Annotated in this window: 220 protein-coding genes, 2 pseudogenes and 1 riboswitch (1 of these 223 running past the window's edge); of the genes and pseudogenes, 107 read left to right on the top strand and 115 right to left on the bottom strand. The window is 64.0% G+C overall.

Annotated elements, in window-relative coordinates:
- The 15 genes from ACH2CY_RS02905 to ACH2CY_RS02835 all read left to right on the top strand — a co-directional run.
- A protein-coding gene (locus ACH2CY_RS02905; protein ID WP_395015737.1) for an ABC transporter substrate-binding protein crosses the window boundary here: on the top strand, positions 1 to 1061 show its 3' portion. 1 nt of this gene lie to the left of the window's left edge; the window shows 1061 of its 1062 coding nt (coding positions 2–1062); only part of the start codon is in view: it crosses the left edge, with 2 bases visible at positions 1 to 2; the stop codon is at positions 1059 to 1061.
- 60 nt (positions 1062 to 1121) lie between these two features.
- The gene (locus tag ACH2CY_RS02900; RefSeq protein WP_395015736.1) at positions 1122 to 2378 is read left to right on the top strand and encodes an ABC transporter permease; all 1257 of its coding nucleotides are present in this window, start codon (positions 1122 to 1124) and stop codon (positions 2376 to 2378) included.
- Positions 2378 to 3214, top strand: a complete 837-nt coding sequence (locus ACH2CY_RS02895; RefSeq protein WP_395015734.1) for an ABC transporter permease — start codon at positions 2378 to 2380, stop codon at positions 3212 to 3214. The genes ACH2CY_RS02900 and ACH2CY_RS02895 overlap by 1 nt, the downstream gene beginning before the upstream one ends.
- A 46-nt stretch (positions 3215 to 3260) precedes the next feature.
- Positions 3261 to 4391: a glycosyltransferase family 4 protein gene (locus ACH2CY_RS02890; protein WP_395015731.1), complete on the top strand. Its 1131-nt coding sequence runs from the start codon at positions 3261 to 3263 to the stop codon at positions 4389 to 4391.
- The gene (locus ACH2CY_RS02885) at positions 4388 to 4996 is read left to right on the top strand and encodes a histidine phosphatase family protein (RefSeq protein ID WP_395015730.1); all 609 of its coding nucleotides are present in this window, start codon (positions 4388 to 4390) and stop codon (positions 4994 to 4996) included. The genes ACH2CY_RS02890 and ACH2CY_RS02885 overlap by 4 nt, the downstream gene beginning before the upstream one ends.
- A complete protein-coding gene (locus tag ACH2CY_RS02880; protein WP_395015728.1) occupies positions 4993 to 6153 on the top strand; it encodes a glycosyltransferase family protein in 1161 nt (386 codons plus the stop codon). Before ACH2CY_RS02885 ends, ACH2CY_RS02880 begins: the two co-directional genes overlap by 4 nt.
- Complete coding sequence (locus tag ACH2CY_RS02875; protein WP_395015725.1) at positions 6150 to 6950, top strand: polysaccharide deacetylase family protein; 801 nt, start codon at positions 6150 to 6152, stop codon at positions 6948 to 6950. Before ACH2CY_RS02880 ends, ACH2CY_RS02875 begins: the two co-directional genes overlap by 4 nt.
- A gap of 1 nt (position 6951) precedes the next feature.
- Entirely contained in the window at positions 6952 to 7437 is a 486-nt protein-coding gene (locus tag ACH2CY_RS02870; RefSeq protein ID WP_395015723.1) for a hypothetical protein, read from the top strand.
- On the top strand, positions 7434 to 9329 hold the full coding sequence (locus tag ACH2CY_RS02865) for a dipeptide ABC transporter ATP-binding protein (protein WP_395015720.1): 1896 nt from the start codon (positions 7434 to 7436) through the stop codon (positions 9327 to 9329). Before ACH2CY_RS02870 ends, ACH2CY_RS02865 begins: the two co-directional genes overlap by 4 nt.
- Positions 9326 to 11236 (top strand): ABC transporter substrate-binding protein, encoded by a 1911-nt coding sequence (locus ACH2CY_RS02860; RefSeq protein WP_395015719.1) that lies wholly within the window; start codon positions 9326 to 9328, stop codon positions 11234 to 11236. Before ACH2CY_RS02865 ends, ACH2CY_RS02860 begins: the two co-directional genes overlap by 4 nt.
- A gap of 59 nt (positions 11237 to 11295) precedes the next feature.
- Positions 11296 to 12327 carry an ABC transporter permease gene (locus tag ACH2CY_RS02855; RefSeq protein WP_395015718.1) on the top strand — a complete coding sequence of 344 codons (1032 nt, stop codon included), beginning with the start codon at positions 11296 to 11298 and terminating at the stop codon, positions 12325 to 12327.
- Positions 12324 to 13496, top strand: coding sequence for an ABC transporter permease (locus ACH2CY_RS02850; RefSeq protein WP_395015715.1), 1173 nt, complete (start codon positions 12324 to 12326; stop codon positions 13494 to 13496). Before ACH2CY_RS02855 ends, ACH2CY_RS02850 begins: the two co-directional genes overlap by 4 nt.
- A gap of 27 nt (positions 13497 to 13523) precedes the next feature.
- Positions 13524 to 14150 (top strand): LysE family translocator, encoded by a 627-nt coding sequence (locus ACH2CY_RS02845; RefSeq protein WP_395015713.1) that lies wholly within the window; start codon positions 13524 to 13526, stop codon positions 14148 to 14150.
- 137 nt (positions 14151 to 14287) lie between these two features.
- A complete protein-coding gene (locus tag ACH2CY_RS02840; RefSeq protein ID WP_395015710.1) occupies positions 14288 to 14662 on the top strand; it encodes a hypothetical protein in 375 nt (124 codons plus the stop codon).
- Between the two features lie 112 nt (positions 14663 to 14774).
- Positions 14775 to 15725: a hypothetical protein gene (locus tag ACH2CY_RS02835; RefSeq protein ID WP_395015708.1), complete on the top strand. Its 951-nt coding sequence runs from the start codon at positions 14775 to 14777 to the stop codon at positions 15723 to 15725.
- 14 nt (positions 15726 to 15739) lie between these two features.
- On the opposite strand, the gene ACH2CY_RS02830 is transcribed toward ACH2CY_RS02835, so the two are convergent.
- The 14 genes from ACH2CY_RS02830 to hisB form a co-directional block, all read right to left on the bottom strand.
- Entirely contained in the window at positions 15740 to 16138 is a 399-nt protein-coding gene (locus tag ACH2CY_RS02830; protein WP_395015705.1) for a sugar 3,4-ketoisomerase, read from the bottom strand.
- Positions 16139 to 16152: 14 nt separating this feature from the next.
- Positions 16153 to 17085: a GNAT family N-acetyltransferase gene (locus tag ACH2CY_RS02825; RefSeq protein ID WP_395015704.1), complete on the bottom strand. Its 933-nt coding sequence runs from the start codon at positions 17083 to 17085 to the stop codon at positions 16153 to 16155.
- 5 nt (positions 17086 to 17090) lie between these two features.
- Positions 17091 to 17837: a hypothetical protein gene (locus tag ACH2CY_RS02820; protein WP_395015702.1), complete on the bottom strand. Its 747-nt coding sequence runs from the start codon at positions 17835 to 17837 to the stop codon at positions 17091 to 17093.
- A gap of 2 nt (positions 17838 to 17839) precedes the next feature.
- A complete protein-coding gene (locus ACH2CY_RS02815; protein WP_395015700.1) occupies positions 17840 to 18970 on the bottom strand; it encodes a DegT/DnrJ/EryC1/StrS family aminotransferase in 1131 nt (376 codons plus the stop codon).
- Entirely contained in the window at positions 18967 to 19839 is an 873-nt protein-coding gene (gene rfbA, locus ACH2CY_RS02810; protein ID WP_395015698.1) for a glucose-1-phosphate thymidylyltransferase RfbA, read from the bottom strand. The genes ACH2CY_RS02815 and rfbA overlap by 4 nt, the downstream gene beginning before the upstream one ends.
- Positions 19836 to 20912 carry a dTDP-glucose 4,6-dehydratase gene (gene rfbB / locus ACH2CY_RS02805; protein WP_395015695.1) on the bottom strand — a complete coding sequence of 359 codons (1077 nt, stop codon included), beginning with the start codon at positions 20910 to 20912 and terminating at the stop codon, positions 19836 to 19838. The genes rfbA and rfbB overlap by 4 nt, the downstream gene beginning before the upstream one ends.
- A gap of 10 nt (positions 20913 to 20922) precedes the next feature.
- Positions 20923 to 21867 carry a glycosyltransferase family 2 protein gene (locus ACH2CY_RS02800; protein WP_395015693.1) on the bottom strand — a complete coding sequence of 315 codons (945 nt, stop codon included), beginning with the start codon at positions 21865 to 21867 and terminating at the stop codon, positions 20923 to 20925.
- Positions 21868 to 22068: 201 nt separating this feature from the next.
- Positions 22069 to 22674, bottom strand: coding sequence for a glutathione S-transferase family protein (locus ACH2CY_RS02795; protein ID WP_395015691.1), 606 nt, complete (start codon positions 22672 to 22674; stop codon positions 22069 to 22071).
- A 112-nt stretch (positions 22675 to 22786) separates the two neighbouring features.
- On the bottom strand, positions 22787 to 23149 hold the full coding sequence (locus tag ACH2CY_RS02790) for a histidine triad nucleotide-binding protein (RefSeq protein ID WP_395015689.1): 363 nt from the start codon (positions 23147 to 23149) through the stop codon (positions 22787 to 22789).
- Positions 23150 to 23192: 43 nt separating this feature from the next.
- Positions 23193 to 23519, bottom strand: a complete 327-nt coding sequence (locus ACH2CY_RS02785; RefSeq protein ID WP_395015686.1) for a phosphoribosyl-ATP diphosphatase — start codon at positions 23517 to 23519, stop codon at positions 23193 to 23195.
- 9 nt (positions 23520 to 23528) lie between these two features.
- On the bottom strand, positions 23529 to 24293 hold the full coding sequence (gene hisF / locus ACH2CY_RS02780; RefSeq protein ID WP_395015684.1) for an imidazole glycerol phosphate synthase subunit HisF: 765 nt from the start codon (positions 24291 to 24293) through the stop codon (positions 23529 to 23531).
- Positions 24293 to 25039, bottom strand: a complete 747-nt coding sequence (gene hisA / locus ACH2CY_RS02775) for a 1-(5-phosphoribosyl)-5-[(5-phosphoribosylamino)methylideneamino]imidazole-4-carboxamide isomerase (RefSeq protein WP_395015681.1) — start codon at positions 25037 to 25039, stop codon at positions 24293 to 24295. The genes hisF and hisA overlap by 1 nt, the downstream gene beginning before the upstream one ends.
- Positions 25039 to 25671, bottom strand: coding sequence for an imidazole glycerol phosphate synthase subunit HisH (gene hisH, locus ACH2CY_RS02770; RefSeq protein WP_395015677.1), 633 nt, complete (start codon positions 25669 to 25671; stop codon positions 25039 to 25041). Before hisH ends, hisA begins: the two co-directional genes overlap by 1 nt.
- Positions 25672 to 25687: 16 nt before the next feature.
- The gene (gene hisB, locus ACH2CY_RS02765) at positions 25688 to 26305 is read right to left on the bottom strand and encodes an imidazoleglycerol-phosphate dehydratase HisB (RefSeq protein WP_395015675.1); all 618 of its coding nucleotides are present in this window, start codon (positions 26303 to 26305) and stop codon (positions 25688 to 25690) included.
- 128 nt (positions 26306 to 26433) lie between these two features.
- Between hisB and hslV the strand changes: the two genes are divergently transcribed.
- Positions 26434 to 27018 carry an ATP-dependent protease subunit HslV gene (hslV, locus tag ACH2CY_RS02760; protein WP_395015673.1) on the top strand — a complete coding sequence of 195 codons (585 nt, stop codon included), beginning with the start codon at positions 26434 to 26436 and terminating at the stop codon, positions 27016 to 27018.
- 4 nt (positions 27019 to 27022) lie between these two features.
- Entirely contained in the window at positions 27023 to 28387 is a 1365-nt protein-coding gene (gene hslU / locus ACH2CY_RS02755; RefSeq protein WP_395015670.1) for an ATP-dependent protease ATPase subunit HslU, read from the top strand.
- Positions 28388 to 28469: 82 nt separating this feature from the next.
- On the opposite strand, the gene ACH2CY_RS02750 is transcribed toward hslU, so the two are convergent.
- The 10 genes from ACH2CY_RS02750 to ACH2CY_RS02705 form a co-directional block, all read right to left on the bottom strand.
- Positions 28470 to 29270 (bottom strand): undecaprenyl-diphosphate phosphatase, encoded by an 801-nt coding sequence (locus ACH2CY_RS02750; protein WP_395015667.1) that lies wholly within the window; start codon positions 29268 to 29270, stop codon positions 28470 to 28472.
- 103 nt (positions 29271 to 29373) lie between these two features.
- Positions 29374 to 29724: a helix-turn-helix domain-containing protein gene (locus ACH2CY_RS02745; protein WP_395015665.1), complete on the bottom strand. Its 351-nt coding sequence runs from the start codon at positions 29722 to 29724 to the stop codon at positions 29374 to 29376.
- Positions 29721 to 30362, bottom strand: a complete 642-nt coding sequence (locus ACH2CY_RS02740) for a hypothetical protein (protein WP_395015663.1) — start codon at positions 30360 to 30362, stop codon at positions 29721 to 29723. Before ACH2CY_RS02740 ends, ACH2CY_RS02745 begins: the two co-directional genes overlap by 4 nt.
- 9 nt (positions 30363 to 30371) lie before the next feature.
- Positions 30372 to 30671, bottom strand: coding sequence for a hypothetical protein (locus ACH2CY_RS02735; RefSeq protein ID WP_395015661.1), 300 nt, complete (start codon positions 30669 to 30671; stop codon positions 30372 to 30374).
- The gene (locus tag ACH2CY_RS02730; protein ID WP_395015658.1) at positions 30668 to 31222 is read right to left on the bottom strand and encodes a Smr/MutS family protein; all 555 of its coding nucleotides are present in this window, start codon (positions 31220 to 31222) and stop codon (positions 30668 to 30670) included. The genes ACH2CY_RS02735 and ACH2CY_RS02730 overlap by 4 nt, the downstream gene beginning before the upstream one ends.
- Positions 31223 to 31228: 6 nt before the next feature.
- On the bottom strand, positions 31229 to 31915 hold the full coding sequence (locus ACH2CY_RS02725) for a lactate utilization protein C (protein ID WP_395015656.1): 687 nt from the start codon (positions 31913 to 31915) through the stop codon (positions 31229 to 31231).
- Entirely contained in the window at positions 31912 to 33333 is a 1422-nt protein-coding gene (locus tag ACH2CY_RS02720) for a LutB/LldF family L-lactate oxidation iron-sulfur protein (protein ID WP_395015653.1), read from the bottom strand. Before ACH2CY_RS02720 ends, ACH2CY_RS02725 begins: the two co-directional genes overlap by 4 nt.
- A 4-nt stretch (positions 33334 to 33337) precedes the next feature.
- Positions 33338 to 34105 (bottom strand): (Fe-S)-binding protein, encoded by a 768-nt coding sequence (locus ACH2CY_RS02715; RefSeq protein ID WP_395015651.1) that lies wholly within the window; start codon positions 34103 to 34105, stop codon positions 33338 to 33340.
- A gap of 2 nt (positions 34106 to 34107) precedes the next feature.
- On the bottom strand, positions 34108 to 35421 hold the full coding sequence (locus ACH2CY_RS02710; protein ID WP_395015649.1) for a murein transglycosylase A: 1314 nt from the start codon (positions 35419 to 35421) through the stop codon (positions 34108 to 34110).
- A 23-nt stretch (positions 35422 to 35444) separates the two neighbouring features.
- Positions 35445 to 36179 carry a Tim44/TimA family putative adaptor protein gene (locus tag ACH2CY_RS02705; protein ID WP_395015646.1) on the bottom strand — a complete coding sequence of 245 codons (735 nt, stop codon included), beginning with the start codon at positions 36177 to 36179 and terminating at the stop codon, positions 35445 to 35447.
- A 124-nt stretch (positions 36180 to 36303) separates the two neighbouring features.
- On the opposite strand from ACH2CY_RS02705, the gene ACH2CY_RS02700 reads away from it, so the two are divergent.
- From ACH2CY_RS02700 to ACH2CY_RS02690, 3 genes are read left to right on the top strand one after another with little or no spacing between them, the layout of a single operon-like run.
- Entirely contained in the window at positions 36304 to 36825 is a 522-nt protein-coding gene (locus ACH2CY_RS02700; RefSeq protein ID WP_395015643.1) for an FxsA family protein, read from the top strand.
- Positions 36822 to 37355: a histidine phosphatase family protein gene (locus tag ACH2CY_RS02695; protein ID WP_395015640.1), complete on the top strand. Its 534-nt coding sequence runs from the start codon at positions 36822 to 36824 to the stop codon at positions 37353 to 37355. Before ACH2CY_RS02700 ends, ACH2CY_RS02695 begins: the two co-directional genes overlap by 4 nt.
- On the top strand, positions 37352 to 37873 hold the full coding sequence (locus ACH2CY_RS02690) for a GNAT family N-acetyltransferase (RefSeq protein WP_395015638.1): 522 nt from the start codon (positions 37352 to 37354) through the stop codon (positions 37871 to 37873). The genes ACH2CY_RS02695 and ACH2CY_RS02690 overlap by 4 nt, the downstream gene beginning before the upstream one ends.
- Here ACH2CY_RS02690 and ACH2CY_RS02685 read toward each other — a convergent pair.
- Positions 37870 to 38562, bottom strand: coding sequence for an SDR family NAD(P)-dependent oxidoreductase (locus ACH2CY_RS02685; protein WP_395015636.1), 693 nt, complete (start codon positions 38560 to 38562; stop codon positions 37870 to 37872). The genes ACH2CY_RS02690 and ACH2CY_RS02685 overlap by 4 nt on opposite strands.
- A gap of 176 nt (positions 38563 to 38738) precedes the next feature.
- Between ACH2CY_RS02685 and secB the strand changes: the two genes are divergently transcribed.
- Positions 38739 to 39248 carry a protein-export chaperone SecB gene (secB, locus tag ACH2CY_RS02680; RefSeq protein WP_395015634.1) on the top strand — a complete coding sequence of 170 codons (510 nt, stop codon included), beginning with the start codon at positions 38739 to 38741 and terminating at the stop codon, positions 39246 to 39248.
- Here secB and dnaQ read toward each other — a convergent pair.
- The 6 genes from dnaQ to ACH2CY_RS02650 all read right to left on the bottom strand — a co-directional run bounded on the left by dnaQ (position 39245) and on the right by ACH2CY_RS02650 (position 43895).
- Positions 39245 to 39949 (bottom strand): DNA polymerase III subunit epsilon, encoded by a 705-nt coding sequence (gene dnaQ / locus ACH2CY_RS02675; RefSeq protein ID WP_395015631.1) that lies wholly within the window; start codon positions 39947 to 39949, stop codon positions 39245 to 39247. The genes secB and dnaQ overlap by 4 nt on opposite strands.
- Positions 39942 to 40850 (bottom strand): glutamate racemase, encoded by a 909-nt coding sequence (locus ACH2CY_RS02670; RefSeq protein ID WP_395015629.1) that lies wholly within the window; start codon positions 40848 to 40850, stop codon positions 39942 to 39944. Before ACH2CY_RS02670 ends, dnaQ begins: the two co-directional genes overlap by 8 nt.
- A 112-nt stretch (positions 40851 to 40962) precedes the next feature.
- Positions 40963 to 41550, bottom strand: a complete 588-nt coding sequence (coaE, locus tag ACH2CY_RS02665) for a dephospho-CoA kinase (protein ID WP_395015627.1) — start codon at positions 41548 to 41550, stop codon at positions 40963 to 40965.
- The gene (locus tag ACH2CY_RS02660; protein ID WP_395015625.1) at positions 41547 to 42443 is read right to left on the bottom strand and encodes a shikimate dehydrogenase; all 897 of its coding nucleotides are present in this window, start codon (positions 42441 to 42443) and stop codon (positions 41547 to 41549) included. Before ACH2CY_RS02660 ends, coaE begins: the two co-directional genes overlap by 4 nt.
- A 7-nt stretch (positions 42444 to 42450) precedes the next feature.
- A complete protein-coding gene (locus ACH2CY_RS02655; RefSeq protein WP_395015623.1) occupies positions 42451 to 43053 on the bottom strand; it encodes a Maf family protein in 603 nt (200 codons plus the stop codon).
- Positions 43053 to 43895 (bottom strand): pyruvate, water dikinase regulatory protein, encoded by an 843-nt coding sequence (locus tag ACH2CY_RS02650; protein ID WP_395015621.1) that lies wholly within the window; start codon positions 43893 to 43895, stop codon positions 43053 to 43055. Before ACH2CY_RS02650 ends, ACH2CY_RS02655 begins: the two co-directional genes overlap by 1 nt.
- A gap of 429 nt (positions 43896 to 44324) precedes the next feature.
- Here ACH2CY_RS02650 and hemE point away from each other — a divergent pair, with 429 nt between their 5' ends.
- From hemE to ACH2CY_RS02610, 8 genes are all read left to right on the top strand, one after another.
- Positions 44325 to 45371 (top strand): uroporphyrinogen decarboxylase, encoded by a 1047-nt coding sequence (gene hemE / locus ACH2CY_RS02645; protein ID WP_395015618.1) that lies wholly within the window; start codon positions 44325 to 44327, stop codon positions 45369 to 45371.
- Entirely contained in the window at positions 45368 to 46420 is a 1053-nt protein-coding gene (gene hemH, locus ACH2CY_RS02640; RefSeq protein WP_395015616.1) for a ferrochelatase, read from the top strand. The genes hemE and hemH overlap by 4 nt, the downstream gene beginning before the upstream one ends.
- Positions 46421 to 46424: 4 nt before the next feature.
- Positions 46425 to 46865: a protoporphyrinogen oxidase HemJ gene (hemJ, locus tag ACH2CY_RS02635; RefSeq protein WP_395015614.1), complete on the top strand. Its 441-nt coding sequence runs from the start codon at positions 46425 to 46427 to the stop codon at positions 46863 to 46865.
- A gap of 398 nt (positions 46866 to 47263) precedes the next feature.
- Complete coding sequence (rho, locus tag ACH2CY_RS02630; RefSeq protein ID WP_395015612.1) at positions 47264 to 48637, top strand: transcription termination factor Rho; 1374 nt, start codon at positions 47264 to 47266, stop codon at positions 48635 to 48637.
- A 203-nt stretch (positions 48638 to 48840) separates the two neighbouring features.
- Positions 48841 to 49386 (top strand): molybdopterin-dependent oxidoreductase, encoded by a 546-nt coding sequence (locus ACH2CY_RS02625; protein WP_395015609.1) that lies wholly within the window; start codon positions 48841 to 48843, stop codon positions 49384 to 49386.
- Positions 49386 to 50747, top strand: coding sequence for an ATP-binding protein (locus ACH2CY_RS02620; protein ID WP_395015607.1), 1362 nt, complete (start codon positions 49386 to 49388; stop codon positions 50745 to 50747). Before ACH2CY_RS02625 ends, ACH2CY_RS02620 begins: the two co-directional genes overlap by 1 nt.
- Positions 50748 to 50825: 78 nt before the next feature.
- Positions 50826 to 51164, top strand: a complete 339-nt coding sequence (locus tag ACH2CY_RS02615; RefSeq protein WP_395015604.1) for a hypothetical protein — start codon at positions 50826 to 50828, stop codon at positions 51162 to 51164.
- 177 nt (positions 51165 to 51341) lie between these two features.
- Complete coding sequence (locus ACH2CY_RS02610; RefSeq protein ID WP_395015602.1) at positions 51342 to 51965, top strand: hypothetical protein; 624 nt, start codon at positions 51342 to 51344, stop codon at positions 51963 to 51965.
- A gap of 57 nt (positions 51966 to 52022) precedes the next feature.
- On the opposite strand, the gene ACH2CY_RS02605 is transcribed toward ACH2CY_RS02610, so the two are convergent.
- Positions 52023 to 53129: a PotD/PotF family extracellular solute-binding protein gene (locus ACH2CY_RS02605; RefSeq protein WP_395015599.1), complete on the bottom strand. Its 1107-nt coding sequence runs from the start codon at positions 53127 to 53129 to the stop codon at positions 52023 to 52025.
- 269 nt (positions 53130 to 53398) lie between these two features.
- Here ACH2CY_RS02605 and ACH2CY_RS02600 point away from each other — a divergent pair, with 269 nt between their 5' ends.
- The 5 genes from ACH2CY_RS02600 to ACH2CY_RS02580 all read left to right on the top strand — a co-directional run bounded on the left by ACH2CY_RS02600 (position 53399) and on the right by ACH2CY_RS02580 (position 58328).
- On the top strand, positions 53399 to 54313 hold the full coding sequence (locus ACH2CY_RS02600) for an ABC transporter permease (protein WP_395015597.1): 915 nt from the start codon (positions 53399 to 53401) through the stop codon (positions 54311 to 54313).
- 21 nt (positions 54314 to 54334) lie between these two features.
- The gene (locus tag ACH2CY_RS02595) at positions 54335 to 55138 is read left to right on the top strand and encodes an ABC transporter permease (protein WP_395015595.1); all 804 of its coding nucleotides are present in this window, start codon (positions 54335 to 54337) and stop codon (positions 55136 to 55138) included.
- Positions 55139 to 55141: 3 nt separating this feature from the next.
- Complete coding sequence (locus tag ACH2CY_RS02590; RefSeq protein WP_395015592.1) at positions 55142 to 56248, top strand: ABC transporter ATP-binding protein; 1107 nt, start codon at positions 55142 to 55144, stop codon at positions 56246 to 56248.
- Positions 56249 to 56382: 134 nt separating this feature from the next.
- Positions 56383 to 56907 carry a molybdopterin-dependent oxidoreductase gene (locus ACH2CY_RS02585; protein ID WP_395015589.1) on the top strand — a complete coding sequence of 175 codons (525 nt, stop codon included), beginning with the start codon at positions 56383 to 56385 and terminating at the stop codon, positions 56905 to 56907.
- Between the two features lie 2 nt (positions 56908 to 56909).
- A complete protein-coding gene (locus tag ACH2CY_RS02580; protein WP_395015586.1) occupies positions 56910 to 58328 on the top strand; it encodes a sensor histidine kinase in 1419 nt (472 codons plus the stop codon).
- Between the two features lie 3 nt (positions 58329 to 58331).
- On the opposite strand, the gene ACH2CY_RS02575 is transcribed toward ACH2CY_RS02580, so the two are convergent.
- The 7 genes from ACH2CY_RS02575 to pal (ACH2CY_RS02545) all read right to left on the bottom strand — a co-directional run bounded on the left by ACH2CY_RS02575 (position 58332) and on the right by pal (ACH2CY_RS02545) (position 63910).
- Positions 58332 to 59309 (bottom strand): quinone oxidoreductase family protein, encoded by a 978-nt coding sequence (locus ACH2CY_RS02575; protein ID WP_395015584.1) that lies wholly within the window; start codon positions 59307 to 59309, stop codon positions 58332 to 58334.
- Positions 59310 to 59388: 79 nt separating this feature from the next.
- Entirely contained in the window at positions 59389 to 60681 is a 1293-nt protein-coding gene (locus ACH2CY_RS02570; protein WP_395015582.1) for a DUF1513 domain-containing protein, read from the bottom strand.
- A 10-nt stretch (positions 60682 to 60691) separates the two neighbouring features.
- Positions 60692 to 61318, bottom strand: coding sequence for a hypothetical protein (locus ACH2CY_RS02565; protein ID WP_395015580.1), 627 nt, complete (start codon positions 61316 to 61318; stop codon positions 60692 to 60694).
- 8 nt (positions 61319 to 61326) lie between these two features.
- Complete coding sequence (locus ACH2CY_RS02560) at positions 61327 to 61701, bottom strand: hypothetical protein (RefSeq protein WP_395015578.1); 375 nt, start codon at positions 61699 to 61701, stop codon at positions 61327 to 61329.
- Positions 61702 to 61859: 158 nt separating this feature from the next.
- A complete protein-coding gene (gene ribB, locus ACH2CY_RS02555; RefSeq protein ID WP_395015576.1) occupies positions 61860 to 62510 on the bottom strand; it encodes a 3,4-dihydroxy-2-butanone-4-phosphate synthase in 651 nt (216 codons plus the stop codon).
- 96 nt (positions 62511 to 62606) lie between these two features.
- Positions 62607 to 62772: riboswitch (FMN riboswitch) on the bottom strand.
- A 77-nt stretch (positions 62773 to 62849) separates the two neighbouring features.
- Entirely contained in the window at positions 62850 to 63347 is a 498-nt protein-coding gene (gene pal / locus ACH2CY_RS02550) for a peptidoglycan-associated lipoprotein Pal (protein ID WP_395015574.1), read from the bottom strand.
- Positions 63348 to 63370: 23 nt separating this feature from the next.
- Positions 63371 to 63910 carry a peptidoglycan-associated lipoprotein Pal gene (gene pal / locus ACH2CY_RS02545; RefSeq protein ID WP_395015571.1) on the bottom strand — a complete coding sequence of 180 codons (540 nt, stop codon included), beginning with the start codon at positions 63908 to 63910 and terminating at the stop codon, positions 63371 to 63373.
- 359 nt (positions 63911 to 64269) lie between these two features.
- On the opposite strand from pal (ACH2CY_RS02545), the gene ACH2CY_RS02540 reads away from it, so the two are divergent.
- Complete coding sequence (locus ACH2CY_RS02540) at positions 64270 to 70311, top strand: beta strand repeat-containing protein (RefSeq protein WP_395015569.1); 6042 nt, start codon at positions 64270 to 64272, stop codon at positions 70309 to 70311.
- A 3-nt stretch (positions 70312 to 70314) separates the two neighbouring features.
- Here ACH2CY_RS02540 and ACH2CY_RS02535 read toward each other — a convergent pair whose 3' ends face one another.
- The 3 genes from ACH2CY_RS02535 to ACH2CY_RS02525 form a co-directional block, all read right to left on the bottom strand.
- Positions 70315 to 72384 carry a thioredoxin domain-containing protein gene (locus tag ACH2CY_RS02535; protein ID WP_395015568.1) on the bottom strand — a complete coding sequence of 690 codons (2070 nt, stop codon included), beginning with the start codon at positions 72382 to 72384 and terminating at the stop codon, positions 70315 to 70317.
- Between the two features lie 64 nt (positions 72385 to 72448).
- Entirely contained in the window at positions 72449 to 72841 is a 393-nt protein-coding gene (locus ACH2CY_RS02530) for a type II toxin-antitoxin system VapC family toxin (protein WP_395015566.1), read from the bottom strand.
- Positions 72841 to 73098 (bottom strand): type II toxin-antitoxin system VapB family antitoxin, encoded by a 258-nt coding sequence (locus tag ACH2CY_RS02525; RefSeq protein ID WP_395015564.1) that lies wholly within the window; start codon positions 73096 to 73098, stop codon positions 72841 to 72843. Before ACH2CY_RS02525 ends, ACH2CY_RS02530 begins: the two co-directional genes overlap by 1 nt.
- A gap of 118 nt (positions 73099 to 73216) precedes the next feature.
- Here ACH2CY_RS02525 and ACH2CY_RS02520 point away from each other — a divergent pair, with 118 nt between their 5' ends.
- The gene (locus ACH2CY_RS02520) at positions 73217 to 74797 is read left to right on the top strand and encodes a trimethylamine methyltransferase family protein (protein WP_395015562.1); all 1581 of its coding nucleotides are present in this window, start codon (positions 73217 to 73219) and stop codon (positions 74795 to 74797) included.
- Positions 74798 to 74940: 143 nt separating this feature from the next.
- Positions 74941 to 75597, top strand: a complete 657-nt coding sequence (locus ACH2CY_RS02515) for a VPLPA-CTERM sorting domain-containing protein (RefSeq protein ID WP_395015560.1) — start codon at positions 74941 to 74943, stop codon at positions 75595 to 75597.
- A 50-nt stretch (positions 75598 to 75647) separates the two neighbouring features.
- Here ACH2CY_RS02515 and ACH2CY_RS02510 read toward each other — a convergent pair whose 3' ends face one another.
- Complete coding sequence (locus ACH2CY_RS02510) at positions 75648 to 75908, bottom strand: TfoX/Sxy family DNA transformation protein (protein ID WP_395015559.1); 261 nt, start codon at positions 75906 to 75908, stop codon at positions 75648 to 75650.
- 253 nt (positions 75909 to 76161) lie between these two features.
- Here ACH2CY_RS02510 and ACH2CY_RS02505 point away from each other — a divergent pair, with 253 nt between their 5' ends.
- The 9 genes from ACH2CY_RS02505 to ACH2CY_RS02465 all read left to right on the top strand — a co-directional run bounded on the left by ACH2CY_RS02505 (position 76162) and on the right by ACH2CY_RS02465 (position 83878).
- Positions 76162 to 76779 (top strand): LysE family translocator, encoded by a 618-nt coding sequence (locus ACH2CY_RS02505; RefSeq protein ID WP_395015556.1) that lies wholly within the window; start codon positions 76162 to 76164, stop codon positions 76777 to 76779.
- Positions 76780 to 76869: 90 nt separating this feature from the next.
- Entirely contained in the window at positions 76870 to 77118 is a 249-nt protein-coding gene (locus ACH2CY_RS02500) for a DUF6489 family protein (protein WP_395015555.1), read from the top strand.
- Between the two features lie 19 nt (positions 77119 to 77137).
- Positions 77138 to 77503 (top strand): (2Fe-2S) ferredoxin domain-containing protein, encoded by a 366-nt coding sequence (locus tag ACH2CY_RS02495; protein WP_395015552.1) that lies wholly within the window; start codon positions 77138 to 77140, stop codon positions 77501 to 77503.
- 10 nt (positions 77504 to 77513) lie between these two features.
- Positions 77514 to 78836 (top strand): tRNA uridine-5-carboxymethylaminomethyl(34) synthesis GTPase MnmE, encoded by a 1323-nt coding sequence (mnmE, locus tag ACH2CY_RS02490; protein ID WP_395015550.1) that lies wholly within the window; start codon positions 77514 to 77516, stop codon positions 78834 to 78836.
- 29 nt (positions 78837 to 78865) lie between these two features.
- A complete protein-coding gene (gene mnmG / locus ACH2CY_RS02485; RefSeq protein WP_395015548.1) occupies positions 78866 to 80722 on the top strand; it encodes a tRNA uridine-5-carboxymethylaminomethyl(34) synthesis enzyme MnmG in 1857 nt (618 codons plus the stop codon).
- A 12-nt stretch (positions 80723 to 80734) separates the two neighbouring features.
- Positions 80735 to 81382, top strand: a complete 648-nt coding sequence (gene rsmG / locus ACH2CY_RS02480; protein WP_395015889.1) for a 16S rRNA (guanine(527)-N(7))-methyltransferase RsmG — start codon at positions 80735 to 80737, stop codon at positions 81380 to 81382.
- Positions 81379 to 82236, top strand: coding sequence for a ParA family protein (locus tag ACH2CY_RS02475; RefSeq protein WP_395015546.1), 858 nt, complete (start codon positions 81379 to 81381; stop codon positions 82234 to 82236). The genes rsmG and ACH2CY_RS02475 overlap by 4 nt, the downstream gene beginning before the upstream one ends.
- 4 nt (positions 82237 to 82240) lie before the next feature.
- Positions 82241 to 83098, top strand: a complete 858-nt coding sequence (locus tag ACH2CY_RS02470; protein ID WP_395015545.1) for a ParB/RepB/Spo0J family partition protein — start codon at positions 82241 to 82243, stop codon at positions 83096 to 83098.
- Between the two features lie 183 nt (positions 83099 to 83281).
- Positions 83282 to 83878, top strand: a complete 597-nt coding sequence (locus ACH2CY_RS02465; RefSeq protein ID WP_395015544.1) for a PAS domain-containing protein — start codon at positions 83282 to 83284, stop codon at positions 83876 to 83878.
- On the opposite strand, the gene ACH2CY_RS02460 is transcribed toward ACH2CY_RS02465, so the two are convergent.
- On the bottom strand, positions 83780 to 84418 hold the full coding sequence (locus ACH2CY_RS02460; protein ID WP_395015542.1) for a VPLPA-CTERM sorting domain-containing protein: 639 nt from the start codon (positions 84416 to 84418) through the stop codon (positions 83780 to 83782). The two genes, ACH2CY_RS02465 and ACH2CY_RS02460, sit on opposite strands and share 99 nt — an antisense overlap.
- Positions 84419 to 84718: 300 nt before the next feature.
- Here ACH2CY_RS02460 and ACH2CY_RS02455 point away from each other — a divergent pair, with 300 nt between their 5' ends.
- The 8 genes from ACH2CY_RS02455 (at position 84719) to ACH2CY_RS02420 (ending at position 97050) form a co-directional block, all read left to right on the top strand.
- The gene (locus tag ACH2CY_RS02455; RefSeq protein ID WP_395015540.1) at positions 84719 to 88054 is read left to right on the top strand and encodes an EAL domain-containing protein; all 3336 of its coding nucleotides are present in this window, start codon (positions 84719 to 84721) and stop codon (positions 88052 to 88054) included.
- An 84-nt stretch (positions 88055 to 88138) separates the two neighbouring features.
- The gene (locus ACH2CY_RS02450) at positions 88139 to 89479 is read left to right on the top strand and encodes a diguanylate cyclase domain-containing protein (RefSeq protein ID WP_395015537.1); all 1341 of its coding nucleotides are present in this window, start codon (positions 88139 to 88141) and stop codon (positions 89477 to 89479) included.
- Positions 89480 to 89592: 113 nt separating this feature from the next.
- Entirely contained in the window at positions 89593 to 91452 is a 1860-nt protein-coding gene (locus ACH2CY_RS02445; RefSeq protein WP_395015535.1) for a VanW family protein, read from the top strand.
- A gap of 105 nt (positions 91453 to 91557) precedes the next feature.
- On the top strand, positions 91558 to 92922 hold the full coding sequence (locus ACH2CY_RS02440; RefSeq protein WP_395015532.1) for an extracellular solute-binding protein: 1365 nt from the start codon (positions 91558 to 91560) through the stop codon (positions 92920 to 92922).
- Positions 92923 to 93080: 158 nt separating this feature from the next.
- Positions 93081 to 93965, top strand: a complete 885-nt coding sequence (locus ACH2CY_RS02435) for an ABC transporter permease subunit (RefSeq protein WP_395015530.1) — start codon at positions 93081 to 93083, stop codon at positions 93963 to 93965.
- A gap of 9 nt (positions 93966 to 93974) precedes the next feature.
- Positions 93975 to 94889, top strand: coding sequence for an ABC transporter permease subunit (locus ACH2CY_RS02430; RefSeq protein WP_395015528.1), 915 nt, complete (start codon positions 93975 to 93977; stop codon positions 94887 to 94889).
- A gap of 13 nt (positions 94890 to 94902) precedes the next feature.
- Complete coding sequence (locus ACH2CY_RS02425) at positions 94903 to 95976, top strand: ABC transporter ATP-binding protein (protein WP_395015525.1); 1074 nt, start codon at positions 94903 to 94905, stop codon at positions 95974 to 95976.
- 21 nt (positions 95977 to 95997) lie between these two features.
- Positions 95998 to 97050: an endonuclease/exonuclease/phosphatase family protein gene (locus ACH2CY_RS02420; RefSeq protein WP_395015522.1), complete on the top strand. Its 1053-nt coding sequence runs from the start codon at positions 95998 to 96000 to the stop codon at positions 97048 to 97050.
- Here ACH2CY_RS02420 and ACH2CY_RS02415 read toward each other — a convergent pair.
- The 4 genes from ACH2CY_RS02415 to ACH2CY_RS02400 form a co-directional block, all read right to left on the bottom strand.
- Complete coding sequence (locus ACH2CY_RS02415; RefSeq protein ID WP_395015520.1) at positions 97047 to 98000, bottom strand: tetratricopeptide repeat protein; 954 nt, start codon at positions 97998 to 98000, stop codon at positions 97047 to 97049. The two genes, ACH2CY_RS02420 and ACH2CY_RS02415, sit on opposite strands and share 4 nt — an antisense overlap.
- 69 nt (positions 98001 to 98069) lie before the next feature.
- A complete protein-coding gene (gene holA / locus ACH2CY_RS02410; protein WP_395015519.1) occupies positions 98070 to 99095 on the bottom strand; it encodes a DNA polymerase III subunit delta in 1026 nt (341 codons plus the stop codon).
- A 52-nt stretch (positions 99096 to 99147) separates the two neighbouring features.
- Entirely contained in the window at positions 99148 to 101733 is a 2586-nt protein-coding gene (gene leuS / locus ACH2CY_RS02405) for a leucine--tRNA ligase (protein WP_395015516.1), read from the bottom strand.
- 72 nt (positions 101734 to 101805) lie between these two features.
- Positions 101806 to 102366 (bottom strand): DUF3576 domain-containing protein, encoded by a 561-nt coding sequence (locus tag ACH2CY_RS02400; protein ID WP_395015514.1) that lies wholly within the window; start codon positions 102364 to 102366, stop codon positions 101806 to 101808.
- Positions 102367 to 102622: 256 nt separating this feature from the next.
- Between ACH2CY_RS02400 and ACH2CY_RS02395 the strand changes: the two genes are divergently transcribed.
- The 3 genes from ACH2CY_RS02395 (at position 102623) to ACH2CY_RS02385 (ending at position 105990) form a co-directional block, all read left to right on the top strand.
- Positions 102623 to 103453, top strand: a complete 831-nt coding sequence (locus ACH2CY_RS02395) for a sulfotransferase domain-containing protein (protein WP_395015513.1) — start codon at positions 102623 to 102625, stop codon at positions 103451 to 103453.
- Positions 103454 to 103959: 506 nt separating this feature from the next.
- A complete protein-coding gene (locus ACH2CY_RS02390) occupies positions 103960 to 105084 on the top strand; it encodes a porin (RefSeq protein ID WP_395015512.1) in 1125 nt (374 codons plus the stop codon).
- A gap of 222 nt (positions 105085 to 105306) precedes the next feature.
- Positions 105307 to 105990 carry a YggS family pyridoxal phosphate-dependent enzyme gene (locus ACH2CY_RS02385; RefSeq protein ID WP_395015511.1) on the top strand — a complete coding sequence of 228 codons (684 nt, stop codon included), beginning with the start codon at positions 105307 to 105309 and terminating at the stop codon, positions 105988 to 105990.
- On the opposite strand, the gene ACH2CY_RS02380 is transcribed toward ACH2CY_RS02385, so the two are convergent.
- Positions 105987 to 106955, bottom strand: a complete 969-nt coding sequence (locus tag ACH2CY_RS02380; RefSeq protein ID WP_395015509.1) for a LysR family transcriptional regulator — start codon at positions 106953 to 106955, stop codon at positions 105987 to 105989. The two genes, ACH2CY_RS02385 and ACH2CY_RS02380, sit on opposite strands and share 4 nt — an antisense overlap.
- Before the next feature lie 121 nt (positions 106956 to 107076).
- Here ACH2CY_RS02380 and ACH2CY_RS02375 point away from each other — a divergent pair, with 121 nt between their 5' ends.
- Entirely contained in the window at positions 107077 to 107199 is a 123-nt protein-coding gene (locus ACH2CY_RS02375; protein ID WP_395015507.1) for a hypothetical protein, read from the top strand.
- A 440-nt stretch (positions 107200 to 107639) separates the two neighbouring features.
- Positions 107640 to 108770 (top strand): porin, encoded by a 1131-nt coding sequence (locus ACH2CY_RS02370; RefSeq protein ID WP_395015504.1) that lies wholly within the window; start codon positions 107640 to 107642, stop codon positions 108768 to 108770.
- A gap of 186 nt (positions 108771 to 108956) precedes the next feature.
- Here the strand turns inward: ACH2CY_RS02370 and ACH2CY_RS02365 are convergent, their stop codons facing one another.
- From ACH2CY_RS02365 to ribA, 4 genes are all read right to left on the bottom strand, one after another.
- Positions 108957 to 109445, bottom strand: coding sequence for a class I SAM-dependent methyltransferase (locus ACH2CY_RS02365; RefSeq protein WP_395015502.1), 489 nt, complete (start codon positions 109443 to 109445; stop codon positions 108957 to 108959).
- Positions 109446 to 109458: 13 nt separating this feature from the next.
- On the bottom strand, positions 109459 to 109986 hold the full coding sequence (locus tag ACH2CY_RS02360; protein ID WP_395015499.1) for a L,D-transpeptidase: 528 nt from the start codon (positions 109984 to 109986) through the stop codon (positions 109459 to 109461).
- A 75-nt stretch (positions 109987 to 110061) separates the two neighbouring features.
- Positions 110062 to 111321 (bottom strand): hypothetical protein, encoded by a 1260-nt coding sequence (locus ACH2CY_RS02355; RefSeq protein ID WP_395015496.1) that lies wholly within the window; start codon positions 111319 to 111321, stop codon positions 110062 to 110064.
- Between the two features lie 108 nt (positions 111322 to 111429).
- Entirely contained in the window at positions 111430 to 112578 is a 1149-nt protein-coding gene (ribA, locus tag ACH2CY_RS02350; protein ID WP_395015494.1) for a GTP cyclohydrolase II, read from the bottom strand.
- A gap of 182 nt (positions 112579 to 112760) precedes the next feature.
- Between ribA and ACH2CY_RS02345 the strand changes: the two genes are divergently transcribed.
- The gene (locus ACH2CY_RS02345; protein WP_395015491.1) at positions 112761 to 113456 is read left to right on the top strand and encodes a response regulator transcription factor; all 696 of its coding nucleotides are present in this window, start codon (positions 112761 to 112763) and stop codon (positions 113454 to 113456) included.
- 85 nt (positions 113457 to 113541) lie between these two features.
- Here the strand turns inward: ACH2CY_RS02345 and ACH2CY_RS02340 are convergent, their stop codons facing one another.
- The 4 genes from ACH2CY_RS02340 to ACH2CY_RS02325 all read right to left on the bottom strand — a co-directional run bounded on the left by ACH2CY_RS02340 (position 113542) and on the right by ACH2CY_RS02325 (position 116109).
- Positions 113542 to 113778, bottom strand: coding sequence for a hypothetical protein (locus ACH2CY_RS02340; protein ID WP_395015490.1), 237 nt, complete (start codon positions 113776 to 113778; stop codon positions 113542 to 113544).
- Positions 113779 to 113881: 103 nt separating this feature from the next.
- On the bottom strand, positions 113882 to 114496 hold the full coding sequence (locus tag ACH2CY_RS02335) for a GNAT family N-acetyltransferase (protein WP_395015489.1): 615 nt from the start codon (positions 114494 to 114496) through the stop codon (positions 113882 to 113884).
- A 22-nt stretch (positions 114497 to 114518) separates the two neighbouring features.
- Positions 114519 to 114737: a hypothetical protein gene (locus ACH2CY_RS02330; RefSeq protein WP_395015487.1), complete on the bottom strand. Its 219-nt coding sequence runs from the start codon at positions 114735 to 114737 to the stop codon at positions 114519 to 114521.
- A gap of 160 nt (positions 114738 to 114897) precedes the next feature.
- Positions 114898 to 116109 (bottom strand): MFS transporter, encoded by a 1212-nt coding sequence (locus tag ACH2CY_RS02325; RefSeq protein ID WP_395015484.1) that lies wholly within the window; start codon positions 116107 to 116109, stop codon positions 114898 to 114900.
- Positions 116110 to 116280: 171 nt separating this feature from the next.
- On the opposite strand from ACH2CY_RS02325, the gene ACH2CY_RS02320 reads away from it, so the two are divergent.
- From ACH2CY_RS02320 to ACH2CY_RS02310, 3 genes are all read left to right on the top strand, one after another.
- On the top strand, positions 116281 to 117114 hold the full coding sequence (locus tag ACH2CY_RS02320; protein ID WP_395015481.1) for an MBL fold metallo-hydrolase: 834 nt from the start codon (positions 116281 to 116283) through the stop codon (positions 117112 to 117114).
- Positions 117115 to 117333: 219 nt separating this feature from the next.
- On the top strand, positions 117334 to 117888 hold the full coding sequence (locus ACH2CY_RS02315; RefSeq protein WP_395015479.1) for a hypothetical protein: 555 nt from the start codon (positions 117334 to 117336) through the stop codon (positions 117886 to 117888).
- A gap of 48 nt (positions 117889 to 117936) precedes the next feature.
- Positions 117937 to 118431: a PleD family two-component system response regulator gene (locus ACH2CY_RS02310; RefSeq protein WP_395015476.1), complete on the top strand. Its 495-nt coding sequence runs from the start codon at positions 117937 to 117939 to the stop codon at positions 118429 to 118431.
- Between the two features lie 29 nt (positions 118432 to 118460).
- Here the strand turns inward: ACH2CY_RS02310 and ACH2CY_RS02305 are convergent, their stop codons facing one another.
- The 4 genes from ACH2CY_RS02305 to ACH2CY_RS02290 all read right to left on the bottom strand — a co-directional run bounded on the left by ACH2CY_RS02305 (position 118461) and on the right by ACH2CY_RS02290 (position 124086).
- Complete coding sequence (locus ACH2CY_RS02305) at positions 118461 to 120143, bottom strand: methyl-accepting chemotaxis protein (RefSeq protein ID WP_395015473.1); 1683 nt, start codon at positions 120141 to 120143, stop codon at positions 118461 to 118463.
- Positions 120144 to 120366: 223 nt separating this feature from the next.
- The gene (locus ACH2CY_RS02300; protein WP_395015470.1) at positions 120367 to 122580 is read right to left on the bottom strand and encodes a PAS domain-containing sensor histidine kinase; all 2214 of its coding nucleotides are present in this window, start codon (positions 122578 to 122580) and stop codon (positions 120367 to 120369) included.
- Positions 122581 to 122702: 122 nt separating this feature from the next.
- Positions 122703 to 123392 carry a sigma-70 family RNA polymerase sigma factor gene (locus ACH2CY_RS02295; protein ID WP_395015468.1) on the bottom strand — a complete coding sequence of 230 codons (690 nt, stop codon included), beginning with the start codon at positions 123390 to 123392 and terminating at the stop codon, positions 122703 to 122705.
- A gap of 163 nt (positions 123393 to 123555) precedes the next feature.
- On the bottom strand, positions 123556 to 124086 hold the full coding sequence (locus tag ACH2CY_RS02290) for a hypothetical protein (RefSeq protein ID WP_395015466.1): 531 nt from the start codon (positions 124084 to 124086) through the stop codon (positions 123556 to 123558).
- 182 nt (positions 124087 to 124268) lie between these two features.
- Here ACH2CY_RS02290 and ACH2CY_RS02285 point away from each other — a divergent pair, with 182 nt between their 5' ends.
- Positions 124269 to 124448 carry a DUF1328 domain-containing protein gene (locus tag ACH2CY_RS02285; protein WP_395015464.1) on the top strand — a complete coding sequence of 60 codons (180 nt, stop codon included), beginning with the start codon at positions 124269 to 124271 and terminating at the stop codon, positions 124446 to 124448.
- 75 nt (positions 124449 to 124523) lie between these two features.
- On the opposite strand, the gene ACH2CY_RS02280 is transcribed toward ACH2CY_RS02285, so the two are convergent.
- Positions 124524 to 124742, bottom strand: coding sequence for a CsbD family protein (locus tag ACH2CY_RS02280; protein WP_395015461.1), 219 nt, complete (start codon positions 124740 to 124742; stop codon positions 124524 to 124526).
- Positions 124743 to 125034: 292 nt separating this feature from the next.
- Here ACH2CY_RS02280 and ACH2CY_RS02275 point away from each other — a divergent pair, with 292 nt between their 5' ends.
- Positions 125035 to 125679, top strand: a complete 645-nt coding sequence (locus ACH2CY_RS02275) for a superoxide dismutase (protein WP_395015459.1) — start codon at positions 125035 to 125037, stop codon at positions 125677 to 125679.
- A gap of 68 nt (positions 125680 to 125747) precedes the next feature.
- On the opposite strand, the gene ACH2CY_RS02270 is transcribed toward ACH2CY_RS02275, so the two are convergent.
- The 8 genes from ACH2CY_RS02270 to ACH2CY_RS02235 all read right to left on the bottom strand — a co-directional run bounded on the left by ACH2CY_RS02270 (position 125748) and on the right by ACH2CY_RS02235 (position 132326).
- On the bottom strand, positions 125748 to 126227 hold the full coding sequence (locus ACH2CY_RS02270) for a hypothetical protein (RefSeq protein WP_395015457.1): 480 nt from the start codon (positions 126225 to 126227) through the stop codon (positions 125748 to 125750).
- A gap of 13 nt (positions 126228 to 126240) precedes the next feature.
- On the bottom strand, positions 126241 to 126468 hold the full coding sequence (locus ACH2CY_RS02265) for a hypothetical protein (RefSeq protein WP_395015455.1): 228 nt from the start codon (positions 126466 to 126468) through the stop codon (positions 126241 to 126243).
- Positions 126469 to 126603: 135 nt separating this feature from the next.
- A complete protein-coding gene (locus ACH2CY_RS02260) occupies positions 126604 to 126903 on the bottom strand; it encodes a hypothetical protein (protein ID WP_395015453.1) in 300 nt (99 codons plus the stop codon).
- 128 nt (positions 126904 to 127031) lie between these two features.
- A complete protein-coding gene (locus ACH2CY_RS02255; protein WP_395015450.1) occupies positions 127032 to 127958 on the bottom strand; it encodes a DMT family transporter in 927 nt (308 codons plus the stop codon).
- Between the two features lies 1 nt (position 127959).
- Positions 127960 to 128730, bottom strand: coding sequence for an SDR family NAD(P)-dependent oxidoreductase (locus tag ACH2CY_RS02250; protein ID WP_395015447.1), 771 nt, complete (start codon positions 128728 to 128730; stop codon positions 127960 to 127962).
- On the bottom strand, positions 128731 to 129495 hold the full coding sequence (locus ACH2CY_RS02245) for a class II aldolase/adducin family protein (RefSeq protein WP_395015445.1): 765 nt from the start codon (positions 129493 to 129495) through the stop codon (positions 128731 to 128733).
- 13 nt (positions 129496 to 129508) lie between these two features.
- Positions 129509 to 131167: a choline dehydrogenase gene (locus ACH2CY_RS02240; RefSeq protein ID WP_395015443.1), complete on the bottom strand. Its 1659-nt coding sequence runs from the start codon at positions 131165 to 131167 to the stop codon at positions 129509 to 129511.
- A 4-nt stretch (positions 131168 to 131171) separates the two neighbouring features.
- Positions 131172 to 132326: an aromatic ring-hydroxylating dioxygenase subunit alpha gene (locus ACH2CY_RS02235; RefSeq protein WP_395015441.1), complete on the bottom strand. Its 1155-nt coding sequence runs from the start codon at positions 132324 to 132326 to the stop codon at positions 131172 to 131174.
- Positions 132327 to 132439: 113 nt separating this feature from the next.
- On the opposite strand from ACH2CY_RS02235, the gene ACH2CY_RS02230 reads away from it, so the two are divergent.
- Complete coding sequence (locus ACH2CY_RS02230) at positions 132440 to 133423, top strand: GlxA family transcriptional regulator (RefSeq protein WP_395015438.1); 984 nt, start codon at positions 132440 to 132442, stop codon at positions 133421 to 133423.
- A 69-nt stretch (positions 133424 to 133492) separates the two neighbouring features.
- Positions 133493 to 137815, top strand: coding sequence for a response regulator (locus ACH2CY_RS02225; RefSeq protein WP_395015436.1), 4323 nt, complete (start codon positions 133493 to 133495; stop codon positions 137813 to 137815).
- Positions 137816 to 137821: 6 nt separating this feature from the next.
- Here ACH2CY_RS02225 and ACH2CY_RS02220 read toward each other — a convergent pair.
- Positions 137822 to 138427 (bottom strand): annotated as a pseudogene (locus tag ACH2CY_RS02220) (ATP-binding protein); the annotation flags it as partial.
- Between the two features lie 383 nt (positions 138428 to 138810).
- On the opposite strand from ACH2CY_RS02220, the gene ACH2CY_RS02215 reads away from it, so the two are divergent.
- Positions 138811 to 139377, top strand: a complete 567-nt coding sequence (locus tag ACH2CY_RS02215) for a Panacea domain-containing protein (RefSeq protein WP_395015435.1) — start codon at positions 138811 to 138813, stop codon at positions 139375 to 139377.
- 396 nt (positions 139378 to 139773) lie between these two features.
- Here the strand turns inward: ACH2CY_RS02215 and ACH2CY_RS02210 are convergent, their stop codons facing one another.
- Positions 139774 to 140205, bottom strand: coding sequence for a hypothetical protein (locus tag ACH2CY_RS02210; RefSeq protein WP_395015432.1), 432 nt, complete (start codon positions 140203 to 140205; stop codon positions 139774 to 139776).
- Positions 140206 to 141177, bottom strand: a complete 972-nt coding sequence (locus tag ACH2CY_RS02205; protein WP_395015887.1) for an IS1595 family transposase — start codon at positions 141175 to 141177, stop codon at positions 140206 to 140208.
- Between the two features lie 107 nt (positions 141178 to 141284).
- Between ACH2CY_RS02205 and ACH2CY_RS02200 the strand changes: the two genes are divergently transcribed.
- Positions 141285 to 141515, top strand: coding sequence for a multiprotein-bridging factor 1 family protein (locus ACH2CY_RS02200; protein WP_395015886.1), 231 nt, complete (start codon positions 141285 to 141287; stop codon positions 141513 to 141515).
- Positions 141516 to 141832: 317 nt separating this feature from the next.
- Here ACH2CY_RS02200 and ACH2CY_RS02195 read toward each other — a convergent pair whose 3' ends face one another.
- Both ACH2CY_RS02195 and ACH2CY_RS02190 read right to left on the bottom strand, forming a co-directional pair.
- Positions 141833 to 142324 (bottom strand): hypothetical protein, encoded by a 492-nt coding sequence (locus ACH2CY_RS02195; RefSeq protein WP_395015429.1) that lies wholly within the window; start codon positions 142322 to 142324, stop codon positions 141833 to 141835.
- 246 nt (positions 142325 to 142570) lie between these two features.
- A pseudogene (locus tag ACH2CY_RS02190) lies at positions 142571 to 143053 on the bottom strand (ATP-binding protein); the annotation flags it as partial.
- A gap of 138 nt (positions 143054 to 143191) precedes the next feature.
- Here ACH2CY_RS02190 and ACH2CY_RS02185 point away from each other — a divergent pair.
- The 6 genes from ACH2CY_RS02185 (at position 143192) to ACH2CY_RS02160 (ending at position 151810) form a co-directional block, all read left to right on the top strand.
- The gene (locus ACH2CY_RS02185; RefSeq protein ID WP_395015427.1) at positions 143192 to 144148 is read left to right on the top strand and encodes a TniQ family protein; all 957 of its coding nucleotides are present in this window, start codon (positions 143192 to 143194) and stop codon (positions 144146 to 144148) included.
- Between the two features lie 250 nt (positions 144149 to 144398).
- Positions 144399 to 144680: a winged helix-turn-helix domain-containing protein gene (locus ACH2CY_RS02180; RefSeq protein ID WP_395015885.1), complete on the top strand. Its 282-nt coding sequence runs from the start codon at positions 144399 to 144401 to the stop codon at positions 144678 to 144680.
- A gap of 988 nt (positions 144681 to 145668) precedes the next feature.
- The gene (locus tag ACH2CY_RS02175) at positions 145669 to 146484 is read left to right on the top strand and encodes a TnsA endonuclease N-terminal domain-containing protein (RefSeq protein WP_395015424.1); all 816 of its coding nucleotides are present in this window, start codon (positions 145669 to 145671) and stop codon (positions 146482 to 146484) included.
- Entirely contained in the window at positions 146477 to 148615 is a 2139-nt protein-coding gene (locus tag ACH2CY_RS02170; protein WP_395015423.1) for a hypothetical protein, read from the top strand. The genes ACH2CY_RS02175 and ACH2CY_RS02170 overlap by 8 nt, the downstream gene beginning before the upstream one ends.
- Positions 148605 to 150107 (top strand): AAA family ATPase, encoded by a 1503-nt coding sequence (locus ACH2CY_RS02165; protein ID WP_395015420.1) that lies wholly within the window; start codon positions 148605 to 148607, stop codon positions 150105 to 150107. The genes ACH2CY_RS02170 and ACH2CY_RS02165 overlap by 11 nt, the downstream gene beginning before the upstream one ends.
- Complete coding sequence (locus ACH2CY_RS02160; RefSeq protein WP_395015418.1) at positions 150104 to 151810, top strand: TnsD family Tn7-like transposition protein; 1707 nt, start codon at positions 150104 to 150106, stop codon at positions 151808 to 151810. Before ACH2CY_RS02165 ends, ACH2CY_RS02160 begins: the two co-directional genes overlap by 4 nt.
- A gap of 97 nt (positions 151811 to 151907) precedes the next feature.
- Here the strand turns inward: ACH2CY_RS02160 and ACH2CY_RS02155 are convergent, their stop codons facing one another.
- The gene (locus ACH2CY_RS02155; RefSeq protein WP_395015416.1) at positions 151908 to 153947 is read right to left on the bottom strand and encodes an ATP-dependent helicase; all 2040 of its coding nucleotides are present in this window, start codon (positions 153945 to 153947) and stop codon (positions 151908 to 151910) included.
- 440 nt (positions 153948 to 154387) lie between these two features.
- Here ACH2CY_RS02155 and ACH2CY_RS02150 point away from each other — a divergent pair, with 440 nt between their 5' ends.
- From ACH2CY_RS02150 to ACH2CY_RS02140, 3 genes are all read left to right on the top strand, one after another.
- Complete coding sequence (locus ACH2CY_RS02150) at positions 154388 to 154609, top strand: antitoxin Xre/MbcA/ParS toxin-binding domain-containing protein (protein WP_395015413.1); 222 nt, start codon at positions 154388 to 154390, stop codon at positions 154607 to 154609.
- A gap of 17 nt (positions 154610 to 154626) precedes the next feature.
- Positions 154627 to 154989: a hypothetical protein gene (locus ACH2CY_RS02145; protein WP_395015411.1), complete on the top strand. Its 363-nt coding sequence runs from the start codon at positions 154627 to 154629 to the stop codon at positions 154987 to 154989.
- Between the two features lie 318 nt (positions 154990 to 155307).
- Positions 155308 to 155820, top strand: coding sequence for a mobile mystery protein A (locus ACH2CY_RS02140; protein ID WP_395015409.1), 513 nt, complete (start codon positions 155308 to 155310; stop codon positions 155818 to 155820).
- Positions 155821 to 155871: 51 nt separating this feature from the next.
- Here ACH2CY_RS02140 and ACH2CY_RS02135 read toward each other — a convergent pair whose 3' ends face one another.
- On the bottom strand, positions 155872 to 156045 hold the full coding sequence (locus ACH2CY_RS02135; protein ID WP_395015407.1) for a hypothetical protein: 174 nt from the start codon (positions 156043 to 156045) through the stop codon (positions 155872 to 155874).
- A 569-nt stretch (positions 156046 to 156614) separates the two neighbouring features.
- Here ACH2CY_RS02135 and ACH2CY_RS02130 point away from each other — a divergent pair.
- On the top strand, positions 156615 to 156848 hold the full coding sequence (locus ACH2CY_RS02130; RefSeq protein WP_395015406.1) for a hypothetical protein: 234 nt from the start codon (positions 156615 to 156617) through the stop codon (positions 156846 to 156848).
- Positions 156849 to 157148: 300 nt separating this feature from the next.
- Entirely contained in the window at positions 157149 to 158123 is a 975-nt protein-coding gene (locus tag ACH2CY_RS02125; RefSeq protein ID WP_395015404.1) for a GIY-YIG nuclease family protein, read from the top strand.
- A gap of 148 nt (positions 158124 to 158271) precedes the next feature.
- Here ACH2CY_RS02125 and ACH2CY_RS02120 read toward each other — a convergent pair whose 3' ends face one another.
- Positions 158272 to 159420 carry an aminotransferase class V-fold PLP-dependent enzyme gene (locus tag ACH2CY_RS02120; RefSeq protein ID WP_395015402.1) on the bottom strand — a complete coding sequence of 383 codons (1149 nt, stop codon included), beginning with the start codon at positions 159418 to 159420 and terminating at the stop codon, positions 158272 to 158274.
- An 8-nt stretch (positions 159421 to 159428) separates the two neighbouring features.
- Positions 159429 to 160400 (bottom strand): ornithine cyclodeaminase family protein, encoded by a 972-nt coding sequence (locus ACH2CY_RS02115; protein ID WP_395015884.1) that lies wholly within the window; start codon positions 160398 to 160400, stop codon positions 159429 to 159431.
- A gap of 239 nt (positions 160401 to 160639) precedes the next feature.
- On the opposite strand from ACH2CY_RS02115, the gene ACH2CY_RS02110 reads away from it, so the two are divergent.
- Positions 160640 to 161059, top strand: a complete 420-nt coding sequence (locus ACH2CY_RS02110) for a RidA family protein (protein WP_395015399.1) — start codon at positions 160640 to 160642, stop codon at positions 161057 to 161059.
- On the opposite strand, the gene ACH2CY_RS02105 is transcribed toward ACH2CY_RS02110, so the two are convergent.
- The 10 genes from ACH2CY_RS02105 to ACH2CY_RS02060 are packed head-to-tail and all read right to left on the bottom strand — an operon-like array spanning position 161032 to position 170848.
- Positions 161032 to 162000, bottom strand: coding sequence for an oligopeptide/dipeptide ABC transporter ATP-binding protein (locus tag ACH2CY_RS02105; protein WP_395015398.1), 969 nt, complete (start codon positions 161998 to 162000; stop codon positions 161032 to 161034). The genes ACH2CY_RS02110 and ACH2CY_RS02105 overlap by 28 nt on opposite strands.
- Positions 161997 to 163040 (bottom strand): ABC transporter ATP-binding protein, encoded by a 1044-nt coding sequence (locus ACH2CY_RS02100; RefSeq protein WP_395015395.1) that lies wholly within the window; start codon positions 163038 to 163040, stop codon positions 161997 to 161999. The genes ACH2CY_RS02105 and ACH2CY_RS02100 overlap by 4 nt, the downstream gene beginning before the upstream one ends.
- Positions 163037 to 163936 (bottom strand): ABC transporter permease, encoded by a 900-nt coding sequence (locus ACH2CY_RS02095; RefSeq protein ID WP_395015392.1) that lies wholly within the window; start codon positions 163934 to 163936, stop codon positions 163037 to 163039. The genes ACH2CY_RS02100 and ACH2CY_RS02095 overlap by 4 nt, the downstream gene beginning before the upstream one ends.
- Entirely contained in the window at positions 163936 to 164877 is a 942-nt protein-coding gene (locus ACH2CY_RS02090; protein WP_395015390.1) for an ABC transporter permease, read from the bottom strand. The genes ACH2CY_RS02095 and ACH2CY_RS02090 overlap by 1 nt, the downstream gene beginning before the upstream one ends.
- Positions 164874 to 166454: an ABC transporter substrate-binding protein gene (locus ACH2CY_RS02085; protein ID WP_395015389.1), complete on the bottom strand. Its 1581-nt coding sequence runs from the start codon at positions 166452 to 166454 to the stop codon at positions 164874 to 164876. The genes ACH2CY_RS02090 and ACH2CY_RS02085 overlap by 4 nt, the downstream gene beginning before the upstream one ends.
- Before the next feature lie 54 nt (positions 166455 to 166508).
- Positions 166509 to 166703, bottom strand: a complete 195-nt coding sequence (locus tag ACH2CY_RS02080; protein WP_395015387.1) for a hypothetical protein — start codon at positions 166701 to 166703, stop codon at positions 166509 to 166511.
- 9 nt (positions 166704 to 166712) lie between these two features.
- Positions 166713 to 168005, bottom strand: a complete 1293-nt coding sequence (locus ACH2CY_RS02075) for an amidase (RefSeq protein ID WP_395015386.1) — start codon at positions 168003 to 168005, stop codon at positions 166713 to 166715.
- Positions 167998 to 169128, bottom strand: coding sequence for an NAD(P)/FAD-dependent oxidoreductase (locus ACH2CY_RS02070; RefSeq protein WP_395015384.1), 1131 nt, complete (start codon positions 169126 to 169128; stop codon positions 167998 to 168000). Before ACH2CY_RS02070 ends, ACH2CY_RS02075 begins: the two co-directional genes overlap by 8 nt.
- Positions 169125 to 170519 (bottom strand): NAD(P)/FAD-dependent oxidoreductase, encoded by a 1395-nt coding sequence (locus tag ACH2CY_RS02065; protein WP_395015382.1) that lies wholly within the window; start codon positions 170517 to 170519, stop codon positions 169125 to 169127. Before ACH2CY_RS02065 ends, ACH2CY_RS02070 begins: the two co-directional genes overlap by 4 nt.
- Positions 170516 to 170848 carry a (2Fe-2S)-binding protein gene (locus ACH2CY_RS02060; RefSeq protein WP_395015380.1) on the bottom strand — a complete coding sequence of 111 codons (333 nt, stop codon included), beginning with the start codon at positions 170846 to 170848 and terminating at the stop codon, positions 170516 to 170518. The genes ACH2CY_RS02065 and ACH2CY_RS02060 overlap by 4 nt, the downstream gene beginning before the upstream one ends.
- Positions 170849 to 170956: 108 nt before the next feature.
- Here ACH2CY_RS02060 and ACH2CY_RS02055 point away from each other — a divergent pair, with 108 nt between their 5' ends.
- Complete coding sequence (locus ACH2CY_RS02055) at positions 170957 to 171877, top strand: LysR substrate-binding domain-containing protein (RefSeq protein ID WP_395015378.1); 921 nt, start codon at positions 170957 to 170959, stop codon at positions 171875 to 171877.
- Between the two features lie 126 nt (positions 171878 to 172003).
- Here the strand turns inward: ACH2CY_RS02055 and ACH2CY_RS02050 are convergent, their stop codons facing one another.
- The 3 genes from ACH2CY_RS02050 to ACH2CY_RS02040 are packed head-to-tail and all read right to left on the bottom strand — an operon-like array spanning position 172004 to position 173753.
- Positions 172004 to 172651 (bottom strand): transglutaminase-like cysteine peptidase, encoded by a 648-nt coding sequence (locus ACH2CY_RS02050; protein WP_395015376.1) that lies wholly within the window; start codon positions 172649 to 172651, stop codon positions 172004 to 172006.
- Between the two features lie 53 nt (positions 172652 to 172704).
- Complete coding sequence (locus tag ACH2CY_RS02045; RefSeq protein ID WP_395015375.1) at positions 172705 to 173358, bottom strand: DsbA family protein; 654 nt, start codon at positions 173356 to 173358, stop codon at positions 172705 to 172707.
- A complete protein-coding gene (locus ACH2CY_RS02040) occupies positions 173355 to 173753 on the bottom strand; it encodes a disulfide bond formation protein B (protein ID WP_395015374.1) in 399 nt (132 codons plus the stop codon). Before ACH2CY_RS02040 ends, ACH2CY_RS02045 begins: the two co-directional genes overlap by 4 nt.
- Before the next feature lie 219 nt (positions 173754 to 173972).
- Here ACH2CY_RS02040 and ACH2CY_RS02035 point away from each other — a divergent pair, with 219 nt between their 5' ends.
- Both ACH2CY_RS02035 and lspA read left to right on the top strand, forming a co-directional pair.
- Positions 173973 to 175649, top strand: a complete 1677-nt coding sequence (locus ACH2CY_RS02035) for a methyl-accepting chemotaxis protein (protein ID WP_395015373.1) — start codon at positions 173973 to 173975, stop codon at positions 175647 to 175649.
- Between the two features lie 134 nt (positions 175650 to 175783).
- Entirely contained in the window at positions 175784 to 176296 is a 513-nt protein-coding gene (gene lspA / locus ACH2CY_RS02030; RefSeq protein WP_395015372.1) for a signal peptidase II, read from the top strand.
- A gap of 87 nt (positions 176297 to 176383) precedes the next feature.
- Here lspA and ACH2CY_RS02025 read toward each other — a convergent pair whose 3' ends face one another.
- From ACH2CY_RS02025 to ACH2CY_RS02010, 4 genes are all read right to left on the bottom strand, one after another.
- The gene (locus ACH2CY_RS02025; protein WP_395015370.1) at positions 176384 to 177175 is read right to left on the bottom strand and encodes a VWA domain-containing protein; all 792 of its coding nucleotides are present in this window, start codon (positions 177173 to 177175) and stop codon (positions 176384 to 176386) included.
- Positions 177172 to 178131 (bottom strand): hypothetical protein, encoded by a 960-nt coding sequence (locus ACH2CY_RS02020; RefSeq protein ID WP_395015369.1) that lies wholly within the window; start codon positions 178129 to 178131, stop codon positions 177172 to 177174. Before ACH2CY_RS02020 ends, ACH2CY_RS02025 begins: the two co-directional genes overlap by 4 nt.
- Before the next feature lie 10 nt (positions 178132 to 178141).
- On the bottom strand, positions 178142 to 178786 hold the full coding sequence (locus ACH2CY_RS02015; RefSeq protein WP_395015368.1) for a TerD family protein: 645 nt from the start codon (positions 178784 to 178786) through the stop codon (positions 178142 to 178144).
- Between the two features lie 186 nt (positions 178787 to 178972).
- Positions 178973 to 179431, bottom strand: a complete 459-nt coding sequence (locus tag ACH2CY_RS02010) for a helix-turn-helix domain-containing protein (RefSeq protein ID WP_395015365.1) — start codon at positions 179429 to 179431, stop codon at positions 178973 to 178975.
- 211 nt (positions 179432 to 179642) lie between these two features.
- Between ACH2CY_RS02010 and ACH2CY_RS02005 the strand changes: the two genes are divergently transcribed.
- From ACH2CY_RS02005 to ACH2CY_RS01985, 5 genes are all read left to right on the top strand, one after another.
- The gene (locus ACH2CY_RS02005) at positions 179643 to 182069 is read left to right on the top strand and encodes a heavy metal translocating P-type ATPase (RefSeq protein ID WP_395015363.1); all 2427 of its coding nucleotides are present in this window, start codon (positions 179643 to 179645) and stop codon (positions 182067 to 182069) included.
- 53 nt (positions 182070 to 182122) lie between these two features.
- Entirely contained in the window at positions 182123 to 182383 is a 261-nt protein-coding gene (locus ACH2CY_RS02000) for a zf-TFIIB domain-containing protein (RefSeq protein ID WP_395015882.1), read from the top strand.
- 98 nt (positions 182384 to 182481) lie between these two features.
- On the top strand, positions 182482 to 183036 hold the full coding sequence (locus ACH2CY_RS01995; RefSeq protein ID WP_395015361.1) for a tetratricopeptide repeat protein: 555 nt from the start codon (positions 182482 to 182484) through the stop codon (positions 183034 to 183036).
- A gap of 37 nt (positions 183037 to 183073) precedes the next feature.
- On the top strand, positions 183074 to 183751 hold the full coding sequence (locus ACH2CY_RS01990) for a ZIP family metal transporter (protein WP_395015360.1): 678 nt from the start codon (positions 183074 to 183076) through the stop codon (positions 183749 to 183751).
- A 164-nt stretch (positions 183752 to 183915) separates the two neighbouring features.
- A complete protein-coding gene (locus ACH2CY_RS01985; protein WP_395015357.1) occupies positions 183916 to 184950 on the top strand; it encodes an IS110 family transposase in 1035 nt (344 codons plus the stop codon).
- A gap of 342 nt (positions 184951 to 185292) precedes the next feature.
- Here ACH2CY_RS01985 and ACH2CY_RS01980 read toward each other — a convergent pair whose 3' ends face one another.
- Both ACH2CY_RS01980 and ACH2CY_RS01975 read right to left on the bottom strand, forming a co-directional pair.
- Complete coding sequence (locus tag ACH2CY_RS01980; RefSeq protein ID WP_395015356.1) at positions 185293 to 186783, bottom strand: gamma-glutamylcyclotransferase family protein; 1491 nt, start codon at positions 186781 to 186783, stop codon at positions 185293 to 185295.
- Between the two features lie 327 nt (positions 186784 to 187110).
- Positions 187111 to 187686 (bottom strand): hypothetical protein, encoded by a 576-nt coding sequence (locus tag ACH2CY_RS01975; RefSeq protein ID WP_395015353.1) that lies wholly within the window; start codon positions 187684 to 187686, stop codon positions 187111 to 187113.
- 425 nt (positions 187687 to 188111) lie between these two features.
- On the opposite strand from ACH2CY_RS01975, the gene ACH2CY_RS01970 reads away from it, so the two are divergent.
- A complete protein-coding gene (locus ACH2CY_RS01970) occupies positions 188112 to 189644 on the top strand; it encodes a DUF6035 family protein (protein ID WP_395015352.1) in 1533 nt (510 codons plus the stop codon).
- A gap of 334 nt (positions 189645 to 189978) precedes the next feature.
- Here ACH2CY_RS01970 and ACH2CY_RS01965 read toward each other — a convergent pair whose 3' ends face one another.
- On the bottom strand, positions 189979 to 190560 hold the full coding sequence (locus ACH2CY_RS01965; RefSeq protein WP_395015350.1) for a hypothetical protein: 582 nt from the start codon (positions 190558 to 190560) through the stop codon (positions 189979 to 189981).
- Positions 190561 to 191319: 759 nt separating this feature from the next.
- On the opposite strand from ACH2CY_RS01965, the gene ACH2CY_RS01960 reads away from it, so the two are divergent.
- The 6 genes from ACH2CY_RS01960 to ACH2CY_RS01935 all read left to right on the top strand — a co-directional run bounded on the left by ACH2CY_RS01960 (position 191320) and on the right by ACH2CY_RS01935 (position 199436).
- Positions 191320 to 193650, top strand: a complete 2331-nt coding sequence (locus ACH2CY_RS01960) for a peptidoglycan-binding protein (protein ID WP_395015347.1) — start codon at positions 191320 to 191322, stop codon at positions 193648 to 193650.
- Between the two features lie 30 nt (positions 193651 to 193680).
- A complete protein-coding gene (locus ACH2CY_RS01955) occupies positions 193681 to 194025 on the top strand; it encodes a hypothetical protein (protein WP_395015344.1) in 345 nt (114 codons plus the stop codon).
- A complete protein-coding gene (locus tag ACH2CY_RS01950; protein ID WP_395015342.1) occupies positions 194009 to 196531 on the top strand; it encodes an Hsp70 family protein in 2523 nt (840 codons plus the stop codon). The genes ACH2CY_RS01955 and ACH2CY_RS01950 overlap by 17 nt, the downstream gene beginning before the upstream one ends.
- Positions 196532 to 197863: an ATP-binding protein gene (locus tag ACH2CY_RS01945; protein ID WP_395015340.1), complete on the top strand. Its 1332-nt coding sequence runs from the start codon at positions 196532 to 196534 to the stop codon at positions 197861 to 197863. It begins immediately after the preceding gene.
- 1 nt (position 197864) lies between these two features.
- Entirely contained in the window at positions 197865 to 198365 is a 501-nt protein-coding gene (locus ACH2CY_RS01940; RefSeq protein ID WP_395015338.1) for a thermonuclease family protein, read from the top strand.
- Between the two features lie 228 nt (positions 198366 to 198593).
- Entirely contained in the window at positions 198594 to 199436 is an 843-nt protein-coding gene (locus tag ACH2CY_RS01935; RefSeq protein WP_395015335.1) for a hypothetical protein, read from the top strand.
- A 236-nt stretch (positions 199437 to 199672) separates the two neighbouring features.
- On the opposite strand, the gene ACH2CY_RS01930 is transcribed toward ACH2CY_RS01935, so the two are convergent.
- Genes ACH2CY_RS01930 through ACH2CY_RS01915 form a run of 4 tightly spaced genes read right to left on the bottom strand, consistent with a single transcriptional unit; the run spans position 199673 to position 201601 of the window.
- The gene (locus ACH2CY_RS01930; protein WP_395015333.1) at positions 199673 to 200464 is read right to left on the bottom strand and encodes a zeta toxin family protein; all 792 of its coding nucleotides are present in this window, start codon (positions 200462 to 200464) and stop codon (positions 199673 to 199675) included.
- Positions 200403 to 200756 carry a hypothetical protein gene (locus tag ACH2CY_RS01925; protein ID WP_395015331.1) on the bottom strand — a complete coding sequence of 118 codons (354 nt, stop codon included), beginning with the start codon at positions 200754 to 200756 and terminating at the stop codon, positions 200403 to 200405. The genes ACH2CY_RS01930 and ACH2CY_RS01925 overlap by 62 nt, the downstream gene beginning before the upstream one ends.
- Complete coding sequence (locus ACH2CY_RS01920; protein ID WP_395015329.1) at positions 200749 to 201297, bottom strand: ImmA/IrrE family metallo-endopeptidase; 549 nt, start codon at positions 201295 to 201297, stop codon at positions 200749 to 200751. The genes ACH2CY_RS01925 and ACH2CY_RS01920 overlap by 8 nt, the downstream gene beginning before the upstream one ends.
- Positions 201298 to 201301: 4 nt before the next feature.
- On the bottom strand, positions 201302 to 201601 hold the full coding sequence (locus ACH2CY_RS01915; protein ID WP_395015326.1) for a helix-turn-helix domain-containing protein: 300 nt from the start codon (positions 201599 to 201601) through the stop codon (positions 201302 to 201304).
- Between the two features lie 166 nt (positions 201602 to 201767).
- Between ACH2CY_RS01915 and ACH2CY_RS01910 the strand changes: the two genes are divergently transcribed.
- The 4 genes from ACH2CY_RS01910 to ACH2CY_RS01895 all read left to right on the top strand — a co-directional run bounded on the left by ACH2CY_RS01910 (position 201768) and on the right by ACH2CY_RS01895 (position 204514).
- On the top strand, positions 201768 to 202256 hold the full coding sequence (locus ACH2CY_RS01910; protein ID WP_395015323.1) for a hypothetical protein: 489 nt from the start codon (positions 201768 to 201770) through the stop codon (positions 202254 to 202256).
- Positions 202257 to 202261: 5 nt separating this feature from the next.
- Entirely contained in the window at positions 202262 to 202765 is a 504-nt protein-coding gene (locus tag ACH2CY_RS01905) for a hypothetical protein (RefSeq protein WP_395015320.1), read from the top strand.
- A gap of 151 nt (positions 202766 to 202916) precedes the next feature.
- The gene (locus ACH2CY_RS01900) at positions 202917 to 203186 is read left to right on the top strand and encodes a hypothetical protein (RefSeq protein WP_395015318.1); all 270 of its coding nucleotides are present in this window, start codon (positions 202917 to 202919) and stop codon (positions 203184 to 203186) included.
- Entirely contained in the window at positions 203186 to 204514 is a 1329-nt protein-coding gene (locus ACH2CY_RS01895; protein WP_395015315.1) for a hypothetical protein, read from the top strand. Before ACH2CY_RS01900 ends, ACH2CY_RS01895 begins: the two co-directional genes overlap by 1 nt.
- Here ACH2CY_RS01895 and ACH2CY_RS01890 read toward each other — a convergent pair.
- Together ACH2CY_RS01890 and ACH2CY_RS01885 are read right to left on the bottom strand one after the other, a co-directional pair.
- The gene (locus tag ACH2CY_RS01890) at positions 204469 to 206100 is read right to left on the bottom strand and encodes a hypothetical protein (RefSeq protein ID WP_395015313.1); all 1632 of its coding nucleotides are present in this window, start codon (positions 206098 to 206100) and stop codon (positions 204469 to 204471) included. The two genes, ACH2CY_RS01895 and ACH2CY_RS01890, sit on opposite strands and share 46 nt — an antisense overlap.
- Before the next feature lie 18 nt (positions 206101 to 206118).
- Positions 206119 to 206337 (bottom strand): hypothetical protein, encoded by a 219-nt coding sequence (locus ACH2CY_RS01885; protein WP_395015312.1) that lies wholly within the window; start codon positions 206335 to 206337, stop codon positions 206119 to 206121.
- A gap of 244 nt (positions 206338 to 206581) precedes the next feature.
- On the opposite strand from ACH2CY_RS01885, the gene ACH2CY_RS01880 reads away from it, so the two are divergent.
- On the top strand, positions 206582 to 206713 hold the full coding sequence (locus ACH2CY_RS01880; RefSeq protein WP_395015310.1) for a hypothetical protein: 132 nt from the start codon (positions 206582 to 206584) through the stop codon (positions 206711 to 206713).
- Positions 206714 to 207301 (top strand): hypothetical protein, encoded by a 588-nt coding sequence (locus ACH2CY_RS01875; RefSeq protein ID WP_395015308.1) that lies wholly within the window; start codon positions 206714 to 206716, stop codon positions 207299 to 207301.
- Positions 207302 to 207736: 435 nt separating this feature from the next.
- On the opposite strand, the gene ACH2CY_RS01870 is transcribed toward ACH2CY_RS01875, so the two are convergent.
- Entirely contained in the window at positions 207737 to 208186 is a 450-nt protein-coding gene (locus tag ACH2CY_RS01870; RefSeq protein WP_395015306.1) for a magnesium chelatase domain-containing protein, read from the bottom strand.
- A 204-nt stretch (positions 208187 to 208390) separates the two neighbouring features.
- On the opposite strand from ACH2CY_RS01870, the gene ACH2CY_RS01865 reads away from it, so the two are divergent.
- Positions 208391 to 208861, top strand: a complete 471-nt coding sequence (locus tag ACH2CY_RS01865) for a hypothetical protein (protein WP_395015303.1) — start codon at positions 208391 to 208393, stop codon at positions 208859 to 208861.
- A 10-nt stretch (positions 208862 to 208871) separates the two neighbouring features.
- Here ACH2CY_RS01865 and ACH2CY_RS01860 read toward each other — a convergent pair whose 3' ends face one another.
- On the bottom strand, positions 208872 to 209912 hold the full coding sequence (locus ACH2CY_RS01860) for a GlxA family transcriptional regulator (protein ID WP_395015301.1): 1041 nt from the start codon (positions 209910 to 209912) through the stop codon (positions 208872 to 208874).
- A 212-nt stretch (positions 209913 to 210124) separates the two neighbouring features.
- Here ACH2CY_RS01860 and ACH2CY_RS01855 point away from each other — a divergent pair, with 212 nt between their 5' ends.
- Both ACH2CY_RS01855 and ACH2CY_RS01850 read left to right on the top strand, forming a co-directional pair.
- Entirely contained in the window at positions 210125 to 210400 is a 276-nt protein-coding gene (locus tag ACH2CY_RS01855; RefSeq protein ID WP_395015298.1) for a DUF4242 domain-containing protein, read from the top strand.
- Entirely contained in the window at positions 210400 to 210642 is a 243-nt protein-coding gene (locus ACH2CY_RS01850; RefSeq protein WP_395015297.1) for a DUF1127 domain-containing protein, read from the top strand. Before ACH2CY_RS01855 ends, ACH2CY_RS01850 begins: the two co-directional genes overlap by 1 nt.
- A 4-nt stretch (positions 210643 to 210646) precedes the next feature.
- On the opposite strand, the gene ACH2CY_RS01845 is transcribed toward ACH2CY_RS01850, so the two are convergent.
- Both ACH2CY_RS01845 and ACH2CY_RS01840 read right to left on the bottom strand, forming a co-directional pair.
- Complete coding sequence (locus ACH2CY_RS01845) at positions 210647 to 211051, bottom strand: ester cyclase (protein ID WP_395015294.1); 405 nt, start codon at positions 211049 to 211051, stop codon at positions 210647 to 210649.
- 538 nt (positions 211052 to 211589) lie between these two features.
- Positions 211590 to 212732: a phosphatase PAP2 family protein gene (locus ACH2CY_RS01840; RefSeq protein WP_395015292.1), complete on the bottom strand. Its 1143-nt coding sequence runs from the start codon at positions 212730 to 212732 to the stop codon at positions 211590 to 211592.
- A 363-nt stretch (positions 212733 to 213095) separates the two neighbouring features.
- Here ACH2CY_RS01840 and ACH2CY_RS01835 point away from each other — a divergent pair, with 363 nt between their 5' ends.
- Complete coding sequence (locus ACH2CY_RS01835; protein ID WP_395015289.1) at positions 213096 to 215273, top strand: tetratricopeptide repeat protein; 2178 nt, start codon at positions 213096 to 213098, stop codon at positions 215271 to 215273.
- Between the two features lie 52 nt (positions 215274 to 215325).
- Here the strand turns inward: ACH2CY_RS01835 and ACH2CY_RS01830 are convergent, their stop codons facing one another.
- The 6 genes from ACH2CY_RS01830 to ACH2CY_RS01805 form a co-directional block, all read right to left on the bottom strand.
- Complete coding sequence (locus ACH2CY_RS01830; RefSeq protein ID WP_395015287.1) at positions 215326 to 216759, bottom strand: amidase; 1434 nt, start codon at positions 216757 to 216759, stop codon at positions 215326 to 215328.
- A gap of 20 nt (positions 216760 to 216779) precedes the next feature.
- The gene (locus ACH2CY_RS01825; RefSeq protein WP_395015286.1) at positions 216780 to 218216 is read right to left on the bottom strand and encodes an amidase; all 1437 of its coding nucleotides are present in this window, start codon (positions 218214 to 218216) and stop codon (positions 216780 to 216782) included.
- Positions 218217 to 218279: 63 nt separating this feature from the next.
- Positions 218280 to 219449: an extracellular solute-binding protein gene (locus tag ACH2CY_RS01820; RefSeq protein ID WP_395015283.1), complete on the bottom strand. Its 1170-nt coding sequence runs from the start codon at positions 219447 to 219449 to the stop codon at positions 218280 to 218282.
- Between the two features lie 43 nt (positions 219450 to 219492).
- The gene (locus ACH2CY_RS01815) at positions 219493 to 220311 is read right to left on the bottom strand and encodes an ABC transporter permease (RefSeq protein WP_395015282.1); all 819 of its coding nucleotides are present in this window, start codon (positions 220309 to 220311) and stop codon (positions 219493 to 219495) included.
- Entirely contained in the window at positions 220304 to 221290 is a 987-nt protein-coding gene (locus tag ACH2CY_RS01810) for an ABC transporter permease (RefSeq protein WP_395015279.1), read from the bottom strand. The genes ACH2CY_RS01815 and ACH2CY_RS01810 overlap by 8 nt, the downstream gene beginning before the upstream one ends.
- Positions 221291 to 221297: 7 nt before the next feature.
- Positions 221298 to 222389, bottom strand: coding sequence for an ABC transporter ATP-binding protein (locus ACH2CY_RS01805; RefSeq protein ID WP_395015276.1), 1092 nt, complete (start codon positions 222387 to 222389; stop codon positions 221298 to 221300).
- 261 nt (positions 222390 to 222650) lie between these two features.
- On the opposite strand from ACH2CY_RS01805, the gene ACH2CY_RS01800 reads away from it, so the two are divergent.
- Complete coding sequence (locus tag ACH2CY_RS01800; protein WP_395015275.1) at positions 222651 to 223643, top strand: DMT family transporter; 993 nt, start codon at positions 222651 to 222653, stop codon at positions 223641 to 223643.
- Positions 223644 to 223805: the final 162 nt, after the last annotated feature.

The raw sequence follows: 223805 nt of genomic DNA, 5'->3' as shown, positions 1-223805 counted from the left end.
TGAAAGCACTACCATGGCTTTGCGCCGCGCTGCTGGCGGGTGTGTCCGCCACGGCGATCTCGGTGCCGAAGCAAGCATCGGCCGAAGGCACGCTGACGGTGATTTCCTGGGGCGGCGCTTATCAGGAAAGCCAGCGCAAGGCCTTCATGGAACCTTATGCCAAGGAGACCGGCACCAAGATCAATGAAGGCGAGTATAACGGCGAGATCGCCAAGATCCGCGCCATGGTCGAGTCGAAAAGCGTCACCTGGGACGTGGTCGACGTCGACACCCAGACCGCGCTCGCGGCCTGCGCCGAGGGCACGCTGGAGACCATCGACTGGGCCAAGCTCGGCCTCGACCGCTCGAAGTTCATCGGCGGCGACATCGTCGATTGCGCGGTGCCGAACATCCTCTATTCGACGGTCATCGCCTATGACACGACCAAGCTGAACCCGGGCCCGACCAGCATCAACGACCTCTTTGACCAGGCCAAGTTCCCGGGCAAGCGCGCGCTGCAGAAGAACCCGTTCGTCAACCTCGAATGGGCGCTGCTCGCCGACGGCGTGCCGATGGCCGACGTCTACAAGGTGCTGAACACGCCGGAAGGCGTGGACCGCGCCTTCAAGAAGCTCGACACCATCAAGAAGGACGTCGTCTGGTGGGAATCCGGCGCGCAGCCGCCGCAGCTCCTGGCCGACGGCCAGGTGGTGATCGCCTCCGACTGGAACGGCCGCTTCTTCGACGCGGTGAAGAAGGACAAGAAGCCGTTCAAGATCGTCTGGGACGCGCAGGCCCCGGATTGGGATTGGTGGGCGATGCCGAAGGGCGGGCCGAACATCGACGCCGCCTACAAGTTCATCGCCTGGTCGAGCCAGCCGGACCCGATGGCGGAGCAGACCAAGTACATCTCCTATGGTCCCGCCAACAAGGATTCCGGCCCGAAGATCGATCCGGCGGTGCTGCCGGATCTGCCGACCGCGCCGGACAACATGAAGAACGTGCTCTACGTCGATCCGCAGTTCTGGGCGGATAACGGCGACCAGCTGCGCGAGCGTTTCAACGCCTGGCTGGCGAAGTAGCCTGACCACGAGGAGGGAGCGGCAACGCTCCCTCCTTTCTTTTCGTTCAAGCGCCCGAACATGACCGCCATCACCGAAAACATCGGACTGGATATCACCACCGACCGCGATGCGCTGAAGCGGCGCCTGCGGGCGGTCGAACGAAAGCGCCGGATCCGCGCGCTGGCGCTGGTCACGCCGCTGTTCCTGTTCATCCTGCTCTCCTTCGTGATTCCGATCCTCAGCCTGCTGCGCAACGCGGTCTACGATCCATCGATCCACAACCTGATGCCGAATACCGTGGCGGCGCTGGCCCAGTGGGACGGCAAGGAAGTGCCGGACGAGGCGGCCTTTGCCGCGCTCGCCGCCGACCTCGCCGCCGCCCAGAAAGACAAGACCATCGCGCTGATCGGCAAGCGGCTGAACTACGAGATCTCCGCGATCCGCAGCAAGATCCTGGTCAGCGGGCGCAAGGCCGCGCAGCTGACCCAGGGCCCCTACAAAGAGGCGATGATCGGCATCGACAAGATCTGGGGCGAGCGCGACACCTGGGCGGTGCTGAAACGCTCGACCAGCAGGGTCACCAGCTTCTACGTGCTGGACGCGCTGGATCTCGGGCAGGATGCCGACGGCAACCTGGTCTCCACGCCGGAAGAGCGCGCGATCTACATCACGCTCTACCTCCGGACCCTGAACATCAGCCTCACGGTGACGGTCGCGACCCTGCTGCTCGGCTTCCCGCTGGCCTATCTGCTGGCGAACCTGCCGACAAGGACCAGCAACCTCCTGATGATCCTGGTGCTGCTGCCGTTCTGGACCTCGCTGCTGGTCAGGACCACGGCCTGGTTCGTGCTGCTGCAGGACAACGGCAGCATCAACGACGTGCTGCAGGCGCTGCATCTCACCAACGAACCCCTGCCGCTGATCTTCAGCCGGTTCGGCACGGTGGTGGCGATGACCCATATCCAGCTGCCCTTCACCCTGCTGCCGATCTACAGCGTGATGAAGACGATCTCGCCTTCTTACGTGCGCGCCGCGCGTTCGCTGGGCGCGGGGCCGTTCCACGCCTTCTGGAAGATCTATTTCCCGTTGACCGTGCCGGGGATCGCCGCCGGCTGCCTGCTGACCTTCATCCTCTGCCTCGGCTACTACATCACGCCGGCCTTGGTCGGCGGGCCGCAGGACCAGATGGTCTCCGGCATCATCGACCGGGCGATGAACAGCGAGAACAACTGGGGCAAGGCCTCGGCGCTGGGGGCGATCCTGCTGGCCGCGACCCTGGTGCTCTACTTCGTCTACAACCGGCTCGTCGGCATCGACAAGATCAGGTTCGGATAATGGCTCTGAGCCCATATGCAACGCCCGGCGAACGCGTCTGGCATGTCTCGCACCGGCTGATCTGCGCGGCGGTCCTGCTGTTCCTGATCTCGCCGATCATCGTGATCATGCCGCTGTCGTTCAACTCGGAATCCTACTTCACCTACCCGATGCCGGGGCTGTCGCTGCAGTGGTACCGGGAGTTCTTCACCAACGCCCGCTGGATCGATTCCGTGGTGATGAGCCTGCAGGTCGCTTCCTGCGTCACCATCATCGCGACCACGCTCGGCATCCTCGCCGCGCTCGGCCTCTCGCGCCTCAACATGCGCGGCAAGGCGGCGATCATCGCCATGCTGCTGATGCCGATGATCGTGCCGGTCATCATCAGTGCCGTCGGGATGTATTTCTTCTACGTCTCGCTCGGCATCCTCAACATCACCTGGGCGCCGATCGGCCTCATTCTGGCGCACACCGCGCTGGCCTCGCCCTTCGTGGTGATCAGCGTGACGGCGACCCTCAGCGGCTTCGACTATAACCTGATGCGGGCCGGCGCCAGCCTGGGCGCGCCGCCGCACACGGTGTTCTTCAAGGTGGTGATGCCGCTGATCCTGCCCGGCGTCATCTCCGGCGCGCTGTTCGCCTTCGTCACCTCCTTCGACGAGGTGGTGGTGGCGGTGTTCCTGGCCAGCCCCGAGCAGCGCACCTTGCCGAAACAGATGTTCAACGGCATCCGCGAGAACATCAACCCGACCATCACCGCCGCCGCCACCCTGCTGATCCTGGTCTCGATCGCGCTGCTGACCTCGCTGGAGCTGCTGCGCCGGCGCCAGGAGCGGCTGCGGGGCATCCGGAACTGACCTGCCCCCGGCTTGCTTAAGGAGGCCCGCCCTGTAGAGTGCGGCCATGCGGATCGCCTTCTACGCCCCGTTGAAAGCCCCCGATCATCCGGTGCCCTCGGGCGACCGGACCATCGCGCGCCTGCTGGTCGCGGCGCTGCGCAAGGGCGGCGCCGAGGTCGAGATCGCCAGCCGGATCCGCAGCCGCATCTCCGAGCCGGCTGAAGATGCCCAGCAGGCGATGGCCAAGAAGGGCCGCGCCGCCGCGAAACGCCTGATCGCCCAATACCGGGCGCGGCCCAAGCGGCGGCGGCCGCAGGCCTGGTTCACCTATCACCTCTATTACAAGGCGGTGGACTGGATCGGGCCGGAAGTCGCGGCGGCATTGGACATCCCCTATTTCATCGCCGAGGCGAGCCATGCGCCGAAACGCGCGGAGGGCCCCTATGCCTTCAGCCATGCCGCGGCCGAAGCGGCGATCCGCGGCGCCGACGGGATCTTCTGCCTGAACCCGATCGACCGCGGCTGCCTCGCGCCGCTGGTCGGCAAGCGCCGGCTGATCGATCTCGCCCCCTTCCTCGATCTCGCCGATTTCACCCGGGATCTGCCGACGCGGGCGGCGATGCGGGCGAAGCTGGCGCGCGACCACGGGCTCAACGCCGACGAGCCCTGGCTGCTGGCGATCGGAATGATGCGCAAGGGCGACAAGCTCGCTTCCTACCGCCTGCTGGCCGAGGCCCTGCAGCATCTCGACCGGCCCTGGCAGCTGCTGATCGTCGGCGACGGCGAAGCGCGGGCCGACGTGCAGCGCGCCTTCAAGCCGGTGGCGGGCGGCGTGTTCCTGCTGGGCGCCCGGCCGCGCGAGAAGCTGCCGGAAATCGCCGTCGCCTGCGACCTTTGCGTCTGGCCGGCGGTCAACGAGGCCTTCGGCATGGCGCTGCTGGAAGCGCAGGCCTGTGGCCTGCCGGTGGTGGCCGGCGCCTGGGGCGGTGTTCCGTCCATCATCGTCGACGGCAAGACCGGCTGGCTCTCCAAGCCCGGTGACGCCACCGAGTTCAGCGCCGACGTCGATTTCGCGCTCGATGCCCCGCTCGGCCTGGCGGGCAAGGCGGCGCGGGCCAATGCACTGGCCAAGCACGACATCGCCGGCGCCGCGCGCACCCTCATTACCGGCATCAAGAAGACCATCGGCAAATGAATGATGGCTTGCCGCTGGTCGCGATTCGCCATGCGCCGACCGAATGGAACGCGGCGCGGCGCCTGCAGGGTCGCACCGATGTGGCGCTCAGCGCCGACGGCATCGCCGCGGCCAAGGCCTGGCGCGCGGATCCCGCCTGGGCCGGCTATCGCGTGCTGGCGAGCCCGCTCAAGCGCGCGCAGGAGACCGCCCGGCTGCTGTTCCCGGCGCGCGAAATCGCGCTGGACCCGCGGCTGATGGAAATGGATTTCGGCGCCTGGGAAGGACAGTCGCTGGCCGAACTGCGCGCGACGCCGGGTGCGGCGGCGGCGGAGCGCGAGAGCCTCGGCCTCGATTTCAGCGCCCCCGGCGGCGAGACACCGCGCCAGGTCCAGGCCAGGCTTCAACCGTTGCTCTGCGAGATCGCCGCGGCGAACGCGCCCACCATCATCGTCACCCACAAGGCGGTGCTGCGCGCCTTGCTCTCGCTGGCGACGGGCTGGGCCTTCCTCGGCAAGCCGCCGGTGAAGATCGCGGCGAACACGGCACATCTCTTTCGACTGGATGCGGCGGGAAGGATCTCCGTCGAGCGGATGAACGTGTCGCTGCTGCCGGCGCCCAAATGACCGCGCGCGTGCTCATTCATGTCCAGCATCTGCTGGGGATCGGGCATTTGCAGCGCGCCGCCGCGATCGCCGGCGCTTTGCAGCATCGCGGCGCGAAGGTGGTGCTGGCGACCGGCGGCGTGCCGGTGCCGCAGGTCGAAGCGGCGCTGGAGCAGCGCGGCGTTTCAGTCGTGCGCCTGGCGGCGGCGCGTGCGGCGGATTCCAGCTTCTCCGCGCTGCTCGATGCGCAAGGCAACGCCATCGACGATGCCTGGAAGGCGCGGCGGCGCGAGGCGGTGTTGCAGCTGTTCAAGGACACCGCGCCCGATGCGCTGATCACCGAGATGTATCCGTTCGGCCGGCGCCCGTTCCGCTTCGAGCTCGAACCCTTGCTGGAGGCGGCCCGCCATCGCGCCGACCCGCCGCTGATCGCCTGTTCGGTGCGCGACATCCTGGTCACCAAGGAGAAGCCGGGCCGCGCCGAGGCGATGGCCGAGACGGCGCGGCAATGCTTCGACCTGGTGCTGGTCCACAGCGACCCCAAGCTCATTCCCTTCGCGGCGACCTTTCCCTTGGCCGCAACGATCGAGGACCTGATCCGCTACACCGGCTATGTCACCGAAGCCAAGCTGGAGACGGCATCGGCCGACCGGAGCGCGGGCGAGATCCTGATCTCCGCCGGCGGCGGCGCGGTGGGGCGGCCCTTGCTGCAGGCGGCGCTGGCGGCGCGCGCCCTGTCGTTCGAGCGGACGCGGCCCTGGCGGCTGATCACCGGCGGCAATCTCCCGCAGGAGGACTTCGAGCGGCTGCAGCAGGAGGCGCAGGGTTTCACCGTCGAACGCTTCCGCACCGACTTCAAGGAACTGCTGGCGCACTGCCGGGTCTCGGTCTCGCAAGGCGGCTACAACACCGTGCTGGAGATCCTGGCGACCCGGACGCCGGCGGTGGTTGTGCCGTTTGCGGAAGGGGTTGAGAGCGAGCAGACCGACCGGGCCCGGCTGCTGCATGAGAAAGGCCTGTTGCGCCTGCTCCCCGCCCCGGAGCTCGACCCGATGCGGCTGGCGGAAGAGATCGACCGCGCGTCTGTGATGACGATCCCACCCTTTACCATCAATCTCGATGGTGCCCGGCAATCCGCCGCCCTTATCCTCGACGCCTTGGCAAAGAGGGCGGCGTGACCGGTTGGGGCGATCTGGCGCGCGAATGCGAGATTTGGGGCGCAGCGGGACGAACCGCCACCTGGTGGTGGCGCGACGACGACGCCGTGGCGGCGACGCCGGCGCTCGACCGGTTGCTCGAGGTCGCGCGGGGGCCGATCGGCCTGGCGGTGATTCCGGCCGGCCTGCATGGCGATCTCGCGCCGCGGCTGCGGCAAAGTCCGGCCGCGCTGGTGCTGCAGCACGGCTATCAGCACCGCAACCATGCCCCCGAGGGCGGACGGAAGAGCGAGTTTCCGGACGAGCGGGATGCGCAAGCCGTCGCGCGGGACCTTTCCGACGGGTTCCGAAAGCTTTCCGCTGCCTTCGGGGGCCAATTCCTGCCGGTGCTGACGCCGCCCTGGAATCGGATCGGCGGTCGGTCCGTCGCAATCCTGCAATCGATCGGCTTTATAGGGCTGACCCGCTACCAGCCCCGGACCACACGCGTGGTTCATGGGCTGAACCAGGTGAACACGCATGTCGACGTTATAGACTGGCGGGGCAAGAATGGCCCGTCGGGGGGATTTCTGGGGGAAGACGCCTGTCTCAGCCTGTTCATCGGGCATCTCCAGGCGCGACGCCAGGGCCAGGCCGACCGGGACGAGCCGACCGGGGTTTTGAGCCATCATCTTGTTCATGATCCGGCCACTTGGCGTTTTCTCGAGAAACTGCGAGATTTCCTTGCGAATCAAGCGGCAGCGCGTCTGCTCGACCCGTCTGCTGCGTTCAGGGAGGATAACTCCCAAACTGGGAAGCTTTCGGGGTCCAACGCATAACATGGTCGAGCTGCGCTATCCGGTTTCAAGCCTGGTCTACGACTACCTGCGGGGGATTCTCGGCCTCGGCATCAGCGTGGTGATCATGCAGTCGCTCGGCGCCGAGGCGCCGATCTTCTGGGTGATCCTCGGCCTCGCCGTGCTGTTCCTGGTCTGGCTGGCCAATACCGCATTGCGGCATGCTAGCCGGATCCGCTTCGACGAAGAGGGCCTGCAGAGCACGCCCTGGCCGAAGAAGAGCATCGCCTGGGGTGGACTCGAGGCGATGGCGCTGCGCTACTATTCTACGCGGCGCAAGCGGAAGGACGGGTGGATGACGCTGACGCTGAAATCGGGCAAGACCAAGATCGACATCGAATCCACCCTGCCGCATTTCGCGGATATCGTCGCCCGCGCCGCCTACGCGGCGAAGCAGGCGAACGTCCTCGTGGACCAGATCACCCTCGACAACATGGACGCGATCGGCGTCAAGGTGGACGCAGCGTGACCGACCTCCTGTCCGTTAAAGATCTCAAAGTCGATTTTGTCCTCGACGGCATCATGATTCCGGCCGTGCGCGGCGCCTCGTTCCGCGTGCCCAGGGGCAAGACCGTGGCCCTGGTCGGCGAATCCGGCTCCGGCAAATCGGTCTGCGCCCAGGCCATCATGGGAATCCTGCCCAAGGTCGCCAACATCACCGCCGGACAGATCCTGTTCGATGATTCCGCGCGGGGTAACGGCGTGCTCGACATCGCCCAGCAGCCGCGCAACGGCGCGGTGATGCAGAAGCTGCGCGGCGGCTCGATCTCGATCATCTTCCAGGAGCCGATGACCTCGCTCTCTCCGGTCCACACCGTCGGCGACCAGATCGGCGAAGCGCTCCATCTCCACCGCAAGATCAGCAAGGCCGAGGGCACCGCGGCGGTGCTCGAGATGCTGCGCCTGACCGGCTTCCCGGATCCGGAGCGCGCGCTCAAGACCTATCCCTTCGAGCTCTCCGGCGGCTTGCGCCAGCGCGCGATGATCGCCATGGCCCTGGTCTGCCGCCCGGCTTTGCTGATCGCCGACGAGCCCACGACGGCGCTGGACGTGACCTTGCAGGCGCAGATCCTGAAATTGATGTCGGATCTCAAGGCCGAGCTCGGCATGGCGATGCTGATGATCACCCATGATCTCGGCGTGGTCGCCAACATGGCCGACGAGGTCGTGGTCATGTATCACGGCGAGGTCCAGGAATCCGGCACCGCGCACGACATCTTCACCAACCCCGGGCATCCCTATCTGCAGGCGCTGCTGAAGGCCGTGCCGCGTTTCGGCATGGAGCCCGGCGAGCGCCTGACGCCGATCCGCGAGATCAAGTCCAAGCCGACCGGCATGTTTGCCGAAGCGAAGCCGCTCCCGCCAAGGGACTCCGGTGGGGAGGGACCGGCGGTCGACCTGCCGCTGCTGTCGATCGAAGGCATCTCCAAGACCTATCGCATCCGCAAGGGCGGCTGGATGGGCGGCGGCGATCGCGTCATTCATGCGGTCGCCGATGTCGGCTTCGAGGTGAAGCGCGGCGAATGCCTGGGCCTGGTCGGCGAATCCGGCTGCGGCAAGACCACGCTCTCCAAGCTGATCATGCGGGCGATCGATCCCGATTCCGGGGTGATCCGCTACAACGACCACGGCAAGCTGGTCGATGTGCTGCGCCTGAACGGCCGACCCCTGAGCGAATTCCGCAAGAAGATCCAGTTCGTGTTCCAGGATCCCTTTGCCAGCCTCAACCCGCGCATGACCGTGCTCGACATCATCAGCGAGCCGCTGGTGATCCACAACGTCGGCACGCCCAAAGAGCGGATCGAGATGGTGAAGGAGCTGATGTCGCTGGTGGGCCTCAATGTGAAGCACCTGCGCCGCTATCCGCACAGCTTCTCCGGCGGTCAGCGGCAGCGGATCGGCATTGCCCGGGCGCTGGCGCTGAAGCCGGACCTCTTGATCTGCGACGAGCCGGTCTCGGCATTGGACGTCTCGATCCAGGCGCAGATCCTGAACCTGCTCAAAGACCTGCAGGCGCGGCTCGGCCTCACCTACATCTTCATCTCGCACAACCTCGCGGTGGTGGATTACGTCGCCGACCGGATCATGGTGATGTGCGCCGGCCGCGTGGTCGAGCTGGCGCCGGCCGCCAATCTCTTCAAGAACCCGGTGCATCCCTACACCAAGGCGCTGCTGGCCGCGGTGCCCGATCCCTCGCTCACCCATCGCCTCGATTTCGAGAAGCTGATGGGTGGCAAGGCATCGGTGCCGTCCGCCTGGCCTGCACCCTTCACCATCGACGCCGACAACCAGCCCAGCCTGGTCGATATCGGCGACGATCACTGGGTGCGCGCCGCCATCAGCATTCGGAGCGCGGCATGAAGTTCCGGTCTCTCATTCTCGCTGCCGGCCTGCTGTTGGCCGCGAATGCGGCGCGCGCGGACTGGATCAGCCCGCCCTATTTCGCCAAGGATGAAGCGGCGGGCGAGCTGCCGCCGATCAACGAGCGGCTGCCCGAGCATCCGGCGGTCGCCACCATGCCGGAACAGGGCCAGCAGGGCGGCGAGCTGAAGACGCTGCTGGCCAGCGCCCGCGACAACCGGCAGATCTCCTACTATTCCTACGCGCGCCTGGTCTGCTACGACCGCAACTACAAGCTCCAGCCCGACATCCTCGAGAGCTACGAAGACAAGGACGACAAGGTCTTCACCCTGCATTTGCGCAAGGGGATGAAGTGGTCGGACGGCAAGCCCTTCACCACCGAGGATTTCCGCTATTGGTGGGAGGACGTCGCCAACAACCCGGAGCTTTCGCCTTCCGGGCCGCCGAAGGATCTCATCGTCAACGGCAAACCGCCGGTCGTCGAGTTCATCGACGAAACCACCGTGCGCTATTCCTGGGACGCGCCCAACGCCGACTTCCTGCCGAAGCTCGCCGGGGCCGCGCCGCTCTACATCTACCGGCCGGCGCACTACCTGAAGAAGTTTCACGCCAAATACGCCGACGCGGAGAAGCTCGCCGAGGCGGTGAAGGATGCCGAGCAGCCGAGCTGGGCCGGCCTGCATAACCGGCGCGACAACATGGGGCGCAACGACAACCCGAAGCTCCCGACGCTCGACCCCTGGGTCTTGCGCACCAAACCGCCGGCGCAGCGCTTCGTCTATACCCGCAATCCCTACTACTACCGCGTCGATCAGGCGGGGCATCAGCTGCCCTATCTCGACCAGATCATCGTCGATATCGCCGCCTCGTCGCTGGTCCCGACCAAGACCGGCGCCGGCGAGACCGACCTCCAGGCGCGCTATCTCCGCTTCGACAACTACACCTTCCTCAAGGTCGGCGAGAAGCGCGGCACCTATTGGGTGCGGCTCTGGGATGACGGGCGCGGCAGCAACCTCGCGCTGTTCCCCAACCTCAACACCAACGACGAGGTCTGGCGAGAGCTGATGCGCGACGTGCGGTTCCGCCGCGCGCTGTCGCTCGGCATCGACCGCCACGAGATCAACCAGGCGATCTATTTCGGCCTCGGCAACGAGGGCGGCAACACGCTGATCCCGGCGAGCCCCCTCTACAAGCCGGACTATCGCAGCGCCTGGGCCAATTTCGATCCGGTGCTGGCCAACCGCCTGCTCGACCAGATCGGCCTCACCGAGCGCGACGAAGACGGCATCCGCAAGCTCAAGGACGGCAGGCCGGCGCAGATCATCATCGACATCGCGGGGGATTCCACCGAGACGACCGATGTGCTGGAGCTGATCAAGGATACCTGGCACACCATCGGGATCGACCTCTATCCCAAGCCTTCGCAGATCGAAGTGATGCGCAACCGGATCTTCGCCGGCGAAGCGCAGATGTCGATGTCGAACGGGATCGACAACGGCTTCCCCTCGGCGGACATGAGCCCACAGGATTTCACGCCGACCACGCAGCAGCAGTACCAGTGGCCGAAATGGGGCCAGTATCTGGAGACCAGCGGCGAGGACGGGCAGAAAGTCGACCTGCCGGAAGCCGCGGCGCTGCAGGACCTGATGGGCCAGTGGCGGCGGGCGGGGGACAGCGCGGCGCGCGCCCAGGTCTGGAGCCAGATCCTGTCGATCTGGGCGGACCAGGTCTATACAATCGGCACGGTCGCGGGCATTCCGCAGCCGGTGGTCGTGTCGCGGCATCTGAGGAACGTGCCGGAGCGCGGCATGTGGGCTTTCGAGCCGGGCGCAAGCTTCGGCGTCTATAAGCCGGATACGTTCTGGCTGGACCAGCCCGGTCCGCTGAGCCCGATCGCGGAGAAATAGGCGTACCGCAGCGGCGAGGGGCGCCGCTGCGTTTCTAAGAGGTAAGTCTAGGGGATTCGATGCTGCGTTATCTCGTCCAGCGGCTGTTCGTGATGATACCGACGCTGCTGGTGATCAGCTTCCTGGTCTTCGCGATCATCCAGGCGCCGCCCGGCGACTTCCTGGAGAGCATGATCGCCGAGCAGCAGTCGCGCGGCGAGAATGTCGACAACGACAAGATCGAGTTCCTGCGCCACACCTACGGGCTCGACCAGCCGTTCTACCTGCAATACCTGCACTGGATGTTCGGCAACTGGGACGGGCTTCAGCACCAGAACGGCGGGCTGATCTTCGGCGACATGGGCTATTCCTTCGAGCATATGCTGCCGGTGACCGAGGTGATCGGCGATGCCTTGAGTCTCACCGTGCTGATCTCGATCGCCACGATCCTGTTCGTCTGGATCGTCTCCTTCCCGATCGCGGTTTATTCGGCGACCCATCAATACGGCTTCTTCGACTATGTGTTCACGTTCCTGGGGTATCTGGGCCTCGCCACACCCTCCTTCCTGATCGCCCTGGTGCTGCTCTACTTCGCCAATATCTGGTTCGGCACCTCGGTCGGCGGCCTGCTGGACCCGCAATACATCGACCAGCCCTGGAGCTGGGGCAAGTTCGCCTCGCTGATGGAGCATATGTGGGTGCCGGTCCTGGTGATCGGCCTGCCCGGCACCGCCGGCATGATCAGGCGGTTGCGCGCCAACCTGCTCGATGAGCTGAACAAGCAGTATGTGGTGACCGGCCGGGCCAAGGGCCTGCCGCCGTTCCGCCTGCTGGTGAAGTATCCGCTGCGGATCTCGCTCAATCCCTTCATCGCCGATATCGGCAGCCTCCTGCCGGAGCTGATCTCGGGCTCGGTCGTGGTCTCGGTGGTCATGTCGCTGCCGATCACCGGGCCGATCCTGCTCGCAGCACTCCGCTCCCAGGACATGTATCTCGCCGGTTCCTTCCTGATGTTCATGGCGCTGCTGACGGTGGTCGGGATCTTCATATCGGATCTCGCGCTCGCCCTGCTCGATCCCAGGATCCGCTTCGGCGCCGGGAGCGGCAAATGATCGAGATGAATGCGGATCCCCAACCGCTGAAGCACAGCGTCTCGCAGGCGCCGTTCGATCCCTATTCGATCGAAGTGGTCTCGCCAGAGCAGGAGAAGATCTACCTCGCCTCGCAATGGCGGATGATGTGGCTCCGCTTCAGGAAGCACCGGCTGGCGGTGGTCTCCGCGGTCGTGCTGGCGGTGATGTATGTCTCGATCCTGTTTGTCGAGTTCCTGTCGCCCTACAGCCTGCATTCGCGCAACGTGGATTCCATCTTCGCGCCGCCGCAGCGGGTGCATCTCTTCGACAAGGGCGAGTTCATCGGGCCCTTCGTCTATGCCAACGACTACAAGCTCGACATGGAGACGCTGAAGCGCGTCTACACGCCGAACCCGGACAAGCCGCAGCCGATCCGCTTCTTCTGCCGCGGCGACAGCTACAAATTCTGGGGGCTGATCGAGGGCCAGACGCACCTTTTCTGCCCGCCCAACGGCGGCACCCTGTTCCTGCTGGGCTCGGACCGGCTGGGGCGCGACATGTTCTCGCGCATCCTCTACGGGATGCGAATCTCGCTCACCATCGGCCTGGTCGGCGTCACGGTTTCCTTCGTGCTCGGTATGCTGCTCGGCGGATTGGCCGGCTATCACGGCGGCTGGGTCGATGACCTGGTGCAGCGCGCGATCGAGATCCTGCGCTCGATCCCGCATCTGCCGCTCTGGCTCGCCCTGGCCGCGATCCTGCCGGTCAACTGGTCGCCGCTGCTGATCTATTTCGGCATCACCATCATCCTGGGACTGATCGACTGGACCGGCCTCGCCCGCGCGGTGCGCTCGCGCCTGCTTTCCCTCCGGGAGGAGGATTTCTGCGTCGCCGCCGAGCTGATGGGCGCCAGCCCCGGCCGCATCATCTTCCGCCACCTGATGCCGAGCTTCATGAGCCACCTGATCGCCTCCGCGACCCTGGCGATCCCCGGCATGATCCTCGGCGAGACCGCCCTCTCCTTCCTGGGGCTGGGCATCCGGCCGCCGATCGTCTCCTGGGGCGTGCTGCTGAACGAAGCGCAGAACATCCAGGTGGTGGCGCTGTATCCCTGGTTGATGCTGCCGATCGTTCCGGTCATCATCGTGGTGCTCGCCTTCAACTTCATGGGCGACGGCCTTCGCGACGCGGCCGATCCCTATAAGTAACCCCCAGGGATACTCAGGGAGGAAGAGATGACTCCGACCCTCGCCGTCCTCCCGATCTCCGGCGCCATTGCGGTCGGCGCCGCCAGCCCGGGTCCGAGCTTCGTCATGGTGATGCGCACTGCCCTGGCGCGCTCGCGCAGCGACGGTGTCGCGGCGGCCTTCGGCATGGGAATCGGCGGGGTCGTCTTCTGCAGCCTGGCCTTGCTCGGCATGCGCGCGGTCTTCGCCCAGGCGCCCTGGCTCTATCTCGGCTTCAAGGTCGCGGGCGGCGGCTATCTCCTCTATCTCGCCTGGCGCATGTGGATGGGCGCCAAGCAGCCTTTCGTCGCCGAGGCCGGCGCCGCGGCGCGGCCGCAGCTCCTGAAGAGCTTCCTGCTCGGTCTCGCAACCCAGCTCAGCAACCCGAAGACCCTGATCTTCTACGGCAGCGTCTTCGCGCTGCTGCCGGCGAACCTGCCGCTCTGGAGCACCCTGGCCCTGCCGGCCATCATCATGGCGATCGAGACCGGCTGGTACATGATCGTGGCCCTGGTCTTCTCTCTGCAACGGCCGCGCGCCGCCTATCTGCGCTGGAAGACCTGGGTCGATCGTTGCGCCGCCGGCGTCATGGGCGGACTCGGGTTGAAGCTGATCTTCTCCTCGGCCAAGGCATAGGCGGATAATCCGCGCGTCAATTCGCCTGGCGGTTTAACCACGAATGCCACAACCGGGGATTTAATCGCGCTTGATCCCATGAGGCCTCGAAGTAGTATCGGCATCCGAGGCTTTTACTTGCGTGGGGACATCATCACATGTTGCGTATTCTCGGCGCCGTCCTGGTTGCGGCGCTGCTGGTCGGTTGCGCGTCTTCGCTGAGCGGCGATTATGCGAAGGGCAAGGGCAAGACCCTCTCGGTCACCCGGGACGTCTGGGACGGTTACCAGCAATATCTCGGCCTGATCCGGGGTACCAATCCCGGCGATTTCGTGGTTGCCGCGGTGGACGGCGTGGCGCTGGGCTATACCGCCAGCTATTGCCCCTCGGCCGGCTGCCTGGTCATGGGCGGCGGCCGTCACAACAAGCTGATGAACGAGTGCCGGAGCTACGGTCCGGGCGTGGAATGCATCCTGTTCGCCCGCAGCTCCGACATCCTGGTCGAATACAAGATCGTGGAGAACGTCAATTAGCCCCCGCGCGGGGCCGCGGCTTCGCGCCGATTGACAGCCTGACGGCCCCTCGCTATTCCCAGCCGGACCCTCGGCGCGGACCGCCGATCGAGCTTGGGAGTGACGGCGCCCGATGAGCGCAAGCAAGAATCGCGATCTGGCGTTCATCCTGGGCGCGGGCAAGACGGCGACGACGTCGCTGTGCGGCCTGCTGAACAGCCATCCCGACGTCTTCATGATGTGCGAGGTGCTGCTGAACAACAGCCACGTCTCGCGCTACGGCAACAAGCTGGTGAAGGCGCAGCCGGAGCTGCTGTCCTGCTTCTTCCGCCCGGCCGGCGCCGACAAGCTGGAGAATTACCGCCGGGCCCATGAGATTCTGCGCGCCCACGGCTTCGCCAGGCAATGCTTCGGCGACAAGCTGGTCGGGATCGATTCCAACTACGCCAAGGACTTCAAGGATACCCGGGTCATCTACAGCGTGCGCCGGCTGCCGGAATGGATCGCCAAGGATTCCGTGCGCGCCTGGTTCCCGCTCGACGTCGACGTGGTCCCGTTCGCGACCCAGTATACCAAGCATTTCGTCGAGAGCTTCCTGATCCCGCGCATCTACCATGTGCGGATGGAAGCCTTCCTGAAGAAGAACGCCGGCGTCGTGCGCGACATCTGGCGCTTCCTGGAGATCGACCCGCCGGCCAAGGCCGAGCTCTGGTGGGAGACGATCGGCCACTACCCCTCGGGCGATCCCAAGGGCGCCTTGAACTGGTGGCGCGGCCATGCCTCGAGCGCGGTCGCGCCGCAGGACAACGATACCCAGGCGCAGATCAAGCAGAACGCCTTCTGGGCGGAGATCATGCCGATCTTCAACAAATACTATGACGGCGTCGGCCAGAGCTTCGCCCGGGCCGAGATCGAAGCCGACCTCGAGAAGCTGCAGGGCCTGATCGGCCGGCACCGGCAGCCGTTCGACACCTGCTTCAAGGTGGCGGATTCGGAAAGCCGCAACCGCCGCTTCAAGGACGAGCGGGCCGCCGCGAAGAAGAAGGGCGTCGGCCGGATCCTTCGGGCGATCGGCCTGAAGTAGCCGCGCCCTCGTCCTCAGCGGCCGATCAGCGCCTGGAACTCGCCGCGGTCGCGGATGTAGTCGGCCTCGTCGAAGCGCGCCGAGGTCAGCACCATGCAGGTCGAGCGCGGCGCGGTCGCGCGCAAGGTCACCCAGGTCAGCGGCGGCACGTGCAGGCCGAAGCGCGGATCGTCGAGCTTGATCTGCTCGCGACCGGCGCGATCCTCGACCGTCACGTCGAAACCGCCGGCGGTCGCGACCAGCAGCTGATGCTGGTCACGATGGGCATGGTCGCCGCGCAGGCCGCCCTCCGGCACGTCGCAGAGCAGGAAGATGCGCGGGAAGTCGAAAGGCACCTGGCGCCCGGCTTCCAGCACGACCAGAGTGCCGCGGGCGGGATCGGCGATCGACTGCAGTTCGATGAGCCGGCCCATGCTTCCGCCCCCTGTCACAGCGCCACCCGATAGGTATCCTGCAGCACGGCGCGCGCGCCGAAGCCTTCCTTCTGGTCGAGCAGGCCGGCATTGATCCCGCCCGCGCCGTCCAGCGACGCGCCGAAATCGAAGTAGCGTTTTGCCGCGTAGACTTCCTCGATCAGAGTGATGAAGAGGAGATCCAGCGCGCTCGCTTCCAGCCCGGCCGGGGCGGCCGCGATATACTGCGTGCGCGCAACCAGCGGCGTTTCATAAATCACGGTTCCGCCGAGCATCTCACCCTCCCGCTGCGCGACATGGAGCGCGATGTTGTCGGGAAAGCGATGCGCCAGCATGGCGATCTCGTCGAGACTGTGCACCGGGCGCGCGGCGTGGCGATCGCTCAAGGTCGCCTCCAGGAGGCGCCAGAAGCCGTTCCAGTCGTTGCTCCGCGCGATAGCAATCCCCGCCTTGGCGGCTTTCGACGCGCCGTAGCGCCGGCCCTTGCGCGGGCGGATCCGCTGCGCCGTTTCCACCACGCTCAGGTTGTCGCGGCGGATCACCGACGCTCCCATCCGGTGCAGCGCCACCAGGTCCTCGTCGGCCGGCGCGCGGTGAAAGATTCGCGGCACCGGCTTGTAGATGAGCTCAGTCACACCCGCGGCGGCGAGGTGATCGCGGACCGCCGCGAGCGCCGCCTCGGCTCGCGCCAGGGTCAGCGCATCGGGCATCAGCAGGCCGCCGTAGCTCAGGCCCTGGTGGCTCCAGACCGAAGCGCCGCGGCGGTTGGCCGGGAGCAGCGCCAGGATTTCGCCATCCTCGCGCAGGATCAACGAGCAGTCCTCGAACCGGTCGGCATGGTAATCCATGTAGCGCCGGTCGTGCAGGAAGGTGCCGTTCCGGGTCGAGGCCAGGAAGGCGTTCCAGGCCGACTCCAGACCGGGGCCGTAGCGCTCGACGGTCAGCATCTTCGCTAGGGCCGGCAGATCAGCACGTCTTCACGGCGGTTGGCCATGCCGAGACGCGGGTCCTGGGGCATGACATAGGCGTGGAAGCCGGCGCTGCGGTAGCGCGCCAGCCAGCCCAGCACCACCGCGTCGTCGATCGCGCGCGGCTCCAGGGTGTTGAAATCCACCACCGGGTCGCTGTTGGGATCGTAATTCTCATGGTGATGCTTGCGCCCGGCGGGGCTCGCCAGAAAGCGCCGGCGCATGCCGGCATTGGGCACGTCGCCGACCAGCATCCGGCCGCCATGGTCCAGCAGGCCGGCCGCCGCGTCGAGGAAGCGGAAGATGTTGCCTTCGGCGAACACCACCTGGGCGACGCTGTAGATCAGGATCGCGTCGTAGCGCGCGTGGAGCGCGGTGATCGCCGCCAGGTTGTCGGGAAAGGCGCCGGCGCATTTCCGCCCGTTCGGGTGATCGGGCACGAGGTCGAGCATCTCCTGTGAATCGACCAGGACGATGCTGTGGTCGCGGGCGCGGCAGAACTCCAAAAGCATGAGCGGCAGGTCGGAGCAGCCGCAGCCGATGTCGAGGATGCGCTTGCCCGGCGTGTCGAGCGGACCGAGCTTGCCGAGCGCGTCTTCCAGGATCTCGGCGTCGCGGCCGGCGCGCACGGCGTCGGGAAAGCCGATCTTCTCGGCCGGCGAGAGACTGGGATCCTGCGCCCGGCGGCGGAAGTCCTCGAAGCCGATGAAGTCAAAATGCTTGCTGCTCATGATCAGGCCCGTCCCACGCTCCGCGGCGCCGCGGACCCGTTCTCGTCCGTCACCGCCGCTTGTAGCGCCGCCGCGATCGCCTTGCATTCGGAATCGGAGAGTTCGGGGAAACAGGGCAAGGTGAAGACCTCCGCGGTCGCCCGCTCGGTTTCCGGCAGCGCCGGCTGAGTGCCGATCGCCGCCAGCACCGCCGGCTGCCGATAGTCCGGCAGCGGATAATGGAGATCGGTCTGGACGCCGCGAGCGTCGAGCGCAGCGCGGATCGCGTCCCGGCGCCGGCTGCGGACCACGCAGAGATGACCGACATAGGCGGGCGAGAGCGGATCGGCCGGGAAGACGATCGCGTCGCTGTTGAGTGAAGCGCGATAGCCGGCGACGATGGCGCGGCGCCGCGCATTCCAGCCGTCGAGCTGCGGCAGCATCACCGAGAGCGCGGCGGCCTGGATCTCATCCAGGCGGCTGTTGCGCCCGCCGGTGAGCTCGGCCTGGTAGCGCGCGCTCCAACCATACTGGCGCAGGCGCCGGACCCGCTCCGCCAGCCCGGCATCGCCGGTCACCACGGCACCGCCGTCGCCGAGCGCGCCGAGATTCTTGGTCGGATAGAAACTGAACGCGCCGAGCGCACCCCAGCTGCCGGCCTTGCGGCCGTCCAGCACGGCGCCGTGGGACTGGGCACAGTCCTCGATCACCGGCGCGCCGCCGGACGCGGCGAGGATGGCCGGCATTGATGCCATCCGGCCGTAGAGATGGGTGACGATGACTGCATCGACCGGCCCGGCCGCGCTGAGGGCCGCCGGGTCCATGGTGAGGGTCGAAGGATCGATGTCGACATAGACCGGGCTCGCGCCGGCGGCGAGGATCGCGACCGAGGCATACATCCCGGCATTGGCGGTGGCGGCGACCCGGGCGCCCGGCCCGATCCCGAGCGCCCGCAGGCTGAGCTCCAGCGCATCGGTGCCGTTGCCGACGCCGATGCCGTGGTCGACGCCACAGTAAGCCGCGAACTCCGCCTCGAAACGCGCGCAGGCCTCGCCGAGGATATAGCGCCCGCCGGCGACGACGCGGGCGACCGCGGCTTCGAGCGCGGGCGCCAGCGGGGCGATGCGGCGCTTCAGGTCGTTGACCGGGATCATCGGCCGATCCGTGGCAGCTGGGTCAAGTAGGCGCTGTATTCGGCGCTGCCATGCTCGGCGGCGAGCCGCGCCAGCGCGGCATCGTCGATCCAGCCCTGGCGCCAGGCGATCTCCTCGATGCAGGCGATCTTCAGGCCCTGGCGCCGCTCGATGGTCGCGATGTAGTTGGCGGCATCGAGCAGGGCGTCGGGTGTCCCGGTGTCGAGCCAGGCGAAGCCGCGCTCCAGGATCCGGCAGTGCAGCCGGCCCTCCGCCAGGTATTGGCGATTGACGTCGGTGATCTCCAGCTCGCCGCGGGGCGATGGCTTCAGTCCGTCGGCGATGCGAACAACGCTGGAATCGTAGAAGTAGAGGCCGGTGACGGCGTAGTTGGATTTCGGCGCGGCCGGCTTCTCGACGATGTCGATCACACGGTCCTCGGCATCGAGCTCGGCGATGCCGAAACGCTGCGGGTCGCTGACCCGGTAGCAGAAGATGGTGGCGCCCTCGCGGTAGTCGCGCGCCGCATCGAGAATGCCGCGCATCGCGTGGCCGAAGAAGATGTTGTCGCCGAGCGCCAGCACGACCTGGTCGTCGCCGATGAAATCGCGGGCGATCAGGAAGGCTTCGGGGATGCCGCGTGGCGCCGCCTGCCGGCGGTACTCGATCTTGAGACCGAGCGTCGCGCCGTCGCCGAGCAGGCGCCGATAGAGATCCTCGTCTTCGGGCCGGACGATCATCATGATCTCGCGCACGCCGGACAGCATGACGGTCGCCAGCGGATAGTAGATCAGCGGCTTGTCGTAGACCGCGAGCAGGTGCTTGTTGACCGCCGTGGTCATCGGTTTAAGCCGGGAGCCGGCGCCGCCGGCCAGGATGATGCCTTTCATCGCGCGCGGCTCCGCGCCAGGCCCAGCCGGCCGGTGTCATAGGCCGCATCGAGAATCGCCTGCCACCAACCGCGGTTTTCGAGATACCAGCGGACCGTGCGCTCCAGACCGTCGGCAAGGCTGTGCTTCGGCCGCCAGCCGAGCTCGGCCGCGGCCTTGGCGGCATCGATGGCGTAGCGGCGGTCGTGACCCGGCCGATCCTTGACGAAGCTGATCAGCCTTGCATGCGGCCGGTTCGGAGAGTCCGGCAGCAGGCGGTCGAGGACCGCGCAGAGCATCTCGACCAGGTCGATATTCCGGGATTCGGCGTTGCCGCCGATATTGTAGCTCTCGCCGACCCGCCCGCGGTCGAGCACCGCCAGCAGGCCATCGACATGGTCCTCGACATAGAGCCAGTCGCGGATGTTGCCGCCGTCGCCGTAGACCGGCAGCGGCTGACCGGCAAGCGCGCGGGCGATCATCAGCGGAATGAGCTTTTCCGGAAACTGATAGGGGCCGTAGTTGTTCGAGCAGTTGCTGGTCACGACCGGCAAGTTGAAGGTCTCGTGCCAGGCGCGCGCCAGGTGATCGGCGCCGGCCTTACTGGCGGAATAGGGCGAGTTCGGCCGATAGGGAAAAGCCTCGGTGAAGGCGCCGGTCGGGCCGAGCGACCCGAACACCTCGTCAGTCGAGACGTGGTGGAAGCGGAAAGCCGCCCGCTGCTTCGGATCAAGCGAGTCATGATAGCGCGCGGCGGCTTCCAGCAAGGTGAAGGTGCCGACCAGATTGGTCTGGATGAAGGCGGCCGGCCCGTCGATCGAGCGATCGACATGGGTCTCGGCGGCGAGATGCACGATCGCGTCCGGGCGCTCGGCACGGATCAGCGCCTCGACGCCGGCACGGTCGCAGATGTCGAGCCTGGCCAGGTGATAGCGGGGATCGGCGGCGACCGCAGCGAGCGATTCCAGGCTGGCGGCATAGGTCAGCTTGTCGAGATTGACCACCTGCCAGTCGGTCTCGGCGATCACCTTGCGGATAAAGGCCGAGCCGATGAAACCGGCCCCGCCCGTGACGATCAATTTGCGCGGCGACATGACGGCGGGCTCAGAAGTAGGTTTCTTCGATCACGCTTTCCGGCCTTTGCGTGACCCGATCGAAGATGCGCCAGATGTATTCTCCGATGATGCCCAGCATCAGCAGCACCAGACTGAAGAAGAACGAAATCAAGGTGGCGATGGTCGCGAAGCCCGGCATGTCGCCGCCATGCAGCAAGGTCGCGATCACCAGGAAGATGCCGTAGCAAACGCTGGCCGCCGCGGTCAGCACGCCGATCGCCGAGAACATGCGCAGCGGGCGCACCGAGAAGCCGAGGATGGTGTCCAGCATCAGGTTCAGCCGCTTGCGAAAGCTCCAGCGCGACTTGCCGTGGACCCGCTCGCGCCGGTCATACTCGAGCACGGTCGGCTTGAAGCCGAGATAGAACTCGAAAATGATCGGGTTGACGTAGGCCGGGATCGCCTCGTGCTGCTTGGCGATCGCGCGGTCCATCAGCCGGAAGTCATAGCCCTTGCGCGGAAAGTCCGGCGCCACCAGCATCCGAATGAGGCGATAGTAGATGCGCGCGGCGATCCGGGTCAGCAGTGGATCGGCGCGCGAGCGGCGCACGCTGATCACATAGCGCCCGCCGGCGAGCCAAGCATCGACCATGGCCACGACCTGCTCGATCGGGTCCTGCAGGTCGGCCGCCATATAGGCCACCACGTCGCCGGTGGCGTGCCGCATGCCGGCGCGGACCGCCTGCACGGCCCCGAAGTTGCGGGTGAACTTGATGATCTTGGTGGCGGGCCGTGCGTTCTTGATCTTCAGCAATTCCGCCAGCGAGTCATCGCCGGATCCGTCATCGACGAAGATCGCTTCCAGGCCGAGTTTCCGCTGCGCCAGCGCCGCTTCAAGCCAAGCGACTGCCTTGGCGACGTCCCGCAGGGACTCCGCGTTGTAGTAGACCGGGATGATCAGTGAGAGGACCCGCTCCTCCGCGCTCGAGCTCAATACGCGCCGTTCCGCCATGATTGCCAACCGGTTCGGCGCCTGAGCCAAAGTGACCGATGGGTAGCATTTCGGCCAAATTGGTGCAAGGCGATTGCAACCTAGGATTATGCAGGCGCGCGCACGCTCGGCGCGACGGGCCAGGAAAGCCAAGCGGATCGCGGCCAGTCGCGTTCGGTGCTGCGGAACGGTCTGCGCTGGATCTCACCCAGTGATGGTAATATGCCGATCTTGCGCTGCAACACGGCGGAGCCAGTCCTGGATCGCCGGATAGCGCCTGAGCTCGAAGGCGCCACCCTCTTCGGCAACATGGGTATAGGCGTAGAGCGCGATGTCGGCGATCGAGTAGGCGTCGCCGGCGAACCAGCGGTGGTCCTTGAGATGCCCCTCCATCACGCCGAGCGCGCGCTCGCCGGCGGCGATCTTGGCCGGCAGCAGCGGCTCGTTCTGCGGCGTCTTGCCGAGATGCGCGACCCAGTGCCGGACCACGGCGACGGTCGGCTCGTGGCTGTACTGCTCAAAGTTCATCCATTGCATGGCCTGGCCCTGGTCCCAGCGGTCGGTCGGCCAGTATCGCGTGCCTTGCGCCAGGTAGAAGATGATGGCGTTGGATTCGAACAGTACGCGGCCGTCCGGAAATTGCAGGGCCGGGACCTTGCCGTTGGGATTGATCTTCAGGAACTCAGGTCTCCGGGTCGAGCCGTCATCGACATTCATCTCGATCCGCTCGAACGGAATCCCGAGATGATGCAGCAGCAGCCGCACCTTGTAGGCATTGCCGGAAATCGCGCTGTCATAGAGCCGGTGCATCTGCGCCTCCCCGTGTTGCAGGCGGCCGGACCATCGCAAGACCCGCCCTCGCCCGCAATAGAGGTTTCCTCACAGCTGATGTGAGGGGAAGCCGAGAAATGTATGGGTGCAATCAGTCCAGCGCGACCATGCGGCCCATGTTCTGGCCGCCGAGGATGTGGATGTGATAGTGCGGCACCTCCTGCCGTCCGTCGGCGCCGGTGTTGGCGATGACGCGGTAGCCGGTGACCGCCACGCCCACCGCCTTCGCCACCTTGCCGATCGCGCGGTGCATGGCGGCGAGCTCGGCATCCGAGGCCTTCTCGGAGAAGTCCTGGGCCGAGACGTAAGGTCCCTTCGGGATGATCAGGACATGGACCTTGGCCTGGGGGCGGATGTCCTTGAAGGCGAGCACATGCTCGTCCTCGTAGAGCTTGTCGCTCGGGATCTCGCCGCGGATGATCTTGGCGAAGATGTTGTTCATGTCGTAGCTCATCGCGTACCTCGCCTCGCTCCAGGGATGCTGCAGTAAACCACGGTCAGTCTTTGGGCCGCGACGCCTTTTCGGCGATGCCGGAGATGCCTTCGCGGGCCCGCAGCGCCGCCCAGACTTCGTCGGGCTTCACATCGAGTGCCGCCCAGAGCACCAGCAGATGATAGAGCAGGTCGGCGGATTCCGAGATCACGCCGTCGCGGTCGCCTTTGACGCCTTCGATCAGGGTTTCGACCGCTTCCTCGCCGAGCTTCTGGGCGATCTTCTTCTTGCCTTTGGCAAGCAGCCGCGCGGTGTTGGACTGCGCCGGATCCGCCCCGCGCCGCGTCAGGATCACCTGGTAGAGCTGCTCGAGAACATTGTCTTCCGCCATCTGCGCCCCCTAGTTCACCAGCCGCATCGGCAAGCCGGCCTTGGCCATATGCGCCTTGGCTTCGGCAATCGTGTAGGTGCCGAAATGAAATATCGACGCGGCGAGGACAGCGGTCGCGTGGCCCTCGCGAATGCCTTCGACCAGATGGTCGAGCGTGCCGACGCCGCCCGAGGCGATCACCGGCACGGTCACCGCATCGGCGATGGCGCGGGTCAGCGCCAGGTTGTAGCCGGCCCTGGTGCCGTCGCGGTCCATCGATGTCACCAGCAGCTCGCCGGCGCCGTTCTCCGCCATGCGCTTGGCAAAGCCGACGGCATCGATGCCGGTCGCGTTGCGGCCGCCATGGGTGAAGATCTCGAACTTGCCGGGCGAAGTCTCCTTGGCGTCGATCGAGACCACGATGCATTGGTCGCCGAATTTCTGCGCCGCCTGTTTGACGAAGTCGGGATCGTTCACGGCCGCGGTGTTGATCGAGACCTTGTCGGAGCCGGAGAGCAGGAGCTTGCGGATGTCCTCGATCTTGCGCACGCCGCCGCCCACGGTCAGCGGCATGAAGCAGGCTTCGGCGGTGCGCTGCACCACGTCATAGAGCGTATCGCGGTTGTCGGAGGAGGCGGTGATATCGAGGAAGCAGAGCTCGTCGGCGCCGGCCTGGTCATAGACCCGCGCCTGCTCGACCGGGTCGCCGGCATCGACCAGGTTGACGAAGTTGACGCCTTTCACCACGCGCCCGTCCTTCACGTCGAGGCAGGGGATGATGCGCATCTTGAGCATTATGCGGCCTTCAATGCGGTGATGGCGGCACGGAGATCCAGCCGCCCGTCATAGAGCGCGCGGCCGGCGATGACGCCGGCGATCCCGCCGCCGCCCTTCTTCGACTGCGGCAGCACGGCTTTCAGCCGGTCGATGTCCTCGGGGCCGGCAACACCGCCCGAGGCGATGACCGGGATGGTGAGGCGCGACGCGAGCTCGGCCGTCGCTTCGGCGTTGACGCCCTGCAGCAGGCCGTCGCGGTCGATGTCGGTGTAGATGATCGCGGCGACGCCGGCATCCTCGAAGCGGCGGGCGAGGTCGAGCGCGGTCACATCGCTGGTCTCCGCCCAGCCTTCGACCGCGACCCGGCCCGCCTTCGCATCGATGCCGACGGCGATCCGCTTCGGGAAGAGCTGTGCCGCGCCCTTGACCAGTTCCGGTTTCTTCAGCGCGACCGTGCCGAGGATCACCCGGGCGATGCCCTTCTTCAGCCAATCCTCGATCCGGGCGAGATCACGGATGCCGCCGCCGAGCTGCACCGGGATCTTCACGGTTTTAAGGATCGCTTCGACCGCCGCCGCGTTGACCGGTGCGCCGGCGAAGGCGCCGTCCAGGTCCACGAGGTGCAGCCATTCGGCGCCGTCGCGCAGGAATTTGCCGGCCTGGTCGGCGGGATCGGCGTTGAACAGAGTCACCTGGCCCATGTCGCCCTGGCGCAGGCGCACGCATTGGCCGTTCTTCAGGTCGATCGCGGGAAACAAGATCATTAAGGATGCCACTTCAGGAAATCGCCGAGCAGCTTCAGGCCGACCGCCTGGCTCTTCTCGGGGTGGAATTGCACGCCGAGCAGGTTGTCGCGACCGATCGCCGCGACCACCGGCCCGCCATAGTCGATGCGGCTGAGCACGTCGGCGCTGTCCTCGGCGACGAAGTGATAGGAATGCACGAAATAAGCATCCGCATCCTTCGGCAGGCCGCGCAGGACCGGATGCGGCGAGGCACTGAGGTTGTTCCAGCCGATCTGCGGGATCTTGAGGTTGGCGTCACCGGGCCTGAGCTTGACCACCCTGCCCTTGATCCAGTCGAGGCCCGGATGCTCGCCGTATTCGATGCCGAGCGTCGCCATCAGCTGCATGCCGACGCAGATGCCGAGGAAGGGGCGCCGCTTCTCCAGCACCGTCTCGCTGAGCGCCTCGACCATGCCGGGCAGGGATTCCAGCCCGGCCTTGCAATCGGCGAAGGCGCCGACGCCTGGCAGCACGATGCGGTCGGCATGGCGCACGGTTTGAGGGTCGGCCGTGACCGCGACTTCGACGCCGCTGCCCTTGGCCGCTTCCATGAGCGCCTTGGCGGCGGATTTCAGATTCCCCGCACCGTAATCGACGACGACGACCGCCATCCTCAGGCTTTCCCTTTTAGGCCTTCAGGGTTCCGCCGAGCACGCCCTTGGTGGACGGGATCGCATCGGACTTGCGGGGGTCGATCTCGACCGCCACGCGGAGCGCGCGGGCGAGGCCCTTGTAGCAGCTCTCGACGATGTGATGGTTGTTCTCGCCGTAGATGTTCTCGACATGAAGGGTCAGGCCGGCCGACTGGGCAAAGGCCTGGAACCATTCCTTGAACAGCTCGGTGTCCATCTCGCCGAGCTTCGGCTTGGTGAAGTTGACCTTCCAGATGAGATATGGCCGGTTCGAGGCATCGAGTGCGACCCGGGTCAGCGTCTCGTCCATCGGGATCATGGCATCGCCATAGCGGTTGATGCCGCGGCGCTCGCCGAGCGCCTGCGAGACCGCCTCGCCGATCGCGATCCCGGTATCCTCGGTGGTGTGGTGGAAGTCGATGTGCAGGTCGCCCTTCGCCTTCACGGTGAGGTCGATCAGGCTGTGGCGGGAGAGCTGCTCCAGCATATGGTCGAGGAAGCCGATTCCGGTCGCGATCTCGGATTTGCCCGAGCCGTCGAGATCGACCGAGACCGAGATCTCGGTCTCCTTGGTCTTGCGCGCGACACTCGCCTTACGCCCAAAAGCCTGCATCGAGGGGTTCCAATATCTTGCCAAAGCCGTGCTGGGCGGGTTTCTTACCAGCGTTATCCCGAGAGGCCAAGCAGCCGCGGCTTGAACGCCCAGTTGAATCCCTTGGCTCGTTAACCTATTTGAGCCCCATGTCGCAGAACCCCTCCCAAGACGCCGCCGCCCATGGCCTCTCGCCCTGGCATGGCACCACCATCCTTTTGGTCCGCAAAGGCCCGGAAGTCGTGCTGGCCGGCGACGGCCAGGTGACCGTCGGCCATACCGTGATGAAGTCCAACGCCCGCAAGCTGCGGCGCCTGGGCAAGCCCGATGGACCCAGCCAGGTGATCGCCGGTTTCGCCGGCGCCACCGCCGACGCCCTGACCCTGTTCGAGCGGCTGGAAGGCAAGCTGGAGCAGCATCCGGGGCAGCTGGCGCGGGCCTGCGTCGAGCTGGCCAAGGACTGGCGCACCGACCGCTATCTGCGGCGTTTGGAAGCGATGATGGCGGTGGCCGACAAGTCGGTCTCCCTGGTGCTGACCGGCACCGGGGACGTGCTGGAGCCCGAGGATGGCCTGATCGGGATCGGCTCGGGCGGGGCCTATGCCTTGGCCGCGGCACGGGCGCTGGTCGATCGCGACGACCTCGATGCGGAGACGATCGCCCGCAAGGCGATGAAGATCGCCGGCGACATCTGCATCTACACCAATCACAACGTCATCCTGGAAAAGCTGTAACGCCATGGCCGAACCCGCGAAAAAGATCGAAGCGCCCGCCGAAAGTGCCGCGGCTGCGCTCACGCCGCGCGAGATCGTGTCGGAGCTCGACCGCTTCATCGTCGGGCAGGGCGATGCCAAGCGCGCCGTCGCCATCGCGCTCAGGAACCGCTGGCGCCGGCAGCAGCTCGCCCCGGAGATCCGCGACGAGGTGATGCCGAAGAACATCCTGATGATCGGCCCGACCGGCGTCGGCAAGACCGAGATCGCGCGCCGGCTCGCCAAGCTGGCGCAGGCGCCGTTCCTCAAAGTCGAGGCCACCAAGTTCACCGAGGTCGGCTATGTCGGCCGCGACGTCGAGCAGATCGTGCGCGACCTGGTGGAAATCGCGATCGCCATGACCAAGGAGAAGGCCAAGCGCCAGGTCACCGCCAAGGCCGAGGGCCTCGCCGAGGAGCGCGTGCTCGACGCCCTGGTCGGCACCGATGCCAGCGCCGAGACCCGCGCCAAGTTCCGCCGCATGCTGCGTTCGGGAGAGCTCGACGGCAAGGAGATCGAGGTCAACGTCAAGGACAGCGGCGGCGGCAATCTGCCGACCTTCGACATCCCCGGCATGCCCGGCGCCAGCATGGGCATGATCAACCTCAATGAAGTGCTGGGCAGCGCGCTGGGCGGCGGGCGACAGAAGCCGCGCCGCATGTCGGTCGCGGATTCCTACGAAGTGCTGGTCGCCGAGGAGAGCGAGAAGCTGCTGGACCTGGAGAAGGTGACGGCGGAATCGATCCGCGCGGTCGAGCAGCACGGCATCGTCTTCATCGACGAGATCGACAAGATCTGTGCGCGCTCCGAGCATGGCCGAATCGGCGCCGATGTGAGCCGCGAAGGCGTGCAGCGCGACCTGCTGCCGCTGATCGAGGGCACCCAAGTCACGACCAAGCATGGCCCGGTCAAAACCGATCATATATTGTTCATCGCCTCCGGCGCCTTCCATCTCGCCAAGCCCTCCGACCTGCTGCCGGAGTTGCAGGGCCGCCTGCCGATCCGCGTCGAGCTGAATGCGCTCACCCGCGAGGACATGAAGCGGATCCTGGTCGAGCCGGAAGCGAGCCTGATCAAGCAATACGTCGCGCTGCTGAAGACCGAGGAGGTCACGCTCGACTTCGCGGATGACGCGATCGACGCGCTCGCGGACCTTGCGACCGACATCAATTCGACGGTCGAGAATATCGGCGCGCGCCGGCTTCAGACCGTGATGGAGCGCCTGCTGGAAGAGGTCTCCTTCACCGCCAGCGAGCAGAGCGGCAAGACCATCCGCATCGACGCCCAGATGGTGAAGGACAAGGTCGCACCGCTGGCGAAGAACGCGGACTTGTCGAAGTTCATTCTGTAACGCTACCGCGTCATGGCCGGGCCCGACCCGGCCATCTCCAGTCGACTGCATTCGGCACGAGACCGGCAGGTCTCGGCATTAGTCACCCCGCGTAGAACAGCCAGGCCGCGAAGCCGAGGCCGAAGACGATCCGGTACCAGGCGAAGGGTGCCAGGCCATAGCGGCCGACGAAGCCGATCAGTCCCTTGACCACCGGGATCGCCACGATGAAGGCGGTGACAAAACCGACGGCGATCAGGCCCAGGCCGTCCGTGGTGAGGTCGTGGCGCGCCTTGTAGAGATCGAGCACGCTGGCGCCCAGCATGGTGGGGATAGCGAGATAGAAAGTGAACTCGGTGGCGATCCGGCGATCGACGCCGAGCAATTCGCCGCCGAGAATGGTGGCGCCGGAGCGGCTGATGCCGGGGATCATCGCCAGCGCCTGGCAGAAGCCGATCCCCAGCGCCGTGCGCATCGGCATGTCCTCGATGCTCTTGTAGCGCGGGCACGGCGCCATGCGCTCGATCGCCAGGATCGCGATGCCGCCCAGCACCAGGGTCACGCAGACCACCCAGGGCGAGAACAGCACCGTCTTGATGAAATCGTGGAAGACCAGGCCGAGCACCACCGCCGGCAGGAAGGCCAGCAGCACCGCGAGCGCAAATCGCCGCGCACCGGGTTCGCTCGGCAGCCCGACCAGCACCTTCCAGAGCCGCCCGAAGGAAAACACCACGACCGAGAGAATGGCGCCGAGCTGGATCACCACTTCGAACACCTTGCCGGTGGTGTCCTGGAAACCCAGGACTTCGCCGGCCAGGATCAAATGGCCGGTCGAGGAGATCGGCAGGAATTCCGTGAAGCCCTCGATCGCGCCAAGGATGATGGCCGAAATCCAGTCGTTCATGAAACCTCGGAGGAGATGCAGGGAGGGCCGGGACGAGGCTTACGCGAACGCGCGCGGCCGGGCAAGAGTTCCCGCCTGGCCGATGGGTGACGGAAAGCTGACATTATTTGCCGAGCTGCTTCAGGATCGCTTTCAGCGCCGCCTCGTCCAGCAGCTTGATCTTCTTCCTGAGCCGGTTCGCCACTTCCGTCGCCAGCGGCGAGAGCCCGCGGGTGTCGATGCTGGGTTTGGGATCGGAAAGCTCGGCCAGCGCCTTCAGCTCATCCACCTCCTCCCAGGCGAGATTGAAATAAGCCGCCACCTGCTGCACGAAACCCGGCTTCGGCTGCGCGCGATGGCCGTGCTCGAGGGCGGAGAGATAGGCCGAGGAAACTTTGAGGGCGCGCGCCATGTCTTTCAGCGCGCGGCCGTGCTGCTGCCGCAAGTCTCGCAGGCGCTGGCCGAAGGGCGTCATCGCGGATTGACCCTAAGCGCTTGCAGCCGGTCTTCGATGGGTCCTTGGATTTCTGCGGCCGAGCTTTCGATCTGAAATGCCGTCTTGAACCAGTCCGGCAACGGCGAATGCACACGCAGGATTTGATGTTCATGCAACTCAAAGATCAGTCTTGGTGTCTCGCCCCTGGTATTGTCGAAGACCCGGGCGCGATCCGCGAGCGCGACTGCGGCGGGCAGATTGCGCAGACTTCGAGAATAGCGGCGGAAGATATCTTCGTCGGGAATATCGTGGCCGCCCGCCGCCACGCGCATGGCGACACGAGTCCTGTTCAGATCAGGCGAGTCCAAGCAAAGATAGGACAGATCGATCATGTATCCGGCGGCCTGAGCACGCCGCATCGTAGTCAGCGTGCTCAGTCCTGACAGCGTGGTCTCAAGTGCGAATGTATCTGCTTGGGATATCTGTCGGGCAATGTTGGTGAGAGTTGTCCGACCTGCGGCGAGCGCCGCCCTGGCAGGGCTGCCAGGACTCAACCGTTCAGCCTCGATATCCGCATTGATGAAGGGAATTGCGTTGAGGGCTGGATCGTTCAACGCAAAGGTCGTCTTACCCGAACCATTCGGTCCGGCCACGATATAGAGGGCGGGTTGCGCCATCTGACGTGACTAGCTCTGGTCGAGGTGGATCTCGGATATCCGCCGGAGCTTTCTGGCACCCTGTTCGCCGATAAGCTCAACGATGAATCGGCGGCCGTCCGGAGCGATCTCGATCAATGCGCCTGGATAGTTTGGATCCATTTCCACGAGTGATCGGCCCGCTGCATGCTCGGCTGCACAGCCGCGCTTGATCGCCTCGATAACCGAGGAAACCGTAACCAGTGAACCGGAATGATCTTCTGAGAACCCGTTCGTCATACGTTCGATTATAGGTACGAACGCGGGAAAATCCAGCGCTGCTTGGCTCACTTCTTCCGCTTCAGCAGCACGTAGAGCGCGCCTTCGCCGCCGTGTTGCGGCTCGGCGTAGTCGAAGGCGAGGACGTGGCGGCGCAAGGTCGGCTCGTTCAGCCAACGCGGCACGTTCTCGCGCAGCACGCCGGACTTCGAGCCGGTGATGCCCTTGCCGGTGATCACCAGCACCATGCGCTTTCCCGAGGCATGGGCGCGGGCGACGAAGTGGTGGAGGTCGTCATGCGCCTCCTGCTGGGTGCGGCCGTGGAGATCGATCTTGCCTTCGATCGGCGTCTTGCCGCGGCGGAAACGCTCGGCCTGGCGCTTGTCGATGCCGACCGCCTTGCCATGCGAGAGCTCGTGCGGCCGCACCGGCGGCGGTGCGACGGGAGTGGGCGCCTTCGGCGGCGACGGCTTGGTCTTCGGCTTGGCGAGTTTCGGCGCCGGCGGTTCGGGCGACGGTGGCGGTTTCGGCTCGGACTTGCGGCGCCGCTTCAAAGGCGTCGCGGTCCGGGCGATCAATTGCCAGAGCGCCCGCTCCTCCTCGCTGATCGGGCGCCGCGCCATCGGGATTCAGTGAGTCGGTCGCGCCGAGGGTTTCGGGGCATCGACCAGGATGACATGCAGCCGCTTCGGGCCATGGGCGCCCATCAGCAGAATCTTCCCGATATCGGCGCTCCGGGATGGCCCGGTCACAAAACTGACCGTGCGCGGCATGGCGCCGTTGGAAAGATCGCCGCCCTGTTTCGCGCGCAAGGCGGTCCAGCCTTCCTCATAGGTGCCGACCAGCTCATCGGCATAGACCACCGCGATATGCGTTTCCGGGAGAAAGTGCAGGGTGTTCGGCGTCGCGTCGCCGGAATGCACCATCAGGGTGCCGGTTTCGGCGACGCCGGCCAGGACCGGCGTGACCGAAGCGGGATCATGGCCGTCGCTGGCGCCGCTGCTGGTCTCGAGCAAAGGCTGGCTCTTCCAGTCGAGACCCTGCACCCGCGCGTCGGGCGCAAGCTTGATCTGCGGCGGCAGATTGCGGCCGCGCAGGTATTCGGCGACCGCGGCCGGGACATCTTCGGCGCGCGCCACTTCAACGACGGTGGCGGAAGCCGCTTCGGCCTGCTTGCGGAAGAGATCGACCAGGGCGCGCCCGGTCTGCTGGCCGCGTTGCGGCACCAGCGGCCCCGGCTTCGGCGTGCCCTTGGTGGGCGAGCGGGAGACGCCGGCGCGAATCGTCGCCAGCATGCGGTCGCGATCGGTGCTCATGTCCTTTTCCTCGCGCGCCACTGGTCGTGAAAGGTCTTGCCCTCCGGCGCCGGAAAGTCGCGGTGCCGGGTCCAGCCGCCGGCCAGCGGCAAGGTCGAGACGCTGCCGCGTCCGTCGGCGATGAACTTCAGGATCCGCGTACCCCAGCGCGCGGCGATGCGGTAGAGCGCCGGGTGCTTGGCGAACCAGGCCCAGAGGCCGAGGCCGGAGCGCTGCGTCGCCGGGGTGATGGCGCGGGTAAATTCCTCCTCGCGCCAATGCCGCAGCAGTTTCGGGATCGGGATCCGCACCGGACAGACGGATTCGCAACGGCCGCAGAGCGACGAGGCATGCGGCAGGTGCTTCGCATTCTCGACGCCGACCAGCGCCGGAGTCAGGATCGAGCCGATCGGCCCGGGATAGACCCACCCGTAAGCATGGCCGCCGACCGCGTGATAGACCGGGCAGTGGTCCATGCAGGCGCCGCAGCGGATGCAGCGCAGCATCTCCTGCATCGGCCCGCCGAGATAGGAACTGCGACCGTTGTCCAGCAGCACGACATGGAAGGCCTTTGGACCATCCGGATCGGTCTGGCGGCGCGGCCCGGTCGAGAAGGTGACGTAGACCGAGAGCTCCTGGCCGGTCGCCGAGCGCGGCAGTACGCGCAGCAGCGTCATCGCATCCTCGAGGGTGGGGACCACCTTCTCGATCGAGGTGATGGCGATGTGCATCTTCGGCAGGGTTTGGGTGAGGTCGCCGTTGCCCTCGTTGGTGACGATCACCGTCGAGCCGGTTTCGGCGATCAGGAAATTCGCGCCGGTGATGCCGACATCAGCCTCGAAATAGCGGTCGCGCAGCTTCGCGCGCGCCTCCGCCATCAGGGCCGCCGGTTCCTCCAGCGAGCGGTTGGCGTCGAGATCGGTGTGGTGCTCGCGGAAGGTCTCCTCGACCTGGCGCTTGGTGACGTGCAGGGCCGGGCCGATGATATGGCTCGGGATCTCGTGCCGGAGCTGGATGATGTATTCGCCGAGATCGGTCTCGACCGGCTCGATGCCGTTCGCCTCGAGGAAATCGTTGATGCCGATCTCCTCGCCGATCATGGTCTTGCCCTTGGTGACCGTCTTGGCATTGGCCTCGCGGCAGAGCCGGAGCACGGTCTGCCGCGCGGTCTCGGCATCGCTGCACCAATGGACCTCGCCGCCCGAGGCCTTCACCTGCGCCTCGAATTGCAGCAGGTATTGATCGAGATGGCCGAGGATGTGGTCCTTCAAGTCGCGCGCGCGGTCGCGCAGCAGCTCGAACTCAGCGAGGTTGTTCGCGGCCTTGAGGCGGTTCGGGATCGACTGGACCCGGAGAACGCTCAGCGCCTCCTGCAATTGCGGATCGGCGAGCGCCTTGGTGGATTCAGCGGAGAAGGCGTTGGCATTCGGCTGAACCATGGCCTTACTCCGCCTCTCCGATCGCGGCCTGGTCGGTCATGCCGGCCAGCACCTCTGCCACATGGCGAACCTTGACCGCGCTGCCTTCGCGCTTGAGCTTGCCGGCGATGTTCATCAGGCAGCCGAGGTCGCCGGCGAGCAAGGTGTCGGCACCGCTTGCCGTGATGTCGGCGGTCTTGCGCTCGACCATCTTGTTGGAGATGTCGGGAAACTTGACGCAGAAGGTGCCGCCGAAGCCGCAGCAGGCCTCGGTCTCGGCGAGTTCCGAGAGCTGCACGCCCTTCACCTGGCCGAGCAGCTGCCGGGGCTGGGTCTTCACGCCCATCTCGCGCAGGCTGGAGCAGGAGTCGTGATAGGTGACCCGCGACGGGAAGGCGGCGTCGATCTTGACCTTGGCGACTTCGACCAGGAACTGGGTGAGCTCATACGTGCGCGCGGCGAAGGCGACGGCGCGGGCGGCCCATTTGGGATCGTCGGCCAGCAGCTCCGGATAGTGGCAATGCAGCATGCCGCCGCAGGAGCCGGAAGGGGCGACGATATAGTCGTAGCCTTCGAAAGCCTGGATGGTGTTGCGGGCGATCGCCTGGGTGTCGGCGCGGTCGCCGGAATTATACGCGGGCTGGCCGCAGCAGGTCTGCGCCTCGGGCACTTCGACGGTGAAGCCGGCCTGCTCGATGAGTTTCACGGCAGCGAAGCCGACCGAAGGGCGGAAGAGATCGACCAGGCAGGTGACGAACAGGGCGACGCGCTGGCCCTGGGATGCGGGCGGCATACTCAATTCGATCCGTCGGTGTTGAGCTCGCTGACGGTCAAGGTGTTACGCGTCGCCACGGTTTTCGGCAACAGGACATAATAGCGGCCGCTGTTTTTCATCCGTCCGGCAAATTCCAGGGCGGTCTCGCCGGTGCCCCAGAAGAGATCGCCGCGGATCGGGCCTTTAATCGCCGAGCCGACGTCCTGGGCCACCATCAGCCGCTGCAGCGGCGTCCCGTCCGGAGCTTGGGTATCCAGCCAGACCGGGACGCCCAACGGCATATAGGCCGGGTCTACGGCCATGCTGCGGGTCGGCGTCAAGGTCACGCCGAGGGCGCCGTTGGGACCGGTCGGCAGCCCGGCCGAGCTGTCGAGCTCACGGAAGAAGATGTAGCGGGGATTCTTCTGCATCCAGGTTTGGGCCTCGGCCGGGTGCGCCTGCAGCCATGACCGCACCGACTGCATCGAGGCCTGGCCCTTCGGGATCAGGCCTTCCTGGATCATCAGCCGGGCGACGGGCACGAAGTCCTGCCCGTTATTGCCGGCATAGCCGATGCGGGTGATCTTGCCGTCGGGCAGCTTCACCACGCTCGAGCCCTGGATGTGCAGCATCCAGGCATCGACCGGGTCCTTGAGCCACATCAGCTCCAGGCCCTTGCCGGCCAGCGCGCCGTTGTCGATCTGGGCGCGGGTGAAGGTGACCGGCGGGTCGGGCGCCTTGTAGAGCGGCACGGTATAGGCGCCGCCGCGCGCCCGCGCGCCGTCGAGCTCGGTCTCGTAGTAGCTGGTGAAGAGCCCCTGGTCGGTGGTGCGGTCGAGCGCGCGGTAGGGCTGGAAATAGGTCTTCAGGAAGATCGCCATGCCGGTGTTGTCGCCGGCTTGCACTTGCATTGCAGCGCTGCAGGCGGCGCGCCAGTCGCCGGCCTGGCCGCCGAGCTTGCCGACGGCCTTGTCGTCGGGCCATTTGGCGAAGGCGGCACAGCTGTTCTGCAAGGCCGGCAGGGCCTCGGCGAGCCTGTCGCGCTCCCAGCCGGGCAGGGAGTCGAAATCGGTCGCGACCAGCGCCAGGCTATGGTCCGGCGCCTCGCCGACCCGCGGCGTGGCGCAGGATGCCACCAGCATCAGCAGGCCGAGCGACGCGAGCGTGAAGGAGTGCCGGCCATGGTGCAGAAGCTTGCGCAAGGCCGCGAGTTGCGCCGATTTCCGGGCAGCGCGCTTCTTGGCGACGGGATGCTTGACGCTGCGCTGCTTGCCCTTGTGCGGCGCGCCGGGTCGATGCGGCTGGCTTCGGCGCTTACCGGTCCGGCGTTGCTGTCCGGCCTGCCGAGCCTGCATAGATCCCCCGTGGTTCTAAGCTCTCAGTTCGGGCTTTCCGTGCCGATCAGGACCCAGTTCGGATCGCGCGCCGTCACCGGGCGGCTGAAGGTCCAGACGTCGGTGATGGTTGCGACCTCGTTGGGATGGCCATCGACGATCCGGCCTTCGCTGTCCTGGGTCACGTTCACCTGCTGCGAGACGAACTTCACCTTGACCCGCGCATCCGGTCCTTTCATCTCCGCATCCACCAGCTCGAGGCCGATGATGCCGACCAGGGTCGTCTTCAAGGTCTCCTTGCGGCGCAGGCGGTCGCTGATGGCCGAGCCGAACTGCTGCATCACCTCTGGCGCCAGCAGGGGCTTCAGCGCGTTGGCGTCGCCGGCGGCGAAGGCGGTCAAGATCATGTCAAAGGCGATCTTCGAACCGGCCAGGAAGGAGACGGCGTCGAATTCCGGGTCGGCGGCGCGGATCGCTTCCAATCCCTTACGGGCGGATTCCGGCGCTTGGGCAATCACCGCCTCCAGCTGGCGCTGCTCGCGCGGCAGGACGCTGCGCTCCTCGCGCGGCTGCGGCGCGTCCTCGTTGGCCGGTGCATCCAGGCGCGGCGCGCGGGCCGCCGGCTCGCTGTTGGGCGTGCCGGTCGGGGCCGAGCCCGGCTTGGTCATGAAGGGATCGATCGAACGCTCGTTGCCGGTGCGTCGGCCGAGCACCGTATAAAGCTTCCAGCCGAGAAACACGGCAAGGACGGCGAAGATAATCAGATCAAATCCGGTCACGGTGCGGTTCGATGCCTATCTATCTGGGAAACAACCCCGGCCGGCACGGGTGGAACACCCCGCCGGAACAGAGTAAAGCATTGATTTCCATTTTACATAGGAAGCCTTGGCCCCGCCAACAACTATGACCCGTTTCGTGACCTTGACCGCCGTTATGCTGCCTTTCCTGGAAATTCCGGGTTTTGTCCTGGTTTCCTATTGGATCGGCGTGATTCCGATGCTGGGCCTGGTGGTTCTGGGGGTGATCCTCGGCATCATGGTGATCCAGCGGGTGGGCTTGAACGCGGTGGTGAATCTCCGGCTGGCGGTCGCCCGCGGCGAGGAGCCGGGCCATAGCCTGATCGACGCGGCCTGCTTCGCCTTGGGCGGCTTCCTGCTGACCATCCCCGGTTTCATCAGCGATATCATCGCCCTGTTCCTGTTCCTGCCCTGGACCCGCAACTACCTGCTGCGCCGCGCCGCCCGTCACTTCGACGTGAAGGTCTATGGCAGCGGCTTCGGGGCCAGGCCAGAGCCCCGGACGGGCGCGGGGATGAACCGAGGCGGGGTAATCGAGGGCGAGTATTCGATTGTGGATTCGGACGTGGATCCGGAAGCGCCGGAACCCGACCAGCCGCGCCTGAAGGACGGGTCATCCGGCACATGATCCTGATCCGCCACGGCGAGTCCGAGTTCAACGCCGTCTTCAACCGCACCCGCAAGGACCCCGGCATCACCGACCCGAAGCTCACCGCCCAGGGCAAGGAGCAGGTGCGGCGCGCGGCCGCGATCATCCGCCGCGACGGCCATCCGATCCAGCGGCTGATCACCAGCCCCTATACCCGGGCGCTGGAGACCGCGGCGATCCTGGCCGAGGACCTGAAGCTGCCGGTCGAGGTCGAGCCGATCGTGCATGAGCATGCCTGCTGGACCTGCGATATCGGCACGCCGATCAGCGCACTCTCCGAGACTTGGCCGGCGCTCGATTTCAGCCATCTCGAGGAGATCTGGTGGCCGGAGAACGAGCCGCAGGAATCGGTGCACCGCCGCTGCAACGATTTCCGGGTGAAGGCCGCGCAGCTCCGGGACTGGCGCCATGTCGGCGTGGTCAGCCATTGGGGCTTCATCCGGACCTTGACTGGGCTCGACGTGAAGAATGCCGAGGTGGTGAAGTTCGATCCCACCTTGCGGCCATGAGCGAGCCGATCATCGAGACTCCGCGCCTCATCCTGCGGCGCCTGGCGGGTTACGACGCGCCGGCTTTGCACGAGATGCTCTCGGACGCAGAAACCATGCGTTTCTGGTCGACCGTGCCGCATGTCGCGATGGGCGAGACCGAGACCTGGGTTGCGGAAAGCGTCGCCGCCACCAGCCGCGGCGATGCGCATGATTTCGCGGTCCTGCGCGACGGCCGGGTGGTCGGCCGGGTCGCCTTCTGGATGGGCAACGAGATCGGCTTCCTGTTTCACCGCGAGGTCTGGGGCCAGGGCATCGCCCGGGAAGCCGTCGGCGCGTTGCTGCACCACGGCTTCGGGGCGCTGCGCTTCGCCAGCGTGCGCGCCGATGTCGATCCCGCCAACATCCGCTCGCTGACTTTGCTGGAACGCCTCCGCTTCAAGCGCACCGGCTATGCCGAACGCACCTTCAAGATCGGCGAGACCTGGGTGGACAGCGTCTATCTGGAACTGAAGGCGGAAGAGTTCGTCGCCGCCTAGAAATTCTCCGTCCAGGGCCGCACTTCCATCTCGGTGCTCCAGGCGCTGCGGTGCTGGCGATGCACATCGAGATAGGTCTGCGCGATGGCATCGGGACTGAGCCACTTGTCGTCGCCCCCGACACGCTCCGCGGTCGTGCCGGCGATGCCGCCGTCGATCACGAAATGCGCGACATGGATGCCCTTGGGCTGGAGCTCCCGGGCGAGGCTCTGGGCCAGGCCGCGCAGCGCGAACTTCGCCATCGCGAAGGGCGCCGATTGCGCATAGCCCTTCACGCTGGCCGAAGCGCCGGTGAAGAAGATCGAGCCCTTTCCTTTCGGCAGCATCCGCTTCGCCGCTTCCTGCGCCACCAGGAATCCGCCATAGGCCGAGGAGATCAGGGTCTTCTCGACCTCGACCGGGTCCAGCTCGACGAAGGGGCCCCGGGTGCGATATCCGGCGTTGAAGACCACCAGATCCGGCACGGCTTCGATCCGCTGGAACAGCGCCTTCACCTCGGCGGGCTTGGTCGCGTCGCAGGCCAGGGCCTCGGCGCCGGTCGCCTTCACGAGCTCGCCCAGCTTCTCCGGACGGCGGGCCGCCAGGACCAGCTTCATGCCTGCGGCGGCGAGCGTCCTGGCCAGGCTGGCCGAAAGGCCGGTGCCGGCGCCGACGATGACCGCAAGCTCGCCCCGGTTGGTGTCCGCCATTCCAATCTCCTGTGATTTCAGATGGTTACGTCCTTGGTGTCGGGCGCCTCGACCCGCCGCGGTTGCCAAGCCCAAGCGAAGGTGCTAGCGGGAGCGCCGATTCCGAACATGCTTCGCGGGACGGTCCAGTCCAAGGGCCACGCGAAAAAATAACGACTTCAAGATCAGGGACCCTCATGGCCGACCAGAACCCCGCCCAGCCCGCCGGCAACGCCGCCGATCAGACTGCCGCACCCTTGACCGTGGTGCATCAGTATCTGAAGGACTTCTCCTTCGAGAACCCGAATGCCGCGAACGGCTTCCAGCCGCTGACCACCATGCCGACCGGCTATATCCGGGTCGATGTGCGGGTTAAGCCGATGACCCCGCCGGACATCGAGGTCTCGCTGTTCCTGGCCGCCGAGGCGAAGATCGACGACACCACGATCTACGTGGTCGAGAGCGAATATGCCGGCGTGTTCCGCCTCGGTCGCGTGCCGCAGGAGCATATGCTGCCGCTGATCATGATCGAGGCGCCGCGGCTGCTGTTCCCCTTCTCGCGCCAGCTGATCGCGACCGCGGTGCAGGCCGGCGGCTTCCCGCCGCTTTACATCAATCCGGTCGATTTCGTGCAGCTCTACCGCGACCGCCAGCCGGATCTGCAGGAAGCGATGAAGGAAGCCACCGCGGGAACCGCGAAGGCCTAAGCCTTCAGCCAGATCGCGTCCTTGATCTTGGCGATGAAGGACTGATGCGCCAGGAGCTCTTCGGGGCTCGGCGCATGGGGGCGGGGCGTGCGGATCGGCAGCTCGATGCCCGGTGAGGCGCTGCGCCTTCCGCCGGTGAAATCGAGATCGACGCTGACCCTGGTCTCCTCAGTGAGGACCAGCCCGGCCTGGCGGCCGCCCATCAGCTCCAGATAGACGTCGGCCAAGAGCTGCGCGTCCAGCAGCGCGCCGTGCAAGGTGCGGTTCGAGTTGTCGATGTTGAAGCGCTTGCAGAGCGCGTCGAGGCTGGCCGGGGCGCCGGGAAACTTCTTGCGGGCCATCGCCACGGTGTCGATCGCGCGCTGAAACGGGATCGCCGTCTTCCCCGCGCGCTCCAGCTCGACATTAATGAACTTCATGTCGAACTCGGCATTATGCGCGATGATCGGGGAATCGCCGATGAACTCCAGCAGCGCGTCGGCGACCTCGGCGAATTTCGGCTTGTCGGAAAGAAACTCCGCCGAGAGCCCATGCACCTGGAACGCCGCCTGCGGCACGTCGCGCTCCGGGTTCACGTATTTCCAGAAGGTCTTGGCTGTCGGCACGTGGTTGATGAGCTCGATGCAGCCGATCTCCACCAGCCGGTCGCCGTTGACGGCGTCGAAGCCGGTGGTTTCGGTGTCGAGCACGACCTCACGCATCGAGCAGTCTCTCCGTTGATTCCCACGTCGAGTCGACGTGCGCAAAACGAAGATGCCGCCCGTAGAATCGGCTGGCAAGAGCGGAAACAGCCGTCGCATCGCCGGTGGTGAGACAGACGGGATCGGTGGGATCCCGGGTGAGGTCCTTCATCTCGGGATGGCGGAAGAGGTAGGCCACCATCGCCGCGGCGACCCGCGCCGGCTGACTCAAGATCTGAGTCTCCAACGGCAAGGCGCTGCGGAACAACGCTTCCACCAGCGGGAAATGGGTGCAGCCCAGCACCGCCTTGTCCGGCGCCCGGCCGAGGTTGCGCAGCAGCGCTTCGACGTGGCGGGTGACCGTGTCGCGCAGGGCCGTTTCGGATGCGCCGGCTTCGATCATGCCGGCGAGTTCCGGGCAGGCCCGTTGCGTCACCGCGATGTTCGGCGCGCGCAAGGCGATCTCGTGCGGGTAGAAGCCGCTCTCGACCGTCGCTTGCGTCGCGAAGACGGCAACCGTCTCGAGCGGGCGGCGCGCCTCATCCGGGCCGGCGGTGGAATGCCAGGGCGTTTGGGCGATCTCCTCGATCATCGGCGCGATGACGCCGAGGATGCGGCGATCCGGATAATGGCCGGGAAGCCAGTTCTGCTGCAGCGGCCGGATCGCGGCGGCCGTGGCGGTGTTGCAGGCGAGGATGACCAGGCGGGCCCCGGCGCGGAACAGCAGTTCGACGCCATCCTTGGTGAGCGCCAGAATCTCGCCGCCGCTCTTCGGCCCATAGGGCGCATGCGCGTTGTCGCCGAGATAGAGGAAGCGCTGGCGCGGCAGACGCGCATGCAGCGCAGCCAGCACGGTGAGGCCGCCATAGCCGCTGTCGAAGACGCCGATCACTTGGCGAGAGTCGTTGTGCGGCACCCCCACCCCAACCCTCCCCCGCAGACGGGGGAGGGAGAAGGAGAAGACACCGAACAAAGCCCTCCCCCAGCTTTGGGGGAGGGTTGGGAGGGGGTGCACCAGACTCGATCGAAGCGCTTCATTGCTTCAGCGCCTGCAAAATACGGGCAAGCGCATTGCGGGCGGCGCGTTTGCCGCTCCCGGTCTGCACCACGTAATCGGCGCGGCGGCGTTTCTCGGCGTCCGGCATCTGCTTGCTCACGATCTCCTCGAGCCGCTGGCGGCTCATGCCCGGACGCTTCAATACCCGCTGATCTTGGAGAAATTTGGGCGCGGTCACGACGATCACGGCATCGCAGCGTTTTTCCCCGCCGGTCTCGAAGAGCAGCGGGATGTCCAGCACCGCGACCCGATGCCGGCGGGCCCGCGCGGTGCGGAGGAAGATCCGCTCCTGTTCGCGCACCATGGGATGGAGGATCAGTTCCAGGCGCCTCAAATCGGCCGGATCGGCATAGACCCGGCGGCCGAGCTCCTTGCGGTCGATGGCGCCGTTGCGCGCAGTCCCGGGGAAAGCCGCCTCGATGAAGCCGACCGCGGCACCGCCGTGGTTCATCAGCCGATGCACGCTGGCATCGGCATCATGGACCGGGACTCCCATCTGCCGCAGGGCCTGAGCGGCGGTGGATTTCCCCATGCCGATCGAGCCGGTCAGGCCGAGGACGATCACGGAATGTCTTTCAGCACGAAGTCCCTGAGCGCCGGCGTCACCTGGGGCTCGACGCCGAACCAGGCGGCGAAGCCGGGGCGGGCCTGGTGCAGCAGCATCCCGAGCCCGTCCACCACCGCATTGCCGCGCGCCCGTGCGGCGGCCAGCAGCGGCGTCTCCAGCGGCACATAGACGATGTCGTAGACGGTCGCCGATTTCGGCAGCGCGTCGAGATTCATGTCGAGCGCCGGCTGGCCGGCCATGCCGAGCTGGGTGGAATTCACCAGCAGGCCGGCGCCTTCGAGCGCGGCCTCGCGGTGATGCCAGGTCACCACCTTCAGCCGGCCGGCAAGTTCGCTGCCGAGCGCTGAGTCCAGGGCTTCCGCCAGTTCCTCGGCACGGCGTTGGGTCCGGTTGGCGAGCAGGATCTCCGGCACGCCGGCTTCCAGCAGGGCGACGATGATGGCGCGGGCCGCACCGCCGGCACCGAGCAGGACGGCCGGTCCCGCATTGGGCTGCCAGCTGGGCTGGCTCGCCTGCAGATGGGCCAGGAAGCCGAAGCCGTCGGTGTTGTCGCCGAGGATCGAGCTGTCGTCCCTGACGATGAGCGTGTTCACCGCGCCGATCCGTTCGGCGACGCGGGTCACCTCATCGACCAGGCCGAGCGCCGGCTCCTTGTGCGGCAGGGTGACGTTGCCGCCGCGGAAACCCAGGCTCGGCAGCGCGCGGATCGCCCGCGGCAGGTCGCGGGGATGGGTCGCAAAGGGGATATAGGCGCCGTCGATCCCATGCTGCGCCAGCCAGAAGCCGTGCAGCCGCGGCGAGCGCGAATGATCGACCGGATAGCCGAAGACCCCGGCGATCTTCGACTTGCCGGTCAGGGTGCGGGTCACGGCGAGCGCGTCTTCGTTCATCGTGGGTTCATCGCGGCAGCAGGCTCTGTTCGCGCAGGATATCCAGCACCGGCAGCAGCGGCAGGCCCAGGATGGTGAAGAAATCGCCTTCGATCCGCTTGAACATCTGCGCGCCCAGCCCCTCGAGTTGATAGGCCCCGACCGAGTTCAGGACCGCGTCACCCGCCCGGTCAAGATACTGGTCCAGGAAGCTCTCTGTGAAGGCGCGCATCGCGAGCCTGGCGGCATCGGCATGATGCCAGATCCGCTGCCCGTCCCGCGCCAGGACCGCGGCGCTGGTCAGCCGGTGGGTCTTGTCGCGCAAGCTCAGGAGCTGGGTCTTGGCGGCGGCGCGGCTCTCCGGCTTGTCGAACCAGACGCCGTCGCAATCCAGCATCTGATCGGCGCCGAGCACCAGCCGACCCGGCTTGGCGCGGCTGACCTGCAGGGCTTTGAGCTCAGCCAGCGCGATCGCCGCGGTTTCCACATCGGCCTTCTGCTGCTGCAGGGAGTGCTTCAGCTCGCCTTCATCGACCCGGGCCGGGACGATTTCGATCGCGACCCCGGCCGCGCGCAGCATCTCGGCGCGCGCGGTGCTGGCGGAGGCGAGGATGAGCGGCTCGGGCGGCACTAAGCTTCGCGGACCGCCGCCAAGCCGCGTTTCTCGCGGTGCTCGTGCAGCAGCTGGATGATGCTGGCGGCGGTTTCCTCGATCGAGCGGCGGGTCACGTCGAGAACGTGCCAGCCATGCTCGCTGCAGAGCCGCCGCGCCTGCACCACTTCCTCGCGCACCGCGGCGAGATCGACATAGTCGGATTCCTCGTCCTTGGCGATCATCTCCATCCGGTTCTTGCGGATCTGCACCAGCTGGCTCGGGTCCTTGGTGAGACCGACCACCATCGGGTTCTTCACCGAGAAGAGCTCGGCCGGCAGCGGGCAGCCGGGGACGATCGGCACATTGGCCGCCTTGATGCCGCGGTTGGCGAGATAGACACAGGTCGGCGTCTTGGAGGACCGGCTGACCCCGACCAGGATTACGTCGGCATCCTCGTAGTTCCGCGCCGACTGGCCGTCGTCATGGGCGAGCGCGTAGTCCATCGCCTCGATGCGGTGGAAATAGTCCTGGTCCATCATGTGCTGGCGGCCGGAAAGGCCCTTGGCGACCTGGCCGAAATGGGTGGCGAGCGCGGTCATGACCGGGTCCAGCACGGGAACCAGTGTCACGCCGAGATCGCGGCAGCTCGAGACCAGCAGGTTGCGGAGCTTGTCATCGACGATGGTGTAGAGGACCAGGCCCGGATTTTGCTGGATGCCCTGGAGCACCTTCTGCATCTGGCCGGTGGTGCGGATGAGGGTCCAGGAATGCTCGATCGCGGTCACTTCCTCGAACTGGACCAGGCAGGCGCGGGTGATGCTGTTCAAGGTTTCGCCGGTCGCGTCGGAAACCAGGTGGATGTGAAAGCCCGTCGGCATCGATTTCTCTCGTTCGAGAAGCCTGGACCAACCCGGTGCAGAAATCTGGGATAACTCCCCGATAACCCTGGGACAACAGCCCGGTTTATACACCTTCATGGATTGTCCCCAGTCATGGCATTGCCCATCTCCAGGATCAACCCCCGGCACCGCCGCTGTTTTGAATCACCTGAATCCCGGGGATTGTCACAGGGACCGATTTCATCCCGGTTTTCCACGCTTTTCATCACCGAGGCTGCTTGCGGATTCACCCGGCCTTATCCTGCCCATCGCGGATCACCGGCCGGGGATTCCATCCGCAGCAATTGCGAGGATGAGGCGGAAGACCGGGGATTAAGACGATTCACCGCACATCTACTTCATCTACCTCTCTAGATTCTCTTTAAGTGTAAGAGTAGGAGGGACGGAGTTCTCCCTGGTCCTGCCGAGATGACCCAGCCCAAAGTATTGATCGAGACCTTGCATGGTCGCAAAACCGACCGGACGCCGATCTGGCTGATGCGCCAGGCCGGGCGCTATCTGCCGGAATACCGGGCGCTGCGGCAGAAGGCGAAGAACTTCCTGGATTTCTGCTACACGCCGGAACTTGCGACCGAGGCGACCTTGCAGCCGATCCGGCGCTATGACCTCGATGCGGCGATCCTGTTCTCGGACATCCTGGTGGTGCCGCATGGCCTGGGCCAGAAGGTCTGGTTCGAGGAGGGCGTCGGCCCGCTGCTGGAGCCGATCGCCGGCACCGACGAGCTGAAGCGGTTTGAGACCGGGCGCATGGTGGAAGCCCTGGCGCCGGTCTATGAGACCTTGCGGCGGCTGAAGACGGAGCTGCCGGCGGATCGGGCGTTGATCGGCTTTGCCGGCGCGCCCTGGACGCTCGCGAGCTACATGATCGAGGGTGGCTCGAGCCGGGACTTCGCCAAGGCCAAGCTCTGGGCCTATGGCCGGCCGGAAAGCTTCCAGAAGCTGACCGACCTGCTGGTCGATGCAGTGGCGACGCATCTGGAAGCCCAGGTCGCGGCCGGCGCAGAGGCCCTGCAGATCTTCGATTCCTGGGCCGGCGCCCTGGACACCGCGGGGATGCGCCGCTGGTCGCTGGTGCCGATCCAGGCGATCGTGACCCGGCTGAAGCGAACCGTGCCGAATGTGCCGGTGATCGTGTTTCCGCGCGGCGTCGCGACCGGCTATCGCGACTTTGCCGAGGCCGGGATTGGCGACGCGATCAGTCTCGACCAGCACGTCGATCCCAGCTGGGCGCGCGATGCGGTGCAAAGCAAGCGCGTGGTCCAGGGCAACCTCGACCCGCGCTGGCTGGTGGTCGGCGGCGATGGGATGCGCCAGGCCATCCACCGGATTCTCGACGCGCTGGGCCAAGGTCCATTGGTCTTCAATCTCGGCCATGGCTGCGTGCCGGAAACGCCGCCCGAGCATGTCGCCGAGCTGATTGAAACGGTGCGTTCTTACAAGTCCATGGGTCGATGAGCAGCAACCGGCGCATCGCGGTGGTGCTGTTCAATCTCGGCGGTCCGGATCGGCCGGCGGCGGTGCAGCCCTTCCTGTTCAATCTGTTCAACGACCGCAACATCATCGACCTGCCGGCGATCCTGCGCTGGCCGTTGGCAAAGCTGATCTCCGGCCGGCGGGCGAAAGCCGCGCTCGCGATCTATCGGGCGATGGGCGGGCGCTCGCCGATCCTGCCCAACACCGAGCGCCAGGCCGCGGCGCTTCAAGCAAGCCTCGGCGATCTCGGCGAGGTGAAGGTCTTCATCGCGATGCGCTACTGGCATCCACTGACCGAGGCGACGGTGGCGGCGGTGAAAGCCTTTGCCCCGGACGAGATCATCCTGCTGCCGCTCTATCCGCAATTCTCGACCACGACGACAGAATCCTCGAACCGGGTCTGGCGTGATGCCGCGAAGAAGCAGGGTCTCGAGGCGCCGCAGAAGCTGATCTGCTGCTATCCTACGGAACCTGGCTTCATCGCCGCGGTCGCCAAAATCACCGCGGCGTCGATCGCGCGGGCCAAGGCAAAGACATCGGCGCCGATCCGGGTGATCTTCTCGGCGCATGGCCTGCCGAAGAAGATTGTCGATCGCGGCGATCCCTATGTGGCGCAGGTCTCGGCGACGGTGCATGCGGTGGTGGACCGGCTCGGCCTCGCGGCCTCGGAATGGATGGTGGCATTCCAGAGCCGCGTGGGTCCGCTGGAATGGGTCGGGCCGCCGACCGATCATTCGATCGAGGAAGCCGCGTCGGCCGGCAAGGCCGTGATCGTGGTCCCGATCGCCTTCGTCTCCGAGCATTCGGAAACGCTGGTCGAGCTCGACATCGAATACCGTCACCTCGCGGAAAAGCGCGGCGCAGCTGCCTATGAGCGTGCGCCGACGGTCTCGGAGGATGCGGATTTCATCGCCGGCCTGGCGCAGCTGGTGCGCCGCGCCTTGAACGACCCGCAACGCGTTCAGGCGGGATCCGGCACGCCGGTCTGCGCCGACTGGCCGCGCTGTGCCTGCCAGCAAGGGGAGCTCTAAGTCGATGCTCTACAACTGGCTGCTGGCCCTGCACATCATCGCCGTCATCGCCTGGATGGCGGGCATGCTCTATCTGCCGCGGCTCTACGTCTATCATGCGCAGGCTCTGCAGAAGGGCGGTGCGGGAAGTGCGGCGCTCAGCGAGACCTTCAAGGTGATGGAGCGCCGGCTGCTGCGCGCCATCATCAACCCGGCGATGATCGCGTCCTGGCTGTTGGGGCTTAGCCTCGCCTGGCAGGGCGATCACTGGCTGGAGGGCTGGTTCCACGCCAAGGTGGCGCTGCTGATCGGCATGCAGCTGATCCACGCCGCCCTGGCACGCTGGCGCCGCGCCTTTGCCAACGACGCCAACATCCATTCCGACCGCTTCTATCGCTTCATGAACGAGGTCCCGACCCTGCTCATGATCGGGATCGTGATCCTGGCGGTGGTGAAGCCCTTCTAGGCCTAAGGCAGGGCCGGTTGTCTGGGTCCGGGCCGGACATTTCCCCGCAGCCGGCTTACGGGGCAATCAGAACTCCTGCCGCTATGCCCCTTGAAACCGCGCACGAAATTGCCATTTGACTTTGCATGGCCAGTCCGGTATCGCCTTGGGTAGCACCCTGGCAGGACCAGTCGCTCCTCGCTCCCCCACGATACAATCCGTGAGTTTGGCCCTAAGACCTGGGCTTTGAGCGAGGGATCGGACCCGTCTGAGGCGCATCGACCACAAGACCGGTCATCCAACCCGGCAGTCTTCCAGGATCGGGCGAACCGGAATCGGTCGCGCCGCGTCCCACTCCCCAGAAACCGCCCCCTATCCCGCGTGTTTTCCCACAAGAACCAAAGACCTACCGAAACCACATGAATCTCCAAGAACTGAAGCGCAAAACCCCCGCCGAGCTGCTGGAGTTCGCCGAGAGCCTGCAGATCGAGAACGCGAGCGCGCTCCGGCGCCAGGACATGATGTTCGCGATCCTGAAGCAGCTCGCGGAGAACGACACCGCGATCTTCGGCGACGGCGTGCTGGAAATCCTGCAAGACGGGTTCGGCTTCCTGCGCAGCCCCGAGGCCAACTATCTCCCCGGTCCCGACGACATCTACGTCTCCCCGAGCCAGGTGCGCCGCTTCGGCTTGCGCACCGGCGACACGGTGGAAGGCCAGATCCGGGCCCCGAAGGACGGCGAGCGCTACTTCGCGCTGCTCAAGGTCAACAAGATCAATTTCGACGATCCGGACAAGATCCGGCACCGCATCAACTTCGACAACCTGACCCCGCTCTATCCCGACGAGCGCTTCGTCATGGAGCTCGAGGGCAAGGGCGACGTCGAGATGCCGAAGCGCGAAGAGGAAGCGCCGGCGATCAAGGTCGAGCCCGGCAAGCGCATGGAGCTCGGTAAGGGCAAGCTGCGCGCCTCGCGCGAATCCCACGAAATGTCGAAGGTCGACATCACCGCGCGGATCATCGATCTCATCTGCCCGATCGGCAAAGGCCAGCGCGCCCTGATCGTCGCGCCGCCGCGGACCGGCAAGACGGTCATGCTGCAGAACATGGCGCATTCGATCGCCGCCAATCACCCGGAAAGCTACCTGATCGTGCTGCTGATCGACGAGCGTCCGGAAGAAGTCACCGACATGGCCCGCTCGGTCAAAGGCGAAGTGGTCAGCTCCACCTTCGACGAGCCGGCGGTGCGCCACGTCCAGGTCGCGGAAATGGTGATCGAGAAGGCCAAGCGCCTGGTCGAGCACAAGCGTGACGTGGTCATCCTGCTGGATTCGATCACCCGCCTCGCCCGCGCCTACAACACCGTGGTCCCCTCATCGGGCAAGGTGCTGACCGGCGGTGTCGACGCCAACGCGCTACAGCGCCCGAAGCGTTTCTTCGGCGCCGCGCGCAACATCGAGGAAGGCGGCTCGCTGACCATCATCGCGACCGCGCTCATCGATACCGGCAGCCGCATGGACGAGGTCATCTTCGAAGAGTTCAAGGGCACCGGTAACTCGGAAATCATCCTGGACCGCAAGCTCTCCGACAAGCGGACCTTCCCCTCGATCGACATCACCAAGTCCGGCACCCGCAAGGAAGAGCTGCTGGTCGACAAGGGAACCTTGTCGAAGATGTGGGTCCTCCGCCGGATCCTGATGCCGATGGGCGTCACCGACGCGATGGAGTTCCTGATCGACAAGCTGAAGCATTCGAAGACCAACTCGGACTTCTTCCAGTCGATGAATCAATAGGCGAACTCATCGCCGCGCGACCAACCCAACGGGTTCGGCGCCTATTACGAGCCCCGCGCTTGATCGACATCAGGCGCGGGGCTGTTCACGACAAATTAACGCTATCTCTCCGATCCTAGGTCGCTTGCCGGTCGCGGGTGGCCGCGCTACCTCTTTGGGCGCGACATCAAGCGGCGGCACGAGTGGGACCGGGGATGCTGCGGATGCGGTTGGCGAAGGGGGGTACGGCGGGGCGAAAGCTCAGGCGCCGGATCGCTGCGATTGCGATCGGCGGTGCCTTGCTGCTGGCCTTTCCCGCCGTCGCCGAGCCGCTGCAGAAGCCGCATGGCGGCGAGATCATCCTCACGGTCAGCGGCGCGATCGCCAACACCAATGGCGACGGCGGCGCCTTCTTCGACCTCGCTTTGCTGAAATCCCTGCCCGTCCGCGTGTTGGTGACCGAGACGCCCTGGACCAAGGGCCGGCATGAGTTCACCGGCGTGCCGCTGGAGGCCCTGGTGGCGGCGGTCGGCGCCAGCGGCAAGACGATCACCGCCTATGCGCTCAACGACTACTCGGTCGATCTGCCGGTGGAAGACGGCAAGAGGCACGGCGCGCTGGTGGTCTATCTGTTCGACGGCCAGCCGATGCTGCCCTCCGACCGCGGCCCGCTCTGGATCGTCTACCCCTTCAGCGACCGCAAAGAGACCCGGTCCGAGACCTTCTACCAGCGGGCGGTCTGGAATCTCTATGCCATGACGGTGCGCTGATGCGCACGCCGCCGTTCATCCTGCACCACTGGCGGATGGTCTTCATTTCCGGCCTGGTGGTGCTGGCGGGCCTGGTCTTGTGGTCGGCGAAGGAAGTCGCGGTCAGCATCGACACGCTGCGCAGCAACGAGCTCGACAATGTCGGCTGGAATGCGAGCCAGCTCGAGGTGCAGTTGGTGAAGCTTCAGCATCTCCTGGCTGAAGCGAAAGCCGGCAATCCGCAGCGCTTGCTGCTGCAGCGGCGCTGGGACAATTTCCTCAGCCGGATCGATCCTCTGGACGCCGCCATCACGGCGGACCTCAAGGCGCGCCAGCCGGAATTCGCCCCGACCTTTGAGGAGGTGAAGGCCGGCATCGCCGAGATGGACGCCTATGTGCGGGTCCGCAACGGCAACCTGGTGCAATCGGCCGATGTGCTGGAAGGGCCGTCGACCGCGCTGGCCGTGCCGATCCGGCGGCTGGCGGTGATGGGCGACCAGTATTACGGCCAGCTGATCGAGCGCCGGCGCGGGGCGCTGGTGGACAAGATCCAGATGCTGGCCTTTGCTCTCGGTGGGCTGCTGCTACTGCTTTGCGCCAACCAGATGGTGATCCTGGCGCAGCGGCGGCGGCTCCATGCGATGGCCGGCGACCTGCAGCGCGCGCTGACCGCGGCCGACCAGGCCAATGCCGCCAAGACCAGCTTCCTCGCCCGGATGAGCCACGAGTTGCGCACGCCGCTGAACGCGATCATCGGCTTTGCGGAGGTGATGCAGACCGAGCTGTTCGGCCCGATCGGCCATCCGCGCTACAAGGACTATGCCACCGGCATCCACGCCTCCGGCCAGAATCTGCTCGGCCTGGTGGATTCCGTGCTCGACGTCTCGCGGATCGAATCCGGCAGCGTGCCGGTGACCCGGGAACTGGTGGCACTGGACGAGCTGGCGCGCAGCTGCATCACCGCGATGCAGCACCACACCCGCAACGGCGCGGTTGAGATCGCCAATGTGGTGCCGGAGGATCTGCCGCGGGTGCGGGTCGATCCCGAGCATCTGCGCAAGATCCTGCTGCAGCTCCTGGAGAACGCGGTGAAGTTCGGTCCGAACGGCTGCCATGTCGAGCTCGGCGCCCGCCGCGGCGATGCCGGCAAGCTGGAGATCTGGGTCAAGGATGACGGCCCCGGCATTCCGGCCGCGGACCTGGATATCGTGCTGGTGCCCTTCAACCAGGTGCGAAACCATCTGGTCTTCCATAACGAAGGCCTCGGCCTCGGCCTGCCGATCGCGAAGTCCCTCACCGAATTGAACGGCGGCGAGTTCGAGCTGACCAGCCAGCCGGGGCGCGGCACCGAGGCCCGGCTGCGTTTCGACGCCGCCGCATAAACCAGGTTTTGGTCGCAATCTCGCCGCGATTTTCGGCTAAGCTCTGTGCGGGGTGTTCGACCGCAAGTGGGGGCTTCAATGACGCGCGTATCGCGATGGATCGTCTCGATCCTGCTGGTTCTGTCGGTGGCCGCCTGTGCGGCAAGCAGCCCCAAACCTGGCAGCTCGACCGGCAGCCCGACTGGCGAGGCCGGATCCACCATGAAATCCGCCATCGTGATCGACGCCCAGAACGAGTTCCAGGGGGTGCGGGCCGAGTATGAATGGATCCGCGACCATATGCCCGGCTGGAAGCCGGTGGCTCAGCACCTGCTCAACGAGGACGGCCGGGTCTATGACATGATCGAGGTCAGCCGCGGCGGGGAAACCCGCGAGGTCTGGTTCGACATCACCAAATGGTTCGGCAAGCTGGAGTGAAACCGGCCGGCGCGGCCGAACGGCACGATGCCCGCCGTGCATCGACCCCAGTGCCCTGAAGCCAGCGGGGCGGCGGCGATTCCGTGAAGCTCCGAATCGTCGAACCATGCCCCAACGGCATGGTCCTTCCAGCTACAGTCACCACAACCGAGGGTGGCTGTCTTTTGGGAGGAAGCCGTGGCGTTCCGTGGTTTGCGAAGGTTCTTGGGCGCGCTGGCGCTGATCTGGGCGCTTGGCGCGGGCGGGGCCGAGGCTTCGACCATCTACACCTATAGCTTCAGCGAGGATTACAACTACTCGCTGGGCGCCGGCTACATCTATCCCGCCAAGCTCACCGGCGGGTTCACCGGCACTTCCGATGCCACCGGGCATATCAGCCTCTCCACCCTCACCGACTTCCACCTGACCTTCGATTTCCCGCCGGGCGGCGTGCCGGGCCTTGCTTTCGGCACCTATGCGGGCGCGCCGGATTACTTCTCGTTTCTGATCGGGGACGCCAGTGGCAGCACGCTCGCCTTCCAATCGCCTCTGGACCTCTATCTGCTGCCATCCGACGAGACCGCCTGCGTCGGCGCCGCGGTTGCGTTCCTGTGCAGCGGCGGAGCATCGCGCGGCGTGGTGGCCACCTCGTTCGGCATCTTCGCGCGCAGTGAAATTGCGCCTTCGGTGAGCCTGGTCACGACGTCCGCCCCCGTCGCCGCGACGCCGATCCCGGGCGGGTTGCTGCTGCTCGGCACGGCGCTCGCCGGTCTTGGCGGCCTGGGCGGCCTGGGCGCCGTGCGGCGGAAAATGCCCGCATAGAAGAAGGGCGGCGGATCGCTCCGCCGCCCCCTTCCGCACCTCTCTTGGCAGGCGCGCTTACTTCATCGTTTTCACTTCTTCCCAGACCTTGGTGTATTTGTCGGCATCGACCTTCTGCAGCATGATGCCGGAGTTCAGGGCCTTTTCCGGATCGGTGATGCCGATGGCGGCGACCGCCTCGGGCTTCGCCATTTCGAAGGCCTTCTTGTTGCTGTGACCGTAGCTGAAATCCTCGATCAGCCGCACGCCGGTCTCCGGCGACAGCCAGGCGTCGAGGAAGTCATAGGCGGCTTCCTTGCTGGCCTTGCCGGTCGACAGCAGGGTGAGGCCGCAGAGCCAGGTGAAGATGCCTTCCTTCGGCACCGCGTAGGCCGCCTGGATGCCCTGCTCGCGCAGGGTCTTCGGCGTCTCGTTCCAGGCATAGGCCGCGACGATCTCGCCGGAGGCGAGAGCCTGGTTGATCTCGGTCGGGTCCTTCCAGAGGAAGCGTGCGTTCTTCACCACCTTCTCGACCAGCGGCTTGGTGGCCTCGAGATCCGCGTCGGTCATCTCGAAGATCTTCTTCGGGCCATAGCCGAGCAGCAGGCCGGCGATCTGGGTCACCACGTAATCGTCGGTCATGGCGACGCGACCGGCATACTTGTCGTCGGTGAAGATCGACCAGCTCGGGTCCTTGTTGAAATCCGCATCGACGAGATCCGGGCGGTAGCAGATCGACGAGTTGCCCCAGTCGCAGGGCGTCATCACCACGTTGCCGTCAACCACGACGCCGGGCGCCTTTTGCAGGGCCGGGAACACGTCCTTCCAGTTCGAGAGCTTGGTGGTGTCGATCGGCTCGGCGATCTTCGCGTCGGTGAAACGGAACACCGAATAGGTGCAGGGATGCATGATGTCGGCGTTGAAACCGCCGCGCACCTTCTGCAAGGCCTCTTCCTCATTGGCGAAGATCGAGAAGTTCGGCGCCTTGCCGTACTTCTTCACATAGGAGGAGAAGAGATTGTCGACGTCGTAGCCGCTCCACTCCATGCAGGTCAGCACTTCTTCCGCCTGGCCGATCCGCGGTAGCATCACCATGCCGACGCCGAAGGCGGCCGCACCGCGCATCATGTCGCGCCGGGAAACCTTGCCCTGCGCCATCCGGTCGATGAATTTCAGCTTGTTCATAATCGTCTCCTGTTGCCTCGATTTGCCCTGTTGCCGCTTTTCTTTTTGAATGCTGCTTCAATTCTTCAATTTGACATCCGCGCCCAAATCGCTGTCAATGAAGTTTCGGGCCCGATTTTCAAATCCACGGCCGGAAGAGCCGTATTGGGAACCGAAACCCGCCTCGGTAAGGGGGCGGGCCACAGGGCAGGTGGATGGCTGAGACAAGTGTAGAATTGCCGGCCCCAAGTCCTCCAAAGGGATCGGCGGGCGCCCGGACCAATATTGGTTTGCTGCAACGGCTCGAATGGGTCCGCGGCTACCTGCTAATGACGCCGACCATCCTGCTGATGGTCGGCCTGCTGATCGCGCCCCTGGCCTCACTGCTGTTGCGCAGCTTCTGGAGCCAGCACGGCTTCGAGCTCGACCCCACCTTCACCCTGAAGAACTACTGGGCGCTGATCGCTCCCTCGGACAAGGTGACCTGGTGGTCGGGCATCCCCTTTCCGCTGGAGAATCCGGCCTACGCGATCGTGATCGTGAAATCGCTGGGACTGTCCTTTGCCGCCACCGTGGCGGTGATCCTGATCGCCTATCCGATGGCCTATTTCCTGGCGTTCCGGGTGACCCGGCACAAGATGCTCTGGCTGATCGTGATCACCATCCCGTTCTGGACCAGCTATCTGCTCCGGGTCTTCGCCTGGAAAATCATCCTGGGCTTCAACGGCGTCATCAACAGTTTCCTGATCTGGACCGGGATCATCGACAAGCCGCTCGAGTTCCTGCTCTATAACCCGCTCTCGGTGGTGATCACCCTGGCCCATGCCTGGGTTGCCTATGCGATCCTGCCGATCTACGTGAGCCTGGAGAAGATCGACCGCTCGCTGCTGGAAGCCGCGACCGACCTCGGCTACCGGCCCTGGGGGCGGTTCCTGCGGGTGACCTTGCCGCTGTCGCTGCCGGGCGTGATCGCCAGCACGCTGCTGGTCTTCATCCCGACGGTCGGTGACTACGTGACGCCGAGCCTGGTCGGCGGCCCGACCGGCGTCATGGTCGGCAACACCATCCAGTCGCTGTTCGGCCAGCGCAACGACGGGCCGCTGGGCGCGGCACTCTCGGCGGTGGTCATGCTGATCGTGACCATCATCGTCTGCCTGTTCCTCTGGGCCGTGGGTTATCGCAAGATCCAGAAGCGGGAGGCCTGAACGAATGGTGCGGCGCTCCCAATGACAAGACGCTGGGATTTCCTGACCTTCTACGGCCTCGGCTTCGTCGTCTTTCTTTACGCACCGGTCCTGCTGCTGCCGCTGTTCTCCTTCAACGACAACATCTTCGCGATCTTCCCGCTGAAGGGCTTCACCCTGAAGGCCTATGCGCAGCTGGCCGACGACAGCAAGCTGCAGGCCGCGGTCTGGAACAGCATCACCGTCGGCTTCTGGGTCGCGGTCATCAGCACCGCCCTCGGCCTGCTCGCCGCCATGGCGGTGACGCGCTATCGCCTGCCGGGCAAGGGGCCGGTGGTCGGCACGATCATGCTGCCGCTGGTCATCCCCAGCATCATCCTCGGCGTGGCCCTGCTGGTGCTGGTGCGCCAGGTCTTCGACATCGAATTGTCGCTGTGGTGCGTCGCCGCCGGCCATATCCTGCTTTGCACGCCCTTCTCCATGCTGGTGCTGATCTCGCGGCTGGAAGGCTTCGACAAGAATCTCGAGGAGGCGGCGAACGATCTCGGCGAGAACGGCTGGATGACCTTCTGGCGGGTGACCTTCCCGCTGGCGATGCCGGGCGTCATCTCCAGCCTGCTGATGTCCTTCACCACCTCCTTCGACGAATACGTCCTGGCCTTCTTCCTTTCCGGGATCGACCAGACGCTGCCGATCTATCTCTGGAGCATGCTGCGCTTTCCGCAGCGTCTGCCGATCACCTTGGCGCTCGGCAGCAGCATCCTGATCATCTCCACCATCATCGTCGTCGTTTCCGAGGTCCTGCGCCGCCGCGGCGTCCAGACCGAAAAACCGAGCGGGTTGTAAGTCATGGCTGACATCAAGACCGACGCGATCATCTCGCTGCGCAACCTCTCGAAGCATTTCGGGCCGGTCCGGGCGGTCGATGACATCAGCTTCGACATCCGCCGCGGGGAGTTCTTCTCGCTGCTGGGGCCGTCCGGCTGCGGCAAGACGACCTTGCTCAGGATGCTGGCCGGCTTCGAGCAGCCGACCGCCGGCGACCTCCTGATCGACGGCCAGCAGATGGCGGGCGTCCCGGCCTATTCGCGGCCGACCAATATGGTGTTCCAGAACTACGCGATCTTTCCACATCTCAACGTCGCCGAGAACATCGCCTTCGGCTTGCGCAAACGCGGCTTCTCCAAGCCGGAGATGGCGAAGCGGATCGAAGAAGCGTTGGCGCTGATCAAGATGGAAGGCTATGGCGGCCGGGCCAGCAACCAGCTCTCCGGCGGGCAGCGCCAGCGCGTGGCCCTGGCGCGGGCGCTGGTCTGCCAGCCGAAAGTGCTGCTGCTGGACGAGCCCTTGGGTGCGCTCGACAAGAAGCTGCGCGAAGAGATGCAGATCGAGCTCCGGCAGCTGCAGCGCAGCGTCGGCATCACCTTCGTCTTCGTGACCCACGACCAGGAAGAGGCGCTCGCTCTCTCCGACCGGATCGCGGTGATGTCGCGCGGCCGGGCGCTGCAGATCGAGAGCGCGACCCGGCTCTACGAAGCACCGAACTGCCGCGAAGTGGCCGAGTTCATCGGCTCAATGAATTTCTTCCAGGGCACCTTGCGCGATGCCGCCGGCGGCCGGGCCGTGGTCGATGCCGGGCCTTTGGGTTCGTTGAACGCGATGGTCGACGGCGCCGCGCCGCCGGTCGGGGCCGCAGTTTCGATCGCGGTGCGGCCGGAGAAGCTGCGCCTGGCCTGGGACCGGCCGGCGGGGAATGCCAATGCCGTGGCCGGCAAGGTCGATGCGCAGGCCTATTTCGGCGACCGCAGCCATTACTACATCTCGGTCCCGGGCAGCGAGCGGCCGATCGCCGTGGCCCACCAGAATGTCGACCGCAGCCTCGACGAGGTCGAGACCATCGGCCGCCCGGTCTGGCTCACCTTCCCCGCGGAAGCCGCGGTGCTGCTGACCCGCTGAACCGCGCCAGAATCATCGGCGGACGCGCACTATCGGAATATCATCCCAGCGTCGATCCCATTTCCGTTAACGTCGCCTCAATTAATCCCTGAGCAAAATCGGTTCAATTGCTGCTCATTTTGGGGTTGGACGGCATGAGACCGCGCCTTCTGTTCCGCGGCGCCATCGCCGGGATGCTGATGGGGATCGGCATCGCGACGATCGGCTGGACCGGTAGTTCGAGCGTCATGGCGCAGGCCGCGACGCCGGCCACGACGATTCTGGTGATCGACGGCCATGTTTCGGGAGGCAAACCCGCCGCCTTCGACCTGGCGGCGCTGCAAGCCATGCCGGTCACCCGCATCACCACCATGACGCCCTGGACCGACGGCGAGAATCTCTATGAGGGCGTGAAGATCCGCGACCTGCTGCAGCAGCTCGGCGCCAAAGGCGACACCATCCTGGCCGATGCGGTCGACGACTATCAGGTCAAGATCCCGATCGAGGACATCCAGGACTACGACGTCATCGTCGCTTATGCCGTCGATGGCCACCCCCTGCCCGAGGACGACAAGGGGCCGCTCTGGATCATCTATCCCTATTCCGAACATTCCGGGCTGCAGAAGGATCTCTATTTCTCGCGCAGCGTCTGGCAACTGAACCGGTTGACCGTGCAATGAGCATGAGCGCACGCAGCACTTTCGGCAGCATGCCGGCCGGCCGCAGCGCCATGCTGTACCGGCGCCACAACATCCTGCGCGACATCCTGATCGCGATCGGGATCGCGGCGATGGTGATCGCCGCCGGCTGGATCGGCAGCCGCGCCGTCGATCGCCTCGATTCATTGCGCAATGCCCCGCATTACAACATCACCTGGATGGGCACCCAGCTGGAGACGCATTACACCCGGTTCGAAGCCGCGGTGGCCGCGTCGCTGGCCGGCCACGACGATCCGCAAGAGCTCAAGGATCGCTGGAACGCCTTCCAGACCTGGGTCCATGTGGTGAACGCGGGCGACGCGCGCGCGCAATTGCCCCAGGACGAGATGTTCGACATCGAGCTGAAGCGGATCGCGACGCTTGACGGCGAGATCACCGGCCTGATCGCGGCCAAGGGCTCGCTCAGTGCCGCGGCGCCGGAGGTCTATTCGATCCTGCGCGCGACCGAAGGCTCGGTGCGGCGGATTGCGCTGGCCAGCTATCAGCAAGGCCTGCAGACGGTGAATGCCGAGCGCGGCCGGATCGAGGTCGATTTCGGCCTGCTGGCCGGGATCACCGCGGCGGTGCTGCTCTCGCTGCTGATCCTGGTCGCGGTGCTGATCCGGCATCGCCGCCGGCTCTGGTACGTCGCGCACGAGCTATCCGCGGCGAAGCTCCGCGCCGAGGTCGCCAATCGCGCGAAGTCGGAATTCCTGGCGCATATGAGCCACGAATTGCGCACGCCGTTGAACGCGATCATCGGCTTTTCCGAGATCATGGCGCTGGAGGCCTTCGGGCCGCTGGGCGAGCCGCGCTATCGGAACTACGCCCGCGACGTGGTCGGCGCCGGGCGGCATCTGCTCGGGCTGATCGACGGCGTGCTCGACATCGCGCGGATCGAAAATGGCAAGATGACGCCGGCGCCGCAGTCGGTCGACGTGCAGGAGCTCGGCACCGCCTGCATCGGCATGATGCAGCAGCGCGCCACTGAACGCGGCCTGGAGCTGCTGGGCGATCTCGACGGCGCGCTGCCGCGGCTGTTCGTCGATCGCAAGCACCTGAAGCAGATCGTGCTGAACTTCCTCGGCAATGCGGTGAAGTTCACCGAGCCCGGCGGCAGCGTCACCCTGGGCGCGCACCGCACCCAGGACGGCCAGCTCTGCATCTGGGTCAAGGACAGCGGCATCGGCATCGCCGCCGGCGATCTCGAACGCGCGCTGCAGCCCTTCGGCCAGATCGAGAACAGCCAGTCCCGGACGCAGATCGGCTGGGGCCTCGGCCTCGCCATCTCGAAGTCGCTGGCCGAGCTCAACGGCGGCACCCTGGCGCTGGCCAGCAAGCCGGGCGAAGGCACCATCGCCAGCGTCACTTTCCCCGCGCCCGCGCTGGCGCGCGCGGCTTAAGCGCTACGGCAACAGGATCGTCGCGCCCGTGGTCTTGCGTGCCTGCAGATCGCGGTGCGCCTCGGCCGCGTCCTTGAGCGGATAGCGGTGGCCGATCTGGATCTTCACCACGCCGCGGTTGACCACGTCGAACAGCGCGCTGGCCGAGAGCTCGAGATCCGCGCGGCTGGCGATGTAGTGGAACAAGGTCGGGCGGGTCAGGAACAGCGAGCCCTTCTGGCTCAGGATCAGTGGCGGGATCTCCGGCACCGGGCCTGAAGCGTTTCCGAAGGTCACCATCATGCCGCGCATCCGCAGGCAATCGAGCGAGGGCAGGAACGTATCCTTGCCGACGCCGTCATAGACTACATGGACGCCCTTGCCGTCGGTGATCTCCTTGACCCGCTTCACCCAGTCTTCGCTGCGGTAGTTGATGACATGCGTCGCGCCGAGCTGCTTGGCGATGGCGCATTTCTCCGGCGAGCCCGCGGTGCCGATGGTGACGGCGCCCAGGCTGGCGAGCCACTGCATCGCGATCGTGCCGACGCCGCCGGCCGCGGCATGGAACAGCACGAAGTCGCCGGCCTTCACCGGATAGGTGCGGCGGAGCAGGAACTCGACCGTCATGCCCTGCAGCATCATGCCGGCCGCGGTTTCGAAATCGACGGAATCCGGAAGCTTGATCAGCCGCTCGGCCGGATAGTTGCGGTAGGTCGCATAGGCGCCGTTCGGCGCCGAGCAATAGGCGACCCGGTCGCCCGGCTTAAACTCGGTGACGCCTGGCCCGACCGCCTCGATCTCGCCCGCGGCTTCGAGGCCGAGGCCGCTCGGCATGGCGAGCGGATAGAGGCCGCTCCGCTGATAGGTGTCGATGAAGTTGAGGCCGCAGGCATGGTTCTTGATCGTGACCTCGCCTGGCCCCGCCGGCGGGACGTCGACCTCTTCCCAGCGCATGACTTCCGGTCCGCCATGCTCATGGATGCGGATGGCATTCGCCTTCATCGCCTCACTCCCGACTGCAAAAGGAGCGGCGACTCTGGCCCGGCTGGACGGGAAATGGAAGGGCGAAGCTGACCCCGGCCTAGCCGATCACGGTATGGCTGTGTCCCCACCATTTCGGCAGCGGCGTCACGCTTTCGACGAGATGCGTGCCGGTCCGGAGCGTCATCAGGCCGTTCCAGTAGCCGGTCACATGCCAAGTCGAGCCGTCCGGCGAGCGCGCGACGCCGCAGGGCCAGCGCAGCCCATGGGCGTCGGTCCGGATCATCTTCTTGACGGCACCGGTCGCGCCGTCGAACAGCGCGATGCGGTGCGTCGCCGGAAAGGTCATCAGGATCTCGTCGGCGGCCGCGTCGTAGAGCACGGAAAGGCCGTGCCGGGTCATCGGCAGCTGGTCCGAGAGCAGCGGCTCGGCACGGTCTCCGACGACATGGACCGGCCGCGAGGCGAGATATTCGAAGCCATGCTCGGCGCTGGGATCCGGCTCGAGGCCGGCGGCTTCGGGGGAATCGGCCCAGGCCATCTTCGCGGTCACCGCGAAGATGCGGTCGAGCCGCTTGCCGCAGAGATGCCGGAGCTCCGCGGTCGGATCCGACCCGTCGATCCAGGAGAGCAGCTTGCCGCTGGCGATCTCGATGATGGCGATGCCCGGCGCGATCGGGTCCGGCAGATCCGGGTAGTCGTCCGAAGACCCGGCGATCGCGGTGCTGCCGTAATTCGCCACCACCATGTGGCGCCCGTCCTCGGTGATCTGGATCTCATGCGGGCGGATGCCGTGGCCCGGCAGCTCGCCGACCGGGGCCAGGGTGACGGCGTCGCGGATCACGATGCGCCCGGCGAGCCGCGCGATGTCGGCCGCGCGATCGCCGCTCTTCGGCTCGGCCGGATGGCGTTCGGCGATGGCGACATGCTTGCCGTCGGGCATCACCGCCGGATGGCCGCCGAAGCGCCAGCCCTCCCGGACCGGGTGGACCAGCGCCGTCATGTCGAGGCTGTCCAGGTCGAAGCCGACGACCGTGTGATGCTCCATGCCGGAAAAGACGCCGACGCCGAGCGGGCGCAGCACCTGGAGGCCGTGGCCGCGGACCGGAAACACGGCGCGCTTGGGTTCGGCGCCGGGCTCGGAGAGATCGAGCATGTTGAGCGCGGTGCGGTTCTCGGTCCACCCAGGCGGCACCTTGCTGATCTCGGGCAGATCGACCAGCAGGGTGTCGCCCTGGCGGGCGAGCTCGGTGCGATAGCCGGGCACGAACAGCCGCCGGCGGGTATCGCCGCTGGCTTGTGCGGTGTGGCGCAACGGACCCGCCGCCGCCACCGCGCCGAAGGCAGCCAGCGCGGTCTGCAAGGCGAAGCGGCGGGAGATGGCGCGTCTCATGATGACGTCCTCAGCCCTCGCCGCCGCCACCCCCGCCGCCGCCGCCACCCCCGGCGCCACCCCCCCCGCCACTGCCGCCGACGCGCGGCTTCTTGGTCGGCGTCGGTGCGTTGGTTGGCGGAACCGGATTGGTCAGCGGATCGCTCCAGTTGGTGTAGCCGCCGTCGCCGGTATAGTGGGTCGTGCTGTTGGGGCCGAGATAATTGTCCGAGGTCCAGGTGTCCTTGACCTTGCCGTCAGGCCCCTTGATCTGCGTGACGGTGTAGGTGTGCAGGCTGCCGTAGTCGACGCCCGGCACCCGGTAGCCGCTGTAGGTATGGACGTCGATCGTATGGTCCGCGGGAATCTCGCCGTTGCTCTGCATGGTCCCCAGCTTGTCGGCGATCGCCTGGCCGCGGGTGGTCGCGGCATCGACGCAGCTGCCACCGGAACCGTTGAGGACGTTGGTGTAGATCGTGGTGCGCGGCGTGCTGCCGGCGGCGTCCGAGATCGCGTCGCCGACCTTGCCCGGGTCATAGAGCACGGGCGGCGGCGGTGGCGGTACCATTTCGCTGCCGATGTCCGGCGGGACGCAGCCGCCGAGTGCGGTGCCGAGGAGCAGGACGGCGGCGAGGCCGCCAAGGGTCTTCGTCGTCATGGCGAGCCTCACTTCTTCACGCTGTAGTTGGCGATGGCGAAGGCGCCCTTGGTGGGCGACCCCTTCATCACGAACTCGAAGACGGCGACCGAGGCCCCGCCCTGGTTCTGAACCGAGTAGTTCGCACGGTCGAACACGGTGAGATCGAGCGGCAGGCGGTATTGCTGCGCGAAGGCGGAGAGTTCGTCGAGATTGGCCGGCCAGCGCTTGTTGGCGCCGTTGAAGCCGGTCAGCGCGTCGCGGACATGCTGGACGTCGCTGTCATTCTCGTTCTTCATGCCGGCGAAAAGCGGCTTGCCAGGCGGGGCCGCTTCGGCCGGGAGCGCCAGTCCGCAATTGAAAAGACCGGCGAGCAAAGCACCGGCAATGACCCAATGTCTCATCGTCTCACCCCGCGAAAGGACTTTCCACGGCGGGCCTTCACCACAACGGTGCGACCTGCACGTTTAATCCTTAGCGACCGGGTCAGAACGCCGATTTGCGTCTTGTCAAACCGCGGACGAGCGCGATCGAAACGCGGCGGTTTGCCGCGCCGCTGCGGTCAGGCGGCGGCGCGCTCCACTTCCGCCCGATAGGCGACCAGCTCGGCGATGGTGAGCACCGGGAAACCATGGCGGCGGGCATAGCTTTTTGCAGCTTTGCTGCGCAGCATTTCGCCATCCTTGGTCATCAGCTCGCAGATGACGGCGGCCGGCTTCAACCCGGCGAGACGCGCGAGATCGACCGAACCCTCGGTATGGCCGCGCCGGCCGAGCACGCCGCCGGGATTGGCCCGCAGCGGGAAGATATGGCCGGGGCGGATCAGATCGGCCGGCGTCGCGCGTTCCGAGATCGCGGCGCGCACGGTGACCAGCCGGTCGGCGGCGGAGACGCCGGTGCTGATGCCGTGTCTTGCATCGATCGAGACCGTGAAGGCGGTGCCGTTCTTGCATTCATTGCGCGCCACCATCGGCGGCAAGTCGAGCTTGCGTACGGTCTCGTCGTCGAGGCAGAGGCAGACGATGCCGCTGCCGTCATGGATCATCCGCGCCATCACATCGCGGGTCAGAGTCTCGGCGGCGAGGACGAGATCGGCCTCGTTCTCGCGGTCATGGGCGTCCAGCATGACGACCGGGATGCCCGACCGCATGGCGGCGATGGCGGCATCGATTCTCTGGTTGAGAAGAGAGTTGGGGTTCAGAAGAGTAGTCATTGTGAAACGCTCCTCGCACTTCAACAGGTTGCGACAAACGTTTCAGGGCGAACGCCTGACAAGACGGATTCCGCGCGCGGAATCGCTCATCGGACGTTGCGTCTTCTTCCATCCGGACTTTAACCGTCGGCCCAGGACTGGCATCTGGAGATGCTTCACCTGATCTGCTGACCCGTTCTCCGAGGAGAACGGCGCTCGCGGGCTCGGGTTCTTAAGAACCCCTACCGCCGGTGGGGAGTTTCACCCCGCCCTGAAGACGTGTAACAGGATGAAAGTGGCAAGTCCGCCGCGCCCCGTCAAGACAGGGTTGTCTCGTCGCCGGCTTGCGGAAAAGAGGGGCTATGGGTCGAGGGTGCTGACACCGCGGCGGTTCTGGCTCCAGCAAGCCTCCTCCGCCGCGGTGCAGAGCGGCCGCTCCTTGCCATAGGAGATCGTTTTCAGCCGCTTCGGATCAACGCCGAGTGCGACGAGATAATCCAAGATCGCCTGGGCGCGGCGCTCCCCGAGAGCCAGATTGTATTCCCGGGTGCCACGTTCGTCGGCATGGCCTTCGATCGTCACCGTTCTTCGCGGAAATTGCTGCAGCCAGATGGCTTGCCTCTGCAATGTCCGCTGGCCATCCGCCGAGAGAGCGTAACGATCGGTGTCAAAGAGAACGTTGTTGCCGGCTTTAGATCTAAAGTACTCGTCTGTGCTGATGTCCTCGCCGCCGCCCGGTGGCTCCGGCGTAACCCGACCCGATATCTCATTGGGGGTGATTGTTGGATCACCAGAGCCACTCTCGCAGGCAGCCAGCATCAGCACCCCGGCGCAGAGCGCCGGCAGTCGTCGCAGCATCGGGGCGATCTTTCGGTCGGTGGTTAGTTGCTGAGCGCGGTGACGCCGCGGCGGTTCTCGGCCCAGCAGCTGTCGGAGGCGTCCGGGCAGATCGGCTTCTCCTTGCCGTAGGAGACTTCCGAGAGCCGCGACTTGTCGATGCCCAGGGCCACCAGGTAGTTCATCACCGTGGTCGCGCGGCGGTCACCCAAGGCGAGGTTGTATTCGCGGGTGCCGCGCTCGTCGGCATGGCCCTCGATCGTCGCCATGTGCTGCGGATATTTCTGCAGCCAGGCCGCCTGCTTCTGCAGGATGCCCTGCGCCTCGGCATTCAGCGAGTAGCTGTCGGTGTCGAAGTGGATCGTGTTGCCGATCTGGGTCTCGAATTCCCCGGCGCTGCCCGGGCCCATGCTGGCGCTCTGGATGCCGTTGTCGAGGCCGGTTCCGGACACGCCGTCGGTGCCCGTGCCGGAAAGTTGCGACGTGTCGTTCGCCGCCATGTTTCCGCCGGTGTCGGATCCGCTGCTCCCGCAGGCGGCAAGCAGCAGTGCAGCGCAAAGCGCCGGCATCATCCTGATGGTCATCGAAGTCCCCAATATGTTGCGACTCGGAATCGTCGCGCAGCGGTCGCGAACCTGCAAGGTAATCGGGGCGATCTTGGGGCGAAATTCGGGCGCGCGGTGACAAATCCGGGGGATTTTGGCGTCGACTCGGATTACCCGCCGCCATGCCCGGTGTGTGACTTCATGGCTAACGCCGGGAATTAAGTCTCGACCTGGCTTGTCCGCCCTACCCCGGCCCGATAAACTCTATGCTTAATTAACCGTTAACGCGCGCTTGGCGCCGTTAACGCGGGGTCGAAGCGGGGAGACAGCGACCGGCCGAAAACCGTTATTTCGCGGGGGGTTACGCGAAAGCGGTGCAACGCGGCCGGCGATCGGGGATGACGGGGGTCGCACCGAATACCGAAAGCGTAACGCCGGGGCCGGAGAGCCCGACGGCGGCACCGGCGCTTGGCCCGGATGGAGCGGCGAATCCCGTCCCCCGCATCGTGACCGCGCAGCCCGGCCAGGTGATCCAGCTGCCCTTCACCCTGGCCACGGCGACCATTGCGTTGCGCGGCGCCGATCTCTTTCTGCAAGCCGGCGACCAGCTGGTGGTCATCGAGGGCTACGGGCCGGCACTCCTGGCCGGTCGGGCGCCGACCGTGCTTGATCCGCGCGGCGATACCCTGGCGCTGGACACGCCGGAGATCACCACCGGCAACCCGGTGATCCTGACCGATGCACCGGAGCCGCCGCCGCAGCCGGCGGAGTTCAGCACCGCGAGCGTCAAGCCGCCGCACTTTGGCGGCGCGCTGCTCACTGTCTTCGATCCGGTCTCGGGATCGCTGCTGCGCAGCTTCCGGTCGGTCGGCACCGGCGGCGATGCAACGGGCTTCGATGGCAGCACCAGATTGCGCGGCGCCGGATCGCCGGCGCCGGATTTCGACGGCATCAGCCTGGCGCGGACCAGCGGCGACACCGTCCCGTCGACGATCGGGCCCGATCCCTTCGCGGCACAGGACGATGCCGGCGGCGTGCTGCGTGGGCTGGGCGTCGGCAATGTGATCGCCGGCTGGGGTGCGGCGCCCGATCTCACCACCGGCGGCATCGTGACCGAAGCCGCGGGGATCGGCGCCGCGATCCCGGTCACCGCGGGCGGCGTCGACGTCGCCGGTCAGTTCGGAACCTTGCACATCGCGGCCGATGGCAGCGTCGGCTACCAGCGGACGGTGGGCTCGGTCACCGATCTCGCCGCCCTGCCGAATGGCGCGCTCGACGTCTTCATCTACAGGCTGCTCAACGGCGACGGCCGCAGCGACACGGCGACGCTGTCCATCCGCGTCATGCCGGAAACCGTGGTCGCCGGCAACGCGACCGGCACCGGCAACGACGAAGCCCTGGTGCTGCAGGCAGGCGCGGCGGGCCAGCTCTCCGGCCTTGGCGGCGAGGACCGGCTGTTCGGCGCGAACGGCGCCGACACGCTCTCCGGCGGCGACGACGACGATTACCTGCAAGGCGGCGCCGGCGACGACACGCTGCTGGGCGGCGGCGACAACGACACGCTGACACCGGGCAGCGGCAACGACACCGCCGATGGCGGCGCCGGCGACGACGTGCTCGATCTCGCCGGCAATCTGACCGCGGCGGACACGCTGACCGGCGGCAGCGGCAACGACGTCCTGAAGCTCGACGGCAACTACGCGGCCGGCGTCACCTTCACCGCAACCACCTTGAGCGAGGTCGAGCGGATCGAGCTCAAGGCCGGCAACAGCTACAAGCTCACTCTGGCGGATGCGACCAACGCGGTCACCCTGACGGTCGATGGCAAGACGCTGACCGCGGGCAACGTGCTCACGCTGAACGGCGCCGCCGAGACCAGCGCGGCGCTGATCGCCGCGGCCGGGGCCGGGAATGATGCGCTTGCCGGCGGCGCCGGCGCGGACCAGCTCGACGGTGGCGCCGGCAACGACACGCTGACCGGCAATGCGGGCGCCGATGTGCTGACCGCGGGCGCCGGCAACGACACGTTGAGCGGCGGCGCCGGCAACGATCGCCTGGTGCTGGCGGGCGACCTCACCGCGGCGGATAAGATCGACGGCGGCGCCGACAGCGACATACTCGAGCTCGACGGCGACTACGCCGCCGGCGTCACCTTCGCCGCGACCACGCTGACAAATGTCGAAACCATTAGCCTGGCGGCCGGCAACAGCTACAAGTTCACCCTCAACAATGCCAACAACACCGCCGGGCTCACCATCGACGGTTCCGCTCTGGCGGCGGCCCACAGCCTCACCGTCAACGGTGCCGCGGAGACCACGAATGCCCTCACCGCCTCGGGCGGCGCCGGCAACGATGTCCTGATCGGCGGCACCGCCAAGGACATATTGATGGGCAATGCGGGCGACGACACGCTGACCGGCAACAACGGCGACGACACGCTGTTGGCCGGGACCGGCACCGACATACTCGCCGGCGGCAACGGCAATGACGTGCTGGATCTCGGCGCCGGCCTGGATGCGGCGGATAAGATCGACGGCGGCGCCAATGCCGATACCCTCAGGCTCGACGGCGATTACGGCGCCGGCGTGGTGTTCAACGCCACCACCGTGACCAATGTCGAGACCTTCCTGCTCGCCGCCGGCCACGACTACAACCTGAAGCTCACCGACGCCAACAACACGGCAGGCCTCACAGTCAATGCCTCGGCCCTCGCCGCCGGCAACCGCCTGATGTTCGACGGCGGTGCCGAGACCGCCTCGCTGCTGAATGCAACCGGTGGCGCCGGCGACGACGTCCTGATCGGCGGCAGCGGCAACGACACGCTGACCGGCGGCGCCGGGGCGGATCAGCTGACGTCGGGCGCCGGCAACGACACGCTTTCGGGCGGTGCCGGCGACGACGTGGTGACTTTGAACGCCGGCCTCACCGCGGTGGACAAGATCGACGGCGGCGCCGATTTCGACATCGTCCGGCTGGACGGCAACTACGTGGTCGGCGTGACCTTGAGCGCGACCACGATCACCAATGTCGAGCAGATCGATCTCATCGGCAACAGCTACAAGCTGGTGTTGAACGATGCGACGGCGACGACCGCGCTGAAGGTCGACGGCACCGCGCTGATTGCCGGGCAGCAAATGATCGTCGACGGCGCCGCCGAGACCAGCGCCGCGCTGACCCTGCTGGGCGGCGCCGCGAACGACACCCTTGGCGGCGGTGCCGGCGATGACCTGCTTTCCGGCGGCGCCGGCAACGACACGATCACCACCGGCGCCGGAATCGATACGGTGAGCGGCGGCGGCGACAACGACACCATCGTGCTCGCCGCCAACCTGACCGCGGCGGATACGATCGACGGCGGCAGCGGCGCCGACACGGTGACGCTGAGCGGCAACTACGGCGCCGGCGTGATCTTGGGCGCGACGACGATCACCAATGTCGAGACCATCACGCTGGCCAACGGCTTCAGCTACAAGCTCATTCTCGACGACGCGACCAATGCCGTGGGACTGACGGTGAACGGCGCGGCTTTGGTCGCGGCCAATGCGCTCTATCTCGACGGCAGCGCCGAGGCCGGCGCCGCGCTCACCGCGACCGGCGGCAGCGGCAACGACACGATGTTCGGCGGCGCCGGCGATGACGTGCTCAACGGCGGCAGCGGCAACGATCTGCTGCGGGCGGGTACCGGTACCGACACCCTCTCCGGCGGCAACGGCAATGACAGCCTCGAGCTCGGCGCCGATCTCTCCGCGGCAGACAAGATCGACGGCGGGGCCAACACCGATACCCTGCTGCTGGACGGCGACTATGCCGGCCTGGTGCTGACCGCGACCACGGTCACCAATGTCGAGACCATTCAGCTCGCCGCCGGTCACGACTATGCGCTGACCCTGAACAACGCCACCAACGCCGCCGGGCTTATCGTCGATGGGTCCGCCCTCGGCGCGGCGGACGCGCTCTCCCTGAACGGTGCGGCGGAGACGACCGCGGTCCTGTCCGCGCGCGGCGGCGCCGGCGATGACACGCTGGTCGGCGGCGCCGGGGCGGATATCCTGCAGGGCGGCACCGGCAACGATCTGCTGATCTCCGGCGCCAATGTGGACACGCTGCAGGGCGGCGCGGGCGATGACGTGCTCGATCTCGGCGCCGATCTGCTGGCGACGGACAAGCTCGACGGCGGCGCCGACAACGACGTGCTGAAGCTCAGCGGCAACTACTCGGCCGGGATCACCTTCACGGCGACGACGCTGGTCAACGTCGAGACCATCACGCTCGCCGCCGGCAACAGCTACAAGTTCACCCTGAACGACGCCAACAACACCGCCGCGCTCGCCATCGACGGCGGCGCGCTGGCCGCCGGCCAGGTGCTGACCGTCAACGGCGCCGCGGAGACCGCATCGGCCCTGCTGCTCAGCGGCGGCGCCGGCAACGACGCGCTGACCGGCGGCGCTGGCTCCGATGTGATCAAGGGCGGCGCCGGCAACGACACGTTGACCACCGGCGCCGGCAACGACACGGTGGACGGCGGCAGCGGCAACGACACGATCGCGCTGGCCGCCAATCTCACCGCCTTGGACCAGATCGACGGCGGCGCGGACAGCGACACGGTTACCCTGTCCGGCAATTACAGCGCGGGGGTCGTCTTCGCGGCGACGACCCTGACCAATGTCGAGACCCTCACCTTGGCGGCCGGGAACAGCTACAAGCTCACGCTGGACGACGCCACCAACAGCGCCGGGCTAACCGTCAATGCTGCCGCCCTGGCCGCGACGGCGGTGCTGACCCTGGACGGTTCCGCCGAGACCAGCGCGGCGCTCACCGCGACCGGCGGCGCCGGCAATGATGTGATCACGGGTGGTGCCGGCGCGGACGTCATCACCGCGGGCGGCGGCAACGATACCTTGAGCGGCAATGCCGGGGCCGACAGCTTCATCTTCGCCGGCAACTTCACCGCGGCGGACAAGATCGACGGCGGCGCCGACCAGGACAAGCTCAGCCTCAACGGCAACTACGCGGCCGGTGTCGTGTTCGCCGCGACCACGCTCACCAATGTCGAGACCATCACCGTCGCCGATGGCAACAGCTACAAGTTCACCTTGAATGATGCGACCAACGCGGCCGGGCTCAGCGTCGACGGATCGCTGCTGGGTGCCACGCGCGTCCTCACCGTGAACGGCGCCGCCGAGACCAGCGCCTCACTGGCGGCGACCGGCGGCGCCGGCAACGACGTACTCACCGGCGGCGCCGGATTGGACGTCCTGAGCGGCGGCGCCGGCAACGACGTGCTGACCACCGGCGCCGGCAACGACGTCGTCGATGGCGGCGCGGGGAATGACACGATTGCGCTCGCGGCGAACCTGACCGCGCTGGACCAGATCGACGGCGGCGCCGACACCGACACGCTGACCCTGTCCGGCAATTACAGCGCCGGGGTCGTCCTCATGGCGACGACGGTCAGGAATGTCGAGACCATCACCGTCGCGGCGGGCAACAACTACAAGCTGACTTTGGATGACGCGACCAACGGCAGCGGCCTTACCGTGAATGCCGCGGCCCTGGCCGCCGCCAATGCTCTCACCTTGGACGGGGCCGCCGAGCTGAGCGCAGCCCTGACCGCCATCGGCGGCGCCGGCAACGATGTGATCACCGGCGGTGCCGGCGCGGACAAGATCACCAGCGGTGCCGGCGTCGATACGCTGAACGGGGGCGCCGGCAGCGACAGCTTCACGCTGGCCGCCAACCTGACCGCCGCGGACCAGATCAACGGCGGCGCCGATGCCGACACCCTCAGCCTCAACGGCAACTATTCGGCCGGGATCGTCTTCAACGCCACCACCCTCGTCAATGTCGAGACCATCACTGTCGCCGACGGCAACAGCTACAAATTCACCTTGAACGATGCGACCAATGCGGCGGGCTTGAGCATCGACGGATCCTTGCTGGGTGCCACCCGTGTGCTGACGATCGACGGCGCGGCCGAGACCGGCGCTTCGCTCACCGCGACGGGCGGCAACGGCAACGACAGCCTGACCGGCGGCGGCGGCGGCGACATCCTGACCGGTGGCGCCGGGAACGACACGCTGGTCGGCAATGCCGGCGCCGATCTGTTGTTCGGCGGCGTCGGCAACGATACCATCACCGGCGGCGCCGATGCGGACACCTTCCAGCTCCGACTCGCCGATATCGGCAAGGACACCGTCAAGGACTTCAAGCTGCTCGAAGGCGATGTGCTGGAATTCACCGGTGTCCTTGACGGCGCCGGCAGCGACATCCAGGACCTGATCGATGCCGGTCTCACCGCCAAGGGCTCCGGCGGCAATTGCGTGATCACCTGGAACGGCGGCACCTCCACCCTGACCCTGACCGGTGTCGGCGGCGCGGTAAACAACGTCAACGAACTCGCGACGCTACTCGGCGGTCAGCTTCACGTCACCCATAGCTAGAAGTCACGCCGCGGCGAGCCGCGTCGACAGCGCGGCGTCGAGCGCCCGGGCTTCGCTGATCGGCAGGCCGCAGCTCCGGTTGCGGCAGAGATAGGCGGTCGCCTTGCCGTTCTGCTGGGTCTTGCCGGACGCGGGATGCGCGGCCGGCAAGGCGGCATCGGGCGGCACCACCTGCAGCAGGCGGTCGGGCAGCGAATGCCGCAGCACCGCCTCCACCATGGCGATGGTGTCCGGCGCGTCATGGGCGCCGATGATCACCACTTCCAGGACATTGGCCAGGAAGGCCGCGTTGTTGAGATAGGTCGAGAGCGGGAAGAAGTTGCGCTCGACCTCGCCGCTGAAGACCGCGACCAGGGCCCGCGCGCGTTCCTCGAACCGCGCTTCTCCGGTCAGCAGGAACAACCGCGCCAGCACCCCGACCATCACGCCGTTGCCGTTGGGCACGGCATTGTCGCTGGCGGATTTCGGCCGCACCACCATGTCCCGGGTGTCGTCGGCGGTCATGAAATAGCCGCCGCCGGCCGGGTCCCAGAAATGGGTGTCGAGCAGGGCGGCGAGCTCCCGGGCGGCGTCGAGATATTGCACTTTCGCCGTGGCCTCGTAGAGCGCCAAGGCGGCGCGGGCGAGATTGGCGTGATCGTCGAGCGTCGCCGGATGCGCCAGCTTGCCGTTGCGCCAGGCGTGATAGAGCCGCCCGTCCTTGAACATATGCCGGCGGATGAAGGCGAAGGCATCGCGCGCGAGGTCGATCCAATGCGGCTCTTCGAAGACCAGGCCCGCTTCGACCAGCGCCGCGATCATCAACCCGTTCCAGTCGGCCAGCACCTTGTCGTCCCAGCCGGGCCGCACCCGTTCGGCCCGGGCCGAGAGCAAGGTCTGTCTCGCGCGCAGCAGGCGGGCTTCGCCCGCCGCGTCCAGCAGGACCGGCTTCTGCGAGCGGTTGAGGATGGTGAGGCCTTCCCAGTTGCCGCCGGGCGTGACGTCATAGTGGGCGCAGAAGAAGTCGGCCTCGTCGCCGAGCGCCTGGTCGATCTGCTTGCGGCTCCAGACATAGAAGCGCCCCTCCTCGCCCTCGGAATCGGCGTCGAGGGAAGCGGCGAAGGCGCGGTTGGTCTTTTGGTCGGGGCCGGTCAGCATCTCGGCTTCGACCCAATCGATGGTCTCGCGCACCCGGGCCTCGTAAAGCGGGTCCTTGGTCTCCTGCCAGACCAGGGTGAGCAGCGCGATGAACTCGGCGTTGTCGTAGAGCATCTTCTCGAAATGCGGCACCAGCCAGTCGGCATCGGTCGAATAGCGGGCAAGCCCGCCGCCGAGATGATCGTAGATCCCGCCCTGCGACATCTGCGTCAGGGTCGCGGTCACCGCGTGGCGATATTCGTCGCGTCCCGAGCGCTTGTAGGCGCGCCAGAGCAAGGTGAAGATCGCCGGCTGCGGGAATTTCGGTGCCGAGCCGATCCCGCCCTTCTCCAGATCGACTTCCTGCAGCAGCCGCTCGGCGATGCGGTCGAGCATGGCGGTCTCGATCTCGCCGCCGCTCTTCGGCGTGGAGAGCTTCTGCATCGCCTCGCCGATCGCGGTGACGTTGGTCATCACCTTTTGCGGTTCCTTGTGGAAGATTTCCGAGACGAAGTTCAGCACATCGCCGAAGCCCGGTCGCCCGTAGCGCGCCTCCTTCGGAAAATAGGTGCCGCCCCAGAACGGCCGGCCGTCCGGCATCAGGAACATGGTGAGCGGCCACCCGCCCTGCTGGCCGAGCAGGGCCAGAGCCTGCTGGTAGATGGTGTCGAGATCCGGCCGCTCCTCGCGGTCGATCTTGATGTTGACGAAGAGCTTGTTCATCAGGGCGGCGATGCCCTCGTCCTCGAAGCTCTCATGCGCCATGACATGGCACCAATGACAGGCCGCGTAGCCGACCGAGAGCAGAATCGGCTTGTTGTCGCGCTTCGCCTCGCTGAGCGCATCCTCGCCCCAGATCCGCCAGTTCACCGGGTTGAACCGGTGCTGCAGCAGATAGGGCGAGGTGGAGAGGCCGAGCTGGTTCTCGGGATTCGGCTTGGGCGCAGGAGCGGTCATCGTGAATCCTTCATGAGCTTTGGAGGATCAAACGCCGAGCGGCCAGTTGGTTCAACCCGGTTTCCTAGGCGATACGCACGTCGGTCAGGCCGAAATCGGTGCCTTTGAAGAGCAAGGGCTCGTCGAGGCTTTTGGCAAGTGCGTAAGACATGCAGTCGCCGAAATTCAGCCCTGCCGGATGCAGGCCCTTTCCGTAGCGCCGATAGGCTTCGCGCGCCATCTGCGCGTGATCTTCCGAGAAGGCGACGACTTGTATGTGCATAGCGTCGAGGAATTTGTCCAATCGGTCATGATATTGATTGGAGCGTGCGGCGCTTTGGTCCAGGACGATCCCGGCCTCGAGTAGGGTTCCAGCAGAGACCAGTCTGGACGGCGCGTTCTCAATGAGATTGAGCAATCGTCGGAAGTCGGGCTCTTCGAAGAAGATGGCGACGATGGCTGAAGCGTCGATGACCATCAGACGGGGAGGCCGCGTTCATCGTAGCCGATGATTTCATCGGCGCTTCGATGGTCACCGACTCTGTTGGCGCGAAAGTCCTCTATGATTTTCATCACGTCCGCCAGGCGCTGATCTCGGGTTCGATTATCCCCGCGAACAAGGCGCAAGCGCACTTCGAGCGCGCCGATCACGGCATCGGTGAGGCTCTCGCCCGTTTCGGCCGCCAATTCGCGCGCCAGCCGGTCGGCCTTTGCATCCTTGATGCTCAGTGCCATCTTTCTACCTTTCTAGAAATCATTCTATAAATATAGAAAGCCGCCTGCGACACCGCAAGGCTTCCTCCGGTTAGGCATCCGACCTAAAATGAATGTTCATTCAGCCGCGGAGCCAGGGATGACCGACATCGTCAGCATTTCCGAGCCTTCATCGGCCCGCGGCCGTGGTGGCAGCGCGGCGCGGCGGGCGTTGCGGAAGTCCGGGCCGAAGGGTGGCGCGGTTCGCCCCGGCATGCCCGGCGGCACCTATCGCCCGCTTTCCGAGCATGACATGCGGCGGATCCACGACACCGCGCTCGAGGTCCTGGAGAAGCTCGGCGTCGGCGAGCCGATCCAGGAGATCCTCGACGTCGCTTTGCCGCGCGGCTGCTGGCTGAACGACAAGGGCCGGCTCTGCTTCCCGCGCGCGCTGGTCGAGGACATGCTCGCCATCGCCTGCCGCCGCTATACCGCTTATGGGGTCAGCCCGGAGCATGATCTCGAGCTCGGCGGCGATCGCGTGAACTTCGCCACCGCCGGCGAGGCCATCAAGGTGCTCGACTTCAACAGCGGCGAATACCGGCCCTCGACCCTGCTCGACCTCTACGACTTCGCGCGGCTGGCGGATCGGCTGGAGCATGTGCATTGCTTCGGCCAGACCATCGTTGCGACCGACATGCCGGACCGGATCACCTCGGATTTCAACGTCGCCTATGCCTGTCTCGCCGGCACGCAGAAGTCCTTCGGCGTCTCGATCGAGAATGTCGAGCACCATGCCAAGCTGATCGCCTTCTTCGACGCTTTCCTCGGCGGCGAAGGCAAGTTCGTCGAGCGCCCCTTCTGCGTCATCGGCGGCTGCCCGATCGTCTCGCCTCTTCGCTTCGGTAAGGAAAATGCCGAGGTGATGGTGGCGAATGCGCGGCTCGGCCTCTGCATCGATCCGGCGATCGCCGCGCAAGCCGGCGCCACCGCGCCCGCGGCGCTGGCGGGGACCTTGGTTCAGACCGTCGCCGAAACGCTGGTGACCTTGATTGTCGGGAATCTCATTACGCCGGGTCTGCCAGTCTCCTTCGGCATCTGGCCTTTCGTCTCCGACTTGCGCACCGGCTCCTTCACCGGCGGCGGCGGCGAGGAAGCGCTGCTGACCGCGGCCGCGGTGCAGATGTGCCGCTTCTACGACATCCCGAGTTCGGTCGGCGCCGGCATGACCGACGCAAAGGCGATCGATTCACAGGCCGGCTATGAGAAGGGTGTTACCGTCACCCTCGCCGCGGTCGCCGGCGGCAATTACATCAGCGAATGCTGCGGCATGATGGCGAGCCTGATCGGCTGCTCGGTCGAGGCCATGGTGATCGACAACGACATGCTCGGCAACATCCAGCGCGTGCTGAAAGGCATCGACGTCACCGACGAGAGCTTGAGCTTCGACGAGATCGCCCGCGCGATCGCCGGTCCCGGCCACTACCTCGGCTCGCCCAAGACCTTGGAGCTGATGGAGACCGAATATCTCTACCCGCATATCGCCGACCGCGATTCCATGAATGGCTGGCAGGGCCGCGGCTCGCCGGACATCCGGCAAGCCGCGCGGGTCCGGGCCCAGGAGATCCTGTCGTCGCATTACCCCGCCTATATCGATCCCGCGACCGACGCGAAGCTGCGCGAGCGGTTTCCGATCCTGTTGCGGCGCGAGGACATGCGGGCCGGTAACGGACGGTGGTGACCGGCTCGCCCGAATAGAGGTTAACGCCGCGCCTTCACCCCCATTTGGGGGAGGCGGCACCGCAAGACATCGGCCAACCTCACCGCACAGGCAGGCAACCAAAAGCGGTGAGGCAAATGAAGCGGACAGCGTTGGGGCTGCTCATGGCAGCCGGCGTCGTGGGGGCTTTCGGTCTGGAAGCCCAAGCGACCACCTTGGATTTCGGCAACACCGCGGGATCGGCCGCGAATTGCATCGAGAACAGCACGCAGCCCTGCTACGGCTCGCGCGTCAACAACACCACGGATCCGAACGGCTTCGGCACCTATGGTGTCGGCAACGGCTTCACGCCGAACGTCGTCGCGGATTATACGGGCACCAACCAGCGCCTGGTCACGGTCAGCGCGGCCAATGGCGGCGGCGCGGTCTTCGCCACCAGCTTCCACGGCAGCCAGCACATCTTCACCCTGACCGCGGATGCCGGATTCAACGTCCAGCTGAATGAAGTCACGGTCAAGAACTCGGATATCCCGGGCATCGACCAGACCGAGAATTTCGAGGTTTGGGCCGACGGCACCCATCTCAACAGCCTCGACTTCACCTATAACGGCCAGGCCCCGTTGAGCTTCACCTTCGCAAGCCTGATCGCGCAATCGATCTCGATCATTTCCGACAGCGCCTTCGCCGGCCTCTCGGCGGCCAATTTTGATCAGGTCGCTGCGACCCCGATCCCGGCCGCGCTGCCGCTCTTCGCATCGGGCCTGGGCGCCCTCGGCTTCGCCCGCTGGCGGAGGAACAAGCGGGCCGCCAAGACGGCCTGAGACCACGGGACAGACTTCGGACTGCAAGCTCCGCCCCTTCGGGCGGAGCTTCATTTTTGGGCTGCGCGCTGCAGTGCCGCTTTCCGGGCCGGCGTGATCGCGCGCCAGTGCTGGCCGGTCAGCACGGCTTCCAAGCCATAGAGCGCGTTCAAGGTGACATCCTTGCCGAAGCGGAACTTCAGGCGCTGATAGGCTTTGGCCGCGCCGAGCTTGCGCAGGGCGGCGAGGTCGGCGACGCCGACGGCGACCAGCCTTCGCTCGGTGACCGGGCCGATGCCGGGGAACAGGGACGAGGTTTTGCTGCGGGCCATGCTGCGCAGCATAACGCATGCTCGGTTGCTTTTCCGCAGGCCCAGGCGTAAAAGCCCGTCCCATGACCAGAGCGCTTCACAGCCGGCTCCAACGCCAACGTCGCCATCGCGCGGCGGCGTTTGTGCTGGCTGGAGTCTGAGGATCGCCCCGATCGGTTGATCCTACCCTGGTCGAGACCGAGCCCCGCCCACCCGGCGGGGTTTTGCATTTCCGGGCTCCCGCCGCAATTCCATCCCTGCCAAGGAGAGTCCCATGATTGATCTCAGTCTCTATCTCGCTTTCATCGCCGCGGTCACCGTCCTGATGCTGATCCCCGGCCCCAATGTGGCGCTGATCGTCGCCAACAGCGTGGCGCATGGCGCGCGTTACGGGCTGCTGACGGTGGCCGGCACCAGTTCTGCCATGCTGCTGCAGCTTGTTTTGGTTGCCGTCGGCATGACCCCGCTGCTCGGCGCGCTCGGTTCCTGGTTCGAGCTGTTGCGCTGGGTCGGCGTCGCCTATCTGGTCTTCCTCGGGATCTCGCAGTGGCGGGCGCCGGCGGTCGATCTCACCAGGACCAGGCCGGAGCGCAAATTGCCGGGCCGCATGGTTCTGCGGGCGCTGCTGGTCTCGATGACCAATCCGAAGACCCTGTTGTTCTATGGTGCCTTCTTTCCGCAGTTCGTGGCAGCGGACCGGGCGCTGGTGCCGCAGGTCGCGTTGCTCTCCGTGACCTTCGTGGCCTTGGCGATCCTGGTGGACGGGAGCTGGGCCTTGGCCGCTGGGAAGGCGCGGCATCTGCTGGCGAGCCGCGGTCGCTTGCGCAACCGGATTTCCGGGGGGATGCTGATGGGGGCGGGAGCGGTCCTGGCGGCGGCGCGGCACAAATAGGACGCGGGGAGTCCTGGTTCGTTTCGCTGCTCCTCAGGTCGTCAAGACCGTACCACCATAGTGTGAGCAAGTCAAGCCCGGGAGATTCTGATGAAGATTCATGTGGATATCGACTGCACGCCGGAGGAAGCCCGGGCCTTCTTCGGCCTCCCCGACGTGCAGCCGGTCCAGGCCGCGGTTATGAAGGAGCTGGAGAAACGGCTGATGTCCGGGATGCAGGCCATGGATCCCGAGACCCTGATGAAGACCTGGGTGCCGGCCGGCATGGCGAACATGGAACAGTTGCAGCGCATGTTCTGGCAGCAATTCGGCGGTTCGGATAAGAAGTCCGGCCAATAGCCGACCAGAGGTACATGCGATGGCCGATCCCGCGCCCTATTACAGCGCCCATGTCTTTTGTTGCGTGAACGAGCGCCCCGAAGGCCATCCGCGCGGCTGCTGCAAGCGCAAGGGCGCCGAGAAGCTGCGCAACTATATGAAGGCCCGGGCCAAGGAGCTGGGCCTCAAGGACGTCCGGATCAATCAGGCCGGCTGCCTCGACCGCTGCGAGCTCGGGCCGACCATGGTGATCTACCCGGAAGGCGTCTGGTACAGCTACAACTCGATCGAGGATGCCGAGGAGATCCTGCAGCGCCACCTGCTCAAGGGCGAACGGGTCGAACGGCTGATGCTGCAGCCGGAAGACAAGCTGCCCGAGGACCGCATCGCGAAGTCGGCGCAATGAGGTGGGGGCAATGAGCACGACCATCTTCGCGCTGGCCACGCCGGCGGGAAGATCGGGCGTCGCCATCATCCGCATCTCCGGCCCCGCGGCTGGTGATGTTCTGCGCGCGATCACGCAGCGCGATCTGCCGCCGCCTCGCGTTGCCGCGCGCCGGAAATTTTTCGGCCCGTCCGAGATCTTGCTCGATGACGGATTGGCCCTCTGGTTCCCCGGTCCCGCCAGCTTCACCGGCGAGGATATGGTGGAGCTGCACATCCATGGCGGGCCGGCGATCATCGCCGCGGTGGCGGAAAGCCTTGCGGCACAAGGGCTGCAGCATGCCGAGCCCGGCGCCTTCACGCGCCGCGCCTTCGACAACGGCAAGCTCGACCTGACCGAAGTCGAGGGCCTCGCCGATCTCATCGCGGCGGAGACCGAGGCGCAGCGTCGCCAGGCCTTGCGGCAGATGGAAGGCGCCTTCGGCCGGCAGGTGGAAGCCTGGCGCGGTGGCCTGCTCGGCGCCTTGGCCCGGATCGAAGCGGCGATCGACTTTCCGGAAGAGGATTTGCCGGCGGGTTTGGTCGAAGGCGTCGATGAGGCGATGCGCGCGATCGGCGTCGAGATCGCGGCGGCGCTGGACGACGATCATCGCGGCGAGCGATTGCGCGAAGGGTTGAGCGTGGTCATTCTCGGCGCGCCCAATGCCGGCAAGTCGAGCCTGATGAACGCGCTGGCGCGGCGCGATGTCGCGATCGTCTCCGATGAAGCGGGCACGACGCGCGATGTGATCGAGCTCCATCTCGATCTCGGCGGCTATCCGGTCTTGCTGGCCGATACCGCGGGGCTGCGGGAGAGCGGCAATAAGATCGAGACCGAGGGCGTGCGCCGCGCGCTCGAGCGTGCGTCGCACGCGGACCTGAAGATCATCGTCATCGACGGCGCGGTCTGGCCGGTCATGCCCGATGCGACCCGGGCGCAGATTGACGCTCAGTCCATTCTGGTATTGAACAAGGCCGATTTGCTGCCGGGGCCGTTGCAGGCGCTGGCGGGTCATCAGTTGATCGCCGTCTCGGCGCTGAACGGGTCGGGTCTGTCGGAACTGCTCGCGGCTCTGAAGGAGCGGGCGGCCGGGTTGCTGGCCTCCGGCGACCAGCCGGTGCTGACCCGGCTGCGGCATCGGGAGTCGTTGGAGGATTGCCGCCAGACCTTGGCCCGGGGCTTGGCCATCGGGCCGGTCGAGCTGAAGGCGGAGGAGCTCCGGCTGGCGACCCGGGCGCTCGGGCGGATCACCGGGCGGGTTGACGTCGAGGATGTCCTGGACGTCATCTTCCGCGAGTTCTGCATCGGCAAGTAGTTGAAATAATACGATATTATGTGTTTCACGTGAAACAATTCGATGTCATCGTGGTCGGCGGCGGGCATGCCGGGACGGAAGCGGCGGCGGCAGCGGCCCGCATGGGCGCCCGCACCCTGCTGGTCACCCATGACCCCGCCAAGATCGGCGAGATGTCCTGCAATCCGGCGATCGGCGGGTTGGCGAAGGGGCATCTGGTCCGCGAGATCGATGCCCTGGATGGGATCATGGCCCGGGCGATCGACCGGGGCGGCATCCAGTTCCGGATGCTCAACCGCTCCAAGGGTCCCGCCGTCCGCGGCCCCCGGGCCCAGGCCGACCGCAAGCTCTACCGCCAGGCCGTCCAGGCGTTGATTGCCGAACAGGACGGTCTCACCGTCCTGGCCGCCGCGGTCGAAGACCTGGAAGTCACCCATGGCCGGGTCTCCGCGGTGTTGACCCAGGATGGACGACGGATCCCCGGTGGCGCCGTGGTGCTGACCACCGGGACCTTCCTGAACGGCCTGATTCATTGCGGCAAGGATCGGATTCCGGCCGGCCGGGTCGGTGAAGCCCCCGCCTTGAAGCTTTCCGAGACCTTGGCCCGCTTCGGTTTTGGCCTCGGCCGTTTGAAGACCGGGACGCCGCCGCGGCTGGACGGCCGGACCATCGACTGGGCTGCCCTGGAGATGCAGCCGGGCGATGCGCCGCCGGCGCCGATGTCCTTTCTGACCCGGGAGATCACCACCCCGCAGATCGCCTGCGGCATCACCTATACCGGCGCCGCCGGCCATGCGCTGATCCGGGCCAATCTGCATCATTCGCCCATGTATTCCGGCCAGATCGAAAGCCGCGGGCCACGCTACTGTCCCTCGATCGAGGACAAGGTGGTCCGTTTCGCCGAGAAGGACCGGCATCAGATCTTCCTCGAGCCGGAAGGCCTGGACGATCCGACCGTCTATCCCAACGGCATTTCGACCTCGCTGCCGCGGGAGGTCCAGGATGCGCTTCTCCGGACCATCCCGGGCCTGGAAAAGGCCGTAATGCTGCGGCCTGGCTACGCCATCGAATATGATTTCGTCGATCCCCGGGAACTCCGCCCGACCCTGGAAACCCGCCGTGTGCCCGGTCTTTTCCTGGCCGGCCAGATCAACGGCACGACCGGCTATGAAGAGGCCGGCGCGCAGGGCCTCCTGGCCGGGATCAACGCAGCTCTGGTGGTTTCCGGCGGCGATCGGACCTTCACCCTGGACCGGGCCGAGGCCTATGCCGGGGTGATGGTCGATGACCTGGTGACCCGCGGGGCCGATGAGCCTTACCGGATGTTCACCAGCCGGGCCGAATACCGGCTTTCGCTCCGGGCGGACAACGCCGACCAGCGGCTGACCGGTCGCGGGATCGAGATCGGCTGCGTCGGGCCGGAGCGCCGGACGGCCTTTGCCGCCAAGGTCGCGGCGCTGGAGGCCGGCCGGGCTCAGATGACCGGGCTCAGCGCCACCCCGACTGAGCTGAAGAAGCTGGGTCTCGCCATCAACCAGGACGGCGTCCGGCGGAATGCCCTGGAATTGCTGGCCTATCCGGACATCGGCTGGGAGCGGCTGACCGCGATCTGGCCGGACTTGAACGGCTTGGCCCCGGAAATCGCCGAGCAGATGGAGATCGACGGCCGCTACGCCGGGTATCTGAAGCGCCAGGAAGCCGATGTGATGGCCTTTCGCCGGGACGAGGACCTCTCGCTGGCTCCGGACCTGGATTATGACCGGATCGCCGCCCTATCGACCGAGGTTCGGCAGAAGCTGAAGACCGTCCGTCCGGTCACGCTCGGGGCCGCCGGGCGGATCCCGGGGGTGACCCCGGCCGCCCTGGTCGCCCTGCTTCGCCACGTCAAACGCCGACCCGCGGCATAAGCCATGGCGAATATGGGTCCGGAGCAATTCCAGGGGGAATTGCAGCGGCTGGGCGTCAATGTTTCACGTGAAACAATCGGCGCCCTGGAGACTTATGCGGGCCTGCTCCGCAAATGGCAGAAGGCCATCAATCTGGTCTCCGGCGCCACCCTGGATGACGTCTGGAACCGGCATTTCCTGGATTCCGCGCAGCTCCTGCCGCTGCTGCCCTCGGATGACCAGGGTGGCGCCGGCCATATCACCGATCTCGGCTCCGGCGCCGGCTTTCCCGGCCTGGTCCTGGCTCTGCTGACCGGCCGGGCCGTCAATCTGGTCGAATCCGACCAGCGCAAGGCGGCATTCCTCGGTGAAGTGGCGCGCGCGACCGGCTGTGCCGGCCGGGTGCAGATCCACGCGGCCCGGGTCGAGGCGCTGAGGCCATGGGAGGCACCGGTCATCACCGCCCGGGCGCTGGCCGATTTGACCCAGTTGCTCGCTTGGGCGTCACCCTTCCTGTCAACCGCATCGGTCTGCATTTTTCCCAAGGGTGCCAAGGCGGAAGATGAATTGACCGCCGCCCTGAGAGTCTGGAAAATGACGGTTGAGCGCGTTCGGAGCGTCACCGATCCCACCGGGCTCATCCTCCGATTGTCGCATCTCGAGAGACGGGGCCAGACGTGAGCGACCAGCCCGGAAATATTGGAGCGACGGAGCTTAGGGCTCCCGGCGCACCCCGGATTATCGCCATCGCCAACCAGAAGGGCGGCGTCGGCAAGACGACGACCGCGGTAAATCTCGCCACGGCTCTGTCGGCCTGCGGCCGCCGCACGCTGATCATCGACCTCGACCCCCAGGGCAATGCCTCGACCGGCCTCGCCATCGACAGCGTGCAGCGCCGCCTCGGCGCCTATCAGGTCCTGGTCGGCGGCGCGAGTCTGGCCGCGGCTACGCAACCGACAGTTGTGCCAAACATGTCGATCATCCCGACCACGCCGGACCTGGCCGGCGCCGAGATCGAGCTGATCGATCTCGACCGCCGCGAGTATCGGCTGCGCGATGCCTTGGCTCGGGCCGCGAGCCATGGGCCGCTGCCCTACGACTTCATCATCATCGACTGCCCGCCTTCGCTCTCGCTGCTGACCTTGAACGCCATGGTCGCGGCCGATTGCGTCCTGGTGCCGCTGCAATGCGAGTTCTATGCGCTGGAAGGCCTGTCGCAGCTGATGCGCACCATCGACCGCGTGAAGCGCGCTCTCAATCCGGTGCTGGAGATCCAGGGCGTCGTGCTCACCATGTACGACAAGCGCTCGAGCTTGAACGAGCAGGTCGCCTCGGATGTCCGCGCGCATTTCGGCGCCAAGGTCTATGAGACCGAGATCCCGCGCAACGTCCGCATCGCCGAGGCGCCGAGCCACGGCAAGCCGGCTTTGCTCTACGACATCCGCTGTGCCGGCAGCCAGGCCTATGTGCGGCTCGCCGGCGAGCTGCTGAAACGCGAGCACGGCCTCTCCGGCCGTTCGCTCAGCGCGGCCTGACGCGATGACCAAGAAACCGCATCTCGGCCGCGGCCTCTCGGCGCTGCTGGGCGGCGAAGAGACGCCCGCCGATCTTGGGCCCCAGCGCAGCATGGCGACCGACCTCCTGCATCCGGGTCGCTATCAGCCGCGCGGGAGATTCTCGCCGGACGAGCTCAAGGCCTTGGCGCAGTCGGTCAAAGAGAACGGCATCCTGCAGCCGATCCTGGTCCGCCCGCACGAGAAGCTCGGCGGGCATTTCGAGATCGTCGCCGGCGAGCGCCGCTGGCGCGCGGCGCAGCTGGCGCAGCTCCATGAAGTGCCGATCATCGTCCGCAGTCTCGACGACCGCAGCACGCTCGAGATCGCGCTCATCGAGAACGTCCAGCGCGAGGACCTGACGCCGCTCGAAGAGGCCGAAGGCTACGCGCGGCTGATGGCGGAGTTCGAATACACCCAGGAGACCCTGGCCGAGCGCATCGGCAAGAGCCGCTCGGCGATCGCCAACCTGCTGCGGCTGCGCGCCCTGCCGGAAGCGGTGCGCAACCTGATCTCGGAAGGCAAGCTCACCGTCGGCCACGCCCGGGCGCTGATCACCGCCGCCGACCCGATCGCGCTCGCCAACGAGATCGTGGCCAAGGACCTCAACGTCCGCCAGGCCGAAGCCCTGGCCAAGAAGCAGAAGCCGGATGCCGCCAAGAAGAAGGGCTCGGCCGGCGCGGGCGCGGAGAAGGACGCCGACACCCGCGCGCTCGAACGCGATCTCTCGCTGAAGCTCGGCCTCAAGGTCGAGGTGCAGTTCGACGGCAAAGGCGGCCGCCTGGTCCTGCACTACAGTTCCCTCGACCAGCTCGACGGCGTGATCGAGAAGCTGAACGGCTGATTTCCCATCTGCTTCTCCACGGAAAAAGATGCCCGGATCAAGTCCGGGCATGACGCGCTGGGTGCCGCGCGGAAACTTGTCTCATCGGTCAAAGTTTGGGAACACCGTCTCGTCGCAATCGGCGTGAAACGCTGATAGCTTAAGGCGCGGTCTCACAACGATTTTCAGATTACCCCGTCCAGAATGTACGCGCTCGAACGGCCGCCACATCAAAGCTCCGCCGCTCTCGACGATGTAAGATCCCCGCGCATCCGCGCGCTGTACGACTATTGGAAATCGAAGTGCAACGATGTCGTGCCACCGCCGCGCAGCGCGATCGAGCCGGCGGAGATCCGCCCGCTCCTGCCCTATCTGCTGCTGACCGAGCTCACCGCCGCGCCGTTCCGGATTTCCTACCGGCTGGTCGGCACCGCGGTGGTGCGCTGGCATGGCGAGGACTTCACCGGACGCGATCATGGCGCGGTGCCGTCGCTGGCGGAATCCGGGATCGAAGAATCATATCGCCAGTCGGTGGCCACCCGGGCGCCGGTCTTCGGCCGCACCGCGCTCTATGCCGGCGACCAGTCCTGGATCGGATTCGACTATGCGGTCTTTCCGCTGAGTGACAACGGCAAGACCGTCAACAAGTGTCTGGCGATCGAGTGTATCGGCCCATCCGAGGCAACCGCTTCGGACGCAGCCTCAGTCGGCGACGACTCTTCCGAGCGCCCGCCTGCGGCACCAGCCGACAGCGCCGAATCCCGCCAGCCCGGTCAGCATGAGCGGCAGGGCCGCCGGTAGCGGCACCGCGCTCACCTGATACTCGACGAAGTAGCCGATGCTGCTGCTGCCACCGCCGCTGCTGCCGCCGCTGAGCCCGCCCGCGGCATCGCCCCATTGCCCGACCAGAATGCCGGCGATGGTCGCCCCGATGTTCATGTAGACGTTGCTCGGCCCGTCATCGGGCTCGGCGCCGCCGAAATTGCTGAAGGTGAAGAGCTGTCCGGCTTCCGGACCGACCGCCCAGCGAGCCGTCCCCAGGCTATCGACCGCCCCGCCCAGCCATACGGCCTGCGGAAAGGCTGGGGTCGGCGCGAGACCGAGAAGAAAGTCGTTCTCGGCCGAGGATGTTACGGTCGCGAGATGTCCGTTGACCCCCATGAAGGTCGAAGCGCTCGCCGCGGTGCTGGCGTCATCCCAGGAGACGGCTTCATGGGTGACGTATTCGTAGTAGCTGTTGCCGAACTGGACCGGCGCGGCATCCGCGCTGCCGATGGGGAGGGTCGCGGCGGCTGCCAAAAAGCCAGCCGCCAGCATCGCGCGTGACGCCGTGCACCGCATGTCGTTCTCCTGCTGATGCGCGCTGGAGGCCCCATCGCGCTTGCATCGGCCCAACGCAACGAAGGACGCCGAGTTGCACGCGGGAAACCACGAATGCGCTGCCGGGCCGCCATATCGGATAGACCCCGACTTCGGGCGCGCCGCACCCCGGGCGTCAGCGCGAAGCTGGTAGAATTCATTCTTCGGAATACACCAGTAACGAGTGCTTAACCTAAGACTGTTAGCCTATGTCTGGGATCGCGGTCGGTGGCCGTCGCAGTGCGCCACCTCGCGAGGCATCGGGCCTGCCAGGGATCGGGAATGCGCCTCAGCAATCGGAACAGCTTCATTCTCGGGGTGACCGCCGGCTATGTCATTCTGGCCAGCCTCTGGATTCTGCTGTCCGACCATCTCCTGGCGTTGCTGGTGGGCGATGCGTATGCGGCATCGCCCGTGGCGAGCCTGAAAGGCCTTGCTTTCGTGGCCGCTTCGGGCGTCGCCCTGGTCCTGCTCCTTCGCCATGTCACGCGCGGCGCCCGCCCGGCCGAACCGGCGAGCGCGGTGCCGACCAAGCTGCGGCGGGAGTCGCTGGTCATCTTCCTGGCCGCCATCGCTCTGACCCTTTCCGTGATCGGCACCCTGGCCTACCGCAGCGGCGCCGAGGCGCTGAAGCAGGACCAGCGCGACGCGCTTCGCACCGTGTCCGACCTCAAGGTGAGCGCGATCAAGCGCTGGCTCCAGGAGCGGCGCACCAATGTCCTTGCCTTCGCCCATGACACCGCGGCCGGCACCGTCCTGAACAGCTGGCTCATCGCCGGCGCCCCGGCGGACAGCGACACCCTGGTCGGCGCCCTCTCCAGCCTGCGTAGCACCTACGGCTTCACCTCCGCGCAGATTCTTCGCGCCGACGGCACGGTGCTGCTGAGCGATGGCCAGCCCACCTTGGACGGCGCCCGGCTGCGCCAGGCCATCGATGCCGCCTTCGCCAGCGGCAGCGTCGCAACCGTCGATCTCTATCGTCCCCACGGCGTCGATGGCATTCGCCTTGGCTTCGTCGCGCAGATAACGACGCCGCGCCGCGCCACCGTGCTCGGGCCGATACTCGCGGTCGTGGAGCTCACCCCGGAAGAATCCCTGTTCCCGCTCCTGGAATCCTGGCCGACCGCCGAATCCGGCGGCGAGGCGCTGCTGGTGCGCCGCGAGGGCAGCGACCTCGTTTATCTCAACGATCTCAAGGACCGGCCCAACAGCGCCCTGCAGATGCGCTTTCCGCTCGATGATCCTGCTTTGCCGACTGCCAAGCTTCTGCTGACCCAAGTCGACGCGGTCGAAGGCACCGACTATCGCGGCGTCGAAGTGCTGGCCGCGGCTTTGCCGGTGCCGGGCACGGCGTGGTTTGTCTTCACCAAGGTGGATGCGGCCGATGCCTTGCGGTCGGTCGATCGCCTCGCCGCCTTCACCGCCGGAATGACCATTGCCGCGGTCCTGTTCGCGGTGGCGATCGGCGGTCTGGTCTGGCAGCGGCAAAGGCTGCAGGCCGCGATGATCGAGGTGCAACAGCGCCAGGAGACGGCGGCGGCGCAGCTTCGCTTCGAGGCGACGTTCGATCAGGCCGAGACCGCGCTGGCGCATTTCGGGCTGGACGGCCGCCTGCTGCGCTTCAACGAGCGCTTTTGCATCTGCCTCGGCCTTGGCCGCGGCGCATTATCGGACGCCTACCTGGCGGAGATCACCGAACCCAGATACCGCGAGGAAGATTCCGCCGCGCTGGCCCGCCTCCTGGATGGCGAAATCCAAAGCCATCATGTCGAGCGCCGGATTCACCGCCCCGACGGCAGCGCCTTCTGGGTCGACCTCACGCTGTCGCTGGTCCGGGCCCGGACCGGCGCGCCGCAATTCATCGTCCTGGCGATGAACGACATCAGCGAGCGGCGGCGCGCCGAGGAGCGCCAGCGCCAGGCCGCCGCCGTCTTCAGCCACACGCAGGAAGGCGTGGTGGTGACCGACGCCGCCGGAACCATCCTGAACGTCAATCCCGCCGTCTGCGCAATCACCGGTTACGACGAGGCCGAGCTCCGCGGCAGCAACATGCGCCTGATGCAGTCGGGCCGCCATGACGCCGCGTTCTACAAGGACCTCTGGCACAAGGTTTCGACCGCCGGCTTCTGGCAGGGCGAGATCTGGAACCGGCGCAAGGGCGGCGAGGTCTATCCGGAACTGCTGACCATCAGCACGGTGCGGAACGACGCCGGCGAGGTCATCAATTATGTCGGCACCTTCTCCGATATCACCAACATCAAACGCTCGCAGGACGAGCTGCACAAGCTTGCCCATCACGATCCGCTGACCGGCCTGCCGAACCGGCTGCTGCTGCTCTCGCGGCTCGAGCATGCGCTGGAACGCTCGCGGCGCCACGGAGAGACCGGTGCGGTCCTGTTCCTGGACCTCGACCGGTTCAAAAACGTGAACGACAGCCTGGGTCATCCGGCCGGCGACGAGCTCTTGATCCATGTGGCGCAACGCCTGCGGGCGCGGTTGCGCGACTCGGACACGCTGGCACGGCTGGGCGGCGACGAGTTCGTGGTGGTGCTGGAGGGCATCGACAGTCCGGAACACGCGGCCGCGGTCGCGCAGAACCTGATCGAGCGGCTGGCGGAATCCTTCGAGCTCGACGGCGGCCATGTCGTCTATATCGGCACCAGCATCGGCATCAGCCTGTTCCCGTCCGATGCCGCCGTCGCCAGCAAGCTCATCCAGCAGGCCGATACGGCGCTCTATGAAGCCAAGGAGCACGGCAAGGGAACCTACCGCTTCTACCGCGCCGCATTGACCGAAGCCGCCAACGCACGGCTCGCCCTGGAGGCCAGGCTGCGCCGCGGCCTCGAGCGCGAAGAGATGGTGGTCTACTACCAGCCGCTGATCGCGGTCGACGACCGCCGGCTGATCGGCGTCGAGGCGCTGCTGCGCTGGCGGGATCCCGAGGCCGGCCTCATTCCGCCCGATCGCTTCATCCCGCTCGCCGAGGAGACCGGGCTGATCGTGCCGCTGGGCGACTGGGTGCTGCGCGCCGCATGCCGACAGTGCAAGGCCTGGCGCGACCGCGGCGTTGCGATCGAAGTCATCGCCGTCAACCTATCGCCGCGGCAGTTCCAGCTGCCCGACATCGCCGAGCGGGTCGGCGCGGTGCTGCAGGAAACCGGCCTGCCCCCGCAGTGCCTGGAGGTCGAGATCACCGAAGGCGCCTTGATGGAGCGGCCCGAAGCGACCCTGGAGAAGCTGTCGGCGCTGAAGGCGCTCGGCATCCGGCTTGCGATCGACGACTTCGGCACCGGCTATTCCTCGTTGGCCTACCTGAAGCAATTCCCGATCGACAAGCTGAAGGTCGACAAGAGCTTCGTCACCGACATTCCGAACGATCCCGCGGACATCGCGATCACCACCGCGATCATCGGCCTGGCCAAGCACCTCAACCTGGAAGTGCTCGCAGAAGGTGTCGAGACGGCGGAACAGTTCGCCTTTCTCGATCAGAAGGGCTGCGACACGGTGCAGGGCTTCCTGTTCTCGCGTCCGTTGCCGGCGGACGACCTGTTCCAGACCCTGGGCCGGAACGGAGCCGTCCACTTCGACAAGCCGAAGCACCAGGCGGGCGCCGCCTGACGGTTTGAGTCATCATCCGACTTCGGTTGCATGATTCGCCGCAAAGCCGTAACCAAGGAACCTGTCCCTCGGGGTGGGAACAGGATGAGCGAGCATAAGCCGATCGACATGGCTCCAGACGCGGTACGACCGAAAGGCGGCGTCCGGGATTACCTGGCCAAGATCGCCGCGACCCTGCCGGGTACGGTCTATGCCTTCCGCCTGGCGCCGGACGGCACGCTCTCCATCCCCTATGCCGCGCCCAGCCTCACCGAGCTTTGTGGTTTCGCGCCGGCGACGGTCGAGGCCGATGCCGCGCCGCTGCTCGCCGCCATGCCCGAGGATGACCGGGCGCGCCTGCTCGCATCGATGCATGCTTCCGCCGAGCGGCTGACGATGTGGGAGCAGCATTTCCGGCTGCAGCATCCGACCAAGGGGTTGATCTGGATCGCGGCCTGCGCGACTCCGGAGCGCGCGAGCGACGGCGGCACGGTCTGGCACGGCTTCGCCCGCGACGTCACCGGCAGCCGGCGCGACGACGAGGCGCGACGGCTTGCCGCAGCGGTCTTCAACAACACCCAGGAAGGCGTGGTGATCACCGACCCGGACGGCCGGATCCTCGCGGCCAATCCCTCGGTCAGCGCCATCACCGGCTATGACCGCGACGAACTGCTGGGCAACACCATGCGGCTGCTGCGGTCGGGCCGCCACGACCAGGCCTTCTATGACTCGATGTGGGAGGCGGTGCGGACCGTCGGCTACTGGCAGGGCGAGATCTGGAATCGGCGCAAGAACGGCGAGATCTATCCCGAGCTGCTGACCATCAGCACGGTGCGCGACGAGCAGGGCGAGATCGCGAACTACGTCGGCAGCTTCTCCGACATCACGTTGTGGAAGCGCTCGCAACAGCGGCTGGAGCACCTGGCGCATCACGACGCGCTGACCGGCCTGCCGAACCGGCTGATGCTGCTGACCAGGCTGGAGCACGCGTTGAGCCGCGCCCGCCGCGACAAGGGGCTGGGCGCGGTGTTGTTCCTCGATCTCGATCGCTTCAAGCAGGTCAACGATACGCTCGGCCATCCGGCCGGCGATGCGCTGCTGATCGCCGTCGCCAACCGCCTCCGCGAGCGGCTGCGCGATGCCGACACGCTGGCCCGGCTCGGCGGCGATGAATTCGTGATCGTGCTCGAGCAGCTCAGCGATCGCGATCGCGCCGCGGCGCTCGCCAAGGAGTTGATCGCGCGCCTCTCCGAACCCTTCGAGCTGCCCGGCGGGCATATCGCGCGGATCGGCGCCAGCGTCGGCATCAGCCTGTTTCCGGCCGACGGCATCCTGCCCGACGAGCTGATCCGGCATGCCGACGCCGCGCTCTATATATCCAAGCAAAGCGGGCGCGGGACCTATAGATTCTACAGGGATGCCGCCCCTGTGATGAAGTCGACGTGACGCAGGACACAGACCCCCCGCGAACCGCGTGACGCCCGGGCGCGACAAGGCCATGGTCTCCACGGAACCGCGCCCCGTTGGGCGCGCCCGTCCCCATATGCCCAAAAGGGATCATGAACTCGATCACGCGACCGGAACAGCTGCGGCCCGATGAGAACTGGCGTCAACCGACCCGTATTTCAGGGCTGATCTTTGCAGCGAAAGCCGCCGGCCTGCGGGCGCAGCGGCGCCTGACCGATATTCTCCACCCCGTGCCCAAGCTCGGCCGGGAGCAGTGTGAAATCCTGCCGGTCCTGCTGGCCGAGTCGGTGACGCCGCTCTGGTCCGACCCGCGACAGAGCGAAGCCGGTTTGCAGTTCGGCAAGGTCGAGAACCTGCGCCGTGCCGCGCGGCATTTCGACGGGGTGGTGATCCCGGCCGGCGAGATCTTCAGCTTCTGGAAGCAGCTCGGCAAGCCGAGCCGCGCCCGCGGCTTCGTCGCCGGGCGGATCCTGAAGGAAGGCTGCATGGTCGCTTCGACCGGCGGCGGTCTTTGCCAGATCTCCAACGCGCTGTTCGAGGTCGCGCTGAAAGCCGGCTGCCCGATCCTCGAACGCCATGCCCATTCCCGTGCGGTGCCCGGTTCGGCCGCACAGCTCGGCCGCGATGCGACGGTGGCCTGGAACTATGTCGATCTCCGCTTCCGCGCGCCGCAGGCGCTGCAGCTCAAGGTCGGTCTGAGCGCAGCCCGGCTCACGGTTCAGCTTTACGGCCGCGCGCAGCGGGCCTCGATCCTGACGCCGGTGCTCGATGTCGATGTCGATCTCGACCGTCGGCCGCTCACCCCGGCCAATGACTGTGGATCCTGTGGCCAGACCGGCTGCCACCGCCACGAAGACCCGCTGAAGAAACTGGGAGCCCCCCGCGTGCTCGGTCGTACCGCCTTCCTGCTCGACGAAGCCTGGCCGGAGTTCCGCGCCTATGTGGAGCAGCGGCGCGCCCCGGGCGATCGCATCGGGGTTCCGCTGGATGGCCAGCGCTGGAACAAGCCGCGCTACGCCTGGTCCACCGAAGGCTTCGACCGGCCGGTCACCGCGACCCTCACCAGCCTGATCCATTCCCTGCGCGGGCGCCGCCACGCCGCCAATGGCCGGCGTGTCGCCGCGCAGCTCCAACGCTGCGAAGCCGTGGCGAAGCGGCTGGCAAGAACCCTGACGCCGGATGTGACCGAAGTCTGCGTCGCGCAGTCGCTGCTGCCCTTCCTCTGGAAGATGGGCGTGCTCGGCGGGCGCCGCGTCACCGTGCTGATGACCCGGATGCCGATGGAGAAGCTGCAGTCGCGACTCGACCGCGCCGCCAAGGCTCATCCCGACCGCGCGACGCTCGCCGATTTCCGCGCGCCGGCCGACGTGGTCGCGGCGGAGAAGGCTGCGCTCGAAGCGGCCGACCGCATCGTGACGCCACATGCCCTGGTCGCCAGCCAGTTTCCCGGCAAGGCCGAGCTCCTGGACTGGCATATGCCGAGTGCGTTGCGCACGCCGCGCACGCCGAAGCGCCGCTCGATCGTCTTCCCGGGCCCGAGCATCGCGCGCAAGGGCGCCTACGAAGTGCGCGCGCTGGCACTGAAGCTCGATCTAGAAGTGGTGCTGCTGGGCAGCGACTTGGAAGGCGAAGGCTTCTGGTCGGGGCTGCCGGTGCGCCATGCCACCCGCACCGATCTCAACTGGTTGCGCGAAGCCGGCCTGGTGGTGCAGCCGAGCCTGGTCGAAGAGCAGCCGCGCAGCCTGCTCGCGGCGCTCGCCGCCGGCGTTCCGGTGATCGCGACGCCGGCTTGCGGCATCCTGCCGAAGCTGGGCATCACGCTCATCCCGGAAAACGATCCTGAGGCGCTGGTCGAGGCGATCCTCGCCCATACCGACGTGCCGCCGCGCTATACTTCCGGTCACACCACGCTTTCCCAACAGGGTCACCTCAGCGCAGCCGAAGCTTCATAGAAGCTTCACCGCAGCTTTCACGCTTCATCATCGCGGCCGTGTGAAGACGGTCGGGTCGATCGGCCGGACTCGCGCGCCGATCCAAACCAAAATGATGGGTGTGGCATGAAAGCTTCCTGGCCGCTTGGCCTTACCATGGGCGCTACCGGCGCCGTCGCGCTGCTGGCGCTCTCCGCTTCCACTGCGATCGCCGGCGGCAAGACCAAGATTGATTTCTGGTACGGCAATTCCGGCGATATCTCGAAGCGCGTCCAGGAAGTCTGCCAGCACTTCAACGACTCGCAGAAGGACTACGAGATCGTCTGCACCAGCCAGGGCACCTATGCCGGCGCGGTGCAGAACACGATCGCGGCCTATCGCGCGGGCCAGCAGCCGACCATCGTCCAGGTGTTCGACGTCGGTACCCTCGACCTCATGCTCTCCGATGCCTATGTCCCGGCCTCCAAGCTGATGGCCGACGAAGGCTACAAGGTCGATTGGAGCAACTATCTCCCCGGCATCCGCGGCTATTACGCAACGTCGCAGGGCGAGATGTATTCCTTCCCCTTCAATTCCTCGACCGCTTTGCTCTACTGGAACAAGGATGCGTTCCAGAAGATCGGCAAGACCGAGGCGCCGAAGACCTGGGAAGAAGCCGCCGAGGACATGAAGGCCTTGAAGGCCGCCGGCTACGAATGCCCGTTCGGCTTCAACATCAGCGCCGACGAGAGCTGGCAGCTGCTGGAGCAGTTCTCCGCCGTCAACGACCAGCCGCTGGCGACCAAGGACAACGGCTATGGCGGCCTCGACGCCGAGCTGGTGTTCAACAAGACCAAGTTCGTGAACTACGTGACCGACTTGAAGTCCTGGTACGACCAGGGCCTCGCGGTGATCAAGAGCAAGGAAAGCGGCGAGGAGATGGTGCCGGCCTTCGCCTCCGGCCATTGCCAGATGATCCTGACCTCGGTCGGCGACCACGGCAGCATCGGCCGGACCGCTGCGCCCGACATGCATTGGAGCGTCGCCATGCTCCCCACCTATGCCGGCGTCGAGCGCAAGAGCTCGCTGGTCGGCGGCGCCTCGCTCTGGGTGCTGCAGGGCAAGACCAAAGAGGAATACAAGGCGGCGGCCGCCTTCCTCAATTTCATCGCGCAGCCGGAGCAGGCGCTGTTCTGGTCGACCGTCACCGGCTACATCCCCGTGACCAAGACCGGCTACGACTTCATGGTCGAGAAGGGCTTCTATCAGGATCCGAAATATCAGGGCCGCGAGATCGCAATCGCCAGTCTCACCGCGTCCGACAAGCTGTCGCAGACCCACGGCACCCGCCTCGGCGGCTTCCTGCAGATCCGCAACGAGGTCGCCAACGGCTGGCAGGCGATCTTCTCGAACAAGGTTCCGGTGCAGCAAGGCATCGACCAGATGGTCGAGCGCGGCAACAGCATCCTGCGCCGCTTTGAAGCGACCTATAAGGGCAAGCAGCTGCCGTAAGCGGCGTGCTGATCCTGCAACGTCTCTCACCCCCACCCCGGCCCGCCCCCGATTCGGGGGAGGGGGAAGAAAAGAGACTCGTGCCGCAGCGCTCCCGGCCCCGAATCGGGGGCGGGTCGGGGTGGGGGTGCGAATCACCCGCCGGCGCGAGCTGAGCGATGGAAAAGCGCACCCTCTTCACCAACAAGTGGCTCGGCATGGCGCTGGTCCTGCCGCAGGTCCTGCTCATCTTCACCTTCTTCTATTGGCCGGCCGGTCAGGCGCTCTACTGGGCCTTCACGCTGGAGCAGCCTTGGGGCGGCGGCAACCAGTGGGTGGGCTTCGCCAACTTCACCCATCTCATCGGCGACACCGTCTACTGGAACTCGATCCTCACCAGCCTGGTCTTCGCCCTCTCCGCCACCGCGCTGGCCATGGCGGTGGCGCTTGCCTTGGCGCTGCTGGTCGACCGCGAGCTCCGTGGCTTTCGCGTCTATCGCACGATCCTGGTCTGGCCCTACGCGATCGCTGCACCGGCGCTCGGCGTCGCCTTCCGCTTCATCCTGGCGCCCGAGGCCGGCTTCATGGCCTATGTCAATCACCTCTGGCCAGGGCTGTGGAATCCGGCGCTGAACGGCGGCCAGGCGATGGTCGCGATCGTCATCGCCTATACCTGGAAATACATCGGCTACAACTTCATCTTCTTCCTGGCCGCCCTGCAGGCCATTCCGAAGAGCCTGATCGAAGCGGCGGCGATGGACGGCTCCGGCCTGCTGCGGCGGGTGAAGGATATCCAGGTGCCGCTGCTGACGCCGACCATCTTCTTCCTGGTCGTCATCAACTTGACCGACAGCTTCACCGACAGCTTCGGCATCGTCGATTTGATGACGGCGGGCGGTCCCGACCGCGCCACCGAGCTCATGGTCTACAAGATCTTCTTCGACGGCTTCAAAGGCCTCGACTATTCCGGCGCCGCCGCCCAGAGCATCATCCTGATGCTGCTGGTGATCGGCCTGACCGTGTTCCAGTTCCGCTTCCTGGAACGCCGCGTCCACTACAAATAGGCGCCGCGCATGGTCGAACGCACGCCGATCCTCAATGTCGTGACCCAGATCCTGCTGCTGCTGGGACTGGCCCTCGCGCTGCTGCCCTTCGCGATCATCGCCGTCGCCGCCTCGCATGATCTCCGCACCGTCAACCAGGTGCCGATGCCGCTCATCCCCGGCGACCAGTTCTGGGACAACATCGTCGAGGCCTGGAACCGCGCCGATCTCGGGCCGAAGCTGCTGAACAGCATTGTCTTCGCCGCCGGCGTTGCGCTCGGCAAGGTGTTCATCGCCGCGCTCACCGCCTTCTCCATCGTCTACTTCCGCTACCGGGGGAAGATGCTGGTCTTCTGGGCGGTGTTCATTACCCTCATGCTGCCGCTTGAGGTGCGGATCGTGCCGACCTATGCGGTCGCCGCCAATGTGCTCAGTCCCTACCAGGCCCTGCTCGACCTCACCGGCATCACCTGGTTGGTGCAGCAGGCAACTGGCGTCGAGATCGCGCTGAAATGGGGCTTGCTGAATTCCTATACCGGCCTGATCCTGCCTTTGATCGCCACCGCGACCGGCACTTTCCTCTATCGCCAGTTCTTCTTGACGCTGCCCGACGAGCTGACCGAGGCGGCGCGGATGGACGGCGCCGGGGCGATCCGTTTCTTCTTCGACGTGCTGCTGCCGCTGTCGCGCACCAATATGGCGGCGCTCGGCACCATCATGTTCGTCTGGGCCTGGAACCAGTATCTGTGGCCGCTGCTGGTCACCACCGATTCCGCCCATGGCACGGCGGTGATGCAGCTCCGCGAACTGATCCCCCAGACCAACGGCACGCCGGACTGGCATATCGCCATGGCCGGAACCTTGATCGTCATGCTACCGCCCTTGGTCGTCGTAATCCTCATGCAGCGCTGGTTTGTGCGCGGCCTCGTCGCAACTGAAAAATAGCAGGAGAGGCGCTATGGCCGAGGTCGTAATCCGCGGCGTGCACAAGAGCTACAACAAGACGCCGACCGTGCACGGGGTCGATCTCACCATCGCGGATCGGGAATTCGTGGTGCTGCTCGGGCCCTCGGGCTGCGGCAAGTCCACCCTGCTCCGCATGATCGCCGGCCTGGAAGAGATCACCGCGGGCGAGATCGCGATCGACGGCAGGGTCGTCAACAAGCTGGAGCCGCGCGAGCGCGGCTGCGCCATGGTGTTCCAGAACTATGCCCTCTACCCGCATATGACGGTCGGCGAGAACATCGGCTATGCGCTGAAAGTCGCCGGCATGCGCAAGGCCGAGCGCAAGGCGCGGGTCGCCGAGGTGGCCCAGAGCCTCGGCCTTGCCGAGATGCTGGAGCGCAAGCCCGGCACGCTGTCCGGCGGCCAGCGCCAGCGGGTGGCGATCGGCCGGGCGATGATCCGCAGCCCGAAAGTCTTCCTGTTCGACGAGCCGCTCTCCAACCTCGACGCCAAGCTGCGCGCCCAGATGCGGATCGAGATCCGCCGGCTGCATCAGAAGCTGGGTGCCACCAGCATCTTCGTCACCCATGACCAGGTCGAGGCGATGACCCTGGCCGACCGGCTGGTGGTCCTGAACCAGGGGCGGATCGAGCAGATCGGCACGCCGACCGAGGTCTACCGCCGCCCGGCCAGCCGTTTCGTCGCCGGCTTCATCGGCGCGCCGGCGATGAATTTCATGGCCGGCGTGATGGCGCCCGACGGCCGGATCGCGATCGGCAGCGGCACCGGTACGCCGGTCACCATCGGAGTCCGGCCGGACGAGATCAAGCTGGTTGAGGCGCCGCTCCGAGGCACGCTAGATTTCACCGTCGAGCTGGTCGAAGAGCTCGGAACCGGACAGGTCCTGTACGGCAGGAGCGGAGAGCTGGAGATGACCGTGATGCGCAACGGCAACGCCGAAGCCGGGATGCTGCCGAAGCCCGGCCAGCGCCGCCATCTCAAAATCCCGATGGCCGCCGTGCATCTCTTCGAGGCCGAGAGCGGCCGTCGCATCGAGCTTCCGCCCACCCGCCTGGCCGCGGAATAAAATGCTCCGTACGGCACCGGCATGATCGAGATCCACTCGCTCACCACGGCGGCGCTGCCGCCGCCGGGCCATGCCGAGATCACCGCGGCGCTGACCGCGGAACCCACCCAGGCCGAGCATGACCGCATCGCCCGCGGCGTCACCGCCCTGACGGCGATTGAGTATCGCCCGCCGGAGACCGTAAGAGTGCCGCGCCGCCCGCTGCGCCTCGCTGCCTGGAATGCCGAACGGCTGAAATACGGCGAGGCCTCGGCGGCACTCCTGCGTGGGCTCGATCTCGACATCCTCCTGCTCTCGGAGAGCGATGTCGGCATGGCGCGCTCCGGCAACCGCCACACCACCGCCGAACTCGCGGCGGCGCTCGACATGGGCTACGCCTATGGCGTCGAGTTCGTCGAGCTCGGCCTGGGCGACGACCGCGAACGGGAACGGCACAAGGGCCAGCGCAACCATGCCGGCCTGCACGGCAATGCGATTCTCTCCCGCCTGCCGCTTCACGATTTGGCGCTGATCCGGCTCGACGCCGGCGGCCGCTGGTTCGCCGACCGCGTCAACGGCAAAGCCTCCGGCGTCCAGCGCAGGCTCGGCGGCCGCATGGCTTTAGCGGCCCGGATCGCCACCGATGACGGCGATCTCGTCGTGGTCTCGTTGCATCTCGAAAGCGACAGCGATGCCGTCGGCCGGGCCCAGCAGATGACCCAGCTGCTGTCGGCGATCAACGGCTGCTACGGCAACGCGCCGATGGTGATCGGCGGCGACTGCAACACCGCCGCGCTGCCGGAGGTCGATCCGGCTCGGCCCGAGGATGCCCGCACCTGGTTCCACCGCTGCGGCGCTTACGAGCCGCTGTTCGATGTGATGCAGCAGGCGAGCTTCGGCTGGCGCAGCGCCAACGACACGGCGGCCACCCAGCGCCAGCGCCCCGACGGCCGCCCGCTCCCGCCCTTCCGCCGCCTCGACTGGCTGTTTACAAGGAGCCTCACGGCGTCATCATCATTGACCATCGCGGCGGTCGACAACCAGGGCGCGGCGATTTCCGACCACGATGCGATCGTCGCGGAGATCGCGCTCTAGAGCCGCTTCAGTTCGGCCAGGGTGCCGGCATGCTCGATGAAGGTCTTCGGGCAGATCTCGGCGGCCAGCTGCAAATGCTGCTTCGCTTCATCTTTTTGTTGGCGGATGATCGCCATCTCGCCGTAGTAGAAGTGCGCCTCGCATTCGCGATCGGTCTTGCGTAGAGCCTCGGTCTCGGGAGTCTCGTCGGCGCCGCCGCGCGCGGTGACGGCAAAGTCGAAGGGCTGGCCGGCGTAGTATGCGATCAACGGCCAGGGCCAGTCGTCGTGATCGGCATTCTTGGCCGCGGACAAGACCGCGTCCGGCGACATCGGCACCAGGCCGCCGCGCCCCCGGGCGAGAGCCAGCCACAGCAGGGATGGGTAGTCTTCCGGATCTTGCTGCAAGGCCAGTGCCAGGGCTACCGCCGCCTCCTTGAAACGCCCGAGGTTGAACAGCGCGATCCCGCGGTTGCGCTGGGCCAGTTGGAAATGCCGCTGCAGCCGCAAGGCGGTCTCGAATTCCTGCAGCGCCTGCAGGTAGTCGCCGGCCTGGTTCAACAGGTTGCCGCGGTTATTGTGGGTTTCGCCGTCGTTCGGATGTCGCTTCAGTACCTGGTCGAAATGCCCGATCCCAGCCGCGAAGTCGCCCTTACCGCCATAGGCGTTGGCGCAGGCGATATGCGCATCGAGGCTGCTGGCATCGACCCCGAGCGCCTTCTCGCAATCGCGGATGGCCTCCTCGAACCGACGCAGGCGGCGATGGCTGATGGCGCGGTTGACGTAGGCGACCGCCAGGTCCTCGGCCGAAAGTTCACCGGAGCCGATCGCCGCGGTGCAATGCTCGATCGAAAGGGAGTAGTTGTCGCGCTCGCCCTCGCGCGCGCAGGCGTCGAGTTCGTCGTTGCCGTCGGCGCGCGCTTCGGTCACGCACAGTGCGGCAACCAGCATGATCCAGATTGCGTGCCGCATCGCGCTGCCCCCGCCAAGACCCTGCCGCAATCTAGGATGGGCGCGGACGAACGGTCAATCGCGCCAGGCCTAGCGCTTCCCCGGCAGCGCGGCGATCTCCAGCCCGGCGCGGCGGGTCAGCGTGTCGGCGATCTCGCGGTGGCGCATCGCCTGGGACTCGGTTTCGCCGATCTTCTGCAGGGCGATGGCGATGGCGCGGCTGGACCAGCGGCGGCATTGCCTTTCCAGCCGCGGTCGGTCGCGCCAGAACAAGGGCGAGTTCAGCGCCACCATCGCATCCTGCAGCGAAGCGCCGGATTCCAGCCGCCCGACCGCGCCGTGCAGTTTCAGGAAATGCCGGGCGAGTCCGCGCAGGATCATGATCGGCGCGGTTTCGGCCAGGTTGAGGTCGAGCTGGCGCTCGATTGCGCGTGAATCACCCTCGGCAATCGCATAGTTGAGGTCGTCCTGCTCGACCCCGGCGGAATGGCCCACCGAGGCCATGGCATCCTCGAGCTCGACCTGCTTCGCCTCGCCGACATAGAGGATGAGCTTCTCGATCTCCGAGCGGGTGGCGCCGCGGTCGCCGCCGAGTGACTGTTCGAGATAGGAGAGCGCGGCCGGCGCTGCCCCCTTCCCCGCTGCGCTCAGCTGCGCCTGGATGACGGCTTTCAAGTCACCGCCGGAATCGTGATAGCAGGCGATGGCGGCGGCATGCGGCGCGCCCTCGAACAGCTTGCGCAAGGCCGCCCGGCCGGGCAGCTCGCCCGCCTCGAAGATCACCAGGGTGTTCTTGGAGTCACGGTGGCTGTCGAGGAAGTCTTCGACCAGCTTGGCCTGGCCATCGGTGACGCCGCCCACCCGCACCGCGCGGCGTCCGCCCAGCATCGAGATCGCGCCCGCCTCGTCCATCAGCCGCGCCGGATCGCCGCGCAGCTGGTCGGAGTCCAGCTCGACCACGCGAAAGGGATCGTCGCTGCTGCCGGCCGCCGCCTTGACCAGGGCATTCACCCGCTCGCGCACCAGGCCTTCGTCCGGGCCGAAGACCAGCACCGCGGCGGTTTTCTCGCCCGGGTTCTTCAGGAACTCGTCGATCTGTCGGCGGTCGAGCTTCATGGGACTAAGCGAGCACGAAACGGCGAGTCACGTCCAGCGCGGTAGGCAACCGTCAGACGACGATATTGACGATCCGGTTCGGCACCACCACGACTTTCTTCGGCGCCTTGCCTTCCATCGCGCGCTGCACGCCGGGATCGGCCAGCGCCGCCTGCTCGGCTACAGCCTTGTCGCAATCGCGCGGCAGGCTGATCGTGGCACGCAGCTTGCCGTTGACCTGCACGGCGACGGTCGCCTGGTCGTCGGTGGTGAGCGCCGGATCGGCCGCGGGCCAGTCGGTCTCGACCAGCATCGCCTTGTGACCGAGGCCCTGCCAGATCTCTTCGGCCAGATGCGGCATCATCGGCCCGATCAGCAGCGCCAGGGTGTCGAGCGCTTCCTTGCGCGCCCAGAGGCCCGCGGCATCGTTCAAGGCTTCCGGCTTCACCTCGGCCAGCGCATTGGCGAATTTGTAAATCGCCGCGACGCCACTGTTGAAGCTGAACTTCTCGATCGTCTCAGTGACCTGCGCCACGGTTTTATGCGTGACCCGGCGCAGCGCCAACGCCTCGCCTGAGAAGCTGGCCGGCGCCGCGCCGAGCTCTTCCTTCAGGCTTGGATGCGCCTCGGTCCAGCTCTCCGCGATGCGCCACAGCCGCTGGGTGAAGCGCCAGGCGCCTTCGACGCCGGCATCGGTCCATTCCATGTCGCGCTCGGGCGGGCTGTCGCTGAGCACGAACCAGCGCGCGGTGTCGGCGCCGAAGGTCTCGATGATGCGCGCGGGCGGCACCACGTTCTTCTTCGACTTCGACATCACCTCTTTGCGGCCGACCTCGATCGGCTGGCCGGTCTTCACATGGACCGCGCTGCCGTCGGCGCGCTTATCGACCTCTTCGGGGTAGAGCCACTTGCCTTCGTGGTCCTTGTAGGATTCGTGCAGCACCATGCCCTGGGTGAACAGGCCCTCGAACGGCTCGTCCAGCTTGGCATGGCCGGTCAGCTTCATCGCCCGCGTGAAGAAGCGCGAATACAAGAGATGCAGGATCGCGTGCTCGACGCCGCCGATATACTGATCGACGGGCAGCCAGTAGTCGACCTTGTCGCGCTCGGTCGGCACGGTTGCGCGCGGCGAGCAGAAGCGCGCGAAATACCAGGACGAATCCACGAAGGTGTCGAAGGTGTCGGTCTCGCGCCGCGCCTTGGCGCCGCAAGTCGGGCAGTTCACATGCTTCCAGGTCGGGTGCCGGTCGAGCGGATTGCCCGGCTGGTCGAAGGTCACATCATCCGGCAGTGTCACCGGCAGGTCCTGCTTCGGCACCGCCACCGGGCCGCACTTCTCGCAATGGATAATCGGGATCGGGCAGCCCCAATAGCGCTGCCGGCTGACCAGCCAGTCCCTGAGACGGAAGATCGTGGTCGGCTCGCCGTCGCCCTGCTGCTGCAGCTTCAGCCCGACTTGTCTCTTCGCCTCCTCCACGGGGAGCCCGTCGAGGAAGTCTGAATTGTAGATCGTGCCGTCATCGGTATAGGCGACGCCGGCGATCGCGAAGGTCTTCGGGTCCTCGTTCGGCGGCAGCACCACCGGGATGACCGGCAGGCCGTACTTGCGCGCAAAGTCGAGATCGCGCTGGTCACCCGAGGGGCAGCCGAAGATCGCACCGGTGCCGTATTCCATCAGCACGAAGTTGGCGATGTAGACCGAGAGCTTCTTGTCCTTGATGAAGGGATGCTGCACCTCGAACGGCGTGCGATAGCCCTTCTTCTCCTGCGCCTCGATCACCGCCTCGGAGGTGCCCGCCGCCTTGCATTCGGCGATGAAGGCCGCGGCCTTGGGATCGGCCTTGGCCGCCTCTTCCGCCAGCGGATGATCCGGCGAGACCGCCATGAACGAGGCGCCGAACAAGGTGTCGGGCCGCGTGGTGAAGATGGTCAGCCGGTCATCCCGCCCGACCAGCTTGAAGCGGACATAGGCGCCGGTGGATTTGCCGATCCAGTTCTCCTGCATCAGCCGGACCTTCTCCGGCCAGCGGTCGAGGCCCTTCAAGGCCGCCAGGAGCTCGTCGGCATAGGCGGTGATCTTCAGGAACCACTGGGAGAGCTTGCGCTTCTCGACCAGCGCGCCGGAGCGCCAGCCGCGGCCGTCGATCACCTGCTCGTTGGCGAGCACGGTGTGGTCCACCGGATCCCAGTTGACGAAGGCCTCGCCGCGATAGGCCAGCCCGGCCTTGAAGAAGTCGAGAAAGAGTTCCTGCTGGTAGTGATAGTAGCCCGGATGGCAGGTCGCCAATTCGCGCGACCAGTCCAGCGACAGGCCCATGCGCTTCAGCTCGGCGCGCATGGTCGCGATGTTGTCATAGGTCCAGCGCGCCGGATGGATCTTCTGGTCGCGCGCCGCGTTCTCGGCGGGGAGACCAAAAGCGTCCCAGCCCATCGGGTGCAGCACGTTGAAGCCGCGGGCGCGCTTGTAGCGCGCCACCACATCGCCCATCGTGTAGTTCCGGACATGGCCCATGTGGATCCGGCCCGACGGATAGGGAAACATCTCGAGGACGTAGTATTTCGGGCGGGATGGATCCGCCTCGGTCTTGAACGCCTCGCGGGTCGCCCAAACCGACTGCCACTTGGTCTCGGTTTCCAGAAAATTGTAGCGTGATGCCATAGCTGTACTGCTCGCGGTCCGTGCTGGGTCGGACCTGACCTTGAAGAGAGACGGACGGGCCCGGGGGCGGTTCTACTGCTGGACGCCCGACATGCGCAATTGGCGGGCGCGCGTCAGGATCGCGTTTTCGAGATCGGTGGCGGTATTGAGCGCGACCGGGGCATCGGTCCAGCCGCCGCCCTGGTTGATCTGGCGGAACACCGAGGCACGGATGCCGTCGGCCCGCAGCTGCCGGCCGAGGATGAAGATATTGACCTTGAACCGCTCGTCGGGAGTCTGCGGCGGGGTGTACCAGTCGGTGATGATCACGCCGCCGAACGGATCGGCCGAAACCAACGGCATGAAGGAGATGGTGTCGAGAGAGGCGCGCCACAGCAGGCTGTTGACCCCGACCCCGGTGCCGCCGTTATCGGTGCCTTCCTTGCTGTCGCCGAACAGCCCGCCCTCGCCAAACATGCTGCCGCTGGTGGCGCCGGCGCCGCGCTCGCTGCGGTCGCGGTCTTCCGGATAGGTCGGGTCGCCGCCGACCGAGAAGTTGCAGGCGCTCAAATAACCGCAAAGAACGCCAAGAATAACAATGGGTAGCAAACGCCTGGCAAAGGCAGTCCAGCCCCGAAAGGCTTCGATTTTCATGTTGACGGCCCTTGCTGCTCCCAGATAAACGGCGGTCGCCGCGGTTAGCGCTTGTTGCAACCCGCCGAAGCCGATGAGACCTAAGCGATTTGCGGCTTTCGGGTCAAGTGCGGGCGCGGCGTCCGGGCTGTAACGTGTTGGCGATTGGTGGATTTGGCGGCGCGGGGCTGCCGCCGGCCGGTCGATCGGGCGCTAACCCTGGGGCCGCTCATCAAGCCAACCTTGGCCAACCTCATTAAGGCAGATCCGACCGAACATGGGCCGACTCATCTGGATGGCAAGCTATCCCAAGTCCGGCAACACTTGGATGCGGGCCTACCTTCACAACCTGCTCCGCAATCCCCAGCAGGCATACGACATCAATCGCTTAGGTGAGTTTTCCTTCAGCGATTCGACGATCGCCTTCTACAAGCCTTACCTGACCAAGCCCTCGCAGGACTGGACCAGCCTGGAAGTCATGGAGACCCGCTGGAAGGCCCAGCGCGACATCGGCCGGATGAGCACGGACGATGTCTTCGTCAAGACGCACAACGCGCATGTCGAGTTCGAAGGCCTGCCGATGATCCAGATGGATCTCACCGCCGGCGCCATCTACATCGTCCGCAACCCGCTCGATGTCTGCATTTCGCTGGCCGATCACTATGGCAGCACGCTCGACGAGGCGATCGACGTGATGGCGGACCCGCGCAACGGCACCAAGACCGGCGACCAGCTGGTGTTCGAGATCCACAAGGACTGGTCCACCCATGTACTCAGCTGGACCAACGCGCCGGGGCCATGGCTCCACGTGGCGCGCTATGAGGACATGCTGAAGAAGCCCCTGGTCACCTTCACCCGGGTGGCGCGTTTTCTCGGCCTCAACCCGGAACGCAGCCGCATCGAACGGGCGATCCAGGCCTCGTCGTTCGAGAATCTCCGCGGCCAGGAGGACCAGAAGGGCTTCCGCGAGCGCTCCTACAAGGCCGAGAAGTTCTTCCGGGTGGGGAAGGCGGATCAGTGGCGGACCGCCCTCAGCAAGGCCCAGGTCGATCGGGTGGTCGAGACCCACAAGCAGCAAATGGAGCGCTTCGGCTACTGGCCGCTGTGAAAATCCCCGGCTTCCCGCCGCTCTGGGGCCTCACACCGGGGTGTCGCGGAGTGATTTTATGGGACTATGCGCCTATTCAACGTATTTGAGGGGAATTTTAGCGGAACGAAATCTGACCCTGGCCTGGGGCTTTCCGATGCCAGGAATCTGTGTCGCCCGGTCCCCATCCCGTTTCGCTGCCACACCTTTGACACTCACGGAATCAGGTCTTTAGGGCGAACTGTGGCAGCATCGCCACAGATTTGGAAAAATGCCACAGGCTTTGCCTCAAATGGTTTGACACCCGGACAGGGTTTAGAGAAGGTTTCGCTGTTTCCAGGTCGGTGGGATTGTTCGGCCTGTTCTGTCTATCACCAGTGACCCGGTTCCGAGCGTCCGCACGCCGCAAGGAACATCAACGGGGCGGGCAAGACGGCAGAACGTACCGAACAAATCGGCCTGAGGACGAGGGGCATCCGATGTCGGTACCGGTATCGGTGGCAATCGCAAACTTAGGGAATCTCGAGATGAAGAAAGTTCTTCTGGGTACCACGGCCCTGCTGGGAGTCGGCACCGTTGCCGGCGCCGCGCAGGCGTCCGATGGGATCAAGCTCGATGTGGGCGGCTTCTTCCAGGTCGTCTACCAGGGCGTCTTTGACGACAAGAGCGACGGACACGCTGGTAACCATCGCAACGTCGACCGCATCCTTCACAACGCCGAAGTCCACTTCAAGGGCGAGACCACGCTCGACAACGGCCTGACCGTTGGCGCGCAGATCGAGCTCGAAGGCGAGCAGGCTGCTGACCAGATCGACAAGTCGTTCGTGTACTGGTCGGGCGGCTTCGGTAAGGTCCAGATCGGCACCATGGACGGTCCGATCGGCGCCTGCCCGGTGTTCCCTCCGGGAGCGACCGCGAACTTCTCGGGCTTCTCCCCGGCTTCCTGGGGCGGCAACCAGCCGCGCAGCTCGAACTCGGTTTGCAGCGACGTCTCGAACGAGTCGACGCAGATCAAGTACACCACGCCGAACTTCGCTGGCTTCCAGCTCGTCGTCGCTTACGTCCCGAGCAACAACGCCAACGACTATAACGACGCTGGTATGAACGGCGCCGGCACTCCGGCCAACCCGGACGGCACCGCGCATCACACCTTCGGCGCCTATGTCACGTACTCCTACGCCGGCGACGGCTGGGGCGTGGACTGGGGTGGAGGCGGTTCGTGGCAGGGCAAGTTCAATGGCACCGAAGGCGCCAATGACGGCAAGAGCTCGGCCTACCAGACTGCTCTGACGGTCACCTTCGGCGGCTTCGCCGTCGGCGGTATCTTCGAGTACTACAACAACGGCGGTGACGACAACAACGCTTGGGTCGCCGGCGGCGGCGCGAGCTACGGCGTCGATGCCTGGACCGTTGGTATCCAGGGCAGCCACGGCACCTTCTACGCCTCCAGCGCTGGCGGCGGCAACGGTGACGGCGGCCACGACAACAACAACCGCATCATCCTGACCGGCAGCTACGAGATGGGCCCGGGCGTCCTGCTCGACGCCGAACTGGGTTACACCTGGTTCCACGACACCTCGAACGCGACCGACGAAGGCAACGACGACTACAGCGCCTTCGACGTGGGCATCGGTTCGAAGTTCACGTTCTAAGCCTTATCCGATCCCGGGCAACCGGGGTTGGGCAGGTCTCGAGGGGAAGCGGGCAACCGCTTCCCCTCATTCTTTTTGCGCTCGCGCAGGGTGGGAAGCGGGCAACCGCTTCCCCTCTTCTTTTTGCGCTTCGCGCCAGGCGGGAAGCTTGCGCGAGCTTCCCACTTCTCCCGCGCGATCTTTCCGCTCGCCTTCACCTTGGCCTCCGGGCAAATTCCGCGCATGGACAGCACCGATCACATCGCCGGCAATCTTGCCGGGATCCGCACCAGAATCGCCGCCGCCGCGCGAGATGCGGACCGCGACGCCGCCGCGGTGACCTTGGTCGCCGTCGCGAAGACGCATCCGGCCGAAGCTGTCGAAGCGGCGATTGCCGCCGGCCAGGCCGCGTTCGGCGAGAACCGCGTCCAGGAGGCGCAGGGCAAGTATCCGGAGCTCCAGCGCCGTCATCCCGAGCTCCAGCTGCACCTGATCGGCCCGCTGCAGACCAACAAGGTTAAGGATGCGGTTGGGCTGTTCGACGTCATCCAGACCGTGGACCGCGAGAAGCTCGCGCGCGCGCTGGCTGCGGAGATGGTGCGGCAGAACCGCAAGCTTGCGCTCTACATCCAGGTGAATATCGGCGAGGAAGCGCAGAAGGCGGGCATCCCGCCGCGCGAGGCCGATGCTTTCATCGCACTCTGCCGCGACGAGCTGAAGCTAGGCATCGCCGGCCTGATGTGCATTCCGCCCGCCGAGCACCAGCCGGCGCCCTATTTCGCGCTGCTGCGCGAGATCGCCGCCCGCAACAGTCTGGCCGGCCTCAGCATGGGCATGAGCGGCGACTACGAGAGCGCGATCCGGCTCGGCGCCACCCTGGTGCGCGTCGGCACCGCGATCTTCGGCAGCCGCGAGGCCAAGGCCTAGAGGACGGCCGCAACCTCGGCGAGCAGACCGCGGAACCAGGCGATCGCCGCGTGATTGCCGTGCTCGCGATGCCAGAGCGAGAGGATCTCCAGCTTCGTCAGATCGGCATCCGGCTCGGCGATGTCCAGGTCGAAGCTCTGCGCGAAGAGATTGGCGAGCCGGCGCGGCAGCAGAGCCGCCATGTCGCTGTGCTTCACGATCAGCGGTGCCACGGAAGAGTAGGGGATCGACGCCAGGATCGGCCCGCCTTCCCTGTCACCCAGCGGCACGCCGACCACGCCGCTATGCTCGTCGAGCGACACCCGGCGCTCCAACCCGTTCTCGACGACGACGCCCTCGATCAGGTTCGCATTGCCGCCCGACATCGCACTCAATTTCGGCAGTCGTGCCACCCGGTCCGGCGAGACCTCGGTCTTGGGATCGAGATAGTCGCGCCCGAGCAGCCAGACCGGCGCGTCCTCGAACAGCGGCTCGGAATGGAACCGGTCGGGGATATGGCCGAAGCCGCCCACCAGCAGGTCAACCTGGCCGGCCTCCAGCGCCGCCACCACGCCGGTTTCGAGTGAGCGCACGACGAGCTTGGTGTTCGGCGCCTGCGCGCGCATCCGGCGCATCAGTTCCGGCAGCAGCACCGCGCAGATATAGCCGCTGCACGCGATCGTGAACACCCGGGTGCTCATCAGGGGCTCGAAAGCGCGCGGGGTCAGCGCCATCTCGAGTTGATTGAGGCCATCGCGCAGCCTCGGCCCGATCTCGGCGGCGCGCGGCGTCGCCTGCATGCCCTGCGGTCCGCGCACGAACAGCTGGTCCTCGAACAGATCGCGCAGCCGCGCCAAGGCGTGGCTCACTGCGGAGGGAGTGATGTGCAGCCGCGCCGCCGCACGCGTGACGCTGCGCTCTTCGATCAGCGCGTCGAAGACCCGCAGCAGGTTGAGGTCAAGCAGCCTGAATTGCACTTCGCTCACGACACCCCTGAGCACTCGTCATTTGATCCGGGCCCGATCGGCGCCATCTGGTCACGCGGATCGTTCCCCGGGACCGGTCCAGCCGGTCCCGATCGAGTGCAAGAATATGCGGTATAGAATTGTGTCACTGAATTCCCCCGACCCCGACGACTACGCCTCGCGCCACTACGATGTCAGCTGGCGCAGCGTGAAGGCCGGCGCCCTGCTGGCGGTGCTGGTCGCGGCAATCGCCTTCCTGGTCTAGCCGCCCGGCATCGGCCTCCCCACTCATACCCGGACCACTGCCGCGACACCGGCACCCGGCGCCCTGTGGCCCGCCCGCATCACGCGCAGAGAATCCGCGCGCGCCGTCGCCGCAATATCCCGACGGCGCGCAGGGTTGTGCGCACGCCATGCGGTGCGGGCGTGGTTGAAATCCCTTCAGTTGTCACCTGAGCACTCATCACTGGTGTCACCTGATATTCCCTTCTAATTCCTTTGGCACGAGGAGGTGCACAAATGCCGCATCCCAGTGCTCCAAGGCCACCGCCGCTCCCGCCAAAATCAACGACGATCCGCGCCAAGCGCTCCGCCCAGGCTCCAGACGCAACTCGGCTGGACCCTCATATCGGCAGACGGGGCGCGCGGATCAAGAGGGGCAACGACGGCCGCCGACCGGCGACCGCAAATTAGAGAGCACTCGACATGAAACGTATTCTACTCGGCAGCACGACGCTGGCAGGCGTCGCGGCGCTGACCGGTGCTGCGCAAGCTTCGGATGGCGTCAAGCTCGATATCGGCGGCTTCTTCCAGACGGTCTATCAGGGCGTCTTCGACAAGAAGAGCGAAGGTCATTTCGGCAACCATCGCAACACCGACAAGCTGGCCCACAACGCCGAAGTCTGGTTCAAGGGCGAGACCACGCTGGACAACGGTCTCACCGTCGGCGCCCGCATCGAGCTCGAAGGCGAGACCGCCGGCGACCAGATCGACAAGTCCTTCGTCTACTGGTCCGGCGGCTTCGGCAAGGTGCAGATCGGCTCGCAGGACGGCCCGATCGGCGGCTATTGCATCCTGCCGCCGGGTGCGACTGCCAACTTCTCCGCTTTCTCGCCGGATGACTGGGGCTCGAACGATCCGATCGGATCAAACTCGGCCTGCACCGACGTGCTCGGCAACTCGCAGTCGATCGTCTATTCGACGCCGAACTTCAGCGGCTTCCAACTGATCGTCGCCTACACGCCGAGCAACAATGCCGAGGACTATACCCAGGACGGCGTCAACGGCCCGGGCACGCCGCGCAATCCCGACGGCACCGCGCATCACAGCTTCGCTGCCTATGCGCTCTACAATTACGCCGGCGACGGCTGGGGCATCGATTGGGGCGGCGGCGGATCCTGGCAGGCCAAGTTCAACGGCACCGACGGCGGCAACGACGGCAAGAGCCAGGCCTATCAGACCGGCCTCAACGTGACCTTCGGCAATTTCGGCATCGGCGCGGTGACGGAGTATTTCAACACCGGCGGTGACGACAACAATGCCTGGGTCGCCGGCGGCGGCGTCAGCTATGGCATCGATGCCTGGACCGTCGGCCTGCAGGGCAGCCATGGTCACTACGACGGCGCCGGCCCGGCGCTCGATTTCACCAGCAATCCCGGCGGCAGCCGCAACTTGGACCGCGTCATCCTGACCGGCAACTACGCGGTGGGTCCCGGCGTTGATCTCGATGCCGAGCTTGGCTACACCTGGTTCAAGGATAGCGGCGACGCAGCGGACAGCAACACCGACAAATACGAAGCGGTCAGTGTCGCGATCGGTTCCACTCTCAGATTCTGACGCAACCCTCGGCGCTGCGGGTCGGCCGGCGGTGATGAACCGCCGGCTGGACCCGGACGTCCAATAAAAAATATGGGCGGTCGCGTCCCCTAAGCGCGGTTCCGCCATCCTCTTGCACCAAGAGGAGCTCCTCGTCCTCAGTGGGGGAGACAGCGTGCGGCTTCTCCCCCGCTCTTTTCTCTTTGGCTAGACCGCCTTGTTCATGAAATAGCGCCCCGGCTTCACGCCCTCCGGCAACGGCAGCGGAGAAAGCCCGGCGGTGTTGAGCGCCTGGTCGCTGATGACGATGCCGCCCGGGCGCAGGATGCCGCGGATCATCGGCGCGAGGGTCGCAGCCAGCCGCGTGTTCGATTCCTGGTCGCCGGTGCCGACATCGGTATGCACCAAGGCGGCGTTGGCGCCGAGCCGCGCCAGCGCCTGCGGCAAGGTCGTCGTGATCTCGCCGAGGAAAAGATGATCCGCCGCCGGAATGCAATCCGGATGCGCATTCACCTGCCGGTCGAAGACGTAGATCTCGCGATCGGGACAGATCTCTCTGAGATGATCGAAGGTGCGGCCGTTGCCCAGGCCCAGCTCCAGCACGAAGCCGTCGATGCCGCGGATCTGGGCGACCGCGGCGCTGAGGCAGTCACGCTGGGCCTGCAGGCGGCGGATGAAACTGTCGAGCCGGCTCATGTCGATTCCTTTTCTATCCGGAGATCACGACATGACTGTCGCGATCGAGGCTGCCGAGCAGCCGGATGAAATCGGCGCGGGTGAACGCCACGCAACCGTCGGTCGGGCTACGATCCGGGCGGGCGAGGTGCAGGAACACCGCGCTGCCTTTGCCCGGCACCACGGGATCGTCGTTATGCCCGATCACCAGCACCAGGTCGTAGATCGCATCCTCGCGCCACATCGTCTCATGCGACGCGGGATAGGGGCGCGTCACCAGCCGGTTATAGGCCGGATCGTCGGGTGCGTCGCACCAGCCGTCGGCGGGCGACATCGGCAGGGTCGGAAAGACGCAAGCGATCTCGCGCACCCGGTCGGGCCGATAGAACAGGCGACGGATCGGAAAGCGCCCGGCCGGCGTGGTGCCGTCGCCTTCGACCTTCTCGGCGGCGACGCCGGAACGCCCGAACACACAGCGCCACTGCTGGTCGCCCAGCCGGGCCCAGCCGGTCGTCGCCGGCGGCAGGCTACGCGCGTCCGGCGCGATCACGAGATCGGTCAATCTGCGGTCTTCCCCTTCTGCCCGGCCGAATCAAATCGGCCGCGCGGCTCTAGCTAGCACGGAATGGGCGGGATTCTAACCCCGGCAGGAAGCGTGCAGCTCGCTGGCCTCGGACATGGCGAAGGCAGTCTGGCGGCTTGTGGCCGTGGTCGTCGCCTTGCCGGTGGTGCCGGAATCGGCCATGTCCGCCGGCGCGGCGCCGCCGTCCTGCGGCTTCCCGTCCCTGCCGAACACCATGGCCATGACGTTGCCGCCCATGTCGTCGCCGGTCGTGTCCTTGACCGCGAGATCAACCACGGTGGCGACCATACCGAGGCCGCCCAACGGCCCGAGCGGCAAGGCGCCGAGCAGGCTCGCCGCGCCGTTGATCTCATCGCCGGTCACCGCGCGATAGATCTGGGCGATGCCGGGGATGTGCTGCAGCGGGTTGATCATGTCGACGAAGTCGTCCCAGCCGAACTCGCCGTCAGCGCCGAAGAACAGCTGGCGCGCGCCCGGGGTCTCATCGACCACCCAGCGCTTGTTGCGCATGCGGAGCTCCGCGATCTGCTCCTTGTCCGGCGGCGATTTGAGATGCACCACATTGGGGTCGCCCTTCGCCGCTGTCTCGGACTCAGCTTCGCCCTCCGCCGGCGCCGCATCCGCGCCGGCCGAGGCCTCGAGCACCGGCGCGCTGCTGCGCGTGATGCTCGGCGCGTCTCCGGCCGCGGGTGATTCAACCGCCGCCGCATCCAGCGCCGCCGTCTGCTGTGGTTGCGACTTGCGGCTGATGGTCGGCAGGTCCGGATCGGCCTCGGCCGAGGCGGGCGCCGGGCCGGCCGGCGGGTTGGCGAAGAGATTGCGGTTGGCGGAACCGGAGAGCTTGAGCGCCGGTCCCTGGGGTGCTGTGGCCTTGCCGGCCATGAGCTGGGCCTGGACCATGGCCTGGGCCTGCAGCTGCGCTTGGGCGGCGGCCATGCCGCGGGGATCGGCGGCGAGCCCCTCCTGGGGCGCGGCGGCCAGGCCCTGATCCGCATTCTGGGCGCCGACCAGCGCGGCAAATTGTGCCGAGCTCAGGGTCGGGACGTTGGGCGCCGCGGTTCCCTGGATGCCCTGGACCGGCATCGGGACCGCTTTCCCGCCCACCCCGGCGGCGGCCCGGTTCTGCTGCTGTTGCTGCAGCATCTGCAGGAAGGTGGTCTGGTCGATCGACCCGGGGCGCAGCAGCCCACCAGCTATGGCGCCACTCTCCGGGCTTGGCCCCAGGGGTGGCGTTCCGGCGGCATAGGGGGAGGGCGCCTGGGCGGCATAGAAGCCCGGCGGCGTCTTGGCGGTGAAAAGCGGCGCTGTCGTCATCGACCGGTCCTCGGGCTTTCCCGTCGGTGCTCCCCTTCTGGGAGCCGGTCTGAACATCGCAAAGGCCGTGCCAGCGGCTGGCGGCGGAAGCGGCCCCGGAACCTGGCTCTAGAACATATGCCCGAAACGCACGGCCTTGGTGCTGAGGTAGCGCTCGTTGTGGTCGTTGGCCGGGAAAACATGCGGCACCCGTTCGCTGACCGCGACGCCGCATTGGGCGAGGCCTTTGACCTTCTCCGGGTTGTTGGTGAGCAGCCGCACCTCTCGGACGTCGAGCTGCCGCAGCATCTCGGCTGCCGGCTGATAGACCCGCTCGTCGGCGCCGAAGCCGAGCTGCAGGTTGGCCTCCAGCGTATCCGCCCCGGCATCCTGCAGCTGATAGGCCCTGAGCTTGTTCACCAGCCCGATGCCGCGGCCCTCTTGCGCGAGATAGAGCAAGACGCCGCTGCCTTGCTTGGCGATCTCGTCGATCGCGCCACGGAGCTGGTCGCCGCAGTCGCAGCGCAACGATCCCAGGAGATCGCCGGTGAAGCATTCCGAATGCAGCCGCGTCAGCACCGGCCGCGACGGATCGAGCTTGCCGATAACGATGGCGAGATGCTCCTTGCCGCCGTCCATCGGGCGGAAGGCGATGATCTCGGTCTCGACCGCGCCGGACCCCAATGCACCGATGAGGGGGACATGGGCCGCGCCGACGCGTTTCAATCCGGAAGCCGCACTGCGCCGATAGGCGATGACATCGCCGGCGGCGAGCCGGAACGGCTCGGCGACGAAACTCTCGGCCTTGGCTCGCGTCATCGGCACCACCACCGCGGCCGGCAACAGGCGCGCGGCTTTCGCGAGCTCGATCACCGCCTGGCAGAGCACCGCCGGCACGTCGTCGCTGGTCTGAAGATCCAGGAAGGCAGGGTCGATCGGCTCCGCGGTCGGGTCTGCGAGTTGGCGGATAACATCGGCCGAGACCGCGGTAGGGAGCGACATCAATCGGAACCGCTCGATCCCGGCCGACGCGCCCAGCCCGAGCCGGACCGCGCGCTCCACCGTAATCAACAGCCGCGTCCCGGTCCCGGCGCCGGCTTCCGCCGCGCTCAAGGCCCAGGCAAAGCCCGGCTCCTCGATCAGCTCCGCGGCGATCGCGATCGCCGTCTCGCCGCCGGCGGAAATGGCGATGGCGCCGCCGCGCCGCAATTCCGATAAGGCACGGGCGACATTGGCTTGTGAGCTGACGCTTTGGGCGAAGGGATCGGCAAAAGTCATGGCTATCGCCGGATATGGCGCGCTGCCCCGTGAAAGGTCAAGTAGAGGTCGGCCGACGATCCCCCGAAGCCCGCCTCGAAGGCAGGAGTCCCATGACAGTCCTCGGTAATAATGTTACCCACCGCCTTGAAACCCCACCCTTTCCGGTGTTAGCTGGGTCGGAAACCGGGAAAGAGAGAGCAATGGCCGAAGTCGCCGCCAAACGGATCCTGCTCGTCGATGACGACGAGACCCTGCGCAGGACCCTGGCCGAACAGTTGAGCCAGAACGGCGAATACCAGTGCCTGGAGGCCGGGAGCGGCGCCGAAGCACTGGCCGTCGCCAAGTCCGAGAAGTTCGACGCCGTGCTGCTCGATGTCGGCCTGCCCGACGCCGACGGTCGCGAGGTCTGCCAGCAGCTCCGCAAGGCCCAGGTCTCGGTGCCGATCATCATGGTGACGGCGTCGAGCGGCGAGGCCGACACGATCCGTGGCCTCGATTCCGGCGCCAACGACTATATCGCAAAGCCGTTCCGCTTAGGGGAACTGGTGGCGCGCTTGAAGGCGCATCTCCGCCAGCATGCCTTGAGCGAGGATGCGGTGCTGGTGATCGGCCCCTACACCTTCAAGCCGAATGTGAAGATGCTGATCGAGGAGAAGCTCAACAAGAAGATCCGCCTGACCGAGAAGGAAACTTCGATCCTGAAGTATCTCTATCGCGCGGGCCAGAAGCCGGTCGGCCGCGACACCTTGCTCGGCGAGGTCTGGGGTTACAACGCGGGCGTCACCACGCACACGCTGGAGACCCATATCTATCGCCTGCGCCAGAAGATCGAGAAGGATCCCGCGAAAGCGACGATCCTGGTCACCGACGCCGGCGGCTACCGCCTGGTGCCGTAGGCGCAGTGCGCCTCTGACTTGAGCCAGCAAAAGCAAAGCGGCCGCGGTGCAAGACCGCGGCCGCTCGCCACAGAATCCTGATCGGCTAGAACCGGCCCTGGCGCACGATCGTCGTGATCTCGTTGCGCTCGAGGCCGATGTCGCGCAGCAGGTAGTCCGGCTGGCGCCGGAGCCAGGCTTCGTCGCGCCGCATGCGCTGCCACAACCGCCAGCGCGCAAACCATGCCTGCAGCAGTCCCGGCCGCGCTTCGACCCGGTTGCTGCGCGTCGCCAGCGCATGCGCGTTCAATTGCTTGGTGAGGCTGGCGGCATCGATGTTCATCGTCATTCTCCGTCGTCGCTTCGCGGCGCGAATCGCCGGAGATCTAAACGCCCGAAGCCGCCTTCAGACTATGACTGGCGTCACTAAGCGGAGTGCGTTCTGATCACGCCGCTGTGACCGTGCGCAGCGCAATCGGCTTCTTCATCTTAACGCAGCCGAACTTGGTGCCGTCCGGCAGCTCGACATGGCCGCGCGGCTCGGCGGCGTAGCCCATGGCGCGATAGAAGGCCTCGCCGGACAAGGTTGCGGTCAGCTGCAGCCGGATCATGCCGGAAGCCGCCGCGTCGGAGTCGATACGCTGCATAATCGCCTGTGCAATGCCGCGCCGCATGCATTCCGGCGCCACGAAGACGCTGCGTACGGTGGCGGTGCCGGCCGCCGGCCGGGCGATCGCCGGCGCGGCCCTCTGGCCGCCCGCGACCCGCGCATAGCCGGGAATGAGGTTCGACCAGGCGCCGGTGCCGATCACCCGCTCGAACGGATCGACCGCGACGAAGAAATGACCCTCCTCGACCACCGCGTCGTCCATCGTGCCGACCAGGTTGAGGAAGGTCTCGATCTCGCTGCGCGAATAGAAGCGGCCGCCGATGGTCATCATGGCGCGCTCCTGCATGCCGCGCATCTCCAGGATGTCGCTGCGGCCTGCCTTGCGGATCTCGAATGCCAGCCGCGCCGGCCGCTGCCGGTTCAGCTGGCGCACCACCCAGTCTTGGTTCATCGCCTCCTTGGCGTCCTCGTGCTCAGCGATAGCGGTCGCGGCCGCGCAGGGCGCCATCGATCTCATGGCGCTCGAGGCCGATGTCGCGCAGCAGGTATTCGGGCTGGCGCATCAGCAGGACATGGTCGCGCCGGCGGCGGCGCCAATTGAGGAATTGCACGGCGATATGGCCGAGCAGGCGGGGCAGGGCGGCGCTGTGCCGGCCCATGGGGCGGGCCAAGGTGCCAATGTAACTCGTCATCATCATTCTCCAACGGCTCAGGTCACGGGCGGGGACGATCCCGTGAGTCGCCGCGGATACTAGGCGGGAGCGCTGTGTGTTGTGATGTGACTGCCGTCACCGAGCCGACCGGCGTGGTGCTGTTTCCTATGCTGCCGAGTGTGAGAGGACGCCTGGCTCGCTATCGATGGTGCAAGGATCGGCGCAGCAGCAGCGCGACGCCGACCGCGGCCAGGGTCAGGCAGCCGATGGCCTGCGCCGCCGCGGTCCAGCTGAGGTGCAGCGCGAAGCGATCGCCGCCGATCAGGAAGGCCAGCAGCAGCGGCCCCATGAAGACCCCGATGTTGCGCCCGGTCATCACGATGCCGAAGAAGCTGGCGCCGGCGGTGCCGCGGGCAATCGCATGCGGCGTCTGGAACAGGCAGGTCGGCACCACGCCGGCGCCGATGCCATAGACGACCAACCCGACCAGCCCCAGCCCGCCGGAAAGCCAGGGCTGTGCGAACCAGACCAGGGCCTGTGCGACCAGCGCGGCGATCATCGCCGGGATCAGCGCCAGCCCGTGGCGGAGCGCCCAGCCGGTCAGCAGGTTGAAGCTGAGCAGCACCACGACCGGCACCAGATAGGCGAGCACCGAAGCGGCGGGGCCCAAAGCGAGCACCGTGGTCAGGTATTGCGTGAGCCAGGTCATGAAGGCGAAATACTGCCCCGACCAGAGCAGGAAGATGGTGCCGGCGAAGACCAGCTGTTGGCGCTGCAGGGCATCGGGATGTCGCGCCGCCAGGCGCGCCGCCCCGCCGCCGTTGCGGCTTTCACGCAGCAGCAGCCAGGCCGCGAGCCCGAGCGGGGCGCCCAACGCCAAGCCGATGAGCCAGAGCCAATGCCAGTCGTGGAGCGCCAGTGCCGCCAGCGCGGCGCCGATCTGGCCCAACGGGATCCAGGCGGCGATCAGGCCGGTGACGACGGGCAGGTCGCGTGGCTTTGCCGCCGCCGCGGCGATCGCCGGGCCGGCGATGGCGGCGATGGCAAAGGCCAGGCCTTCCAGCCCGCGCGACAGCAGCATCACCGCGGCCGACTGGGGCGCTGCCAGGGCGAGTGTGACGCCGATCACAGTCAGCCCTATTAGCGCCGCAACGCCGATCCCCATATTCCTGTCGAGCTTGCGCCCGATCGCGGCTGACGCGATCAGGCCGACCAGCGCGTAGATCGACATAAAGCCCGCAGCGGTGACAGGGCTATGCGGGTAACGCGCTAGAAAGTCCGGTAGAATCGGCGGCAGTTTGAATTGCTGGTACGCAGCATAAGCGCCGAGCGCCACGCCGAAGGCGACCCGGGACCAGTCCGTGCTCTCGCGGGTTTTGGCCCGTGCCGGGGAATCCCCGAGGGCATCCATGGCGGGCCTTTGGCGTTCCTTAACTTTGCAAGCGCTAGGGAACAATGCCATCATTTCCCGGTGCGGAACAACCGGGGCTGTCGCGCGGGGGCGTGCGGTCCAACGGAAGTTCGGCGCGGATGATGGCGATATCGCACTGTCTGTTCATCGTCCGGTCCAAGGAATGCGCGATTGACCACGTCTGACGAGTTTTCCGTTCGCTTCTGGGGGGTCCGCGGCTCGATTGCCTGCTGCAGCGCCGACTATGCGCGCTACGGCGGCAACACCAGCTGCGTCGAGATCCGCTGCGGCGACCGGGTTCTCATTTTCGATGCCGGCACCGGCATCCGCCCGCTCGGCAAGCAGCTGGTGCAGACCCTGCCGGCGCATGCCGACATCTTCTTCACCCACACCCATCTCGATCATATCGTCGGCCTGCCGTTCTTCGCGCCGCTCTACAAGCCGGGCAGCAAGATCCGCATCTGGTCCGGCCATCTCGAAGCGCCGCTCACCTTCAAGGACGCGCTGACGCACCTCATGGCGCCGCCGCTCTTTCCGGTGCCGCCCGCCGTCTTCGTCAGCGAGCCCGAGTTCAAGGACTTCAACGCCGGCGACACGTTGACGCCGATGGACGGCGTCACATTGAAGACGGCGCCGCTCAACCATCCGAACGGCGCCACCGGCTATCGCGTCGAATGGCAGGGCAAGTCGATCTGCTACGTCACCGATTGCGAACACAACGGCAAGGGCCCGGATCCGGTCGTCGTCGATCTCATCAAGGGCTCCGACCTGTTCATCTACGACACCAGCTACACCGACGAGGAATATCCGATCTACACCGGCTGGGGCCATTCGACCTGGCAGGAAGGCGTCCGGCTGGCCGATGCCGCCAAGGTGAAGACGCTGGTGCTGTTCCACCACGACCCCAGCCACACCGATGCGGTGATGGACAAGATCTCCGCCGCGGCGGTCGATGCCCGCCCGGGCACCGTGACCGCCCGCGAGGGCATGATCCTCACGCCGTGAGATCCGGCGCGCCGACCCGCCGATCGGCGGGTCTCGCTTGATTCGCCTCAAGAATGCATCGGGACCCGATAGGTGGCCGGTCCGGGCCCGATCCGTTCCGCGCTCTTAACCATAGGTTGTATAGACGACCAGAAGACTTCGCGGCCGCGATGGACTCCGCGGAGCCTGCGCTCTAGATTTGACTTGCATCACGGACGGGAATTTTCGGTTACACTATCCTTGCGTGTGGTCGGCCTTGACCGTCGCATCGATGAAGGTGCGAAACGGGTTGCCTGGGGAAGCGCCATGTATCTCAATCCGCCGCATCTGCCGAATGCCTGCATCCTGGTCCTCGAGGAGGATCCATTCCTGCGCGCCGATCTCGCCGGCCTGCTCCGCGATGCCGGCTACGCCCTTGTGCCTTGCGCTGATGGCGGTGCTGCCGCGGGCCGCACCGACCTGGTGCTGGCCGGGCTCGGTGCGCAACGATCGCTGCCGGCGGCGTTGCGATGGATCGATCATGCGGTGCCGGTGATCCTGCTGGTTGATCACGCCGCGTGGCGCGGCCTCGATTTCCTGGATGCCGCCAATGAAATCGGCGCCGTCGCCGTCCTGCCGCGGCCGTTCTCGCGCGCGGCCCTGCTTTCGCTGGTCGCCAAGACGCTTCCGCAACCGCTGCGGGACGCCCCAGCAGATCGCGACACCGAGCTGCCGACGCTTGCAGATGCTCTCATATACCTGGATAGCCCGAATTTTCCGCTCGCCGAGCGGAACTCACACCCGGATGCGGAATAGGGCGCTGGCTCGGCTCGTTCTCCTCTCATCGGGAGGCGAGTGACAATCATGTATATGCAGCCGCCAGGCGCCGTGCGGAATACGGTGCTCATCGTTGACGACGATGTGGAAGCGCGTCGTCAGTTGCGCAATCTTCTCTCAGCCAACGGCTACTGGGTGATCGAGGCCGGCAACGGCCGCATCGCGCGCGAGCTGCTGGCCGTGCAGGAAATCAATCTTGTCGTCTCCGACATCTTCATGCCGGAATGCGATGGCTTCGAGTTGATCGCGGCGATCCGCGCCATGGCAAGTCCGGTGCCGGTGATCGCGATGTCGGACCATGAGTGCTGGACCGGCCTCAACTTCCTCGATGCGGCGAACGATCTCGGTGCCGCGGCGGTGATCGAAAAGCCGTTCCGGGCCCATCTGCTGTTGCGACTGATCGACGATGCGCTGCTGGCCGCCGCGCATCGCGGGCCGGTGGTGCCGCTCGGCGCCGTCGCCGAACCGGAACGCAAGCGCATTCCGGCCGGCCTCGAATGGGTCGGCGGCCGCCCCGCCTGATCGAACAGGCGGAGCCGGCCGCCTTCTCCTTAAGCTCGGATCGTCCGCAGGAACTCGCCGACCTGCGCCTTCAACTCGGTGCCGCCGCGCGACAGCGCGCCCGCGGCGGACAGCACCTGGCTCGCCGCGGCGCCGGTCTCGCCGGCCGCCTGGGTGACGTTGGCGATGTTGGACGAGACTTCCGTCGTGCCCTGCGCCGCCTGCTGCACATTGCGGGAGATCTCTGCGGTCGCGGCGCCTTGCTCCTCGACCGCCGAAGCGATTGCGGTCGAAATCTCGTTCACGCGGTTGATGGTCTCGGTGATCGCCGCGATGGCCTCGGCCGAAGCGCCGGTCGCTTCCTGGATGGCGCGGATCTGACCGCCGATCTCCTCGGTCGCCTTGGCGGTCTGCGTGGCCAGCGTCTTCACTTCCGACGCCACCACGGCGAAGCCCTTGCCGGCCTCGCCGGCGCGCGCGGCCTCGATCGTCGCGTTCAAGGCGAGCAGGTTGGTCTGGCCGGCGATGTCGCTGATCAGGCGAACCACGTCGCCGATCTTCTGCGCCGCCGCAGCAAGGCCCTGCACCTTGGCGTTGGTCTCGTCCGCCTGCTGCACGGCCCCGGCCACGATGCGGCTCGATTCGCTCACCTGGTTGCTGATCTCGCTGATCGAAGCCGAGAGCTCCTCGGTCGCGGAAGCGACCGTCTGCACGTTCTGCGTGGTCTGCTCGGAAGCCGCTGCGACCGCGGTCGATTGTCGTGAAGTTTCCTCCGCGGTGGCGGTCATCGACTGCGCGGTCACCTGCAGCTGCTGCGCCGAGCTGGTGACGTCGTTGACCACGCCGCCGACGGTCTGTTCGAACCGGCTGGCCAGGGCCAGCATGGCCTCGCGCCGTTCGGCCTCGCCGCGCTGCTTGGCTGCTTCCTGTTCCTGCCGCAGCCGCGCGGTCTCTGCCAGTCCGTCCTTGAACACGGCGACCGCGCGCGCGACCGCGCCGACCTCGTCCTTGCGCTCGGTGCCGGCCACCGCGACCGTGAGGTCGCCGGAGGTCAGCGCCTGCATCACCTCGATGATCCGGCGCAGCGGCACCGTCACCGACCGGCCGACAACATAGGCCACGGCGGAACCGATCAGCACGGCGACGATCAGGCCGCCGATCAACAGCATCCGGTCGGAGGCATAAGCCGCCGACGCCTTCTCGTATTCGCTCTTCGCCACATCGACCTGCAGCTGCTTCAGCTTGGCGATGGCCTCCATCAGCTTGGCGAGCGCCGGCGTCCCTTCCGCCTTCGCGATGGCCTTGCCGCCGTCGAAGTCGCCGGACGCGAGGGCGCCGAGCACGCGGCCGCGGACCTCGTCATAGGCGTCGAAACTGCGCTGTGCCTCGCCGGCGAGAACCTTCTCCTCCGGCGTCAGGTAGGTCGAGAGATAGGCTTTCCACTCCGCCTGGGCGTGCTGCACCTTCTCGGCAACGTCGGCGACATCCTTTTGGATCACCGCGACGTCGCGAGCGCCGACCGCATCCATGACGGCGATGCGCACCTTGAAATAGTCGCCCTGAATGTTGCTGATCTGCTCCAGCGGCACCACGCGGTCGGCATAGACGGTGCGCAGCCCTTCCTGCACGCCCCCCATCCCGCGGATGCCAATCACGGCCACCGCCGTCATCAACATCAGCATGACCGCCACCATGGCGGCGAGACGCACCAGGATACGCGTGTTCTTCAGCATCGTTTCCTCCAGCGATCGTGACTGGCGCACGTTTTGTGTCGCCCGCTATTGCCACAATTCTGGTGGGGTTCTTCTTAAGGCCGGATTAAGAGGGGCAGAGCTGCATACACCGGCATGCGACAGAATTGCTGCCGACCCCGCTTTGGCTTGACATACATCAGTATTCGCAAGGCCCGCGCAGGATTTGATATACCAGCAGCCGCGCGGCAATACACCGCAGCGATCAGGCGGCGGCTTCGCTCTTCACCGCCGGCAGGCGCAGGGTCACCGTCGTTCCGATGCCGACCTTGCTCTCCAGGCGGAAGCTGCCGCCCGACTGCTCGACCAAGGCCTTTACGATCGGCAGGCCGAGGCCGGTGCCCTGCTGGCGGCGCGAATGCGGGTCGTCGGCCTGGCCGAACGGCTCCAGCACCTTGGCGATGTCCTTCGCCGCGATCCCGATGCCGCTATCGGCGACCGAGAGCTCGACCTGATCGCCGTCGGCGCGCGCGGCCAGCATCACCTGGCCGCCCTTCGGCGTGAACTTCACGGCGTTGGTCAGCAGATTGGCCAGCATCTGCCGGACCGCGCGCGGATCGACCCGGAGCTTCGGCACGTCCGGCGGCAGGTCGGATTTCAAGGTAACGCCGGCGCTGGTGGCGCGACCCGAGACCAGGCGCAGGCAGGCCTCGAAGACATCGGCCGCCTCGACCGCCTCGGGGAAGAGCTCCATCCGCCCGGCCTCGATCTTCGAGAGATCGAGGATGTCGTTGATGAGGTCGAGCAGCAGCTGGCCGCTGTCATGCACGTCCTTGGCATAGGTATGATATTGCGGCGCCCCCATGGGGCCGAACATCTCCATCTGCATGATCTCGGTGAAGCCGAGGATGGCATTGAGCGGCGTGCGCAGTTCGTGGCTGATATTGGCCAGAAACTCCGACTTCGAGCGGTTGGCGACCTCGGCCTGTTCCTTCGCCTCGCGCAGGTTCTCCTCGGTGCGGATGCGGTTGGTCACGTCCTGCAGGATGCCGACGAAATGGATGAGCTTGCCCTGCTCGTCGTGCAGCGGGCTGATGTTCACCTCGTTCCAGAAGGTGCGCCCGTCCTTGCGGTAGTTGCGCAGGGTGACGGTCGCGGCGCGGCCGACCATGATCGCGCGGCGCATCCGCTCGACCGCCTCGCGGTCGGTGTCGCGACCCTGCAGGAAACGGCAGTTGCGCCCGGTCGCCTCGGCCGCGGTATAGCCGGTGATGCGGGTGAAGGCGGCATTGACGAAGACGATCGGTTGGTCGGCTTGCGTCGCGTCGCAGATCACCACGCCGCTGGTGACCGAGGCGACGGTGCTGGCCAGCACCGCATTGCGCTGCGCCAGCTCGGCGAACTGCAGCTCGCGCTGCTTGATCGCGGTGATGTCACGCATCACGCGCAGCGTGCCGCCGCCGGGTGAATCGCCCCCGGTAACCCGCTGCTCCAGAATCTGCACCCAGCTGCCGTCCGATCGCCGTTCCTCCAACCGCCAGGGCAGGTTGCGGTGCCGCTCCAGGGCATCGTCCAGCACCGCCGGTTCGCCGCGGCGCTCGAGCTGCGCCCGCAACAGCTCGGCATAGGCGGCGCCAGGCTCGAGGTCGGCGGAGAGATCGCGGTTGAGCGCCCGGTATTGTCCGTTGCAGGCGAGCAGCCGGTCCTGCGGGTCGAACACGGCGATGCCTTCCGGCAGGTCGGCGATGATCCGCGCCAGCAGCGGCGCGATCGCGCTGCGGTTCTCGCCGGTATCGGCGATCAGCCCGCCCGGCAGCGCGGTCGTGCGCGGCCAATCGCCCAGCAACAGCCGTCGCATGGCCCAGAGCGCCGGCACATGCAGCGCGATCGCGATCAACACCAGCAGGATGCCTGCCGGCGTTGCCTTCGAGAGCAGCGACAAAAGCAGCAGGGCCGGGATGAGCGCGATGCTCGCCGCGCGCCAATGACCCGGAGCATCGAGCGCCGCGTCGAGACCGAGCGAGGCCGCCTCTTCAAGACGGCCCGGCCGCGCCCAACGCCAGTCGAGCCAGGTCGCGAACGGCTCGAGCCTGCCGCGGATCAGGCCGATCCCGATGCCGATCATGGCCAGCAGCAGGACGGCCGCAGGCCAAGCCGCGCCGCCGGTTGCGCCGAGCAGGACGATCAGGACGCCCGCGCCGCCGGAAAGGCCCATCAGCAGATTGACCGAGAGCAAGGCGAGCGGCGGCAGCAGGGCCGCTTCGAAGGCGGCCGAGGCGGCGAGTGGATCGGCGCCATCCTGCCCGAGCCAGACCGGGACCGCCGCAAGTCCGGCGGCGATGCCCAGCAGCGCGCCGGCGCCGAGATGACCGAGCCGGCCATAGCGTCGCCAGCGCCCCAACTCGGCGAACCGCGCCGCCAGCACGATGGCGAGCACCAAAGCCAGAGATGACACGGCCCCGGCCGTATCCGCGTTCAAGATCTGCCCCTCAAGACGGACGACTCGGGGCGTTTTCTAGCACAGATCGCGCAAAAAAATCGGGGCGCACCGGGAGGACCGATGCGCCCTCTAGGATGAGGGATGAGGGAGTCGAGGCTGGACTAGTTGACGACGTGACGTTCTTCAGCCGCGCGGCTGCGCCGGCGGGAACGGAGCTTGATCTCCATCGAATCGCCGAGCGACTCGGTGAGATTGGCATTGGCAACCGGAGGCACGTTCCGCCGCGGCTGGGCCATGGACTCCTCGTCGAGCATCCGCTTCAGGTCGAGCCGGGCGCGGGAGACCCGGCTCTTCACGGTGCCGACCGGGCATTGGCAATGCTCGGCGACCTCCTCGTAGCTAAGGTCGCCGTTGCCGACCAGCATCAGCACCTCGCGCTGGCGCGGCGAGAGCTGGATGAAGGCGCGGCGGAAATCGCAGAAGGCCAGCGAGTCTTCCTGGGTCGGGCCGATCGACGGTTGGTTGTAGACATTGTCATCGAGCGCCACCACGCGGTTCCAGCGCTTGCGGCCCTCGGTATAGAAGGCGTTGCGGAGGATCGTGAAGATCCAGGCCTTGAAATTGGTGCCGGGGCGGAACTGATGCGCGGCGGCAAGCGCGCGGGCGACCGCTTCACCGACCAGGTCGTCGGCCTGATCCTTGCTTGTGGCGAGCGAGCGGGCAAAGGCCCGGAGATGCGGCAGGTGTTCCACCACTGCGGCGCTGACCTCGGAGAATCTGGGATCGACGTTCGAATCGCCGATATTCTGCTTCAGCGAATCGCTGCGCGGTGCGGATTTGGGGTGTCCCATAGCACGACCTCTTGAGGTTGGCCCAACCGAAGTCAGACGCGTTTGACATCACAACACGCCGTGGCGAATTCCCCGGCGCTGCTTTGCTGAGCCGCTTCGCCCCGCCCTGATTCGTCCTCCCCGAAGGCGGGGTCTCGAACTCCAGACGCAAGCGACTCACTCGTCAGGTCGACGTCACATCCTCTCGGACGCCGTCGACGAAGTTGGCGATCCAGCCACCGGTCGTAGCCGGCGACATAGCCGAGCGGCCGAAGCGCTCGTCTCGCACCTTCTCTCGTTTGTCAGTTTGTTGTTGTGCGGTCTTTTGATCCGCCGTCGTGCCGCCGATTGCGTTGCTCTGAACAATCGATTCGACGCGTGGCGTGGGTCGACTATGCGAGCCTCTGACGAAGCGATCAACCCGCCCCGTTTGGCTGCCTCCATCATCGTGTGCGAAGAAGAGAACATTGTTCCAACGAAGTACGGCGGGATTGAGGCGATTTCGGGGTAATACGACGACTTGCTGTATTTCTTCGCTTGAGCACCTCGATTCATGTTTGCTCCGTCTCGCGCCAGCGAAGCGCAGTGAGATGGAAACGGTGTCGCTTGCGGTGCGCTGCGCTTGCGGCTTGCCGCGTATCCTTCCGCATTCCTCATAAATAAGGGTGTACTCACGCCACATTCCTTGCCGTTCGTCCGCCGCGCCGCCGGTCAACTCAGAACGAGGCGGGGCTGGCGCGTCTTCCCGGAACCGGGCTCGATTCGGGGTGTTCTGGAGTCATTGGCGCGCGCATGCGACCGCGGACGGCACATGCGTCAAGCCGCGCCCTCACGCGGTGGGGGCGTTGACGCGACGGACGCTGCTTTCTGGCGCCGTCGAGCGGAAGGAGATACGTGATGTTGGGATGGGCTTTGGTCTTTCTGGTCGTCGCCCTGATCGCCGGCCTGCTCGGTTTCACCGGGCTGGCGGTGGCCTCGGCGGGGATCGCGCAGATTCTCTTCTACATCTTTGTCGTGCTGTTCGTGGTCAGCAGCCTGATCTACCTGATCCGCGGGCGCGCACCGCCGACTGTCTAAGGCGAGCGACGACGACAAAGCAGAAGGGGCGCCGCGAGGCGCCCCTTCCTTTTGTGCCCGATCTGCGCGGCTCGATTACCAGCGCGAGACCAGGTCGCTGTTGGTGTCGCGGAAGGTCTTGACCTGCTTCTCGGCCTCTTCCTTCGCGATCCCGTAGCGCTTCTGAATCTTGCCGGAGAGCTCGTCCGCCGAGCCTTCCAGCACGGTGAGGTCGTCGTCAGTGAGCTTGCCCCACTGCTGCTTGATCTTGCCCTTCAGCTCTTTCCAGCCACCGGCCGCTTGATCCTTATTCATGGCGATCTCCTTCATCCGAACAGTGTCTATGAATGGGAAAGACGAGCGCGTCTTTGGCGCTCTGAGCAATCAACCCGCGCTTTCGGAGTCGGTTGCGCTTTCGACCCCCGCATAATTCCCAGTGAATCGGGGGCGAATTGCCGTCGCGGAACCATGGCTTGCGCCCGCCATTGCTCATAGCAAGAGGGGATCGCATCGCGCCCGCGACGCCGCGCAGAGACGCGCAAGCCCCAGCGCCCAATCCGTTGAGCGTCCTATCCGTTGAGCACATGCATCCAGATGGAGTGAAGCCATGGCCTTTCAACTGAAGCCGCTGCCCTATGCCGAGAACGCGCTCGAGCCGCACATGTCGGCCAAGACGTTGCAGTTCCACCACGGCAAGCATCACAAGACCTATGTGGACAAGCTGAACGAGCTGGTCGCCAACACGCCGCTGGAGAAGAAGACCCTGCACGACCTGGTGCGCGATTTGAACGGCCAGCGCGGCGCGCGGCCGAAGAAGATCTTCAACAACGCCGGTCAGGTCTGGAATCACGACTTCTTCTGGGAATCGATGACGCCGAATGGCGGCGGCGGCCAGCCTGCCGACGGCGAGCTCGCGCATCTCCTGGAGACTTCATTCGGCGGCTATGACGCCTTCAAGGATCTCTTCAAGAAGACCGCGATGGAGCAGTTCGGCAGCGGCTGGGTCTGGCTGACCGCGGAGGGCGATCGCCTGCAGCTCGTCAGCACCGCCAATGCGCAGTCCCCCATGGCCGAGGGCAAGATCACCCTGACCGGCTGCGACGTCTGGGAGCACGCCTATTACCTCGACTACCAGAACCGCCGCGACAGCTTCGTCGATACCTTCCTCACCCACCTGATCAGCTGGGACGCGGCCCTGGCCCGACTCAAGGGCAACGAGGCCAAGGAAGCCCCGCACGCCCTTCGCGCATGAGAAGAAGCCCTCCCCCGCTAGCGGAGGAGGGCCTGTTGCCGCCGCTTAGACGTGAAAGGGCGCGGCGCTCACTTCCGATTGTTCATCACCATGCCGGCGATGAAGGCCGTGAGCAGAATGGTCCCGGCGTTGCGCGACAGCGTGCCGCGCAGATCCAGGCCCGGGCCTGCGCCCATGGAGGCGCCCAGCGCCGCCGCGCCGAGTGGGCCACCAAGGCCGGAAGCCAGCCCCGCCGCACCCAGTCCCGCCGGTGAGACCTTGCGGCGCGACCGCCGCAGGTAGAGGGTGCGGGCGACGCTGCCCAGAATGACGGCGAGTACGAGCAGGCCGCCGCCCATCGCGGCCGCAGCACGCACCGGGCCGATCTCCGGGCTGAGCGTCAGATATATCGCCACGCCGAAATAGCCGATGGCTGCAGCGACCATCAAACCGATGGCCATTGCAGCCGCGAACAGGACGGCCAGCTTGAACATCGCGCGGCGAAAGCCTTCCGCCATGCCGGCGCCGGTTCCGGCCAGCATGGCGAGGCGGAGGATGCTCCCGAGCATTTCGATCGCTCCGTCAGCGCATCATGCGTCCGACGATCGATCCGGCAATGAAGGCGATGGCGATGCTGGCCAGCGGTGACTCGCGAACCTGCTCGCGCAAGGTTTCGCCGGCTTGCTCGGGCAGGTCCTTCAAGTCCTCCGCCTTGGCGCGGGCGGCGGCGCTGGTGTGCTTCATCAGATCCGCGAGCTGCTTCTTCAAAGCGGCGATGTCATCGCGGATGGCGTCGGTTTCGTTGGCCATGGTTTTCTCTCTCTTCTGCCGGTGTGAAATGTGACTCAGTAATGCGGGGCTTGGAGCGGGAGTTCCTTCCCCTGGCGCGCGGGCAAAAAGAAACGGGGCCGCCGTGGGGCGACCCCGCTCTTTGCTTGACGGATATCAGGCGCCGCCGGTCTTGGTCGGCGCTGCGCTCTCGTCCTTATGGTCGACCGCGCCGATTGCCAGCAGCGCCTTGCGGACGCCACGCAGCAATTCGGCGGAGTGACCTTCCGGCGTGGTTTCCGCCGTCATGTTTTCTTCCGAAGCGACGAGGTTCTCCCGAAGGTCGAACTCCCATTGCCGCAGCAGCTTCACCTTCTGCTGGTGCGACAGATCATCCGATCCGATAATCTCCTTGGGATCCGCGAAGACCTTGGCGACATCGGTCAGCGCGTTCTCGAAGCGGGCGTTGTTCATCATGACGTCCCTCCGATTCCTGTATCAGGGCACACGACAAGCCCCGGGCAACCGATGGATTCGGTCCGGCTGTCTAGGCTCCTTGGCGAAACAACAAACCCGAGAAAATGGGGTTCCACAGGGTTTCGGCGCTAGTCGGGCACTACCGGGATCGGGATCGGCGGCGTGGCGGTCTCTCGATTGGCCAGGATATCGCCCAGGCCGGCGGCCACGATCATCAATCCGCCCAGCACCTGGTGCCAGGTCAGCGGATCGCCGCTCAGCCAGGCGGCGGTCAGTGCGCCGCTGATCAGTTCGGTCATCAGCAGGATGCCGGTGCGCACCGGGCTGATCCGCTTCACGCCCCAGAACAACAGCAGCTGCGCCGGCACCCAGCCGAGCCAGGCGACGCCGATCAGCCAGCGCCAGCCGGTCGCGATCGTCTCGCCGCCGGGCGCCCCGCCGCTGACCAAGGCGAGCAGCAGCGCCGGTCCCAGGCCGCCGAGGAAGAAGGCGACGGCATTGGCCGCGACGCCGATATGCTCGTTGCGCCGGATGCGGATCGCGGTCAGCGCCCAGATGAAGCCGGCGGACAACGACATCCAGTCGCCGATGTTGCGCGGGATCGGCCAGCCGCCATCCGCCGAGAGCATGACGGTCAGCCCCAGCAGCCCGATCACCACGCAGCCCATGCGCACCGCGCCGGTCCGCTCGCGGAGCCAGAGCTTGGCGATCAGCACGCTCCAGACCGGCGAGAGATAGAACAGGAACAGCACGTTGAAGATGCTGGTATGCGCGTAGGCATTGCAGTAGAGCGCGAAGGCGGCGCCGTTGCCCAGCGCCAGCCCGATCAGCGAACGTCCATGCGCGCGAAGCTCGGCGCGGGCGACGTATCCCAGCAGCGGCACGGCCGGCAGGCAGGCGATGAAGAGGCAGGCGGTCACCCATTCGCCGGTGAAGCCCAGCGCCTGCAGCTCGCGCAGCGGCAGCCAGTAGATGCCCCAGAAGGCGCCGACCAAGGCGACGCCGGCCGAAGCCGCGGTCGACCATCCTCGAGAAGGCGCGGCAGCCGGGTTCATGTCAGAGCGCGCACCAGCCGCCATCGACCGGCAGCACCGTGCCGGTGATGAAGGAGGCGGCATCCGAGGCGAGGAAGATCGCGACACCGACCACCTCTTCGACCCGGCCGCGTCGCCCCATCGGCGTCATCCGCAGGATCGCGGCCTCGGTCTCGGGATCGCGGTCATAGCCTTCCGAGCGCGACATCGAATGCTCGAGATAGCCGGGGTTGAAGGCGTTGACCCGGATGTTGCGCGGGGCCCATTCGACCGCCAGGGTCTTCACCATCTGGTCCACGCCGCCCTTGGAGATGTTGTAGGTGAGGAGATCGGGAAAGGCGACCAGGCTGGCATTGGACGAGGTCACCACGATCGACCCGCCGTCCTGTTTCTCCATCTGCTGCGCCGCCGCCTGCGCGCAATAGAGCGCGCCACCGACATTGATGCTGAGCGTCTGCTCCAGCTCCGCCCGCGTCGCCCGGTCGGCCGGGTTGGTCAGGATGATCCCGGCATTGCAGGCCATGATGTCCAGCCGCCCGAACTCTTGAACGGCCCTAGCCACCAGCGCCTTGCAGGCCGCGGGATCGGCGACGTCAGTGACGACGGAGAGCGCCTTGCCGCCGGCGGCGCGGATCTCCACCGCCGCGGATTCCGCTTCCTCGCCATGCCGCGATGTGGTGACAACCGCGGCCCCGGCCTCGGCCATGCCCTTGGCGATCGCGCGCCCCAGGCCGCGCCCCGATCCGGTGACGACCGCGACCTTGCCGTCGAGGGAGAAGCGCGCGAGCGACATCTATTGCCGATAATCCGGCTCTTCGGCGTCGAGGATCGCCTTCACCTCGTTGAGGTGGTCGTCGGCGAGATGCGGATAGTCGAGCCATTGCCTGGCGGTGATGCTGGCCACCTCATGCGAGGCGAGCCGCAGCTTCTTGCCGGTGGAGTAGGCGATCATCAGGGTTTGCGCGGCGCGCTCGAAATAGACCATCTCGTCGAAGGCGAAGGCGATCGACGGGGCCGTGACGGTCAGCCCGTGATTGCCCATCATCAGGATCGACTTCTTGCCCATCAAGCCCGCCAGCCGGTCGCCTTCCTCGTTGGCCAGCGCCATGCCGCCGAAATCGGGATCGGTGGCGATGCGGTCGTAGAACCGCATCGTGTTCTGGTCGATCGGATACATCGTGCTGTCTTCGAGCCCCGCCAGCGCCGTGGTGTAGGTCGGGTGGAGGTGCATGACGCAGCGTGCCTCGGGCAGCAGCGCATGCAGCCGGCCGTGGATGAACCAGGCGGTGGGATCCGGCGCATCGGAGCGCTTCAAGGTTGCCTGGTCGCTGGAATCCAGCAGCAGGAGTTCGCTCGCCTTGATGCGCGAGAAATGCCGGCCGCGCGGATTCATCAGGAACTTCGATCCGTCCTTGGAGACCGCGACCGAGAGGTGGTTGGCGACGGCCTCATGCATCCCGAGCCGCGCGAACCAGCGGAAGCTGGCGGCGAGATCGACCCGCGCCGCCTGGATCTCGGCATCCGACAGCATATCGTCGTTGCGCAGCATCACGGTCATCGGTTGGTGCTCCCTAACGCTGTGACGTTTCCCATTGCGGGTGAATCCAGACCGGCGCCTCGCTCGGCGTCAAGGCCGGTCTCCCGCGAATCATGTCCGACGCCTTCTCGGCGATCATGATGGTCGGCGCATTGGTGTTGCCGCTGACGATCGCCGGCATGATCGAGGCATCCACCACCCGCAATCCCTCCACCCCATGCACCCGGAGCGCGTCATCGACCACGGCGGTTGCGTCGGTATCGCGCCCCATCTTGCAGGTGCCGACCGGATGATAGCAGGTCTCGACCGCCTGCCGCACCCAGGCATCGACGGCCTGGTCGCTCTTCACATCCGGCCCGGGAAAGAGCTCGTCGCCGCGATAGGGATCGAGCGCCGCCTGGGCCAGGATCTCGCGGATCAGCGCCACCGACCGGCGGAAGTCGTCGCGGTCGCGCTGGCTCTTCAGGTAATTGAACAGGATCGAGGGCGGCTTGCGGGGATCGACGCTCTGCGCTTCGACCCGGCCGAGGCTTTCCGGCCGCAACAGGTCGATATGCACCTGGAAGCTATGCTCAGGCCTGGTCTCGACCGTGCCCGGCATCACCGCCAGCGGCATGAAGGTGAATTGCAGATCCGGATGCTCGATCCCGGCCCGACTCCGAATGAAGCCGCCCGCCTCGAAGTGGTTGCTCGCCGCCGGTCCCGACTTCGACAGGAACCATTGCGCTCCGGTCAGGAATTTCCCGGGCGCCCGGGCCTTCTTCGCCAAGGTCACCGGCTGCTTGCAGGCGTATTGCACGACGATGTCGGGATGGTCGCTCAAATTGGCGCCGACACCCGGCAAAGCCTGCCTGATCTTCACGCCCAGGCGCTGCAGCAAGGCGGGATCGCCGACACCGGAGAGCTGCAGCAGCTGCGGCGAGTTGATCGCGCCGCCGCAGAGAATGAGCTCGCGTTCGGCGCGCGCCGTCTGCCGCGCGCCGTTCACCGCATAGGCGACACCGGTCGCGCGCCGGCCCTCGAACAGCACCTCCAGCGCCAGGGCCCGCGTGACAATGGTGAGGTTCGCCCGGTCGCGCACCGGATCGAGGTACCCGCGCGCGGTGCTCCAGCGCTTGCCGGCATGGGTGGTGCGGTCGGTGGGCCCGAAGCCTTCCTGCTGCGCGCCGTTGCAATCCGGCGTGAAGGGATAGCCGGCCTGCTGTCCCGCCGTGATGAAGGCCTGGCCCAGGGGAGCCGCCTGTCCATTCGGTGAGGTCACGCGCAGCGGCCCGTCGCCGCCGTGATATTCGCTGGCGCCGTCCTGGTGACGCTCTGCCCGCTTGAAGTAAGGCAGCAGGTCGGCATAGCGCCAACCCCTGTTCCCGCTCTGCGCCCAGCCGTCGTAGTCGCGCGCATGGCCGCGGACATACATCATACCGTTGATGGAGGAGGAGCCGCCGAGCACGCGGCCCCGCGGGTGGCTGAGCCGCCGGTTGTCGAGATAGGGCTCGGGATCGCCGACATAGGCCCAGTTGAAGCGGTCGCTTGCCAGAAGGCGGCCCAGACCCGACGGCATGTCGATCTCCCAGGCCTTTGCCTCCGGCCCGGCCTCCAGCAGCAGCACGCGAACATCGGCATCCTCGGTCAGCCGCGCGGCCAGCACGCTGCCCGCCGAACCGGCGCCGACGATGATGTAGTCGAAGGCTTTCATGGACCTATTGCGCCGCCAGCAATGCCGGCTTCACCGCCTGGTGCACCAGGCGGTGGAAGTGGTGCACCAGATGCTCGCTCTCATTGCTGCGCTCGGCATCGATCAGGTAGCGGCCCTGGTTGTAGCCGAAGGACTTGAGGCCCCTCTGGTTGGTGACATTGAGCTCGATGTCTTCCGGCCCGAGCTTCTGGTTCATCCATTCGATGCAGGACCGGGTCACCGCCGGCATTTCGCGCTGCGCCGGCCCGTAATAGCCGAAGCGGAGCAGCGACTTCTCCGGCTCCAGCGGAATCATCAGGAAGGTTCCGCAGATATCGGCGAAGGGGAAGCAATAGAAGGTCGTGTTCGGCCAGATGCCGATGTTGAAGAACCAGTCGGTCTGCCAGGTGGCGCCCTCCAGCGGCACGCCATAGGCCGAGGCGACATTGTCCTTCGGCGGGCCGATATAGGTCCACCATTTGTCATGGGCCTCCAGCGCGTATTGCTTGAAGTCGATGAGCGCCGCCAGCTCCTTGTGGACCGGACCCGAGAGGCCGAAGTGATAGCCCTCGATCGAGTTGTCCATGATCACCTTCCAGTTCGACGGCACGACCACATCGACTTCGGAGATCAGCTTCATATTCGCGAGATCGGGCAGGTATTGCGCCATCTTCGCCTCGGCGCCGGCCGAGATGCTGGCAAGCGGTGCCGCGTCGGGGTCCATGTTGATGAAGACGAAGCAGCCCATGACCTCGATCTTCACCGGCTTCAACCCATACAGCTTCTTGTCGAAATCTGGTAGGCGTTCGGTGCGCGGCGCGTTGCGCAACCCGCCGGACCGGTCATAGCACCAGGAGTGATAGCCGCAGCGAAACACCGGGCCGGCCTGGCCGCGGCGTTCGTTGACCAGCCGGTTCCCGCGGTGCTGGCAGGCATTGTAGAAGGCATGCAGCTCGCCGTCGTGATTGCTGACGATCACCGACTGGTCGAGGATGTCGAAGGTGACGAAGCGGCCGGGCTCGGCCAGTTCGCTCACATGCGCGACGCAATGCCAGGCCGGATAGAAGATCCGCTCGCGCTCCGCCTCGAACACCTTGGGGTCGTAGAAATAACGGGCCGGCAGGGTCAGCGACCGCTCCGGCGCGGCTTCGATCCAGTCCAGCGACTTTTGTTGAATCATGGTCCCGTGTTCCTTCAAGGCGGGCGCATCCGCTTGACCGAACGCTACGACGGTGCGACAAGTTGACTTGATCGAAAACGCCAATCCTCTGTCGTAAAAGATCAGGAAGCCCGATGGCGCAAAAGCCGAAGCAGGTCGGCATCCTGCTGCTGCCAAGCTTCGCGCATGTGGCCCTGGGCGCCGTGGTCGAGCCGCTCTTCGTCGCCAACTGGCTGGCCGGGCGGCCGCTCTATCGCTGGCGCACGATCTCGCTCGACGGCAAGCCGGCGCGCACGTCCAGCGAGATTGCCGTGCCCGCCGATGCGGCGATTGCCGACGGCGCCGAGTTCGACGCGCTCTATGTCCTGGCCAGCTTCGACGTGAAGCGTCTCACCCGCGACCGCGGCTTGAAGGCCTGGCTGCGGCGGGTCGCGCGCCATGGCGCCACCATCGCCGCGATCGAGACGGCGTCGGAAGTGGCGGCGGCGGCCGGACTGCTCGACGGCCGCAAGGTGGCGGTGCATTGGGACAACCTGCAGGGCTTCGCCGAATCCCATCCGCAATGCCGCGCCGTGGCCGAGCTCTACACCGTGTCGCCCGGCCGCCTCACCTGCGCCGGGCACAGCGCGATCTTCGACATGATGCTGCAGGGCATCGCCGCGGAGCACGGCGCGGACCTGGCCGGCGAGATCGCCGCGCACTTGATGCTGCCCGGCTGGCGCAAGGGCGAGGACAGCCAGCCGGCTCCCGGCGTCAAGGCGCGCCAGGCCGCGGACCCGGTGCTGGAACGCGCCCTCGCCCTGATGGAGAAGAGCATCGAGGAGCCGATCCCCTGCAGCAGCATCGCCCGGCGGGTCGGCGTCACCACGCGGCAATTGCAGCGGATCTTTGCCCGCGAGCTGGAGACCACACCGGTCCGGCATTATCAGCGCCTGCGGCTGTCACGCGCCCATGCGCTCTTGCAGCAAACCGACCTTTCGGTGACCGAGATTGCGGTGGGTGCAGGTTTTAACTCCTTGGAGCACTTCTGCCGGCTTTATCGGCGTCAATTCAATTGCCGCCCGCGGGACGACCGCCGCCAGAGCGTCGCCGCCCCGGTGCTGCGGCGGCGGGCATAGGCCTCGCGGGGGAACCCCGCTTCGTTCCGGCGTGTTGTTCCCGGGGTCGAAAAGGGGGCCAAAGATTCGATGACGTTGCAGGAGAAGCGCGCCCCGTCGCCGATCTCTAACACCCCGGGATTCCTGTCGGGCGGTGGGGAGATGGGCGCGCTCATGCGGGCCCATGACTGGTCGGCGACGCCGCTGGGCGCGCCGGAAACCTGGCCACGCAACCTGCAGACCGCCTTGCGGATCATGCTCGCCTCGCGCCAGCCGATCTGGATCGGCTGGGGGCCGGAGCTGATCTATTTCTACAACGATCCCTACAAGTCGATCATCGGCGGCCGGCATCCCTGGGCGCTCGGCCGCCCGACCGCCGAAGTCTGGCGCGAGATCTGGCCCCAGATCAGCCCGCTCCTGGAAACCGCGATGTCGGGCAGCCAGGGCACCTATTCCGAAGCCGAGCTCCTGATCATGGAGCGCAACGGCTATCCGGAAGAGACCTATTACACCTTCTCCTACAGCCCGGTGCCGAACGACGACGGCACGGTCGGCGGCATAATCTGCGCCAATACCGACGACACCCAGCGGGTGATCGGCGAGCGACAGATGGCCCTGCTCCGCGATCTCGCCGCCGACGCGACCCATGCCCGCACTTGGGTCGAAGCCTGCACCCGCAGCGCCGCGGCTCTCGCCACCGATGCCCGCGATATTCCCTTCGCCCTGATCTACATGTCCGAGCCCGAGCCCGAGGGGTTCCGGCTCGCCGCGACCACCGGCATCGACTCCGGCTACGCCGCAGCGCTCTGGCCGGTCGCGGATGCAGTGCGCGATCATGAAACCAAGCTGGTCGCCGATCTTTCGGAGGAGCTGGCGCTGCCGACCGGGCCCTGGTCGGTGCCGGCGCGCCAGGCGGCCGTGGTGCCGATCCTCCCCGCCGGCGAGACCGGCCGGGCCGGCGCGCTGGTGGTCGGGCTCAATCCCTTCCGGCTGTTCAACGAGAACTATCGCAGCTTCCTCGGACTGGTCGCGGGGCAGATCGCCGGCGCCATCGCCAACGCCCAGGCCTATGAGGAGGAACGCCGCCGCGCCGAAGCGCTGGCGGAGATCGACCGCGCCAAGACCGCGTTCTTCTCCAATGTCAGCCACGAGTTCCGCACGCCGCTCACCCTGATGCTGGCGCCGATCGAGGACGCGTTGAACGACCGGGATGCCGATGCCCTGCTGCCGCTGCATCGCAACCGGCTCGAGACCGCGCACCGCAACAGCCTGCGCCTGCTGAAGCTGGTGAACTCGCTGCTCGACTTCTCGCGCATCGAAGCCGGCAGGGTCGAGGCGCATTACGAACCGGTCGATCTCGCCGCATTGACCGCGGAGCTCGCCTCCAACTTCGAATCGGCGACGGAAAAGGCCGGCCTCGCCCTCAGCATCGACTGCAGGCCCTTGCCCGCGCCGGTCCATGTCGATCGCGACATGTGGGAGAAGATCGTCCTCAACCTGATCTCCAATGCCTTCAAGTTCACCTTCGACGGTGAAATCGTGGTGACGCTGCGGGCGGCACCGGGCGGAGAATCCGCCGAGCTCACCATCCGGGACACCGGCGTCGGCGTGCCCGAGGCCGAGCTGCCGCGGCTGTTCGAGCGCTTCCACCGCGTCGAGGGCCAGCAGAGCCGGTCCTTCGAAGGCTCCGGCATCGGCCTCGCTTTGGTTCAGGAGCTGGTCAAGCTGCATGGCGGCGCGATCCGCGCCGAAAGCTCGGTCGGCAAGGGCACAGCCTTCACGGTCACGGTCCCCTTCGGCACCGCGCATCTGCCCGCGGAGCGGATCGGCGCCGCGCAGCCGCGTCCAACGGCTTCGCTGCGCGCCGACGCCTATGTGGAGGAGGCCTTGCGCTGGCTGCCGGCGTCCGAGGTCGGCGCCGTGCCGACCGACCGGGCCGAAGATGCGGCGCTGCCGCTCCATGCCGGGTCGGCCGGGCCGGCCCGCATCCTGGTGGCGGACGACAATGCCGACATGCGGGCCTATATCGCGCGGTTGCTCGGCCAGCGCTGGCAGGTCGAGACCGTGGCGGACGGGGCGGCGGCGCTGGACGCGATCCGCCGCGAGCGGCCGGACCTGGTGCTGACCGACGTGATGATGCCGAAGCTCGGCGGCTTCGAGCTGTTGCGCAGCCTGCGCGACGATCCGCACTCGCGCGACCTGCCGGTGATCGTGCTCTCGGCCCGGGCGGGCGAGGAGGCGCGGGTCGAGGGCCTCGATGCGGGTGCCGACGACTATCTCACCAAGCCGTTCTCCGCCCGCGAGCTGATCGCCCGGGTGAACGCCAATCTCGAGCTCGCCCGCGTCCGCCAGGCGGCGACCGCGGAGCTGCGCGAGAGCGAGGCCCGGTTCCGCAACATGGCCGAGCATGCGCCGGTCATCATGTGGATGACCGACACCGAAGGGTCGATCAACTACATCAACTCGCTCTGGAGCGAGTTCACCGGCCAGTCGCCGGAGGATTCCCTGGGCTACGGCGCCTGGGACGCCATCCATCCCGACGACCGCGCCGCCTCGCGCGAGCGCTTCCGCGCCGCCATCGCCCGGCGCGAGCCGTTCCAGATCGAGAACCGCCTGCGCCGCTACGACGGCAATTATCGCTGGGCGTTGAGCACCGCGGCGCCGCGCTTCGCCGGCGTCGGCGAGGACGGTCCTTTTCTCGGATATATCGGCTCGATCGTCGACATCAGCGAGCGCAAGGAGGCCGAACACATCCTCCAGCGCACCAACGAGGTCCTGGGGCAGCGCGTGACCGCGGCCATGGCCGAGCGCGCCGAGGCCGAGGCCCAGCTCCGACAGGCGCAGAAGATGGAGGCGGTCGGCAAGCTGACCGGTGGGGTCGCGCATGACTTCAACAACGTGCTGCAGGTGATCGGCGGCAATCTCCAGCTCCTGGTGCGCGACGTCGCCGGGAATCTCCGCGCCGAGCAGCGCCTGCAGACCGCGATCGCCGCGATCTCGCGCGGCTCGAAGCTGGCCTCGCAGCTCCTCGCCTTCGGCCGCCGCCAGCCGCTGGCGCCCAAGGCGGTCAATCTCGGCCGCTTGGTCCGCGGCATCGACGACATGCTGCGCCGGGCGCTGGGCGAAGGCATCGAGATCGAGACCATCATTGCCGGCGGCCTATGGAACACCTTCGTCGACAAGGCGCAGCTCGAGAACGCGATCCTCAACCTCGCGATCAACGCGCGCGACGCCATGGCCGGCCAGGGCCGGCTCACCATCGAGGCCTGCAACGCCGCGCTCGACGAGGTCTACACCGCGCGCCATGACGAGGTGCTGCCCGGCCAGTATGTGATGGTCGCGGTCAGCGACAACGGCGCCGGCATGTCGGCGGAAGTTCTCGATCGCGCCTTCGAGCCGTTCTTCACCACCAAGCCGGAAGGCCACGGCACCGGACTCGGCCTCTCCATGGTCTACGGCTTCGTGAAGCAGTCCGGCGGCCATGTGAAGATCTACAGCGAGCCCGGTCAGGGCACCACCATCCGCCTCTATCTGCCGCGCTCGCGCGAGGAAGAGGATGTCGAGATCGCGTTCGACGCCGGCCCGGCGACCGGCGGCACCGAGACCGTGCTGGTGGTCGAGGACGACGAGGACGTGCGCGGCACCGTGATCGACATGCTGGGCGATCTCGGCTATCGCGTCCTGAAGGCCAAGGACGCCCAGAGCGCGCTCGCCATTATCGAGAGCGGTGTCGCGATCGACATGCTGTTCACCGACGTGGTGATGCCGGGCCCGCTGCGCAGCCCCGAGCTCGCGCGCAAGGCCCGGGAGCGGCTGCCGAACCTCGCCGTGCTGTTCACCTCGGGCTATACTGAGAACGCCATCGTCCATGGCGGCCGGCTCGACGAAGGCGTCGATCTCCTCAGCAAGCCCTATACCCGCGAGGCCCTGGCACGGAAGCTCCGGCATGTGTTGCGCAATCAGCAGCAGCGCCGGATCAGCAGCGAGCGCGCGGCCGCGACCGCGCAGCGGCGCGAGGAGCCGCCGCAACAGCGGCCGCGATTGCTGCGGGTCCTTTTGGTCGAGGATGACGCGCTCATCCGCATGTCCACCGCCGAGATGCTGATGGATCTCGGCCATGCCGTGACCGAGGCCGAGGACGGCCCGGCGGCACTCGGCCTGCTGGAGCAGGATCGCTTCGACGTGATGCTGACCGATCTCTCCTTGCCCGGCCTCTCCGGCGACGCGCTCGCCGCCGTGGCCGTGGAGCGCCAGCCCGGCCTCGGCGTCATCTTCGCCTCCGGCTATGACCGCGTCCCCAACCGCAGCGGTGCGCTGCAGGGCGCGATGCTGTTGCAGAAACCCTACGACGAAAGCGCGCTCGCCGACGCGCTCGCTTCCGTCACCGCCGGCCGCAGCGGACGCGAACGATAGCGGTCGTCACCGCCCCGGCGCGATCCGACGATAGGAGAGCGCCTCCGCCACATGCACCCGCTTCACTGGCGCGCTGGCTTCGAGATCGGCGAGCGTTCTGGCAACGCGGAGAACGCGGTGATAGCCGCGCGCGGAGAGCTTGAATCGCTCTACGGCTTGCGTGAGCAGCTTCAACCCGTCCGGCTCCGGCGTCGCGACCTGGTCCAGCAATTCGCCGTCGGCTTCGGCATTGATGCGGATGCCGCGATCCTGGTAACGCGCGCCTTGGATCGCGCGGGCCTTGGCGACCCGCGCCGCGACCTCGGCGCTGCCTTCCGCCGGCGGCGGCAGCGAGAGATCGGCGGCCGCGACCGCCGGCACATCGACATGGAGGTCGATCCGATCGAACAACGGCCCGGAGATCCGCGACTGGTAGTCCATCGCGCAGCGCGGGGCCTTGCCGCAGGCCAGCGCCGCATCGTCAAGATGCCCGCAGCGGCAGGGATTCATCGCCGCCACCAGCTGCACCCGCGCCGGATAGGTCACATGCGCATTGGCCCGCGCGATGGTGACCCGGCCGGTCTCCATCGGCTGGCGCAGGGATTCCAGGGTCTGGCGCTGGAACTCCGGTATTAGGTAGCAAAGTTCGGAAAGGCCCCGCCGGACCCTGCACCGATCCGGCGCGACTCACAAGTTGGGGGCGTTTATGTCGAGTCGCCGACTCCCGAGAGGCGCGCGGTAAGGGGAGTCGTGAGTTTGATTCCGGCGATAATCCAGCCCGCATCCCGGAATTTATCGGTTAGGTGTGTTTGCTACCTAATACCGGAATAGTAGGGGTGCGTGTTCTGCGCTTGTTCCACTCTCGGAATGTTGCTAGATTGCCACAGTGTTGGCGGATTTTGCTATTTGACTTGTCGCAACTTATTGATCCAGCGGGCATTTATGCTTTGTCAAGAGTCCTTTGAGCATACTAAGTGCCTGGAATAGAATGCGAATCAAATCGACGGAGTGACTCGGTGGCCCCTATCCCTGGGTACAACGTCCGCAAAGCGGCACAAGTGGTCGCGTACTTCGCGCAGCGAAGCGGCGGCACGATCAATGTTCTCAAGCTTATCAAGCTAGTTTATCTCGCAGAGCGTACCTTTATCGGAAAGTACGACTTCCCGATGCTGTGGGATCGCTTAGTGTCGATGCCTCAGGGGCCGGTTCCTTCAGACACGCTCAATTTCGTGAATGGTGAATACGGCGACAACGAAGACTGGGACTCTTTGATTTCAGACCGAGAAGAACACTTGGTTGGTTTGCGCAATGCGCAAATCACGGAAGACGATCTCGACGAGCTGAGCGATGCCGAAATCGAAGTGCTCGGGGAAGTATGGGGCCAGTTTGGCCGCATGGATCGCTTTGCGCTGGTCAAATACACTCACGATAATTGCCCGGAATGGGAAGATCCGCACGGATCATCTAGCCCTATCCCCTATCAAAGAATCTTGCGCTACCTAGGCAAGCCCCACGCCTCAGATACCGCCCATGAGATTGAATCTCTGCGAAACTTAGACGCCGCAATCGCGCGCGCTCAGTGAGTATCGTTGTTGCAAAAAGAAACACGTTCCTAGTTCCATCCGGGACTGCAACTAACGAGGACGGGAAGCATCTATTTGTTGTCGTAACAGATAGATGCAAAGACAATCAGCATCTATTGCTGCCGATTTGCAGCATTCGGGACGGGGTCCACCACGACCCCACGTGCGTGATTCAAGCAGGGGAGCATCCGTTCATTAAGTGGCCAAGTTACATCCTGTATGCAAAGGCCGCTCAAGCTCACTCTGATAGAATAGCTAAACTCGTGGGCGGCTGGGTTTATATCCAGAAAGAGGACTGCGAAGAAGCGTTGTTTGGACGCATCCGCGCGGGGATTAAAACCTCCATTTTCATGCCTAGGTGGGGGCGGACCTATTTTGCGGCCAATGAGTAACGCGTCACTTCACCCTCCACAAAATGAAGCTCCCCGGCCCCTTAGTCCCCTCAAGGACTCCGCGGTTCCTATAATGCTTGAGGCAGGCCCCGATCCGCTTCTGGATTGTGCGGACCAGCCTCTTATCGGACACATTTAGGCCGCGCTCCGCCATCACGAAATGGGTTATCTCCTGCGAGTGCATCGGCCGCCCGGCATTGCGGAGTGCCGCTAGGATGATCCGGGACATTTCGCCCTTGAAGGCGCTATGTCGGGGCGGGAGCGGCGAAGGCCGGATCTCCTCTAGATCGATGTCGGGGCGAAATAGCCGGATGGCGCAGTCCAGATTGTCCAGGTCGATAATTAGTTGACGCAGGACTAACTGCGCATCTTCGATTTTGCCCGCGATCTCTTGCCGCTTGCGGACCATGCCGCTCACTACGTTGTCGTTTTCCATTTATGCCTTCCTCTGCCAGTAACCGCACCACAGGCGGCTCTTGGGTTGCTTGAGTGCCGAGTTGATGGTCATGCGGAATTGCTCGCCATTGGCGATGCGGCGGTGATCTTCGCGCCACGCCATTTCCGAGGCATAAGCCGCGAGGTATGGGCCGGCGACGTGATGATGAACGCCAATCTCGGCCCGGCGCAGCCGCGAGAAGAAGCTTTCGGCCTGATTGGTGCAGCCTTCGCCTTCGCCGTCGCTGTAGCTCTGCGAATGGTTGATGCGCTTGACGGGTAAACGGGCCTGGAGAATGTCCCAGTGCGACGCCTCGTCAGCATGGATCTCGGAGCCTTCGGCCACGTGCTGCGGGATCGCCGGAATGGACTTCGCTTCAGTCTTGAAAATCGCCGTCTTGGAGCGGCCTTCCCGCTCACGCATTACAACGACAACCTGGCGCTTGCCGGTCTGGTTCTTTGCCTTGCGGAGATCGCGGCGGTTCTCTTTGTGATTGGCAGGCTTCACGTAGCCGCCGAAGTAACCGCCGTCGATTTCGACGGTCTTGCCCTCACCGCCGACCCGCTCCACGCCTTCAGCCGCCATGGCTTCGCGGATCTTGTGCGCCATGACGAAAGCCGTCTTGTACTGGCAATCCAGATCGCGGCTGAGCTGCAAGGCGCTGTGGCCCTTGGCACCGTTCACGAAGATGGCGATTGCCAGCAGATAGTCGCGAATGGGGAGTTTGCGGGAGGCAAAGAGGGTGCCGGACGTGACGCTAAAGACGTGGCCGCACTCGCGGCACTCCCACAGCGGCTTGGCCTTTCGGGCATACGGCGCGAGACCACCGCACTTGGAGCAATAGGGCTTGCCGTCGTTAGGCGCCCAGCGGATCGCCTTGAAGGTTTCCAGGGCTTCCTCGTCGGACAGCCGGGCGACGGCGCTCAAGCTGAGCGACCGGGCTTTGGCTGAGAGGAGGAAGTGCTGAGACATCTGACCCCAACGAATATCGTTGAGGTAGTACATAATAACGGATACCGTTGCTGTCAACGATTTCCGTTGGTCTTGACGAAAATAGTTTTGGTCCGTATTTATCAGGCATGTTGTCACCGGAGCAGAGTCGAGCCGCCCGAGGGTGGCTCGACTGGTCCCAACAGGACTTGGCGACGCGGGCAAAGGTGTCGCTAAGTACCGTCAGGGACTTTGAAAAAGGCCGCAGGACGCCCATTGCCAACAACCTGGAGGCGATGGCGCGGGCGCTTGAAGCGGCCGGTATGGTGCTTATGTGGAGCGCCGATGGCGCGGCCTCTGGCATAGGCAAGCGGGTCTAGGCCCAATTTGGCTAGAAACGCTTATACCGCAGTGGCATAATCCCCGAGCCGTGGGGCCGATCTCGCGACCGACCCCACAGCCCGGTGATTAGTCTAGGCTAATGTCCGGGCCATGTACCACATGGCGCACCTCCGTTCTCTGCGTGCCGTCCAGCACTGGGAAATGGGGTGGTCTGCACCAACGGGGCCGGGGTGAACCGGCTTATCCGTTGGCTCCGTGCCCTGATGGAAGGGGCCGGATACTGGTGGAGGTAGCGGGACTTGCACCCGCCGGGCGTGGACTGGGAAGGCCTGCCCTGCACTGTGCACCCCCTAGTTCAATGCGAAGAGCCGGACGTTTGCGCGTTCGGCTCTTCGTTCTTGGCAATCCAGCGGTCCTTGCGCTTGCCGAGCTTGCCGTCCTTTCTCTTGTTCCAGAGCTGACTGCGAAGCGTTTCCCGCCGAACCGCCATGCCCCATTTACCGGCCATGTCCACCAAGTCGTCGGTCGTGTAACCCTTCGGATTCAATCGGATGGCGTCCATCAACATCGCGATCCGGCCGCCCTCCTCTGGCGTGCGAATCGCGACCGTGCCGCCGGGCACGACGTGATGCGCGGTGCCGCCCCCGGCGAAGGTGACTGTATTGCTGGTCGCCGCCGGGGCCTCGGGCGCTGGCTTGGCAAACGGCTGATGCGACCGGATGTACTCGCTCAGATTCTCCTCCAGAGCGTCGGCCACGGCCGTGGCGCTGGCCGCGTCCTGCCGGTACTTGGCAATCCGTTCCCGCGTAGTGCGGATGTAGGCTTCGTCAGCGTAGGTAACCGCCATGGTGAGACTCCACGTTAACGGTGTGGCAATCCACCACTAATAGACCCGGCAAAAATTTCCGTCAACACCCGGGTTACGACACACACGGGCAATAATCGCGGTTTTCTGCGGGGAGTTGTCGACAGGATGCGACACAACACGACACAAGGCGACATAAGGCTACACGGGACTACACGGGTGTTTATGGGAGTCTATGGGATCACGTGAGACCCCGGGCCTTTCCGAACTTTGCTACCTAATACCGTGGAACTCCGGCAATTCGTCGAGGAAGAGGACGCCGAGATGCGCGAGGCTGACTTCGCCCGGCCGTGCTCGGAGGCCACCGCCGACCAGCGCTGGCAGCGAAGCCGAATGATGCGGGTCGCGGAACGGTCGCTTGCGGATCAATCGCCCTTCGCTCAAGGATCCCGCGAGGCTGTGGATCATCGAAACCTCCAGCGCTTCCGCTGGATCGAGCGGTGGCAGGATGCCGGGCAGCCGCGCGGCCAGCATCGACTTGCCGGACCCCGGCGGCCCGATCATCAGGAGATTGTGCCCGCCGGCCGCCGCGACTTCGAGCGCGCGCTTCGCGGTCTCCTGGCCCTTGATGTCCTTCAGGTCCAATTCGCGTTCATTCAGCGCCGCCATCTTCGGTTCCGGCGGCCTCAGCACCTGCGTGCCCTTCAGATGATTGATCAGCGCGATCAGGTCGGCCGGCGCAACGACATCGATCTCGCCGGCCCAGGTGGCACAAAGTAATTGAGTCGTGCGCGCGTAATTGAGTTGAGAGGGGCAAGTCCCACTTTCCAATGCCTTGCGAATTTGGGGAATTGAGTTCTGAGTCTCCGGACAGATTGTATCCTGTCGCTACATCTTGTTATAATAATCGTGCGAGTGCACCACATATGGATAACTGGCTCAGAGGCTGCTTTGATCGGATTCGCGCCGCCACTGGAGGATGATGAGTCGTTCGAGGGCTACCAATCGAGAGTAGCTGGATTATTCGATCGCCGGGCCAAGTTCGCTCATTGCTACCAAGCTAACCGCGCAGGCCTGCCTTCAAGAATCAATTCGACCTTAAACAATCTCTCAGACAGCCCGAGCTTCGACGCGGACGACATAGTGGATGACAATTCGCTATTCCCACTCACGGCCGCGTTCTTGGATCCGCAGGAGGCGCAGTCACTCAGGGATTTTATGCTGCATGGTAATCGCTTTCCTGGCCGTCTCTATCTCGGCGTCCATCGCAGGCGCTTCTGCGCTCAGTGCGTGAGTGATGACGAGTCTAGACTCGGGTTTGCCTATTGGAGAAACATACATCTCTCCCCCCTCGTCTTCGTGTGCCCTATACATGAAGAGCAACTCATCGAGTGGACGGGGCGTGAAGATGGCCCACCATCTGTTCTTTCAAGTCGCACGATTCCCGCGATATCAGACTGGCTTCTGCAGACCGCCCTTTTGTGCCGAGTTTCTCAACTCGCCAAATGGATCTTGGAGAACAAGCCCGCACCAATTCCCGGCGGAATAAAGACTCTCGGTCAGCGGATGAAGATACTTCTGGCCGGGGCCGGCTTTTCCGTACCCGACGCGCTGCCTCGGAAGGTGGAAAGGTGCGGGGGTGTGAAAACTCGGGGGCTTAAAAGACTCTCTCGCTGCCTGCTAAACTGCTATGGGGCTGACGAGCTGCTGTTGTTAGGCGTTGTTACTGCCGATAACCAAAGATTGGTCGAGGGACCGGCGAGTATTCTGGCGCTTACTGCATACTTGAATATAGAGCCAGGCGACCTGTTTGGTGCTTCGTGTAGGCTGGCATCGACCCGCATCGCGCCATCAACGGCTGCTTGAATCAACTAGGGCAGAACACGCAAATCAATCTTAACGGCTGCTTCTTGGTTTCAGAATTCCGTTTGGAGCCAAATGCCTGACCGAGATACCATGACCGGTGATATTCACGGGATATTTTAGAAGGCTCGTGGCAGCGAGTTGCACCGTATGGAGAATTCGAGCTTCAATCCATTTGAGACCGTGCTGAATGAGCTGTTGGCTAGAAGGGCAGAAATTGATAGCGCCATTCTCGTTATCAGCAGGCTAAGAGATACTGCCTTTTCTGGTTATACTGGGGCGGCATGGGGTTCATTCCCGGGGGCGAACAATCCCGGAAGCTGCGATCGAGGTGTTATCCGCACGCAAGCGCCCGCTCCTCAATAGCGAGATTACTCGAGAGCTTGTCGCTGGCGGTATGCGGCTACGCTCCGGGAATCCATCCAATACGGTGGGATCTGTGCTCAGCCGCCGCTCCCGAAACGTTGGCGACATAGTCCGAGTCGGACGCGGATGCTGGGCTCTTAGAACTTGGGGCCATTCGGAAAAAGACTAGCGCCCCTAATGGCGCCTCGCGCGGCAGCTAAACTAACTTCACAGCACGTGTTCGTAAGCGATGGTTCTGGCGCATTATCGGAGGCCATCGGCTAATCTCAGAGATGCTTCCTAAGCTCTCTCATCGCCGGGAACGACGCAGGCCTTCTTGACAGCATCGCTTGATTTGCACACGATGAATGAGACATGTGCGACAAGCACGTGTCGACTTAAGTGATCATTTCCGTGTCAACCAAAGTAGAGCGATGACACCTGAAGTGACAACACTCAAGGCGGAACCCACCGCTCCTGCATATATGCGCGGGAGGCGGGCATATTTTTCATCACATGCATTGATAGTGTCGGTCGGCTATTGCCGCCCGGTCGTGTTCATTATGAACCGCATAGCCAAGCCCATGCGACCTCGCAGCTCTCTATAAGAGTTAAGGCAAAGCAATCCCAAGACTGAAACGGCCGCAAAACGGCCAAACAAGCTCGTTTGCGCTGCGCATCTATGGTCCGCAGCGTGTACGCGCGCGCTTTGTGAGGAGGCCAAGTGGGACACTCCATTCGCTATCGCTGTTGCGGGCAGAACTGCCCGTGCCTGGCCCGGATCGTGACAGATATGGCTCTCCGGGAGTTTCCAGATCGGTTCAAACTCAGTTCAAGCGGCTATGTCCGACGTGACGGAAGATTTGAAGCCGCAGTCACCAGGATGTTTCCGCTCTGCCCCAAGCAGACTGAGTGGAAGAAGGCCTATCGCGCGAACAGATTCGAGGTCAGGGAGGGCTTCAAATGAAGAGGCCAGAACTGACTCGCGACCCCACACTTCTGATCGCCGCTGGTCCGCATAACGAGGGCAAACCAAGGATCAATTGCCCGAAGAACAACGGTTCCGCTCGTCTGTCCTATCTCGGACGGCTGCAATCCCTCGGAGTGATGTTCGATACCCCGGATAGCGGAGTAGATCGTCCACTCGCCATATTTGCCTATGGCGATGGAGGCTTACGATGAGAAAGCGAATCTCAGAGGAGCGTCGCATCGCGCAGGGTCGCGGTTCCGGCTACGGATCGGGCTATTTGCCGTGGTTAAACATCAGAGATGGAAGTAGCTCCCAGGGCTGGACCGGAACAATAACGGGCCGAAAGGTCGGAAGGGATCACACATACCTCAGTAAACTCGAATACTACGCAATCTACCTTCTCCAAGATGATGACGAAATAATCGACATTCGCGAGCAATACCCACTGCTCGATAAGAAGGAGACGATCGAAATCGCGCGAGAGAAGGGGATAACGCACCCCCGGAACAAGGATGGTCGTCCCGTGGTCATGACCACGGATTTCCTGGTTACCTTCGGCAGCGCGTCAAACTGCCATATCGCGCTTCCAGTTAAGCAGAAGAAAGCTCTCGAAGATGAACATGTCCTCGAGTGGCTTGAGATTGATCGCATCTATCACCAGCGGCGTAACCATGGTTGGAAGCTTCTAACCGAGGACGAACTGGATATACCTCGCGCCAAGAATCTTTCCATTTTCGACGAGTACTGGGACTACGACAAGACGAAGCTAACCGATCTCTCGATTAGGGAGATCGAGTACGCCGCGTACGAACTGCTGAAAGATTCGCCGGAAGTCCCGTTACGCAGCATCTGCTCTGACTGCGACCGACATTTGGCGCTCGACGATGGCGCCACGTTGGCAACGGTCCAGCACCTGCTGGCTCGCAAACAGTGGAAAATCGACATGAGGCAGCCTTTCGAGCCCGAGGGGATCCTTCGAGGGATCGCGAGATCGAGCGCGGCTGTAGGGGGCACGAATGCTTAGTCCCTTCGCGAAGAACGATGTGATGGAAACAGACAAAGGGCTTCATCGCGTCCTCCGCGTCTTGGCGGAGTCCAACCAGATTGTAATGTTCGATCTTGAAATCAAAAACGCCTGGCCACGCTGGAGGTCGCTTAGCGAGGTAATTGACGAATACAAGTGTCGCGATCTCAAGCTTATCGAGGATCCTCACCGGGAGGCAATGCGAAGAACCGAGCTTTCCGATGCTGATAAAAGAATTCGCGACAAGCGGATGTCGATACTGCAGCCCCTCTTCGAAGACCCGCGTCTACAGATATTGTCTCTGCGCCCCAGAGCCATTATCGCCATCTTCTTTGGTGATGAATGCCCAGTCAGCGAAAACGCAATCACGAAGTGGCTGCGTCAATACTGGGAGCGGGGACAGGTTCCGAATGCCCTCATTCCGGACCTAAAAAACTGTGGCTACCCCCTGGAACCAAGAACGGTCACGAAGAAACTCGGCCGTCACCGCGGCGGCGATCCGACAGAGAGAACGGCAGGAATCAATATTACGCCAGACGACGCAGCTAAGCTCCGAACGGGAGCTATTCACATCGCCGCTGGTTCGACTTGGGAAAGCGCATTCAAGAAGACCTCAAAACTATATTGGGGCGGTGAACAAATTATCGACGGTGTCGCTCACGACTGGCTGCTTCCGCGAAATCAAAGACCCACCAAAGATCAGTTCGTGTACCACGCAGGGAAGGAGTTAAAGCGCGCCGACAAGATAATCGGCCGTGTCGGCCAGAATGCCTTCCACTTAATGCATCGCGAACGCACCGGCAGCGCTAAGGGAAACGCTCACGGCCCAGGTTCGATCTACCAAATCGACTCCACAGTTGCAGATGTCTACCTGCGAAGTCTGATCGACCCCAACCGCATCGTAGGCCGACCGGTAGTCTATTTCGTGGTAGACCATTACTCCGGAATGATTGTTGGGCTGTGGGTTAGCCTGCGTCCTGCGAGCGTTCAGGGATGCTTGCGAGCTCTCCGAGTGGCATTAATGCCAAAATCGCAGTTCTGCAGATATTTCAACATAGACATCGAAGACGAAGACTGGCCGGCTGACTGCATGTTCTTTGAGCTCCTCACAGACCGGGGGACAGACTTTACAAACCTGGTCGTGGACGCGTTGGTGAACATCTGGGAAATACGCAGATCAATGGCTGCACTCCGCCGCGGTGATTGGAAGGGGGCGGTCGAAACCACCTTCAATTGGCTGAACTACAAAGTGATCGAAGAATGGGTACCAGGCACGACGCATCTTCGGCGGCCTGGCGAACCGAGTTGCCCCGATGACTGCGTTCACACAATCGTTTCGTTCTGGAAGCTGCTTATCCTCGCAGTCTTGGACCACAACAATCGTAAATTAGAAGTACTGCCTCCAGGTTACGACCTTCTTCAAAATGGCCATCCGACGTCCCGCGAGGTCTTCCAGAATGGTTTTCGGCTCGAAGGTGGGAGGCGGAAACCGGATCTTGTGCTAGTAGACAAGGTGCTCATGCATACTGTGAGAGGTCATCTCTCCAACCGTGGCATCTATGTCCCCGGCGGATTGACCTACAGGTGCAAAAGCGGAATCGATCGTGACTGGTATGTTCGGCAGCCGAACCGCACTTGGGATGATGTTCTCGTCTACTCAGGCGAACTGGGTTTAGGCGATGCGAGGATTTGGTTAAAGGATAAGAGGCGGTTCGAGGATCTTGAGCTGACTCCGGATCTCCAATTCTTCTCCAACTGGTCGCTCGACGAATTCCTTGACCAGACCAAGTGGATGGAGGTCATGGATGGGCGAAAAACTGACGAAGATCTCAAAACCAAATTCGCGATCGAGTACCAGATGCGCAAAATCACCGCCGGCGCGGCTGCAGAGCTGGACGCCGCAGGCGGTGTCACGAAGGCGTACAACCTCCAGGAGGATCGAGCCAAAGAAATCGCTCATGTCGAATCAACGCTTGACACCCCGGCTTGTGCGCCCGCCGAGGTGACGACGGTCCCGCAACCCGATCCAGTTGCTTCCAAGGAGGGATCCACCAGCTTAGCTGCGCCTAGCCATAGAAGTGCGCTTAGAAGTCTCATCCGGACTGATCGCGGGGGGCGCAATGACAAGTGAAGCCGTCGCATTTCCAATGATTGGCCACTGGCCCAAGGCAGAGTACCGCACGGAGGCACTAACCGCGTACCAGGGTAATCCGTTTATCGAGGCCCTTCCACCGCGCCAAACCGCCCTGGAGTGGGCGTCCCGGATCAAGAGCGAAGTAGCATACGACGCTTCCTACGTCGGCCTTCCTACGGTTGACCGCATCGACTTCGTGTCACTACTACGAAATGTTTTGTTTCCGCTCGACTGGCACCTGGACTTTGCTGCAGCGCTGCATCGGCTAATTCGCGAAGGATATCTCGCGCGCAATCCAATGGATCGTGGTTTTCTCCCTCAGATCGCGGCCTATGGTTCTCCGAATGCATCACCACCAGGATCGAGAAGTACACTTTTTGGCACGCCTGGATCGTACGGACTGATCGGGCAGAGTGGCGTTGGAAAGTCGAAGGTGATCCGCTCCATCCTGCGCTATTTTCCACAAGTAATCGCTCACACGGACTACAACGGACAACCGTTCTCATGGAAGCAGCTGACATGGCTGCATATTGATTGCCCGCCTGACGCCTCACTCGCAAACTTCGGCATCAAGGTCTTAGAGCAGGCAGATCTGGCCCTAGGAACGAACTATCTAACCAGTTTTGTCGGGACTAGAAGTAAGGAGCGCCTGCAAATCAGCATGGCCAAAGTAGCTGCGCTTCAGGGCCTTGGTGTTTTGGTAATCGATCAAGTCAATGTTCTTAACAATGTTGATATAGGGGTACGCCGGCGGTTCCTCGACTTTGTCGCCGAGTTTAATAACCACTTAGGCGTTCCAGTAGTCCTGGTTGGCAACGACGACGGCAGAAAAGTGCTGACCGAGGACTTCGGCACCGCCCTGCGCTACACGGGCGTCGGAGCAACGGATGTTCCAACGCTATCTATAGATGACTTTGAGCTGATTTTAAGCGAGCTCTGGAGCTACAGGATCTTAAGACAAGCAGGGGAGCTCACCAGCGAGATAACCCGCCTCTTTCATGACCTTTGCGGTGCTAACCCGGACCTATGCTGTAAGCTCTATCAGCTATCGACGCGTAGGGCGCTTTCACTCGGGGAAGAGTCACTGAGCTGTGAGCTGGTAAAGCACGTCTACGGAGAGTACTTCTCGCTTATCAAGCTGGCGCTGGCCGCCATTGCACAAGGCCGCCCTTCAGGGCCAGTGCGCTTCAACGCAGCGATGACATCGCCAGAGTTTGCAGCGGCCATTTCCCGGGGCTTTCAGCAGCCAAGCATTTCTGGCGTTTGGACAACCGGGTCTACAATAACACCGACTGCCAGATTGATCGACGAGTCTAGGCTTCCATCAAGCAGTGACGGCATACCATCAAGAGAACTCCCCAAGACAAAAATCATCAAGCCCAGCCAATGTGCTTTGGTAAATGTGGTGCGGGATGGCAGAGCTAAAGGTCTGGGGGCCTACGAATCGCTGAAGGCTGCAGGGCTGGTTTATAGGTGGCCGTCATCATGATCGGCTTTCTGCCGGCGCTCTATCAGGACGAATTGCTTTCCGGCGGTTTGGCAAGAGCCCTTCACGCAATTTCGACCTCTCTGTCACGAGACTCCGTAAAAAGGCTATTCGGACGCCGCTTGAATGTGCGCACAGCCTTAAACGTGAGCGGAATAGATTGTCTCTCGTCGCAATCAAGCATGGAAATCGGCGTTGAGATCCGAATTCTCGCCGAAAGGCATAGCCTTCTACCTTACGCGGGCTTTCTATCTTCGTCCGAGCAGTACGGTCGTTTACTTGACGCGATGCGCCAATCGCGAAGCCCGTCGCAGCAGCAAGGGTGTGGATCTAAGCTTTTCAAGTGCCCGCGCTTTCTAAAGATCTGCCCTGAGTGCTTGGATTCAGATTCTGCTGACGATCGACAGCGATATTGGCGACGCACTCATCAACTTCCGGGCGTCTATCTTTGCCCAGACCACGAAACCGACCTCGTTGAGACCTTCTACAGAACTTCGGGTGGGAAAGACGTGCTGCCGCCGGATCCCGCGGTAGCAGGCATAGACTGGGGCGGCATGAAGTCGGTGCCAATTGCGGCTCGTCAGGACCTCCTCGAGATAGCGCGCGCGTCAAAGAGCATACTCGAGGCGCCGTGCATCACTGAGAGTGCGGCCATTGTCACTACAACTCTTCGAAGACTGGTCTCCCAGAAGGGATATAGCTGGAGTAAGGCTCCGTCCCTCGTCAGCATGCGCCAACTCGTTCGCGATATGTTGAGCCGCCCTAGCGTGCAATTTCTTCTTGAGCCATCTTCAGCCGACGCAGCAGATCGGCTGGCGACCGCCTTGAACAAGCATCTGCGTGACGCTGGAGCGCAGAAGCATGCGCTCCTTACAATCCTACTTCTGCAGCACATGGACTGCTCACTGGCAGAGTTTCGGAGCGCAGTTTCGTCAACTTGCTCGGTGTCCAACCGAGCGGCGGCAGTATCGGAACAATGGCCGTGCTCCAATCCGAAATGTGCGCGATTTGAGGGGGCAGTTGGCATAAGGTTGTCCCAAACGCTAGATAACGGCCGGCATCGCATTCAATGTCAGCATTGTGGCTTCACCTATTCATGGACTTCGAATGCACCGGACCGTGTTTCCGTTCTGAGGACCGGCGAACTTTGGGATAGGGCAATCAAGGAGAAGATGCTCTCGACTTCAACCTCGCTTAGGCAACTGTCCTTGGAGTTCGGAGTATCGCTGCCGGCTCTTAAGAGGCATGCGCTTAGGTTGGGTGTTTGGAATCAAAGCTGGACGTTGCCGAAAAAGACACAGAGCCGGATCGACAGGCTATATGCACTAATGACGAAGCACCGCGAGACTTGGCAACAACAGCAGAATGATATCCCAACTTGCTGCGACAAGAAGATGTCAGCAAAGGGCCGTCGCGCGTATCGCTTCCTGCTTAAGCATGACCGCGATTGGCTCAAGAGCCACACTAAAGAGCAAGCACGGAAACGTCCGTCGAACTGGAAATCGCGAGAACTAGAACTCATTGCTCGCCTTGATGAGGCCGCCTGTTTGGCTGATCGAGTGAGTCTTCATAGACAGTCCCAGCCTTCCATGCGCGAAACACTCCATTTTGCCGGCATCAGGAACATTCTATGGAGAAACGCTGGCGCATTACCAAACCTTCAAAGGACGGCGCGGCTTCTCGGGAAGACGCGGGGGACCGGTTAGACTTACATGTAGCGAAACTTGTCAGTAGGGAGTCGTTAGCACACCCGTTTCGCATCGGACGATCAAGCTTGATTCTCCGTTATGAGGGCGAGGCTGATCACTTCCACATACCTTGGATGGTGGCCATAACATTCGCGCGAGGGCATGCCGAATCCTCCGCGATGTCAGATGAACCACGCGGCCGTGAAGTCTGCTCAAAGTGCGTCAGCAGATTTGAAGGTATGAAGCGCGTCCGAGCCGCCGTAACATATCGATCTCCACCCCGCGCCTGATTGGTCGCATAGAAGTTCCGCGGGACCAAGAGGTGCAGATGATCCCTCGCTCGCGTCATGGCCACATATAGTAGCCGTCGCTCTTCCTCAATGTCGTCGGACGTGCCCGTGCCGAGATCGGAAGGAATGCAGCCGTCAACGACATTCAGCACAAAGACGGATGTCCATTCTAATCCCTTCGCACTGTGGATGGTGGAAAGGGTGAGAAAGTCCTCGTCTTTGCTCGGTGGACCAGCCTCATCGCTGCCGGCTTGCGGCGGATCAAGGGTAAGTTCTGTCAGGAATTGCTGGCGGGACGCAAACGACCCAGCAATCTGGCCAAGCTGCTCCAGGTCGGCACCTCGAGATCGCGCATCTTCGTAAGCCATCTCTAAGAGCGGCTGGTACCACCGGCGCACAGCGTCGAACTCAGCAGGCCACCCTCCAAGGTCGGTCGTCAAGTGGCGCATAAGGTCCAAAAAGCTTGGCCAGATTTCCACAGCGCCCGCAGGAGGGCGGAAAGCTTCCAGATTTGATAGCAAGGAGGGCGCATCAGCGATTCCATCCACGAGGCGTCGCGCCGTCTTCGGGCCGACTCCCGGAAAGGTAAGCAATACACGAAACGCAGCCACGTTATCCCTTGGATTGGTTGCCCAGCGGAGAATGGCTAGGGTGTCTTTGACATGCGCCGTATCCAGGAAACGGAGTCCGCCAAACTTCACGAAAGGGATGTTCCGGCGGCTGAGTTCCAGCTCTAGCAGCGCACTGTGGTGCCCGGCACGGAACAGGACAGCTTGCGCCTTGAGCGCGGCGCCTTGTTCCCGGTTCTCGAGGACTTTGTCTGCGATGTAGCGAGCCTGCTCAACCCCATCCGGAACGGTGACGATCGCTGGCTTTTCTTGGGAGAGTCGGTCGGACCAAAGCTGCTTGCTGTAGCGCTCTTTGGCCAAACTGATGACGGCATTGGAAGCTTCAAGTACCGGCTGGGTGCTGCGGTAGTTCCGCTCCAACGGAATGATACGCGCGGGCGGCTGAAATTGGTCTGGGAACTCCAGGATGTTTCGAATGGTGGCTGCGCGAAAGGAATAGATCGCTTGTGCGTCATCACCGACAACGGCGAGCCCTCGGCCGTCTGGCCGCATGTTTAACAAGATTGAGGACTGCAGCCGGTTCGTATCCTGGTATTCATCGACCAGGATGTGGTCGAAGCGGGCGCTTATGTCGGACGCTAGTTCGGGCACCAGCATCATCTTCGACCAGTAGAGGAGCAGGTCGTCATAGTCCATCAGGCGCTGCGTCTGCTTTGACGCGACATAGCCAGCAAACAGGCTCCTCAGCTCTTGCGACCACATCCGGCAATACGGAAACGAGTCGTCGAGCACTTCCTCGAGAGGCTGCTCTGCATTAACGGCCCTGGAGTAGATCGAGAGGCATGTGCCCTTAGTTGGAAACCGCTCTTCGGTAGTCGAGAAGCCGAGTTCGTTGCGAACATAATTAAGCGCGTCTTCGGCATCACCGCGATCAAGGATCGTGAAGGCCGGATCCAAATCAATCTGCCGCGCATATATCCTCAACAGCCTCGCGCCGATCGCATGAAATGTTCCGGCCCAACCAATCTGGCCGGAACGCTGGACGTTGCGAGCGACGATGTGCTCCGCCCGTCGTCGCATCTCTTGAGCAGCGCGCCTCGAGAAGGTCAGCAGCAGTATTCGATTGGGATCGACGCCCGTCACGATGAGATGCGCGACCCGGTGGGCGAGCGTATTGGTCTTGCCCGAGCCCGCCCCGGCGATGATCAAGAGCGGGCCGGAACTTTCGCCATCACAGCCATGCTCAACCGCTTGGCGTTGCTGCAAATTTAGCCCATCGAGGTAGTGCCGCTCCAACCCGCCCTCCCGTCAACGCCTCGTCGGCCTTGACTAGGTTGGCCGAAGGGTGTTCCATATTTGTTCTATTCAACGGTGGATGCTGGCTGGCGTCAAGGGAGCGATGATGGAGAGGCAACTTTTCACGATCACATCTGACGACCGACCGCTCAGCATTGTTAGCGCCTCAGATGCGATTATGGCGATCGAGATTGCTGCGAAGCTGATCCGCATTGGACGAGGAGACACTATTCACGCGCCACTCGCTGCTCGCCAGGCTTCAGACCTTGAGTGTCGGGGATTTCGCGAGAAATGCTTCGATGTTCGCGGTGCGGTCAAGTTAGCGGCCATCCTAGTCGCGTAATATCGAGGCAGAGAGATCGGGCGTCCGGATGGGTCTCGCGATCTGATCGGAAGACCGACTTGTGCCCAGGCTGATCACTTTTTTCAGGGGCGCAACGATGATCGAACTTCGATCGACGAACACAGCCCAAAGCAGGCGTAAGGCCATTCGGAAAAGAGCGGCGGCGCTCCAGGGAGGATACTCCGCCGGCGACAAGTGGCTCAATACACCCGCGATGGCACTTAACGGAAGATCACCGAACAGTGTCCTGAGACAACCAGGTGGCATAGCTCTTGTCGAAGAGTTGCTGGGTCGTCTCGAGCACGGCGTTTACACTTAGCCGACGAACGACATGCCATGAGCAACATCTATCCAGGCGCCGGCGTCTTTCCGGAGACGGTCGGAGATCTCGACATCTTCAAAGTGCGAGCTCACTGCCGCAACTGCGGACGCTTGGTCGTGCTCGCGTCTCAGATGCTCTCGCAGCTCGACCGAAACCTGACTCTCATCGATCTCCTTGCACGGCTTCAATGTAAGGGGAATCGTAGTGGGGACCAGCGGGACAAAGGCTGCGGCGCCCGACCCGACGAGTTGCAAATCGTGATAGAGCCACCCGCGAACCCGGTCGCCTACCGGGCGGCCCGCATGTGGGTCATGGATCGCGCCGGTGAATGGGAAGAGCGACCGTACGATGTGCTCGATGAAATGGTCGAGCGGTGACGTTGCGTGCCAAATCCGGGTATCCATTTCCGCGGCACGCTGCGGAGCCTCAAAAAAGGCGAGTGCCTAGAACTCACCTGCGGTCGATGCGGCCATGTCGGCTTGATCACATTGCTCCAACTGGTGAAACGGAGATATGGACCGGAAACCCGCTTCGTTGAGCTAGAACGAAACTCTTACTGCAAGCGCTGTGGTCGGGGGCATTGGCTGAATAAAATTCGAGTGATCGATCCGAGGGCATAACTCGCGGATTGCGAAAGAAGCAGAACGATGTCGTGCAATCTTTACAGCTCGCCATTCGACCTGGAGAAAACTTCAATGACACGGAACGAACGCGCCCGAATGGCCCGGAGCCAACTCGACCAGAGATTTGCGGCCGCGAGCGATCTTAAGAACAACATGAAAGCGCCCGGCCGGGGTGGGTGGGTCAGAGCGATCCGCGGCAGCCTGGGAATGACCGTGATGCAACTCGCACAGCGGATGGGCACATCTGATTATCGTGTTAGAGAGCTCGAGGACGCGGAAACGATTGGGACGGCGCAGCTCTTTTCGCTGCAGCGCGCGGCTGAAGCTATGAACTGCACTGTGGTCTATGCCCTGGTGCCCAATGCTTCCCTGGAAGCATTCTACGATCGCCAAGCCCGTACCGTCGCCCGCGAGCAACTGAAGTGGGTTGAGCAGACGATGGCGCTGGAGGGCCAATCCGTCTCCCGAGAGGCTTCCGAACGAATACTGGAGGATTACATCAGGACAAAGCTGCCGCCGAACGAGGTTTGGAATGCGGAGGACGATTTCAGAGAACAGCTATTGCGGCGCAAGGGGCGCGATTGATCCGGATATCGACCTTGGGCAGGGAAGAAAATGACGCCGGGTTTCCCAAGTTCAGTAGGAATCGCCGGCAACCGGACGCTTGTTCGCTTTGCCATTCGCTCTGAATACGGCGTCGACCTTCTTGCGGAACGCTCGGGGATCTTTAAACGCCTCGTCCAATCGGCGGTCGAACTCTGCCTCAAGCTTCTTGATGCCTTCGCGTTGTTCTTTCGTCAGCTTTGCCACTTTCTGAGCTCCAATCCCACGCGCGTCTGAATGTAGGCTACCAGCACACCGCGAAAGGGCTGGTTTTGGCGCAAAGCGGACGTCGATCAAGAGAGCTGGGCTATTTTGCTCAGCGAGATAGCGACTGTCGCCAGAGCTTTGCCGTAGTCATAAGGGTCGCAACTTGCACGTCGGCGCACATTCGCCGTGGGAAGCCAGTCTGCGCTATTGCAATGAGAAAGGTCCGAGGATCAACATGTTAGTGAGTTCAGTCGGACTGTAGAAGGAGAGCTTCGTGAAAAGGAGACCGCGCAAGAAGAGGGCGCCAGCGAGAAAGAATATGCTGCGAGATTCCTCTAAAGCTGAGGCGTTCGCATTCCGCGACGATGGCACCCTTGGCAGGCCGACCATCGAGGTCCTCATCAATCCTTACACTCGCCAGGTCCTCAAAGTGGACATCACTTAACTGACGAGTATCCGTAAGCTTCCCAAATCGCCTCAGTCAATGACGTTATGTCGACCTTTGGCGCTAAACGGACTCTAGTCAGGCACCGACGCAGTGGCGCTATACTCGGGCCCAGGAGGACGTCATGCCGGACAAGCGAACGAAACAAAAGAATACGATTCAGGGCAAGGTTGAGGGGCCGATCAAAGAACCGCCGAGACTTGCCCCGGAGGGGAGCGCCCTGCTGAATAAGCTGGGGTGGCCGGCAGGTGTCGAAGACATCGAGATTGAGTTTCCGCGTTCGCGCGAACGCGCGCAACCCGCGGATCTTGCTGACGGCAAAGACTGGCCGGCACCGAGGCGACGCAAGATCGACTGATCCGGACCAAATACCCGAGGTCCGGGCAGTCGGGTTGATCGACAAGGATAATTGTTCGCTCAACCTTCTTCGAGGCACGGCCGCTCCTGGCGCAAAGCGGACTCTCATCTCGCTACAAGCGCCCCAACCCCGAGCTAAGCCCTAGAGTTGATGTCAGCTTTGCGCCACAAGCTGTCACGGCGGCCGGACGAGCGAGGTGGTGCCGCAAGCCTTTGAAAGCTCTCGGCTGAGCACAACTAGGATTTTGCCTTGCAGAGAGGCCAGCGCCTGCGATTAGAATTGGCTAAAAGGGGAGATAATTTGCCGAAGGTTTTCATCACCAAGGCTTGGGGCTGGAACCCAGAGACGCATCCGACCTTTGGCTTCTCTTCCGAAGGCGGGCGCGCCAAGTTCTTAAGGGAATCCGGACCGGGCGATTGGCTCGTCGTTGCCGGCACCAAGAACGACAAGACAGAGACCGATGAGCAGGGTCATCTGCTCGGGATGTGTCAGGTCGGCCACCAGCTCGTGAATGCCGATACCATCATGAAAGCGCTGGGCGCCGATCCGTCGGGTCCAGAGTTCCACCCGAACGGCGCCTACCGTTGGCCGTATGCGATGCCGGTACTCAAGGCCGTGCGCTTCAATCCACAGCCGGACACCAAAACTATCCTTGGCAGCTACCTCCCGGGGCAGGAATGGTCGGCATTCGCGATCGATGTCGAAAGGCGCTTTGGCCAAACCTTCGTGGATAGGATATTAGCGCTTCCATCTGACCCCTGTGAGCTCCCGCCACTTCCGGATCTCGCCCGGGCGTCGGCGCTGGAACAAGCATTATCGCTCCGCAGGAAGAATGGGCCTAGCGGCCCTCCGCCCTCCGGGCATCGCGGGAGCAGCGATCGCACGCTCGGCGTCGGCCATGTGTACGCTTTCAAGCTCGAAGGCGGAAAGGTGAAAAACGCGATCAAGATCGGCAGCTCGAGCGACGTCAACGAGCGCCAGCGCCAGCTCAACCGCGAGCTTCGCTATCATCTCACCGGCTGTCGATGGACTCATGGCCTGACGCAACCATTTCCGACAGAACGTCAAGCCTATCAATTCGAGCAGTTGCTCTTGAGGCGCTTCGCATCGAGAATCGTTGAAGGCGACCTCGAGGTGATCGCGATGCCATTCGCCGAGTTTGAGACCGAATGGGCCATTCTCCTCATGAGCAAGGAATGGGCGACCGAGCCCGCTGCGACGCCGAGCCCCGCGCATCCGGACGCCGATCGCGAAGAGGAAGCGGTACGGAACTGATCGCAGAAGCCACGACAGTTCGCTGTTATGGCAGTTGAGTCCGCTTTGCGCCAGGAGCGGACATTGGGAGGAGGCCAGTACGCAATTGCACGGGCTAATGAAGGCATTGGCGCAGTCTGCTGGTTCAACGAGCATGTCGGACCAGCATTTATGACGTCAGCCGATTGGCAAGCTCGAACAACTTCGCAATATCCTCATCTTCGTTGTAGACGTGAGGAGTGATCCGCATCTTCGTTCCGCGGATTGTCACGAAGACCTTGGCCTCCTTGAGCTGGCGCGCGAGCTCGCCGCGAAACCGTTCGCCAAGCTCCACAACGGAAATATGCGGCGCCCGCAGATCCGCCCTCGGACCGCCGAAGCCATGCCGTTCCGCCTCACGCCAGATCAGGCAGTTCAGGTGCGAGAGCCGTTCTAATACGGCCGGCGCCCCCCAGCCCTGAAGCAGCTCCATCGCATTGATCGCAATGGGCAGGACCGCGAAGTCCGAGCGTTCCCCCATATCGAAGCGGCGGGCACCGGGCAGATAGTCCGGCATCGTCTCCAGATAGAAGTCGGAACGATCGCCGCCGATGCGGTTCCACGAGTGGAACTCGATCGGTCGGCCTTTGTCCTGCCAGGTCTTGTCGGCGTAAAGGAATGCCAGGCGGTAAGGACCGAGCAGGAATTTGTAGGTCGCAAAGGATAGAAAGTCCGGACGAACACGGGACACATCGAAGGGAACTGCGCCGACCCATTGCGTGCCGTCCAGGACCAGGCTCGCACCGGCGGCGCGGGCCGCTTCCGCGACCACCGCGATGTCCACGGTCATCCCTTCGAACCAGTGAACAAGGGTACCGGCGACGACCGAGACCGGCGCCTTCGAGTTCCGGACCGCCGCCGCGATCGCTTCTGCCCAGGGTTGGTCGGGGTGCCGCGGCACAGTGACCACCGCAGCGTCCTTTTGCCGCGCGATTTCGTACCAGGCGTAGCGATGCGACGGATGCTCGTTCTCCATCATCATGATGACGGAGCTTGCCTTGACCGGGACATTGGCTGCGGCGACGGCAATGCCGTAGCTGGTGGCCGGAATGATGGCGATGTCGTCGGCCGTCGCACCGATGAACGAAGCCGCCAGCGACCGGGCGCGTTCGCACTCGTCATAATAGGAGCCGATGGTCATGGCCCAAGGCGCCGCCTTCACCTGCACGCCCCTCGCCCCCGCCTCGGCGGCGCTCCGCGGTATCGGCGACATGTAGGCGGCATCCAGGTAGGTCACGTCTTCGGGAATCGAGAACAGATGGCGCTGGCTGGAAAGCATGCGAACCCTCACAGTGAAATTTCGACGCCGCGGCCGAGCTCCCGCGCCCTGCGATAGACGAAGTTGGCGAACTCGATGTCCTGCGCCGGGACGCCGAGCGAGCGGTACAGCGTGATCTCCCGGTCGTCGCGACGGCCCGGCGCCTGACCATTGAGCACGGCGCCGATTTCACCGACGAGCTGCGCGCGATCGATGAGGCCAGCGGAGAGAGGTTCGAAGATGTCCGACGCCGCCGTCATCGCCATCGGCATATAGTCGACCCAGATGCGTGCGCGCGTGACACAGTCGAGATCGATCTCGCGCAGCGCCGCGACGCTCGCGCCAATCGCGTTGACATGGGTGCCGGATGCCAGCCACGCGCCGTGCAGCACTGGCAATTGCGCGGAAGTGACGGTGCAGACGATGTCTGCGCCCTCGACCGCGGCTTGCGCCGTCGGCATCGGATCGACATGGTGGCCCTTCTCCCTCTGCGCCTTCGCGAAGGTCTCGGCTTTTCGAAGGTTCCGCCCCCAGACTCTAATGCGGGAGATCGATCGCACCAAAGCGATGCTGGCGATGTGGCGCTCGGCTTGCTCGCCATAACCGAGAATGGCCAGTTCGCAGGATTCCGGCCGCGACAAGATCCGGGTCGCGACCGCGGTCGCGGCCGGCGTCCGCAGTCCGGTGATCGCGGTGGCGTTGATCAAGGCGACCGGCCTTCCCGCATCCCCTTCGAACAGGATCACACCGCCCTGGTGGGACGGCATCCGCTGCTCGAAGTTCTTCGGGAATACCGATTGGACCTTGGCGCCGAAATGTGGCTGGTCCGCCAGCGACGCATACATCAGCGACAGGCACGTCCCCGCCTCTCCCGGTAGGCCGAGCGTGCGCCGGACATCCTGATGCGCGACGCCGCTGGAGGTCTTTCTAAGCGCGTCCTCGACCAGCTCCAGCGCCTCGGCCGGGCCGACCAGGTCTTCCACGGTGGCGCCGTCGATCACGAGCAAGCCGCTCGCCGGACCTTCGATCCGAGGAAGAGACGCGGACATCGGCGATCCTGGACTGATTTCCAACACAACAAGGAATAGCACCGGGCGTCGGGCGTACCGCCCTCGAAACTTCATAACCCGTCGCAACAGGCTCTTGCGGCAATTTCATAGGAAGGCGCTCGCAGCTCCCAGGGGGCGCATCTTGCGCGCCCTTCATAACTCTCGGCGATGAGCCGTCGCGGTGTGGTTATTTGACCGCGCGGGCCGGCTTCCACGAAAAGGATCTGACGAGCATTGCAATACTGGCGGAGATGGACGTGAAGATCGAGCGTATCGGGAAAACAGAGCGTTTGAGCCGTGTCGTCGTGCATGAAAAGGTGGCGTACTTCTCCGGCTTGACGGCGGACGACCGGAAGCAGGATGTCGTCGGCCAAACCCGGCAGATTCTCGAGAAGGCGGATACGTTTCTGGAATCGATCGGCTCAAATCGCGCCGCGGTGCTCAGCGCGACGATCTGGCTGCGCGATATCGCTGATTTCGACCGCATGAACACCGCCTGGATCGAGTGGATCGACCGCAACGAGCCTCCGGCGCGGGCGACCGTGCAGGCGGTGCTGGGCCTCCCCGATATCCAGGTCGAGATTCAGTTCACCGCCGCGGTCCCGTCGTAAAGATTGCATCGGACCGAGCGGCCTTCACGGACAAGCGCTGCCGGCTCCGTCGCGGCGCATCGGTCGAATGCGTCCGGACAGCGGGTGCGGAAGCTGCACCCGCTGGGCGGCGCGAAGGGACTGGGCAGATCGCCTTTTAAGACCGCCTGCTCGCGATGCCGCTCGATCTCCGGGTCGATGCCCAGAATCGCCGCGGTCAGCGCCCGGCTGTAGGGGTGGAGTGGCTGCGCATAAAGCGCATCGCTCGGACCGCTCTCGACGATGCGACCCAGATACATGACATTGACCCGAGCGCTGGCCTGGCGAACCAAAGCGAGGTCGTGCGCAATCAAGACGATCGCGACGCCCAGTTCGTCGCGCAGGTTGAGAAACACGTTCATCACCTGCGCTCTCAGCGAAGTGTCGAGCGAGCTCACCGGTTCATCGCAGATGAGCAGTTTCGGGTCAGCCAAGAGCGCCCGCGCGATACACACGCGCTGACGCTGCCCGCCCGAGAGCTCGCGCGGACGCCGCGTCAGGATCCCTGAAGTGAGATTGGTCGCCGCAAGGATTTCCCCGATCCGTGCCGCGCGGGCGCGCATATTGCGCTCGCCGCGGATGATGAGCGCCTCGTGGAGCGCGGAGCCGATGGTCTGCCGGGGCTCGAGCGCCGCCAGGGAATCCTGGAAGATGTACTGGACCTTTCGTCGCGCCTGGCGCCGTGCCGCGGCGGAGAGGGTCAGAATATCCATGCCGTCGAAGACGATCGAACCCGATCGCGGGTGCTCGAGGCCGACGATGGCGCGGCCCAGAGTGGACTTGCCGCAACCGGACTCGCCGACTAGGCCGACGATCTCGCCTTCCTCGATGTCGAGCGAGACCTGGTTGCAGGCACGGTTGATACGACCTGTAGCGGTATCCTGGAACTCGACCACCAAGTCCGACACCTTGAGCAGAGTCATCGCGTCAGCCTTTCGCCAGCCTGCGGTGTCGACACCCAGCAAGCAGCGAGATGGCCGCCGCCCTCGTTCGGAGTCAGCACCGGTGTCGCCAGCCCGCATTCAGCCTGCACCAGAGGACAGCGCGGGGCGAAGGCGCAGCCGACCACGGGATTGCTGAGATCGGGCGGCGAGCCCGAAAGGCCGTTGAATCGGCTGCCGACGGGCGCATCGGGTGTCGGCACGGCCGCAAGCAAGGCGCGCGTATAGGGATGCCGTGGCCGTTTCAGGATCTCTTGCGCCGTGCCTAGCTCGACGATCGCGCCGGCATACATCACCGCGACGCGGTCGGCGACGCGCGCCACAACACCGACGTCGTGGGTGATGAGGACCATGGCCATGCCCAGCTGCTTCTGCAATCGCATGAGCAGCTCGAGTATCTGGCTCTGGATCGTCACATCGAGTGCGGTGGTCGGCTCGTCGGCGATCAGGAGTTCCGGCTCAGCGGCGATCGCGATAGCGATCATCACCCGCTGCCGCATGCCGCCGGACATCTCGTGCGGGTACATGCGCAACCGGCGCTCCGGTTCGGGAATGCCGACCATGCGGAGGAACTCGATTGCCCGTGCGTGGGATGCTTTGGCATCGAGGCCTAGCCGTAGGTGAAACACTTCCTCGATCTGAGGCCCTATTCGGCGATTTGGGTTGAGGGCGCTGAGTGGATCCTGAAACACCACACCGACCTTTCGGCCCCGAACCTGCATCAGCCGGTCTTCGGTTGCCTGCGTCAGATCTTCGCCCGAGAGCTTGACCGAGCCGCTCACCACCGCCCGGACGCCGCCGGGCATTAACCCGAGGGGTGCGAGATTCATGACGGTCTTGCCGCTGCCGCTTTCGCCGACGATGGCCAAGGTCTCGCCGCGATGCACCGTATAGCCGACGTCGGTCACCGCGCGAACCGTGGCGGTCTCCGTGAACAGCAAGACCGAAAGGCCTTTGACGCTGAGGATAGGATTCCCAGCGCCGGCCACGGCGGATGTGGCATGATGGCGTTGCACGGTCACGGCATCGTCCGCGAAACAAGCAGCTTTTGCGCGGTTGCAAGCCGATTCCGCAAGGTCCGGCCGGAAATGGCGCGCGGCGCGTCCAGTGCCGCAAGGCGTTCGCCGAGGTAGTTGAACCCGGCGACCGTGAGCGTCAGCGCCAATCCGGGCAGCACGATCTGCCGTGGGCTGACGTCGAGATATGGCATCGCATCCACAAACATCTCTCCCCATTCGGACATCGGCGGCTGTATTCCCAAGCCCAGGAAGCTCAGGGTCGCAATGGCGAGCGCCAGCACACCGGCGTCAACCGAGGCATAGACGAGAATGGAGCGCAGCGCGGTGGGCACGAGATGCAAGGCGATCAGCCTTGTCCGCGAAGCGCCGAGCACCCAGAGGCTCTCAATATGAGGCTGGTGGACCGTGGCCACGACTACTCCCCGCGTGATGCGAGCATAGCTCGGTATCCAGGCGATGGTCAGAGCGGCGACCATGTTCCAATAGCCGAGCCCGAAGATTCCGATCATGGCCAGCGCGACGATAAGGGAAGGAACGCTCAGCATGAAATCCACGGCACGCATCACGATCTCGTCGATCCAGCCGCCGACATAGCCCGAGATCGTTCCGATCACGACCCCGATCAACATCGCAAGGAGAACCACAACCACAACCGCGACCAGTGTCGTCTGTGATCCCGCGATCAGGCGGCTGAGAGTATCTCGGCCGAGATGATCCGTGCCCAGCAGGTGCGCAGCGGAGAACGTCTGATTCGCCGACATCAGATCCTGGGCAGTCGGGCTATACGGCGTCAGATACTGCGCGAACAGCGCCAGAACCAGATCTACAGCCACGACCAGGATCGCCGCCCATCCCAGGCGACGTGCAAACGAGAGCGTCGTTGCCAGCCAGGTTGGCATCAGGCGAGCCTCTTCCGTGTTTGCTTGGGGTCGAGCGCCATTGAGATCAGATCAACCGACAGATTGACCAGGATGAAGAAAACGCAGAACACCAATAGGCACGACTGCAGCACCTGATAGTCGCGAAAACGAACGGCCTCCACGAAGTAGGCGGCAATGCCCTGCCAGGCGAAGATGGGTTCAATCACCAACGCCGCCTGGACCATGAAGGCGAAGTGCATGGCGAAGGCATTGATGGTCACCGGTAGGGCGTTCGGAAGGGCATCGTGGACGAGAATCCTCCGTCGCGCCAAACCCTTGCTGATTGCCGTTACCACATACTGCCGGCTCATTTCCTCCCCGAGCGCAACGCGCGCGACGCGGCTCAAGATCGAGCCCGGAATGATGCCAATTGATATGCAGGGCAGGATCCAGGAGGCCGGCCCGGCGAATCCATAAGTCGGCAACAGACGGGCGGCGACTCCAAACCCGTAGATCAGCAGTGCCGCAATGAAAAACTTCGGCGCGGAAGCCCCAATCAGTGACAGTACATGAATAAGCCGGTCGACGAACGAGCCGGGAAAGAGTGCACCCAAGAACGCCAGTCCCATGCCCATTACGAGCGTGAACGTCCCACCTCCAAGGATGAGGATGACAGTCGGCGGGGCGCGCTTGACCAAGTCCTTCGCCACCGGTTCACCCGTCCGTAGCGACTCCCCGAGATCGCCGCGTACCGCCCGTCCCGCCCAGCGCAGGTAACGTAGCGGCACCGGATCCTTGAGGCCGTATTGCACCTCGATCTGTTTTACGATCTCGTCCGAAACGGTCGCCGATCGCATCTCGGCGATAACTCGAGCAACATTACCGGGGAACACGGCGACAATCGAGAAGCACGCGACCGACGCCACGATCACCAAGACCAGCGCGCTCAAGAGGCGGCGAAAGACGACCTGGGACATCATGAGGTGAGAACGACTCCCTTATCGGGCATCTCATACTCCGTCGTCGGAAACACGAACTTGGTGACGCGGTCGGTGTGTGCCCAGATCCGCTTGGCGTGGTAGATGGGACAGATGGCGTGATTGTCCCTGAGCCAGTCGAGCACGGCCTGATATGCGGCATCCCGCCCGTTTTCATCGGCCCCCAAGGCCTTGAGAAGCAGTGGGTCGAGACGCTCGGCGTCCACGAACATCTTGCCGTCTGTGCCCGAGGTAAACGTGCTCAGGAAGAAGATCGTGATCGATCCGTGCGGGTCGTAAGGCGCGCCGTTGGTGATGAACAACGACATGTCGTATTTCATGTTCGGGATGTCGTCGTGCCGGGTTACGTGATCGACCTGGCGGATGGTGACGCCGAAGCCGGCCTCGTTGAGTTGGCTCTGGATCACTTCCGAGAGAGAGCGCGATCCGGGGACCGCGTCTTCTGAAATCACCAGCTCAAGGGCCAGCGGAACGCCGTCTTTCTGCCGCGTCGCGTCTCCGGTCCAGCCGGCCGCCTCGAGTTTCTGCTTGGCGGCTTCGACATCGCGGTTGGGAACCGGCTCGCGCCGTCCGGCATAGGGCACGCTGGGCGGAAAGAGGTTGGCCGTCGGATCGGCGTACCCGGCCATCACGACCTTGGCGATCGCCGCCCGGTCCAGGCAGAGGCTGATCGCCTCACGCACGGCCGGATCCTTGGTGATCGCGCGGTTCGGATTGAAGCCCAGCACAATCGTGTCGGTGCCCGTGTCGGTGACGACCGTGACGCCGGTAACTGTCTTCAACGTCTCGGCCTCCTGCGGCGAGATCTTCGCCGCGAAACTGCCGCCCATCATGTCGAGCTCGCCAGCGCGCATGGCCGCAACCCGGCTGCGGCCCTCCGGTATCACCGGAATGGACAGACGATCATGGCCCGGCTTGTCGCCCCAGTACTTGTCATTGCGAACAAACTCCGTGCCATTGGCGCTGCTGCTGACGACGACCCAGCGTCCGGTACCGACCGGCTTGACGTAGTTGCCGTCGGCATCTGCCGAGGCCGGGCTCAGGAAGCGCATCGGATTGATCGTGCTGAGCTCAATCAAGGCAGCGGATGCCGGTGCTTTGAGCTTGATGTCTATTTTATCGTCATCAATCTTCCGCATCGCCTCGAAATTTGCTGACACGCTCAACCAACTGTGGTCGCTCTGCCCGATCCAGTGCTTGAGGTTCCAGAGCGCGGCATCGGCATTGAACGGCGCACCGTCGCTAAACGTGACCCCCTTGCGCAGATTGAAGACATAGTCGAGCCCGTCATTGCTGACGGTCCAGGATTCCGCGAGCGCCGGGACGATCTTGCCGCCCGGGCCATAGCTGACCAGCGGATCGTAGATCAGCGAGGAAACAACCCATAGGCCGCTGTACTTCCACGGATTGAGGTCGTTCGCCTCGCGGGCGGTTGGAACTCGTAGAGTTCCCGAGCCGGACGCCTGCCCGACACTGGATGTGGTTCCGATAATCGCCGGAGCAATAGTCCCAGCGGCGAGCGCATGCAGGAAGAAGTCGCGTCTATTGAAAGCAGGCATCTCAAAATCCCCTTTCAGCTATGACCAGACCAAGTCTTATGACTTGTCCAGGAATTAGGCCTTCGTCCCCTCGAAGCTAGTATGACGAATGGAGTGATCGCTGATCCAATACTGAACGCGTGGCACATTGGACGATTCGGTTATGAAGTCCGCGCCAGGTAAAACCATCCTCTGCTTCGCACGCACCGGCGCGGTCATCGCAATTGCCGCTTCCGGCAGCGACAGGGGAATCAGAACAAACTTGTTCATCCCAATTCCCTACCCCTCAGCTGCAACGCGCTGTCTTTCAAATTCATCACTCAGCGCTGTGGCCAGATCGATCAGAAAGCCGTCAGCGCCATGCCGAGCGGAAACTTGCACTGATGCGGGAAGTGCGCCGGGTCGGTTGACTGGAACGGCGACCGCGGGGATGCCGATCGTGTTCGCCCACATGCGGAACTCGGCACCCGCCGCGCCATAGGGAACCCATCGGTCCCCGACCTTAGTGTGTTCGTCGGAGAGCCGCGGAGCCAAGCCCGGGCTCGCCGGTGACAGCATCGCATCGACCGTCGACAACTGCTCGTGCCATTTCCGGCGATGGTCTTCGACGGTGGCGATCGCATCTTCGTATTCCACGGCAGAGACTTCCGCGGCCGTCGTAAGGAACGCCTGAACGTCTTTTCCGACTCTGTCGCCTCTTGAAGCGACGACTGGGCGGTAGTGTTGGGAGAACTCCCGGCGGAGGATGACACGGCCTGCTTGTGCGAGAACTGCCGCATCACTGAATTCGATTTCGACGATCCGGCCGCCGGCGGTCCTTATAGCGTCGATGGCTCTCTGTAGTGCCGCCTGCACCGCTGGATCGACCGGTCCATGCAGAGCGACCGGCCGGGCGAAGACCCTGCCGGTGAGCGTCGGCTCTTCGGTTGAATGCTTCAGTCCAGCCAATGCCGCGAATGTCCTGGCAAGAACGGAACCGTTCCGGGCAAGAAGTCCCACCGTATCCAGGCTCGTTGCCAAGGGCGAGATGCCGTCTAAAGAGAGGCTGCCGTTGGTCGGTTTGAAGCCGAAAAGACCGGTTGCCGCCGCTGTCGATCGATTTGATCCCCCGCTGTCAGTGCCGAGTGCGAAATCACAGAGTTCCCCAGCAACAGCGGCGACCGATCCACTGCTCGTGCCCCCGGTTCCATGCTCGGCGGAGAGCGGATTGATGACCTGGCCGAACCAGGGATTGCGGGCTCCCCCCACCGCCAACTCATGCATGTTGGCTTTGCCGATGACAACCGCGCCGGCCGCCTCCAGCGCACTGACGCAGTGTGCGTCTTCGGTTGCGGAAGTGTCGTCAAACAGCCTCGAGCCACAGGTAGTCGGCAACCCTGCGACGTCGATCAGGTCCTTGGCGACAAATGTCAAGCCGAGCAGCGGTAGCGCCGTCCTAGACTCATCAATCGATGCGGCCCGAGATCGAGGCACCTCTGGCTCGAGATGGGTGATCGCGCGAATTCGGCCATTGTCCCGCGCGATGGCCGCGAGGGACGTTTCCACCGCGCGTGCTGCGATTCCATCAACCAACGGCGTACTCCCGCCGCTCAGCCTCGGAGAATCGGTTGAGGCCGAAGGGTGCTGCTTCCTTGGGAATCGATCCGGCGGAGATCCAGCCCGCCACGCGGTCGGCGTGGATCGCCGCGAGCGACACGCCACTGTGGCAGGTCACGAGAAACGCACCCGGCGCGATCTCATCATAGATCGGGGCATTGTCCGGGGCCAGGATCCGCAGCGCGGACCAGCTGCGGACCAGCCGGACCCTCTCGAGGAACGGAAAATACCGCACGACCAGTGCGGCGATGTCGCGTGTCACGTCGAAGGTTGTCGACGTGTCGTATCCGACATCCTCCCAGCTTCCGCCGAGCAAAAACGTGCCATCCTGCGTCTGGCGCACATTCTCGCTCGGCACGCTCAGGATCTTTTCATAGCGCTCCGTCACCAGGATCTGCCCGCGCATGGGCTTGATAGGCAGGGTGACGCCGAGGCATTTCGCCAACTGAATATTGCCGAGCCCCGCCGCCAGCACCACGCTTTGGCACTCGACCGTCGATTCCGCCGTGGTGATGCGGTAGCCGCCCCCGACCGGCTCGATCAGTTCGACCCGCGCGCCGCGGCGCAGACTCCCTTCATTCTCCACCAGCGCCGCGTGAAAGGCCCGCAGCAACTTCAGAGGATTCGCATGACCATCCTCGTCGGTATAGGTCGCCCCGGCGAAATTCTCGGAGACGCCCGGCATGAACCGGGCAATCTGGGCCGGCCGCATCACCTCGAATTGCAGGCCGCTGCGCTTGTAGAGGCGTTCCATAATCTCGGCACGCGCCTGCAAAGCGACCTCATCGGCGCAGAAAACGAAGCCTCCTCTCTGCTCCAGCTCGAGATCGACACCGGTCGCCGCGGTCAACTCCTTGGCGAAATCGCCCCACATGGCCGCGCCCTCGCGGGCCCAGGGCGAGTAGTCTTCGAGTTTATCGCCCTTCCCTTGAGCCCAGACCAAGCCGAAATTTCCGCGGCTTGCCCGGAAGGCCGCGTCGCCCTCGTCGAACAGAGCGACTTGCCGGCCCTTGCGCATCAACCCATAAGCCACCGCTGCGCCGACCAGCCCACCACCAATGACCGCGAACTCGACCCCGGAGCGCGATCTCACACTCATGCCACAGTCTCCAACTCAACTTGAGCCGCGCCGACCTTCCCGAGCGGCAGCGGTTTCAACGGCGGCCGGATGTCATGGCGGCCGACCGCCTGGACACTGCAGCCAATTTCCTTAGCCATGATTTCAGCAACGGCCATCGCGCAGCTTCTGCCCTGGCAGGGGCCCATGCCGCTCCGCGTGAACGACTTCAGCTGATCTGGCCCGGTGGCGCCCTGCGCCACGGCCGAGCGAATCTCCCCCGCGGTCACGTTCTCGCAGCGGCAGATCACCGCATCAGCTGCAGCCTGTTCCGCGCGCGAGATCAAGGGCGGAAACCGCTGTTCCAGGAAGGGGCGGAAGGCGCGCTGCCGCTTCAGCTTCAGCAGCGGTTCCCGCGCGCGCCGATCGCGCTCTTGCGCGTCAATGCGCCCAAGCTGCCTGCCGATCTCCAGCGCGGCGATTTCGCCCGCCAGCTCGGCGGCCTGCGCCCCCCAGATTCCGGTGCAGTCGCCCGCGGCGAAGATGCCGGGCAGCGATGTTTCCCCCCATTGGTCGGTGACCGGGCTGAAACAATGCTGTGCGGCGTTCCAACTTTCCCGGCAACCCAGCTGCCGTGTCACGTGGTCATTGGGAATGATGCCGTCGTGCAGCAGAGCCAGTTCGGTGTGGATGGACTGGTTGTGGCCGTTTGCGTCGGTGAACGCGACCTGCTCGACCCGCTCCCGTCCCAAGAGCGAAACTCCGGTCGCATGGCGATGCCAGGGAACGCGGGCGCGCTTAATGGCCCGCTGAAGCGCGAGTCCCTTCCGGAGCAGGTCCGGCGCATTCAAGGCCGCTGGCAACCCTTGCAGCGCCGCCGCGAAGCCCACGCGGGGCGTGGTCTCAACCAGGGCAGAGGGAACAACGCCGAAGTCGAGCAACTGCTTGGCCAGCAGCAGCAAGAGCGGGCCGCTTCCGACCAGGACGCACCGACCGCTTGGAACGGAACTGGCGGTCTTAAGCATCAGCTGCGCGGCGCCGGCATACATCACGCCCGGGAGGATCGCGCCGGGGATCGGGATCGGCCGTTCCATCGCGCCGGTGGCAACCAACAGCCTTTTCGGTCCAATCGACCGAACCGGTCCTTCCTCGCCCAGCGCAAAGGCGCGGCCGTCGCGCTCGATCCGCCAGGCCAGAGTGGCTTTGCTGAGCTTGGCGGCGCCGGCCGCGGCGAGCAGCGACCGACCCCGCGCATAGTCCGGCCCGAATGCTCCGTCGCCGTCGGTTCGCTCGCCGATCCCAGCGAAGAAGTTGCCGCCCAGCGCCGGCCGCTCATCGAGCAGCTCGACGGAAAGGTCGATGGCGCGCGCCGTGGCAGCGGCCGAAAGGCCCGCCGCGCCGCCGCCGACGATGAGAAGATCTGGCGCGGTCATGAGCGACCCGCTTCCGGGATTTGGCGCCGGATGCGCATGCCGTCCCGCACCCGCACCAGGCAACCCTGCTGGTTGGTCTGTCCGTCGATTTCCACCAGACATTCAAAACAGACGCCCATCATGCAGAGTGGCGCGCGCGGCAGGCCGGACGCCGCCGAGCGGCGATAGCGTTCGGGCGCGACGCTGCCGAGCAGGAGGCTGGCGACCGTCTCCCGCTCGCCCGCCATCACCGTCTCACCGTCGAGCTCCACCCGAACGACCCGGCGTTCATCGCGCAACGGTCGAAACAGAGGGCCTCGCGCGCTTGCATTCTTGTCTAGCTTGTTCATGAGACGAGCGTAGGCTATGCCTAATCAGGGCACCAATTCCATGATGGGGCAAGTCTCAGTCGAAAAGTTATAAAGTGGCGCCGCGGGGAACAGAGGGTGGGGACAGCGATGGATGAGGAGGACTTTAAGCCTCGAGAGATAGAAGTGTTCGCGGCTATCATGACACACGGCACGACGACCCGCGCCGCCGAAGCCCTGGAGCTCACCCAGCCCGCCGTCAGCAAGACCCTCGCCCGCTTCCAACAGAAAGCCGGGTTCGAGGTTTTCAAGAAGCATCGGCAGCGGCTCGTTCCCACGCAAGAAGCACACATGCTCTATGCCGAAGTGCAGCGGACCTATGAATCGGCCCGGCAAATCTCCCGGACGGCCAGGGACATTCGCAGCCTCCAGAACGGCCGGCTGAACATCTGCTCGCTACCAGCCATCGGCTTGACCGTCCTTCCCGGGATCGTCTCGGAATTTTCCGAAGCGCATCCGGATGTGCCCATCACCATCGACATCCGCAACTCGGCAACCGTCATCGAGCGGGCGAGCCGCGGTCAGATCGACATGGGAATTGCCGTGACCTCGACGATCGAAAATCCTGCGGTTACTCGGCGGTTACTTGCATTCACTAAAGCCGTTTGCGCCATTCCAAAGGGACATTCCCTGTTGGCCCTGGATGAGATCCGCCCGGCTGATATGGAGGGTATGGACTTCATCTCGTTCGGCAGCGCGGATCCGCTGCGGCTGCAGGTGGACCGCGTCTGCGAAGAAGCCGGTGTGAAGCGCAATATGCGCATCGAATGCACGCTGGCAGCGGCCTGCCTGCAGTTTGTCGCAGACGGTGCGGGAATCAGCGTTGTCGATAACATCTCCGCTTGGAAGATGCGCCACGCCGTTGAGTTTCGGCCTTTCACACCGCAGCTGCAGATCGAGTTAAGCTTGTATCGGCCCTGGGGGACTCCTCAGTCGGCGATATGCAATGCCTTCACTGAACATCTTGTCCGCCGCGTGAAGGAGATCTCAAAAAAGGCCGGCGCAGGTTGAGGTCGATTTTTACGGATTGGGAACGCTCGCTTTGCGCCAAAAGCAGCCGACTGACACGGCGGGATCGGGCGAATGGGCGATTTCAGGCAGCAGGCCCTGGCGAGATGCACTCTGAAGCGTGAACCGTCACTTCGACGGAAGATGATACCACCACTGGAATTCATTGAGCGACATGACCGGCTGGAACTCGAGCTTGATCAAGCTCGCATCCATTACCGAAGGGGTGCGGTTATCGAGCACCCACGCCTTATCGGCTTGATAGACCACCAAGACCGCATGCCCTATTCCACCCAGGCTGCGGATCCGCACCGTGAAAATGCGCATGTTCTCGGTCGGAATACCCACCTCGTTCAGCAGCATGTATTTGGAAATCGCGTAGTCCTCGCAGTCCCCGCTCTTCTTCAGAAATTCATAGCTGGTCGCCCAGAAATCGCTCTTCCCCCAGTTGGGTATGTCTTCAATGTAGGGATTCTTGTTCATCAGCGAGTTGGCGGTCTTGATCTGCGCCATCGGATCGCCCGCACCTTTCACCTTCGAAACCAGCGACGCCCAGTCCTTGGAGGTGCAAATTTTGGTCTCGCAGGGCGCGCCGTTCTTCCAGCGACCGAGCATTGCACGCCAGTCCGGCACCACACCTTTCTTGAAGTTCCAGTTGTTCGAGCCGATTTCCTTCGATCCGAACAGCGGCGGATAGGTCTTGGCATTGGCGGCGCCGCTGAAGACGAGCAACTGCAGGATGGCAATCAAGCAAATGAGGAAGCGACGGATCGGCATATAGCGTCTCAGTTTCCAGGCGGATGAACCCAAAAGGAGTTCGCGATTCAGCACTAATCGAGCACCATGACTTCATTCTTCACGAGTTCGGCGAGTTGATCCGGCCCGAATGAGGTGAGCCTCTTGCCGTTCACGAAGAAGGTCGGTGTTCCCTTGATCTGCATCGCCTGCACATCCGCGACATCCTGAGCGAGCACAAATTTCACTTCCTCCGAAGCGCCATCGCGTATGGCGCGGTCCAGGTCGAGACCCACGTCGCCGGCAATCCCCCAGGCGCGCGGTGCATTCGGCGCATTGTCAGCGCCCCATTCTTGCTGCCTGTCCAGCAAGGCCTCCAGGACCACCAGGAATTTGTCCTGCTTGCGCGCGGCTTCGAGGATCTTCACCGCTTCTTCCGAGCTGGGATGAAATGGTGTGTAGCGCAGAACTACTCGCACGTGCTCGGGGTTATCGGCCATGATGCGCTTCACGAACGGATAGAAGGCGCGGCAGGATTCGCAGGATGGATCGAAGAACTCAACGATCGTCACCCGAGCAGTCGTCGGCCCGAGAATGGGCGAATGCGGGCGAATGAGCGGGCTGTTCTCATTAGCTACCGGAAGGTTCGCAGGATCGTTCACCTGGCGCGAATAAATTACGGCACCGCCTGCGAACAAACAGGCCGCAGCCGCGGCCGCAGCGAGCACAATCATCTTTCGTCTGTTCATGAGTCGGACCTTCGCGTCGAGAGTGAAAGGAGGAGGGCAACGGCTGCGAAAGCGGCCGTCGAGAGATAGGGTAGCGGAATCCCGCCGAGGATTGTCATGCCTTCGCCCGTGCAGGATTGCCCCGCGGCGCAGGGCTTCAGAGCCTCAGCGACCAAGCCCGCATAGACAAGCGAGTGATAGCCGGCGATCAACCCGCCTATGACCGCCAGGGGAAGGCCGTATCGCCAGACCAGGCCGTCGCCCCGAAAAGTGCCTACCGCCAGGATGATCGCTAGGGGAAACATAAATGCGCGCTGATACCAGCAGAGGATGCAGGGCGTCTGGCCCATGATCTCGCCGACGAACAGGGCGCCGAGCGACGCCGCCAGGGCGACGAGCCATGCCAGGAATAGCATCCGCCATGAGTTCGTCACGGGCAGCTGGGACGCAACCATTTAACCCCGAGCTTGTAGAGCGCCAGCAAAGCTTACGACCTACAACGACTGGAGCTTCAAGCGCTTCTTGCTTGATGTCTGCTTATCCTTCCCAACCCGCGAGGGAACCTCCGTTAACGGAACATATACCTTGGGCTGCTACCCTCGCCGCAGAAGCGTTCGAACCGGGGTACAGGGATCATGAATTTTACCATTGCGCGAAAACTATTCTCTGGCTCTCTCGTAAATGTCGCAATCATGCTGGCGTTGTCAGGGGTCGCACTCTGGGCAGTCGAAGACCTGCGGAGCCTCCAGGAGGCTTCGGCGGAGACCTACGGCGACGTCATTGAGGCTACCAAGACTGCGGCGAGCAGTGCCGAGGCTTATCAAGTAATCGCCGACGCAGAAATCAACCGCGAGCTCGACGTCACCGCTAAGGACTGGGAAGCCGAGAAGGCTGTCATCGCCGAACAGCTTAAGGCAATGGAAGAAGACCCCGATATGTCCGATGAGGCGAAGGCCTCGGTCCAGAAAGCTCAGGAGGCATACAACCAGCTGGTCGAGTTGTTCGACAAGCAGATGATGCCGGCCCTTCAGCCGACCAAGGACGTGACCGACGAGATCCGAGAATTGGACGGCAAGATCGACGCCACCCTGACTGATATGGGTGCTGCCCTCAATTCGATTCGCGATTTGAAGACGAAGCACGCCGAGGAAGTGAATCAAGAGTTCGCCGACTCTGCGGCCTTCGCCAACACCCTCGTTTGGATCCTGGCCGCGCTTGCTACAGTGCTTGGCGTTGCCGTCGCGGTTCTTCTCGGGCGCGCCATCATCCGCCCGATCCGTGCGATGACGGCGGCTATGGGCAAGCTCGCTTCTGGCGACATGAGCGTCGCCATTCCCGGGACTGAACGCAGCGATGAAATCGGCGAGATGTCGAAAGCCGTCCTCGTGTTCAAGGACAACATGGTGGAAGCTGATCGTCTCCGGGCCGAACAAGAGGCTCAGAAGGAAATGGCGGCCAAGCAGCGCAAGTCAGAAATGACCCGTCTCGCCGATGACTTCGAGGGTGCCGTCGGTGTGATCGTGCATTCGGTCTCCAGCGCTGCCGAAGAGCTTCGCACCGCGGCTCAATCGATGGCGGCCACAGCACAGACCACCAATGAGCAATCGCGTGCGGTCGCGGCGGCTTCGACAGAAGCATCAGCAAGCGTTCAGACCGTGGCGGCCGCTGCCGAAGAGCTTTCAGCATCCGTGGATGAGATTGCCCGCCAAATCGGTCAATCGAATGACGTCACTGCAAAGGCCGTTGAGCAAGCTGCGACCACGACCAACGAGGTGTCCGCGCTCGCCAGCGCGACCCAGAGGATCGGTGACGTGGTGAAGCTGATCAGCGATATCGCCAGCCAGACGAATCTGCTGGCGCTGAACGCGACGATCGAAGCCGCGCGCGCCGGCGAAGCGGGCAAGGGATTTGCTGTCGTCGCCTCAGAGGTGAAGACGCTGGCCACACAGACCAGCAAGGCGACCGATGAGATCTCGACTCAGATCGCGTCTGTGCAGTCTGCGACGACCAGCTCGGTTACTTCGATCCGCGGCATCAGCGACACGATCCAGACGATGAGCAGCATCTCCGGCTCGATCGCTGCTGCCGTCGAAGAGCAGACTGCCGCCACGCGGGAGATCGCCCGTAACGTTCAGCAGGCCGCTCAGGGGACGAACGAAGTCAACGAAAACATCGGATCTGTGAGCGAAGCGGCGACCAAGACCGGTGCTGCGGCGAGCCAAGTATTGGGTGCGGCAGAACGGCTCTCCGACCAGTCGGACAAGCTGCGAACCGAATTGAACCGCTTCGTCGGTGTGGTCCGGGCCGCATAACCGCGTTTGCCACCCACCCAAGGGGATAGCCGATCGTCGCTCCGATAGGGGTTGATCCTATAGTCGCTACAGGTTGTAAGACCAGTGGCGCGCGGCGTCGCGCTGGTCCGCTGAAGAATCGACCCGGAGCAAGCTTGGCTAAAGCATCTCTCAAAAGGCACACAATGTGGGTTGCGGCCGCGTTCGTCGGCGCGCTCGGCATCGACATCGCTTCGAAGTGGGCGATCACAACAATCGTGATGCTCCCACCGCGCACGATCGAGATCGCGCCATTCTTCAACGTGATGCTCAGTTTCAATACCGGCGTCAGCTTCGGCCTGTTCCGGGACTTCTTCGAGGATCGCCCGTTGTTGCTGTCCGGCGTGAAGACGGCAATCGCAGCGGTCATCCTCCTCTGGGCTTTGCGCAGTGAAAGAAGAATTCAGGCCGCCGCGCTCGGCCTGATTGCCGGCGGTGCCGCCGGCAATATCGTGGATAGGGTCAGGAATGGCGCGGTCACGGACTTCCTCGACTTCCATTTGGGAGCTTGGCGCTGGCCGACGTTCAATATGGCCGATGTCGCGATCACCCTGGGCGCCATGCTGCTAATCACGCGATCGGTTGTTTCGACTGACAAGCAAGCATCGAGAAGCGCGACGCCATCGTGAACCGCTGCCGGTTTCGCATGACAAGAGAATGGAATTGGTAGCGCAGGGCGGCCGGCCTGCCGCCCTGCTTTTCAGCACCAAGTGCCCTTAGGATTTGAGCCAGGAGATCAGCTCAGGCCCGAGGAGCTCGGCGCTGATCTCTTCGTCGGACTTCTCCACGAATGCCTCGAGATCCCGGATGATCACGACGCCGGTGTTCTCGAATTTTTTCGCGATCGTCTTCAGGAACTTGAAGTCGACGTTGTGCTCGCAAGCGCCGATGAACAGAAAGTAGACGTTGTCGCCGCGGCTCTGCGAGGCTTCCAGCACCTGCATCGTTCGCCGCTCGTCACTGGCCTCGTTCTCACCGTCGGTGACGAAAATGACGATCGAGCGCTTCTGCTCGTGGTAGTGCGGTTCTTTCCTCGCTCCCCCGAAGAATCGGCTGATCAAGGCGCCCAGGCCGGTCTCGTGATCAGTCTCGCAAGGCAGCCAGCCAAAATGCTGCAGGTTCTTCTCCAGCACGTAGCTGTAGCTGGTGCCGCCCTTCCAGCCCGGCACACGATCGACCACATTCTCGAGGATGTATCCTTCGGACTCCTTCGGCGTGACCGTGCCGACGCGATGGGCATTGCCCCGGCCGTCGCTGAAGGTGAAGACGTCCATGGCACCGTCGGGATCAAGCACCATGCCATACGGCACTAGGCGCTCGATCAGCTGGCTGGTGGTGCCTTCCTCGTGCTCGTGCTCGAACGAGCCCGAGACATCGATGTCGAAGATCAGCTCCGCCTTGATGTTCTGGGCGACGCCGGCCTTGTCGAGCGACAGGCGGAGGCTCTGTGCGGCCTTGTTGAGGTCAAGCTTGAGCGGCGGTCGTGCGGCTTCACCATGTTCACTCATCGTCCCTCCTGAATCGCCATTTTGCTGATGATGTCCCGAAGCTTGTAGTGCAACTCGCCCGCTTCGGTCGGCGAGAGGCTCAGCTTCCGCCCATTGAGCGAAACCGCGGATGCGATGCTGGCGATCACGTCCGGTAGCGCCACCAGCGCAACGTCCTGGATCGCGTGAACGAGGCGCAGCGGGTAGTTGATCTGCATCTCACGAACACTGTCGTTCTGCCGGATCTGCGTCAGGGTCTGCGTGAGGCTCGCGCTGCGCTGGGTGAAGCCCTGCGCCAGGTTCGGCTTCTCGTTCTGCAGATATTGTGCGAGGAACGAGGCTGCCAAGGCGGATGCCTCCGATGCGACCGCGAGCTCATCCAGCCTCTTGGCCTGGGTCTCCAACTGGTCCTTGAGGTCCAGGAGCTCATCCAGGCCGCGACGCATATGCTTGATCAGTTGGTCGAGTTCGCGTTGCGCGACATCCAGTTCCTCCGGCGTGTCGATCTTGTTGTTGATGCCGCGAAAATAGCTGGCAATCCCTCCTTGGGCATTCCCGCTCGCGGAGACAACGTCGATCGACTTTAGGATGGTCATCATCCGGTCTATGTAGCCTTCGATGCGGACGAAGATCGGAGTCTGGGAGAGCTTCAGAACCTGCGCGATAAGTTCGCTGTGGGAGGTCTGGACGTCTTGACCCCACAGGATCACCTTGCGCTCGGTCGCCTTATCCAACACGAAAGTCTGAACCAGCCCAACGGCGAGCGCGCATGTCCGGGCATCGCTGCCAAAAGCCAGGTCGCGCAGTCTGGTGGCATCGATCGGTATGCGCTTACGCTCGACACCGGGGATGGCGGTCGGCGTGCGGACCGCCGGTGCCGGCTTTCCAGCCTCCGCCGACGTCTTTGTGGGTTTCTTCCGCGCGGGCGGCGGGGTTACCACCGTTGGCCGCGGACCGCCCTTCTTTTCCCCCGGCATCGAGCGTTCTTTACGAGAAATGCGCCAGGACGTCGTTGATCGTACCGGTGAAGCCGCGGCCGACCGGAGCGTAGACCCAGGCGCCATCTTCGGCCAGCATGATGCTGCCGAGCTGCACGACGTTGAAATCGCCGAACTCGTCGGAGAGCTTGTAGGCGGCGAGCTCCTTCCCGTTATCGTCCGAAATCGTCACGGAGCAAACCTCGATATCAGCAAAAGCGGCTTCTTCGTCGGAGTCATGATCGGACTCATGCTCATTGCCGTGATCGGCCTTGTGCACCGTTGCGAACAGCGGAATCTCATTCACACCGGCAGGCAGGCGAGAGCCGTCGATGGTGATCGTCTCGAAGTTGCCCTGCACCCGGATGTCACCGGAATGCTGCAAACCGCCGGACGGCGTCGCAAACGATCCATCGGCGTTGTTCGGCAAGACGCCGCCGCGCGGATTCATCTTCTTGGTATTATAGGTCGAGAGGACGCTCTCGAGGCTGGTGACGCGCGCACCGTTTCCGCTGTTGTTCGCCTCAAGCGCATGAACGTCGACGTCGTCCTGGTGGTCGGCCTCGCATTCCCAGGCGATCTTCACCGTGAAGCGTGCACCTTTGTTCAGCGACAGCTGGAGTTTCTTGGGCGCGGCAACGCCCGGCTTCTCCAAAGTCAAGGTCAGCATCTCTTGTCTCGCCCCGCGATGTTCGTCTTCTGATAGCCCTAAATAGGGTGGGTGTATGTTCTAGTCAATAAGTTGAAGAGGATCACCGCTCCGCAACGTCCAGTTCAAAAACCGTCACAAAAGGTCAGCCGCTCGAGGCGGGCACGACGAAGGATTTGGGCGTGGGTTGGGTCAGTCGCTGGCGAGTGCCGGTTCTGGCGCGCTGTGCCGATGGGCAACACAATGCCCGTGCGAGCTGTCTCCGAGCACTTCTATGACATGACACTCGGAGATCTTGCCGCCGGAGCATTCAGCGATCATCCGCTTCAACTCGGTGCGGAGCGCGCGCAGGCGTTTGATCCGATCCTCGACCGCTTTGAGCTGCCGGCGCGCGATTTCGTCCGCGGCGTTGCAATCTCGCTCCGGCGTATCGGAAAGGCTGAGCAGTTCGCGGATGGCCTCAAGCGGAAACCCGAGTTCGCGGCTATGACGCACGAAGGCCAGGCGAGCCACGTGATCGCGGCCATAGCGCCGCTGATTCCCTTCCGTCCGGCCGGCGGGTGGCAAGAGACCGATTTGCTCGTAATAGCGAATCGTCTGCACGCTGCTGCCGGTTTCGGCAGCCAATGATCCGATTGAAAGTCCGTTCACCCCGCCCTCCAGCCCAAAAGCTACCAGAGTTGTAGAGTTGAATTGGGGATCGCTGGCCTCGGTTTCAAGAGCCGAAGGGGATGAGTGTTACACTATATCATAGCGTTTTCAGATGGTTACCTTGGTGCTCCAAGCCACAATATCCCTTGAACCTATGGTCGCTACAGGTCCTACATTACTCGAGAACCGCCTATCCCACAGGAGACTCGCAATGGCCCAGGCACACGGATCGGACGAGCACAAAGAGTCCGAAGGCTGCTGCAGCCACGACCACGACCACCCGGGAAAGGGCCACGACCATAAGGCGCACAAGCACCGCGCCGGCGACTCTCACGACCACGGCCATGACCACGACGGTCATGATCACGATCACCACGATCATGACCACGGCGCACCCGTTGAGCCGCCCGCCTTCACAGGTGGCCGGTCTTTCAAGGTTCGCGGGATGGACTGCGCCGAAGAGGTGGCGGTGCTCAAGGGCGCGCTCGGATCGCTCGTCGGCGGCGAGGACAAGTTGGCCTTCGACGTCCTGAACGGCCGGATGATGGTGTCCGACGCTGCGAAGCATGTCGCCGACGACGCCATTTTGGGAGCGGTCGCCGATACCGGCATGAAGGCATCTCCGTGGCAGAAAGGCGCTCGTGATCAGGACGTGGATAGCCACCGGCGGCAGCAGGTGATCTTCACGGCGATCAGCGGGGCCTTCGTGGCGCTCGGCATCGCGATCCATCTCTGGTCTTCCTCCGATCTCCTGACCGGCTTGCGGCTGCTCGTCTCGCATGACCAGGAGCCTATGGCTTGGCCCGAAATCGCCGCCTATGTTGCCGCAGCCCTATTCGGCGCGCGCTTCGTGGTGATTAAGGCATGGTATGCCGTGCGCAACCTCCGGCCGGACATCAACCTCCTGATGGTCGTGGCCGTGATCGGCGCAGCGGCGATCGGCGAATGGTTCGAGGCCGCGACAGTCGCTTTCCTGTTCGCTCTCTCTCTTGCTCTTGAAGGATGGAGCGTCGGTCGCGCGCGCCGCGCCATTGCGACCTTGCTCAATCTCGCGCCGCCGACCGTCCGGAAGCTGATGCCCAACGGTTCCGACGCCGAGGTGCCCGTTGCCGATTTGAAGCCCGGCGAGCAGTTCATCGTTCCCGGCGGCGAGCGTATCGCCCTCGACGGCCGGATCGTATCCGGCGCCAGCGCCGTGAACCAGGCGCCGATCACCGGCGAGAGCGTGCCCGTTGAGAAAAGCGAAGGCAGTGAGGTCTATGCCGGCACCATCAACGGCGACGGCACGCTGACCGTCGAGGCCACCAAAGCCGCCGAAGACACGACCCTCGCACGCATCATCCGCATGGTCGAAGAAGCCCACGCCCGCCGGGCACCGACCGAGCAATGGGTGGAGAAGTTTGCGCGGATCTATACGCCTGCGGTCATGGTGCTGGCGCTGCTGGTCTTCGTGGTTCCACCGCTGCTGTTCGGCGGCCTTTGGGTCGACTGGCTCTACCGCGCGCTGGTGCTGCTGGTGATCGCTTGCCCATGCGCCCTGGTGATCTCCACGCCGGTCTCGATCGTTGCATCCTTGGCGGCCTCGGCTCGCGCCGGTGTCTTGGTCAAGGGTGGCGCCTATATCGAGCTTCCAGCCAAGCTGAAAGCGCTTGCGCTGGATAAGACCGGCACGATCACTCGCGGCGAGCCCGCAGTCGTGCGCGTGGTCCCACTCGGCGATCATGACGAGGCCGAGCTTCTGGCCCGTGCCGCAGCACTTGAGGCCCGCTCGACCCATCCGCTGGCGCGCGCGGTCATGAAGTATGCCGCCGCCAAGAACATCACCCCGGCGCCGGCCGAAGATGTCGAAGTCCTGAAGGGCAAAGGTCTCGCTGGAATTGTCAACGGCGAACCCTACTGGCTGGGCTCGCACCGCTATGTCGTCGAGCGCGACCAGGATACGCCCGAGACGACGCGAGAAGCAGAGGCGATGGAAGCCGACGGCAAGACTGTCCTGGTGGTCGGCAACGAGCGGCATGTTTGCGGCCTGATCGCGGTCGCCGATACCATTCGCCCTGAGGCTCGGGAAATCGTCGCGGAGCTGCACCGCGCCGGCATTGAGCGCGTGATCATGCTGACCGGCGACAATCGTGTCACCGCCGAGGCGATCGCGCGCGAGGTGGGAATCGACGAGGTCCATGCCGAGCTGCTGCCCGAGGACAAGGTCCGCGAAGTCGAGCGCCTGGTCGCTACACACAAGTTCGTCGGAATGGTGGGAGACGGCGTCAACGATGCCCCTGCCCTTGCCCGCGCGAGCATGGGAATCGCCATGGGCGCCATCGGCAGTGACGCCGCGATTGAAACCGCGGACGTGGCGCTGATGACCGATGATGTCTCGCGTCTGCCCTGGTTGGTCCACCACGCACAGAGGACGCTGACCGTGATCCGGCAGAACATCATATTCTCGCTGGGCGTGAAGGCGGTGTTCTTCGTACTCACCTTCGCCGGCATGGCCAGCCTTTGGGGCGCCATAGCGGCCGACGTCGGCGCCTCCCTGCTGGTGGTTTTTAATGCTCTGCGGCTACTGAATTCGGGCGTTGCTGAGAAGACGGTGGTTCAGCCGCAAGCCGCGAAACGAGAAGCAGCCAACCCCGCTTAGCCTCTCTTCACACACCGAGAGTGGCCACGCCTGAGCCCAAGAATGTGATCGGAATGCTTTGTCCCGTTTGCAAGGTCGACCTCATCATGACCGAGCGCCAGAACGTCGAAATCGACTACTGCCCGAAGTGCCGTGGAATCTGGTTAGATCGCGGCGAGCTCGACAAAATCATCGAGCGTTCTGCTGCCTCGAACCCGGCGCAAGTCATGTCCGAGCTTGCCGGACCGACCGGAATTGAGCAGAAGCACGGCTCATCAAGTCATGGAAAACATGGCAAACGTCGGAAGTCCTGGCTCGAGGAGATCTTCGACTGACTCGCATTGATCAACGGATTCGCTGCCGGCGAAGCCTAAGAGCACCAGCCCTTGTGCTCGCCTCTGTTCTTAGCTCGATCCCAATTGCCCAGGCGGACATGACTGCGGCCTGCAATGCGTACATCGGCAAGGATTACAAGAGTGCTCTAAAGGAACTATCGCCCCTCGCCGAAGGGGGCAATGCAGACGCGCAGCTGGCGATGGGCTGGCTCTACGACGCCGGGCTCGGCGTCGATCATGCGCCCGCCACGGCCGCCAAATGGTACGAGAAGGCCGCCAGGCAAGGCGATGATCGGGCCCAGCAATACCTCGGCACGATGTACGCGACCGGCGACGGCGTAACGAAGGATCTGAAAACAGCGGAGCGCTGGTTCCGTCTGTCGGCTGATCAGAACAATCCTGGCGGACAATTTGGACTGGGCGTCATCTATCGAGACGGCGTGGAAGTGCCGCGTGACCTCGTAGCGGCATATAAATGGTTTGGGCTGGCCGCGCGATCTAACGCAGCTACGCCGGAAGCGGGGGTCGATCAGTCAGCGGTCGCCCGATCGATGACGCCCGATCAGATCGCCGCCGGAAATGCCGGTATCGCTGCCTGGAAACCGAAAAAGCAGACTGAGCCGCGCAACATCTGCCCGTCAGGAGATGACTGACGACTGAACACACATAGCTGCCGTTGAGGGGCTCACGATGTGGTTCTACGCATTTTTGCCGATCGCCGTCGGGGCCTTGGGAGGCGCCTGGAGCACGATGCGGGTCCCGAGCCCAAAGATGGTCGGTGCCATCCAGCATTTTGCGGCCGGGCTCATTTTCTACGCGGCAGCCGGTGAACTTCTGCCGGATGTCCTCCACGGTGCTGTCTGGTCCGCCGTGATTGGCGGTGCCGCGGGCATCGCGGTGATGCTACTGCTCGCCCAAGTCACCAAGGGATACGAGGGACCTGTCGCGCTCATCGTCCTCGCCGCCGTGGATGCCCTGATAGATGGGGTGGTGCTTGGTCTCGGTTTTGATGCCGGCCAGCGGCAGGGCACATTGATCGCCATCGCGCTTTCAATGGAATTTCTATTCCTCGGACTTTCGATCGCCGGCGCATTCGGTGCGGGTGCCTCGAAATGGAAGGTCATAGCGATCACGGCGGGAGTTGCCTTAGCCGTTCCGCCCGGTATGCTCATTGCGCAGCCGATTGCAACCCTTTCGCCTGCGTGGCAAGCGGTTGCCTTCTCTTTCGGCTTAGTTGCTCTGCTGTACTTAGTTACGGAGGAACTATTGATCGAAGCGCATGAGCGGCCGGAGACGCCCTGGGGCACCGCGATGTTCTTCGTCGGCTTTCTCTCACTTGAGGTCATAGATAGAGCGATGGTGCCGTAGTCAGCGCTCAACCATCGCACCCATAGCTTCAGATCCCGAACCCGCACGTCATCAATACGCCCGCAACTAAGAGGCTCGAGCGGTAGAATGTCCGCTTCTGATGCTGTGGACGGCTCTCATCCAACCAGCCAGCCTCCTGGAGGTTGGTGGACAGGAGGAGAGCCATGGAAGCAGCAGTCACGATCGGTTTGGATCTGGGTAAGTCGGTCTTTCAAGTCCACGGCGTTGATCGAGAAGGGGTAGTCGTCGTGCAGCGGCGGCTAACCCGGGCCAGGTTGTTGCCGTTCTTCGCGAAGCAGCCAGCATGCCTGGTTGGAATGGAGGCCTGTGCGGCTGCCCACCACTGGGCCCGGGAGCTGCAGAAGCTTGGGCATCGGGCAAAGCTGATGCCACCACGATACGTCAAACCCTACGTGAAGCGGCAGAAGAACGATGCCGCCGATGCCGAGGCGATCTGCGAGGCGGTGACCCGACCCAACATGCGCTTCGTCGAGATCAAGAGCTGCGCGCAGCAGGGTGTGTTGGTCCTTCACCGCGTCCGGCTGATGTTGATGCGCCAGCGGATTGCGCTGTCGAACGCCATCCGTGGCCACATGGCGGAGTACGGCCTGGTGGCACCCGTCGGCCGCAATGGGCTGCAGCGCCTGATAGGGATCATTGCAGACGTGCAGGATGAGCGGTTGCCCGCAATGGCCCGCAGCTCCCTGATCATCCTGGCCTCCCAGCTTCAGCTGGTGAACGAGCAGGTGCTCGAGAACGACCGCCGGGTGAGAGTGAGTGCGCGGTCGACTGATATCGGGCGGCGGCTGATGGAAGTGCCCGGCGTCGGACCGGTGCTTGCCAGCGCGATCGTAGCCTCGGTCCCTGACCCCGCAGCGTTCCGATCGGGAAGGGATCTCGCGGCCTGGATTGGCCTGGTTCCGAAGCAAAACTCCAGCGGCGGCAAGGAGAAGCTAGGTGGCATCACCAAGCAGGGTGATCGGTATCTGCGCCAATTGCTGGTCGTCGGCGCCCTATCGGTCATCCGCTACGCCCAGCGGCATGGAACGCGCCGACCATGGCTGGTGGCACTGCTTTCTCGGCGATCATCCAAGATCGCGGCAGTCGCCTTAGCCAACAAGATGGCGAGAATGATCTGGGCGATGATGATGACCGGAGAACGCTACAGAGAGCCGGTTCTCGTCAGCAGCGCCGGCTGAGAGAGTTTGGGAAGGGCAACTGCGATGTAATGCGTCCACCGGTCGATACCGAGAGCGGGAAAACCCATTTGCGCCATAGCGCCTCGAGCGCGTGCTTTTGGTCGGGACCCGGCTCCGCGGAAGGCATTATGGCCAGCGGCCCATGTGTGCCGCATCAACAGGCCGCACACATGGCCGCACCGACCAGGCGGAAGCATCCCATCTAAGAAAACCCTTGCAAAGGGAGAGCCGTCCACACATGGCGCATAGCGGACGTGCCACGATTTAACGTGCTCTCGCTGCGAGCCAACGGCCAACGGCTTTAAGCTTAGTGACTGTCAACGACGCTTCAAGCCACAGGGATCATCTGAGCGTTGCTCGTTGCTGCTCATCCCGCTTCTTGTCCGGATCATCGATCGACTCAACCGACTGGATGAATTTCTCGATATAGCCGGGCGGTATGCCGTGTTCCCGACCACCAGCAAGGACAAAGTCCTTGTACCAGCCGTATGGCTTCAGTGTGTCGTCGATGTAGTCGGGAGCGGCAATGTAGGTAAGAACTTTCCGCCGGCGACCCTTGTCGTTGATCACAGTGACCAACGCATGGTCGTAGCCCTTGCCGACGCCTTCGGCTGCATCCAACTTTACGCGCTCTGCCGGATCGAAGCTGAACAGAACTCCAATTACACTGCTGTCACCACCACAGGCAAACGCGTTGCACTTACCTGACTTATTCCCGGACTTATCGGCGCTGCACTTATGGAAGCGGAGTTCATGCCCCGGCAAGGTAGCAATGCCGAGCGGCTTGCAACTTGGCATGCGCTCACGGAGTCGGGCCGTTGACATGTTGGAACCATAGGCAAAGTAGACCGCTGGCTCCGGCGGCCTGGACTCTGTCTTCAGAAGTGGTCCCGTCGGCGGATCGCCCGGCTTACGCACTGCGCGCAATGGAGTTGCCATGAGGCTGTGTTCGCTGGAGTCGTCGCCTTCGCGAGTGATGATAGGCTGGTTATTCTCGAGGTCGAGAACTGGAACAGGCCTACCAGCCCATCCGCAGTCGGCGCAACGTGGACGCTCCCAGAGGATGCCGGGTGCCGCAGTATTTTCACCTTGTTCTGGTCCAAGATGCGGCGAGCCGCACTTAGGGCACTCCTCAGGCACACCACGCAACTCGCGAATGATGAATGAGGTTGCCATGCCCACAGCGTGCTGTGTCAGCGAGTCCGCCATCTCGGCATCGATCCAGGCGGCCGACTTTGAATGCGTCAACCAGTTGGAGAAGGTCCAGGCCGACTCAAGCGCACCCTTGAGAGCGCCTCGACGCTCTTTGTTAGTGTCACCCGGCAGGAGATCATTAGCGATGATCTCCACCCATTCGCGGAAGTTCGCACGCTGTGGCGGTGTGTCAGTCCACTTCGCCGAGTCCTGTGCAACAGAGATCAGTTCGAGAAGCACCTCGCGGCACCGGACGCCCATGGCTTGATAGTCCGTGAGGTTGTGCGCCTGCGTGACGGCGGTAGCGGCCTTCTCCATCTTCTCGTACACGGAACCGAACGGCAGGATGCGCTGGTCGCCTTCCCGTTGCTCTTCAGTGCGCGGGATGCGAAGCATCAAGCCAATATGGAAGGTAAGAGCGAGATCCATGTTAGGGAACTGCTCCTGAGAGTACAGGTTGGTCCCGCCTGTAATGACCCACCAGCGATCCTTATTGGTGTGAATGTCCCAGACATCGTGGCGAGTATTCACGACAACCTCTGAGTAGACCTTCTGCATGAAGGTGACTTCGAGATCAGACGCTTGCCATTCGAAGTATTCCCGGACTTCCTCAGTCTCCTCTGGGGTAGCTTTCAACATTGCACTATCACCGGTGCTTCTCGTAGCAACTCGATCCATTGGCGATCATGCAGCAAACGTAACCCCAGTTCGCAGAGGACATGTTCTTGGAACTTGCGTAGCTACGCGCGACATTGCCGCAAGAGGACAGTGTGACTGCTTCTCCCAGGTATTCTTCCCGCTGATCTGGGTAGTAGAAATATACGTTATAACTCGCAGCCTCGATCTCATCACAGGTGAAGTCCGAGTATTCGCGGCAGCTATCGCCACACCCGGACAGAAGGCCGGTTGCCATCAAGTAGGCGAACTGCCTTCTGAGAACCTGAAGTGTCCCCATGGGTGGCTCTCCTATAGTCGTTCTCGTGGTGGAGGCGACCGGAAGTCTTGCCCGCGCGGAACGCCCAGGAAGCCGCGCACGATCCAGCCCAGAATGTAGGTGATGATCCAGACGGCGACTGCCGCTCCGGCAAATGCCAACAGGCAGTTGAGCGCCATCTGGTGCACATTGCCGCGCGCGATGGTGATGGCCTCAGCTCGGTCGGACGGTGGCATCGCGAACTGCCGAATGAAGTCGTTCTCGTACTTGTTGACTTCATCGGAATAGGACTTTCCGGCCATCCATTTGCCGGTTGAGTCTATGTAAGGGATGTATTGTCCATCCTGAAGCGTGATGTTGCGAAAGCAGTAGACAACTTCCACATCGAACCACTCATAGACCGTCCCAATGAAGTGCCTTGTCGGGTCGTCATCGTAGTTGCACTCGGTTGCACGTTTAACCGGTTGCTTCATCTCGATGGAGTAAATGAACTTCTCAGCAGGATGGCTGTCGCTAACAAGGAACGCGAAAGCCGCCGCAAGGCAGGCGATGAGGAAGCCCACCACGGCCGCGATACGTCGGCCACCTGAGAAGATGTTTATTTGCATTCCGCCTGCCCCGTACGGAACAGCTATCTTACCAGCTTGAATGGGAGTGTTACCAGACGGATGGCATCGGGAGGTCGATCAGCGGCTCAGATCGCCAGGGTCAAGGAGGGTTGCTGCGGCCTGCGGCAGCTTGCGGAGGAGCTGTTCTATAGTGCGGTAAGCATCGCTCTACAAGGCTTCGCCGGGCTGTCTTCATCCGAACTCCTGCCGTCGCGTACGACGGCAGGCTAGGAGCTTGGCATCGACCTTCAGCGGTCGCGACCTCTCTGGTATGGCATGGAGCGGCAGCGCAGTCTCGTTGGTCGGTGACGTAGCGAAGCCGAAGGCGGGGCGCCCGATCATGTCCGCAGTTGGCGCTAAGCCGACTTGGCCGTCGCCGTCTTTTCCTAGTTGAAACCGGCCGAGATCGGCCGGAGCATCATGGAATGCGAATCGATCAAGCATTCGAGGATTTCAGGGACTCGCCGGACATAAATCCGATGGCCCGAGCCAAGGCTGTCGCTACCGGGCAGCTCACCGTAATGTCTTTGCGTTTTGCCCGTGGCGGATCGGAATTCGGCGCACGCTCGTTCATTGAGCGATTGCGGGTCGTGAGGCTGGTGCGGCTCCGAAAGCTGCTGCGCCAAGACGTCCACACCCTTAACCGGAAACGCCTCATCTGCGCATCCTGCTGCTCTCCGGTTTTCCTGGCGGCCTTGGCCGTTCAGCCCAATGGTCATGAATTCTACTTTGCCCATCCCCGCTCCGAAGACCCGGCCCTCCTCCAATGTCCCTACCGTGCGGAACGTCCTTCCCAGGAGGAAATCGAGCGTTGGCGCTATTGCGGGCAACGCGAGAGCGCTGGACACAAGCTCACGAAGGCACGGATCGCGCGAGGCCTGCGGGTAGTGGCGAGCATCCGGGATGTGGTCGAGGAGGCAATCTGGATCGGCCGAGAGGGCTGGAAGAAGCCGGATGTCTCCGCGGTATGGATGAAGGACGGGAGAGACGTCCGCCTGGCGATCGAGGCCCAGCTCTCCACCACTTTCATTAGCACCATCGTGAAGCGGGAAGCCTTCTATGCGACCGAGGGCGCCGCCCTCGTCTGGATACTGCGGAAATTCGATCCCGCCAGGATCCGCATGATGGAAAACGACGTCGTTCTCCCCAACAACCGGAATGCGCTCGTCGTCAACCAGGAAACCGACGAAGCCTCGACCGCGGCCGGCACCTTCATGGTCGAGGCACATTGGCATGAGCCCACTCTTATTGACGGCGAGATCCAAGGCATATGGAAAAGCCGGATCGTCCCTTTCGAAGCGCTCGCGATCTCACCGGAAGACCAGACCTGTTTCTACTTTGACGTCGCCGCCCGGGAGGCGGAGCTCCGAGAGCAGTTGAGGATCGAGAAGGCGCGCGCTGAGGCCAGACGGCAGGAGGAAGAACAACTCCGGCGCCGACAAGAAGCAACAGATCTCTTCCTGGACCTCGCCCTCCGGCGGCCAATCAGGGAGATCGACGAAGACGGAATCCTCTGGGACCGGACGAACGATCCAAAACGAGTCCAGGACCTCCATCGCGCCCAAAGCACGTTCCGGGCGCTTGGCGCGCCCTTTCTCCTTGACCCCGGCACCGATCGTCAGATTCAAGTCATTCTGCAGGCGGTCCTCTCAGCGAAAGCTGGAGTACCCATAGGTTGGGCCTACAGCAAGCTCATCGATATCCCGCATCATCTTCTGCAGCACTATCCATACGCCCTCCCAGCCTTTGCGGCAGCCGTGCAGGCCTACGGGCGCCGGGAGATGATCGAGAAGCAGGACCGGACTGGAAAGTGGGCGGCCAAGAAGACAGAGGTCTGGAAGGCCATCAAGGCTAAGTCGGAACCCTTCGTCCATGACAGCCGCTGGGATAAGGTCCTCGCGATCCTTTTCCCGGAGATCTATACCGAGGACACAAAGCTCACGATCCTCGGCAATTGATCTTACCGCCTTCCCGTACAGGCGATATCGCCTCCTACGCACAGTGGACTTTCTGCAGCGGAGCTTTCCGCGATTGATGGCTCATGGGCGCCCGATCAACTCGCTATCCGACCATATTCTGGTCGTATGGAGACCTGATTAGGCAACGGGGTCATGCCGCTGCTGGCGCGAAGCGGACTCACCCTCTGTGTCTTGTCTGTAGCTCAGCGAGTGATGGGCGACCTCGCTTGCAGTGGGTTAGATTAGCCGGTTATCTGGCCGGCGGCTGTTGCGCTTGGCGATTTTTCTACTTCAGCTTCATCAACGCCACCCGCCTTGATTTCCATCGGATCACCTACAAGTTAGTCCGCAACTTTTGCAGACGTTCTGGCAAACCAAGGAGACTGAACCGCGCCTCAAAAATCTGCGCAAAGAGGAACAAGGCACACAACCCGGCGCGAGCAGTGTGCTTGAATGTCATGTCGAGCGGTATGCTATCGGGGTGCAGGTAATTCAATAGAAACTGAGTGTCATTGCCATCCTCTTTGAGAATGGCGCTCATAGCGACAGCGCCTATATTGGGATGCGCTCCTAGATCGATTGCTTCCTGGTAGAAGCGGTCAAACAGTTCGGCCAGCTTCTTGTCTTTGGCGATGATCGCTTCTCGGATCGCACCCGTCGTGAACTCCTTGCGCATGGCTTTGATGCCATCAGTTGTTTGGTGACGTTCCATCCAAGTATGGGCGAGAGCAGGCCTAGCAGCCATGAGGATGGCATAGCCCGCGGATTCGAGGCAGGAGCGCGTGAGAGCAGGGACCTCGCCTGCATGGCTCGCGCTCACCATAGAAACGGCCCCACGGAACGCGACCGCATCAACAACAGCGAACCGACCATGTCCTGCGTTTGCTGCTGGTTGGTAGCCGCCTTCACGAAACACGCATCGATCTTGATGAGCTTAGCCCACAGCGGTTGCTTGTTTGTGAACGAGCTGAGCTGATTGTTTTGCGCATCCCGGATGAAGGCAGACAGAGCGTCATTGCCCCAGGCGGCAGGTTCGTCCCGAGTGCGGCGAACGGATGGCACTTTAGGCGGCATCACGTCTGCTTCTTGTTGTCGTTCATCTTCCTGAACGTAGCCTTGGCATCCCGAAACGAAAAGTAGAAGTGCTGCGCCCGCCCATCGTCTTTGAAGCGGATGATGACGGTCGAGTGCCGATAGCACCGTCGGCGTGAGTACCACCCGCTGGCCGCAATTTCGCAGAACGCTTGCAACTTGAAGAGTCGAGATATTCGACGGTTTCTCGAAAGACGCCTGTGCCTGGGTGGATGTCGCTCATGGCTCCCTCTTGACTTAGGCAATCTCATGAGAACAAGATGAGAACTCATTCAGTTGAAGGTATCTTCGTTCTTCGGATCCGGCCTAGGCGCGCCACGCTCGTCGTGGCGGCCTCGATTCCGCCTGCATACGCTGATATGCGCGTCAGCCATGTAGCTTGTCTTCATCGCTCGTGCGGCCTGGATAGTACGCCCGTATCGCCGCCAATCATCGACCACGAAGTAATCTCCTGTTCAAGTCGCACTCGTTGATTTGTGGTTGGCAGTTTCGTAGAGTTCACCACCTTGCCGAGCAGCGCGCGTGGTTAATGCCGCATCAAATAAGCGCCGGTGAGGGTAGGCGGGGGATACGACTACCAACCATGTCAACGCAGTTCGATTTAACAGCGAACCCTTTTCATGTGCTCTCGGTTTCGCTTCGAAGCCGGCAAGAGGACATTCTTGCGGCTCATGACGATGCTCTAGCGGATGGGCATCGAACGGAGACTGAGCTCGGTGCTGCGATGCGCGCTCTTCTTACTCCAAAGACGCGTCTCGACGCAGAGTTGGGCTGGTTACCCTTGATGGCGCCAGCAGCGGCAAAGGAGGTCGGGCGAAAGCTGGCGGCGGGCGAAACGGGGTCAGGTGATGAACTTCTAGGTAAACTCGGTGGCCTCGATGAAGCCAATGTTGCTGCGCATCTCTGCGCATACGAGAAATCTAGATCATTCTGGATATACCCAACCTTTCTCATTAGCGCCTATGAAGAATTCGACGAACAATCTCTGGCGGAGGCGCTTGCGCAGAATCGCCAAGTCTCCGGCTTCCAAAAAATTGACAAATCCATGCTATCGAGTGCGCTCAGTGATCTGCGGAAGCGTCACGCTCGAGCTGCACTAAATGTCATCAAGCGAAACGCGGACCCGGGCGATCAAATGCTGTTGCTCATGTCCGAGTACGTTCCGATGGCAACCAATGGTCATCAGCCGACAAAGTCATCACGAAATGTCGATCTGCTCATCGAAGCCATAGCCCAAGAGTACGATGCTTGGTCGGAAGCTGGCCTCCGGAAGATCAGCGATGAGATCGATCAATTGGCAGCAAAGCTGAGATCGACTCCAGCAGCCTCCGGCATCGTGGAGGACATCACCAGCGCGTTAAAGCGCTGGGACAAGATCAGTCAGCCGATGCAGGTTCTCGAGCAAGCGAAGGGACATGACGAACCGCGTTCGCGCAAAATCTATGAAGAATTGCGCGGTCTCTGCCTCTGGCTTGCGAACGATAAGAAGAGTTATGAGCCGGCATTAGGCATCTCCAGGGCACTGCAGGACACATTCCCCGAGCTGCCGTCCGTCTCTGTCGCGTTAAGTGATGACGTCGAAACTCTCGAAGGGCTAGTCGAGGAGGCCCGCAAGACCCGGGTCTTCGAGCCTATGCTCAATGCTCTTGGCGGCGGCGATGATGAGGCGCTAGGAGACCTTGAGACACACCTAATGGGCAGTGGCTTCGGCCCAACCTCGAGCGGGAGAGCGAAGCTTCTCTACGATGCGTTCGAGCGTTGTATGGCTGCTGTTACGAAGACTGAAGACGAGGCGATCCTCTGGCACATCCTCCGAGCTGCAATGCTGCGGATGAACAATGAACGGAACGCACAACGGGCCGCTTTGGCACTAGGTGAAGGACTGGATCGCCACTCCAATCGGCCGCCAGCCGAAATGGCGTCGCAATTCAAGGAGGACCTGCTCACCATTCGCGGCAACGTAGCGCTGGACGACGCAACGGCACTACTCGCCCGCAAAGAGACGAGTGAGGCGATCAAAGTGATTGATCGCGCTCTCAGTCTAGGTGTTGCGGATGATCAATCCAATACGCTGCGAGGAATTAGGTCTGTCCTGCGTCGTCGCGCTGCGGTGCGCAAGATAAAGTTAGCCATTGGCGCGGCCGTCGCGATTGGCATCGCCTATGCTATCTACTCGGATAATTCCAGCTCTCGCTATTCACCAAGCTACAACTCAAGCTCGTCTTCCTACTCGACCCCTTCTTACAACGCTCCTTCGGCACCGACCTACAGCGCTCCGGCACAGCCCACCTATATCGATGATTTCTCGGAATTGCGGCCAGCAATTGGGACAAATAACACCCTCTCGATTGCAGAGCTGAGGTACTGCCAGTTTCAGAAAGAGAGGCTGGAGTACATTCGGCTCAAAGCAACGGACCAAGTGCTCGCTCAGTTCAACGCAGCGGTCGACGACTACAATCTAAGATGCTCGAGCTTTCGATATATGCCGGCCGACCTTAGCGCCGTCCAGGCAAGCACGGTCAAGTACAAGATGCAGATCAATGCCAGTGCTGATCGGCTTCTCGCCTCCTGGGGTCAGTCTGGAAGCAACGCTTGGCAGCCCAGTCCGCCGCCATCTCCTGGTGTCGATACGTCTTCTAGCGATTGGGTCGGCGGGGATACGATTGGAGACCAAGGTGCAGGCGAAGGGGTCGCGGATGATAACGATCATCCCGTCAAATATGACCTCTCAACCGCCGAAGGCGCCACGGCCGTTCAAGCACGTTTGCGGGATCTGGGATTTTACCAGGGCAAGGTAGACGGGCACTGGAATCAAGGATCGAAGGATGCTTTGGCCGCCTGGAAGAAAAGTGCAGGTTTCGACCAGGATGACAGATGGGATTGGGTCGTTGAGACGATGCTTATGCAAAACTGAGGCAGGCACATGGGGGATGACGAGACTGTGATGGCTAGATTGGCCATCGAATATTGGAAACTCCTGAGAGCGTTCGAGCGAACGCTGGATCGGGTGGCAGAGGAGCACCGGTCAAAGACCGCTGCGCAGCTGAAGTTCTCGGCTTCAAGGCTAGATTCACTAACACGCGAAGGCGGCATCTCGCTCGCGACATTCGAAGGTCAGGCATTTTCGCCCAACCTTCCGGTGACTGCCGTCAATGGCGAGGACTTCGAGGACGGCGCTGCGCTCATTATCGAGAGCACACTAGAGCCCGCCGTCGTTCAGGGAACGAGAGTAATCGCTATGGGCAAGGTGACCCTGGTGAAGGGGGAAGACCATGTATCTCGGGATTGATTTAGGAACGTCGAACTCTGCGATCGTTGGAAACTCCGGATCCGATTTGCGTCTCTTTAAGACCGCAGAGGGAACGGATGTCCTGCCCAGCGTCATCAACATCAACAAGACCGGCCACCGGTTTGTTGGCAATCGTGCCTACCAGCAGGCGTTGTTGTCGCCCGAGAATGTCGCCCAAGGGTTCAAGCGGCTTATGGGCACCGATAGCCCGATTGGCTTCGCCGCCGCAAAGCTGACTATGACGCCTGAAGAATGTAGCACCGAGATCATCCGCACCCTCCTTAGTCAAACCAAGACCGAGGTCGGAGATGTCTCGATCGACGGCACCATCGTTACAATACCGGCTGCATTCAATCAGATGCAATCGGAGGCAACACTCCGAGCTGCGGCCGCAGCCGGCCTCGAAAAAGTGGGTCTGCTGCAAGAGCCAATCGCCGCGGCGATGGCGTCGATTGCCCATTCTAAGAACAAGAACGGTCAGTTCCTTGTCTACGATCTTGGCGGAGGTACTTTTGACGTAGCCCTCGTCCAGAGCATAGGGGGATCTGTAAATGTTGTCGCCCATGAGGGCATCAACATGCTTGGTGGACGTGACTTTGACCGCATGATCGTCAACTCGATCGTCCGGCCGTGGCTTCTTGAGCAGTTCGATCTCCCGGCCGACTTTCAAACCAATCCGAAATATCGCCGCCTCATTGGCGTCGCGCGCGCCGCAGCTGAGAAGGCCAAGATCGAACTCTCCTCAGCAGACAGGGCTATTGTCTTTGCCGGTGAGGAGGAAACGCGGGTACAGGACGAGCAAGGCGAGGATGTCTATCTGTCAGTGGACGTATCTCGTGCACAAATCGAGGATCTGATCGCAGAGCAGATCGCTGATTCGGTGTCGCTCTGCCGTAAGGTAATCAAGGACAACGGGTATTCGTCGGAAGATATCGACCGCATCGTTTTGATTGGCGGACCGTCCAAGATGCCGTGGATAAGGACAAGAATCCCGGCGGAGCTTGGCATCCCAGCCGACCTGCAGACCGATCCAATGACTGCTGTCGCAATCGGCGCCGCAATCTTCGCTGAAAGCCGCGAATGGACGAGCAAGGCGACCACGAGGAAGGCCTCTCGCGGCACCTCGACCACCAGGGGGGAGATTGAAGTCCGCTACGATTTCCCAGCTCGCACTTCGGACGATCGGGCGCGGATCAGAGTGCGGCCAGCAGGAACTCCAAGTGGCTACCGCCTTCAGATCGACACGACCGACGGATGGAGTTCAGGGGTTGTCGATCTCGCGTCTGACACGTCCATCGAGGTTCCATTGACGCAACGTGGTGAAAACCAATGCCGTGTCACAATATACGATCCTTCGGGCGCCCCAGCACCAGGTGCGTCGACCGTGCTGACAATAACCCGTACCCACGCCAGTGCGGCGGGCATTCCGGCAACCCAGACAATCTCGGTGAAGGTCGTCGACAAAATTGGCGGTGCGGAGCGGAATTCACTAGCCGCATTGGTGAAAAAAGGAACGCCTCTGCCGGCAGAGGGAACCCAGAGCTTCCGTGCGGCGGTCGATCTTCGTGGTGGCGAGCCAGGTGAGATCGCGATCGAGCTCTACCAGCAGCGAGATGATCGGGTGTCGGATCCCGAGTTGAACCTCTTCGTTGGATCGTTCGTCTTGAAAGCTCAGGACGACCTAGAGCGGTCGGAAATTCTTCGCAAAGGCGAAGAGGTGATCATCAGATGGTCAATGGATGATAATGGACTACTCAATTGCTCGATCGACGTTCCATCGCTCGGTAAATCCTTCGATACCGGCAAATTCTATGTCTCGGCGACCGGCCATCGCAATTTTGAGGGATCGGATGGAGAGACCCTTGCTGCAAGTGTTCTCCAGCAAGCAGAGGACGATCTTGATCTGGCGGAAGACGTCATCGGGGACAAACAGGCGATCGAGGATCTCAAGCGTCGCCTCGATCGCCAGAAAGAGGCTTTGAGCCAGTCAGTCGAAGCCGATGTTCGACGCTCGGCCACTGAGGAAGCGAGGGCAGTTCGACAGCAAGTGTCGATCCTAAAGCACTCTCCCGAAAATCAGGGTAAGGTACTGCAGCAGGATCTCGATGCATTCAAAACCTCCTTCGACGCAACCATCCGAGAGGCGGCCGATCCAAGGATGACTGAGATCGTCGACCGACTGGCCGGGACAGCGCAAGCGGCAATTCGGGCAAGTCGTTTCGATGAGGCTGAAAGGGCACTTCAGGAAATGCGGAGTCTGGCCCATCGTGAGCTCATGCGCATGCCGAGCTATCTAATCCACCTTTTCCGCGACCTTGCCGCACGGAAGCACTTGGCTATCGACAAGGCGAAGCACGCGTCGCTCTCGACACGGGGAGAAGCGGCGCTGGCCTCAAATGACATGGATTCGTTGAGGCGCGTAATTTTCGAGATGATTCCAAATCTCTTCCTGGTTGATACCGACACAGGCAACGTTGCTGCTCTCGCAGGGCTGATGCGGGCTTAAATGCAGGAATTTCCGTGGCTGCCGCTCGGATTTGATGTTGCCGTCGGCGTTAAGTGCGGACGCCTGATTGCTCAAAGCGCGGGCTACCAAGTTGTCGCGCAGTTCCGAAGCCCTGGTTGCGTCCTTCTCTTGGAAAGCCAAACTCTGCCGCAGAGTCCTTTGTTGCTTCGCCTACTGGGCCGATCTGAGAGTGTTGAGTTTGGAGAGAGAAAGTACCGCGCAATTGTGTTTGCTGAGGATGAACGACCGACACGTATCGGCGACCTGCATCTTAACGGTGCCATTACCTCTCTGGAACTGTCTGCTCTGCTGAAGGCAATGCGGCGTATGCAGCAAGAGGCGCCGACTGCTACCTGGGAGGATGCTCTTCACCTCCCCGCCGACGGGGAGTGTCTTCCGGTGAAATTGGGACGAGATCGTCTGTCGCGTCGAGAAATCGCCGTCCGAGTCATGACCGGCGGTGTCGGTGATGAGAAACTGTCAGCGCGCCAAATTAAGAGCCTAACCCCGTGGCTTACACTCAACGAAGTCGAGGAATTTCTGACATTCTGCGGCGACGCGCCAAAGGTACGTGAAGCCGCCGAGACGGTTAGCACCTTTCTCCTTGCGGGACAGCCCGAGTTCACGCGCGTCGCAAATGAATACATAGTGGAGTTTCAACGTCAGCCCGAGCGGTTCGCGGCGATGCGGGTCCGGATGCCCAACGCGATTCTGCTTCATGGTCCGGCCGGTACGGGCAAGACCTATGCCCTTAAAAAGCTGTCGGACCATCTAGGCTGGTGCACAATGGAGGCGAGCCTTGGCACCGTCGGCAGCGCCTTCCTCCATCACACCAGCCAGAAGATGCGCGCACTTTTCCATGACGCGGCCGCCAAGAGGCCTACGTTGCTAATTCTGAACGAGGTCGATGCGCTGACCTCCGAGCGTACAGCCATTTCCGCGGATTTTCGGATAGAGGAAACCAACGAGCTTCTCGCCCTTATCGAAAACGCATCCAGCCAAGGAGTCTTGGTGGCAGGTACGACGAACCGAATCGAGGCGATTGATCCGGCATTTCTGCGGAAGGGACGTTTCGACATCCAAATTAAAATGCTCTATCCGGAGCGGGCACAGGTTCTGGAGATACTGACCGCCCTCCTCAACGAGCGGCCTCACGTTGCGGGGCTCAATCTTGAGCGAGCGGTTGACGAACTGAAGGGAAGGCCGCCGTCTGACATTGACTGGCTCGTCAACGAAGCAGCTCGACTCGCCGCTCGGTCGGGAAAAGAGGCGATCGACGACATTTGCCTTTTCAACGCCTTTGGGCGCCTCGATAAGCGCGTTAACCGATAGCGTGGACCTGAAACTCTACATTGTTTCATGCGCTGCCCTCATTCTGCGCTCCATCGTGATCGTGGCAGTAGCAATTTCGCCTGCATACAGTGCTATGCTCGTCGGTCAGGCGAGCACGATCGATGGCGACACGATCGAAATTCACGGACAGCGCATTAGATTGGCTGGTATCGATGCACCGGAGTCGCGCCAGTCCTGCCTTGATGCAGCACACAAGAAGTACCGATGCGGGAAAGTTGCTGCTTTTGCTCTCGCCGATCGTATTGGACGCGCGATCGTCAGGTGCGAGGGAAATGAACATGACCGCTACAGGCGCCTCATAGCTACTTGCTTCATCGGTCCAACCGACCTCAACGCCTGGATGGTGACACAGGGGCATGCTGTGGCCTATCGCAAGTACTCAACGGCATATATTGGACTGGAAGACGAAGCGAAGGCGGAGCACCGCGGCATGTGGGCCGGTGAGTTTCAGATGCCTTGGGATTGGAGACGGGCGCACTAGATTCGCAGACGGTGTAGCTAATAGGCCGCCCGAAATCTTGACCGCCGGAAGCGCAAGCGCTTTCACTTGCCGCAAACCATGGTGATGCCGGTTTAGAACCCCGTCACGGGGCGTTCTGCCCTCTTCGCGATAACGTTCCATCTGTCATAGGCGTCGGCAACTGTGTGTTGTCCTCGCCGGGCGGTGACCCTATTATGACTCTACGCTTCAGAGTTGCCGGGGGACACGATGGGGCATTTCCTCAAGACTACCTCAGTCGCGGGCTGTGGCCTGGTAACGTCGCTGATAACCGCGGCAATCGTAGCTCTCATAGAGCATTACACAGGGTTCGGAATTTTTTCGTTCAGCCTGTGGTTCGTGATACCCGTCGGAGCCATTTGCACCGGAATTGCTGCCGCCTCTGGTTACTATTTTGGAAGCTTATACTTTCATATCCGCCCGAACGCCTTACTGCTTGCGCAAATGGTCATTGTTGCTGGCCTGACCGCCATTCTTATTTACTACGTCCAGTATGCGACGCTGGTCCTTGATGACGGGAGGAGGGTCAGCGACTACCTGTCGTTTGGCGACTACCTCGATATCGTTCTCACAAGTGCCCACTATCGAGTTGGGCGCGCTTTGCAAGCGGATGTCGGTGAGGTCGGCGATTACGGCTATGCTCTTGCGGCGTTACAGTTCATTGGGTTTCTTCTGGGTGGCTTCGCCATAGGCGGTTTCCTATTAGGCCATCCTACGTGCACTAAGTGCGGCAAATACCTTAGAGTGCTGGCCCGGTCTCAAAAGCTCTTTGGCGGCGCCAACGAGATTTCCGCCTACCGCGGTGCGCTCTTCAGTTCCCCTCTAAATTCCCCGGAGTTCGCAGAACTGGCGAAGGCCAAACACAAGGCAAAGATCGTGAAGGGAAGCTGGCAGATGAATCTCATGGTTCGAGGGTGCTCAGACTGCAAGTCACAGACATTTTCATCCAACTGCCAAGTGTTCGACGGGGACAACTGGAAATCTGTCGACGAGCTAAACCAAAACGCATTGATCCCAGACGACGTAGATCTGCGGCATGTGTTCCGCGCCTAGCCGGCATTGGATCAGAGCTAGGCCTCTCGTCACTTCTAAGGGCGAAATCAAGCAAACGATCATGTCATCTCGCTTCTGAGGCTGAGGTCGGTACGAGAGATACCCAATGCCAACGCGATAATTTGGGCGATTAGCATACAGGGCCTTCGATCACTCGTCTTAGTTCCAAGAAGCTGTTGAGGCTTGGGCGCTTCCGCTAGACTGCATAGCCGAAGCAATTGTTTTCAAGCCTTGACCTAGGCAAGGTCGGTCGCCACCTTCTCTAGCCACAGCAAAATTCTCTTGGGTATCGAAGAGCTCGCTCGACAATCGTAGATTTTCTGACTGCGGGCTTGAACTCTGCACACAGTGAAAGCTTCTTGCTCATCACCGCTATTGTCTACGAGGATACTGGCATCGGCGACGGGGATCGCAGCTCTGATTGCGGCCTGAGTTCTCGGAAATCTCTCCTTGAGCTTTGCATCGGGCACCGCATGTCCGCCCTGATACACGCGGCTCGCGACGCGAGCTCGAGACAGATCAGCGTTTGTGAGCCCGACAAAAACCAACAGAACGTAATAACCGGCCTTCTGCATGTCGCGGATACTGTCAATCTTGGACGCGTAAGAGCCATCTGGCTGCCGCTTCCAATGAGAAAAAACAGTCTCCATCGCAAATGGAACTTGGTTGCTCATCGCTTGGGCGACGAAAGCCTGAACACCCTGCTGAGAAACGCGCATCCATCCTTCATGTTTGTCGCGGAGTGTTTGCGCCCACTTGGGTAAAGGATGCTCGGGCAACACCTGCTCCGGCAGGATCGACATCATGAGCCGATCCGCATTGACTAAAGGCATTTTGAGCACAGGCGCAAGACGCTTGTACCACAACGTCGACTTGCCGGACCCATTGTGGCCGGCGAGGACGATTGCCAGGGGCTTACCGGACGCGCGCTGGGTCTTACTGACCCAGTCGACCGCGCCCTTAAGGCTATTTATGGATGACCCGGAAACGACCGCCTTTGAGGAGGACGCCTTTTTCTTTTTTGCCATTGAGTTCCCGGATGATCGTCTTCGGATCGTCCCTATCCGCATAAAAGAGTGGCACGTCTTTCGACACCTTTAGGGCAACGCCGCTATGTGTCAGCGCACCAGCGGCCCGCTTCAGAGCCGTCTGGCCTTCTTTGATATTCTTGCGGACCAACTTCAATGATTGAACAGGAGCGGAGACGGTCACACCACCGAAAGTGACTTTCGCCGTCTTCTTTGCTGAGCCGGTTGGCTCACTCCTCATTCTTAGTTCGGAGCGCCCGACTACGGCTGCTTTGTTCGAGTTCTTAGCCATCTGCTTTGCTATCTCTTGGCGCTAAGTCATTGCTGCCGAATAAATTTGCGAGCCTGATCAACATTGCTTGCTGACTGACCTGATAGCGTTGGGCCAGTTCTTGCACTTCGATACTGTCATCGAGATCGATCAAATCTCCACGCAGATCCCCACGAATCCAGTGATACGGCATCAGAAGATTAGCGGCGAAGGCGTTCGCCTCTATCTCCTCTATATCCTGGCCCTGCGAGGAAAGTGGATTGCGAAGATTGACCCTGAAACCTTGATCGACATGAACCGGCACACCGCGATGAAGTGCTAGGTGTCCAATCTCATGCGCGATAGTGAAACGTTGTCTGGTCAGGGGATGCCGCTCATTCACCGCGATCACCTTATGATCCGCCTGGCGATAGAGAATTCCGGCGACATCCTTCTCCATCTCAAACAGGCGCACGGAGGCGCCCAAGGCTTCGGCTATCGCGTTTACATCGACCGGCGGCTCGCTTTGTCCCTTTAGCAGATCGCGAGCTCGACTTCGAAGACGTGCGTAGTTGATACCCACGCGCCTAATCGCCCTTAGGAGCTTCGCTCTTTAGGATCTCTACGACTCGCGCCACGTCCGGACGCAAAGCGGGATCCTGAGCGGCGACAGCACCAGCCGGCATCAATTCGCGAACGTTGACGTCCAGAGCGGAAGCGATTTCAACGACCTGGTGGAGCAGCACACGCTGCCGACCTTTCTCGATGTTAGTAATTGAGGTTCGCGAGAGGTCGACTCGCCTGGCGAGCTCCTCCTGGGTGACGTTTTTCTGGTCTCTGATTTCGCGAACCCGGTCGCCGAAGAGGCGATAAAGCGAGTCGTCCATGGCTGCCCCGGTCATTCTCTCCCCGAAAGATAAGCCCTAGGCCGCAGAAGCGCAAGAAAATGTTTGCCACATCAACGGTTTGTATATCGCACATTATATATGTTTGTAATATTGACATTGCGGAATGAGGGGGGTAAATTCGGGTCACTCAGAAATGGAGGTAGCCATGAGTGACGAAAAAATCGACCTGCTGGTTGTCGTGGAAGGTGAAAAGCAGCCGCGGCTGGTGGCGAGTCGACCCGAGGCGACGGTCAAGGAGGTCCTGGGCCTGGTGGCCGAGGGCACTGGCCGCGCCGATCTCGTGGAGGTTTTCCTCGAGGACGGCGACGAGCCGCTGATCGCGGAACGGGCCATCCGTGACATCCTCAAGGAGCTCGACAAGCTCCTCCATGTGGCCACGGCCGGACTCGTGAAGGTGACCGTGGAATACGCTCAGAAGAGTGTCTCGCGTACCTTCCGTCCCAGCGCAACGATGGAGCGCATCATCCGCTGGGCCATCCAGCCGAACGAGCTCGCCGTCGCGGCGCCGGTCGAAGACCTGCAGTTGAAGCTCGGCAAGGATGTCGTGCCTGCCGACACTCACCTCGGCCAGGTCACCCATGGCCATAAGGCCGTGACCTTCCAACTCGTCTTCAAGGTCAAGCCGCAGGGATGAGTGAGATGGCACCCGACGAAGCCGCGCTCAGAACGGACCTCGCTTCAACTCGCTATCGTGCAGGCGAGGTCCGCGGGAAGTGGAAGCAGGTGGGCTTGGAGTTTCCGACGACCTGGTTCCGCGTCCGCGCCGCCAGCCGACCTTCGAGCCCCGACTGGTTCCTATTGAAGATGAACTGTGCCGGCTACCGTGGAATCGCTCCGACCGCTCAGCTTTGGAACGGGCCGGATGGAATCGCTCTGGCGCCGGCGTTGCGCCCGCACAGCGCCAACGGGCTGATGACGGCGTTCTCAGACTGGAATCAGTGTCTCTACCATCCGATCGACCGGGTGGCGCGAGATCACTGGCCCGGGAAGCATGCCGATCTTGCTTGGTCGCCCGACAAAGACGTCGTCGATTATCTGGAGGTCGTTCATGGTCTTCTCCACGATCCGGAGTATGTGGTTTCCCAGGCGCCCGCCGGCGCGGCTTACCTGCCAGGGGAAACTTTGGAAATACGTTCTGCTTGATCTTCGTCGTCGCGGCCGCGGCAATAGGGAGAGCGGCGGGTTCCTTCTCGGCCGCAATCTCGGCGATACCCGGGAGATTCAGAGCTTCCTCGCCTACGATGATGTAGACCCGCGGTGCTTGCGCGGCGCGATCGTCTTCGACGGATCTCGAATGGACAAGGTCTGGGAGCGGTGCCGCGCTCTTAGGCAGGATGTCGTCGCAGACGTGCATACCCATCCGATGGGCTTCGGCCAGAGCGCGATCGATCAAGCGAACCCGATGATGCCGGAAGTCGGCCATCTGGCGCTGATCGTGCCGCGCTATGCCAACAAGCTCTACTTCCCTGGGGACATCGGCATGTATGAGTTCAGGGGCCGCGACGGTTGGCTCGATCATAGCCATCTCGGGCAGACTTTCTTCAAGCTGAAGGGATGGTACTGATGAGCTCGATCGCATTCGACCGTACAGCCCAGATGGTCATGGCAAGCGACAGTGCTGCCGACTATCACGACGCCCGCCGCCGCCTCGACAGCGCCAGCATCAAAATCAGGCTTGCCGACGGCCTGGCCGAAGCGCGTTGGGCCCAAGCCGCGCTACTCGTCATGATCTCTTGCGGAAGCAGGATGTTTCCCCGCGGCGTCTTTCTCGAGCTGAATCGGGAGACTCGATGCAACCTGCCGCTCTATGCGAACCGGACGCTGGCCAGGGTCTGTGAGGAGATGGGGGCTAAGTTCGAAGACTTTCCAGACGACGCTCTCGCAGTCCAGATCGGATCGGAAAACGGAGGTGACGCGGATCTCTACTGTGGCGCGGTCGCCTGGACGGCATCCGTCAGCGCCCGCCCGCTCGCATTCGCGAGCACCGCAAACGAGCTCTCTGGCGCGCTCTCTGGCGCGCTCGCGATCTCCGCTGCATTTCGTGCAAGGGTGCTTGGCGATCCTTTGGCGCTCCGCCGCGACCAGACCCTCTCGCTTTGGGAGGGAGGTGATGCGCCGGAGATTAAGTATCTACCTACGGCGCTCTGGTTTCTCGGCCTGGGAAACCTCGGCCAAGCCGCGCTGCTTCTGCTGAGCTTCCTACCGTACGCCGACGCCGGCGCGGTGCAACTCCTTCTTCAGGACTTCGATAGTGTTGGTCCCGAGAACATCTCTGTTCAGGTGCTGACCCGCCCTGCATGGCTAGGTAAGCAAAAGGCGCGGGTCGTCGCAGATTGGGCAGAGACTATGGGCTTCCAGGCGAAGATCACCGAGCGTCGATTCACCGAATTGGATGGGCCAAGCGGGAACGAGCCTCGGACGGCGATCGTGGGAGTTGATAACCTTGATGCCCGGCGGTCTGCTGCAACCGCGCCGTTTACATTCGTGATCGACGCGGGCCTCGGCGCAACAGGCCCGGAAGCGTTCGATCTTCGCCTTCATGCATTTCCCGGCGCTCGATCACCGGCCACCGCTTGGCCGGAGCTACCACCGGACGAGCCGGTGGCACTGACCCCGGCGCTGGAGAGCTTGGTCCGTGAGGGGGCGATCAGTCGGTGCGGAGCGATGATGATCGCCGGAAAATCGGTAGGTGTTCCTTGCACGGCGATCGCGGCCGCGGCGCTGCAGTTGACTCAGGTTGTGCGAGCTATCAGCGGCGCAGGTTATGCAGATATGTTCGATGTCAGCTTGCGCGACTGTAAGCGCGCCGTTCACAGCGTGTCCTCAGATCGCCCGGTCATCCCGTTTCAGCGCGCTCTGAGCTTTGATTCCAGGCGGACGCGGCCGGCATAAGGGCCGTCTTCCTCGAACACGCTGGCCTGCTCTCTCTTTTTGGGGTCCTTGGAATTAATGTCCCGTTCCACGAGAACATGAGGACTGTGGATCATTAGGAGGTCGCTGTTCGGACCGCCAGTGCTCGTCGCGTTAACGACCGCATGGCCGATAATCGGCCTATAATGATGCTCGGGGTGAAGTGCTGACTCGGGGTCGAGAAATTCAGTCACCCAGACGAAATGCGGCAGCACCCGGGTAATCATCGTGCTCCCGATTTCCACCTGCTGGCCGCTCTTCGCCAGGTGGTGGCGATACCTTCCCGCGCTGGTCAGGTAGGTGCGCCGCAGCAGCAGCTTGTTGGTGACACGCTGGTGGAAGTCGCGAACCTTGCCCTTGGCTTCCTCGCTCTCGATCTCGGCGATCAGGCCCTCGCTCGCCGCCGAGGCCTGGCGGACAAGGTGGTCATGAGCCATGACCTCAGCCTTCTCGGCTCGGATCAGCACGCGCGAGGGCAGCGGAACGAAGATATGCGAGATCACCTCATCGACGACGAGGACCTTGCCGTTATCGATCAGCAATCGATCCCGTGGCAGGAAGTCGACGTCCGCCTTCGTCAGCGGCATGTAGCGGTATGGACCCCGCTGATCGTCGTGCACAATGAAGGCACGGACGAATGAGTCGTAGGTTGTGCCCGGACGGCACTGCCCTGCGGTGGATTCGACATAGCCAACCGCAGTGATCGCGTGAGCCATATCAGGGGTGATCACGCCAAGGATCACAGGTAGGCCGGAGTCGAGATAGCGGAACACGACCTCGGCAGCCGGTAAGGACGGCGCGATCGCTTGTTCGGCGGTATCCTTCTCCGGTTTGCTTTTGTCTCCAAGATAGTAGCCCAGTGGCTGGTGCCCCAGGCCCTTCAAGGCCCTGATGACGTGCAGTGGGCTCAGCCCCATCGAGCCTGCTGGCAGCTCGTAGGTCAGTTCCGCATCGGTCGGAGTTGTGGCGAGGTTTGTGATCTCGGCCATCGAATGCCAGCCGGTGTGCTGATGCCGTACGTGCAGGACGCGATCCGCGATCCACAGGGCAGCTTGCGCGCACGCGCTTATGCGATGGTCCTGCTGAATGAATGGCGCACCGTTAACGCAGAAGCCCCTGCCGAAAAGATGGAGGTTAAAGGGCGCGCGGACCATAGGCCGCACGCGCAGAGTATCGGTTGATTTGGGAAACTTTAAGACCGTCCGTCCGATCGGCCCTTGCTCGAGTGGACGGATGACAATGTATCCGAGGTACGACTCATCAACATCCTCGCCTTCAAGGAGTTTGGCCAGGTCGGCCCCGAACTTCTCCCGCACATCGGAAGCGAAAATGTGGGCGCGCCGGGTGGTGCGCTCATAGTCCTTGAATGCCGATGAATAGAAGGCCTGGTAGTCGGACGAGTAGTCCTTGTCGATGTAAGGATCTTCCACGATCGCGTACTTCGCGCCGAGGTCAATGAGGTGGGAGATCAGCGCATCAGCCGCTGGGCTAGAGGAATTCGACAGAAGCTCCCGCAGACGTTGTGAGCCTTGTGGGTCGAGCTCGAAGCCGTCCAGATTGAGATACATGCGAGAGAGACGAATCGCTTAGCGGAATGCGAACTTCGCGGCTGTTGTCAGCACCATGTTCTCGCGCGTCTCCGCCCGCTTGATCTCTTCCCGCGCCGAATCCGAAATCTGCGCCTCGAATCCCAGATCCAAGAGATTGACGACTTTCACTCGCGACCGGTCGACCTTCGGCGTGAGATCAGTGATCCCAGCGTCTCCGGTAATCCCCGTACGCTTGATTGTGCTCGTCGCTGACATGGTCGATCCGTATCCGCTGATACGCCTAAAAGGCTTATTTTTCGCGATTGTTTACAGGTTGTGCGGCGCTTGGCAACTCCCGAACGCCTCGTCCGAACAGTAAGATAGGGGCATTAACGCCGGATTACCCTGCGGGTTACGGCGATTTGACGTTGAAGCCGGCGGCCGGCTGGCATACATTGTTTGTATGGCAAACAAAAAGGTCAGCAGCGCTCCGCTTTTCGGCAGCCCAACGGTCCAGCAGGTGAAATCCGTGCAGGACGCGATCGAAGCCTATGCCGCGAACCTCGTGAAGAATGGGGCACAAGCACGGAAGCTACTAACCGAGATCGAACCGGCCGAGGAGCCCGGCGACCCGGCCGTCGACGAGAAGTAAATGCCTCGATCCGCGACCGGTTTCGTCCTCGGCTACCATGGCTGCGACGAAACCGTGGCGGAGCGGCTGATCGACGGCGAAGCCATCGCCCCCAGCAGAAATCAGTACGACTGGCTCGGTTGGGGCGCGTATTTCTGGGAGAACGACCCACTCAGGGCCCTCCGCTGGTCGCGTCTCTCCCTTGAGAGACGCGGCGCGAAGGGCAAACCGGCTGTCGTCGGCGCGATCATCGAACTCGGCGACTGCCTTGACCTAACCGTCCAGTCATCCCTAGCCGTCATCGAAACTGCCTTCAACTCGATGAAGACGGTTTACGAGGCTGTCGGGAAGCCTATGCCGGAAAACAAGGACGAGCTCCGGCGGCCGCTGGACTGTGCGGTATTGAACTTCCTCTACGACTCTATGCCGGAACCTCGCTATCAGACGGTCCGTGGCGTGTTCCTGGAAGGCGGCCCGCTATTTCCGGGCTCACATATCCAAAGCAAGACCCACGTTCAGATCGCGGTCCGCGACCTCTCCTGCATCCGCGGGGTTTTTCGAGTTCCACCCTCTGAGCTTGCGGGCTTCCAAGCTGATCAGGCTGGCTGACACCGCTCTATCGGCGTGTGCCTGTGCCGGCGCGCCGCCCACCGGATGCCATTACCGATGGACCTCGGCAATGCGCCGCGGACCTCTTCGCAAAGCCGCAAACCCAGCCAGTAGAGCAGTACGCGATATTGTGCCGCCCTAGTTCGCGATAGCGTGGGTCGGTCCGCAGCATCGCGTTGTTTCATAGTTGGTATACGCAGCCTGCGCAGCTCCGCGGAGTGGTGTGGATCGCGAAAGGGCAGCTCATTCCAAGCCCCCTTGCTCACGACACAATTACCCAAGTCTGTAATCGCCTGATTTAGTGAGAGAATTTGCTTCTCAACCTCCAGCACGTGTCCGATTTCGGATTTTGCTCACGACTCAATTACTTTAGGTCCGGCGACGCGGTTCGCTAAGTTGCTGGAATCGCTGACCTGAGGGTCAGGACTCAATTACCTACAGCCACCAGGCCGCCTCGCCGCCCTGCGCCTGCGGGCAGATCAGGCCGAGGTCACTGGAAGCTGCATGGATCGCCGCCGGCAGCACGCCGGAAACCGAGTTGATTCGGCCATCGAGCCCAAGCTCGCCCAGCACCGCGAAGCTCGCCACCGCATCGCTCTCGATCGCACCCATCGCGATCAGCATGCCGAGCGCTATCGGCAGGTCGAAATGCGATCCTTCCTTAATGAGATCGGCCGGCGCCAAGTTGACGGTGATACGCTTGGGCGGCACGCCGAGCCCGATCGCGGTCAAGGCGGCATGCACCCGGTCCCGGCTCTCGCGCACCGCCTTGTCCGGCAGGCCCACGACGTTGAAGGCAGGAAGCCCCTGCGCGATCTGCACCTCGGCATCGACGCCGAGCACGTCGATCCCCTGGAACGCCACGGTGCGGACCCGCGCGACCATCAGCGCGCCGCCTCAGCTCGGAATGCCAGCCCCACCGCTTATGCCCCCTTTAAATTCGACCCTTTGGCCGACCCCGCGCGATGATGGCAAGGCCGGAACGAAAGCGCAACCTTGGCGTCGGTGTGCTAGGGTCATCACCGCGGGGACGATTCTTGAGGTCGAATGATGTCTGGCCTGCTCAGGAAAGCTTGGCATTCAAAGCGAGTGGCAGTCGTCGTCTATCTATTGATCGGCCTTTTCATCGCGTGGAAGGCATACAGTTCCTACGAACTCGGCCGCCGATCGGACGAACTCCTGGCGACGATTCGCGAAGGCCTGCCCGTTGAGAATGCGTCCGTCGGGCTCTTCTCATTGACCGATCCGATTGCGCCCGATGCCGCATATTTTTGCGTCCTTGGGGGCTACAGCACCGCTGCCAGCGTCGAGCCCCTGGACAGGGCACATTTTCCGTTGGGCGGTTGGTCGGCGGAAGACATGGTGGCGGAAGGCTCAGTGGTGATCGTGCTTGCGAACAACAAGCTCGAAGTCCTGCAAACCTTCGAACTCCGCCGCCATGAGCTTGACGGACTCGGGTACGGGCGATGCTACCAACGCCAGGATGAACCCGTTCTCCTGCGCGAAGATAAGTCCGGCGCCACGACTTGGTCGATCCGATCCAAGAAGACGGCGACGTAAGCGGCCAGATCTAGACCATCACCCCCATCTCTCTGACCGCATCCGGCAGGCGTTTCCTGCGGCGGTAGACGGCGGGCGTGTCGGCGACCAGGCGCTTGAACAGGCGGCGGAAGGAGACGGTGTCGCCATAACCAACCTCGCAGGCGACGGTCTCGACCGGATCGTCGGTGGTCTCCAGCATCTGCTTGGCTTCCTCGATCCGCAGGCGCTGCACGTAGTCCAAAGGCGCGGTGCCGGTCGCGTTCTTGAAGCGGCGGTTGAAGGTGCGGCGGGAGAGGCCCGAGCGGCGGATCATCGAGGCGACCGGATCGCCGGCCGCGTAGTTCTCGGCGAGCCAGGTCTGGCATTCCTGGATCAGCTTGTCCTTGCCCTGCATCTTGGTGGTGAGGCGCGAATAGGGGTTCTGCCCGTCATGGTGCCAGTCAAACAGCGACATCTTGGCGAGCCGCCGCGCTTCCTCCGGCCCGGCGAAGGCGCCGACCAGATAGAGCACCAGGTCCATCCATGAGGTGGCGCCGCCGGCGGTGACGACGCGGTTGTCCTCCGCGGCGGAGACCAGGATGCGGTCGGTCTGCCAGCGCACATTCGGATACTCAGCCTTCATCGCCGCGGCGAAGGCCCAATGCGTGGTCGCGTCCTTGTTGTCGAGCAGCCCGGCCTCGGCCAGCAGGTAGGCGCCGCTGCAGGCGGAGACCACATGGGCGCCTTCGGCATGGGCGCGGCAGACCCAGTCGATGAGCTCCGGATTCTCGCGGCCGAACTGCGCGCCCGACGCGATCAGCAGCGAGGGCACGAAGACGATGTCGGTATGCGTGGCCTCGCTGAAGGTGCGGTGCGGCTCGAGGCGCACCCCGGTGCCGGTCATCAGCGGCGCGCGGGTCGCGGCCACGATCTCGGGGCAGAAGCGCGGCGCCTCGGTCTCGCCCATGACCCGGTTCCAGAGCGTGCCGACCGCCCAGAAGGCGTCGTGGATCCCGACCGCGACCCAGGGTTCGGCATCCGGCGCGACGACGATCGACACTTTGATTTGATTACGGCTGATCTGATTCATGGCGAGGTCCTCCACAAGCGCAGTGTGCGGACTCTGGCAGGATTCGTCCGTGACAACCATCACAACTGTGGGAAGTCTGGCAAAACTCGCCCCACCTGGTCCCATCCGCCACTGTCGGCAGGGGACCGATCGGCAGAGGTTGTGGCCGTCCGCAGCACCCCGCGGCGGATCCCGGGCCGGTCCTGAGCCGGCCTCACACAAGGAGCACCAAGATGCGTCGTTTCGTTATCGAGCGGGACATCCCGCAGGTGGGTTCGCTGGACGGCATGCAGCTGAAGGCCGCCGCGGCCAAGTCGAACGAAGCCCTGGCCAAGCTCTCACCGGACATCCAGTGGGAGCATTCCTACGTGGTCGGCGACAAGACCTTCTGCATCTACATGGCCAAGGATGAGGCGGTGATCCGCCGCCACGCCGAGATCAGCGGCTTCCCGGCCAACAAGATCACCGAGGTCCGCAACGTGATCGACCCGATGACCGCGAGCCGGTGATGGGCGTGCAGCAGATGCCGGCGCCCCGCCTGACAGCGTCCCGGCACGCGGCGGCGGCATTCAGGGCCGCCGCCGCCTTCGCCGCCTGGTGGCAGCGGACCGGCGATACGCTTCTGATCTGGCTGGAGCGCTATCGCCAGCGCCGCGCGCTGGTCGCCATGAGCGATCACATGCTGAAGGATCTCGGGCTGTCGCGCAGCGATGCCGGGCGTGAAGGCGGCAAGCGGTTCTGGGAAGGTTGAGCGCTCAGCCCTGCAGCTGGCGCATCAGCGCCGGCAGGTCGATCAAGTTCCAGCTTTCGCGGATCTGCCCGCTGGCCACGCGCCAGAAGGCCATGCAGCCGAGCTCGATCCGCCGCCCGATCGGCGGCAGGCCGCGGAAGCTGCCCTGATGCGTGCCGCGCCAGGTGCCGCGCACGGCCACCAGGTCGCCTTCCGCCACCAAGTCCTCGATCGTCACGGTGAGATCGGGGAAGGCGGCGCGCAAGGCACGGGCCTGCGCCTTCACGCCTTCCGGACCGCAGGCGTCCGGGCTTGTGTGATCGACGAAATCCGCGGCGACCTGGCGATCGATCACCGAAGGCCGATAGGCATTGGCGGCGGAATCGTAATGGGCGCGGATCAGTGCTTTGTTGGCTTCGGCCTGGTTCATCGCTGTCCCCAATACTGGCGATGATAATCGTCGTGTCGTCCCGCGTTCCGGTTCGACCAGCTGATCTAAGGCTCCGCCGCCGCGAGCCGCTATGATGCCGGTCACAAGCGCCACGCAACATGGGTCACTGGACAGCGCGGCGTCCCGGCGCTAGTTTGCGCCTGCCATGACCCTAACGCGCGCCCTTCCCACCTCTCGATTTTGGTACCGCTGGTACAATCCGGCGGTCTAGGAAGCGCACGCAAGTTGCTCAACCCGAAGCCGCCCGATCCCGAGGCGGCTTTCGCATTCAGGCCCATCTCTTCCGGCCGAGAACCCCGAGAAACGCCAGACGGATCGAGCGGCTTCCAAACCAGGAGGCCTTTGTCATGTCCGTTTCACGATCCGCAAGTTTGCTCGCCCGCGAGAGCGCGGCGGCGTTCGACTTCGATGTCGTCACCGATGCGCCGGTGTTGAAGTCGCGAAAACCGGACCCTTCCCCCGCGCCCGCCCAACCCGGCGCCCAGCGTGACCGGCCGGAGACCGCGAAAAGCTGACGTCAGGCCGGCGCCGATTGCACGGCGGCGGGTTTGGCTGTAGCCATGCGCGCGTGCCAGCGCTGCATCGCACCCACCGCGCCGTAGATCAGCACGGCGCCGAGCAGGCCGGCGTAGCAGTCGAGCGCGTAATGCCAGCCGAGATGGACAGCGCCGACCATGATCGCGATCAGATAGAGCGCGGCCGCAAGGCGCGGCAGCCGCCCCAGCGGCCAGGCATAGAGCGCATAGAGCGTCGCCACCGCGACATGGACGCTTGGGAATGCCGAGATGCCGGTGCCGAGCTGGGTCGCGCCCTGGACATAGGCCTGCCAGAGGTAGCGCTGGAATGAGATGGCGGAGAAGTCGCCGTTGGAATCGACCTGCGTCAGATAGGCGAACAGACCGGCATAGTCGTTCTGCTTGGCGCCGCTGAACTCGAACCAGAACGGCCCGGCGGACATGAACGCCCCCGCCGCGACGTTGCCGAGCAGGATGAACACCAGGATGCAGCTGATCAGGAAGCGCGACCGCGCGGCTGAGTCCGCCCGGCACAGCGCGACGGCGAAGGGCACCGCCACCAGCAGCACGCCCCAGAAGGCATAGGTCGATTCCAGCACGCGCGTCAGCGCCGGGTTCTCGATGTCGAGCCACTGCCAGGCATGCTGGCCGAAATGCAGCGCGCGCCCGATCTCCACGAATGTCGAGTCCCAGGTAAAGGGCACGACTTCGTTCAGCAGGTTCTTCATCGCCGTGAAGCCGGCCATGAAGAACGGCCAGGCGATCAGGAACGGGGCCGCCGCGATCAGGCGGTGCAGGAACTCGCGCGGCGTCCACACGCGCGCGAAAAACAGGAACGGCCGCGCGCTGCGCCCGGACCAGTGGCGCACCCCGACCACCACGAAGATGATCGCGTAGCCGAGCAGATAGCTGGAGGAGAATGCCGGCAGATACAGCGCCGGCCGGAAGTCGGCGCCGCGGCCGAAGCCGAAGCAGAGCAATGCCGCCATGGCCGTATAGGCCAGCATGAAGCCGGGGAGGGCGAGGTTCAGCCCCTGCCAGCCATGGCGTTGCGCGAAGTCATGGATGAAAGTCGCAGCTGCTTCTGCCAGCGACCGGAGACCGGAGCGGCGGTGAAGGGCAATCAAACGAAGATCGTAACCCATTGTCGGATCGCACAGCCGCAGAGATGACAGAACTTCAGTGTGAATGATGAGCCACTGCTTACGCAACTGAAACTAATTAGCTTAAATTCAATATACAGCTCCAGGTTGCCTATATTCCTGCCATTCCACAGAAGATGGCAGCATTTTCCCAGGCTGGAGGCACACACGCGGTGATTCGCTTGGTTCGACGAATCTGCCGGAGGTTCGGTTCAAACGGCCAAAACACGCCGAACCGCATGATGAGAGCACGCCAGGGTAAAGGCTTGTTTAAAGCTTCCGCCCTAGGCTGATAGGACTAGGGCCGCGTCGGCTGCTTTGCTATCTTGCGCCGGCCGGACACCGACCATCGCTGACTGGGACCCGATGAAGCTCACCGCCTTGTTCCGCCGATCACGCTTTCCCGTGCTTGGCGTCGTCTTACTTGCGCTGGTCACCGTCATCGCCGCCCACAGCGGTGCGTCCGCCGCCGGCTTCGGCGGCGACGATCGCGTCTCGCGCGCCCGTGAAAAAGGAACGCCCTATGGGGCGATCGGCCTGGTGGAGCATAAGTACGGCGGCGGAGCCGGCCTCGGCACCGGCTTCCTGGTGGCACCCTGCCATGTGATGACCGCCTATCATGTGGTCGCGAGCAACGGAAAGGTCTCCGCCGGCGATACCGCCACCTTCTATGTCGGCGAAGGCGATGTGGGCCCCGATTATACCGGCGGCCGGCGCTATGCCGAGAGCGCAGAAGCGCATCCCGTGGCCTGGGGTGATTATGTCGATGACGACGATGGGAAGATCGCCAAGCGGATTAAGGCGGTGCAGGCCAACGGCTGGAACGACTGGGTGCTGCTGAAGCTCGATCGCTGCCTCGGCGACCCGGCGGAAGGCTGGGGCTATCTGAAGCTTGCGCCGCAATCGACGCGCGACCTCGCCCGCTCCGGTCTCACCTTGGATGCAATCGTCGTCGGCCTGCCGAAGGACAAGTCCGAGAAGAAGCTGACGGAAGATCCCGATTGCCGTGTCATCGGCCAGATGTCGGGATCGGGGTGGCAGCATGACTGCCTGACCTTGCCCGGCAATTCCGGCGGTCCGATCCTGGAGCGGAACGCGAAAGAGCCGGGTGTCTGGCCGCGCGTGCTGGGGATCAACGTCTCCCTGATCCTGCTCGACGGCCTGGAGACCGAGGCCGCCGAATCGGCCCTGGTCTCGGCCGACGACCCGAGCTACTTCAACCTGCTCTCGAATGCCGTGCCGGTCTCCGCCTTCATCAACAAGGTGGCGCAGTATCTGCCCCAGGACCCGGAGATCAGCGCCTATATCGCCCGCCAGAGCCGCGACAGCGGCTACAGCCGGGCCGACGATATGGATTATGACGCTTCGATCGCCGATCTCACGGCGGCGCTGAAGGCAAGGCCGCAGGATGCGGAGCTCTACGTCCGCCGCGGCCTGTGGCTTGCGGCCTCGGACAAGACCGACGCGGCGATCGCCGACTTCAGCAAGGCGCTGGAGCAACAGCCGGGCTATCCGGCCGCACTGCTGTCGCGCAGCGAGAGTCTTTCCGCCCGCGACGACAACGCCAAAGGGGATCTCGAGAACGCGATCGCCGATCTCACCGCGCTGATCGACCGCTTCAAGGACTCCGCCGAGCTGATCATGAGCCGCGGCTATATCTACATGCGCGACCGCAAGTTCGACCTGGCCGCCGCCGACTTCACGGAATTCCTGCGGCTGCGGCCGGAAAGCAGCGCCGCATTGCGCGCCCGCGCCGGCGCCTATGCCGATCTGAAGCAGTATGACAAGGCCGCCGAGGATTACGACGCGGCGATCGAACGCGATCCCGACCTACCGCTCTCCTACGTCGCGCGCGGCAATTTCCATTCGCAGCTCGGCCAGGATACCGAGGCTTTGGCCGACTTCGCCCGCGCCATTACGCTCTACCCCGGGTCAAGCGCCGCGCATAGCGGCCGCGCCTACGCCCTGCTGCAGCAGGGCGACTACAGGGGCGCGATCAAGAGCTTCGACCAGGCGATGAAGTACGACGACAAGGCGTCCTATGCGCTCGGCGGCCGCGCCAGCGTCTATCAGGTCATCGGCGATCATGAGGCTTCGCTGCGCGACTACAAGAAGGCGGTGGAGCTCGATCCCAGCGAGCCGTTCATCAAGCTGCTCTACTTCGTCGAGCAACTGCATGCCGGCCAGGCCGAGGCGGCGAAGAAGAACTTCGTCGAGTTCGCCGCCGACCCCCGCTACGAGGATTGGCCGCGCACCCTGGCGCGGTTCTTCGCCGGCGAGATCGATGCCGCCGCGGTCGAGCGCGTCGCGGCCGAGGCCAAGACCGACTTCGACAAGATGGCGCGCGCCTTCGACCGCGACTTCTACCTCGGCCAGGCCGCGCTGATCGCCGGCGACAATCCCGAAGCGGTGAAGCGGCTGGGTGCGGTGGTCGCGACCGGCGAGCGTCAGTACATGGAATACAACATCGCCGCGGCGGAGGTCGCCAAGCTCAAGGGCGTCGCCCAGACCGACACCCCGCCGGCCAACACCACGCAGAACTGAGCTCCGATGATGCGGCAAGCGGCCTGAGGAAACTCAGGCCGCTTTCGCTTGTTCAGAGCTTCGGCCGGTGCCCGTTATCGCGATACCAGCCGCCGAGCGCGGCTTCGTAGGCGGTCGCCGCCTGGAACACGGTTGCATCCTCATAGGTGCGGCTGATGATCTGGATGCCGGTCGGCACGCCGTTCTTGGCGTGGCCCGAGGGCACCGCCAGCACCGGGCAGCGCGACAGGGTGTTGAACGGCGTGGTCATGCACCAGCCGAGCACCGGGTTGAACTTCGAGACCTTGCCGTTGATCTTCAGCACTTCCGGCCCGGACATGAAATCCGCCTTCACCGCCGGCAGCGCCAAGGTCGGGCAGATGAAGGCGTCATACTTCTCCATCAACGGACCGAAGGTCTCGTACATCTTCGCGGCGCCCTCCATGGCGGCGAGGAAGTCCGAGGCCTTGGACTTGACGGCTGCCTTGGCGAAGTCGAGCGCGTAATAGGTCATGATCTTGCGGTGCTTCTTCGCCAGCTTGGCGAGCGAGCTGCCGAACAGATGATCGAGATGCGCGACCCCGGTCTCCAGCGCCCAGGGCCCCCAGCCGAGCTCGACTTCCTCGACCGTGGCGCCGAGGCTCTTGAACACCTCGAGCGCCGCCCTGGTGTTGGCGACCACTTCCTTGTCGACCTCGAAACAGTCGAGATCCATCGAATAGGCGATCTTCCAGCCCTTGATCGGCTTGTAGTCGGTGGGCAGCGTCAGCTTCGGCTTCAGGCTGGCGATGTCGGTCGGCGACGGACCGCAGATCACGTTCTGCAGCAGGATCGCATCCGCCACCGAGCGGGTCATCGGCCCGGTATGGCAATAGGGGTCGAGGTTGAACGGCGCGTCGTCCGCGTTGCGGCCATAGGGCGGCTTGTAGCCGACCACACCGGTGGCCGACGCCGGAATCCGGATCGAGCCGCCGATATCCGAGCCCATGGCCAGCGTCGTGGCGCCGGCGGCCAGAGCCGAGCCGGAACCGCCCGAGGAGCCGCCTGGGGTGAATTTCGGGTTCCAGGGGTTGCGGGTGATGCCCCAGGCCTTGGAATGGGTGACCGAGCAGCAGGAGAATTCCGGCGTCGCGGTGCGGCCGACCACGATCGCGCCGGCCTTGAGGATCCGCTCGTTGTTGACCGAGCTCTTCTCCGGGATCGTGTCCTTGGTGATCAGCGAGCCGAACGAGGTCGGCTTGCCGGCGATGTAGCTCTCGTCCTTGATCGCGATCGGCAGGCCCTCGAGCGCGCCGGTCTTGCCGCCCTTGGCGTATTTCGCCTCGGCTTTCTTGGCGAGATCCATCGCCTCGTCGAAATGCATGTAGGTATAGGGCTTCAGCTTCGGCTGCACCTGCTCGGCGCGGTCGATCACCGCCTGCATCAGCTCGACCGGCGACAGCTTTTTCGCCTTGAAGCGCTTCAGCGCCTCGGTTGCCGTCAGATAGCAGAGTTCCTGGTCCGCCATGATTTCTCCCCCCAGTCTTGTCAGATTTGCGGCCGCTTCCTGGCCGAGTTGTACCAGCCGCCGAGCGCGGCTTCGTAGGCGATGCCCGCCTGGAACACATCGGCGTCGCTGTAGGAGCGGCCGACGATCTGGATGCCGGTGGGCACCCCGTTCGCGGCATGGCCCGACGGCACCGCCAGCACCGGGCAGCGCGACAGCGTGTTGAAGACCGGCGTCATCACCCAGGCAAGGTCGGTCGGCAGCTTGGTCGGCTTGCCGTTGATCCGGATCCTGTCGCGCGACAGCTTGAAGTCGGCCTTCACCGCCGGCAGCGCGGTGGTCGGGCAGATGAAGGCGTCGTATTTCTCCATCATCGGCCCGAAGGTCGAATACATCTTCGCCGCACCCTCCATCGAGGCGAGGAAGGTCGAAGCCTTGGATTTCCGCCCGAACTCTCCCAGCTCGATCGCGTATTCGCACATCAGCTTGCGGTGCTTCTTCAACTGGTGCTCGGCCAGATAGGTGCCGAACAGATGCCAGAGATGCCCGGTCGCGGTCTTGAGCGCATCGATGCCCCAGCCGAGATCGACCTCCTCGACCGTGGCGCCCAGGCTCTTGAACACTTCGAGCGCCGCCTTGGTGTTGGCGACCACATCCTTGTCGACCTCGTAGAAGCCGAGGTCCATGGAATAGGCGATCTTCCAGCCCTTGATCGGCTTATAAGTCGTCGGCAGGGTCAGCTTCGGCCTGAGGCTCGCGATATCCGTCGGGGAAGGCCCGCAGATCACGTTCTGCAGCAGGATCGCATCGGCGACCGACCGCGTCATCGGCCCGGTATGGCAATAGGGATCGAGATTGAACGGTGCGTCATCGGGATTGCGGCCATAGGGCGGCTTATAGCCGACCACGCCGCAGGCCGAGGCCGGGATCCGGATCGAGCCGCCGATATCCGAGCCCATGGCGAGCAGCGAGGTGCCGGCGGCGAGGGTCGCGCCCGAGCCGCCCGACGAGCCGCCGGTGGTGAATTTCGGGTTCCAGGGATTGCGGGTGACGCCCCAGAGCTTGGTGTTGGTATAGGTCGCGCAGGAGAATTCCGGCGTCGCCGTCCGTGCGTGCACGATGCCGCCGGCCCTGAGGATACGTTCGTTGTTGGGCGAGGTCGTGTCCGGCACGAAATCCTGGGTGATCAGCGAGCCGAAGGAAGTCGGCTTGCCGGCGATGAAGCTCTCGTCCTTGATGCCGATCGGCAGCCCCTCCAGCGCGCCCGTCCTCGCACCCTTGGCGTATTTCGCTTCCGCCTTCCTGGCGAGGTCCATCGCCTCGTCGAAATGGGTGAAGGTGAAGGGCTTCAGCTTCGACTGGATCTTCTCCGCCCGCGCGATCACCGCGGACATCAGCTCGACCGGGGAGAGTTTCTTCCCCCTGAACAGCTTCAGCGCATCGGTCGCGGTGAGATAGCAGATCTCGGCATCGTTCATGATGTCTCCGGACGCAAAAAAAGGGGCCCGGGATCACCGGGCCCCTTTCTGCCTTGGGCAGGCCTACTTCTTCAGGTTGGTCCAGATCTTGTTGTAGATCTCGACCACCTCGGGCGGGCAGGGCGGCACGAACTCACTGCTGGTGCCGGCCGGCGGGTTGATCTCCGGCGCCTCGCCGAACTCCGGCGGCAGGAACTTGTGGCTGCCCATGATGCCGTTGTCATACTTCGCGAAGTCGGAGATCAGCGCGGCGTTCTCCGGATCCATGATGAAGTTCTGGAATTTCTTGGCGTTCTCGACGTTCTTGGCGCCCTTCAGCACCGCGACGTTGTCCATCCAGCCTTCCATGACTTCCTTGGTCATGGCGAACTTGACCGTCGGCACGGCGATCCGCATGCGATAGGCGGCGCCGTTCCAGGTCTGGGTCACCACCACGTCGCCCGAGGTCATCTTGGTGATGGTGTCATAGCTGAAGGTCTTCCAGCTCGGCTTCGCAGCCTGCAGGATGTCGTTGACCTTCTGCAGGTCGGCCTTGTCGGCCGAGCAGCGCGGCACGTTGGCGAAGCGCTCGGCGGCGTGGATGAGCGAGTTCATGTCATCCAGCACGTTGATCTTGCCCTTGAGCTCCTCGGGCGGGTTGAACAGCAGGCCGATCGAATCCATCGGACCCTTGTACTTCGCGGTGTCGACCGCATAGGTGGTCAGGCCGAACTGCCAGGGCACCGAATAATGCCGACCGTCGTCCCAATAGACGTTGACGAATTTCGGATCGACGTTCTTGAAGTTCTCCATCGACGCGGGCTCGGTCTTCTCGAGCAGGCCCTCGTCGACCATGATCTTCACGGTATAGTCCGAAGGCACGACGATGTCGTAGCCGGAGTTGCCCGCGCGCACCTTGGAGAGCATGGTCTCGTTCGAGTCATAGTCGTCCAAGGTCACCTTGACGTTGAACTGCTTCTCAAACTTCTCGACCAGCTTGGGGTTGGTGTAGTCACCCCAATTGTAGATATGCAGTTCGCCCCCAGCCGGCGCCGGCGCGTCTGGCTGCTTGGCTGCTTCCTGGGTCGCCGCCGGTGCCGTGGCGGGCGCCGGCTCGGTGGTCGTGGTGTTGGTCGTGTTCGTGGTGCCGGTCGACTCCGAGGATTGTTGCTCCTCTTTCTTCTCTCCGCAACCAGCGGCGAGCATGGCGATTACCGCCATGCTGGCCATGCTCAATGCGATTCTCTTAGTCATCGTTTCCTCCACATGTAAACTCTGTCTCGGCAAATCCGAGGCTTCATATCGCTTTCCGTCGCTGCGCGATCCAGAACGAGATCAGGATGAACAGGATCGAGATGCCGAGCAGGATGGTGCTGATGGCGTTGATCTCGGGCGTCATCGGCCGGCGGATCATGTTCCAGATATAGAGCGGCAAAGTGGTCTGGCCGGGGCCGGCGATCAGCTGCGTGATGGTGAAATCGTCGAACGAGACGATGAAGGCCAGGGCGGCGCCGGAGCTGATGCCCGGCATCAAGAGCGGCAGCGTCACGTGCCAGAAGGCCTTGAACGGGGTGGCGTAGAGATCGGCGGCCGCCCCTTCCAGCGTCAGGTCCATGGTCTCCAGCCGCGCCCGGATCGGCATGTAGGCGAACGGGATGCAGAAGACGAGATGGGCGAGGATGATGTTGCCGATCCCGAAATTGAGCCCGAGCGTCCGGCCCAGCAGCGCGAAGAAGGAGAGCGTTGCGACCGCGGTGATGATCTCCGGCACCATCAGCGGCAGATTGATCACCATGTAGACGCTGTTCTGGCCGCGCCAGGGGGCGACCCGCGTGGTCGCCAATGCCGCCAGCGTCGCGAAGATGGTCGAGCCGATCGTGGCCGCGACGGCGATGATCAGCGTGTTTTCCGCCGCGTTGTGGAATTCCTCGTTGAAGAAGGCCTTCTCGTACCACTTGGTGCTGACGCCGGAGAAGACCGCCACCAGGTCGTTGGCGTTGATCGAGAACACCACCAGGATCAGGATCGGGAAATAGAGCACGACCAGGCAGATCACCGCGATCGTGTGGAAGCCGAACTGGGTGCGGAGATCGACGCCCTTCGCGGCACTAGCCATGCTTCACCTTGCCGCTGGTCGCGCGCACGTAGAAGAACAGGGCCACCAGCACCGCCGACATCAGGATCAAGGCCTGCGCGGCGCCCAGCGGCCAGTTGCGCCCGGAGCCGAACTGCTGCGCGATCAGGTCGCCGATCATCAGATGCTTGCCGCCGCCGAGGATCAGCGGCGTCACATAGGCGCCCAGCGCCGGGATGAAGACCAGCAGGCAGCCGGCGATGATGCCGGGCTTGGCCAGCGGGATGATGATGCGGAACAGCACCTTGGGCCGCGAGGCATAGAGGTCGTAGCCGGCCTCGACCAGGCGGAAGTCCAGCTTCTCCAGGCTGGCATAGAGCGGCAGCACCATGAAGGGCAGGAAGGAATAGAACAGGCCGAGCACGATCGCGAAGTCGGTGTAGAGCAGGGTGATCGGCTGCTGGATCACGCCGAGGCCGATCAGCAGGTTGTTGAGCAGGCCCTCGTCGCGAATGATGAACATGATGGCGAGCGTGCGCACCAGCAGGTTCGACCAGAAGGGAATGGTGATCAGCAGCACCCACCAGTTGCGCTGCTTGGGCGGCCGGGTCGCCATGAAATAGGCAGTCGGGAAGCCGAGCAGCAGGCAGATCGCCGTGGTGCCGACCGCGAAGACGAAGGAGCGCAAGTAGATCTGCAGGAAGTCCGGCGAGAACACGAGCTCGTCGGTGAAGATGTCGGTCTGGAACAGGAAGGAGACATAGGCCTCGACCGAAGGCGACCAGACCACGCCGCCATAGGGCGCCGCTTTGAGGAAGGAATAGATCACGATGATGATCAGCGGCAGGATGCCGAAGATGCCGACGGTGATCAGCGCCGGCGCGGTCAGCAGCCAGCGCCGCACGCCCGCCTGCTTTTCGATCTGCTCCTGGGCGGCTTGCGCGGCGGAAAGAGCGGGCGTCGGTGCGGGCTCGGGTGAAGCCGGGCCGGGCGCGGGTGCGGCGAGTTCCGTAGACGCCATTATGGCCCTAGTCCTTCAGCACCTGCATCGCCTCGGGGGCGATGCGCAACCCGACGGGATCGCCTTGCTTCAGGACTTCCTGGAAGCCGCGGCGGTTCTGCACGCGAACCGTGACTTCGCCGCCGGTGTCGAGATCGATGTGGAAATGGGTGTCGGTGCCGAAATAGACGATGTTCTCGACCTTGCCGGCGAGCTGGCAGTCGGCGCCCGGCTTCACCAGGTCGATGCGCTCCGGCCGGATCGCCAAGGTCACCTTGCCGCCGACCGCGGCGCCCGGATCGAGCTCATGCGCGACGTCGAGGCCCGAGGGCAGCCGGATCTGGCCCTTGTTGCCGATCCGCTGCATGACTTCGGCTTCGATGAAGTTGGTCTCGCCGATGAAGTCGGCGACGAAGCGCTCGACCGGATGCTCGTAGATCTCGTTGGCCGTGCCGATCTGCAGGATCTTGCCGCCCGACATGACCGCGATCCGGTCCGACATGGTCAGGGCTTCTTCCTGGTCATGGGTCACGAAGATGAAGGTGATGCCGGTCTCGTGCTGCAGGCGCTTCAATTCGATCTGCATCTCCTTGCGCAGCTTCAAATCCAGCGCCGACAAGGGCTCGTCCAGCAGCAACACTTTCGGGTGGGGGGCGAGGGCGCGGGCCAGGGCCACGCGCTGCTGCTGGCCGCCGGAAAGCTGATGCACCTTGCGGTTCCGCATCGCCTCCATTTTCACGAGGCGCAGCATGGATTCGATCTGGGCGTCGCGCTCGGCGCGCTTGCGCCCCAGCATCTTCAAGCCGAAGCCGATATTCTCGGCGACCGTCAGGTGCGGGAACAGCGCGTATGACTGGAAGACGGTGTTGACCATCCGCCGGTAGGGCGGAAGGTGCGCCACTTCCTGGCCTTCCAGGAGGATGCTGCCGGCGGTCGGCAGCTCGAACCCGGCGATCAGGCGGAGCAGGGTGGTCTTGCCGCAGCCGGAAGGGCCGAGGAGGGTAAAGAACTCGTTCTGCCGAATCGTCAAAGATACGTTGTCCAACGCGACGACCGCGTCAGGACCCGCGCCAAATGTCTTGGTGACATTCTTGGCTTCGACCGCGGGTAATCCGGTCAAAATTCACCTATCCCTTGACCGCATCTTGCGATGCAGCACCGCCCTGTTTGTTGAGATTTTTATTGTTCTTTTCACTCTACGGCAACTTGGTTTCACGTCAATCCGCAAACTGACTCGTTAATGACCCTGAAGCCGAGCATGAGGGGCATGCAGAGCCGTTGATGGCATATCCCGGGTGTCAGGAATAAGGTGACGCCGATCAACGCCGGGCGCGCGCTTGCCCGGCGTTCTTTCCCACCCGTCTTTCTCAGCGAGACCACATTGGTTCAAACCGCGACCACGACCAGGGCCGCCCGGATTGGTGAGGGGCAGGGCGCCGGCGGTCCGGCGGGCGCCGCCCTCTGGGGCATTGTCTTTGCCAATTGCGCGGTTTTCACCTTCACGGTGATGGACGCGATCATCAAGTCGGTGGCGCAGACATTTCCAACCGGCGAGATCATCTTCTTCCGCAACCTGTTCGGCTTCATCCCGCTGCTGGCCTTCGCCTGGTGGCGCCATGGCGGTGTCCCGCTCAGGACCAGTCGGCCCTGGGGCCATGTGATGCGCGGCGTGTTCGGCGTCGCCTCGATGTTCTGCTTCTTCCTGAGCTACAAGTTGATGCCGCTCTCCGACGCCATCGCGCTCGGCCTGTCCGGCCCGATCTTCATCACCGTGCTCTCGGTGCCGATCCTCGGCGAGCATGTCGGCTGGCGGCGCTGGAGCGCGGTCATCGTGGGCTTCGTCGGCGTGCTGGTGATGACGCGACCGGGCTCGACCCTGTTCGACATCAATGCGCTGGTGCCGCTGGCCGCGGCGGTTCTCTACGCGGTGGCGATGATCTCGATCCGCAAGCTGGGTGCGACCGAGCCTTCGACCACCATCGTCTTCCATTTCACGGCTTTCGCGACGCTGGCTTCCCTGCTGACGATTCCCTGGGGTGAGGTCGATCCCGCGCAAGCCTGGGTCATGCCATCGAGCCTCCGGCTCTGGGCCGTGCTGATCCTGATCGGCGGCCTCGGCGGCATCGCCCAAATCGTCATGACCATGGCCTATCAGCGCGCCCGCGCGGCGACCGTCGCCTCGTTCGACTACACGGCGCTGATCTACGGCTTCCTGCTGGGCTGGGTCTTCTTCGAGGAAGTGCCGGACGCCTTCCTGATCGTCGGTGGCCTGATCGTGGTCGCGGCCGGCATCTACATCATCCACCGCGAGACCGTGGTCGCCCGCCAGCAGCACCGCGAACCACCCGTGCCGCCGCTGCCGACCAACGAGTGACGGGTTCCGAGGCGCGCAGCGCCCTTGAAAATTCGTCATGGTCCGCGCAGGCGGACCATCCATATGTGGACGGCCCCCGATCTTGCAAGCGAATGCGAGCGTTGTGGTGAGCCGGTTCGATAGCGTCCATATGTCCGGCCTTTACGGTGCAGTCGCTGTTGA

The organism is Dongia sp., from assembly GCF_041905885.1.
Lineage (GTDB): Bacteria > Pseudomonadota > Alphaproteobacteria > Dongiales > Dongiaceae > Dongia.
The sequence above is the reverse complement of the archived record's forward strand: the minus strand, read 5'-3'. Positions and strand labels throughout refer to the sequence as shown.

Coding starts and splice junctions, on each gene's coding strand:
- ACH2CY_RS02900 (WP_395015736.1), top strand. CDS start 1,122: ATGACCGCCATCACCGAAAACATCGGACTGGATATCACCACCGACCGC.
- ACH2CY_RS02895 (WP_395015734.1), top strand. CDS start 2,378: ATGGCTCTGAGCCCATATGCAACGCCCGGCGAACGCGTCTGGCATGTC.
- ACH2CY_RS02890 (WP_395015731.1), top strand. CDS start 3,261: ATGCGGATCGCCTTCTACGCCCCGTTGAAAGCCCCCGATCATCCGGTG.
- ACH2CY_RS02885 (WP_395015730.1), top strand. CDS start 4,388: ATGAATGATGGCTTGCCGCTGGTCGCGATTCGCCATGCGCCGACCGAA.
- ACH2CY_RS02880 (WP_395015728.1), top strand. CDS start 4,993: ATGACCGCGCGCGTGCTCATTCATGTCCAGCATCTGCTGGGGATCGGG.
- ACH2CY_RS02870 (WP_395015723.1), top strand. CDS start 6,952: ATGGTCGAGCTGCGCTATCCGGTTTCAAGCCTGGTCTACGACTACCTG.
- ACH2CY_RS02860 (WP_395015719.1), top strand. CDS start 9,326: ATGAAGTTCCGGTCTCTCATTCTCGCTGCCGGCCTGCTGTTGGCCGCG.
- ACH2CY_RS02855 (WP_395015718.1), top strand. CDS start 11,296: ATGCTGCGTTATCTCGTCCAGCGGCTGTTCGTGATGATACCGACGCTG.
- ACH2CY_RS02850 (WP_395015715.1), top strand. CDS start 12,324: ATGATCGAGATGAATGCGGATCCCCAACCGCTGAAGCACAGCGTCTCG.
- ACH2CY_RS02845 (WP_395015713.1), top strand. CDS start 13,524: ATGACTCCGACCCTCGCCGTCCTCCCGATCTCCGGCGCCATTGCGGTC.
- ACH2CY_RS02840 (WP_395015710.1), top strand. CDS start 14,288: ATGTTGCGTATTCTCGGCGCCGTCCTGGTTGCGGCGCTGCTGGTCGGT.
- ACH2CY_RS02835 (WP_395015708.1), top strand. CDS start 14,775: ATGAGCGCAAGCAAGAATCGCGATCTGGCGTTCATCCTGGGCGCGGGC.
- ACH2CY_RS02830 (WP_395015705.1), bottom strand. CDS start 16,138: ATGGGCCGGCTCATCGAACTGCAGTCGATCGCCGATCCCGCCCGCGGC.
- ACH2CY_RS02825 (WP_395015704.1), bottom strand. CDS start 17,085: ATGCTGACCGTCGAGCGCTACGGCCCCGGTCTGGAGTCGGCCTGGAAC.
- ACH2CY_RS02820 (WP_395015702.1), bottom strand. CDS start 17,837: ATGAGCAGCAAGCATTTTGACTTCATCGGCTTCGAGGACTTCCGCCGC.
- ACH2CY_RS02815 (WP_395015700.1), bottom strand. CDS start 18,970: ATGATCCCGGTCAACGACCTGAAGCGCCGCATCGCCCCGCTGGCGCCC.
- rfbA (WP_395015698.1), bottom strand. CDS start 19,839: ATGAAAGGCATCATCCTGGCCGGCGGCGCCGGCTCCCGGCTTAAACCG.
- rfbB (WP_395015695.1), bottom strand. CDS start 20,912: ATGTCGCCGCGCAAATTGATCGTCACGGGCGGGGCCGGTTTCATCGGC.
- ACH2CY_RS02795 (WP_395015691.1), bottom strand. CDS start 22,674: ATGCACCGGCTCTATGACAGCGCGATTTCCGGCAATGCCTACAAGGTG.
- ACH2CY_RS02790 (WP_395015689.1), bottom strand. CDS start 23,149: ATGAGCTACGACATGAACAACATCTTCGCCAAGATCATCCGCGGCGAG.
- ACH2CY_RS02785 (WP_395015686.1), bottom strand. CDS start 23,519: ATGGCGGAAGACAATGTTCTCGAGCAGCTCTACCAGGTGATCCTGACG.
- hisF (WP_395015684.1), bottom strand. CDS start 24,293: ATGCTCAAGATGCGCATCATCCCCTGCCTCGACGTGAAGGACGGGCGC.
- hisA (WP_395015681.1), bottom strand. CDS start 25,039: ATGATCTTGTTTCCCGCGATCGACCTGAAGAACGGCCAATGCGTGCGC.
- hisH (WP_395015677.1), bottom strand. CDS start 25,671: ATGGCGGTCGTCGTCGTCGATTACGGTGCGGGGAATCTGAAATCCGCC.
- hisB (WP_395015675.1), bottom strand. CDS start 26,305: ATGCAGGCTTTTGGGCGTAAGGCGAGTGTCGCGCGCAAGACCAAGGAG.
- hslV (WP_395015673.1), top strand. CDS start 26,434: ATGTCGCAGAACCCCTCCCAAGACGCCGCCGCCCATGGCCTCTCGCCC.
- hslU (WP_395015670.1), top strand. CDS start 27,023: ATGGCCGAACCCGCGAAAAAGATCGAAGCGCCCGCCGAAAGTGCCGCG.
- ACH2CY_RS02750 (WP_395015667.1), bottom strand. CDS start 29,270: ATGAACGACTGGATTTCGGCCATCATCCTTGGCGCGATCGAGGGCTTC.
- ACH2CY_RS02745 (WP_395015665.1), bottom strand. CDS start 29,724: ATGACGCCCTTCGGCCAGCGCCTGCGAGACTTGCGGCAGCAGCACGGC.
- ACH2CY_RS02740 (WP_395015663.1), bottom strand. CDS start 30,362: ATGGCGCAACCCGCCCTCTATATCGTGGCCGGACCGAATGGTTCGGGT.
- ACH2CY_RS02730 (WP_395015658.1), bottom strand. CDS start 31,222: ATGGCGCGGCGCCCGATCAGCGAGGAGGAGCGGGCGCTCTGGCAATTG.
- ACH2CY_RS02725 (WP_395015656.1), bottom strand. CDS start 31,915: ATGAGCACCGATCGCGACCGCATGCTGGCGACGATTCGCGCCGGCGTC.
- ACH2CY_RS02720 (WP_395015653.1), bottom strand. CDS start 33,333: ATGGTTCAGCCGAATGCCAACGCCTTCTCCGCTGAATCCACCAAGGCG.
- ACH2CY_RS02715 (WP_395015651.1), bottom strand. CDS start 34,105: ATGCCGCCCGCATCCCAGGGCCAGCGCGTCGCCCTGTTCGTCACCTGC.
- ACH2CY_RS02710 (WP_395015649.1), bottom strand. CDS start 35,421: ATGCAGGCTCGGCAGGCCGGACAGCAACGCCGGACCGGTAAGCGCCGA.
- ACH2CY_RS02700 (WP_395015643.1), top strand. CDS start 36,304: ATGACCCGTTTCGTGACCTTGACCGCCGTTATGCTGCCTTTCCTGGAA.
- ACH2CY_RS02695 (WP_395015640.1), top strand. CDS start 36,822: ATGATCCTGATCCGCCACGGCGAGTCCGAGTTCAACGCCGTCTTCAAC.
- ACH2CY_RS02690 (WP_395015638.1), top strand. CDS start 37,352: ATGAGCGAGCCGATCATCGAGACTCCGCGCCTCATCCTGCGGCGCCTG.
- ACH2CY_RS02685 (WP_395015636.1), bottom strand. CDS start 38,562: ATGGCGGACACCAACCGGGGCGAGCTTGCGGTCATCGTCGGCGCCGGC.
- secB (WP_395015634.1), top strand. CDS start 38,739: ATGGCCGACCAGAACCCCGCCCAGCCCGCCGGCAACGCCGCCGATCAG.
- dnaQ (WP_395015631.1), bottom strand. CDS start 39,949: ATGCGTGAGGTCGTGCTCGACACCGAAACCACCGGCTTCGACGCCGTC.
- ACH2CY_RS02660 (WP_395015625.1), bottom strand. CDS start 42,443: ATGAACGAAGACGCGCTCGCCGTGACCCGCACCCTGACCGGCAAGTCG.
- ACH2CY_RS02650 (WP_395015621.1), bottom strand. CDS start 43,895: ATGCCGACGGGCTTTCACATCCACCTGGTTTCCGACGCGACCGGCGAA.
- hemE (WP_395015618.1), top strand. CDS start 44,325: ATGACCCAGCCCAAAGTATTGATCGAGACCTTGCATGGTCGCAAAACC.
- hemH (WP_395015616.1), top strand. CDS start 45,368: ATGAGCAGCAACCGGCGCATCGCGGTGGTGCTGTTCAATCTCGGCGGT.
- hemJ (WP_395015614.1), top strand. CDS start 46,425: ATGCTCTACAACTGGCTGCTGGCCCTGCACATCATCGCCGTCATCGCC.
- rho (WP_395015612.1), top strand. CDS start 47,264: ATGAATCTCCAAGAACTGAAGCGCAAAACCCCCGCCGAGCTGCTGGAG.
- ACH2CY_RS02625 (WP_395015609.1), top strand. CDS start 48,841: ATGCGGTTGGCGAAGGGGGGTACGGCGGGGCGAAAGCTCAGGCGCCGG.
- ACH2CY_RS02620 (WP_395015607.1), top strand. CDS start 49,386: ATGCGCACGCCGCCGTTCATCCTGCACCACTGGCGGATGGTCTTCATT.
- ACH2CY_RS02615 (WP_395015604.1), top strand. CDS start 50,826: ATGACGCGCGTATCGCGATGGATCGTCTCGATCCTGCTGGTTCTGTCG.
- ACH2CY_RS02605 (WP_395015599.1), bottom strand. CDS start 53,129: ATGAACAAGCTGAAATTCATCGACCGGATGGCGCAGGGCAAGGTTTCC.
- ACH2CY_RS02595 (WP_395015595.1), top strand. CDS start 54,335: ATGACAAGACGCTGGGATTTCCTGACCTTCTACGGCCTCGGCTTCGTC.
- ACH2CY_RS02590 (WP_395015592.1), top strand. CDS start 55,142: ATGGCTGACATCAAGACCGACGCGATCATCTCGCTGCGCAACCTCTCG.
- ACH2CY_RS02585 (WP_395015589.1), top strand. CDS start 56,383: ATGAGACCGCGCCTTCTGTTCCGCGGCGCCATCGCCGGGATGCTGATG.
- ACH2CY_RS02580 (WP_395015586.1), top strand. CDS start 56,910: ATGAGCGCACGCAGCACTTTCGGCAGCATGCCGGCCGGCCGCAGCGCC.
- ACH2CY_RS02575 (WP_395015584.1), bottom strand. CDS start 59,309: ATGAAGGCGAATGCCATCCGCATCCATGAGCATGGCGGACCGGAAGTC.
- ACH2CY_RS02570 (WP_395015582.1), bottom strand. CDS start 60,681: ATGAGACGCGCCATCTCCCGCCGCTTCGCCTTGCAGACCGCGCTGGCT.
- ACH2CY_RS02565 (WP_395015580.1), bottom strand. CDS start 61,318: ATGACGACGAAGACCCTTGGCGGCCTCGCCGCCGTCCTGCTCCTCGGC.
- ACH2CY_RS02560 (WP_395015578.1), bottom strand. CDS start 61,701: ATGAGACATTGGGTCATTGCCGGTGCTTTGCTCGCCGGTCTTTTCAAT.
- ribB (WP_395015576.1), bottom strand. CDS start 62,510: ATGACTACTCTTCTGAACCCCAACTCTCTTCTCAACCAGAGAATCGAT.
- pal (WP_395015574.1), bottom strand. CDS start 63,347: ATGCTGCGACGACTGCCGGCGCTCTGCGCCGGGGTGCTGATGCTGGCT.
- pal (WP_395015571.1), bottom strand. CDS start 63,910: ATGACCATCAGGATGATGCCGGCGCTTTGCGCTGCACTGCTGCTTGCC.
- ACH2CY_RS02540 (WP_395015569.1), top strand. CDS start 64,270: ATGACGGGGGTCGCACCGAATACCGAAAGCGTAACGCCGGGGCCGGAG.
- ACH2CY_RS02535 (WP_395015568.1), bottom strand. CDS start 72,384: ATGACCGCTCCTGCGCCCAAGCCGAATCCCGAGAACCAGCTCGGCCTC.
- ACH2CY_RS02530 (WP_395015566.1), bottom strand. CDS start 72,841: ATGGTCATCGACGCTTCAGCCATCGTCGCCATCTTCTTCGAAGAGCCC.
- ACH2CY_RS02525 (WP_395015564.1), bottom strand. CDS start 73,098: ATGGCACTGAGCATCAAGGATGCAAAGGCCGACCGGCTGGCGCGCGAA.
- ACH2CY_RS02520 (WP_395015562.1), top strand. CDS start 73,217: ATGACCGACATCGTCAGCATTTCCGAGCCTTCATCGGCCCGCGGCCGT.
- ACH2CY_RS02515 (WP_395015560.1), top strand. CDS start 74,941: ATGGCAGCCGGCGTCGTGGGGGCTTTCGGTCTGGAAGCCCAAGCGACC.
- ACH2CY_RS02510 (WP_395015559.1), bottom strand. CDS start 75,908: ATGGCCCGCAGCAAAACCTCGTCCCTGTTCCCCGGCATCGGCCCGGTC.
- ACH2CY_RS02505 (WP_395015556.1), top strand. CDS start 76,162: ATGATTGATCTCAGTCTCTATCTCGCTTTCATCGCCGCGGTCACCGTC.
- ACH2CY_RS02500 (WP_395015555.1), top strand. CDS start 76,870: ATGAAGATTCATGTGGATATCGACTGCACGCCGGAGGAAGCCCGGGCC.
- ACH2CY_RS02495 (WP_395015552.1), top strand. CDS start 77,138: ATGGCCGATCCCGCGCCCTATTACAGCGCCCATGTCTTTTGTTGCGTG.
- mnmE (WP_395015550.1), top strand. CDS start 77,514: ATGAGCACGACCATCTTCGCGCTGGCCACGCCGGCGGGAAGATCGGGC.
- rsmG (WP_395015889.1), top strand. CDS start 80,735: ATGGGTCCGGAGCAATTCCAGGGGGAATTGCAGCGGCTGGGCGTCAAT.
- ACH2CY_RS02470 (WP_395015545.1), top strand. CDS start 82,241: ATGACCAAGAAACCGCATCTCGGCCGCGGCCTCTCGGCGCTGCTGGGC.
- ACH2CY_RS02465 (WP_395015544.1), top strand. CDS start 83,282: ATGTACGCGCTCGAACGGCCGCCACATCAAAGCTCCGCCGCTCTCGAC.
- ACH2CY_RS02460 (WP_395015542.1), bottom strand. CDS start 84,418: ATGCGGTGCACGGCGTCACGCGCGATGCTGGCGGCTGGCTTTTTGGCA.
- ACH2CY_RS02455 (WP_395015540.1), top strand. CDS start 84,719: ATGCGCCTCAGCAATCGGAACAGCTTCATTCTCGGGGTGACCGCCGGC.
- ACH2CY_RS02450 (WP_395015537.1), top strand. CDS start 88,139: ATGAGCGAGCATAAGCCGATCGACATGGCTCCAGACGCGGTACGACCG.
- ACH2CY_RS02445 (WP_395015535.1), top strand. CDS start 89,593: ATGAACTCGATCACGCGACCGGAACAGCTGCGGCCCGATGAGAACTGG.
- ACH2CY_RS02440 (WP_395015532.1), top strand. CDS start 91,558: ATGAAAGCTTCCTGGCCGCTTGGCCTTACCATGGGCGCTACCGGCGCC.
- ACH2CY_RS02435 (WP_395015530.1), top strand. CDS start 93,081: ATGGAAAAGCGCACCCTCTTCACCAACAAGTGGCTCGGCATGGCGCTG.
- ACH2CY_RS02430 (WP_395015528.1), top strand. CDS start 93,975: ATGGTCGAACGCACGCCGATCCTCAATGTCGTGACCCAGATCCTGCTG.
- ACH2CY_RS02425 (WP_395015525.1), top strand. CDS start 94,903: ATGGCCGAGGTCGTAATCCGCGGCGTGCACAAGAGCTACAACAAGACG.
- ACH2CY_RS02420 (WP_395015522.1), top strand. CDS start 95,998: ATGATCGAGATCCACTCGCTCACCACGGCGGCGCTGCCGCCGCCGGGC.
- ACH2CY_RS02415 (WP_395015520.1), bottom strand. CDS start 98,000: ATGCGGCACGCAATCTGGATCATGCTGGTTGCCGCACTGTGCGTGACC.
- holA (WP_395015519.1), bottom strand. CDS start 99,095: ATGAAGCTCGACCGCCGACAGATCGACGAGTTCCTGAAGAACCCGGGC.
- leuS (WP_395015516.1), bottom strand. CDS start 101,733: ATGGCATCACGCTACAATTTTCTGGAAACCGAGACCAAGTGGCAGTCG.
- ACH2CY_RS02400 (WP_395015514.1), bottom strand. CDS start 102,366: ATGAAAATCGAAGCCTTTCGGGGCTGGACTGCCTTTGCCAGGCGTTTG.
- ACH2CY_RS02395 (WP_395015513.1), top strand. CDS start 102,623: ATGGGCCGACTCATCTGGATGGCAAGCTATCCCAAGTCCGGCAACACT.
- ACH2CY_RS02390 (WP_395015512.1), top strand. CDS start 103,960: ATGAAGAAAGTTCTTCTGGGTACCACGGCCCTGCTGGGAGTCGGCACC.
- ACH2CY_RS02385 (WP_395015511.1), top strand. CDS start 105,307: ATGGACAGCACCGATCACATCGCCGGCAATCTTGCCGGGATCCGCACC.
- ACH2CY_RS02370 (WP_395015504.1), top strand. CDS start 107,640: ATGAAACGTATTCTACTCGGCAGCACGACGCTGGCAGGCGTCGCGGCG.
- ACH2CY_RS02365 (WP_395015502.1), bottom strand. CDS start 109,445: ATGAGCCGGCTCGACAGTTTCATCCGCCGCCTGCAGGCCCAGCGTGAC.
- ACH2CY_RS02355 (WP_395015496.1), bottom strand. CDS start 111,321: ATGACGACAGCGCCGCTTTTCACCGCCAAGACGCCGCCGGGCTTCTAT.
- ribA (WP_395015494.1), bottom strand. CDS start 112,578: ATGACTTTTGCCGATCCCTTCGCCCAAAGCGTCAGCTCACAAGCCAAT.
- ACH2CY_RS02345 (WP_395015491.1), top strand. CDS start 112,761: ATGGCCGAAGTCGCCGCCAAACGGATCCTGCTCGTCGATGACGACGAG.
- ACH2CY_RS02340 (WP_395015490.1), bottom strand. CDS start 113,778: ATGAACATCGATGCCGCCAGCCTCACCAAGCAATTGAACGCGCATGCG.
- ACH2CY_RS02335 (WP_395015489.1), bottom strand. CDS start 114,496: ATGAACCAAGACTGGGTGGTGCGCCAGCTGAACCGGCAGCGGCCGGCG.
- ACH2CY_RS02330 (WP_395015487.1), bottom strand. CDS start 114,737: ATGACGAGTTACATTGGCACCTTGGCCCGCCCCATGGGCCGGCACAGC.
- ACH2CY_RS02325 (WP_395015484.1), bottom strand. CDS start 116,109: ATGGATGCCCTCGGGGATTCCCCGGCACGGGCCAAAACCCGCGAGAGC.
- ACH2CY_RS02310 (WP_395015476.1), top strand. CDS start 117,937: ATGTATATGCAGCCGCCAGGCGCCGTGCGGAATACGGTGCTCATCGTT.
- ACH2CY_RS02305 (WP_395015473.1), bottom strand. CDS start 120,143: ATGCTGAAGAACACGCGTATCCTGGTGCGTCTCGCCGCCATGGTGGCG.
- ACH2CY_RS02295 (WP_395015468.1), bottom strand. CDS start 123,392: ATGGGACACCCCAAATCCGCACCGCGCAGCGATTCGCTGAAGCAGAAT.
- ACH2CY_RS02285 (WP_395015464.1), top strand. CDS start 124,269: ATGTTGGGATGGGCTTTGGTCTTTCTGGTCGTCGCCCTGATCGCCGGC.
- ACH2CY_RS02280 (WP_395015461.1), bottom strand. CDS start 124,742: ATGAATAAGGATCAAGCGGCCGGTGGCTGGAAAGAGCTGAAGGGCAAG.
- ACH2CY_RS02275 (WP_395015459.1), top strand. CDS start 125,035: ATGGCCTTTCAACTGAAGCCGCTGCCCTATGCCGAGAACGCGCTCGAG.
- ACH2CY_RS02270 (WP_395015457.1), bottom strand. CDS start 126,227: ATGCTCGGGAGCATCCTCCGCCTCGCCATGCTGGCCGGAACCGGCGCC.
- ACH2CY_RS02265 (WP_395015455.1), bottom strand. CDS start 126,468: ATGGCCAACGAAACCGACGCCATCCGCGATGACATCGCCGCTTTGAAG.
- ACH2CY_RS02260 (WP_395015453.1), bottom strand. CDS start 126,903: ATGATGAACAACGCCCGCTTCGAGAACGCGCTGACCGATGTCGCCAAG.
- ACH2CY_RS02255 (WP_395015450.1), bottom strand. CDS start 127,958: ATGAACCCGGCTGCCGCGCCTTCTCGAGGATGGTCGACCGCGGCTTCG.
- ACH2CY_RS02250 (WP_395015447.1), bottom strand. CDS start 128,730: ATGTCGCTCGCGCGCTTCTCCCTCGACGGCAAGGTCGCGGTCGTCACC.
- ACH2CY_RS02245 (WP_395015445.1), bottom strand. CDS start 129,495: ATGACCGTGATGCTGCGCAACGACGATATGCTGTCGGATGCCGAGATC.
- ACH2CY_RS02240 (WP_395015443.1), bottom strand. CDS start 131,167: ATGAAAGCCTTCGACTACATCATCGTCGGCGCCGGTTCGGCGGGCAGC.
- ACH2CY_RS02235 (WP_395015441.1), bottom strand. CDS start 132,326: ATGATTCAACAAAAGTCGCTGGACTGGATCGAAGCCGCGCCGGAGCGG.
- ACH2CY_RS02230 (WP_395015438.1), top strand. CDS start 132,440: ATGGCGCAAAAGCCGAAGCAGGTCGGCATCCTGCTGCTGCCAAGCTTC.
- ACH2CY_RS02225 (WP_395015436.1), top strand. CDS start 133,493: ATGACGTTGCAGGAGAAGCGCGCCCCGTCGCCGATCTCTAACACCCCG.
- ACH2CY_RS02210 (WP_395015432.1), bottom strand. CDS start 140,205: ATGGAAAACGACAACGTAGTGAGCGGCATGGTCCGCAAGCGGCAAGAG.
- ACH2CY_RS02205 (WP_395015887.1), bottom strand. CDS start 141,177: ATGTCTCAGCACTTCCTCCTCTCAGCCAAAGCCCGGTCGCTCAGCTTG.
- ACH2CY_RS02200 (WP_395015886.1), top strand. CDS start 141,285: ATGTTGTCACCGGAGCAGAGTCGAGCCGCCCGAGGGTGGCTCGACTGG.
- ACH2CY_RS02195 (WP_395015429.1), bottom strand. CDS start 142,324: ATGGCGGTTACCTACGCTGACGAAGCCTACATCCGCACTACGCGGGAA.
- ACH2CY_RS02175 (WP_395015424.1), top strand. CDS start 145,669: ATGAGAAAGCGAATCTCAGAGGAGCGTCGCATCGCGCAGGGTCGCGGT.
- ACH2CY_RS02170 (WP_395015423.1), top strand. CDS start 146,477: ATGCTTAGTCCCTTCGCGAAGAACGATGTGATGGAAACAGACAAAGGG.
- ACH2CY_RS02165 (WP_395015420.1), top strand. CDS start 148,605: ATGACAAGTGAAGCCGTCGCATTTCCAATGATTGGCCACTGGCCCAAG.
- ACH2CY_RS02160 (WP_395015418.1), top strand. CDS start 150,104: ATGATCGGCTTTCTGCCGGCGCTCTATCAGGACGAATTGCTTTCCGGC.
- ACH2CY_RS02150 (WP_395015413.1), top strand. CDS start 154,388: ATGATCGAACTTCGATCGACGAACACAGCCCAAAGCAGGCGTAAGGCC.
- ACH2CY_RS02145 (WP_395015411.1), top strand. CDS start 154,627: ATGAGCAACATCTATCCAGGCGCCGGCGTCTTTCCGGAGACGGTCGGA.
- ACH2CY_RS02140 (WP_395015409.1), top strand. CDS start 155,308: ATGACACGGAACGAACGCGCCCGAATGGCCCGGAGCCAACTCGACCAG.
- ACH2CY_RS02130 (WP_395015406.1), top strand. CDS start 156,615: ATGCCGGACAAGCGAACGAAACAAAAGAATACGATTCAGGGCAAGGTT.
- ACH2CY_RS02120 (WP_395015402.1), bottom strand. CDS start 159,420: ATGCTTTCCAGCCAGCGCCATCTGTTCTCGATTCCCGAAGACGTGACC.
- ACH2CY_RS02105 (WP_395015398.1), bottom strand. CDS start 162,000: ATGACTCTGCTCAAGGTGTCGGACTTGGTGGTCGAGTTCCAGGATACC.
- ACH2CY_RS02095 (WP_395015392.1), bottom strand. CDS start 163,936: ATGCCAACCTGGCTGGCAACGACGCTCTCGTTTGCACGTCGCCTGGGA.
- ACH2CY_RS02090 (WP_395015390.1), bottom strand. CDS start 164,877: ATGATGTCCCAGGTCGTCTTTCGCCGCCTCTTGAGCGCGCTGGTCTTG.
- ACH2CY_RS02085 (WP_395015389.1), bottom strand. CDS start 166,454: ATGCCTGCTTTCAATAGACGCGACTTCTTCCTGCATGCGCTCGCCGCT.
- ACH2CY_RS02080 (WP_395015387.1), bottom strand. CDS start 166,703: ATGAACAAGTTTGTTCTGATTCCCCTGTCGCTGCCGGAAGCGGCAATT.
- ACH2CY_RS02070 (WP_395015384.1), bottom strand. CDS start 169,128: ATGAGTGTGAGATCGCGCTCCGGGGTCGAGTTCGCGGTCATTGGTGGT.
- ACH2CY_RS02065 (WP_395015382.1), bottom strand. CDS start 170,519: ATGACCGCGCCAGATCTTCTCATCGTCGGCGGCGGCGCGGCGGGCCTT.
- ACH2CY_RS02060 (WP_395015380.1), bottom strand. CDS start 170,848: ATGAACAAGCTAGACAAGAATGCAAGCGCGCGAGGCCCTCTGTTTCGA.
- ACH2CY_RS02055 (WP_395015378.1), top strand. CDS start 170,957: ATGGATGAGGAGGACTTTAAGCCTCGAGAGATAGAAGTGTTCGCGGCT.
- ACH2CY_RS02050 (WP_395015376.1), bottom strand. CDS start 172,651: ATGCCGATCCGTCGCTTCCTCATTTGCTTGATTGCCATCCTGCAGTTG.
- ACH2CY_RS02045 (WP_395015375.1), bottom strand. CDS start 173,358: ATGAACAGACGAAAGATGATTGTGCTCGCTGCGGCCGCGGCTGCGGCC.
- ACH2CY_RS02040 (WP_395015374.1), bottom strand. CDS start 173,753: ATGCTATTCCTGGCATGGCTCGTCGCCCTGGCGGCGTCGCTCGGCGCC.
- ACH2CY_RS02035 (WP_395015373.1), top strand. CDS start 173,973: ATGAATTTTACCATTGCGCGAAAACTATTCTCTGGCTCTCTCGTAAAT.
- ACH2CY_RS02025 (WP_395015370.1), bottom strand. CDS start 177,175: ATGAGTGAACATGGTGAAGCCGCACGACCGCCGCTCAAGCTTGACCTC.
- ACH2CY_RS02020 (WP_395015369.1), bottom strand. CDS start 178,131: ATGCCGGGGGAAAAGAAGGGCGGTCCGCGGCCAACGGTGGTAACCCCG.
- ACH2CY_RS02005 (WP_395015363.1), top strand. CDS start 179,643: ATGGCCCAGGCACACGGATCGGACGAGCACAAAGAGTCCGAAGGCTGC.
- ACH2CY_RS02000 (WP_395015882.1), top strand. CDS start 182,123: ATGCTTTGTCCCGTTTGCAAGGTCGACCTCATCATGACCGAGCGCCAG.
- ACH2CY_RS01995 (WP_395015361.1), top strand. CDS start 182,482: ATGACTGCGGCCTGCAATGCGTACATCGGCAAGGATTACAAGAGTGCT.
- ACH2CY_RS01990 (WP_395015360.1), top strand. CDS start 183,074: ATGTGGTTCTACGCATTTTTGCCGATCGCCGTCGGGGCCTTGGGAGGC.
- ACH2CY_RS01985 (WP_395015357.1), top strand. CDS start 183,916: ATGGAAGCAGCAGTCACGATCGGTTTGGATCTGGGTAAGTCGGTCTTT.
- ACH2CY_RS01980 (WP_395015356.1), bottom strand. CDS start 186,783: ATGTTGAAAGCTACCCCAGAGGAGACTGAGGAAGTCCGGGAATACTTC.
- ACH2CY_RS01975 (WP_395015353.1), bottom strand. CDS start 187,686: ATGCAAATAAACATCTTCTCAGGTGGCCGACGTATCGCGGCCGTGGTG.
- ACH2CY_RS01970 (WP_395015352.1), top strand. CDS start 188,112: ATGCGAATCGATCAAGCATTCGAGGATTTCAGGGACTCGCCGGACATA.
- ACH2CY_RS01960 (WP_395015347.1), top strand. CDS start 191,320: ATGTCAACGCAGTTCGATTTAACAGCGAACCCTTTTCATGTGCTCTCG.
- ACH2CY_RS01955 (WP_395015344.1), top strand. CDS start 193,681: ATGGCTAGATTGGCCATCGAATATTGGAAACTCCTGAGAGCGTTCGAG.
- ACH2CY_RS01950 (WP_395015342.1), top strand. CDS start 194,009: ATGTATCTCGGGATTGATTTAGGAACGTCGAACTCTGCGATCGTTGGA.
- ACH2CY_RS01945 (WP_395015340.1), top strand. CDS start 196,532: ATGCAGGAATTTCCGTGGCTGCCGCTCGGATTTGATGTTGCCGTCGGC.
- ACH2CY_RS01935 (WP_395015335.1), top strand. CDS start 198,594: ATGGGGCATTTCCTCAAGACTACCTCAGTCGCGGGCTGTGGCCTGGTA.
- ACH2CY_RS01930 (WP_395015333.1), bottom strand. CDS start 200,464: ATGGCAAAAAAGAAAAAGGCGTCCTCCTCAAAGGCGGTCGTTTCCGGG.
- ACH2CY_RS01925 (WP_395015331.1), bottom strand. CDS start 200,756: ATGGCTAAGAACTCGAACAAAGCAGCCGTAGTCGGGCGCTCCGAACTA.
- ACH2CY_RS01915 (WP_395015326.1), bottom strand. CDS start 201,601: ATGGACGACTCGCTTTATCGCCTCTTCGGCGACCGGGTTCGCGAAATC.
- ACH2CY_RS01910 (WP_395015323.1), top strand. CDS start 201,768: ATGAGTGACGAAAAAATCGACCTGCTGGTTGTCGTGGAAGGTGAAAAG.
- ACH2CY_RS01905 (WP_395015320.1), top strand. CDS start 202,262: ATGGCACCCGACGAAGCCGCGCTCAGAACGGACCTCGCTTCAACTCGC.
- ACH2CY_RS01900 (WP_395015318.1), top strand. CDS start 202,917: ATGGACAAGGTCTGGGAGCGGTGCCGCGCTCTTAGGCAGGATGTCGTC.
- ACH2CY_RS01895 (WP_395015315.1), top strand. CDS start 203,186: ATGAGCTCGATCGCATTCGACCGTACAGCCCAGATGGTCATGGCAAGC.
- ACH2CY_RS01890 (WP_395015313.1), bottom strand. CDS start 206,100: ATGTATCTCAATCTGGACGGCTTCGAGCTCGACCCACAAGGCTCACAA.
- ACH2CY_RS01885 (WP_395015312.1), bottom strand. CDS start 206,337: ATGTCAGCGACGAGCACAATCAAGCGTACGGGGATTACCGGAGACGCT.
- ACH2CY_RS01875 (WP_395015308.1), top strand. CDS start 206,714: ATGCCTCGATCCGCGACCGGTTTCGTCCTCGGCTACCATGGCTGCGAC.
- ACH2CY_RS01870 (WP_395015306.1), bottom strand. CDS start 208,186: ATGGTCGCGCGGGTCCGCACCGTGGCGTTCCAGGGGATCGACGTGCTC.
- ACH2CY_RS01860 (WP_395015301.1), bottom strand. CDS start 209,912: ATGAATCAGATCAGCCGTAATCAAATCAAAGTGTCGATCGTCGTCGCG.
- ACH2CY_RS01855 (WP_395015298.1), top strand. CDS start 210,125: ATGCGTCGTTTCGTTATCGAGCGGGACATCCCGCAGGTGGGTTCGCTG.
- ACH2CY_RS01850 (WP_395015297.1), top strand. CDS start 210,400: ATGGGCGTGCAGCAGATGCCGGCGCCCCGCCTGACAGCGTCCCGGCAC.
- ACH2CY_RS01845 (WP_395015294.1), bottom strand. CDS start 211,051: ATGAACCAGGCCGAAGCCAACAAAGCACTGATCCGCGCCCATTACGAT.
- ACH2CY_RS01840 (WP_395015292.1), bottom strand. CDS start 212,732: ATGGGTTACGATCTTCGTTTGATTGCCCTTCACCGCCGCTCCGGTCTC.
- ACH2CY_RS01835 (WP_395015289.1), top strand. CDS start 213,096: ATGAAGCTCACCGCCTTGTTCCGCCGATCACGCTTTCCCGTGCTTGGC.
- ACH2CY_RS01830 (WP_395015287.1), bottom strand. CDS start 216,759: ATGGCGGACCAGGAACTCTGCTATCTGACGGCAACCGAGGCGCTGAAG.
- ACH2CY_RS01825 (WP_395015286.1), bottom strand. CDS start 218,216: ATGAACGATGCCGAGATCTGCTATCTCACCGCGACCGATGCGCTGAAG.
- ACH2CY_RS01820 (WP_395015283.1), bottom strand. CDS start 219,449: ATGACTAAGAGAATCGCATTGAGCATGGCCAGCATGGCGGTAATCGCC.
- ACH2CY_RS01815 (WP_395015282.1), bottom strand. CDS start 220,311: ATGGCTAGTGCCGCGAAGGGCGTCGATCTCCGCACCCAGTTCGGCTTC.
- ACH2CY_RS01810 (WP_395015279.1), bottom strand. CDS start 221,290: ATGGCGTCTACGGAACTCGCCGCACCCGCGCCCGGCCCGGCTTCACCC.